This window comes from Natrinema altunense (assembly GCF_000731985.1).
In the GTDB taxonomy this organism is placed as follows: domain Archaea; phylum Halobacteriota; class Halobacteria; order Halobacteriales; family Natrialbaceae; genus Natrinema; species Natrinema altunense.
In genome coordinates, this window is the sequence record NZ_JNCS01000004.1 from 115,343 (window position 1) to 338,935 (window position 223,593).

The following is a 223,593-nucleotide window of genomic DNA, read 5'->3' on the forward strand; positions in this document are numbered from 1 at the left end:
CCCCTCCCGCAGGAGGTTGATCCCGACGAGTACGTCGATCTCCCCTAACCGAAGAGAACGGATGATCTCGTGGCGCTCGAGCGTGTCCGTCTCGTCGTGCATGTAGGCCACGTCGACCCCGGCCTCCTCGAGATATTCGGTGAGGTCCTCGGCCATCCGTTTGGTCAGCGTCGTCACGAGCGTGCGCTCGTCGCGATCGATCCGGTCGTCGATGCGATCCATGAGGTCGTCGACCTGACCGGTCGCGTCCGAAACCTCGATCGCCGGATCGACGAGGTGGGTTGGCCGAACGATCTGCTCGACGATCCGACCGCTTGCCTCGCGCTCGTAGTCGCCCGGCGTGGCGCTGACGTACAGCGTCTGGTCGGTTTTCTCCTCGAACTCCTCGAAGGTCAGCGGCCGGTTGTCGTACGCCGTCGGCAGCCGGAACCCGTTCTCGACCAGCGAGTCCTTGCGGGACTTGTCGCCGGCGTACTGCCCGCGGACCTGCGGCAGCGTGACGTGGGACTCGTCGACCACGGTCAGGAAGTCGTCGGGGAAGTAGTCCAACAGCGTGTACGGCGCGTCGCCGGAGTCGCGATCCGAGAGGTAGACCGAATAGTTCTCGATCCCCGAACAGTAGCCCGTCTCCTGCATCATCTCGAGGTCGAACGTCGTCCGCTCCTCGATGCGCTGGGCGGCGATCATGTCGCCTGTGCGCTCGAAGTACGAGATGCGAGACTCCAGATCGTCCCGGATCTCGTCCATCGCCTCCTCGAGTGTCGTCTCCGGAATCGAGTAGTGCTCAGCGGGGTGGATCAGGACTGCCTGCTGGTCGCCCTGTGTCTTTCCCTCGAGCGGGTCGACCTTGACCATGCGGTCGATCTCGTCGCCCCAGAGTTCGACCCGGACGGCGTAGCGGCCGTACATCGGGTAGATCTCGATAGTGTCACCCCGTACCCGAAACGTGCCCTGGGTGAAGTCGACGTCGTTGCGCTCGTAGTTCAGGTCCACCAGTTGGGCCAGCAGTTCGTCGCGGCCGATCTCCTCGCCGACCTCGAGCCGCAGCGACATGTCGATGTAGTTGCGCGGATCACCGAGACCGTAGATCGCGGAGACGGAGGCGACGACGATGACGTCCTCGCGGGTCAGCAGCGACCGCGTGGCGGAGTGGCGGAGGCGGTCGATCTCGTCGTTGATCGAGGCGTCCTTGTCGATGTAGGTGTCGCTCTGCTCGACGTAGGCCTCGGGCTGGTAGTAGTCGTAGTAGGACACGAAGTACTCGACGGCGTTGTCCGGAAACAGGGAGCGGAACTCCTCGTAGAGTTGGGCCGCAAGCGTCTTGTTGTGGGCGATAACCAGCGTCGGCTTTTGAATCTCCTCGACCACCCACGAGACGGTGTTGGTCTTACCCGACCCGGTCACCCCGAGCAGGGTCTGCTTGTCCATCCCCGACCGAAAGCCGTCGACTAGCCGTTCGATCGCCGCGGGTTGATCCCCCGCGGGCTCGAAGGGAGCGTCGACCCGGAACGGGCGATCGACATCCGGACGGTCCGGCTGGAGGGGCCCTTGCGCGTCACTCATTATCGGACTCACGGGTTCGAACCACTTTACGCGCTCGCATTGCGCGAAGTCGGGTTCGGACTCGAGAGGACGATTCGTCGACGACGACCGCTCCGAACGTGACCGTGGCGGCGCGGTCGCCTCGAGACGCGAGAGCAGCCGCCAACCGCCTCGATCGCGTCCGGACGTGGCCACTGCCCGCCCAACCGTTATGCATCGGCCCGGAGTGGCATCCGATATGACGGCGCAACTCCAACGGGCTCGCGACGACCTCGAAGAGGCGGCGAAATCGGCGGACGATGACGATGTCCGAGAGGACATCCGTGAAACGACCGACGCGTTCGCCGACTACGTGAGCGGCGAGACCACGCCCGATCACGCCATCCTCGACGAACGGCTCAATACGCTCCGACAGGCCCGCAAGCGGGCTGACGGCACCACCGAAGACAGACTCGAGGCGGCGATCGAAACGGTCGAGGACTACCGCGAACAGGTCGATCAGGCCTAAGCACCTCCCCGCGTCCATCGCGGTCGAGGGGCAACCGATACCGCGATGCGGTCGTACTGATTGGGAGGGGCGACGGCCGTCACCCGGTGTTGCTGTCGACTACTGACCGGCGACTCACTCGAGGCGCTCCAGTACCGCCGCTTTTTCGTAGGACAACGTGAGCGACCGCGAGCGGCCCCGTCCGTCGACGTCCGCGTAGTCGGCGTCGATGAGTCCGAGCTGGTCGAGTTTGTTGACGATCTCGGAGTAACGGGTGTAGCCCAGATCGGTCCGCTCGTGGAAGGCGTCGTAGACCTCGCCGGCCTGTTCGCCGTCGTGTTCGGCGATGACCTCGAGCAGCGTCCGCTCGGTGTCGGTGAGCCCGGAAAGGCTCCGCGAGAGGTTGATGTACTTGGACTTCTCGTAGGCGTCTTCGACGTCCTGGCGTTCGACGGTGCGGCTGGCCCGCATCTCCGCGTTCAGCCCGGCGCGGCGCAACAGATCGATTCCGACCCGGAGATCACCGCTCTCGGCGGTGAGTTCGGCGACGTACTCGAGCGTGTCCCGATCGATGACGCCGTCGTTGAAGCCGCGCGTGACGCGCTCGGCGAGGATGTCGACGATTTCGGGCTGGTCATAGACCGGGAAGTAGACGTCCTCCGGGCGGAAGACGCTCTGGACCCGGGAGTCGAGGTCGTCGATCACATCGAGTGCGGGGTCGGAGGAGACCACGACGACGCCGATCTTCGCGCCGGGATACTCCTCGTGGGCGCGCAGAAGCGAGTAGAGCGTGTCCGAGGCCTCGTTCTCGTAGAAGAGGTAGTTGATGTCGTCCAAGGCGACGACCAGTACCTTGTCCTCCTCGACGAGTTTCTCGGCGATCTGACCGAACAGCTTCTTGAACGAGATCCCCGAGGAAGGAGGCTCGTAGTCGAACGTCCCCTCGAACAGCCGGGAGAACACCGAGTAGCGGGTGGCGTTGACCTGACAGTTGACCCGGATCGTCCGAACCTCGCTCGTCTGGGCACCGACCTCGTCGAACAGCTTCTGGATCGCCGTCGTCTTCCCGGTTCCGGGCGGACCGCGAACCACGACGTTCAACGGCCGCGATCCCCGCACCGCCGGGCGCAGCGCGTACGTCAGACTCTGGGTCTGGCCCTCGCGGTGCTTGAACGTCTCGGGAACGTAGTCGATTTCGAAGACGTGCTCGTTTCTGAACACGGATTCGTCCCACGACAACATCCCCTCCTCGGGGTCGTCTCCCATCACTTTCACCCTGCTTCCGCAGCGTCTTAACCCTTCGGTGAACTCACAACTGCAACGTCCTGTGCCGTGTGTTGGGTTTTTACACAGCCGCAATACTTACTAATCAGTATATTCATCACGGTACCAAATGGCAGTATTGACTCCACCGGATGCGATCCCGGACTTCTTGATCGAGCACTTTGACGATCTCTCTCCGGAGACTCTGCGGGGCACCGCCGACTACGCTCGAGGCGAAGCGTACCTCCCACCCGACGAGATGCCTGATAAGATGAAGGAAGCGTTCGTGCTACAGGACGACGAGACGGTGGCGGCGATCGCGGACTACGCGGACGAACTCGCCGCGGTCTTGGAGGAGCAGGACGGCGGCGAGTCGTTGTGACACCGGCTGGTTCGACAGTGACACGAGTGACGACAGCGGGTCGCGAACGCGGACGAAGCGACGCCGGTCGGACGATGTCGGATTGAACAGGTCGAGACGCACGAGTAGCCATGCTGGGCCGACCGTCGCCGAGGAAGACGGAACATCGCACGATCGTTTCCCGCCAGCTCCCCGACACGCAGCGTCAGGGCCCTCGGCGACCGCACCGGGCGATCGAGCGACCCGCCAGTCGCTGGAGCAGGCCCCGAACACGGTCGACTATCGGCTCGAGAACCGGGTTCGCGGTGACCGCGACGTACGTCGGCATGGGGTCGTAACGGCCGGTTTCGAGGGCGTGTAGCGCCGCCGCCGTCGCCCGATGGTTCCCGTCGGCGACGAACCACGGGGTTGCGCCGCGTCTGGTCCGGACGATCAGCGGGTCGAGCCGCGTTCCGGCGGCCAGATCGTCGCGGTAGGTTCCGATCGCCTCGGCGTCGATACCCGCCGCTTCGAGCGGACCGATCCCCTCGGTGTGGACCCGCTCTGCCACGCCGAAGAGGGTGCCGTCCGTGGAGACGTCCCGCCACAGGAGGTCGTCCGGCCCGTCTGCCGGCCGGAGATCGACGAACCGATCCCGATCGAGGACGAGTCGGTACCACCGGATCGGTTGCTCGCGCCAGAGGAACGCGGCCGCCCCTGGCTTCGCCGAGAGGAGCGCGTCGAGCAGCGCCGTCGCGTCCGTCGGCACTGTCCCCGAATCGACGGCACCTGCGTCGCGTTGGATCTCCCGGGCGAGCCAGTCCCGAAGCACGCGCTCCTCGGAGACCCGGACGGGCGGTCGGCGTTCCGGTGGCGGCGACTCCGGGGTGGGAATGTCGCTCGAGGCGTCTGTACGAGACACGAGCCGATCCGGAGACCGCTACGATGATGAACGGTATATAGCTGGGGCTGGGACCGATCGCGCTCCCGAACGGACACGGCGAGGACGGGGAGTCGGCTAGCGGCGCAACCGAACCGAGTCACGCACTGATCGCACACTCGTCGTGCGAGCGGGTGTGCAGTGATTACAGTCGCTACGAGAGCGCCCACACATTATGTCGATGGACATGGTACGGGGGGGAGTGACCGTGACTGAAACGCAGGTAACGTTGATCCAGATCGACAACTACGGGCCGTGGACGGTGTCGCCAACGCCGAGACGGGAGCCGGACCTGCAGACGCTCCAGTCCCGGCTGTACGCGGACCTCTCACAACTCGTCGCCCATGACGGCGGCTACGTGTTTTCCACGCGATTCGACAACATGATCGCCGTCACCAACGGGATCGACCTGTCGGGTCACCGACGTATTCAGGCCGCCGTCCGCAACCGCTATCCCGTGACGGTGAGCCTCGGTGTCGCCACGGGGTCCTCGCCGCGGGAGGCGGTCGGCGAGGCGACGGCGACGCTCCAGGCGGCCGGGAGTGCCCAGGACAGCGACCGGACCGAAATCCTGCGCGGCGAGCCGCTGTGCGAGGACGGGACGGTCCAGATCGCCCACTTCGACGTCAACGACGCGACGGGCCAGTACACCGACGAACTCAACGCGTTCGACGTGTTCCGACACATCGACCGCGGGTATTCGGCGCTGCTCGAGTATATGTACGACGCCCACGACTCGCTGTCGTTTTTCATCGGCGGTGACAACGTCATCTCGGTAACCCCCGGCCTCGACCGGGCGGCGTTCGCCGAGACGATCGAGCACGTCGAGGAGGCGGCGGGGATCGAACTCAAAGTCGGCGTCGGCCGCGATCTCACGGCCGGCGACGCCGGAATGGCGGCCAAGGAGGCGCTCGAGCGCTGCCGGAACCGAGGGACGCGCGTCGAAATCGGTACCGGTGAGAGCGCGGGGAGGGCGTAATCCGATGTCGGCCCAGTCGGTGTACTTCACGGGTCCTCGCGAGGTCGACGTTCGGGAAACGGCGGTCCCCGACCCCGGCCCGAACGAACTCGAGGTGACGGCGACGGTATCGGCCATCAGCTCCGGGACGGAGCTGTTACTCTACCGCGGCGAAATGAACCCGGAGATCGCCGCGGACGAGACGCTCGAGGCGCTGTCGGGATCGTTCTCCTACCCGTTTCCGTACGGCTACGCGGTCGTCGGGACGGTGACCGCCGTCGGCGCGGACGTGGACCCAGCGTGGCGCGGCGAGACGGTGCTCGCCTTCCATCCCCACGCCAGCGAGTTCGTCGTCGGAGTCGACGAGGTAAGCGTCGTGCCGGCCGACGTGTCGCCCGCGGCGGCGGCGTTTCTCCCGAACATCGAGACGGCGGTCAACCTGGTTCTCGACGGCGGGCCGCGCATCGGCGAGCGGGCGGTCGTGTTCGGCCAGGGCGTCGTGGGACTGTTGACGACGGCACTGCTGGCCGAAACGCCGCTCTCGTCGCTCGTGACCGTGGACTGCTACGAGGAGCGACGGCGGCTCTCGGCGGCGTTCGGGGCGGACCGGAGTCTCGAGCCCGACGGACCGGACCCGATCGCGGCGCTCCACGAACGGCCGACAGCGCCCGACCGACCGGGGTCGCCGTCCGGACGGACCGAACAGGGGCAGTCCCCGCGTCGGGCGGACCTGACTTACGAACTTTCGGGCGATCCCGCGGCACTCGACGCCGCCGTCGATGCGACCGGGTACGGAGGCCGCGTCGTCGTCGGGTCGTGGTACGGGACCAAGACGGCCGAACTCTCGCTCGACGGGCGGTTCCACCGGAGCCGAATCCGGCTGATCAGCAGCCAGGTAAGCACCATCGCCCCGGAACGGCGCGGGCGCTGGACCGTGGCGCGCCGGCTGGCGACCGCGTGGCGACGTCTCGAGGGCCTCGAGACCGACCGACTGGTCACCCACCGCGTCCCGATCGCGGACGCCCCGAAGGCCTACGAACTGCTGGACGAGCGTCCGGACGAGACCGTGCAGGTGTTGTTGACCTACTGATCCTCGCGATCCGCTCGGCTGTGCGCCGTCGGATCGGGCCGGGTCGTGATCGCCTCGTGCCACCCCAGGTTTTAGTTGCCATACGTGGTCCGACGGCGTATGTATACGGTGACAGTCACCCGCGATTTCGTCGCCCAACACTGGCTCACGGTCCCCGACCCTGGTCCCGAGGGAGCCCTCCACTCCCATCACCTGACGGTGGAAGTCGAGGTCGAGGGCGAACGACTCGGTGAGTACGGCTACCTCGTCGATATCGACGACCTCAAAACGGTCGTCGACACGCTGGTCGACCGCTACCGGGACGCGACGCTCAACGACCTCCCGGAGTTCGAGGGACGCAATCCAAGCGTGGAGCACTTCTCGCGGTGCTTCGCCGAGCGGGTCGCCGACGGGATCGAGACCGACCGCCTCGACGCCGTCGCGGTGACGACGTGGGAAGAGGACGCGGCGGCCGCCTCCTACGCCGCGAGCGTCTGATTCGATGCGGCTGGGAGTGATCGTCTACGACGGCCTCGAGGAAACGTCCGGCGGCTATCGCTACGATCGACGGCTCGTGGCGGGGCTTCGCGACCGGGGCCACGAGGTCACGGTCGTCACGATCCCGAGACAGCGCTACGGGATGAATCTGGTCGATAACGTCTCCAAAGAAGTCGCCACCGAACTGGCTGCTCTCGAGGTCGACGTGCTATTACAAGACGAGCTCTGTCATCCGTCGCTCATCAGGCACAACCGCCGGCACGACGATGCCACGCCGATCGTCTCGGTCGTCCACCACCTCCGATGTCGGGAGCCCCGGGCAGCGTGGCGAAACGCGTTCTACAGGGCGATCGAGCGGCGCTATCTCGAGACCGTCGACGCGTTCGTGTACAACAGCGAGACCACCCGGGAAACAGTCGAGGCGCTCGTCGGGCCGACGCGGGGCGTCGTCGCGTACCCTGGCGGAGACCACGTCGAGCCGGATATCACGCGGGCGAAAATCCGGACGCGCGCTCACGACTCCGGCCCGTTGCGACTCGTCTTCGTGGGGACGCTCGTCGAACGGAAGGGGCTCCACACGCTGCTCCGGGGACTGGCCGCTCGCCCGGCCGACGAGTGGACCCTGACGGTCGTCGGCGACCCGGCGGCCGATCCGGAGTACGCCCGGCGCATCGGCCGGCTGATCGACGCGCTGGGCGTCGCGGAGTCGGTGACGATCGCGGGCCGGCAGTCCGACGCGGCGCTGGCGTCGACGCTGCGTGAGAGCCATGTCCTCGCCGTCCCCTCCGGCTACGAGGGGTTCGGCATCGTCTACCTCGAGGGGATGGGGTTCGGGCTGCCGGCCGTCGCCGCAGCCGCCGGCGGCGCGAGCGAGGTCGTGACGGACGGGAAGACGGGGACACTGGTTCCACCGGGCGAACCGCGGGCCGTGGCGGCGGCAGTCGGGTCGCTCGCGACGGATCGCGAGCGCCTCGCCGAGATGGGAGGTGCCGCACGGGACGCCTACGAAGCTCATCCGACCTGGGACGACACCGTCGACCGCATCGCATCGTTTACGACACGACTCCACGACGGCGCGAGGGTGGCCCCATGACGCCCGAGGTTACGCCGCCGCGAATCGAGGGGGGTGAGGCGTGACCGAGCCTGACCGCTACTCGTTTCGGCGCTACCTCGATGCCAAGCGAACCGTCGACCGTCGCGCACGGAATCGGCGCGTCGCGGCGGCGTTTCGCCGTTCACTCGCGGCGGTCGACGAGCCCGTCGCACTCTGCGAGATCGGTGCCGGGACGGGGACGATGATCGAAACGGTCCTCGAGTGGACGCCCGACACCGAAGTCCGGTATACGGCCATCGACGCCGACCCGGCCCTCGTCGACGCCGCGACGGACCGCATCGCCGACCGCGCGGCGGATCGGAACCGTGATTCCGACCGCTCGGGCGAGCCGGTACGCATCGACCGCGACGGAGCGGCGTTCGAGGTCGAGTTCCGTGCGGAAGACGCGCTCGCCCACCTCGCGGCTCACGCGGAATCCTACGATGTCGTCGTCGCCCAGGCCTTCCTCGATCTGACGGACGTACGGGCGGCGCTGGAAACGGTCGCCGACGGGCTTTGCCCGGGCGGGGTCGCCTACTTCCCGATCACGTTCGATGGCGTGACGGCGCTGTTGCCGCCGGTCGACGACGATCTCGAAGATCGCATCGAACGGCGGTTTCACCGCCGGATGGACACGACCGAGAAGGCCGGCGGCGAGACCGGTGACAGCACCGCCGGCCGCCATCTCCTCACGGCGGTTCCGGCGACCGGCGGCCGGATCGTCGCGGCCGGCGGCTCCGATTGGGTGGTCCGGCCGACCGACGGCGGCTACGAGGGGGACGAGGCGTACTTCCTCCATCACATCGTCGACACCATCGAATCCGCGCTCGTGGCCGACGGGGCAATAGCCGCCGATCGAGTGGGCGCGTGGGCAGCGGCCCGCCATGACCAGATCGACGCGGGAGCCCTCGTCTATCTCGCTCACCAGCTGGACGTCCTCGCGCAGTGGCCGGGGTCAGCGTAGCGAGCGATCCGCGCCAGCGGCACCCCGGGTTTGGTTATACGGCGTTCGGCCTCGTAGCCAGCGCCATGCACTGGACCCGGCGACGCGATCTCGAGGGCGGCAAGGAACTGGGCATCTGGCTCCTCGTCGACGACGGCACGGTCGAAAAGGAACTGTACGTCGAGAGCCACGAGTACCGCGGTGGCGGGTTCGACGTCTACACCGCCATTCCGGATGGGGAGTGGACGCACGAAGGCGAGTTCGAGGACGCCGCGGCCGCCGTCGAGCGGGCGCTCGACGTGATCGACGAGAGCCCCCATCCGTCGGCGACCCCGTAGTCTGCCGGGAACGAGACGCGACCGCTATTCGAACTTCTCGAGCAGGGCTCCGTAGAACGCGCTGTCGTGTTCGCCAGCCAGTTTCTCGACGATCAACTCCGGCGTCGACCGCGCGAGGTGGTCTTTGACCGGTGAGCGGTTCACCTCGAGTTCCCCATCGACGAGTCCGACGGCTTCGATCCCGTCGACGGTCACGTCGAAGTCGGCCATCTCGCGGATCTCGTCGGCCAGATGCGAGACGAACACCGCCGTCGCCCCGTTCTCGGAGAGCGCTTCGAGGATGCCCGCGATGATCCTCGCCGACGCGCCGGGTTCGGTGATGCTCTCGAGTTCGTCGACCAGAACGAGCGAGCCCTCGCCGCCCTGCGCGAGGTCGGCGAACTCCCGGACGGTCGACTCGAACGCCCCGGCGTCGAGCGTCCCCTGGGTTTTCGCGTGGTAGTGCAGATCGTCGAACCGACGCAGTCGAACGCGCTCGGCGGGGACGGGCAGCCCCATGTGTGCCAGTACGACCACGCTCGCGACCAGATCCAGCGTGGACGTCTTTCCGCCGCTGTTGACCCCCGAGAGCAGGGCGACTCCCGACACCTCATAGTCGACGGGATCGATTCGCTCGAGCGGTTCGTCGAGCACGGGCGAGCGACCGCCCTCGATCGCGAAGCCGACATCCGCGGCGGTCCCGTCTTCGACATCGGACGGCTCGACGACCGTCGGCATCGTACACGCGAAGTCGTCGGCGAAGCGTGCGATCGCGAGTTCGACGTCCAGTTCGAGGGCGTCACGGACGAGTCGACGAGCCCCCTCGCGCCGGTCGGCGAGGTCCGCCGCGAGGTCGCGTTTGAGCCTGCCGGCGCGCCGTTCCTTGGCCGCCGTCAACTCCTCGCGCAGTCGGCCGATCACGTCCTCGTCGCGCTCGACCGGAAACGTCGGCTCGTCGCTGAACGCGCGGCGGGCGATCTCGCTTTCCCCCTGGTCGAGATCGAGCGCGTCGACGAGGTGGTCGCGGGCCGCCGCGACCGCGCGGGCGTACTCGTCGGCGAGTTCGCGTGACAGCAGCGAGTCGACGCCGGCCCCGCGCTCGACCAGCGACAGCAGGTCCGACCCCTCGATCGTCACGTCCTGCTCGCGGATCGCCTCCCGAAGGTGATCGTTGGCGACGCTCTCGGCCGCACTCGCCGTCGCGTCGAGGTCGTCGATCGCCGTCGTCAGCCGGTCGAGTTCGTCGTCGCCCGCGACCGTCCCGTCTTCCGTCAGCCGGGAGAGGCCGTCCTCGAGCGCTGCGAGATCGCAGGCCGCCTCGAGATCGGCGGCCCGGTGGACCGCGATGGCGGCCTGCAGTCGGTCGCGATTGCGCGCGAAGAAGGCGAGCGGCCGCTCGGGGACCACCTCGGCCGGGGTCTCGAGGGCGTCGGGTCGGACCTGCACGTCCCCATCCAGGGTGACGCCGGCGAAGGACTCGTCGAGGGCGATCACCGTCGAGTACCCCCGCGCGAGTTCGGCCAGCCCCTGCGCGTCCTCGACGATCTCGACGGAGAGTTCCGGAATCGCCTCGCGGGCCTCGCTGTAGCGCTCGGCGTCGGTCGTCGCCAGACACCGCTCGCGAACCCGCACGTCGCCCGGTTCCCGAAGCGGCGCCACCCCCTCGAGCGCCGCGAGCACGTCGGGGTCGGGATCGCGCTCGAGGGCCTCGCAGGCGAACGCCTGCACTTCCGCGATGCGTGACCGGCAGGGACTCGGATAGATCGTCGCGAGTCGCTGGGCGGCGTAGTCAGTGACCGTCCGCGCCTCGAGCAACGAGCGGACCGTTCGGTAGACCTCGCGGGCGCGGTCGGTCGCGAGGAAGCCGCCGGGATCGTCGTGCTCGAGCCGGATCGCGCCGCGGGCGATCCGGGCGGCCCGGCCCTGGGAAATCCCCGGCGCGGTCGCGATCGTCGCCACGTCGCCCGTCCGCAGCGCGCGCTCGGGATCGTCGAGTTCGGACAGCGCTCGGGCCGTCTTCTCGCCGACGCCCGGAATCGACTCGAGGTCCATGGTCTCGAGGTGCGTATCAAACCGGAGCGAGAAAAACCTCCCGCCCGGGCGTTTCGTGACAGTCATGCTATCTCGGCACATAGTGACATCCTCCCCGCCGTAAACGGCGGGGCTTCCCACAGCAGTGGGAATCCGTTAGGCAGGTTTCAGTCCGAGTAGGCCGCGAGCGTCATCTGCGAGGACTTCTCGCTCGTCTCGCGGTGGACTGTGGCGCTGTCACAGGCGCTCCCGTCCTGTGGCGAGTCATCGCGTCCGGGTTCCCAACGGACACTCTCTCCCCACGGGTTAGCGCGACGGGCGATGTTCGCCGCCGCGTTAATATCTGCTTGGAACTTCGATACGTGGCAGTCGTCGTGCGGACACACAAATTCGGCTTGCTGACTCCGCCGACCAAGCCGACCGCAGGCGTGGCAGGTCTGCGAGGTGTACGCCGCGTTGACGTACTCGACGCGAATCCCTGCCTCGGTCGCTTTGTCTTCGATTCGACCCTGTAGCCGAGCGAACGCCCATGCGTGGAGTCGCCGGTTCATGAACTTGCCGTAGTCCAACCGTTCACGGATGTACGACAGGTCTTCAAGAACGATAACGGGGTTCTCGAAGGAACGGGCGTACTCGACGGCCTGCCGGGACGCTTTCTCAACAATATCGGTGAGGGCGTTTTGGTAGTGGTCGAATCGTTCGTCCACACGCCACTCGGCGGCGTCCCGCTGTTGGAGACGGCGAAGTGTGGTGAACATCTCTTTGCGGAGGTGTCGCGCTTGACTGCCGCTGACGAGCATCGGCTTCCGTGGTGCGTCGCGTTTGAGGGCACAGCCCGTTATCAACGCGCTCTCGCCTACGTCGAAGCCGATGTACGTCGGGTTGTCCGGTTCGGTCGTTTCTTCAACCGAGTATTCGACGGTGACGTGCAACTCCCACGACGTGCGGTGTCGCTGTAGCCGTAGTTCGCCCGCCTTCGCGTCTTCGGAGAGCAGGTCGAACCACAGGGACTCCTGCTCGGGGTTAATCCGAAGTGGAATCCAAAAGTTCGTCCCGCGTCCGGGTTGCGGGGCCTGCCACACGAAGCCGTGTTCGCGCTCGTCGGAGTAGTCGAACTTTGCGGCCCGGTTGACGAGCCGAAGCGGATGCTCGTCGTCCAACTCCTCGGCGTTGTACGTCGAACGGAGTTTCGGGACGTAGGATTTGAGCGCGTCTTTGGCTTGGTACGGCAGGTCGTAGGATGTCACAACGTCGTTGACGGCAGACATTGTATCCGCCCTGTTGTCGAAGGCGTCGTGGAGTGCGGTTCGGTAGGTGTCCAAGAGTCGCTGTAGGCGTTGCTCTTTGCCCGTGGTGGGCGTTGCGAGCGTGGCCTGTAGCGTCTTCGTCACCGTCTCGGACACAATGCTACAATAGTGTTAGTCACACTTAACACCGTCGGTCACAAACCATGAGACGTGAAGAACATCAACATCGAGGTAGACGAGGAACAGTACGAGTCGCTGAAAGACACGAAGAAGCGTCACGGCCTGACGTGGCGCGGGATGCTACTCCACGCACAACGGGAATTGGATTCCGGCCCTGCCACCGAGTAGCGGTTGGTCAGCACCATGTCGCATTCCCTCCCGCCCTAAAGGGCGGGATTCCCTACTTGAATTAAGATGGCCGGAGTCGACCGCCACAGTGGTCAGCGCTGTCGGCGGTCATCGAGGTGACCCGCATAGGGCGGGAGCGTGTTCGGCGAGCAACACGCGCTGACGGCGTTGTCGCACTTTTATACGGCCCCACGTCGCCCATTCGAGCATGCAGCCGAAACGACAGTCCCGTCCGGTGAACGCGACCCGGTGGCGTCGAGCGCGACCCGTCCGCGACTCGAGGCGGCGATCGCAGGAGCGAACGCATGGAGTATGAGCGATCCGACGTCGCCGTCGACCGCCTCGAGCTACTGCGGACCTACGGCTACGGGCTCTGTATGGGTGCCGCGGACGCCCTCCCGGGCGTTTCTGGCGGGACCGTCGCGCTCCTGCTGGGCTTCTACGGCCGGCTGATCGCCGCGGTCACCGCGCTCACGCCCCGTCGAGCGATCGCCGTGCTCCGTGGCTACCGCCGCGAGCGTCGGCCTCGAGCGCGGGAAGCGCTCCTCGAGATGGACCTGCAGTTTCTGGTACCGCTGGGTATCGGCGTGATCACCTCGGTCGTCCTCATCGCCGAGGTCGTCTCGTCGCTCGCGGAATCGAACCCGATCGCGATGTTCGGCTTCTTCACCGGGTTGATCGCCGCCTCGGCGATCACGCTCGGCCGGAGCCTCGCGTTCGACTCGCCGGCCCGTATCGGTGCCGCGATCGTGGGGACGACGCTCGCATTGTCGGTCGCCGCCGATGTCGTCCACCTCCCCGGCAGCGGACCCGTCGTCATCGTTATCGCCGGCGCGATCGCGGTCAGCGCGATGATCCTGCCCGGGGTGTCCGGCTCGCTGCTCTTGATCCTGTTTGGCCAGTACGTCTTCCTCTCGAGCGAACTGAGCGCGTTCGTCCACGCGATCAGCGACCTACTCAGTGGCGGCTCGGTCGCGGCCGTGATCGATCCGGGAACGACCGTCGCCCTGTTCGTGGTCGGCGGCGCCGTCGGCCTCGTGACGATCGCCCGCGTCGTCCGCACCGCGCTGGCCCGCAACCGCGGGCTGACCCTCGTCTTTCTGGTGAGTCTCATCGCCGGCTCGATCCCCGCTCCCCTGCACAACATCGGCGACATGCACGCCTGGACGACGGAGACGATCGCGCTGACGGCCGCGTGGGCCGCACTCGGCGCGATCGCCCTGTTCGCCCTCGAGCACCTGGTCGGCGGGTTCGAACCGGAATAAGCGGATCGCGCCCGGGCGTGCCAGCGAGGTCCGGTATCAGTCGCCGACCGCGTCCGATTCGACGTGTTCGTTCGCGAGGCCGTCGATCAACTCCTCGAGTCGGCGCTCGCTCCGATCGAGCCGTTCGTGGCGGCCGCGACCGTCCTGACCGTGCTCTGGCAGTGGTATCTGCTCACCGGCGGGCTCGAACGAGCGGCGGACCTCTCTCGAGCAGCCGCCGCGACGGCCGTCGGCGTGCCGCTTGGCGTCTGGCTCCTGTTGGCACTCGTCTGAAGCGTCGCAATGGCAACCACCGTGGGCCGTCTTCGACGACGCCGACGAACTGAGCAGGGCAGACGGTTAGTTGCCGGTGTCGTACTCGTACTCCCGATCGGGGTTCTCGACGCCCTCGGTGCGGGACCCGACCCAGGCACCGAGCGAGAGCCCGTACACGAGGTGGCCGGCGTGAAACAACGCGAGTTCGTCGGCCTCGAGGCGGATATCGAGCAGTGCGTGCAGCATGACCTGGACGCCGAACGCGGACAGGACCATCCCGTAGATAGAGCCCCAGACGAGCCCGCGTCCTTCGGGTTCGATGGATCGGCCGGCGGTATACAGGGAGAACAGGCCGCCGAAGATCGCGCCCGAGCCGACGCCGTAGAGCAGATGGAGGGCGAGGCCGGCGATCGGGTGATCGTCCGGCTCGCCATCGGCGACGTACTGCGACCAGAAGTTCGCCGACGGCGGCAGCGATCGGAGGAGCGGGAGACGGAACGCAGTCATCATCAGCGTCGCGACGAACCCACCCTGAACCCCGCGGGCCACCGCGTCGGTGAGGTGTTCCTCGCGGGAGTGGTCGTCGACGTCGCTGGTGTGTCCCTCCGTGTCGGTGATCGAACGCAGTCGCCGCAATCGATCTGAGACAGCCATAGTGGTCCGGATAGCAACCCTACTACGGACGCCGTCTTAACCGTCCGGCACGCTGTTTACTGGTAGGTCCGTCATGGCCGTGAACGGATCGCCGGAGACGGGTGGGGCTGGAACGGTCGGAACAGCCGTCGACGGCTCGAGCGAGCGCTGGAACGCGAGTTCGTCGAGACGGTCCGGGCGGAACTCGCGGACCTCGGCTTCGACCACGTCACGCTCGATCTCCACGGCTACCGGACCGGGAGCGTCAGTCCCGAAGCCAACGACGAGTCCGCCGTCGGGGCGGGGTCCGCTGGCGGTGATTAGAAAGGGAACGCTCGAAACGAAACGCTCCGCTCCCCCGTCAGCATCACCACGCGCGACTGCCGAGTCAGTCGTCGGCCCGCGCTCCCGTCGGTCGCTCGCGTCAGACTGGGGACCGGCCTGCCCTCCCCCGGGTCACGGGGCTCTCGCGCCTGCTCGAGCCCCGCTCCCGGCCGATGCAGCCGTCCGTGCCGATCGCTCACGATAACAGCGGCAGCGGGTTCTCGAGTGACGAGCGCGGACGACCGACGGCGACTGTCCTCTCCTGTGATGGCGGAGCTGTCGGCGAAACGGACCGTCGGAGTGCGTACGGATTCACCGATCGGTCGGATGAGAGCCGCGAATAGAAACGCGCATCCAAAATATAACCGCGTTTCGCACGGAGAACTCACCATTGGTGAAATGTATGGACTTTCGTTCGATAATATTGCTCGTTGCGATACGAACGTAGCGCTGGGGTCGGTATCAGTAATCGATGGAAACCGACGTACCGTCCGAGTGGACAACCGAAGTGTGCCGGACGTACACCCCGGCCGACACGGATCGGGAACTGCAGTATCGGACGTATCTCCACGAGTCAGGGGATCTGCGGCTGAAGGTCGCGCCCGCCTCGCTCGACGGCGAGGATCATCCCGGCTACGCGCTGACGGCGACGAGCTACCCGGGACTCGATCTCTCCGAGACGGTCCGGGTTCGAACCGTCCTGATGTTCGAGCGGTGTACCCGGATCGCCGGCGATTTCATGGAACTGTTCTCGGCCAGCTACGACGGCCCCGGTTCGCTCGAGGACGCGCTTGAGTACGCTTACGAGCGAACCCGCGAGCATCGGTGACCGACGGCTCGAGCGCGCTCGCGAGTCACTGCCGCGTCCCCGAGACACCGACTCGAAGGCGTCTCACTCGATTTCGAGCGTGTCGCTACCGCCGTCCGCCCCGTCGGTCTCGTCCCACTCGAGTTCGAACTCGATGCTCAACTCGCCCGGGCCGTCGTCCGGACCCTCGCGTTCGGCTTTGACCTCGAAGGTGGGCCTGGCGGGCGGCTCGAGCGTCACGGAGTCGGCCCCCGCTGTGAGCGTGATCGACTCGCCGTCCGCCAGGTTGTCCGCGACGCGACGGAGCAGCGACGCGATCTCCGCTCGACTCCGGTCGGTTTCCGATTTGAAGAGTACTTCTTCGGGCATAGGAGACAGTACGATCCGTGAACTGATAAAGACACGCTCGGGAAATCGGCGAGTTGCTCGAGGCGCGGCGTCGGCGGCGTCTCAGTCGTCCGAGGGGGCCGCGGAGTCGTCGGCCGCCGGGGCCGCGGCGGAGTCACCCTCGGCGAAGGGGTACCACGACTGCTTGGCGTCGGCCATGTAGGGCGCTTCGAAGTCCGTCTCCTCGGGCGTACAGAACTCGACGAGTTGCTCCTCGGCGGTGGCATCGACCCACTCACGGAACGACTGTCCGTCCGCACGGTGGGCCGCGTAGGCCTCGAGCAGGGTCCGGATCGCGCCGGGCGCTTCGTCGGCGGGGACGCGCTGTTGCACCCAGTCGATGAACGAGGGGTCCTCGCCGACGCCGCCGCCGACGCCGATGTCGAAGGCCTCGACCATCTCGCCGTTCTTGCGGGCGCGCATCCCCTGCAGGCCGATATCGGCGGTCATCGCCTGCCCGCAGTCCGCGGTACAGCCGGAGTAGTGCATCTTGATCGTGCCGACGTCGTCGGGCAACTCGACGTTCTCGTTGAACCAGCGCAGCATGCGGGCCATCCGCGCTTTCGTCTCGGTCAACGCGATCGAACAGAACTCGGTACCCGTACAGGCCATCGCGCCGCGCTCGAAGGGACTGGGTTCGGCGGGGTAGGTCTCGAGCAGCGGCTCCGCGAGCAGTCCCTCGAGATCGGCGTCCGCGACATCGACGATGACGGGGTTCTGACGCCGGGTGAGCCGGACCTCGCCGGATCCGTACTCGTCGGCGAGCGCGGCCAGTTCGATGGCGTCCTCGGCGGGGAGGCGACCGACGGGAACGCTCAGGCCGACGTAGTTCCGCCCGTCTTTTTGGTCGCCGACGCCGACGTGGTCGTGCTGGCCCGCCTCGACGGGTTTTCCGGCGTTGTAGGTGTACTCCTCCCGGACGTCCTCGCCCGCGGTGTGCATCTCGAACTCGACATACTCCGCCTGGAGCGTCTCGCGGATCTTCGCCATGCCCCAGTCCTCGGCGAAGAACCGGGCGCGGTTCTTCGAGCGGTTCTGTCGGTCGCCGTAGTCGTGGTAGAGTTCGACGAAGCCGCGGCCGACCTCGTAGGCGTTTTCCGGACGAACGAAGACATCCAGCGGCGTCGCGGCGCGGGGCTGGCGGCCGCCGAGGCCGCCGCCGATCCGGACGTTGAACCCGCGGACGACCTCACCATCGATTTCCTTGGTCGCCGGCTCGAACCCGATGTCGTTGAGCGAATCCTGTGCACAGCCGACCGTACAGCCCGAGACGCTGATGTTGAACTTCCGGGGCATGTTCGCGAGCGCGTCGTCCGTGCGAAGCTCCTCCTCGAAGCGCTCGAGCAGGGGGCCGGCCTCGACGAACTCCTCGGCCTTGCCGTGGAGCGGACAGCCGGAGATGTTGCGCATCGTGTCGCCGCCCGCGGATCGGGAGTGAACGCCGGCCGACTCGAGTTTGTCCCAGATTCCGGGGACGTCCTCGAGTTTGAGCCAGTGCAACTGCACCGATTGGCGGGTCGTCAGGTCGATCCAGCCGTTGCCGAACTCGGGGTTCGCGACGGGGCCGTTGGCGTACTCGCGGGCGACCTCGCCGACCGTCCGGAGCTGGCCGGGCTCCAACACGCCGCTGGCGTTAGTCAGGCGCATCATGAAGTACGATTCCTGCCCGTCGCGCTGGTGGAACAGGCCCCAGAACTTGAACCGGGTGAACCACGTCTCGCGTTCGTCCTCGGGGATCGCCTCGTAGCCGCCGTTTGCCGCGAACTCGAGGATGTGCTCGCGGACGTCGTCGCCGTAACAGCCCTCCTTGAGCGCTTCTTTGTTATGCGCCATCCGGGCCCACCTCACCGACCGTACGATCGGAATCGAAACGACGTATTTGACTTCCAAACATGCCTTAATACACGTTCTAAGCCCATGTTTCTAAACTATATAATCATAATCATTTACATACATTTGTTTTTGTTGCTGATTCGGGGGCGGACGTGTCATCTCCAATGGGATATGGTCTGTATAAGGACGTACATCGCGAGTAGAACGGGCACGGAATTGGGTATCTCAAGCGCTGCCGGCGTGGTTCGTCCGCCTATGTGGCGGGTCGGTGCAGTGTTCCCGTCGGACTTAGCGGTCCCGCGCGTGAGAGCGCGTCCACCAGCGGGGTCGAACCGACAGGTGGGCAAACCGAAACCCGGCACGCAAAACATCTGCGGAGTCGATCGTCGGACACGTCCGGCGTCGAGGGACCGACGCTGATTCCGGGATCGATCACGTCATCGGCGTTCAGGCGCTCGCTTCCGTGACCGCCTTGACATCCCGTTCTCGCGGCGGCTCGAGGCGCACCGCACACTGCTTGAAATTGGGTTCGTTCGAGCGTGGGTCGACGTCGGGCAGCGTGAGATCGTTCACCTCGGAGTGGTGGATCGGCAGCCAGACGACCCCGTCGGGAATCGCCTCGTCGGCCTCGAGCCTCGCAGTGACCGACGCCCGCCGAGAGACGATGCGAGCGTACCGTTCGGTGTCACCGGTCTCGCGGTCAGTTCTGGCCTCGAGTTCAGCCGCGAAGGCCGCTGCCGTCGCCGGGCTGACCCGCGCCGTCGGCGGCCCGTCCTCGCGGGTCCGAACGCCGGTGTTGTACGCGTCCGGGCGGCGGGCGGTCGTCAGCGTGAACGGGTACGTCTCGTCCGTCGGTTCGGGAAGCGGGCGGGCCTCACCGGTCGAGAACCGCGCACGGCCCGACTGAGTGTTGAACGACCAGGTTGCGTCGACCGATTCCGGGGGGACATCGTCCGGTGCGTTCCCGTCGGCCCCGTAGTATCGGTAGCCGCCCGACGCGTCGGCATCGGGTGCCGGCCAGCGGACCGCCGTCTCGGCCTCGAGACGATCGTAACTGATCCCCGAGCAATCGGCCGGAGTGCCCGCGGTCAGCGCGGTGAACTCGTCGAAAACCGTTTCGGGGTCCGGCCGTCCGTCGAACAGTTCGGGGGCGAGGCGATCGGCGAGTTGGCCGATCAGCGTGAGATCCGACCGCACCCCGCTGGGTGTCTCCGTCGCGGCTCGCACCCGGGAGACGGTCCGCTCCATGTTGATCGTCGTCCCCTCGGACTCGCCCCACGTCGCCGCGGGCAGGACGACATCGGCGTAGTCGACCGTCTCGCTGTGGAACGCGTCCTGAACGAGGAGGAACGCGTCATCGAGCTTCTCGCGGACGTGCACGGCATCTGGCATGCCCGCGACGGGATTGGTCGCGACCGCGTAGACGGCCTCGACGTCGTCGCCGATCGCGTCGACGATGCCGACCGGGCCCGGCCCCGGCTCGTCCGGCAACCGCGAGACCGGCACGTCCCACGCCTCGGCGACCTCCCGGCGGTGGTCCGCCTCCGTGAACGGCCGGTGGCCGGGCCAGGTCCCCTTCGAAGAGCAGACACGGGTCCCCATCGAGTTGGCCTGGCCGGTCAGCGAAAACGGTCCCGAACCCGGCCGGAGGTTGCCGGTCGCGAGGCAGAGATCGATCAGCGCGCCCGCGGCCGCGGTCCCGTTGACGCTCTGGTTGATTCCCATCCCCCAGTAGAGCAGGGTCGGCACCTCGAGCGCCGCCGCGAGGCGGTCGACATCGTCCATCGAGACGCCCGCCATCTCGGCGGCGACGGCCGCGTCGAAGAGGTCCGCGCGGAGGTCGTCGAAGCCAACCGTCGCCTCGGCGATGAAGTCCTCGGCGACACCGTCCGTCTCGATCACGCGAGCGAGGACGGCGCGAGCGAGCGCGAGGTCGCCGCCGGGCTCGAGGGAGATGTGGTGATCGGCGGCCGCAGCGGTCTCGCTGTGGACGGGATCGACCACGATCAGTTCGGAGTCGTCCCGCTGAGCCGATTGCCGGATCCAGCGGAACATGACCGGATGAGCGGCCGCGGGGTTCGCACCCCAGACGACGTGGCGCTGGGCCTCGGGAATATCGTCGTAGGTCGGCGGCGGCGCGTCGCTCCCGAACGCATCGTAGTACGCTGTGACGGCCGACGCCATACACAGCGTCGTGTTGGCGTCGTAGTACCGCGTGCCGAAGCCGCCGCGGGCGAGTTTGCCCAGCGCGTAGGCGGCTTCGTTCGTCTGCTGGCCGCTACCCAGCACGGCGACGCTGTCGCCGCCGTCGGCGAGCGCAGTGCCGAGCCCGTCGGCCGCGTGCTGAAGCGCCGCTTCCCAGGTCGTCGGCACGAGTCCGCCATCCTCGCGAACGAGCGGCCGGGTCAGCCACTCGCCGTCAGGGGTGGCCGTCTCGCTGATGCCGCGCTGACACGCGAGCCCCTGATTGACCGGATGTCCGGGATCGCCGCGGACGCTCTCGAGCCCGTACCCTCGATCGGGGACCTGCTGGACGTGCCCACAGCCGACCGCACACCGCATACAGGTGGTCGGAACGAGATCGGTCACGGCGGCCACCCCGCCGTATCGGATCGAACGGGTGCTCGTGATTTACAACCACGCCCGCATGAGGGAAGACGACTGATTATCATTCAATGATGCACAGGATAAGAGAACAGATACAAGCACTAAACCATAATCGTTTACGGATCGCGAATTTTTCAGTCCGATGGCGCGGGAGTCCGCGATATGCGAACGGATAGGGACAATATAAGGCCATTATACGGCGTGGACGCGCCCGATCGGCGACCGAACGGTCACCCCGTCGCTGCCGGTGTAGCTGCGCGGTACGGGGACACACATCGACAAAACGGGACCGGACTGGCGCGCGGCGCGATTACTCCTGTCCGACCCACTTGAGGACGAGCAGCGTCCCCTCGAACAGCAGGATCATCGTGACGGCGACGAGGATGGGGGCCATCATCGTCGGATCGATCGTGAACATAAACGAGAGGCCGGCGAAGGCCGCCCAGAAGTACAGTCGCTTCTGGGCCAGCCAACGACGGGTCGTCACGCCCATCATGATCGCCAGCATGATGAACAGCGGAATCTGGAAGACGATGGCGAGAAAGCCGGTCAACGTGATGATCAGATTGAACGTGTCACCGAGCGCGTACGCGATCTCCGCGCTCCCCTCCGCGTAGTACGTGAAGTACTCGAAGAGCAGCGGCAACACCAGCACGTACGAGAACACCATCCCGCCCGCCGCCAACACGACGCTCGTCGGTACGGCCGCGAGGTAGTACTTGCGCTCGTTGGGGTACAGTCCCGGCCGCATGAACAGGTAACACTCGTAGACGAACGCCGGCAACGCGATCATGATCCCCAACAGCGAGGAGATCTTGATCCGCGTCAACCACAACTCGAGCGGGTTGTAGAGGTGCGGCGGCGGGGCGTCACCACCCTGTGGAAAGACGTTGAACCAGACGAATCCGATAGCGTCGGAGGCCCACAACAGGCCGATCGCCGTCCCGCCGGCACCGAACAGGAGGACGACCGCCAGTCGGAGAACCATCTCCTCGATGTGGTCCGCCAGCGGCATCTCCTCGTCGTCCGGTGGCGTCGAGATCCCGCCGATATCGTCGTCGCGGTCGGGATAGGTCGGCTCGGGGTTGTGCCGATCGCTGACGACGCCTTCGCCGTCGGTCTCGAGACTTGGGCCGTCCGCGTCGTCGGTCTTGGTCAATCCGTCTCCGGAATCGGTGGGGTCGGAATCGGAGCCGGACGCGACTGACCGTCGCTCGTCAGGGTTATCACCCGGCTCTCGGGGGCCCTCGACATCGCGGTCGTCCGGTTCGTCCGACATCTACAGGATATTGATAGGCCGCTGGTTATAGGCCTTTTTCTTACGGACCCCCATCGAAAAGCGAGAAGGTCGTTCGAGCGGCCCTCGAACGGGGTACCCACTCGAAAGGTTGATAACTGGATGTCAGTTACCGTGTATCCAATGAGTTCTGCCGTCGACGAGGACACTGCCAAGGCCCTCAACTCCGGCCGGGAGACGATCGGCGCACTACTCTCGGGTGCCCAACAGCACCTTCAGAAGGTGTTTATCGTCTTTCTCGTTGGCTTCGTCGGCTCCTTCTACGCGCTGCGCGTGGTCGTCTGGGACTTCCTCAAGGCGACCGCGAGGGCCAAGATGGGCCAGAACGTCGCCGGCTCGACCGATATCATCACCCGGACGCCGTTCGAAGTGATCCTGCTCCAGGCGAAGATCGGAATGGTCACAGGCATCATCGTCGCGATCCCGGCCTTACTCTTTTTCTCTCGGAAAGCGCTCCGCCGCCGTGGCTACACCAGCGCCATCCCGATTTCGAAGGGCTACATCGCCGGCTTCATCCTGATGGCACTGTCGTTGTTCATGGCGGGCGTCGTCTACGCCTACAGCGTCTTCTTCCCGTATGCTTTCGGATTCCTCGCGGGGAACGCCGTCAGTGCCGGCATCAAACCCAGCTACGGCATCACCGAGTTCACCGAGTTCATGGCGCTGCTGACGCTGTCGTTCGGCCTCGCCGCCCAACTGCCGCTGTTGATGGGCATGTTGTCCTACACCGAGATCGTTCCCTACGAGACCTTCCGCGACAAGTGGCGACACGCCGTCGTCGGCATCGTCGTCTTCGGGGCCCTGTTCTCGCCGCCGGACCCGTTCACGCAGGTCATGTGGGCGATGCCGATGGTCGTCCTCTACGTCTTCAGCCTCGGGCTGGCCAAGGTGGTCACCAACGTCCGCCGGCGCGGCGCGGCGAAATACGCCGGCACGGGGACGACCCACGTGAAACGCCGTCTCCTTCAGTTCGGCGGCGTTCTGGCCGTCGTCGCACTCGGAACCACCGCCGCGGTCAACCAGGGCGGCTTCGGCTACCTCCGCGAGTCGGTCTATCCCACGTTCCCGTCGTGGCTGCGACCCAGCGGGACGGGTGGCCTCGAGACGATGGCGATCGAACACGGTCTCCTCGGCGAGATCTGGGTCGGCCTGGTCGTCGCGGCCGGCGTCGGGTTCGTCGTCCTGCTCGGCTACACGATTCACGTGCTCCAACAGCCCGTGTACCCGCGACAGGACGACATTCGACGGGCGGACACTCACGAGGACGTCGACTTCGAGGCGCTCGCGGTCGACGACATCGAGGACGTGTCGACGCAGGTCTTCCGGACGATGAGCGAGGAACAGGCCCTCGAATACTCCCGGCAGGCCATGTACGACGACGACCGGGCGAAAGCCGAGGCGATCCTCGATCGGTTCGATACGATCGAGGAGATGGACGACGAGTCGGCGGCGGCAGCGGAAGGCGCGGCCGCGACGGGAGCGGCGGGGAGCCAGGAGGACGAGGGTGGCCTCGTCGCGAGCACCGCCGCGGGCATGCTCGATCCGTTCACCGAAGACGAGACGACCGAGGACGACATCGGGGGCTATGCCTACGACATCGCCTTCATCTTCAACAGCCTCACCTCGAAGGTGTTCCGCATCGTCGGGCTCTTCATGGTCGTCATGGGGGGAACCTTCTTCTGGCTGTACTCGGGCGGCCTCGGAGATATCCTCAAACTCTTCCTCGATCGTGTTCCCCGGCACGTGCTCGAAGAGGTCGTCGAGGAAGGCGTCGATCCGAGCACGCTGTCCCTCTCGGAACTCATCGAAAAGATGGACATCGTCGTCGCCTTGCATCCGGTCGAGGTGCTCATTTTCGAGGCGAAGGTGAGCGCCCTCGCGGGCCTTGTCGTCACGTTGCCCGTGATCCTGTTTTATGCCTGGGAACCAGCCAAGGAGCGCGGCCTGGTCTACGGCGACCGTCGCACGTTCATCGTCTGGGGCGGCGGTCTGCTGGCCGGCTTCGCCGTCGGGACCTACCTCGGGTTCTTCTGGGTCGCGCCGTCGATCATCTCGTATCTGGTCTCCGACGCGCTCGCCAACGAGATGGTCGTCTCCTACCGGATCAAGAGCTTCTTCTGGCTCGTGATCTTCACCACCGTCGGTATCGGCTTCCTGTTGAACATCATCGTCACGATGGCCCTGTTCCACGTCGGCGGCATCGTCAGCTACCGCTCGATGCTCAAGCGCTGGCGGCCGGTTGTGGTCGGCATCTTCGTCGTCGCCGCCTTCTTCAGCCCGAAGGGGATCCTCATGATGTTGCTGTTTGCCATCCCGATCTCGCTCACCTACCTGCTCGGACTCGCTGTCCTCTACGTGTTGACCGCCGGCGGCCGGCTGTTCGGCGGCGGTGGCGGATCGGCGGCCGAGCCTGAGGCCGAAGACGCCGGCGTCGCTGCCACGGAGTAACGGCCCCACGCTTTCTGTGACGTTCAGCTCGAGATGCGCCCGTTCGGACTCCGCGTTCGGTCTCGTGTCCCCTGAGATGGAGCGCGAACAACCGCTGGCGGAGTGGGCGGCGACCGACAGTGAAGCCGGCTGGCGAATCCGTGCGAGTGACTACTGTTAAGTCGGCGACTTGCGAACGCCCAGCCAGACTGATGCCCAAGATCAGCGTCGAAATCCCACAGGAACTCCTCGACGATCTGGACGATCACGTCGGCGACGACGGCAAGTTCGTCAACCGCAGCGACGCGATTCGATCGTCGATCAGGAAGAATCTGGATATTCTAGACGAGATCGACAAACGACACGACCGGCTCGAGGATCAAGAATAGCGGTCGTCAGCGGCCGAACCGGGGGTCCGCAACGCGAGCGGGACGACCGGCGGGACGCGGCTTCAGTCCCGGTCGAGTCGCTGAGCGAACCCGAAGTTCGGCTTGACGTCTTCGACGCGCACCGCGACCGTATCCCCTTCTTCGGCCCCGGACACGAACAGCCGGTAGCCGTCGACGGACGCGATGCCGTCGCCCTCGTCCCCGACGCTTTCGATCTCGACCTCGAGTTCGTCGCCCGGCCGTACCGGGGCGGTGAGCCGGCCTTTCCCGATGAAGTAGACCTCGGATGACTCGTCGCGGCTGGCCTTCGGCGAGGTCGCGCGGACGTACTGGAACTCCTCCTCGACATCGGCCCGGAAGTCGTCGACGTCCGGCCCTTCGAAAACCTTCACGACGAAATCGCCGCCGCTGTCGAGGAGTTCGAGGGCGGTTTCGAACGCCTGTCGTGCGAGGTGGAGCGAACGGGCCTGGTCCAGCGAGTACTCGCCGGACATGTTGGGTGCCATGTCCGAGATCACGGCGTCGACGGAGCCGTCGGCGGCGTCGACCACCCGCTTGCGGGTCTTGTCCTCGGTCATGTCCCCGCGGAGCGTCTCGACGGTGTCGTGATCCGCGAAGTCGTCGATCCGCTGGAAGTCGACGCCGATGACGTTCCCCTCGGGGCCGACTTCCTCGGCGGCCACCTCGAGCCACCCGCCGGGAGCGGCCCCGAGGTCGACGACCGTGTCGCCGCGGTCGATGACGTTCTCGAGTTGGTCGAGCTGTTTGAGCTTGTAGGCCGCTCGGGAGCGGTAGCCTTCCTGTTTCGCCTTGTTGTAGTAGTGATCGCGCGTCATAGCTCCCCTCCCGGCGTTCGTGGCGCTTTCGGTCCCCTCGTACTCGCGTTCGCGTCAGTCATACCCTGAGAAATGCGTCGTGCGGTGAAAGGGCTGACGCAACTCGCGTGCGCGGCCGGAAAGCGAAAATCGTGCGACGGGGTCGACAGCCCGACCGCGGTCTCAGTCGTTGCGCAGAACCGGCCGTCCGAACGCGCGGCTGGGCTCCTCGGGGACGAGCCACGCCGGCACCGCACGCGTGAGAACGACCATCCCCGCCAGTTCGACGAGCGTCTGGGTCACGACGACCGCGGGCGCGAGTTCGTAGCCCGCCGGTAACGCGAGCGCGAGGGGCAATACGACGAGCGAGTTCCGCGTCGTCGCCGTAAACACGAGCGCGCGGGCCTCGCCGGTCGCCATTCCCAGGCGGGCGGCCGCGAACCGGCCGAGCAACGGCATCACGACGAGGAACGCGACGTAAACGGGGACGACCGACGCGATGCGGCCGATGGAGTCCTGTACGCGGGGTAGTTGCGACGCGATGACGACCAGCAGCGTCGCCGCCATCATCGGGACGGGCAGCCAGCCCATCGCCGACTGGAAGCGACGCCCCGGTTCGGCGCGGACCGCCCACGCCTCGGTCAGCCACGCCAGCGTCAACGGCAGCGCGATGAGCGTCGCGAAGGCCTCCACGAACGGCCCGGAATCGACGATGTCGGCGATTCGACCGCCCATGAACAGCCAGAGATACGCCGGTAACAGGAGCAATTGAACGATCAACAGCGCCGGCGTCGCGGCGGTGATCTGCTCGGCGTCGCCGTCCGCGAGGTCGGTAAACGCGATGACGTAGTCGATACACGGCGTCAGCAACACCATGAACGCGCCGACGAGGAGGACGGGTTCTTGCGGGAGGGTTCGAGTCAGCCCGTAGACGACCGCCGGCACGACGACGAAGTTCATCCCGAGGGCGGCAGCCATAAACCGGCCGTTCGTGACGGCCCGACGGAACCGGACGAACGGAATCTCGAGGAAGGTCACGTACAGGAGAACCGCCAGCACGGGCGTGATGAGCCGCTCGAAGAACGACGCGGCGGCGGGCGTCCCGAGCCCGATCCCGACCGCGAGGAGGACGGCGACCGCGTAAACGGCGATCTGGTGTCGCTGGAGCCAACGCGGACCGATCATGGACGTGGGTTCGGTCGTGAGAGGGAAAACGCCGCGGTCTCCGTGGGTGGGACACCGTCCGATATAGTAGCCACTGCAAGTCAATGCACACCTGATCGCACGACAGCTGTGCGATCAGTGTGTAAATAGTTGCAGTTGTTACTATAGTAGTCACCGACCGTCGCTGCACACCTGATCGCACGACGGCGTTGTGATCAGTGTGTAAATCGTTTCAGTTGCTACGATATCGTCTCGCCGACTACCGGACGAACTGCGACTCGAGGCGGCGCGGTCTGCCGGTCCGCTGCCGATCACGAGTCGAGAGCGACCCCGGGCGGGGCCGCGCGTAAAGGGTGGCTTTTTATGTCGACCGTCCGTACGCCGACCTATATGTTCAAGGCCATCGTGAGCGCCGAAACGCTCACCAGCGCGCTCGATTCGGTGAGCGTGTTGGTCGACGAGTGCAAGATCCACCTCGAGGAAGACGGGCTGGAGATCCGGGCCGTCGATCCGGCGAACGTCGGGATGGTCGACCTCTCGCTCGATGCGGCTGCGTTCGAGTCCTACGAAGCGGACGGCGGGCTGATCGGCGTCGACCTCTCGCGGCTCGAGGATATCGCTGGCATGGCAGATTCCGGCCAGCTCATCCAACTCGAACTCGACGAGGAGACCCGCAAGCTCCACATCCAGATCGACGGGCTCGAGTACACGCTCGCACTCATCGATCCCGATTCGATCCGCCAAGAGCCGGACATTCCGGACCTCGATCTACCCGCGGAGGTCGTCCTCGAGGGCAACGACGTCAACCGCTCGGTGACCGCCGCAGACATGGTTTCCGATCACATCGCGCTCGGCGTCGACGAGACCGAGGAGTACTTCTACGTCGACGCGGAGGGCGATACCGACGACGTGCACCTCGAACTCACCCAGGACGATCTGATCGACCTTCAGATCGGCCCCGCACACTCCCTGTTCTCGCTGGACTATCTCAAGGACATGAACAAGGCGATCCCCAAGGACACCGAAGTCACGCTCGACCTCGGTGAGGAGTTCCCCGTCAAGATCTACTTCGGGTTCGGTGAGGGACAGGGACAGGTCACGTACATGCTCGCACCGCGGATCCAGAGCGACTGACGAACGCGCCACGCGAGCAGTAGCGCCGATTTTCTCGCGAAACCGATGTCTCGAGGGGCAGCACCCGAGCGCGTCGGTCTTCCGTCCGGGGGACACGCCCCAGCCGTTCGAGACCCAGCAGTCATACCCGGAGTGCCAACACTCGGCACCGCTCGAGGACCGCACGGTCGGTATCGGATGCCAGTGCTCGGTGATGCGGTGACTGTGGCACGGATGAGGCCGCTCCGACGGACGCGGGCGAGTGTGCCGCACCGGTCGGAATGTACCAGCGGTATTCGCTATGGCTATTGATGCACTATGATTTTTATTTGAATTAGTATTTTACACCTTCCGGATTGCATACTTTTATTGCCTTTAGTAATGTCGGTTGCTTCCTGTAACGATGATGGACGGTTCCAGCCGATCGACCGTGTTCGTGGCGGTGATGACGCTGTTGCTGGTGACATCGCCAGTCGTCGCGGCAACGGGAAGCCTCACGGATGCGAGTGCCGAAGCAGACGAAGACGCGCTTACGGTTTCGGACGTACAGACACAGTCAGGAGCGGACGTTCGGATCGAGTCCGAACTCGAACAGTCGGCGGCCGCGGCGGACACCGTCGAAGTGTTCGTACGCATGGACGCCGAGGTATCGGAGTTCGCAACCGCAACCGACGCTGCGAGTGCGACCGCGCTCAAGCGGGAGGCAGCAGCGACACAGCGGCCCCTCGAGACGTACGCCGATGGCGTCGGTGGCGTCGAAATCGTCACCGAGTTCTGGCTCACGAACGCGGCCCTCGTCGAAATCGACACGACGCGGGTCGATCTCGAGGACCTCGCGCGGGTCGACGGAGTGACCGAACTCCACCCGAACTACGAGGTCGAACTCGGCGAGCCGAACGTGACCGACGGGTCGCCCGCCGACGGCGAGGTCACCTACGGTCTCGATCAGGTGAACGCACCCGCGGTGTGGGAGGAGTTCGACGCGACCGGTGAGGGCGTCTCGGTCGCCGTCGTCGACACCGGCCTAACGGCGTCCCACGAGCAGTTCGCGGACCGGGAGGACGTCGCGGACAACTGGGCGGAGTTCGACTTCGACGGCAGCGAAATCGAGAGCGAGCCCTACGACCGGAACGGGCACGGTACCCACGTCGCCGGGACGATCCTGGGCGGTGACGCCGACGGCCAGCGGATCGGCGTCGCACCCGACGCGGAGCTGATCCCGATCGGCGTCTTCCCGGGGATGCCCGAGCGGGAGTCGACGACGCTTGCGGCGATCGTCGCCGGATTGCAGGAAGCGGTCGAGCAGGACGCCGACGTGGCGAACTTCAGCCTCGGCGGCGGCGGGTTCGCGGGGATCTACGTCGACGTGATCCGAAACGCCCAGTCGGCGGGGACGCTCGTCGTCAGTTCCGCCGGCAACGACGGTCCGGCGTCCGAAGGAACGCCGGCGAACGTCTACGACGCGTTGGCGATCGGTGCGACGGACGCGAACGAGCAGATTGCCGACTTCTCGACCGGTGGGACGGTGACCACCGACGAGGACTGGGGGCCAATCGCACCGGACGACTGGCCCGAGACGTACGTGACGCCGGACGTCTCCGCACCCGGCGTCGACGTCCGGAGCTCCTACACCGGCGGCGACGACGCGTACGCGGAGCTGTCCGGCACCAGTATGGCCGCGCCACACACCAGCGGGGTGGCCGCACTCCTGGCCGCTCAGGGTGCCGACGATCCGGCCGAGATAAAAACGCTCCTCGAGGAGACGGCGACGAAGCCGGCACCCGACAGGATCAGTAAGCAGGTCGCCGCCGACGCGAAGGCAGTGAGCGACGCGCAGTACGAGACCCTGTACACCGACACCGAACGCGACGTCCGGTACGGGTACGGCATCATCGACGCGTACGCAGCGTCCGCAGCGCTGGCGGACGACAGTCGGATCGAGGGAACCGTAGTCGACGGCGACGGGACCCCGATCACGGACCGCTCGGAGGGCGTTCCCGACGGGAGCGGCCCGTCAGTCACGATCGACGACGCGGATCGGACACAGTACGCCGCCGACGGAACCTTCGCGTTCGACGTGACCGAGGGTCGATACAACGTGACCGCCGCCGGCGCGTTCGGCTACGAGAATGCGACGGCCGCGATCGATGCGAGCGAGTCGGTCGAACGGGACATCGTCCTCGACGAACAGTTCGCTCTCGAGGTCGTGCAGGGACAACCCAGCGAACTCGAGGCAGGAACGACGGCCGAAGTTGCGGTCGATGTCGCCCACGCGGAGTCGCTCACCGTCGAACTGAGTAACGAATCGACGGTCGACGAAGCGAACGTGACCGTCGACCTCGCCGGCATCGAATCCGACGTGCTGGGCGACACCGTCACGTTCGACGAACCGATGACCGCGACGCCCGCGACGCTCGAGGTGACCGTCGACGGAGCGGACGCCGCAGGCGAAACGATCGTGCTCGAGCACACGTTCGTCGGGAGCGACGGGACGACCGAAACGGTCACGACCGGGCCGACGACCGTCGTCACCGAGATCACGGAGGCCGATCCCCTGCGGATCGTCGAGACGGATATCGTCGCGGAGGCGCTTGCCAGCGAGCAGATCGCACCGGGTGACGTCGTCGTCAAGAACACGGACGACGACGTCACCCAGAACGGCACCGTGGTCTGGAAGACGCCGGTCGGGGACTTCGCGTCCGAGGAGTTCGAACTCGAGCCGGGCGAAACCACGACGTACAATCGTACCCTCTCGTACGGTGACGGGACGCCGACACCGTGGTCGTACATCGCCGACACCGGCGAAACCGTCGACCACCGGTTCGTGCTCCTCGACGGCACGCTGGCACCGATCCAGAAAGAGCAGTTCACCACCGAAATCGTCGGCGGCGAACTCACGGGGACGGTGACCGACGCGGACACGGTCAACCCACTGCCCGGCATCGAAGTCACGGCGACGAACGGCGACAGACGGGTCAGTACCGTCACCGATAGCGCCGGCGAGTACGCCGTCATCGTCGACGCACCCGGCGAATGGACGATCACTGCGAACGCGACCAGCTACGGACCGGCGAGCACGACGGCCCGGTTCAACGAGGACCTCGACCCGATCGAGCGGCATCTCACGGTCGGCAGCGATCCGACGTTCGAACTCTCGATGGAGGGCGGAAAGGTCTACTCCGTCGGGCTGCCGGGCCCGGTCGAGGGTGGCACTGTCGGTGACGTCGTTCCGAACGAGACTAACGCCATGGTCTTGATGTACAATGAAACGACGAAGGGCTGGGAACAGCCGAGCCGGGACGACGAGGTCGAGCCGCTCGACGCACTCCTCGTGAGTCCGGTCGAAGACACGACCATGACCGTCGAAATGGCCGGGACGCCCGGTACCGGCGACGAAGTGACGGAACCGCGCGACATCGAGCGGGGCTGGAACTTCGTCGCGGCGCCCGTCTACGACGATCCCGAGGCGGCGTTCGGTCACGATTCGGACGCCATCCGCAGCGTAACCCGGGTTCAGCGGGCCCCCGACTCGAAGATGGTTCCCGAGAGCGAGTTCGACGGCATCGAACTCTTCGACGAGACCACCAACGCGGTCAGTCCGTTCACCGGCTACCTCGTGTTCGCGACGGAGGACGGCCACCTCGAGCCCACCGTCGACGAGGGAACGACGCTCGACGCGGCCTACGAGGACCTCGAGATCGACGCCGAGCGACGGACGGGCACCGTCCAACGGCGTGCCGACGGTGCCCCCGTCGCAGGGGCAACCGTTCACGTGAACAACACCACCGTCTCGGCGACGACCGGTGCCGACGGGACCTTCACGCTCCCGGCACTCCCGACCGATGTCGAACAGGAGGTGACCGTCACCGCCGAGGAGTTCGAACCGAAGACCGTTCCGCTGGACGAGAGCGAAACCATCGCACTCGAGTCGAACGCGTTCTTCGAGATCACGGCTGTCTCCGTGAACGAGACGGATCTCGATGTCGGCGACGAGTACACGGTCACGTACGAACTCGAGAACCGGGGCGCCGAACGGGCGTCACAGATCGTCGACGTCGAGTTCGGTCCGGGTCTCGAAGACGGGAAGCGGGCACGGCTGGCCGACGATATCGTCTCGATCAATAGTACGGTCGTCGATCTCGAAGCCGGCGAGACGACGACGCTCGAGATCGAGTCCGAGGTGCTCGACGAACAGGCCACCGGAACCAGTCGGATCGGCGTCTTCACCGCGGACGACCGCGTGCTCCGAACCGTCACGGTCAACGATGCGACCGACGATGAGAGCGAGCGCGTGGCCCCACTGAGCCACCGACCCGTCTCGCCGACGCCGAGCGCAGCTTGACCTCTTCCCACCCCTGAAGGGGTGGCTTTCGCCTCGCTACCGCTGTAATCCCCGTCTCCGCTCGAGTCACGGCCGACTCGGGGAAGGCTCGCGTTCGAGCGGCGACCGGATTCGTGGACGATCCAGGGATAGGACTCGAGTCCGGATCGACCGACGGCGCAGGCGCTTAATACCATCACATAGAAAGGATCGTGACTACCAGTCGTGCCGTTGTAACCGGTCTATGCCCCCGACCGACGATCCGTCGCGACGCGACTCCGATTTCGTCACGACGTTCGAGCCTGCGGATGAGCGGCCGAGCACTGCCGTCGTCACCGCGGTCGCCGTGTTTCGCGATGTGCCTCCGATCGAGCTATCCCCCCTCTACGACGCCGTCGATCCGGACGCGCTCGACGCCGTCGTCGAGCACGCCCAGCGAGTCGACGAAGGCGGCACCCACCGAGTGTGGTTCACCTACGAGGGGGCCGAGGTCGGCGTCCGAAGCGACGGCGAGATCCGGGTCCGGGACACAACCTGACGGGCGACCGAGACGAGTGCTCCAACCGCTCGAGTCCGGCCGTCAGTCCTGCGCGTCGATGAACGACAGCACCGCCTCGGTGACCTCGTCGGCGTTCTCGATGAAGAAGAGGTGGGAGCCGCCCTCGACGAGTTCGACGCGGCTGTCCGCGATTTTCTCCTCGAGGAGTCGCGCGTTCTCGACGGGGGCCACCCGGTCGTCGGTTCCGTGGAGGACCAGCGTCGGCACGCGAATCCCGCGAAACGATCGCTGACGTCGAATTTCAGGACGGCGGCGATCCGCGCTTCCGAACCGGATCGGGGACGTCCTGCTCGAGGCGGCACTCGATGATCGAGTCCATCACGTGAGGGCTCCGATTCGTCAAACCGATCGTTGAAGACAGATCACATCGGTGACACAGTTGTTCGTGATCGTTCGTACTGTCGAGAGCGTCGACGGTCACCTCGCGGATCTCCTCGGGAACCGGGGCGGCACCGGGTCCGCCGTGGGTCGTACAGCAGAGCAACTGCATCTTCGCGCGTACGAGTACTCGAGGGGTACTGGGCGATCATCCCGCCTATGCTTGCGACGACGCGGGCGTCTGCGAGGCCCACGTCGTCGAGGACGGCTGTTGAGGTCGGCCGCCAGCCCGCCGACCGAATAGTCGGCCAGTTCGCGAATGATTAGCCTGCGAAGCCCCTCGGGCAAGCGGCCCACGAACGGCGGGAATCCGGCGTGTCGGCGACGATCGGCGGCCCCTGAAGCAGCGCCGCAGTCGGCGAGACGGTATCCCCGTCCGCTCAGAGCGAACCCTCGGCGATCGGCAGCGTCAGCGTCGATTCGTCGTTGTGGACGGTCGCTGCGCCGTATTCGTCGAGGTAGAAGGGATCGGTAGCCTCGATTCGTAACTCGAGCGCATCGCCGCGGGGGATCTCCCGCAGGAGCGGTTCGAGGTCGAGATCGAACCGGTGCGTGCCCGTCTCCTCGAGGCGGAACCCGGTCACCTGATCGTCGATCTGTTCGGTCGAAACCGAATCCCCGGTGTGGTGGAGACTGGCAAAGCAGATCAACGGCGCATCGTGGGCTTCGATCGAGACGGAGAGCGCGGGCGTCCCCCGGAGTCGGAAGCCGTCGGACTCGATCTCGTAGCTCGCCGCCTCGTCGTCCCAGAACAGTCGTTGGCTGACCGGCGAGGTCGTCCCGGCGAGACCGTCGAGGCTGACCACTGTCCGTTCGACCGCCCCCGGAAAGTCGTCGTACGTTCGCCACCGACTCGCCTGATCGTCCCAGAGGGAGACCGGGGGAACGACATCGGTCTCCGCGCCACGGACGTGTCGGTCCATCCAGTCGAGCGCCGCCCGGTTCATGTACTCGTGTTGTTCGTCCGTGACGCCGAGTTCGTCGATGTTGTGACCGCTGCCGTACATGACGAGTCGTGACTCGACGCCCAATTCGTCGATCTCGCGGTAGTTAGCTACCGCCTCGCTCGGTGGGAAGAGCGTGTCCTTCCAGCCCGAAATGACGAGCGTCGGCGTCTCGAGGGTCTCGAGGAACCGCGTCGGTGATCGCTCCCGGAAGTACTCGACTGCGCCCTCGGATATCTCGTTTTCGGCCATCGCCTCGATGTACCAGTCCTGTAGCTTCGGATCGATGCTCTCGCCGATATCGCCAGTGAACCGCGAGGAAGCGGAGCCAGACCCCACCAGAAACGTGAGCCACCCGGATTTGATCGCACCGTTTGGCGTGATGGCGGTAACGAAATCGTTCCACGCGATTCGAGGGACGATGGCGTCGATGCGGTTGTCTCGTGTGGCAGCGAGGAGTTGAATACCGCCGCCGTATGATCCCCCGTCCATCCCAACCGACGGATCGTCGCCATTGGCGATCACGGCGTCGTGGTCGGCGAGCCAGTCGATCAGCGTCGATGTGTCGCCGACCTCGTTTGGCCCATTGACCCCGACTTCACCATCGGAGTCGCCGTACCCGCGCGAATCGTACGTGAGAGCCACGTACCCGTTGTCGGCGTACATTCCCGCGGTGCAGCGGAGAAGGTCCCTACTCAGTCCCCAGCCGTGGGTCATGAGCACGGCAGGGTGGGGGCCTTCCGGATCCGGTTCGTACACTGTAGCGGCGAGTTCCGTCCCGTCGAACGACTCGACCGTCACGTCTTGCGTCGTGAACGTGCCGTCGCCGTGGAAGAACTCGTTCGAGAGCGCGCAGTCGAGTTCGATCGCCGCTGCCGGTCTCGTTCCGATGCCCAGTCCGGAGGCCGTGATGCCGCTGGCCGCAGTAGCCCGGAGCAACATTCGTCGGTTCAATCTCATATGTCAGCAACCAACATTGACCAATACATAGATATTATCTAATGGATAGAAGGGCATTAATGTAGAGAGAACTACAAAGGAAGGATACGACCGACCAGCCCCCACATAGTAGTCGGCAGTATGCCCTCTCCAAACGGTCGCGACGATTCGGACGCGAACGCGACGAGTTACGTCACGACGTTCGACTCGGAAGCCGGTGAACGGGCGAGCGAAGCTATCGTGACAGCGGTGGCGGCAATTGTGGGTACGGAACCGATCGACCTCGTGCTGCTCTGCGACGCCGTCGATCCCGACGCGGTCGACTCGCTGGTCGAGCACGCCCAGCGGATCGAAGACGCGGGTACTCATCAGCTGTGGGTCACGAGAGGTTCGACGGTGGCGTCCGAAGCGACGGCGAACGTCGAATCCGAGACGCCGCCTCGACGGCCGGCTGAGACGACTCCTCCGGAGCGCTCGAGTACGGCCGTCAGTCCTGTGCGTCGATGAACGACAGCACCGCCTCGGTGACCTCGTCGGCGTTCTCGATGAAGAAGAGGTGGGAGCCGCCCTCGACGAGTTCGACGCGGCTGTCCGCGATTTTCTCCTCGAGCAGCCGCGCGTTTTCGACGGGGACGACCCGGTCGCCCGTCCCGTGGAGGATCAGCGTCGGCACGCGAAGCCCGTCGAGACGGTCGCTGACGTCGAAGTTCCGAACGGCGGCCGCCTGGGCCTCGCGAGCCGGGTCGTCGGCGTCCTGTTCGAGTCGCCACTCGAGGATTCGATCCATAAGATGGGGGTTCCGGTTCGTGAACCGCTCGGTGAACGCGGGTCGCATCCGGTGGCGGAGCGTCTCCCGCTGGCTGGCTCCGTCGGGTGTGTCGAACATGTGTGCCTGTGTCTCGTCGGGGACCGGAGCGGCATCGGGGCCGCCGTGGCTCGTACAGCACAGCGTCAGCGACGTCGCCCGGGAGTACTCGAGCGCGTAGCGCTGGGCGATCATCCCGCCCATGCTCGCGCCGACGACGTGGGCGTCGTAGACCCCCGCGTCGTCGAGGACGGCCTCGAGATCGGCCGCCAGCCCGCCGATGGAGTAGCCGGCCAACTTGAGCAACACGAGCCCTCGAAGCGTCCCGGGGAGGCGTGCAACGAGCGGCGGGAGGCCGACATCCGAGCGGCCGGTCCCCCGGTTGTCGGGGGCGACCACGTCGTACTCGTCGGCGACGGCCTCACGCTGCCAGCGCCACATCCACCGTCCGAATCCGAGCCCCTGTACGAAGACGACCGGCGACCGGCCCTCGCCGTCGCTCCGCTCGTACTCGTAATAGATCGACACGCCGTCTCTCGTCGCCTGTGGCATGCCCGACCCGACGTGTCGAACGCCCTTGAAATCGATCCTCCGACGGTCGGCCCGACGCCACTGGCCGGGACCGCCGATTTTCCCACCGCCGTGACGGTCGGACCTCGACAGTAACGGCGACGACCCGGTCCGGTAGCGAGCCGGTAGCCCCAGTATCGCTGATAAAGTCCGATTGTGATAATCAGCGCGTTTATCCCGCCGGAGTAAAATCGTCTTACCGATGCAGCGACTCCACGCCCGGTACCCGTTTCTCGAGGCGGCCCGCGAGTCCGTCGCGACGGAGGCGGTCGATCTCGCAACCGTCGTCGAGCAGGACCGGGCAGTCGTCGACCGCGCGCGCCAACGCGTCATTACCGCGCTCGAGGCGGGGTCGACTGGGGACCCACACCGCGACGCCCGCATCGAGTTGCTCTCCTACCCGGTCGCACGGGTGCTCGTTTCGATGGTCGACGAACGCGTACTCGTCCGCAAGTACGCCCGCGCCGAGGCCGCGACGGCCTACGAGCGGTTCACCGCCGACATGGCCGACACCACCGAACTGAAAAGCGTCGAGTCGACGGGGCTCGCGCTCGAGGACCTACTCGCCGAGTTCGACTTGCGGGACGCCGTCCGCGAGTCGGGCGGCGACGGCTACCGGATCGACGTCGGCACCTATCTGCCGCTGGCAGCGGACCTGTGGGACGACGAGTGGCGACTCGTCAATCAGCCGCTGGACGCGGGCGACGTGCCCGTCGACGAGGACGATCTCCTGACGCTGCTGCGGGAGGCGATCCGGAGCCGTATCGAGGACGGGCTTCCCTTCGACGTCCCCGAGACGATCGCGACCGGTCTCGAGGACGACGCCGCCGAGATCCGGGAGGTGCTTGCCGACCTCGACCTCACCCAGGACATCGACACCGTCGTACCGGACCTGTTCCCGCCCTGTATGAAGGCACTGCTCGATCAGATCCAGAAGGGCGAACACCTCTCCCATCACTCCCGCTTTGCGATCACCGCCTTCCTGACGAGCATCGGCATGACGACCGACGAGATCGTCGACCTCTACCGGGTCAACTCGTCGTTCGGCGAGGAGATGACCCGCTATCAGACCGACCACATCCGCGGGGACAGTTCGCCGACGGAGTACTCCGCGCCCTCCTGTGCGACCATGCAGTCCTACGGCGACTGCGTCAACAAGGACGACCTCTGTGATCGCATTCCACACCCGATGGCGTACTACGAACAGCGGATCGACGACGCCGACGACGAGGAACTCGAGGACTGGCGGGAAAACGAGACCGACGGCCAGTCCGCGAGCGGGGACTGAGGGCGTTTCGAAGTCGGAGCGGCGGTCGGGGGCGGCGACGGCCGGGAAACGAACGAAAGCGTCTCGACGGTCTCAGACCGTTCCCTGCGCGTCTCCGTTCTCGTCGTCGTCCGCGTCGAGATCGTCTTCGGGATCGTTCAGCGTGTAGGCCAGTCCGACGCCGACCGCGGTCATCAGGAAGATGAAGCCGACGATCACGCCGACGAGCATCTGCCCACCCGCGGGTGAGAGCGTACTGTTCTCGGCTCCGTAGGTGGACCCGATGGTGAGCATGGCTGCCAGCATCACGGCGACGGCAGCGACGGCCACGCCGATTTCGATGACCTGTTCGCGTTCGACCATTGGCTAATCGCTTTCTCCGGCCCGGTGAAAAGCGCTTCGAAGGGGGCCTCGAGCGGCGGCCGATCCGGACCGATCGCCCGCATAAACGCCGCCCTTGCGATCGCAGGCGGGGCGGTTAAGAGTCCCGAGCCCTTATCAACGTCGAATAGCCAGCCGACCAGCGAGTTCCCCTTCGACGCATCCATGAAAACAACAGCGTCACCGAAAGCACCGCTGCCAGTCCCGTCTCCGGACCACCTCACGGAGCGATCGCGCCGCGCGCGCACCGAGCCGATGTCGGTGCTCCCGCTCGGCGACGGCCTCTACGAGGTCGAGTCCGCGAGCGACCACACCTATCTCGTCGATCTCGAGGCGGGTCGGTGCACCTGTCCGGATCACGTCTTCCGCGGGGTCCGCTGCAAGCACGTTCGCCGGGTCGCGATCGAAATCACGGACGGGCGTACCCCGCCGCCGGGCGAGATCGCCGTCATATGTCACGACTGCGACGAGACGATGGTCGTCGACGAGGACGCGACCGGGCCGTTTTACTGCGCCGATCACGCGATCGCCCCGGGCGACGGCGTCGTCGACCACGAGACGGGCGATCGCCTCACCGTCGTCGACGTCTCGGAACTGCGGGCCGACGCCGTCGAACTCGAGGCGGCCGGCTGTACCGTCGCCGAGTACGGGACGAACGAGGCCTACGAACCGGACGTTCCCGTCGTCGGCGCGGTCTACCACCACGCCACCGTCGCCAGCAACGGGGTCGTCCCCGCATCGCTGAAGGTCTACGTCTTCCCACGGACGCGGCTGCGACGAGTCACCGACTCGGCGTGAGAGTCGGGCCACCCAGGGCGGCCACACCGCTCGCGCTCGCCGCGTGGCTCACTCGAGCAGACCCGCGGCCTCGTCGACGTCCATGACGCCCTGTTCGACCGCGTTCAGGACGCGGACGATCTCCTCGTCCGGGCCGTCGCCGCCGTCGCCGACCTCCTCGAGCGTGACCTTCTCCGACCGGCCGGTGAACTCGGGGAAATCGGTGCCCTCGGCCAGCGCCGTCTCCTTCTTGACGCGGTAGTTGCCGCCGTCGGTGACGTAGAGGTCGCCGGGGTGGAAGAAGTACCAGTCCTCGCGGTCGAAGCGGACGCCGATGCGTGGTTTCGCGCCGAAATTCCGAGCGAAGAACGTCAGCGCCTCGACTTCCTCGCCGGTGAGGTAGATCGGATCGCCCGAGCTCGATTTCGCCTCGATCGCGTAGAACTGCTCGCCGTCGCCGGCGAGCACGTCGGGGAGTTCGCGGTCGGTCGCGGAACCGCTCGCGGGCGCGCGCATCACCGCGAAGCCGGCCTCGTCGAGTTCGTTGACGAGTTCCCGCTCGCGACGGTCGCCCTTCGCCTGGGACATACCACCCTCTCACCGTCCGGCGATATTAAAGGATCGGACCCGCTCCCGGGTGGCGATTACGGGAGGGCGGTCGCGACGACCGAGACGAGCAGCGACGTGGCGGCCTCCGGTTCCTCGATATCGTACTGCAGTGCGATGTAGAGCAGGCCGAACTGGAGGGCATTGAACGCGGCGTGGGCGGCGATCGGGACGAAGAGGTTGTCCGTTTTGGCGTAGAGGGAGCCGAAGATGATCGCGCCGCCGAAGACGACGACGATGGGGACGACGGTTGCGAGCCGCGACTCGGACAGCAGGGCGTACGACAGCAGGTGGACGAGCGCGAAGATCGCGCTGGCGATGACGATCGCGTTTTTCCGACTAAAGGCGTCGTAGAGCCGCTTTTGCACGACGTTTCGGAAGAGGAACTCCTCGGCCGGCGCGTTGAAGAAGAAGACGATGCCGATCATGATCAGTACCATCTGCGGATCGTTATCGATGAGCGACATGACCTGGTTGTCGGCCGACGGCAGGGAAAGCAACTGGACGACGACGTTGACGAGGACGTAGAACGCGATGATGCCGACGATACCGCCGACGACGTACAGCCACTCCCGCTTCGTCGGTGCCCGCAGATCCACGTACGACCAGCCGCGGTCAGTCACGGCGAGATAGAGCCCGCCGGCGAGGGCGAATCCGAGGAAGTTCAGGATCATGAATACCGTTCGGGCGGTGATCGACGCCTCCGCCGGCGACTCGATCAGCAACGGATCGAGCGCGATGGCCGGAAGCGTGGTCAGGTTCGCGGCGAGAAGGCCGAACGCCGTCAGTCCGACGGCGATGAGTATCGATCGGAGCGGCCCGTCCTGACGCTGCCGGTCGGATGTTTCCATGGGCGCGGCTACGACCACCGGCCCCTTGGGCGTTCCTCTCTCGGAAACGGGTCGGCCGACGGGACCCTCGGACGGACGGGGTCACTCCGCAGCCGCCGGCAGGTCGTCCTCGAACAACCGTTCCAACACCCGCTGCTGACCGATCCGCAAGTGTCGGTTGACCGTCGGCTGCGTCACGTCGAGCATCGCAGCGATCTCCTCGCCGGTGCTCTCTCGAGGCCAGTCGAAGAAGCCGGCGAAGTAGGCCGTCCGCAACACCTCGAGTTGCCGATCCGTGAGGGCGTCGAACAGGGAGGCCGCGAGTTCGCTCCCCGTTTCCATCGAGCGCTCGACGTGGCGGCGAGCCTGTAGTTCGACGGTCGCGTACTGGTCCCGAAGCGTCTCGACGAACTCGCGAACGTCGGTTCCCGTCGGGACATCGACAGTTACCTCGATGCCGTCGTCGGTCGCGTGCATCGAGCGCGGGCTGGCACCGTGGCGGACCAGCCGCGAGGCAACGACGTCGCCGGCGACGGTCGCCTCGAAGCGACAGTCACCATCGGCCTCGGTGAGCAGTCGATAGTCGGTGACCGAAACGAGGTCGTCGAGAACCGACCGCACGTCGTCGGCCGGGACGCCGCTCGTTTCGAAGAACAACAGCGTCTCGTCGGTCGAGTGTGAGCCGAGCCCCTCGTACTCGACACGGGCCCCCGTGGTCGTCGCGATGCGGGAGAGCAGATCGTCCGCGCCGCCGATCCGGAGCGTGAGTTCGAGCAGCCGCTCGGCGTGGAGCGCCTCCCGCGTTTTCACCGCCGTAATCGCGTTCGCGATCCCCGCTCCGAGTTCCGTCAGTACCGTCCGCTCGAGGTCCCCGAACGCGTCGGGCTCGTCGGCGTACACCGTAAGAACGCCATAGGTGTACTCCGCGTAGGACAACGGGACGCTGATGACGGACTGGAATCCGCAATCCAGGGCGTGTCGCCGCCAGCCCTCGCCCTGCAGCCCCTCGACGGCGTTCGACACGACCGACGTCGTTTCGGTTCTGGCGGTCCGGACGGCGGGTTCCATCGACGCGTCGTACTCGAGGGACACGTCGTCCAGATACGTCTGTCGCTGCCCGGCCCAGGCGCGGGGCTCGAGCCGCGTACCGCTGGCGTCGAGGGTCCCGATCCACGCGAACGCGATGTTGTCGGCCTCGAGCAGGCGGTCGGGAACGGTTCGCTCGATTTCAGCCCTGCTGTCGGCCCCGATGAGTAACTGATCGATCCGCCTGATGAGTTCCGTACTCTCGATCTGGCGGTTGAGCCGCCGGTTTCGTTCCTCGAGTTCCGCCTCCCGCTCGCGAAGGCTGGCCTCGCTCTCGAGGCGGTCGAATGCGGCCTCGGTCGTGGCGACGAGCGTCTCGATCAGTCGCCGGGCGTCGGCGTCGATCGGGGTCTCGCCCGACGCGACCGCGAAAACGCCGTGATCGCCGATCGGGACGACGGCTCCGCTCTCGACGGCCGAGCCGAAGACCCGCGACCGATCGAACGATCTCGGATCGTCGACCACGGTCCCCGTTCCCGTCACGTAGGCGTTCCAGAGGACGGAGTCGCCGTCGCCGACGGCGACCGACGGCGGGCCATCACAGAGCGTCTCGAACCCGTCGGTGTAGACGACTGGCTCGAGCCGATTCACGTCGGCATCGAGCCGGTAGACGGCCACGCCAGCGGCGTCGAGGATCTCCGCAGCGGTGTCGACGACCAACTCCGCGATCTCCGCGTCGGTCTCGGTTCCGAGTAGCTCGCGGGCGGCGCTGTGGAGCGACTCGAGTGCCAGTTCGCGTTCCTTGTGCGCGGTGATGTCCTGAATCGTCCCGCGGACGCCGACGATGTCGTCGGACTGGCGGCCGCCGCCGGACCGGCGTCCGGCCGCTCGGACGGGTTCACCGATCGACCGAACCCACCGTTCGTTCCCCTCAGCCGTCTGCATGCGGTGTTCGATCTCGTAGCTCTCGCCGTCCTCGAGCGCCGCGTCGACGGTATCGAGGACGGCGGGCCGATCTTCCGGATGGGGAAACGAGGTCGCCAGGTCCGAATCGACCGTCACGTCCGACGGGAGTTCGTACAGGCGATGCAGCCCATCGGTGAAGGTCACCTCCCGCGAGTCCCCGCTGACGTCGAGTTCCCAGCCGCCGATGCCGGCGAGGCGTTCGGCCTGTTTGAGCAATTCCGTCGTTCGCTCGAGTTCGCGTTCGCGTTCCTTGCGATCGGTGATGTCCCGGACAACCCCCGCGGTCCCGGCGAACCCGCCCTCGGACCGCGGCAACAGCGCGATGTGGTTTTCGACGTCGATCCGTTCGTTGTCGGCCGTCTCGAGGATGATCTCGACCGTTCGGGAGGGCTCGTCGAACCGCAGCAGTTCCCGAATCATGTCCCGGGCCCGCTCGATGTCGTCCGATGGAATGATCGCTGCAGCGTGTTCACCGATCAGTTCCTCGGGGTCGTAGCCGAGTATCGGCTTGGCGGCATCGTTCAGGAAGGTGAACCGTCCCGCCGCGTCGAGCGTGTACACGAGTTCGTCCAGCGCCTGAATGATCGTCTCGAAGCGCTCGAGGTCACGTTCGCGCTCCTTGCGCTCGGTGATATCACGGACGACGCCCGCGGTCCCGGCGAACTCGCCGTCCGGCATCGGCAACAGCGCCATGTGGTTTTCCGTCTCGATCTCGTCGCCGTCGACGGTCTCGAGTTCCATCTCGAAGGTCTGAGAGGGGTCACCGGCGCGCAGCAGGTCACGGACCCGGTCGCGAGCCGTCTCGAGGTCGTCCTCGCCCATCACGGTCGAGACGTGCTCGCCGATCAGGTCGTCGGGGTCGTAGCCGGTGATCGACGTGAGCGCGTCGTTCAGGAAGGTAAAGCGCCCCTCCGCGTCGAGCGTGTACACCAGTTCGTCCAGCGCCTGGATGATCGTCTCGGACCGCTCGAGTTCGCGCTCGCGCTCCTTGCGCTCGGTGATGTCCTGAAACGAGCCCCGGAGCTTGACGATTTCGCCGTCGTCGGACCCCGACCGACCGTCGGCGGGGTGCGGCGTCGCTTCGCCGTCTCGGATGGGTTCACCGATCGTCCGAACCCACCGTTGCTCCCCGTCGTCAGTGACCAGACGGACTTCGAGATCGTACGGCTCACCGTCCTCGATCGCGCGCTCGAGCGCCGCCTCGATCAGCGGCCGGTCCTCGGGGTGATAGAACTCGAGGGCCCGATCCAGACCGATCTCCGCGTCGGGCGGCAGACCGTGGATCCGGTTGACCTCGTCGGTCCACCGGGGTTCGGGCGGCTCCTCGGTGACGTCGAGTTCCCAGGCCCCGACGTTGGCCAGCCGCTGGGACTGCTCGAGCATGTGCATGGTCCGCTCGAGACGCGTTTCGCGCTCGCGGAGTCGCTGCTCCGTTGCCTTGCGATCGGTGATGTCCCGGCCGATCCCGACTTCGACCGCGTTACCGTCGGGGTCCTCGAGCACCGAGGCGACGAACTCGTAGGGAATCTGCTCGCCGGATTTCGTTTGCAACGCCGCTTCGACGTGCGTATCGCCCGTTTCGAATGCGTCCTCGATGGAGTCCCGGATCACGGCCCGGTTCGCCTCGTCGAAGAAATCCAGCGCGTGTTTCTCGCTGATCTCGGCGTCCGAGTAGCCCGACACCTCGACCAGCGTTTCGTTCCAGCGCCGGAGGTCCCCGTCCTCGTCGAGGATGTAGAACACGTCGTCTAACGCGTCGATGATGTCGTTCATGAACGCTTCGTGGCGCTCGAGGCGCTGCTCTTTCGCCGTGCGCTCGCTGATATCGCGACCGATACCGGCGATGACCTCGTTGCCGTCCGGATCGGCGAGCGGTGAGGCGACGAACTCGTACGGTATCGATTCGCCGGCTTTCGTTCGTAGCTCCACTTCGACGCGCGTACCGCCCGTCTCGAGCACGTCCTCGGTCGCGGCTGCGATCAGTTCGTGGTCCGCTTCGTCGAAGAAGTCCAGCGCGTACATCTCGGCGATTTCGGCGTCCGAGTAGCCCGACACCTCGACGAGCGCCTCGTTCCAGCGCTGTACCCGGCCGTCCTCGTCGAGCAGATAGACGACGTCGGTGACGGCATCGAGCATATCGTCGGTGAACGCACGGGTCTGCTCGAGGCGACGGTCGCGGTTACGGGCCACGGTCGCGAGGTCGTCGACCGCTTCCGAGAGTCGGCCGATCTCGTCGTCCCGGTCGATCGTGAACTCGATCGGCTCGTCGACGATCGAGTCCGCAGCATCGGTGTCGTCGCCGGTCGACGCGGCTTCGTCGCCGTCGAGATGCGAGACGAATCGACGGAGCTCATCGGTCAATCGTTCGATATCGGTCGATCGATCGGTACCGCTGCGCGCGGCGAGCCCGAAGACGACCAGCCCGGGTTCCGGTCCCAATCCGAGTCCGAAAGTCGTGATGTCGAAGACCGCCACGCCGATACTGACGGCGCCCAGCACGACGACCGCCCCGAGTAGCAGTGTGACCGGCTTCCGTGTGGCACCGTCGAGCGTTCCAGTGTGAACCGCGGCGACGACCATGCCCCTCCTATGGGACGACTGACAATGATACGCGCGGTTGATTCCATCCCGCGATACCCGTCTTTCTAGTACGGTTCACCTCGAGCGGTCGATCGCCGGACCGCGACGCCTCTCACACCCGAACTCGATCCGCTCGATCCGTGAGCGACGGGATCTGAACCGTTCGGTCACCGCGACTCGTCGCGACACTATACACGTAGTGTCGACCTCGACGCGAAATAACGTATATAACGGGCAGGCGGATACCGGTGGCCCACGTTCCTTCGACCAAGATGACCGGTACGACACTGGATTACCACAGCGATTCGATCAGCCTGCGCGTCGTCGAGGCGCTCGCGGACGCGACCAACACCGATGCACACGAACTCGAGCCGTTGTACAACGTCGTCGATCCCGAGGCGCTCGATCAACTCTTCCAGTCCGGTTCGACCGCGGATGTCAGCGTCGAGTTCGAATACTACGGCGTGCTCGTCGAGGTTCGAAACGACGGGACCGTCACGGTCGATGGGAGAGTCCATGACAATGGCGGCAACACCAGCCATTCGCGATGACCACTGCTGGCGATGAGCGACGACCGTCCGTCCGCTCACGTCGTCACGAGCAGCGACGGGGCAACCGATCGGGGGTCACCCGACGGTGGTCTCCATGGTAGCACCAACCACCGTCCCCGCCGAGCCGACCGTTCGAACGCGACCGACGCGGGTGACCGTCCTGGTCATTGGCGGGGAGACGGTCCGGGACCGCGTCGAACGGGCGTTCACCGACGAGGGGACCGAAACCACCATCGAAACAGCCGCCACGCTCGAAGAGGCCGTCACGGAACTCGAGACCGACGGCATCGACTGCCTCGTCGTCTCACTGCCACGGACGGCGACAAGTGCGGACGCGTCGGAAGAGGTCGATACCGCCATCGAAACGCTGGATACCCACCTCGAGACGGTCAGGACCGCCACGCCGGACCTGCCGATCGTGGTCCTCGCGCCCGAGCGGACGCCCGCCCTCACGGAAACGGTCCGGTCGTACGACTGGACCGCCGTGATCGAACGGGACGAGACGCACACGCGACTCGCCGACCGCGTCCACGACCTCCTCGAGCGCCGCCGGTTGGCCGCCCTCTCGCGACGGTCGCTGGCGAGCATCGAGTTCGCCGGGGACGCCATCGCAATCGTCGACGCCGACGAGATCCAGTTCGCGAGCCGCGCCTTCGCGATGCAGTTCGGCTACGAACACGACGCCATCGCTGGCACGTCCTGGCAGGACCTGTTCACCGACGACGCCGTCTGCCATCTCGAATCGACCGCGATTCCGACCGTCGCGGAGGGATGGCGGTGGACCGGCAGCTGTACCGGCCGGCGAAAAACAGGAGCGACGTTCGCGGCGCGGGTTCGCCTCGGCGGACTCGAGGACGGGAGCCTCGTGTTCGTGATCGAGGAGGCCGACGGGAACGACGGCTCCGAGGATTGAACCAGTTCCGGGAGCGATTCGACGGGTCGACCGACGGAAGCGCTTACGTACCGTGGTCCCACGAGTCCATGTACTCGCGCTGAGTGTCGGTCAGCGAATCGAAGTCGACGCCCTCGGCCTCGAGTTTGATCTCGGCGATCTCCTTGTCGAGATCGTCGGGAACGTCGTGGACACCCGCGTCGTAGGCGTCGCCGTTCTCGAGCATCTCGCGCACACAGACGGCCTGGATACCGAACGACTGGTCCATGACCTCGACGGGGTGGCCCAGCGAGACGGGTGCGGCGAGGTTGACCAGGCGGCCCTCGGCGATCACGTTCAGCGTGCGGCCGTCCTCGAGTTCGTAGGCCTCGACGCCGTCGCGGGCCTCGTAGCGGTCGACCGCGAGGTCGTCGAGCGCGTCGAGATCGATCTCGATGTCGAAGTGGCCCGCGTTCGCGAGCAAGACGCCGTCCTGCATCTTTTCGAAATGTTCCTCGACGATGATGTCTCGGTTACCCGTCGTCGTCAGGAAGACGTCGCCGACCGCGGCGGCCTCGGCCATCGGCATGACCTCGTAGCCCTCCATGTGGGCCTCGAGTGCGCGACGGGGCTCGACCTCGGTGACGATGACGTTGGCGTTCTGTCCGGCAGCTTTCTTCGCGACACCTTTGCCGCAGTAGCCGTAGCCCGAGACGACGACGTTCTTGCCGGCCCACGAGAGGTTCGTGGTCATGGCGATCGACGCCAGCGAGGACTCGCCGGTGCCGTGGACGTTATCGAACAGCCGCTTCATCGGCGTGTCGTTGACAGCGAAAACGGGATACTCGAGCGCGCCGTCATCGTCCATCGCGCGCAGGCGGTGGACGCCCGTAGTGGTCTCTTCCGCGCCGCCGACGATGCCGTCGATCAGTTCGGGGTAATCCTCGTGGATGGCGGCGACGAGATCCATGCCGTCGTCGACGGTGATCGTCGGCTCGTGGGCGATAACGGCCTCGATCGCGGCGTAGTACTCCTCGTCGTCGACGCCGCGTTTGGCGTAGCTGGTGATGTTCTCGTGGGTATCCAGCGCCGCCGACACGTCGTTGTGGGTCGAGAGCGGGTTACAGCCGGTGACGGCGACCTCCGCACCGCCCTCCGCGAGCGTCTCGACGAGCATCGCCGTCTTGGCCTCGACGTGCATCGCCATGCCGATCCGCTCGCCCTCGAAGGGCTGATTCGCGACGAACTCCTCGCGAACGTGCTCGAGGATCGGCATGTGTTGGGCGGCCCAGTCCATCTTCCGGCGTCCCTCCTCGCGAGCGGACTCGAGGTCGTCCAGTTGCTCGCTGATCGGTGGGTACTCGGTCTCGGTCATGGGTTGACTGAGTGCAAGCGGGGCAAAAACGCTACCGAAGCGCTCCCGTCACGGCGGGAGCGAAACTGGGGCAACGGGAGAAGAGTCGAATCCGCGCCGGTCGCTGGCGCGGGCGTCGGCCGGCTTGCCGATCACCGCGCGCGACCGTATTCCGACGCCGCCGAAGACCGTGCCTCTGACAACCCGGTGTCGTCGAGCGGCGTCTCTCGGACGCGGATCGAATCCGGTCGGACCGGATCAGGTGCGGTCGCCGTTACTTCGGGCCGGCGTGAGACGGCGGACCGCCGCCGTTTCCGCTAGTGTCGTCGGCGTCGTCGTCGCTATCGTCAGCATCGTCGGCGTCGTCGTCGCTATCGTCAGCATCGTCGGCGTCGTCGTCGCTGTCGTCGGCATCGTCCGCATCGTCATCACTGTCGTCGGCATCGTCCGCGTCGTCATCACTGTCGTCGGCATCGTCCGCGTCGTCGTCGCTGTCGTCGGCATCGTCCGCGTCCTCGTCGCTGTCGTCGGCATCGTCCGCGTCCTCGTCGCTGTCGTCGGCATCATCCGCGTCCTCGTCGCCGGACTGTCCAGCATGCTCGGGCGGACCCCGTTCGTCATCGCTCGGCGGGCCGGCGTGTTCGGGCGGTCCTCGTTCGTCATCGTCGTCCTCGGCCTCGTCGTCGCCGTCATCGTCGCTTGGCGGACCGGCGTGGGCCGGCGGACCAGCGTGGTCGGGCGCGTTACCCGGGTTGTTCGCAACGACGAAGCTCGCGACGGAGAGACCGGTCGGGCCGTCGGACTCGTTGTCGGCGTTCTCGGCGAACTCCGAGACGAGCGAACCGAAGTTCGAGACATCGGTTTCGTTGTCCTCGGTCTCGTTGTCGTCGAGGTCGTCCTCGGTCTCGTTGTCGTCGAGGTCGTCCTCAGTCTCGTTGTCGTCGAGGTCGTCCTCGGTCTCGTTGTCATCGAGGTCGTCCTCGGTCTCGTTGTCGTCGAGGTCGTCCTCAGTCTCGTTGTCATCGAGGTCGTCCTCGGTCTCGTTGTCGTCGAGGGTATCGTCGGTCTCGTTCGCGTCGGCCGTGACAAGGAGGTGCTCGCCATCGCCCTCCATCTCGGGGACGCCATCGCCTGTCTGCGCTGCCGCCGTTCCCAGCGGTGCGATCACGGACAGGGCCATCATGGCGACCAGTGCCATCGTGAGTAGTCGGTGGTGCTTCATCCGAGCGGAACATTCTCGGATTCCTGAATAAACCCCCACGGACGTTCTCGTCGTTTGCACACCGAAACAACGCTTCGAGAATCGTTTTGAGTGTTTATCGGACGGCCTGAGCGTTTATCTCAATGACCGATCGGTCGTCGAATCGGCGGATCGACTACGCGTCGGCCCGCTCGACCACCGCTTCCGCTGCCTCGAGCGCACGCTCTCGGACCGCCGCGGCCTCGAGCGTCAGGACCTCGCGGTCGCGCATGAGTACGCGGCCGTCGCAAACGGTGTGGCGAACGTCGGCCGCCGCGGCCGCATAGGCGAGGTGACTCACGAGGTCGTGTGGCGGCGTCAGGTGGGGTTGCTCGAGATCGATCACCGCGAGATCGGCCGGTGCACCCACCTCGAGCCGCCCGGAGTCGAAGCCGACGGCGTCGGCGCTGCCCCGCGTCATCATCTCGACGACCGCCTCCGCGGGCACTGCGCTGGCGTCGTCGGCGGCGAGTTTGCCCAGCATGGCCGCGTCGCGAGCCTCGTCGAGCATGGAGAGGTCGTTGTTCGAGGCCGCGCCATCGGTGCCGAGTCCGACGGTGACGCCCGCCTCGCGCAGCCGCTCGACCGGTGCCATCCCGCTGGCGAGTTTCATGTTCGAGGCGGGGCAGTGAATCACGCCGGTGCCGACCTCGGCGAGGAGTTCGATCTCGGTCTCGTCGACGTGCACGCCGTGTGCGACGAAGTCCTCGGGCTCGAGGAGGCCGCGATCGGCGGCGTACTCGAGCGGTCGGACCCCGTGCTCGTCGACGATCGGCGCGACCTCGTCCGCGGTCTCGTTGGCGTGGTAGTGGATCGGAACGCCCGCCTCCCGTGCTTTGGGAACGAATTCCGCCAGGTACTCGCTGCCGACGGTCGTCAGCGAGTGTGGCATAAACGCCGTCGAGATCCGCCCGTCGGCCGCGCCGTCGTACTCGCGGGCGATCTCGAGGCCCGTGGCCGCGTCCTCGCGAGCGGTCTCGCCGTCCTTGCCGATGGTGACGATACCGTGCCCGAGTCGGGCCCGGAGCCCGGCGGTTTCGACCGCGGCGGCGACCTCGGGCACCTGGAAGTACATGTCGGCGAACGCAGTGACGCCCGATTTGATCAGTTCGAGCAGGCCCAACTCGGCACCGGCGCGGATGTCCGCGGCCGTCAGTTCCCCCTCGGCGGGCCAGATGTCCTCACGGAGCCACGTCTCGAGGGGCTTGTCGTCGGCGTACCCGCGCAGGAGCGTCATGGCAACGTGACAGTGGCCGTTGACGAACCCCGGCGTGACGAGTGAGTTCGCGGCGTCGAGCGTGTCGTCGGCCTCGCTCGCGAGATCGGGGCCGATCTCGCGGATTTCACCGCTGTCCTGATCGATCAGTACGTCCGCGGCCGTCACCGTCAGGTCGGGCCGGAGCACCCGCCCGTCGGCGATCGCAAGCGTCGTCATTAGCTCGGAGTTCTCCTCGGGCCGCCTTATACTGTCGATACGCCGACGGGCGTCCCGGGACGAGTCGCCGGGTTTATGGGATCTTTCGAAGACGTGTCGATATGGAATCAGGATCGCAACGCGACAGCATGCGCCCCACCGGCGGGTATCCGCCGGGCGAGGCGCTCGCGGACGCCTGGAACGAGCACCGCCGGTACGTCGGGTTCGCCGCCGGCCTGTTCGCGATCGGGATCGTCGTCGGCGTCCTCCTCATGCTCGCGGGCTACAACCTGCTCGAGATCATCCAGGAGATGGTCGGGGAGCCGCTGTTTCCGGACGTCGACGGCGGCGGGATCGACCTGGCGCGCTTTTTACTCGTGAACAACAGCCGCGCGTTCTTGCTATCGATCGTCGGCGCGTTGAGCCTCGGTCTCCTGACGGCCTGGGCGATGCTGTTCAACGGGATCATCGTCGGGAACGTCGGTGCGTACGTCACCAGTGATGTCGGTCTCGGATACATCCTCGTGGGACTGCTCCCCCACGGAATCTTCGAGCTGCCGGCGCTGTTTATCGCCGCCGGCATCGGCTTCCGGCTCCTCTATCGGATCGGCCAGCGGGTCCGCGGCACCCGCGACGCGATCTTTTCGAAACCCTACCTCTACCGGACGGGACTCCTCGTCCTCGCCGGCTGGTTGCTCCTGGTCGTGGCCGCCCTCGTCGAGGCCTTCGTCACGCCCGCCCTCCTCGAGACCCTTTTCGCCGAGTGACTCGAGGGGATGGTGACGACCGTCTGGCCGACGCTCCGACGGCGCAAGCGTACCGTTTCGGCCAGTTCAGCCCCGGATGAACGATCGTAAACGGACCCAAGCGTCGGCCCCCTTTTTCACTCCTGAATGACTGTCGGCGGATATGAACGGACGGACGGTCCAACTGGTACTCGTGGCAGCCCTCGTCGCCGTCGCCGGCTGTGCCGGCGGGATGGGCGGGGAGCCACGGAACAACTCGACGACCGACGAGTCGTCTACGATCGACGCCGGCGGGAGCACGGGAACGGCCGCGTTCTACGTCAGCGACGAACCGAACGTGATCGACGACTTCGAACACCTCAACGTGACGATCACGAAGGTCGGCTTCAAGAAGACCGGCGGCGGAAGCGACGGTGACTCGAACGCGACCGACGGGGACGCCGCGAACGAGTCCGACGACGGAACCGAGTCGTCGAACGAAACGGCCGACGAGACGACCGACGAAGATGGCGACGCCGACGGTACCGAGGAGGCCGAGTCCGACGACGAGGCGGAGAACGAAACGGGCGAAGGGGACGAGACGGACGAGAAGAGCGAGGCGGACGGGAAAAACGATGACGGCGCGGCCGACGAACGCTGGATCGAGTACGATGTCGACAACCGAACGGTCGATCTCACCGAACTGAAAGGCGCGAACGCGTCGATGATCGACGAGTTCGAACTTCCGGCCGGCGACTACGAGACGGTCTTCATCTACGTCAGCGACACCGAGGGCGTCTTGACCGACGGGAGCACGACGAGGGTGAAACTGCCGAGCAACAAGCTCCAGTTGCACACGAATTTCACCGTCGGCACCGACGAGCGGGTCGACTTCGTCTACGACATCGCGCCCCACAAGGCCGGCAAGAGCGGCAAGTACATCCTCAAACCGATGATCAGCGAGAGCGGAACGGGTGACGACGTCGAGATTCGCGACGTCAACGCGGACGACGAGGGCGAAGCCGACGAAAACCGCGGCAACGGCGGCGACGGTGGAGACGGCGGGAACGAGAACGGGAACGGTGCGCCCGACGCGAACGCCGCGGACGACTGATCGACGACGCCGTGAGGGCGCCTCGAGCGCGCCGTCGTCCCGGGCTCGGGAGCCCGGCAACGTATTGGACTTTTTTCGAGTGAACCGACGCGCTGACAGGCGCTCGAGCGCCGATCAGCGCCGGAACCGGCCGAGCAGTTCGTAGTCCCGATCCGGCGTGTACCGGCGGAACAGCAGGCTGTTCGAGAGGACCGACACAGACGACAGCGCCATCGCGCCGGCCGCGAGGACGGGCTGGAGCAGCCCCAGTGAGGCCAGCGGGATCATCGCGGTGTTGTAGCCCAGCGCCCAGACGAGGTTCTGCTTGATCTTCGCCAGCGTGGCCTCCGAGACGCGAATCGCCTTGACCACGTCGAGCGGGTCGTCGCGCATCAGGGTCACGTCCGCGGCTTCGATGGCCACGTCCGTCCCGGAGCCGATGGCGGTGCCGACGTGGGCGACCGCCAGCGCGGGCGCGTCGTTGACGCCGTCGCCGACCATCATCGCCTTGCGGCCCGTCGACTGGATGTCCGCAACGGCGTCGGCCTTGTCTTCCGGCAGGACGCCGGCGCGGACGTCGTCGGGATCGATCCCCACTCGTTCGGCGACGGCCCGTGCCGTCCGCTCGTTGTCGCCGGTGAGCAGCACGACGTCGAGGCCGCGCTCGCGCAGGGCCGCGACCGCGTCGGCGGAACCCTCCTTGACGGTATCGGCATCCGCGACGGCGCCCGCGACCGCGCCGTCGACCGCGACCAGCATCGCCGTCTTCCCCTCGCGCTCTAATCGTTCCATCTCGCCGGCCGCGGGCGCGGGGTCAACGCCCGCGCCCTCGAGCAGCCGTCGGTTGCCGACCAGCACGTCCCGTCCCTCAACGGTCGTCCGGACGCCCTGTCCGGGGACGTTCTCGAACTCGTCGGGGTCGGACAGCTCGAGGCCGCGTTCCTCGGCCCCGTCGACGATCGCTTGCGCGAGCGGATGTTCACTGTTGCGCTCGGCGCTGGCCGCGAGGCGGAGGACCTCGTTTTCGTCGAGCGACTCGCGGGTCACTACCGCTCCACCATCGGCCGCCGTCTCACCGCCGTCCGTCGCGGCCGCCGCGCCCTCGAGCGCGACCACGTCGGTCAGCGTCATCTCGCCGGTGGTCAGCGTCCCGGTCTTGTCGAAGACGACGGTGTCGACGTCTCGCGCGCGCTCCAAGATGTCACCGCCCTTGAACAGGACGCCGTTTTGCGCGCCCAGCGTGGAGCCGACCATCGTCGCGGCAGGGGTCGCCAGCCCGAGCGCGCAGGGACAGGCGATCAGCACCGCGGAGGCGAAGACGACGATCGCGAACTCGAACGTCGAGAGTGCGTCCGGACCGCCGCCGACCAGATCCAGCACCGGTACGGCGTCGACGACGCCGGCGAGCGTCGTGGGGAACAGGAACCAGACCAGGCCCCAGAAGATCGCGTTGAGGATGACCGCGGGGACGAAGTACGCCGAGATGCGGTCCGCGAGGTTCTGGATTTCCGGCTGGCGGGATTGGGCCTCTTTGACGGTCTGGACGATCCCCTGCAGGGCCGTGTCCGCGCCGACCTTGGTCGCCTCGACGACCAGCACGCCGTTCTCGTTGATCGTCGAGCCGATCACCTCGTCGCCGGCCTCCTTCTCGACCGGGACCGATTCGCCGGTCACCATCGACTCGTCGACCGCCGACTGGCCGTCGACGACGACGCCGTCGGTCGGCACTTTCTCGCCCGGTCGGACCTTCATCCGGTCGCCGACCGCCACGTCCTCGAGCGGCACTTCTTCCTCGGTCCCCTCGTCATCGACCAGCGTAGCCGTCTCGGCCTCCATCTCGAGGAGCTTCCGCAGGGCGTCGCCGGCCTGGCCCTTCGAGCGGGCCTCGAGGTAGTTCCCCAGCGTGATGAACACGAGGATCATCGCGGCAGTGTCGAAGTAGAGGTTGCCGGCGAGCAGGTCCAGCAGGACGACGAGGCTGTAGACGTACGCCGTCGAGGAACCGAGCGCGATCAACACGTCCATGTTGGCGGTGCGATTGCGTACCAGCGCCGTGTAGGAGTTGACGAGGAACTCCCGCCCCAGCAGGACGTAGACCGGCGTCGCGAGCAGGAACTCGACCCAGCCGAATGTCACGCCGAAGACCGTCTCCGGGACGTGCGTCCCGCCGAGCAGGAACTTGTCGGCGAGGAAGAACAGGAACGGAGCCGACAGCACCGCGCCGAGGATCGTCAGCCGGAGCTGTTTGCGGATCTCCGCCTGTCGGGCCGCGTCGCGGCGGTCCTGATCGGACTCGTCTTCGCTTCCCTCGTCGCGGACGGGCGTGTAGCCGGCCTCCTCGATCGCCTCGTAGAGCGACTCGAGGGACACGTCGGCCGGGTTGTACGCGACGGTCGCCTCGTCGGTCGCGTAGTTGACCTCCGCGTCGACGACGCCCGGGACGGACTCGAGGGCCGCCTCGTTGGTCTCGGCGCAGTTCGCACAGCTCATGTCGGTGATCCCGATCGAGCGGCTCGCACGATCGGCCTCGTAGCCGGCCTCGTCGATCGTCTCGTAGATTTCGGCCAGCGTGATCGTCTCGGGATCGTACTCGACGGTGCCGTCGTCGGTCGCGAAGTTGACGGTCGTCTCGCTTACGCCATCTCGGGACTCCAGGGCATCGCTGATCGTCTGCGAACAGTTCGCACAGCTCATGCCCCGGATGCCCAGGTGTGCGGTCTGAGTACTCATTACTGGTTCGTAGGGACTCCCGTCTTACCCCCTTTACTAGTCGAAAGTCAAAGTCAGACGCGATCAGTTCCTTGGAATCGAAACTCAGACCCCCTCCTCGAGCCGATCGTATCGCTCCTCGAACCGACTCTGACAGGACGAACAGCAGAAGTGGTACACGTCCCCGTCGATGCGGGTCGATTCACCCTCGCTGTCGACGGTGTTGCCACACTCCGCGCAGGTGAGCGCGAACTGCGTCCCGTCGAGCGAAGGCGTCCATTCGGCGTCGTCGATCAGCGTCACGTCGTAATCGACGCCGTCCGCGTCGGGGAGCAGTCCCTCGAGCCACTCGCGGACCCGCCGTACCTGTGCGCGGGCGTAGAACCACACCTCGCCGTCGGCGGTAACGAACAGGTGTTCGACGGCGTCGGCGTCCGCGATCGCCGCCCTACAGTCGCCCACGTCGTCCGCCGGAACGGTCGCCCGCACGAACACGGGAATCCCCGCCCGAAGCTGTGACTGATCGACATCGACCGTGAATCGGTTGATGACGCCCGCCTGCTCGAGACGCTCGACGCGGTCGGAAACCGCCGGTCCGGAGAGGCCGACCGCCTCGGCGATGTCGCTGTAGGGTCGCCGCGCGTCGTCGCCCAGCAGTCGCAGGATTTCCATATCGGTTTCGTCGAGATCGCGCATACCGCTCGTTGGGACTCGAGTACAAAGTTCGTGTCGCCCCTTGGTTTGCAATCCGAAGCTGACGACCGCTCGTCTCTCGTATCGAAAGCGATAACGTACAAAGAGCCGGCGTCCCTACGGTTGCCTATGAGTCGAACCATTACCGTCGAAGGGATGTCCTGTGACCACTGCGAACAGACCGTCGAGGACGCGCTCGAGGGTGTCGACGGCGTCGAATCGGCGGACGCCGATCGAGAGGGCGAACAGGCCACCGTCGAGGGGGACGCGGACCCGCAGGCGCTCGTCGGCGCGGTCGACGAGGCCGGCTACGACGCGTCGGTGTAACCCGTTTTGCAACGACTGACGGCGGCGTCAGTGGTGGTCGTGTGACGACCCGTCGTCCGAAACCCGCGCCGAGTGCGCCGCGAAGTCGGCCGGCGCGTCCTCGAACGCCCGCTTGCAGGTGGTCGAACAGAAGTAGTAGGTTTCGCCGTCGTGTGCGGCGCTTGGGCCGTCGTCGTCGGTTCGCATCCCACAGACCGGGTCGCGGTACTCCCCGGGGGCACCGAGCCCACGACGGTATACGAACAGGAGGAACCCGGAGAGAGCGAAGGCGACGAGGTTGAGATAGAAGGTGTAGTTCAGTTCGAAGTACCGCTGCTCGGTCGCCGTCTCGCCGCCGGCCAGGTTCGGGACGATGCCGAACGCGTCGAACAGCAGTTCCATGAGGAAGCCGGTCAACGCCATCGTCACGAAGAAGACGCCGAGGATGTACAGCATGACCGACCAGCCGTAGTACTTCCGGTAGACGTTCAACACCGGCACCGTGATGAGATCGGCGTAGACGAACGCGATGACGCCGGCGAAGCTGATCCCGCCGCCCCAGAGGGCGACCGCGAACGGGACGTTGCCCATGCTCCCGACGAAGCTGACGACGGCGATCGCGACGCCCATGACCGCGTTCTCGGCGGTCACGAGCAGGCCGTCGCCCCCGAGGAACAGCGCGTTCCAGACCGACTGGGGGACGAACACGATGACGAACCCCGAGACGAGAAACCCCGCGACGACGTCCGTCCAGATCATCGACCACTCCTTCCGATACTGGTTTGCGATCCTGTACCAGCCGCCCCACGAGCGGAGGTCGTCGGACCACGCGCCGCTGCCGGCCGTCCGCTGCCGATAGGTCTCGAGACAGCCCTCGGAGCAGAACCGCAGCGTCTCGCCGCCGTCGGTCACGATCGTGTGCTCGTCCGACCCCTCCATGCCGCAGGTCGGGTCCGTCATCCCGCCGCTCTCGCGGTCCTCGCGCTCGAGTTCCGCGCGAACCTCGTCGAACAGCGGCTCCGGGAGCGTCAGCCGGACGATGACGGCCATGATCGCGATGAGGACGAGGCCGCCGAGCAGTTCCGCGACGAGGAACTCCCAGCCCAGCAGGAGCAGGATCATCAGTCCGAGTTCGACGATGAGGTTCGTCGAGGCGAACATGAACGCGAGGACGTTCACCGCGTGCGCGCCCTTCGCGAACAGTCCCTTCCCGATGGCGACGGCACCGAAACTACAGCCGCTGCTGGCCGCGCCGAACGCCGTCGCCGTCGCCAGACTCGAGACGTCGCTGTCCCCGAGAACGCGCGCCATCCGCTCCTTCGAGACGTACACCTGCACGAGGCTGGTGATCGTCAGTCCCATGATGATCGCCCACGCCGCCGTCCAGAGGAATCCGAGCCCGATCCGGAGCGACTCGAGGAACCCCTGAGTGAGTGATGGGTCCATGTGGAGGACATCGTGGGAATCGGCTATTGCAATTGTCCTTGAAAAACCGATGCGTTCGCCGTCCGAAACGACGGATTCGAAAGCGGTCGGCGATCGGACAGCGGCGTCGGTCCGACCGGGCAGTAGGGGTGGGGTGTTCCGAGATCGGGCTCATGCGGTGTCTCCCCGCCCCGTGGGTCAGCGAATCGCCGTCGATCGGACTGCGGCTCTCGAAGTGACCCGAGCCGCGGACAGTGGATTCCACGCACGAACTGCAGTGAACCGCGAGCCCGTCGCTCTCTCGTACCCGCCGAAAGTCACTGCACACCTGCACATGACGGCGGTGCGCGGATGAAAAGACAGTTGCCCGCCGCCGCCCAAGACGGACCATATGCGAATCGCCGTTCCCAACAAGGGCCGCCTGCACGAGCCGACGATCGACCTCCTCGAGCGGGCGGGGCTCCATCTCGAGAACGGGGCCGACCGCAAACTCTACGCCGACACCGTCGACCCGGACGTGACCGTCCTGTTCGCTCGCGCGGCCGACATTCCGGAGTACGTCTCCGACGGCGCGGCCGAACTCGGGATCACGGGATTCGACCAGGTTCGGGAGGCTCGCGTCGACGACGTGTCCGAATTGCTCGACCTCGAGTTCGGTCGCTGCCGACTCGTGCTGGCGGCCCCCGAAGACGGCGATACCGACGCCGTGGCGGATCTGGCCGGGAAAACCGTCGCCACCGAGTTTCCGAACATCACCGCGGACTTCTTCGCCACCACCGGCGTCGACCCCGACATCGTCGAGGTCTCGGGCGCGACGGAGCTTACGCCCCACGTGGAGATGGCCGACGCGATCGTGGACATCACGAGTACCGGAACGACGCTGAAAATGAACCGGCTGGCCGTCATCGACGAGGTCCTCTCGAGTTCCGTCCGACTGTTCGGGCGGGAGGACGTCCTCGACGGTCCCAAGGTCGGCGAGGTCAGGACCGCACTTTCCTCGGTGAAACACGCCGAAGGCAAGCGGTACCTGATGATGAACGTCCCGCGGGACCGTCTCGAGGACGTCCGCGACGTCATTCCGGGACTGGGTGGGCCGACGATCATGGACATCGCCGACGAGGACGACGGGGACGCGAAGGTCGCCGTCCACGCAGTCGTCAACGAACGGGACGTTTTCGAGACGATTACCGAGGTCAAAACGGCCGGCGCAAGCGATATCCTCGTGACCGAGATCGAGCGACTCGTCGAGTGAGCGGGTCGGTTACGGGCCTTCGGGCAGGAACGACGGACCCGTCTCGACCGCGTCGAAGCTACTCGAGTCGGCTGGCGATCGGCCGGTCGAGCGAGTCGAACTCGAGGCGGGAGTCGAACGCGGCACAGTTCGCGGCCGGGGCGACGAGGTTTCGGTCCCGGTCGTAACGGACGATATCGTGTTTTTCGAGCAGCGGGAGATGGGTTTCACACAGGGTCGTGTGAATCCGCTGGCGTAGTTGATGGATCGTCGTCGCGACGGTCGGGTCCTGTTCGGCGTCGGCGAGTCGGCCGACCAGCGTTCTGACCGCGATCGGGTCGTCGGCGGCGAGCACGCACCGAACGACCTCGCGCCGACGGTCGCTGTCGAGGACGTGACGGATCGTCTCCCGCGGGAGGGGGCGACGGCTGATCGCGCCGTCGGTACCGGGGTGAAATCGACCCGAGGCCGGCGGCGTTCGATCTGGGTGGATCGTCATGGGCACGTGAGAGTCAAGGACGGAGACCCGGATAAACGCGAACGGTCGTTTCGGCGAATCAGCACCGGTTCAGACGAGTCAGGCTCGCTGGGCCGCGATTGAACGATCGAAAACTCGGTGAAAGCGATCGAAATGCGATCGACGGTCGGCGACTCGAGATGCAACTCGCGACGGACGCGGATCGACGGACGGGTAAGCACTGATTACTGCGGGGAGTCGGACCCCCGAGGTCCGACTCCGGACGAGACGCATCGATCGGCCGACCACCGACGACGCGTCCGGCCGCGGACACGGGTCCGCAGGTGGCGTCGGCACCGCTCAAGTCGATCGAACGACCGAAAAGGATCGGCGTTACTCGAGGAGGCCGAGGTCCTCGAGTCGAGAGACGATCTTGTCGACGGCGTGCTCGGCGTCGACCGGCTTCTTCCCGCCGGTGATGACGAGTTTCCCGGAGCCGAACAGCAGTGCGACGACCTCCGGCTCGTCGAGTCGATAGACGAGTCCGGGGAACTGCTCGGGCTCGTACTCGATGTTCTCGAGCCCGAGGCCGATCGCGATCGCGTTCAGGTTGAGGTTCCGGCCGAGGTCGGCCGAGGTGACGATGTTCTGGACGACGATCTCGGGGTCCTCGTTGACCTGGATCTGGAGTTCACGGAGCTTGTCGAAGACGATGCGCAGGCTCTCGTGGACGTCGTCGGTACTTTTCGCGCCGGTACAGACGATCTTCCCCGACCGGAAGATCAGTGCGGCGGACTTGGGATTCTGGGTACGGTAGACGAGACCGGGGAACTGCTCGGGGTCGTAGTCGGCCCCCTCGAGGTCCATCGCGACGCTCTGGAGGTCGAGTTCCTGTCCGATGCCGGTCGACGCCACCACGTTTTCGATGTTGATGGTGTCCTTCGGATCCGTCATTAGTCGCTTAAAAAGACGTATTTAAGGTTTATAAAGCTTAGTACCGCCACCTGATATATCCGGTTTATACGCTCCACGGTGGATTCGCGTATCGCCGATTTCCGGCCGTCCGAGCGGCCACAAGTATGATATTTGGTATCGTGGTTGGTGGCCTGGTTCGCGAAAAGCGGTAGGCTCATGGCCGCGCCGACGCGACGATCGAGCGTGTATCTGCTCGAGCTCGGCGGCGAGGACGACGCGTTCGCGGCCCGCGAGGCGGCCAGCGCGGCGGCCGGACTCCGTCGCATCGCGCCCGGACTCGCGGTCGCAGGGGGGATCGTCCCCGAGCGCGTCCGCGGACTCGCTTATACCCACCGCGCGAGCGACCTCCTCGGCCGGGGGGCGGCCGACCTCGAGAGCGCGCGGGCCGTCCTCGAAGCCGCCGCGATCGACCGCGAGGGATCGGTCGCGGTGCGAGCGACGGACGTCCACGGCTCGAGCGGCGTGAGCACCGAGCAGGCGGAGCGCGAACTCGGTGAAATCCTGGTCGAGCGTGGGTTTTCGGTGGATCTCGACGATCCCGATCACCTCCTCCGGGTCGTCTTTTCGGAGGGGAAACACCGGGAGGAGACGGGCGAACACGCCCTCGAGCGCGTCGACGCCGAGGGGCGCGATGAGTCGCCGGGTGAGTTCGTCTCCGTCTGTGCGCTCGGCTGGCTCGCGGCCGAGAGCGTCCGGGATTTCGGGACGCGCGCGCCGACGGACAAACCCTTCTTCCAGCCCGGCAGCATGGACCCCTTACTCGCGCGGGCCGCGGCGAACATCGCGGGCGCTCGAGCAGGCGCGACGATCCTGGACCCGATGTGTGGGACCGGCGGCGTGCTCGTCGAAGCGGGACTGGTCGGCGCGAACGTGATCGGCACCGACGCGCAGGCGAAGATGGCTGCGGGGGCGCGGGAGAACCTGACGCACTTCCTCGGGCGCGACGAGCCCTCGCCGACCGGCCTCGAGCGGGGGTCGTGGCACGTCGGCCGAGGTGACGCGATGCGGCTCCCGCTGGCGGACGATTCCGTCGACGGCGTCGTCTTCGATGCGCCCTACGGCCGCCAGTCGAAGATCGACACCCACCGGCTCGAGGACCTCGTTGCGGGTGCGCTCGCCGAGGCACAGCGGGTCGCTCCGCGGGCGGTCGTGATCGCCGATCGCTCGTGGGCGGGCGAGGCGCGGGCCGCGGGCTGGGAGATCGAGTCGGCCTTCGAGCGGCGCGTCCATCGGTCGCTGACGCGGTACGTGCTGGTCCTCGAGCGGCGATCGTCGTGACTGCAGTGCAGTACCGTTCCGATACTGGGTTGGAAACTCGCACTGCAGCAATACGCTACTATCGTGACTACGAGGGACTGACACGCCGTCACCGGCCAGTTCACTCGTAACCCACCGTGCCATCATCAACGACGGGTAGACAGTCGTTCAGTAGTGATTGTCATTGTGGGTCCGTATCCCTCCCCATTTATTATGGTGACAGAGTGCGTTTGATTGGATACAGGTGATAGAATGAGCGGGACAAACGATACTAACAGCGAGGAGTATGGGACGGCACGAATCAATCATCGCGGCCGGTTGACGATTCCGAAGGAACTCCGTGACGAACTCAATCTCGATGACGGGACCGAGTTCCGAGTCGTTCGCGACGGGGGCGACATCCGTCTCGTCAGGGAACTTCCCGACCTCGAGACGCTTACGCGAGGAGAGGAGTGGGGAGACGAGGCGTTCCGAGACGCGGGTGACGCGACTTTCGGTGGGCAGTGAGATGGGGGCGAAACGCGTCTTACCCGACCTCAACGCGCTGTCGATTCAGTTAGTGGATGACCATCCCGGTCATCCATACGTCGCGGAGGAACTGGTTCCAGCCCTCACCGGTAGCGATTCGCTGATCGTCTTCGGCTATCTTCCGCTCCGGATACAGTGGGTACTCGAAGATCTCGGTTTCGACACACACGAAGCACGAAACGCCGTTTCGTCGCTCCTTCAGTACCCCCTTGAGTTCGTCGACGTGGACGACAAAACCGTTCTCGACGCCTACGAAATCAGTGTAGAGAAGAACCACGATGTCTACGACTGCTTTTATCTCGCGCTTGCCCGGCAGACCGATGCCGACGTACTGGTGACTACCGATCGCGACTTCAATCGTCTCTGTGACAACGAACCGTTCGAGTACGTGAACCCGGTTCCAGAAGAAGTACTCGAGCGCTTTCACAACATCAACGAATCGTAACAAGGCGCGGGCAATCAGCCGAGTGGAATCACTCCTCGATCTCGTGGACGCGATCCCGAAGACGCTCCCCGTCCTCGGTCGAGACCGAGAGGTCGGGAACCGGGACCGTCTCGCCGGTCTCGTCGATCGCGACGAAGGTGAACGTCGACTCGGTCTCGCCGCTGCGGGGTTCCTCGCGCCAGGCGCGCAGGGCGACGTGGACGCTCGTCCGGCCGGCGTCGTAGACGTAGGCCTCCACGAGGGCCGTGTCGCCGATCCGGATCGGCCGCTCGAAGTCGAGTTCGTTCACGCGGGCGGTGACGCAGGTCTCGCCGGCGAATCGCATCGCCGACATCGCGCTCACCTCGTCGAGCCACTTCAGCAGGTTGCCGCCGTGGAGCGTGTCGTTGTTGTTCGGGTTACCTCCGAACGGAACGGTTTACACGAATTCGCCCGACCGGTTCGGGCGAATTCGTTCAACGACTTCCGTTCGGAGGTAGTGGTTCGGCTGGACGCGAAATCGGTTCTCGATCCGTGTCTCGAGACGCGTCGGCATACCCGCCCTTCGGCCGGCGGGCGGATAACGGTCCGTATCGGCCACGGAGTGGCCGGTGAACGCGGCGACATCGTCACCGCCGTCCCCCGGAACGGAATCGGAACTCGAGCTTACGCTACCGCGGCGTCAGCCGCTGTCCGTCCGCTCGAGCCGGCGAGCGGTGACGACGACGCTGACGACGAGGAATCCGGCCCCGATCGCCGAATCGGGAAGCGAAGAGCCGATCACGGTTACTGAAACGGCCAACGCGCCGAGAGTGCAAAGGAATGCGGCGAAAACGCCCTTCCAGAGCGCCGACGCGATGGCTGGTCCAACCCCCCGAAGCAAGCACTCAGCAACGATGACGCCGCCGACCAGCGACGCGAGAAGTGTCGAGCTCCCCGTGGACGACAGACCGACGCCGGGTGTGATAACGAGTAGAATCCGAACTTGCGGTACGAGAGTCGATACGGCCCAGAACCGCGTCGCCATCGTGATCGGTCCCGGACCGTCGCTCGAGGAATCGGGCGAGCCGAGCGACGACGGCGAGGAAGACGACTCTCCCGAATCGAGGTCGGCGAGCCGTTCCTCGAGTGAATCGTCCGTCATCGGTCGGTTTTAAGAACCCTCAGGAATCCCGACCCAACTCCGCCAGCAGGTGGGAGACGTGAATCCGGTCGCTCGTTCCCTCGTGCATCTCGAAGTCGATGTCCGCTGCCAGCCGGTGGATTCGGGCGAGGCGCTCGCCCTGATAGCGTTTGCGGGCGATTCGGAGGATCGCCTCGAGCACCTCGTTGCCGTCCAGTCCTTCGTCGACGAGCAGATCGTCCAGCGTCGATCGGGCGTCGGTAAAGTCGCCGGCTTCGGCGTCGTCGAGCATCGATTCGATTTCGTCTTCGAGGCCGACCTCGCCGAGCGTTTCGTAGGCCGCGCTCATCGTGAGTTCGCCCGCGTCCTCGACGGTCGTCTGGGCCGCCAGGATTGCCTGTCGGAGGTTGCCGTTGGCGTATCCCGCGACGAACTCGAGGCCGTCGGCGTCGTAGTCGACGCCCTCGCGCTCGACGATGCGCTCGAGGACGGTCACGATCGCCTCGCTGGTCGGTGCGGGTAGGGAGACGGGGAAACACCGCGAGCGGAGCGGCGGAATGAGCTTGGTGGGCTGACGGGTGGCGACGATAAACTGGGTCGTCCGGTGGTGTTGCTCCATGATCCGGCGCAGGGCCTGCTGGAAGTCCTCGCGGACGTCCTCGGCGTTGTCGAGCAGGATCGTGGTGTAGCCGCCCGAGACGGGCGCGTAGCTCGCGGATTCCTTGAGGACGTGGTTGATCATGTCCCGCTTGGACAGCGACGAGCGGCCGACGAGGAAGTGTTCGAACCGGGGGTCGTTCTTGATCTCGGTCTTGGTCCGGCCGAAGAAGTCGGCGACGTTGATCTCGACGAAGTCGTTGTCCGGATCGTCGTGTGCCTCGCGGGCCAGCGCGCGTGCCGCGGCCGTCTTCCCGCTCCCGGGCGGTCCCTGCAGGAGGAGGTTGATCGGCTCCTCGACGGCTCGCTCCAGATACTCGCGAGCGTCGTCCTGGGGCAACTCGGCCAGCTCCGGGGCGTGGGTCTCGGTCCACAGCGGCGCGTCCATCGCCAGCGAGTACGAACGGCCCGGGTAAGAATCGGTCGGTTACTCGGCGGCCGAATCGGACCCCGAACCGTCGCCATCGGAGTCGTCGCCGCTCTCCGCGTCGGCCGCGTCCCCGATAGTGAACGTCGTCCGAACCGGTCGGTCATCGACTTCGATCGGCGACGCCGAATCGGCATCGCCCGGATCGCCCGCGTAGAGCGCCGCCGTCAGTTCGTCGCTCTCGTTGATCGCGGCGTCTTCCGGGAGGTCGACGGTGACGTTCTCGTGGTCGCCGGGCTCGAGCCGAGTGCTCGTTCCGATCGCCGTGCCGTTCCGTTCGAGGGCGACGAACCCGCGCTCGGGAATCGCGGCCTCGACGGTCACGCGCTCCGCGCTCGCGTCGGCCACCGAGACGCTCGGCTCCGTGTGGAACGCGAGTTCGATCCCCGCGACCGCACCGTCGCCGTCGGTGTAGACACCGATCGTCCGGTTCCCGGGGGGTGCACCGCTCGTATCCGTCTCGAAGGTCACACGCCGTGATTCACCGCCCTCGAGTTCGAGTACCCGTTGCTCGAAGACCGCACCGTCGATGCGGACCGTGACGGATTGTTGGGTCTGGAACGCGGTTGGATTACGGAGCGTCGCGTTCACCCGGATCGTCTCGTTGGTCGTCGCGGCCGCGGGCGCGTCGATCGATTCGACGACGAACGAGTCGCTGAGTGCGTCCTCCTCGGTCGTCGTCACCGTCGCGGTGTCGCTGACCGGGAATCCGTCCTCGAGATAGGGGTGATCCTCCTCGCCGTCGGTCTCGTAGTAGGCGAACGGGTCGTCGCCGGTGTCCCGATGGACCGTCGCCGTCAACTCGCCGACCAGTTCGTGGGTCGCGTCGTCCTCGCGCTCGATGGTCACGTTCTCGTGGGTGCCGGCTTCGAGGTGTTCGGAGACGGCGAGCGGTCCGTCACCGCCGTCAGTGAGCACGACGTAGCCGCCGTCGGAGAGTGAAACCTCGCGAACCGTGACGGCGGTACCGTCGCCCTGCTGGTCCGCGAACGTGATCGAGGCGTCGAGGTCCTCTTCGACGCCGAAAATAGCTGGAGCCTGCCCGACAACGATACCGGCGGCGAGCACGATCGCGATCGCGATCAGGATCGCGACGATGCGCTTGAGCGTGCCGAACGTCAGTCTCGAACTCATTGGGGGTGTCGTCGTCGTCCCCTTGGCACTCGACGGACGTAAAACGCGCAGTCCGTTTGCAGGACGGCGAACCGTTCCGAGACGGTTTATGGGGATAGTACACAGTTACCATAGTTTACGAACAGCGTTCGTCGTCCGCCTCGAGCACCCGCGGTGATCGATCCGGCGAGCACCAGCGCGGGGGAGTAGCGGCTGCCGGGTTCGAGACCCGGAAGTCCCGGACGATCCGAAGCCGGTTTAGTCGCGGCCCGCCGAGGGGCTACCGATGCCACTGCGCGTGACGTTTCTGGGGACGGCCGGGGCGATTCCGACGACCGAGCGGAATCCGAGCAGCGTCTTCGTCGCCCGCGAGGGCGACGGGTTGCTGTTCGACGCCGGCGAGGGGACCCAGCGCCAGATGATGCGGTTCGGGACGGGGTTTGCCGTCTCGCACCTGTTCGTCACGCACCTCCACGGCGACCACGTCCTGGGGATTCCGGGCCTGCTGCAGACGATGGCGTTCAACGACCGCGAGGAGCCGCTGGCGATTCACACGCCCCACGGCACGCGCCGCCAGCTCAAGGGGCTAGTGAACGCCCTCGACAACCGACCCTCGTTTCCCGTGCGGATCAACGAAATCGGGGCCGGCGACGTCGCCTACCGCGCCGAGGAATACGAGATCCGCGCGTTCGAAACCGACCACGACACCCGCTCGGTCGGCTACGCGCTCGTCGAAGACGATCGCAAGGGTCGGTTCGACCGCGAGCGCGCCGAGGAACTCGGCGTTCCCGTCGGCCCCGAGTTCTCGAAACTCCACGCGGGCGAGTCCGTCGAACTCGAGGACGGGACCGTCGTCGATCCCGAGCAGGTCGTCGGTGACCCCCGTCCCGGCCGGACGATCGTCTACACCGGCGACACTCGCCCGGCCGAGGCGACGATCGAAGTCGCCGACGACCCCGACCTGCTGATCCACGACGCCACCTTCGCCGACGATCGGGCCGAGCGCGCCGCCGACACCGCCCACTCGACGGCCCGTCAAGCCGCCGAGATCGCGAACCGGGCCGGCGCGGCCCGACTCGCGCTGTTGCACCTCTCCTCGCGCTACGCCGGGCGGACGGACGCTCACCTCGAGCAGGCTCGCGAGGTCTTCGCGGGTGCTCCCGCGGACGTGTTCGTCCCCGACGACGGGCAGGGGGTCGACGTCCGGTATCCCGACGACGGGGAAGACTGAGCGCCGGCGGGTCGCTGCCGCCGAAGCCGCGGTCGAGACCGTGTTGAAGCGAGTGCGAACCCGCGCCGGATTTATAGCGATCTCGTTCCTAGCAGTCCCTGTGAGTACGCGAACGAGTGCGCTCGATGCAGTCGTCTTCGGTGTCGATATCCAGAGCGGAGACGTGCGCGGCGATGCACCGTCGTACGCACTAGCCGTCTACGACGGCGACGACGTCAGTCGGGACGTCGTCTCTCACCGAAAGCTCAGGCGACTGATCGACGACGAGGAGCCGGCGATCGTCGCAACCGACAACATGTACGAGTTGGCCGCCGACAAGGACCAGCTCATCCACTTCCTGGGCTCGCTGCCTGCCGGCACCCGACTCGTCCAGGTGACGGGTGCCGAACAGCCCGAGCCGCTCTCCCGCGTCGCGAACCGCCACAACGTTCCCTACGGCAAAGACCCGATGCAAGAGGCCGAGGCCGCCGCCCGGCTGGCCGCCCACAACGTCGGCCACGAGGTTTCGGCCTTTACCGACACGACGTCGGTCAAGGTCGCACGCGGTCGTTCGACCGGCAGCGGCGGCTGGAGCGAGGACCGCTACACCCGCCGCATCCACGGTTCGGTCAGGAAACGCGCCCGCGAGGTCGAGTCCGAACTCGAGGACGCGAACCTCGAGTACGAGCGGGAGGTCCGGGAGGCCTACGGCGGCTTCGCCAACGCCGTCTTCACCGTCGCGGCCCGGCCCGGCGACATTCCCGTCTCGCGCAATCGGTCGGGCGACGTTCGCGTCGAGATCGAGCGCCAGCGCCGCGACGGCATCGAGTTCGAGCCGCTGGTCAAGCGCCGCGATCACGTCATCGTCGGGATCGATCCCGGGACGACGACCGCCGTCGCCATCGTCGGGCTCGAGGGTGAGGTCCTCGACGTCTGGAGTTCGCGAACCAGCGACACCGCCGGGGTGATCGAGTGGATCGTCGAGCGCGGGCGGCCGATCATCGTCGCGGCGGACGTGACACCGATGCCCGAAACCGTCGAGAAGTTCCGGCGGAGTTTCGACGCCGCGGGGTGGGCTCCCCAGAGCGATCTGCCGGTCGACGAGAAACAACATCGCACGCGCGACCACCCCTACGACGACGATCACCAGCGCGACGCGATGGCCGCCGCGCTGTACGCCCTCGACGCCCACGAAGACCAGTTCGAGCGGATCGCCGACAAACTCCCGCCGGGCATCGACCGCGGCGAGGTCACCGCCCGCGTCGTCGCCGGCGAGGAGAGCGTCGAGGCCGTCCTGACGGACCTGACCGACGACGAGGACTCCGAAGAGGAGTCGACCGACCACGAGCCCCGCGAACTCACCGCCGAGGAACGGCGGATCAAGGACCTCGAGCGCCAGGTCGACCGCCTCCAGTCACACGTCGAACGGCTCGAGGGTCGCGTCGCCGAACGCGACGAGCGGATCGACGAACTCGAGACGGAACTCGGCGTCGCGCGCCGCGAGGAGCGAAAGGAGGTCCGTCGGGACCGCGAGGTGAGTCGCCTCGAGAGAAAGGCGAACCGACTCGAGCGCGAGCGCGACGCGGCCCGCGAGGAGGTCGAGACGCTCGAAAAGAAAGTCGAACGGATGAAGGCCCTCTGGAAACTCGATCACTCGAACTTCAGCGACGTCTCCGCGGAGAAGGAGGGGCTGGTCCCGGTCAAGGTCGTCGAGAAGTTCACCAAGGGGGCGATCCGCGAGGCCAACGAGCAGTACGGCATCGCGAGCGGCGACGTCGTCTACATCCGGGACGCCAGCGGCGCGGGCCGGTCGACGGCCGAACTGCTCGCGGGGTTCGATCCCCGCGTCGTGCTCAAGGACGGCGGACTCTCCGAAATCGCCGACGAACTCCTCTTCGAGAACGAGATTCCGGTCGGTCCCGCCGACGACGTCGCCATGCAGGAGGTCGACGAACTCGCCGTCGCTCGTGAGGACGACGTCGAGGCGGTCGTCGACGACTGGCACGACCGCGCCGCGGATCGGCGGCGGGATCGCAAGGCCGCGATGGTCGACCAACTCATCAGCGAACATCGGGCGGGCGACAACGAGGTCTAACGGGCGCTTACGGTTCGGGACCGGACTCCATCGGCGACGGAACGGCGGGCATCTTCTGGAGGTCGATCTCCCCGCTCAGATCGGCGGTATCGTCGACCGGGGCGTTGACGAACGGCGCGTGGCCGATGAAAGCGATCGAGACGAGTCCGAGGACGACCACGGCGGCCGGGAACGGGACGGGTGTCACGTAGCCGACGACGGCACCGTTCTCGAGACTCACCGCGAGACAGACCAACACGAGATCGGAGTCGCGAATCGCATATCCCAGAGGCATACGACGTGACCGAGCCGCAAACCGCTTGCGGGGCACCACACCGGCCCTCACGGCGAAAATTAGAACATTCCGAAATTCTGTAACAGTCCCGAAATCATGGACTTGACGACCAGTCCGAGCCCGGCGAGGACGAGTGCGAGACCGGCAGCGACCAGGAGGTTAGCGTACGCGATGAGGGCGATGCCGGCGAGCAGGAGCACGATGCCGACGAGACCGAGTGCGCCGAGATTTCGCAACATACGGACGGCTGCAGGGCCAAGAGAAATAAACGGCGTGGTTTCACCGCTCCCGGGGTGGCGTCCGACGACTGCGGCCGGAACGCTCTCGGACGGACGATAAAGGATTAAATCGTTCGAACGCAAATCCGCGGCCATGAGCGACGACGGAGACGGCGGTCGGAAGAACCTCCGGATGCCCGAGAACGACGAGGTCTTCGCGACCGTCACGGACATGCTCGGGGCGAATCGGGTCAAAGTACGCTGTGCCGACGGGACCGAGCGCACCGCGCGCATCCCCGGTAAGATGCAGAAACGCATCTGGATCCGCGAAGACGACGTCGTGCTCGTCGAACCCTGGGACTGGCAGGACGAGAAAGCGGACATCACCTGGCGCTACGAGAAGAGCGAGGCCGACCAGCTGCGGAACGAAGGCCACATCCAGTAACCCGATTTTTGCTCTGCGGTCCGTGACGGTTAACGGCGGCGACGCTGCCACCCCCGTCGCGTCCTTCGGCAACACACCGCTCGAGTAGCGCTCTCGAGCGGGACCTCAGAGATCGGCGACGTCTTCGATGGCGTCGGTCAGTTCCGTGATCGACTCGAGGTCGTGTTCGCCCATGTGGCCGATGCGGAACGTCTCCTCGCCGAGTTGCGAGCCGTAGCCGTTCGAGAAGACGAAGTCGTACTCCTCGGAGACGGCGTCGATGGTCGCGGCGACGTCGATGTCCTGCGTGTTCTCGATACAGCTCACCGTCTGGGACTCGTACCCTTCCTCGGGGAACATGTCGAAGTGCTCGCGAGCCCACTCGCGGGTGTACTCGGCCATCTCCTGATGGCGCTGGTCGCGGGCGTCGTGACCCTCCTCGAGCATGTGTTTCATCTGCTTGCGGTAGGCTAGCATGATCGGGATCGCGGGCGTGGAGTGGGTCTGGCCTTTCCGCTCGTAGTAGTCGATCGTGCGCTGGAAGCCGCCGTACCACGACGCGGAGTCCGTCTCGAGTTCACGCTCGTAGGCGTCGTCGCTGACGACACAGATCGCCAGCCCGGGCGGCATCGCGAACGCCTTCTGGCTCGAGGCGAAGATGACGTCGATGTTGTGGTCGTCGATGTCGACGTAGTCCCCGCCCAGTGAGGAGACGGCGTCGACGACGAAGTACGTGTCCGGATAGTCGGCGACGACATCGCCGATCTCCTCGATGGGGTTGCGCACGCCCGTCGAGGACTCGTTCATCACGGTCGCGACGACATCGTACTGCGTGTCGCTTTGCTCGAGCGTCTCGCGGATGTCCTCGGGTTTGATCGCCTGCCCCCAGTCGTACTCGAGGCGGTCGACGTTCTTACCCAGTCGCTCGGCCACGTTGGCGTGGCGCTCGCTGAAACTGCCACAGGTCGGGACGAGGATGTTCTCGTCGACGAGGTTGAGCGTCGATGCTTCCCAGAATTCGGTGCCAGACCCCGTCAGGATGACCACCTCGTTGTCGGTGCCGAGGAACTCCTTGGTGTCCTCGACGATGGTCGTATAGAGGTCGGTCATGCGGTCCATCCGGTGGCCGAACATCGGCTCGCACATCGCCTCGATGACGTCCTCGCGTACCTCGGTCGGACCGGGGATATACAGCGTCTTGTCGGGATAGTCGTCCTCGTATTCGCGTTTCTTGGTCACGGATACCACCTGATACGGCCCACTGAGTCGCGCGACGGTATGGTACTTTTGATGCCGCACCGCAGCGGCGGTTCGAGGCCGCCGCCGTCGACACCGCTATCGCCGCCGGAGTAACCGAACTGCCGATCGAGGGTCGAGACGAATCACTGCTCGCACAGCACCGACAGCAACCGAGCCGCCGCTTGGCGACCGGCGGAACCGAAAGGGAAAACCGCGAGACCCGCGTTATCGGGCTTCGATATCGCTTTGGTTTGCGACAGTGTGAGGACGACGCGTCGATAGGTCCTGCTGACCAGGACTCGGTCCTCGGTTCGAGTTCATCTTCGCGATCGGTTCGGACGCCGGACTCCGCTCAGCCTTCGACGGTCGACTAGTTCGGTCTCGATGACAGTCATTGACGGAGAGGTAGCTGGACGTATCAGTATCGAAAAGACGAGAACGGAAAACCGCGCCGAATTACTGCATTTCGATGTCGCCTTTCATCCCGACATCGTAGTGGGGCTCACAGACGTATTCGACGGTATCGCTCGAGGCTTCGAACTCGACCGACAGGCCCTCACCGGGATCGGTGGTTTGCTCCGTCACTTTATCGTTGTACACCTTTTCGTCACCGTTGTAGATCGCGAGGTTGTGCCTCATGGAACCACGAGCCTCGGACCAGGTGATCGTGTACGTTTCGCCTTCGGCGAGAGCGAGCGACGGGTTCTTCGTACCTTCGATCGAGGACGGGCTCACGCCAACCCACGACTGTCCATCGGACGCCAGTTTGATCTCTTTGTCGGAGGAAATCTCGGCTGGGCCGCTACTTTCGCCGTTGCCGTTGCCGTTACCGTTACCGTTGCCGTTGCCACCGCTGCTACAACCAGCGACGAGCGCCGTCGATGCAGCCGCACCAGTAAGCTTCAGCGCTGTCCGCCGCGAAACCGGGTTATCTCGTGCCATCATCGGGGGTTGGGTCTGAGCACATAAAAATTGATACCTTCTTCCCATACAACGTTATGCGACTACGTAGCACAATATAGAACGATCGGATGGACTCAAAAGGGTCCGCAATCAGGCGTTTTCGCGGTCGCCGGATTGAAACTGGTCGGTGGGCTCGAGCGAGAGTCGCAGGAACACGGGCACGGTGACGACGGCGATCGCGATCTCGAGGCCGCCGACGACGAGGAATGCCAGATCGTAGCCGTAGTTGCCGGCGACGGTGCCGCCGACGAGGAAGCCGCCGAGGAAGCCGAGGCTGCCGGCGAGGTTGAACCCGGCCATGGCGACGCCGCGCTCGCTTTCGTCGGCGAGGTCGGTGACCAGCGCCATCGTCGCAGGGGCGACGAGCGCCCCGAGGACGCCGACCCCTGCCATCGCGATCGCCGCGGTCGGGACCGACGGCGAAGCCCCGACGAGGAGGATGCCGCCGCCGTAACACACCGACCCCACGACGATCGGGACCGTCCGGCCGATCCGGTCCGAGAGGGCTCCCATCGGATACTGCAGGACGGCAAAGGGTGCGAAAAAGCACGCCAGCAGGAGTCCGGTCGTGCCCGCGCCGAGGCCGAACGTCTCCTGAAAGTAGAGAGTACCAACGAGCGCGAAAAACCCCGCCGTGAGCCGGTCGACGAAACCGAAGGCGTACGGGATCGACAGCGTCGGCCGACGGCGGATCCCGTCGACGAGGGCTCGAGCGCTCCGGTGCTCGTCGGGGGCGCGATCGTCGACGAGCGAGACGAGACCGCCGACACAGACTAGCAGACCGGCGGCGACGAGCAACGGCGCGATCGGATCGACCGCCGTGAGCTGGCCGCCGACCGGAGCGCCGAGGGCGGCCCCGAGGCCGATGGCGATCCCCGCCGCACCCATGTTCCGGCCGTGGCCGCCCTCCAAGTCCATCAGCATGGTCATCGTCAGGGAGAACGCGCCGATGGTCATCGCACCCTGGACGATTCGCAGGAGAAGCACCCCTTCGAAGGGGATCGAGCCGACGGTCGGGACGGCGGCGAGGGCGGCATACCCGAGCGCGCCGGCGATCGAACCGGCGACGATAAACGGCGTCCGTCGACCGGTCGCATCGCTCACGAGGCCCCAGACGCCGACGAACGAGACGTAGGCGGCGAACTCGGCGACCAGGAACCACATGCTCGCGTCCAGCGGGGTCGCCGCGAACGCCGACGCCGTCGCGTCGGCACCCAGCGTCTCGACGAGCGTCGCGACGCCCGGATAGAGCAGCACTTGCGAGAACAACACCGCGAAGACCAGAGCGGCAAGCACGATCCGATCGCGGTCACTCGAGTGCACGGCCGGCTCTTCGCGCTCGGGAACTATCAAGCCGTTCGTCTCGGACCGAACCGGTTCGGGCAGTATCAGGCACGGCGAGACGGCCGGAACGGATACGCGCTCGGTCGTCGCCGTCTCACGTTCGATGACAGGTACGCGTCGGCAACGCCTCGCCGCAGGGGCGACTGCCGGGGTCGGGTCCATCGCCGGTTGTCTCGGGATCGAGCGCGCCATCGGTTACGCGTAACATTCTCTAGCCTGCGGTTTTTGCCGTTACTACGACGCATATATGTCCATAGGAGTATGCATACTAAACATGAGTGACGACGCGAGCGACGGGCACGACGCCGACGGCGAAACCGAAACGTCGGCGGCACCGCCGGAGGGCGGCAGCGCGGAACGGGGTCGTTCGAGGGACGACGAAGCCGCCGACGACGAGCACGGCCTCGGCACGCGGAGCGTCCATGCAGGCCAGTCCCCGGACCCGGAAACCGGTGCGATGGCACCGGCGATCCAGCAGACGACCTCCTACGTCTTCGACGACGCCGACACCGCCGCCGCCCGTTACGCCCTCGAGGACGACGGCTACATCTACTCCCGGATCGCCAACCCGACCGTCACCACGCTCGAGGAGCGTCTCGCCGACCTCGAGGGCGGTGCCGGGGCGGTCGCGACGGGCAGCGGGATGGCGGCACTGGACTCCGCGGTGTTGCTCCTCGCGGAGGGCGGGGATAACGTCGTCTGTTCGACCGACACCTACGGCGGGACGACCGCTTATTTCTCGAAAACCGCGACCCGCAGGGACATCGAATCGAAATTCGTCCCCACCCTCGAGTACGACGAGTACGAGGCGGCCATCGACGAGGACACCGCCTTCGTCCACGTCGAGACGATCGGCAACCCGTCGCTGGTGACGCCCGACTTCGAACGCCTTGCCGAGCTCGCCCACGATCACGGGGTCCCCCTCGTCGTGGACAACACGTTCGCGACGCCGGCGCTCTGTCGCCCGCTCGAGCACGGGGCCGACATCGTCTGGGAGTCGACGACCAAGTGGCTCCACGGCTCCGGCACGACCGTCGGCGGCGTGCTGGTCGACGGCGGCTCCTTTCCCTGGGGAGACCACGGCTACGACGAGATCGCGGGCCGGAACCACGCCTACCACGACGTCGACTTCTCGCGGGACTTCCCCGACGCTCCCTTCGCCGCCGCGGCCAGGTTCCGCTCGCTGCGCAGTCTGGGCAACCAGCAGTCCCCGTTCGACGCCTGGCAAACGTTACAGGGACTCGAGTCCATGCCGCTTCGCGTCGAGAAACACTGCGAGAACGCGGCCATCGTCGCGGCGTACCTCGACGACCACGAAGACGTCGCCTGGGTCACCTATCCCGGACTCGAGGAGCATCCAACCCACGACAACGCCGCCCGCTACCTGTCGGATTTCGGTGGCATGGTCGCGTTCGGGCTGGAGGACGGCTTCGAGGCGGGCAAGGCCTTCTGCGAGAACGTCGAGTTGGCCTCGTTCCTCGCGAACATCGGGGACGCCAAGACGCTGGTGATCCATCCCGCCAGCACAACCCACGGCCAGCTGACACCCGAGGAACGCGAGGAAGCGGGCGTCACGGCCGATCTCATCCGGATGTCGGTCGGGATCGAGGACCCCGAGGACATCCTGGCGGATCTCGAGGGAGCGATCGCGGCGGCGACGCGGGCAGCGGGTGAGACGGCGTGACGACGAAGGAGACGGCCAGCCTCGGAGCGTTCGAGTTCCTCTCGGGGGAGTCGATTCCGAACTTCGACGTCGCGTACGAGACCTACGGCGACTTTACCGGCGACAACGCGGTCTTGGTCTGTCACGCGCTGACGGGCAGTGCCCACGTCGCTCGCCGGCCCGATTCGGGGGGCGAAACCGCCGGCCAGGCTCGCGCTTGGTGGGGCGACGTCGTCGGCCCCGGGAAAGCGATCGACACGACGGAGTACTACGTCATCTGTGCGAACGTCCCGGGGTCGTGCTACGGGACGACCGGCCCGGCGAGCGAGAACCCAGAGACGGGCGAGCCCTACGGGACCGACTTCCCGCCGGTCACGGTCGGCGACTGGACCCGTGCCCAGCGGCGGCTGCTGGACGAGCTCGGCGTCGGCCGGCTCCGTGCCGTCGTCGGCGGCAGCGTCGGCGGGATGAACGTCCTCGACTGGCTGCGCCGGTTCCCCGACGACGTCGAACGCGCCGGTGTAGTCGCCAGCGCTGCGCGACTCGACGCGCAGTGTCTCGCGCTCGATACCGTCGCTCGGCGGGCGATCACGGGCGACCCCAACTGGAACGGGGGCCACTACTACGGCGGCCCCGAACCCGAGGAAGGGCTGGCTCGAGCGCGCCAGATCGGACACATCATGTACCTCTCGAAGGCCTCGATGGGCCGGAAGTTCGGTCGCCGATCGGCGGGCCGGGAAGCGGTCCGTGAGGAGCCGCCGGACCCCGCCGCGGCCTTCTTCCCGTATCGTGAGGTCGAGTCCTATCTGGATTATCAGGCCGACAAGTTCACCGATCGGTTCGACGCCAACAGTTACCTCTACCTGACCCGCGCGATGGACGACTTCGATCTGGCGGCCGGCTACGAATCCGACGCCGACGCGCTGGCGGCGTTCGAGGGTGAACTTCTGCTCCTCTCGTTTACCGGGGACTGGCACTTCACCGTCGACCAAGCCGAGTCGCTGGCGGGGGCCTGTCGCGAGGCCGACGTCGACGTCGCACACCACGTGGTCGAATCCGACCACGGTCACGACGCCTTCCTCGTCGAACCCGAAAAGGTCGGCCCGCCGCTGTCGAACGTGCTCGAGGAGGGACTCGCCGGACGGGCGATCACGGATACGGCTCCGGAGTCCAACGAGTCCAACCAGTTCGCACCGGTTCACACGAGTCTCTTCTCCGAATGATGCACCGGTGACCGGCCGACGGCGGGACGGGTCTCGAAAGTCGGTGTGATTCCGGGGAACGGAGTGAACGTTATCGAGGGTTCCCGTGGCCGGCACCGCGGTCGAAGGAGACGTACTGTTCGGCGAACGACCGATCGGACCGGCGGCGCGCGAGCCAGTAGCGAAGGTCGGAAACGAACAGCGCGAGGTTTTCCCGGGCAAGCAGGTTCATCGAGACCCCCTGCGGGGACCGGAACAGGGCGATCAGCGACCACATCGAGCCGGCGGCGAACGCGCCGGCCGCCGAGAAAGTCATTCCCAACGTAAAGAAGGTCAAACTGTAGACGAACCCGATCCCCATCGAGGGGAGACTCGTGCCGAGGGGGACCCGTGCGTTCGAGTCGCGCAACGTCGGCGCGAGAAAGACGATCGAGAGGCCGCTGCCGAGCATGAAGACGAAGTCCTGCCACATCATCAAAATCACTTACTCGAGTTCGAGTTAAAACTCTCTCGGTCGAGAAATAAGCAGTTAGAGCGGATATTCACGGATCGATGAACGTCCGATCGACGCGACGGCGAGGGATGCGAAGAGCCGCCCAGCCGCGACTCGAGCGTCGAGTACGAGCGCACAACGACCGGGTTACGATCGACAAGTCGGTACTAGTCCGGCCGACTTAGCGGTCGGCGAGCACGCCGTCTTCGACGAGCGTCTCGCGGGCCTCGGCCATCGACGTGACGACGACGTCGCAGTGGGGTTCGACCGCCGGCTTGGGTTCGAATCCGATCGCGAGACCGGCGACCTCGAGCATCGGGAGGTCGTTGGCTCCGTCGCCGACCGCGACGGTGTCCGCGAGGTCGACGCCCACGTCGTCGGCGAGGTCCGCGAGCGCGTCGTCTTTGGTGCCCTCGACCAGCGGCCCGTCGACCGCACCCGTGAGTTCGCCCGCCTGCATCGGGAGCCGGTTCGAGACGATGTGATCGACGGAGACCCCCTCGCGCTCCAGGGCGGCCGCGACGCCGCGTTCGAATCCGCCCGTGAGGATGGCGGTCGTAACGCCCGCGTCGTTCAGTTCCTCGATGAGGTCGGCAGCGCCCGCCCGGAGGACGACCTCATCGAAGGCAGCGTCGGCCTCGGCCTCGGGAAGTCCCTCGAGCAGGGCCGCGCGCCTGCGGAGGCTCTCGGCGTAGCCGATCTCGTCGTTCATCGCGCGGTCGGTGATGTCGGCCATGTCCTCGGCGACGCTGCGGCGGTCGCCGAGCAGCACGGTCATCTCGGAGTCGGAAAGCGTCCCGTCGAAGTCGAAAGCGACGACTGTCATGGTGGCCCGGTTGTCGGCCCCCGGATAAACCAGTTCAGGTTTCCAGCCGACGGGGCACACTGGTTCCACGTCTCGATCGACCGAAACGTATTATCACCCCGGCTTCGTTGCCGCACACATGTCGCAGGATCGACGATTCGAGTACGACAAGGGACCGCGTCTCGAGGACGACGCGACACCCCCCGAGAGCGACGATGACGCGGCTGGAGACGAGCGACCCACGTCCGACGCCGGCGACCGACGCGTCACGGTCGCCCCCTGGACGGCCGGGTCCGTCGCGGGTGTGAGCGCGTTCGCGATCATGTTCGCCGCGTTCTACCAGTTGATCGCGGCGTACGCCGCAACGGGTTCGTACGGACAGGGCGAATCCGGCCCGAGTAACTGGGTCATCACGGGACTCACGACGCTGGCAAACCACGGCGTGACGATTCAACAGGGCGGCGAACCGATCGACGGGATCGGGATGTATCCCGTCGGCCTCGTCCCGTCCGTCTCGGCGCTGATTCCGGCGGTGGTCCTCCTCGCCGCCGGCTACGTCCTCGTCCGATACGTCGCCCTCGAGACGCGCCGGGAGGCCGGACTCGCGGTCGGTGCGTTGTGCGCGAGTTACATTGTCCTGGCTAGCGGACTCGCAGTGCTCGCCCAGTGGACGCCCGATTCGGGGACCGAGGGGATGGAGGAGGGCACGATCGCTGCCGCGACGGATCTCTCCCTGATCGTCACCGTCGGCGGAACCGTCTTCACCTTCGCCCTGATCGGTGCCGGTATCGCCGCTCTTCCCCGGCTGGGACCGGCGGGCGACGAGTAACCGACCGCTCCGGCTCGGGGCCGCGTGTAACACCGCCGATGGCCGCGCCGTCGGGCGATCCGGGCACTCTCGATGTCCGGTGTTTATATAATGCGCCCGGCACGTTACGTCGCGTGGCTAGCGACGACCGGGCGGGCGACCGACCGACCGCGAGCGAGTCCCTCGAGTCCCCGCTCCGTTCGATCGACGAGAGCGACTTCTTCCGGCAGTTAGTGGCGAACACGTCCGAGGGGTTGCTGACGATCGACGAGGAGAGCACGATCGTGTTCGCGAACCCCGCGATCGAGGACATCCTCGGCTACAGTCCCGCGACGCTGATCGGCTCCTCGAAGATGACGCTGATCCCCGAGCGACTCCAGTCGACCCACGCTGCCGGCCTCGAGGCGTACCTCCGGACGGGTGAGCGGCATATCGACTGGGACGGGATCGAACTCCCCGCAGTACACGAGGACGGCCACGAGGTTCCCGTCCTGGTGAGCATTCGGGAACATACACACGAGGGACAGCGCCTGTTTACGGGACTGTTCCGCGACATTTCCGATCGGAAGGCGCGACAGCGCCGCTTCGAGGCCGTCTTCGACAACACCTACCAGTTCACCGGGCTCCTCGAGCCCGACGGGACGATCCTGGAAGTAAACGAGACGGCGCTGTCGTTCGGCGACCTCGACCTCGACGACGTCGTCGGGAAACCGGTCTGGGAGACGGAGTGGTTTCAATTGCGCGACGCCACGCGCGAAACGGCGCTCGAAGGAGTCGAACGCGCCAGACAGGGGGAACCGTTCCGGGACGAACTCCGTATCCAGGGGGCCGACCGAACCGCGATCATCGACTTCTCGATCCGCCCGATCACCGATCGGAACGGAGAGATACAGCTGCTCGTTTCCGAAGGGAGAGACATCACCGCCCTCAAACTGCGCGAACGACACCTTCGGGTCCTCCATCGATTGCTCCGACACAACCTTCGAAACGACCTCAACATCATCAACGGCTTCGCCGAAACCCTCCGGTCGGCGGTCGAGAACGACACCCACCGCGAGTACGCGGCCGAGATCGCGGACACGTCGAGCGCACTGATCGACACGACTGAAACCGCGAAACAGCTCGCCGATGCGACCCTCGACGAGGCAGAGAGCCGGAGGGCGATCGACGTGCGGGACGTCCTCGAGGCGGTCGTCGCGGACCTCCGGACGCAGTATCCCGCGAGTTCGATCACGGTCTCGGAGTCGGTCGATGCCGCGGTCGCCGCCGATTCCCGCCTGAACACCGTCCTCGAGGAGGTGATCCACAACGCGATCGTCCACGCCGAGGACTCCGACCCGACGGTGGAGATCAGCGTCGTCACCGTCGACGCCGATACGATCGGCGTTCGCGTCTTCGATACCGGCCCCGGGATTCCCGCGTCCGAGCGGACGGGAATCTTCAACGACGAGCAGATCACGCAGGTCAAACACGGTAACGGGCTCGGGCTCTGGCTCGCCAGCCTGATCGTCGACGACTACGGCGGCTACCTGGACTACGAACCGCGGTCCGACGGCTCCGGGAGCTGCGTGACCGTCTGCCTCCCGCGAGCCCGGTCTCCGTGAGGCGTCTTGCGAACCGATCGGTTCGGCCGGGCTCAGTCGTCGTCCTCGACCGGCGTCTTGACGATCGTCACCGGTCGGCTAGCCAGCCGTGCGACGCGATCGGTGACGCTCCCGAGCAGTTGGCGGTACTCGCCCGAACGTTCCTTCGATCCCATAACGAGCAGATCGACGGCAGCCTCGTCGGCGTACGTGAGGATCTGTTCGTGGGGTCGGCCGTGTCTGACGACCGTCGTCGGCTCGAGTCCCGCCTCCCGAGCCGCGTCGGCCGCCGACTCGAGGGCCTCCTCGCCGACGTGCTCGAGGGCGGCCTCGAGACTCTCGAACTCGTGGACGTATTCGTCGCCGCTGTACGTGTTGTAAACGTCGCTGTCGACGACGTACAGCAGGTGGAGCTCCGCACCGGTGTGTTCGGCGAGGGCGATCGCGTGTTCGGTCGCCAGTTCCGTCCCCTCCGCGGCGTCGGTCGGCAGCAAGACTCGATCGTACATACATGATAGTACACACGTTCGACATATAGTCATGGGTCATAATTCCTGCATCGTGGGAGTTCCGCGTCGGACCAGTCGACCTACGCCGAACGGCGGAGCGCCGACGACGACCGGACCGTGGGGCCGACCGCTGTCGCGGAGTGTGAGTGTGCCGGACAGCGGTATTTTTTGCCGCCCCCGATCACAACGGAAGGGTTTACGTGCTCCGCGCGGTTGTCTCGCGCATGAAGGTTCTCGTCACGGATCCGATCGCGGACGCGGGTCTGGACGTACTCAGAGAGGCCGGCCACGAAGTCGAGACGGGTTACGAACTCGAGGGCAACGACCTCCTCGAGGCGGTATCCGACGCGAACGGACTGATCGTTCGCTCCGGGACCGAGGTCACCGCGACGGTTCTCGAGGCCGCCGAGGATCTCGTGATCGTCGGCCGCGCCGGGATCGGTGTCGATAACATCGATATCGACGCCGCGAAGGACCACGGCGTGATCGTCGCCAACGCACCCGAAGGGAACGTTCGCGCGGCCGCCGAACACACCGTCGCGATGACGTTCGCGACCGCCCGCTCGATCCCCCAGGCCCACATTCGCCTGAAGAACGGCGAGTGGGCGAAAAGCGACTACCTCGGGACCGAACTCAACGGCAAGACGCTGGGCGTCGTCGGCCTCGGTCGCGTCGGCCAAGAGGTCGCCAAGAAACTCGACTCGCTCGGCATGGACGTCGTCGCCTACGATCCCTACATCAGCGAGGAGCGCGCCGAGCGCATCGGTGCCGAACTCGTCGAGTTCGAACCGTGTCTCGAGGCCGCCGACTTCGTGACCGTCCACACGCCGTTGACCCCCGAAACGGAAGGGCTGATCGGCGAGGCCGAACTCGATCTGCTGGGCGACGGCTACCTGGTCAACTGCGCCCGCGGCGGCGTCGTCGACGAGGACGCCCTCGCCGCCAAGGTCGAGGACGGCACCCTCGCCGGCGCGGCGATCGACGTCTTCGCCGAGGAGCCCCTGGCGGCGGATTCGCCGCTGCTCGAGCACGACGAGATCATCGTGACGCCCCATCTGGGCGCGTCGACGGAGGCCGCCCAGGAGAACGTCGCCACCTCGACGGCGGCCCAGGTCAACGCCGCGCTGGTCGGAGAGCCCGTCGCGAACGCACTGAACGCCCCCTCGATCGACGAGAGCGCGTTCCCCCGCGTCGAGCCCTACATCGACCTCGCCGAAACGGCCGGCAAGGTCGCCGCCCAACTGCTCGAGGGCCGCATCGAAGACATCGAGGTCGTCTACGAAGGCGACATCGCCGACGAGGACATCGAGTTCGTCACCGCGAGCGCGCTCAAGGGCGTCTTCCAGCCCCTCGAGTGGCAGGTCAACGCGGTCAACGCGCCCCAGATCGCGGAGGATCGGGGCGTCGACGTCACCGAATCCAAGACGCGGCAGGCCGAGGACTTCCAGAGCCTGGTCTCCGTGACCGTCAGCAACGACGACGACGAGGTCTCGGTCGACGGCACCCTCTTCGCCGGCGACGATCCGCGGATCGTCCGCATCGACGGCTACCGTGTCGACGCGATCCCCCACGGGCGGATGGTCGTCACGCGTAACACCGACGAACCCGGCGTCATCGGCCTCATCGGGTCCGTCATGGGCACCCACGACGTCAACATCGCCGGCATGTTCAACGCCCGCGAGACCATCGGCGGCGAGGCCCTGACCGTCTACAACGTCGACAGCGAGGTCCCCGACGCGGCCAAGGCGGAACTCGAGTCCGACGAGCGGGTCATCGGCGTCAGCGACATCACGCTGAACGGGCAGTCCTGATCGGCCTCGAGGACCGAACCGACCGACGCAGCGGTATTTTTCGTCTCGATCCGGTGAGAGATCCCGTTACGCCTCGGAATCAGGGCCTATACACTGTGGTCGCGGAATCGTTTGTAGGAAACTTCGAGAGGGAGTTCGTCGAAATCGTCGTCCCCACCGGCGAGGAGCGTCGCGTCTCGTTCATATGCGAGTGCAACAGCAGCCGCGTCGGCCAGCGAAATATGGCCGTCGGCCTTGACTTTCCCGGTGAGTCGCCAGTCGGGGGACGTAACGGTCGGTCCTCGTCGCTCGATCGCACGGAGGTCTCGATCGGCGATGCGAAACGAGTCGGCAGTCGGGGGTTCAGTTTCTGTCGCTTGAAAACGGGCGATGAGGGAGAATACCTCAGCGGCATTTGACTCCGCGAGAACGCCCTCGGGATCGCCGGTAAAGACAGCAGAAAGGACCGTCGAAACGGTCTCGTGGCCGGGTTCGGCGTAGAGATACGCAATAATTGCTCGGTATCGAAAACGTAGTCATCACTCATTCGTCACTATTGGGCCGGAGGCGTTCGAGGGGTCCTTCCTCGCGACGGTGGTCGGCGTCTTTGAGTTCTCGGACTCGATCGGTGACCGTTCCGGATTCGCGCCCACCGGCGTGAATCCCGTGAAGTTCGTCCGGCGATGGAACGGGTTCGATGACGATCCGTTCGTCTTCCTCGTGGACGAATACCTCGCCCGGCGTCTCAATGCCGAACTTCTCTCGGAGCGCCTTCGGAATGGTCGTCTGGCCCTTCTGGGAGACGCGTACAACTTCAGGATCGTTCGTACTACGACTCATTTGTAGTTGTACCTCTAGCCAGATTATTACTGAAACCACCGTTATGGGTCAGTATAGGAGGGTATTCGAAACGAGAGGGCCGCCACAATCGTACTCGCCACTTCGCTCTCCCTGCTCATGTACACGGCCGTACTGTTCGTCCTCGGCCGCTGGAGTTGGACCAGTCATTAGTACCGCGCTCCGTTTTGGGACCCGTGATTTGCGAAAGCGATGCGTGCTGCCACCAGCGGCAAAAGACCTATCGCTCGGCCGACCGATACCGCGAGTATGGACGGCGACGTTTCGGTCGACTTCGGCGAGGACGGACTCGTCCCTGCCGTGGCACAGGACGCCGACACCGGCGAGGTACTGATGCTCGCGTACGTTTCGCCGGCGGCCCTCGAGCGGACGCGCGAGACCGGGAGAGCGCACTACTACTCCCGAAGTCGGGACGAGTTATGGGAGAAGGGCGCGACGAGCGGTCACGTCCAAGCGGTCGAGGAGGTCCGCGTGGATTGTGACGCCGATACGCTCCTCTATCTGGTCGACCAGGAAGGCGGCGCGTGTCACACCGGCCACCGGTCGTGTTTCTACCGGACGATCGACGGCGAGACCGTCGGCGAGCAAGTGTTCGACCCCGATGCAGTCTACGAGTGAGATGAGCGAACGCGCCCCTCCCGCCGACGCCGACTCGAGCGCACCCGACCGGCGTGCCGACGGCGAGCCGACGCCCCTCGAGTCCCTCGAAGCCGCCCGGAAGCGATTCGCGACGGCAGACGAACGGATCGACGACCACGGCGAGGAGACCGTCGAGGCAGTGACGGCGGCCTACCGCAACGCGACGACGCTCCTCGAGGACTACGTCGATCGCGCGACCGGGACCGGCAAGGAGAATTTCCAGGCGTACATCGAACTCGAGGGCAAGTTCGACGGGCTCGTCTCCGGCCTCGCCGAGGACCTCCCCGAGTACGAGGTCTTCGAGGACGCCCTCGAGGCGATCGACAAGCGCCGGCTCAGCGAGTCCGACTTCGAGCGCGCCCACGACTGTCTCGAGCCGGCCGCCGAGTACGCCGCCCTGTTAGACGAACGCGAGGCCGCCCGCGAGGAGGTAGCGGAGGCCCGAAAAGCGGCCGCCAAACGGCTGCGGGGACTCGACGACGAGATCGACGAGCACGAACGGCTGCTCGAGTTGGCGAACGCGGACCTCGATGCGCCGGTCGAGCGGCTTCGGGAGCCGATCGAGCGGTACAACGAGGCGATCCGCGAGGCCTTTCGGGAGTACCGGCTCGCGGCGAGCGCGCGAGAGGTGTTCGCCCTGCTCGAGCGGAGCCGGTGGTATCCGTTCGTGGACTACGAGCAACCGCCCGCCGATCTGGCGGAATACGTCCGCGACACCCCGGCCGGCGAGTATACGATTCCCGAACTGCTCGAATACGCCGACTACTCCCGGTCGAAGCTCTCTCACTACGTCGACAGCGCGGACGAACTCAAGCGAAACGTCGCCACACAGCAGACGTATCTCGACGGGATCGACGCCGAGCCGCTGACGATCGACTGGCCGCCGGAGCCGGCCGGCGCGCTTCGCTGCCGGGCGCGGGAGTACCGCCCCTTCGTCACCCGGATCGCCGACGAAGACACCGTCGCGGCGCTGCGCGAGGTCCGCCTGCTCGCGACCGATCCCGACTACGATCGCCTGCAGACCGCCGCACAGGCGGTTGTGCAGCTCACGCCCGCCGAACGCGAGCGGCTACGCGACGGCCGCGTCGCGGACGAACTCGAGGCCCTGCGCACCGAACGCGAGCGACTCGAGGACGCGCTCGAGGTCGAGGACCCGATTTAGAGCGGCGATCGCCGCCGGCCGCTGCATGTCGCGTACGGACGCCGGTAGCCCCGATCTTTAGCTGCTGCCGGCCGAAGCGTACGTATGAGCAGACACGTCCTCGTCCCGATGGACGACTCCGCGCCGGCGCGGGCGGCGCTAGACCACGCCCTCGAGTGGGTCCCCGCCGATCGAGTGACCGTCGTCTTCGCGGTCGACGATCTCGAGGCGGAGTACGGCAGCGTCGTCTCGGAGAACGACGAGCCGGCGTTCTTCGCCGACGTCCGGGACATCGCCGCCGCGTACGACGGCTCCCTCGAGACGACCGTCGTCGAGGGCAGCGGGGTGGCGGAGGCGATCCTCGAGTATGCGACCGAAGCGGATGTCGACGCGATCGTCATGGGTAGCGAGGGCAAGGCCGGCGTTTCGCGGCTGTTGCTGGGGAGCGTCGCGGAGGCGGTCACGCGGCGCGCGGAGGTTCCGGTGACGATCGTGCCGTGAGTGAGAGTGGCGGTCGAACGGATTCAGATGTCAGCCTTCGCGGCTGCCAGCGCGTCGTACATGTCGCCGGCGAGTTCTTCGGCGCGGTCGCCGTCGCGGGCCTCGGCGTAGATCCGGACGAGCGGTTCGGTTCCGGAGGGGCGGGCGAGCACCCACGCGTCGCCGTAATCCAGCCGGTAGCCGTCGCGGGTGTTGAGTTCCGCGTCGGCGGCCTGGGCCTGATTGGCCGCCGCGTCGAGCATCGCGTCGCGCTCGGCCGTCGATTCGTACTCGACGTTGTGGCGGACGTTGACGTAGCCGCCGTAGGGCGCGACGATCTCGCTGACGGGTCGCTCGGCGACCAACTCGAGGAAGCGCGCGGCCGTGAAGGCCCCGTCTCGCGAGAGCCGATAATCGGGGAAGAAGATCCCGCCGTTGCCCTCGCCCGCGACGGGCACCCGCTCGCCGTTCTCCTCGAGTTCCTCGATCCGGGTGATGATGTTCGTCGAGCCGATCGGGGTCAACTCGAGTTCGGCCCCGACCTCGGTGACGACGTCGACGAGCCGCTGGGAGACGTTGACCGCCGAGACGGTGGTGTCGCCGGGCTCGAGTTCGGCGGCCGCGAGCGCGGCGAGCGTGGCGTCGCCCTCGACGTACGCGCCGGTTTCGTCGAAGAAGATGGCGCGATCGGCGTCGCCGTCGTGAGCGATGCCGATGTCGGCGTCGGTCGCGCGGACGAGTCGGCCGAGATCGGTGAGGTTGTCGGGAACCGGCTCGGGGTCCCGACCCGGGAAGTGGCCGTCGGGCTGGGCGTTGACCGTGACCACTCGACAGCCCAGCGCGCGGAAGAACTCGGGGCTGGTCAGCGATCCCGCGCCGTGACCCGGGTCGAGCGCGACGGTGAGGTCGGCGTCGGCGATCCGGTCCCGATCGGCGGCCGCGAGCAGTTCGTCGACGTACGCCTGCGTCACGCCGTCGATCTCGCGAACGCGGCCGGTCTCGTCCCAGGGGGCGACGGTGAACGATTCGGCGAGCAGCGTCTCCTCGATGGACTCGAGATCGGCGATCGAGAGCTCCACGCCGTCGGCACCGACGAGTTTGACGCCGTTGTACGGCGGCGGGTTGTGCGAGGCCGTGATGACCATGACTGGGACGCCCTCCCGTTCGGCGTAGGCCTGTGCACCTGGCGTCGGGACGATCCCGAGGCGGTCGACATCGGTACCGGTACTCGCCATCCCGCTCGCGGCCGCGTCGGCCAGCATCCGCCCAGTATGGCGAGTGTCGCGGGCGATGGCAACGCGATCCCCACCGTGCCCGTCTCCCCAGGTCGTCCCCGCCGCTTTCGCGACGCGCAAGACGAACGCGGGCGTCAACTCCTCGTTAGCGACGCCCCGCGTCCCGCTCGATCCGAAGACTTGCATCACGCCCTAGTCCGACCGGACTCCTGAAAGGGATTCCGCAAACCGGCCGACGGTGGCCGTCCGACGGAACGTTTTCGGCCCGTCACCGCCACGGGTCCGTATGGACTCGATCGAGGAAAAACGCGTCTACGGCGACCGAGAGGGTGCGATTACGGTCTACGTCACGAGCGGGATCGGCGTCGTCCGCGTCCGCGTCGCCGGCGACACGGTCGGCGAGTTCGGGCTTTGTGAACGCTGTCACGCCCGAGACGTTGCGGCGACCCGTGACGCCGCCGCCATCGCGACCGACGACGACGTTCGCGTCCGCGCGCTCGAGGGTGGAACCGATACTGACGACGAGACGTTCGTCGAAACGGGGTTCGGCCCGGCGGTCGCCGTCGGCTACGACGACCGCGATCTGATCGCCGCCGATCCGGACGGCCGCGTCGCGCGTCGAGCAGCCGGGACCGACGAGTGGACCACGCTCGAGGACGGGGGCGGTGCCATGGTGCGGGCGATCGACGGCGACCTCGTCGGCACCGACGACGGCGTCTACCGCGTCCACGGGAGCGGGCTCGATCACGCGGGGCTGACGGCCGTCCGCGACGTGTCGGCCGCCGGTGTCCCGCTCGCCGCGACCGTCGACGGGCTGTATAAACTCGGTAACGGCTGGCTGGAACTCCTCGGAGGGGCGTTCGAGACCGTCGCGGCGGACCCGCGCTCGGAGCCCGAGCGACTCGAGCGCGCACACGCGGTCGCGGACGACGCGTGTTACGAGTATCCGATCGACGGCGAGTGGGGACAGAGCGACCGTTCGAACGACGATATCGTCGGATTCGGGTACGGTGACACGGTCTACGCCGTCACGGCCGACGGGACGTTTCTCTCGGCGAGCGAGGGGGAGTGGCGGACGCGACTGCTCGGTGTCACAGACGTTACAGGGATCGCCGTCCCGCCGCGAGGGACGGAGCGCTGAGTCCGTGAACGCGGCCGCTGTCTGACGTATATTTAACTACGCCGGATTACTCACGATCGATACATGAGGGACTACCCACGGCGGCGACTCCTGGCCGCAACCGGCACTGCGCTTACCGGTGCGGTCGCCGGCTGTACGGGCAGCGATGGGAATGGGGATGGGAACGGGGAAGAGAACGGGAACTCGGACCGCGACGCGGCGGCGTCGGACCCCGACAGCGGGGCTGACGGGACTCTCCTCGGGACGATTTCGCTCGAGAACTTGGACGACGAGACGCACACTATCGACGCGATCGTCGAGTTCGGCGATGGGCCGGAACACTGGTCGACACACGAACTGACCGGCGACAGCGGGGTGGAACTCGAGCGAAACTGGCCGTCCGACCCCGGTGATTTTCGGGTAATGTTCCGACTTGACGGGGGCGAACCCACGCAAGTCACTCCGGCGGAGTTGGGCGACTCGAGTTGCGTCAACGTCTTCGCACTGGTCGATCGCAACGGGGAGTTGAAAATCCTGAGCGACACCGACGGCGGCCCGTGTGGCGACGGTGACGCGGCCGTCGACGACGCCGCGGAGTGATCGGCCCCTCGCGGTGGGTCACCGGCCGGGGGCCAACACATCCCGAACCCGCGGGGGCAGTTTAAGTACCTCTCGTCACAAGGTGAAGCTACGAAGGGCTTTTTCGCGGCGGAGCGTCACCCGAGACGGTGAGCACCGGCTGTCGGTCCGCTCGATATCGGGCCGGTCGAGAACGAAAACTGGTTTAGCCCCCGGGCTGTCCCACCGATTATGATCATCAGCGGATCCGCGTCGCAGTCTCTGGCCGCGGCGCTCGCACGCGACCTCGAGGAACCGCTCGCCGCCGTCGAGTACGACCGCTTTCCCGACGGCGAACTGCTCGCCGCCGTCCCCGGCGTCGCCGAGGCCGAGCCGGAGCGGGCGGTGATCGTCGCCTCGACCGTCTCGAGCGACGCCCATCTCGAGGTACTCCAGTTGCAAGACGCCGTCCGCGAGGCCGGCGTCGAGGAGGTCGTCACCGTCCTGCCCTACATGGGCTATGGCCGGCAGGACGCGGCCTTCGAGCCGGGCCATCCCGTCTCCGCGCGGGCGGTCGCTCGCGCGATTTCGACCGGGACGGACCGCGTGCTGACCGTCAACCCTCACGAACGGGCGGTCTGTGACTTCTTCGAGCCGACGGCGACGGCGGTCGACGCGGCCGGGCGACTGGCTGCCCCCCTGCCCGAAGACCTCGCGGAGCCGGTTTTCCTTTCGCCCGACGCGGGCGCTATCGAACTCGCCGAAACGGTTCGGGAGACCTACGGTGCGGGCGAGACCGACTACTTCGAGAAGACCCGCCGCTCCGGGACCGAAGTCGACATCTCGCCGAGCGACGTCGAGGTCGCCGGCCGCGACGTCGTCGTCGTCGACGATATCATCGCGACGGGGTCGACGATGAGTGAAGCCGTTGCCGTCCTGACGGAGCGAGACGTCGGCCGAGTCTTCGTCACCTGCGTTCATCCCCTGCTGGCTCGCACCGCCGTCACGAAACTCTCGCGGGCCGGCGTCGAAGCGATCTACGGCACCGATACCATCGAGCGAGGCGTCGACACCGTTTCCATCGCCCCGACGCTCGGAGCACACCTGTAAGTAAACGATTAAGTATCCCCCAGACGCGGGTCTAGCTGTTAGCGCGTGGCACGAGAGCGGCTCGGCCACACGAGCCGTCGCGGAGAACGACCGGAACTCTCAGATGCACGGAATCGTCCACAAGACCCTCAAGGAGTACGTCGTCGAACGGACCGACGACGGCACCTGGGACACGATCGTCGAGCAGTCCGGCTTCGAGCCGAAGCTCTACCTCCCCGTTTCTCGCTACGACGACGGGGAAATCGACGCTATCCTCGAGACGCTCTCGACGATGGCGACGCAGGACCGTCGGGCGATCGAGCGCGACTTCGGGACGACGCTCGCCCCGGAACTGCTCTCGACGTTCAGCGCCCACATCAAACGTGACTGGGACCTGCCCGACCTGCTCGCCGGACTCGAGGACGTCTACGACGACATCGAGGCTGCCACGGAGGACACCTCGCTTCCCGAACTCTCCTGTACGTCCGAGGCCGATCACGCGATCGTCAGCTACGACACCCACCGCGACCAGCAGTACTGCGCGCTCGCCCACGGCATTCTCGAGGGCGTCGTCGCCGCGTTCGACGCCGACGCGACCGTCACGAAGACCGACTGCGTCGACGACGGAGCCGACGCGTGTCGGTTCCGCGTCGACCTCGAGTGATCGAGAGGGGATCGCTCGCCGCCACCGTCGGAACGCGGTCGGTCGGTCCGGAGTTCTCGAACGCTGGCCCGGGCGGCTTTCACCACGAACGGGGGGCGGGACGGACTCGACTAGCTGCGCCGATGGCCCACTCCCGCTCCGACGAACACGAGTGCGATCGCTATCAGCGCCGCCGATACGCCGAAGCCGGGCAGTTCCTCGCTCACTGTTGTCGACGTGTCGCCGCCGACAGCCACTGTCGTCGTTCGATCGCCAACGGCGACCTCGTACTGACCGTCCTCGTCGAACCAGAGCGTGGCGTCGACCGTCGTCGTCTCGCCGGGCCGGAGCGCCACCGGACGTTCGGCGGCGACGCCGTCGGCCGTCCGGAACGCGAGGGTAGCCGCGGCCGGCCGATCGCCGGCGGCCGCGACCGTCGCGGTCGCCGTCACCGACTCGCCGGGTTCGATGCGGTCGGGCGCGACCTGTACCTCCCTCACGGTCACGCTCGAGGACGACCGGACGACCGCCGTCAGCCGCCCCGATCCGACGCGGATATCGTATTCGCCTGGCTCGGGCGGCGTCCACGAAAGGGCGTGGCTCGCATCCTCGCCGGGCGCGAGCGTCCCCCGGCGGTGATCGACGACGCGGCCGTCGACCTGTAGCGTCGCGTCGTAGGTCCCCTCGCGCTCGCCGACGTTGGCGACTGCGCTCGGAACCGTCACGGATTCGCCGGCCGGCACCGCGATGAGCGTGCGGTCGTCACCGTCGGGACCGCCGGTCGTCGACGCCGACCAGCGTGGCCACTCCCGATCGGCCACGTCGATCGGCCCGGACCCCAGTCCGTACTCGAAGACCGCGACCGACCGACCGAAGGCGGCCTCGTGTTCGTTTCGGGTCCACATCCCGGGCGTCTCCGCCGTCCGCGTGTACCGCTCCGCGACCGCACGGACCGCCGGGCCGCCTTCGTCCTCGAGCGCGTCCATGAACGCCGCCTCGGTCACGGGTCCGTCCCGGGCGTTCAGCGTCCGGAACACGTCCGCGAGCGTCCGATCACCCTCCGTCGCGAGCCGCAGCCGGCGGTCGATCTCGCCGTAGACGAGTGCGCCCTTCGCGTAGTGGGTCTCCGGGTGCTCCCACGTCGACCGGTCGGCGAGGACGCCACCGGCGTACGGTTCGCGCTCGCCGCGCTCGAGGAGCGATCGGAAATCGCCGAAGTCGGTCGCGCCGCTCTCGAGGGCGAGCAGGCCGGCGTAGTAGTCCGCCTGCCCCTCGGAAACCCACGCCACCGCGGGGTCGACCTCGGTCCCATCGGCGAAGTTCTGTCGGATGTGGACGTACTCGTGGAGCCAGACCGGGTTCCGCTCGTCGAGCGTGGCGTCGTCGACGACCCACGCGTCCGACTCGCCGTACTGGAGCCCGCGCTTCGAGCCCCAGTCGACCCCGTTCGGTACCGCGACCATGAAGACGTCGTCGCTCCGTGCGCCGACGGTGAGGCGGTCGCGTGCGTCCGCGAGCGCGGACAGTACCGCGTCCGGCGACTCTTCGAGCGTCGCAGCGTCGGGGACGGCCAGCCTGATCGTCCCGCCGTCGACGGGTCGCTCGTGGACCGTTACCGGGCCGAAGAAAGCGATATCACCGCCGGTCGCGCCCGGGCCGTCGACCCGGACCGTCCGCTCGAGTCCGACGGGCGCGGTTCGCCGGTAGAACAGCGACACGTCCGGAACCGCCACCACGCCCCAGTCGCCGGTATCGACGAACGTGTACCCCTCTCCGGAGCCGTCACCCTGCTGTTGGCTCCCCCGCCGCTCGGCCGGCATCGCGTACCGAATCGTCACCTCGTCGGCGTTTCCGGTCCACTCGAACGTCCGCTCGTCCGTCCGCTCGACCCCCGCAGTCTCCTCGACGGTCGCGCCCGGCTCGAGTTCGATCTCGAGTGCCGTCACGGCCTCGGGGACGCGAACCGTCGTCTCCACCTCGAAAGTGTCGGGGTCGTCCTGCCGGTGGCGGAGGACGGTCGTTCGGGAAAGGACGTCCTCGGAGTTACTGCTCGCCGTCGACCCGACACTCGTCCCAACCGATGCGGGCGACTCGTCGGCGGGTCCGATATCGACGCCGGCTGCCGACGGCGAGTCGGCCGTTTGGGACGGCCCCCCGGCACCGACGCCGACCGGCAGGCTTCCGACGAGCAAAACGACGACCGCGAGGACGACGACACGGGAGTTCACTACTCGGTTCTGGTGAGTCAGCGATCAAGACGTTTGTGGCAGCGACACTGTCACGTTCGGGTGACTCCCTTCGGTCGGTACCGTTTACGCACGAATCCGACCCAAAAACAACCGCCTCACCCTCACGGGTCACTCCGTTCCCGCTCAGGTCCGAGGGCCTCGCGCCCGCGTAGCCCTTGCGACGTATGGCGGACGCGAGAATAACAACTGTAACGATCGACACACCGATCGCACAGCCGTCGTGCGAACGGGTGTGCGGTGACGGTCAGTGGCTACGCTAGTCCGATGCTTCCGCCGCCGCCACCGGTTCGATCGCGATCTCCACCGACACGTCCTCGACAGCCCACTCCTTCCGGTGGCCGTCCTCGACGGTCCGGCGTTCGTCGGCACGGACCTCCTCGCGGATCACGTCCTCACGTTCGTCGACGAGATCGGCGATGCGCTCGTCGTCGATCGCGAACTCGAGGGCGATCCGCTCTTCGACGTCGAGTTCGAGGTCCTTGCGCATCTCCTGAACGCGGCGGATGACCTCGCGGGCGTAGCCCTCGCTCTCGATGTCGTCGGTCAGCGAGGCGTCGACGTAGGCCACGCCCCGGTCGTCGCCGTCGGTGCTAAACGCGGTGCCGGCGACGCCGTCCGGCGTCTGCGTGACGAACGAAACCATCTCGTCGGTGATCTCCTCGCCGTCCTCGAGGGCGTCCGCGACGGCGTCCTCGATCGCCGCGAGGCGCGGCTCGTCGATCCGGGCCTCGTTGAGCGCGGTCATGACCTGGCCGGCGCGGTCGCCGAACGCCGGGCCGAGTTCGCTCATATCGGCCTCGGCGCTGTACTGGAGTTCGCCCCAGCGCTCCTCGGGCGAAACGAGTTCGACCGCCCGGGCGTTGAGCCGATCCTCGAGCAGTTCGGTGTGGCGGGAAACGGCGTCGACGACCCGCTGGTCGTCGGCGGCCACGACGACGCGCGGAACGGGCCAGCGAAGCTTGCGGCCGGCCTGCTGACGAGCGTTCGCGCCGGCCTCCTCGATCGCACGCAGGAGCGCGACGTCGGTCTCGAGTTGTTCGTCCTCCCACGACTCGTCGACGGCGGGCCAGTCCTCCATGTGGACGGTGTCGAACCCGTCGTCGCCGGTGAGCGTGCCGTAAATCTCCTCGCTGATAAAGGGCGCATAGGGCGCGAGCAGCGCGACGCTCTCCCGGAGCACGCGGTAGATCGTCGCGTAGGCGGCCGTCTTCGAGCCGCTGTCTTCTTCGGCCCACATGCGCTCGCGGACCGCCTGCACGTAGAACCGCGAGACGTCCTCGACCACGAACTCGAGCAGCGCGTCGAGCGCCCGGTCCTGTCGGCGGTCCTCGAAAGCATCGGTCATCTCGGCCTTCGTGGACTGCAAGCGGGCGAGTACCCACTCGTCGATCAGTTCGAGGTCGTCGTCTACGTCCTCGAGCGTCGTCTCCTGCGGATCGAACCCGTCCAAGCGCATGTACGGCAGCGGGAACCGGAAGACGTTCCAGAGCGTCCGGAGGTGGTTCTCCATCGTCTGCATCCCGTCCCAGTCGAAGCGCATATCCTCGCCCTGGGGGTTGTTCGAGAGGAGGAACAGCCGCATCACGTCCCGGCCGTGGCGATCGATCGCGTCATGGGGATCGATCAGGATGTCCTTGGACTTGCTCATCGCGCGGCCATCGGGCATGAGCGCGTGGCCGTGCATCAGGACCTCCTGGTACGGGCTCTCGCCGAGCGCCGCGGTCCCCATCCCCAACTGGGACCAGAACCAGCCCCGCGTCTGGTCGTGGGCCTCGAGGATGAAGTCGGCGGGCCAGAGGTCGTCGAACCGGCTGTCGTCCGAGGGGTAGTCTAACGTCCCCCACGAGGCGACCGAGGAGTCGAGCCAGACGTCGAACACGTCCGGAACGCGCGTGTAGGTGGTCCCGTCTTCGGTGATCGTCAGATCGTCGACCGTGTCCTTGTGGAGGTCGACGGCTTCCGGGTCGACATCCTGATCGACGCGGTCCGCGAGTTCCTCGCGGTCGCTGATGACGATCCGGTCTTCGTCGTCGTCCCGGTCTTCGGGCGTCCAGATCGGGAGCGGAATGCCCCAGTAGCGCTGCCGGGAGACGTTCCAGTCGGGTGCCTCCTCGACGAAGTCACGGAAACGGTTGTCCCGCGCCCATTCGGGATGCCACTCGCTGTCTTCGATGTTCGCGAGGAGTTCGTCCTTGACATCGGTGATCGTGATGAACCACTGGTCGGTGACGATCTGGAGGATGCCCGTGTCACAGCGCCAGCAGTGACCGTAGCTGTGCTGGACCGTCCCCGAGGCGAGCAACGCGTCGTTGTCCTCGAGGTCGGCCGTGATCTCCGGATCGGCGTCTTTGACGAACTGGCCCGCGTACTTGCCGGCCGCCTCGGTGTAGACGCCGTCGCCGCCGACCGGACAGAAGATCGGGAACCCGAGTTCCCGGCCGCGTTCGAAGTCCACTTCACCGTGGCCGGGCGCGGAGTGGACGAGCCCGGTGCCGTCGCCGTCGGTATCGACGTAGTCGGCCGCGTAGACCTCGAGCGCCCCTTCGGCGTCGACGTGGTCGGGTACCTCCTCGGCGAGCGGGTGCTCGTAGGCCCAGCCGAGCATGTCCGAACCGGACAGTTCCTCGACGACCTCGTAATCGTCGTACCGGCCCTCCCGCAGGACCGACTCGTATTTCGCTTCGGCGACGTACAGCAGTTCCTCCTCGCCGTCGCTCTCGGCGCGGACGCCGACGTAGTCGCCGTCCTCGTCGACGGCGACGAAGGTGTTCGCCGGCACCGTCCACGGGGTCGTCGTCCAGATGACGAGTTTCCCGTCCCGGTCCTCGAGATCGAACGTGACGTAGATCGAGGGGTCCTCGACGTCCTCGTACTCGACCTCGTTGTTCGCGATCGCGGTCTCACACCGGGGACACTGCGAGATCGAGCGGTGGCCCTTCTCGACGAGTCCGCGGTCGGCCGCCTTCGAGAACCCCCACCAGGCGGCCTCCATGTACTCGGGTTCGACCGTCCGGTAGGGGTCGTCCCAGTCCATCCAGACGCCGAAGTCCTGGAAGTCCGCCTGCAGGCCCTCGAGTTGTTCGTCGGCGTAGTCCTTACACTCCTGAATGAAGTTCTCCTCGCCGAACTCCTCGATGTCCTGTTTATTCTCGAACCCCAGCCGTTCCTCGACGCGGGTCTCGATCGGGAGCCCGTGCATGTCGTAGCCCGGCCGATCGGTGACGTCGTACCCCTGCATTCGCAAAAATCGGAGGTAAACGTCCTTCAGCGACTTGTTCCAGGTCGTCCCCATGTGTGCCGACCCTGACGTGTACGGCGGGCCATCGACGAAGAAGAAGGACTCGCCGTCCGATCGGTGCTCGACCGTCTGCTCGTAGGCATCGACGTCGTCCCAGTACTCGAAGACCCGCTGCTCGAGTTCGTGTGGGTCGTACTGGTCGTCGACCTCGCCGAACCTGCTCATACCACACCTAATCGCCTCCGACAGTAAAGAGGAATCGATATTGCGGGTCACCGCCCGGTCGCCACCGTTCGCTGGCGGCGGCTATCGGAACCGTTGACAGCCGAGCACACCCGTCGCACGGCGGCTGTGCGATTAGCGTCCGATCAGTACGCGAACGGTGGCAGCCGGCAGTATCAGAGTTCGAAAACAGAGCCGGTCCCGCGGCGCTCAGACGTACTGCGAGAGCACCTTCTGGTAGCCCAGTCCGTACGCGCCGGCATAGAGCATGACGCCGCCGAGCGCGGCCAGCCACAGCGCGATCATCGCCTCGCCGGACCCGTAGTGCTGGACGCTCGCCTGTTCGACGAGGACGCCGCCGACCGTCAACACGCCTCCGATAAGGGTGTAGAGGACCAGTTGGAGTGATTCCGCGAGTAGTTCCGGGCCGATCGATGTCATTAGCACGCCGTTAGCCGCCCGTCCAAGGTAAACTTGTCCCCTCGAGCGTGACAAGACAGCACTGCCCAGGCATCCGGAATCGACCGGGCTAAACCGCTCGAGGCGTATTCTCCGATCGTGCCCGCGTCAGATCCCGATACCGACGCCGACGCCGCAGGCACCGACGACCCCACCTATCCGACCGGTCGCAACGTCCTCGAGCCCGGGTGTGCCCGTTGTCCGGCCCTCGCCGACTCCCGGGAGTGCATTTCGTGGGGGACCGGCGACCGCGACGCCAGCATCGTGGTCGTCGGCGAGGCACCCGGTCGCGGCACCCCCGACGCCGACCGCTGGCGTGGCGGGAACTGGACCGGCAAGGCCTACACCTCGCGCCACTCCGGCCGGCGCATCCGCCGGCTGCTCGCCGACGTGGGCTACGGTGACGACGCCTACTACACGAACGCGGTATAAATTAGTCAGTGTGTGAGAATTATGTATTATCGGCAGAGACGATAGGAGTTCGCAACTGATACTCTATGCACACTGCCTGAAGTCTTTACCTCACCTGCCCGTATCCGCTTGTATGACCTTCGGCACGACGTGGAACAACCTTCTCGAGAACGTCGAAGAACTCCCCTCTAATGCGACCCTCGTCACCCCACTCTCGCGCAAGGCCTTCGGCATCACCGACGTACAGGAACCTCGTGTCCTGATTCAGTACCGGGACGATGACGAGACGATTCCCCTCCAGCGCGACCAGTTCGAGACGCTGTACCGTCGTATCCAAGACGCCCGTGGCGAGTTCGAGTTAGACCGATTGCCCCCGGACGCCGAGCCGTATGCAACTGTCTTGAGCCTTCACCCGCGTTTCGAGGTGGACGACCGAGAGGGAACGCTGACGGAGAGTGAGACGCCGACAGGCTCGCCGTTGGTGGACGCGACCGAAGGTACCGACGATGGTGACGGAGAGCGTCAAGAGCCGGATATAGAAGTATATGCGGACGGTCTGCTGTTGATTGACGCCCTCGAACGCCACGACGTGTCCACGCTCGAAGACGTAGAGACGCCCGCTCTCGTGAATCTGTATACCCTGCTGTCGGACGTACAGCGCAACGCCAACGACCTACGCCAAGACGTGCGGGCTGTCCTTCTCGACAGGCTTCACCACGACCAGCCGGTGTCCGGTCAGTTCGGGTCAGTCCAGCGGACGAGTCGTCGGAACCGGTCGCTCAAGGACGACGAGACGGTGCTGAACGCCTTCGAGGTCGCCGGGATTGACCGCGAACGGTTGACCACTGTCGATTCAAGCAAAGTGGACGACGCCCTCGACGTGACCGAACTCTCCGAGAGGGACGTGTACGAAGTCGAAGAGAGCGAGTACGTCCGGAAGGCGGACGTTGACGAAGAAGAGAAAGAGACGCGCCTACAGGGACTCAAAGATCAACTCGCGGCCACTGAAGGCGAGGAAGCCGACGAACTGCGCGAAGAAATCGAAGAACTCGAAGAGCGGATAGAGGAACTGACCGAGTTCCGAAGCGGGCGGTCGTTCCATACGTCAGCAGGCGGGAGTTAGTCTAACTGGTCGGCAGTTCACACTTTCAGGCGTTGTTCGGTGGGCTTAACGTTGCTTCGCACTTCCAACACACCATATCGTACTCGCCAACCGCTGTTCCACAGGACGGACACTGCGCTTCAAAACTCATGAGAACCACCATCTTTCGTAGTGAAGGCTTCAGCGATACCGTCACGATAATCTCGGTTGCCTCGCTTCAGACCGAGTGAAAGCGCCCTCCGTACAGTCTGATCGTACTCATCTATATCAATCAAAACCTCGTCCTCACAGGACAGCACCATTCCTTTCTGATTCTCTGCCACTTTGCACTTGTACCCACAGGACGGGCAGGTGGCACGCACGTTGTTACCGCTGTAGGGCCATTCATAGCCACAGTGGGGACATTCGACCACGGTATCACCGGGCTTCGCATATTCTGGAATCATGCAGATTCTTCGAGGCGGGCCACAAAGTTAAATCATTCTGACGTTTTATGCAAATCGTTACGTAAATATCCCAAATGTGGGAGATTACAATACCTCCTGAAGATTTGTTCCTGCATTTGTTGTCCTACAATCGGTATTGTAGGAATTCTCAATTCAAGTTGTTCGGTGATAATCTCACGAAGTGCTTCGTCAAAAGAATATCCTCGAGTCAGAACCCGACCGAGACTTCGACTTCGTACTCTTCGATGCGGCTCGCGTCTTGACTCGTGTACATACAGTCGAACTCCCATTCACGACCAGCCGCGAGGTCGTTCACGTTGTCGAGTCCTTCACCGATCTGCGTCCCATCGGCGTCGAGGAACGTCGCGGTCGCTTCGACGTAAGAGAGTTCCCGGTCAGCGTTGTTGATAGCGGTACCACGGACACCCGACTGAAATTCTTCCTCGTAGAACTCGTGGTCGAGAATCTCTACGTCCGACTGGTTGTCGTCACCATTGTCTCCGCTGTTGGTGTCGCCGCCGTTGTTGTCTCCGTTATTGTTTCCAGAGTCGCTGGTATCGCTGTCACCGCTGTTTCCGTTGGCGTTTCCTTCGTCTGAATCACTCTCGTCGCTGGTACAGCCTGCGAGGGCGAGGGTGATAGCGGTCGTTCCGAGACTCCCGAGGTATCGTCTTCGATTTAGTTCCATACCAGTTCGTAGTAGTGAGTTATCGGATTATCAAAGTTTGGTATCAAACTTTGAGTTTGAAACTACACTATTCGGCGGTATCACCACTCAACGGCGCGTTTCATCCTCTTATGCGATTATCGGGTGACTTCATGGTAATCTGCGACGACCGAATTCTCGAATACCTCGGGGAGCATGAGACAGGAACGCCGAAGGAAATGGCTGATAGCGGCCTTGTGCGGTTCAGTCGGTCGTATATCACACAGCGGGCCAAGATCCTCCTGAACTACAGACTGGTTCGCCATCTCGGAAACGGAGTGTACACACTTTCGGAACGAGGCCAACAGTATCTCGATGGTGATCTTGACGCCGCCGAACTCGAGCCGGACGAGGACTGACCATGTTCGTTCCCTAAACCGGAAAGAGAACTCTTCTACTGCAATTTCTGGGGATGTCCTTGTCGCCAACGACCGGGAGAGCGATGTGAGTGGCTCGTGAGTGCGGTTGCCGTTCAAGCGAGTGGTCTTGACCATCGGATTTCCCGATCCGCCTCAACGGCATTGAGCGGCTATATGAGACAAATGGAATACCCAAAATGTATTATCTATTGTATTATAATTCCCAACAATAATAATCCTATAGCCCCTATTATACAATAGAGGGCAACCGCTTCTCGGGCTTAACTCGCGTCGAAAAGCCCGCCTGCTGGCACAGGCGAGCGGTGGCCTTCAGAGGGAAGACCAATGCCAACTACGCACGCCGAGAGTCAAGAGCGTACCGAACAGCAGATACTTCGAGAACTACCGGGATTCCATCTGGATTCCGGATCGCCGTGTGTCTGTGGCGTCGAAGCCATTCAGACGAGCAAGTCAGTCGGCTACAGCGACTTCGTGACGTACACCCACCGTTGCACCGAGTGCGGGAACGAGTTCGTCACCTACATCGAGGGGTAAAATGTCCGAGATTCACTCTTCGACGGCGACGGAACAGGTCACGTTCGATGCCCTCGAAGCCGACGGGTGCTGGTGCGACGATTACGATCTTCCGTGCTTCGAGTGCTATCAGAATGGTCGTCGGAATCTTCCGAGTGATTCCGAGTGACAAAACTATCTCCGGCAAAAGCACTCAACGGAGAGAAGACGGGAACCACCTGTGACTCGTGCAACAAAGGAATCCGAACGGGTGACAAAGCGGTCGCCTACGCCACGCACTACGATGGCGACGGATGGATCGTCCGGCGGGTATCGTGTACCGACTGCGGCCAGACGAGTATCGGCCTACCGACTGACGGAGCCGATGAAGTCGTTATCGAGGCGGTTGTCTGGCGTAATCGACTCGTCGGTGTGACTACAGTGGATCGGAGTCGGCCCGAAGAATAGTAGGCAGTTTTTTGACAGACCGGTTAGTGGTTCCCGGTATGCCCGAATTTGCTTCGCTTGAAGCCCAAGAAGCACGCGAGTATTGGGAGCATGAGGCGCAAGAGTTCACTCCGTGGATAGCAGATGAAATCCGCGCAGAGGGCGTTTCCAAGTTGGAAGACTCGTTAGGATTGGACCTCGAGATAATCGAGGAAGAGAAGAGCGTTGGACGTTACAACGTCGATATTCTCGCAGAAGTCGTAGACGATAACCGAAACGTCGTTATCGAGAATCAACTGAACCCCTCGGATCATGACCACTTGGGGAAGTCTATTGCCTATGCCTCCGGTGTTGACGCGGACATTATCGTGTGGATAGCGCCTCGATTCTACGACGAACACCGAGACGCGATGCAATGGCTCAACGAGAACAGTCGTGAGGGCGTAGACCTGTTTGCTATCCGCCTCGAAGTATGGAAAATAGGCAATTCCGATCCTGCTGTCCGGCTCAATCCTGTTGCAGAACCGAGCGAGTGGAAGGAGAAGGCCAAACGATCAGAGGGTGAGCTGACCGAGACGGAGACATTGCAGGAAGAGTTTTGGACCGAGTTTCGGGATCGGATCGAGGACCGCGATACTCCCTTGAGCGCACGGAAACCGTACCCGGAATACTACTACAACAACCCGATTGGAAAAGCGGGCTTCGAACTTCAGTTCACCATCAACTCGCGCGACAACGAACTCGGGACCGGGCTTGTGATCCGAGACGACGCCGAAGCGTATCGAGAGTTGATCGAGCAGTCCCAACAGATCGAGTCCGAATTTGACCGAGAACTAACGTGGAACGAACCAGAGGAAACACGTTCAGGAAAGAAGCGAAGTCGGATCGTGGTTACGAAGTCCGCTGATGTGACGGACCAAGACCAATGGGACGAATACCTCGATTGGATGATTGAACATGGCGAACAGTTCCACGACGTGTTCTACGACCGGATTCAGAGGTTATAGCCGTTGGGCCTCGCACTGTACTCGTTCAAACCGTAGATGAAAGCGGGCTATAGCAGGCATCTTTTTGAAGACAGGGTTAATTGATTCTGAATATGTCAAAGTCTACCTCTCTCGAACGTAGTGGGGTTCGAGAATATCAGAATCATAGTGGTGTTAATTCATCGATAGGATTGTTCTCTCCGCAGGGAGGTGTGTTTTGACTTGACTGATACCGAATTAGGATTGGGGCTACAGACGCCCGAATCCCCACCAATTCGGTCGTATTTTGAGAACATCGACACCGAAGACGCTGAAACATTCAGGGGGGCTTCTGCTTACGTAACATATGGCGGTGTCAAACAACTCGAAAACGGATTACCAGACTCGTTGGATTCGACGACTCCCCAATGGCTCGTCTCCTTTGATTATGGCTACACCCAACCAGAAGCGGTCCAAAGACTCAATGAGTTAGGGGAGGTGAAAGTGGTCGGTGTAGACCGGCTGAAGGAACGGAATACCCTCAACGCAAACCCCCGGTTTCATCCAAAGTTCATTTGGATTCAAGAAGACGAGAGCAACCATCTGATGATGGGGTCTTCTAATCTAACTGAATCAGCCCTAACGAGGAATTGGGAGGCAGTAGTCTTTCTGCGCTCAATTGACCCTGACCATTCTTCGATAGACAGGATTTCTTCTTGGTGGGAAGAAGTATGGGAAGAGAGTACCCCTGTCAGTGAGGACTTATTAGATTGGTACAAGGACCTTCGAGAATCTACTAATATCGGTCCCGATGATGGGGCAGAAGACCATGACGAATGGAAAGACGCTCCCCATCCACGGGACGCTTCTATCGTATGGGCAAATATCGGATATACTCAAAGTGGGTCGAGAAACCAAATGGACATACCCACACAGTTCGGCCAGTTTTTTCTCGAAGACAATGACGAGTGGGAACTAAATTCGGAATATGAAATCACGATTAGGTTTGAAGGAGAGACGTTAGAAAAGAAGGTCAAGTATCATGAGGGCAGTTATCAAACCCGAATATATCTTCCAACAGAGACGAGGGGGACTCGGTTAGCAGACTTGTATAGTAAGGATAAATTCGATGAAGAAAGCCTTCGGTATTATTTCGCTGTCTTCCGTCGAATCGGGCAATACAAGTTCAGATTGGAAATTTTGCCACCCGAGGAATCTGATGATATTCAAGAGATAATAGAAGTCTCACAACAACGAGGACAAGTGAAAGAGACAGACGAAGAGACAGAGCGTCTTGTTGGCTGGTTGTGAATATTCATAGCGCTGTTCTGTATCACAACGAAGGATAGCCGCCGTGACTAATCAGACGGCCCAATCGCTGATTCGATTTGGCTCTTGGTGAAGTCGAGTGCCGAAACAGCAGTTTCCTCGTCTCTTGCACCAGTGATAACGGCTCGACCGGAACCAAAAACAAGAATCACACACTCACTTTCAGCAGGTCTGTAGACAAGGCCGGGAAATTGCTCTGGCTCATACTCTACTTGCTCAAGACCCAATCCGATAGCCAGTTGGTTCAAGTCCACTTGGAATCCCAAGTCGGCGGTACAGACCATATTTCGGACGCTAAATGAATCGTCAGTTGGCCTCTCAAGTATCCCAACCTCGGCTACAAGTCGTAAAAACCCATCCTTCACCTCGTTCAATTCCTCAAGTGAATCTGCGCCGGTAATATTGTAACTGCCGGTGCGATACAGTGTGATTAGCGGACCACCCTTTTCCAGACGAAGATACAGGCCGTGGTAGTTGTCCGGATTATACGTCACTTCAGGTGCCGGAATATCATCTGCGAGCGCAGGCACGTCTATTTCAACGCCAAGAGAGCCTGTCCCAACGATATTCTCAATTCTCATTACCTGACTTTGGACTTCAGGGGATTTTCAGGGGTGAGTACGCGGTCTTCAACAAGTTTCCGATGGTCTTCCTCAAGGTCGAAGAGTTCGTAAACGTCCTCGTGAATGTCGTTCTCAATCTGTTGTAGTCTGCTTCCGGCATCCTCGATTGTGTCTTGTGCCTGCTGATACGTGTCCAACAGTGATTCGATTCCTTCGAGAGTTCGAGGATAGTTTGAATCGCGCAACTCCTGAATCGTCGTGATATTAAGCGCATCTATTAGTCTGTAGAAGGCCTCGGCCTCTTCTTCAGCATTGAAATTAATGCTCTGATGGATATTCAACCTGATTTCAGTCCCATTGAGATTCGGGTTGATTTCTGTGTCTTCGGAATCGTCCTCATCGGGAATCCGGGCCACATAGCCGGTTCTGGTCAAAGATACAATGTCTGCATCCACGGCTTCAAGAAGGTCCTCGGGCTGATTGACCAGCGATTCAGCCTGACGATATTCTTCGATACGGTCTTGCATCCGACGTGCTGTCTCCGCAATGCTATTGACCAACGAATCAGGCACGTCATCACTGTCCGGGTCCGGAATCGGTATGTCTCCGACGTATTCACTCTTGTAGCGAAGATAGTTTCCTCGATAGGTAGCCGCATTACGTCGGATGTAGAACTGCGCCAAATCGCTATTCAACACACCCGCCAAGTACCAAGCGTGTTCCTCGTTCTCGGGTGAGACATAATATGTGGTGTCAAGACAATAGAACTCGCCACCGTCGTCTACCCAGTAGTTGTTATAGTAGGCAATGTCGGGTGTGACGATTTTTGTTTGCTCGAACAGTTCCGGGTCCTTGGACTTGTCCAACGCCCAGTAATCTTCATCCTGCTCTCGGACACAGTAACGGTCTTCGAGTTCATCCCGGTTATCCCCGTCATTGTAGTATTCCACGACGTTGGGATAGTCTTCAATGTCCATGCCGGGAGGGGTATAGACGATATACTGGTCTTCCCACAGGTCTTCCCACCGTTTTACATCGCGTCCGCCGACTATCGGATGTACCAACTCGCGTTCTATGTCGTACTCTTCGACTGTAGACCAATCTACGATGAATACCGGATTTTTCCCTGTGCGGAGGCCGCGTTCAACTTTCGTGTCATGACAATAGCCACGTAGTTCTTGACCATTTTCTTCCATCCAATTCAGTACCTCTTGCTCATCAGCAGGCGCAAACTGCCAGTCAGAGTCAGAAACCGCATCTGACTGAACAGGATACGATTGTAAGGGCGGCTGGTTATCCCAAGATACACTGTCCGGAACCGAGATACCGGCTTCCGTCACCGCGTCTTCGACATTCGGAGGATTACTCCCCCAGTCATCAGGTAGCGCCAGAGCCAGCAGGTCTACGATACGATAGTTTCGTTCCTCGCCCCGGTCAGTGTCAGAATTTCCATTACCCGTATTCCATCCAGTGATAGAGTCACTGTCTATCCACTCTTCCATGGATTCGCCAACCGAGACATATGAGAAGCGGTAATCGTCTACGACGTAATCTTCCGGAGAGCGGTCAGCACGGTCAACTGCTTGACTTTCCATGACCATGATAATCGGATAGGTGGTCGCATGAGCGAACACGTCTACGTCACCTATATTCACCATTTCTCCTACCCGGTAGCGTTGTGGGATTAGTTGTCGAGCGCGTTCACCATAGCGGGAGTCGATGAACTGATTCGACGTGATTATTCCAAGTTTCCCCCCTTCATTCAACCACTCGCTCGCCTTCTCAATGAACAGCAGATACAGGTCGTAGTTGTGGTAAGCAGAATAGTAATCATTGTAGTCTTCTTTCGCGGGACCGTCAGGGATGTTTTGTATACGAACGTAAGGAGGGTTCATAACCACGAAGCCGTAGTCCTCTCGCTGTTTGGCACGGTCTGCTTCACGTCGTTCGCGTTCGTACCGACGCATCAGAGCGTCACTAAACGTCGTTGTAACGTTGGTTTGAGTCTGTTGGCGGAGTGAATCCGTTTGATAGATGTTGAATCTATCCAGAGAGAAATCCGGATTCTCTTCCTTCACGTCTTTATATAGGTCAATCACCTGAAATAGGAGATTCATCTCGGTGATGTGGCAAGCGAATGGATTTATGTCGAATCCCCACAGTCGCTCCTGCATAATCTCAATCGCTTCTTCTGGCGGGATATTCCGGTTGTCGAGACGCTCAAGGAGTCGTCCAGCGGCACGGACGAGGAATGTCCCACTCCCGCAAGCAGGGTCAAGTAAATCCGATTCAGGCTGGTCTATCGGCTCATTTGCGGTGTATCCAACCCTGTCGAGAATGAAATCTACTACCGCAGTGGGGGTGTAGAACTCCCCGAGTTCTTTCCGCTCTTCCGGGGGGAGGTGTCGCTCATACAGATGACCGAGAACGTCTCGGTCAACATCTTGAAAGTCGTAGTGGTTCAGGTGCCAGAAAGTCTTCTGAACTACGTCATCCAAGTCTTCATCGTCGCTGTCCAGTTCCCAATCAAAGATTTGGCGAGAGTAGAGCCGGTCATAGATTTCGCTTAATTCCTCGCTTGCCACCTCGAACAAGTCTACGTAGGTCCGGTCAACATACCGAGCAAAGTCGTCCCAAAATCCGAAGTAGTCGGTGACGCCACCATTGCTTATCATCTGCTCGGTTAGGTCTTTGTCCTCGGCAATCCTGATAAGCAGAATCTTGTTTATCTGAACATATATTGACTCACGACAGAACACTCGTTTATTATCGTCCTCTTCATTTTCTTGCCGGTTCGATAGACGAACCCACGTCTCGTAATCTGAATTGAAGGCGCGATATTGCTCGTAGTCGTCCTGCAACTCTGCAAGTTGAGATTCTAACTTCGCTATTTCGGTGTCGTCTTCGTGACCCTGTTCTTCTAACGTTTCAATCTGGTTCCGAAGGTCAGACGCCCGTGTCTCGTATTCCTCATATCGGTCTTGGTATTCCTCAAATGCACGAACGGTAAACGGCATCCAGTATTCATCAAGTGCCGTCGTTAGACTATCCAGAAGGTTATCGAATCCCTCATCGGTCGAAACATCTTGTCGGTCTGCAATACTGAAATCGTCGTACCGTTCCGGATGTACAACATCGGTTTTCCGGAGTCGAGTGAGTTGGCGGATAGCGTCTATTTGAGATTGTGGAACTTCGTCAAGAAGCGTCTCCCCTTCTTCGGTTCTGATTATTGTGTCGAAATTTACGTGAGAGATAAGTTCGCCACTAACCCCATACAGTGTTTCATCTGCGCGAGACTCGTCACAACGTCGGTAGACCAGTAGTTCATCGAAGTTGGTAGCAATGAGGAACTTCGAGTACGGCGAGTCTGAAGCATAGCGAAAGGCTTGGTCGATACCTTCCTCTACGTCTCGGTCGCGTCGTTTTGCCTCGATGATTACGACCGGATTCTGCTCATTATCGTAGAATCGAACGTCATTCAAGTCGTCCTCTTGAGCGTAGTCCGATTCAGACCATCCGAGCGTTTCGTTACAGAATAAAATCCGAACAAGCCGGGGTGTCAAGTCCAATTCATTTCGGGACCCCTCTTCTATTTCTTCGTAGAAATCACGATAGGATTCGAGAACAGAACCGACGAAATCACTGGTTCCGGAAGTGGGCATAGGTATTGCCTTCTCCGGTCTGGTTAAAAAATGTGTGTAACCCGAATCCAATACACTGCTAACAAGGGCGCGGTTCCCGAGAAGTACCTGCCCTGTTCTGACCCGGCTTGTAGACCGCTCTGTTTATTCGCCGGGACTGTTTGGGGTCTGCAATTCTTCTTCGATTTCTGGTTGCCCTTCCTGAACCTGTACGCGAATCTCTTCGAGTGGGGCGTTCTGGTTGTGGTCGAAGCCCGGGTCGTCGGTCGAGTTGAATGGAACTCCGTCGTTCCGGTAGGCGTCGGACGGGGGTTCTTCGAGCGCGAAGTCACCTGATTCCACGGCTTCTACGAAGTCCCACGGGAAGTAGTGAGTCCACGGGCCTTCGTCGGATAGGTCCGATACGTCCACGTCGTCCACAACGACGAATCGAAAGTCCTCGTCGGGGAAGGCGGTTTCGTACAGGTCTTGAATCAACCGCAGGCCGTCACGACGCCGAGGCTTGATGAAATTCTCGAACTCGCTGTTCTCGTACTCGTACCTCTCACTGTCGAGTTCTTGCCAGACCCGCTCGGCCTCGCTGATACCCGGAATCTCGGCTTCCGTCCGAAGGTGCTGGTTGCCGCTGGCGAAAACCGGAATATCGGTTTTATGCGCCCAATATTGGACCCACCCTATAGGCACCGCTCGGTGGTCGGGGTGTGGGTTGACCGAGAGAGTATCGTCGCGGTCGAAGCACAACACGACCCGATTAGTCGTATCTACAGCGTTTCTCACTGGCGTCCACGTCCATGTCATATTATCGGCAAGAAACCCGAAAAACATTCCGGCTGGCCCCATTCACGCCGACGAGCGCGGGTTGTCGAGAACTACTTGGACACCTTCTGATTCGGTACTATCCGATAAGAATATGTATCAATAGCCTATGAGTACGGCACAAATATAATTTATTTAGTAATATGTGGGTAAGTGAGTTTACCTAACTCAAGGTCTTCGTCGGACAATCCGGACAACTACGGTCAAGTGGACAAGTGGTGTCGTTGGATAACACTGTGTAGCAGTAGACCCTATGTGGTGATGTTGTCGTTCGTGGTTTCGGTGGTAGAGTCTCTACTACTATTACGCTTCGGTACTACATCACCATACAAGTCGTAGTATTATACACCTATTGTGATTGTCGTTCGTTCAACTACTATACTACTATCACTACAGCACTCTCTCTACACTAACCCCTATAGTCCCCTTTCTCTTCTCTCCCATACATAGTATTTCTAATATAAACTATACTATATGATTCATACTACTTCTACCGTAGATAAACCACTACGACAGGAACAATCGGAACCACTGTTTACACCGAAACGGTCGCGGCTTCAGCACCAGTAGTCCCGCTCATTCCAAACCTCGAAACGACAAGTAGAGCCTATCTACCGCCACAGAAGAGCCAGAATCCCTCGCACACATCACAGGCCATTCAGACGGACGTGAGGTGAGTTGTGAGCGATTTCGTTCTGTTCCGAGTGGTATGGGTCACGCAAATCTGAACGCGCTCTGCGGGGCGCTCATAAGCCATAAGAAGTTTTATAAATTTATAGAACGTTGACTGATGGTTCTGACCTACTTCGCAGATTCCGCCGTGGAAGCCAGTGCCGTTCAGAGAGGCGTGACCGGGGCCACAAGCGATAGCTTTCGTGACCGAGTGTGTTGGGTCGTATAGTATCGAAGACACACACAGCGCCGTCCACAGACCGCCTTGGAATCGTTTTAAGAAGTTATAACGTTATAAGACAGCGTGAGACGCTATTCTGATAGGGGTACCAGGACGAGGTACTGGCTTGACCAGTTCGGACTCGGAACTCGGCCAATATATAAGACTATCTATATACTATGCAAGATGCCAGTTTTGCGGTGGTGCCGGGTCAAGTCAAAGACGAACTCGAACAGAACCAGCCGCCGGACAAGTCGTAGGGCAACCGGCTGAATCCGGAGTCTCCTTCTCATTCCGTATTTCGGGATGAACAAGAGCCGGTCTTTTTGAATGTGTGAATTCTCTTTCAGAAACGCTTCAAATCCGTCTTTACACCCCTCTAAAGGAGATAACCTATCAAAATTCAATAACATAATGTTATCGCAACCCTCGAAACGAACGACCTACCCCCTACCCATCGGTAGCAAGTGAGCCAGCCCGACCCGTGACCCACCCTGCTACATATTCGGAACAAGGCACCAGCAGAGCGCTCTACAGAGGTAGGGGCAGGTGGGGTACCGTAGGGTCGGGTGGGGGTGTAGGGGTGAGAGAGGGTAGGACTGCCCCCGGTGGGGGCGGGGGTCGCCAGCACCGGTCGGGCCGGGACAGCCGGAGTAGGGGTGGGGGTTCGAGGCGGTCGAAAATTGTGAGCAGTCGCGCTCTCTGATTGAGAGTCCGTATATCGGCCCGGTCGAAGGGTAACTTTTGCACGCTGACAGAAAACAAGCGAAGCGCTCGAATCGTGGCCGAATTTTCGCCACTAATTGTGGGGGCTGTCTTATTAATTTCTTATACCCGTCTATTAACTCCGCGCAGTCTCCGAGTATTGTATAGTAACTGATAGTATGACACTCACAGTTCGAGGAAGGGGCCGGTGAGAGAGCGAACAAACCGGCGTTCGTCGGTGTCGGGCTACTCGTCAGGTATGTCGCCAATTTTCCGAGCGCCTGCCACAGCGAGATTCCGTCGCTTCCGCTCTTCGTCGTCGGTCAATTCCTCGTCGGTGTCTTCTAATGCAATTTCCTCTGCGGCCTCTTCCGACTGTGGGACGCGGACGGGTGGGTTCTGGTCGTCGCTCATGCTTATCTGTTGGTAGCACGCCGACAATTATCCTTCGGCGTCGGAGACATTGGTCGTCCCTGTCTCGGAATCGGAAGGTCGTCACGGTGGACGCAGGTCGCGCCAGCGGAAGTCCTCTTTGTCGCCATCTTCGAGGTCAACACGAAAGAGAAGCGAATCACGCTCGTCACCAGTAGTCAGACCAGCGTCGTCTTCGAGGACAGCGACGACCGTCCCACGAACTCCGTGGTAGCGTTCGTGATCGGGGTCCGTCTCGTCGGGAATATCAATTCGAACGCGATCCCCCTCGGAGAACCGTTGCATACTGTAGAAGAATGCCGGGAACGTGTTAGTCCTGTCTTCTTTCGGTCCACTCGCACCCGCAGGACTCGCAGGTGTAGTGTTCCTTGGTAATGGTCGGCTCGTCTTTCTCGAACATCCATACGTCGCTGTCGTCACCACAGTCCGGACAGGTCGCGTCTACGCGTCGGGCAAGGGGCATGAGATTTCAGGCTGACGTTTCTGCGCTCGTTCCGAACCGTTGGTATGCTTCTTTCACGTCGTCGTCAATCAGTTGTAGATATTCCATCGTCGTTTCAATATCCGTATGACCGAGGTGCTTCTGGACCGTTCGAACGTCTATCCCTGACTTTAGGGACTCGACAGCGTGACCATGACGGAGAGCATGGGCAGTAACACGGTGCCAAGGGCGACCCATCGCGTCCCGATTCATCACTTCTTGAATTTCCGCGTTCTCCGCCGCTTTCTTGACAATTTCGTTCACCTGCATGGGGACGATGTGTTCCGCCCTTTCGGTTGGGAAGAGGTAATCAGATTCCTCCGCCTCTGCGAATGATAGTCTACTACCTCTATCTATCCACGTCGTCAGCAGAGTATCGAGTGACGGCTGATAGTAGACGGTCCGCCAGTCCTCGGTCTTGGGCGACCAGACCTCGATACTCCGCCCCTCACGGTCGATATTGTCGAGTTCAATAATGGCGATTTCACTCCGGCGTAGTCCGGTCTGCCATAAGAGCCGGACCATCAACTCGTTCCGGAGTTTGGGCTGTGGAACGTTCTCCGCAAGTTCTTCCATCTCTTCGGGCCGAATGTATACAATATCAGCCGTTTCTGACTTGACCGATTCCCGCCCTCCAAAGTCGCTTCGTTTGAGTCCGTCGCCCTCAAAAGGCGATTCGTCCATCAGTCCCCGCGTACCAGCGAGGAATGAATAGAGGTTCTTGACAGACTGATAACGACTCTGTACGGTCCAATCAGCGTAGCCCTCGTTCTCCTCGTGGCGCAGGAACTGGTGTATAATCCACGCGTCTACTTCGGTCGGTTCCATGTCCTTGTCGGCAAGGAACTCATTGAAGACTCGAAGATCAGACTGACGCGTTTGGAACGTACCTTCGGCCTTCGAGGCCTTCACGTCGTCAAGATACTGTTGAATGTGCTGGTGCATTTATTCCTCCTTGTAATATCGCGTTTCGTCTCCGAACTCACTGGTCGTATAGACGAGTGCGATTTCGTTCTGAAGTTTCTCAAGCGCTCTTTCGATTCGAGGCTCGGCTGTTCCAAGTCGCTCGGCAAATTCATCCACTGTGCCAGCGCCGACTTCGTTCTGTCCGGGCTGTCGCCCTTTGTGGTAGTCCTCTATATCCTCTCGGCTTGGCAGAATCTCGAACAAGTCTGCCGCCAGTTCCGAAATTTCAGGATTATCTCGAACCTCCTGTTCGACGTGATACAGACGATCTTCGATGTTTTCAATTCCGGACCTGATTTTCTTCGTGTCTTCGAGTAGTTCCGACAGTCGCTCACGGGCAACCTCGTCACTACCGCCGGACAAATTAGGGGCATTTCCTTGCGCGATTTCCGACTCAACCGCTTGGCGGACAAGTTGGGAAAGCGAGGTTACGTCCGGGTTTTCTTCGACGTATTCTTCCCATCGTTCCTTTTGCTTCTCGGGAATGACCATGTTGAACCTCGACTTCTCGCTCATCGGTCTTTCTCGTGTATAGATACGTTCTGGTTATACATAAGATTGATTCATTAATTCACTTTGACGAACGCGGTGAAATGCTTTCCAGCGGACCCGACCGACCCGACGAGCAATCGCGAACCCACTCCCGAAGAGCGCACGAACTGCCGGCCCCATCTGCTGACCGAACTCGAGGCCGTCGAGCCGGCGGTCGTGCTGGCGACCGGCAAACACGCGACGAAAACGGTGCTTTCGGCCGAAGGGCGGAACCTCGAGGGTTTCGTCGACAGCGTCCTCGAGCCCGTCCGGTGTGACCGACTCGAGGTGTGGCTCGTGCCGATTCTCCATCCATCGTACCAGGACGTCTGGATCGGGCGACTGGGGTACGACCCCGAGGAGTACCTCGCGGCGATCCGGGAGACGCTCGACGAATGCTGTGACCCTCACGGCGAGGGAGAGGGCGGCCGGTCACCGCGAAGCGAACGTGATGCGATGTAGGCACGCTGCGGACGCCGCCAACTGGGCGATCGAAACCGGTCCCCGATCGAAACGTCGGAAACCTTCATACGGCGAGCCGACTCATACCCGCGTATGAGTACGATATTCAGCCAGATCGTGGAGGGGGAGATCCCGGCGCGAATCGTGTACGAAGACGAGACGACCGTCGCGTTCCTCGACGCCAACCCGCTGGCTCCGGGCCACACGTTGGTGATCCCGAGAGACGAGTACGAGCGGCTGAACGACGTTCCGGACGACGTCGCCGCGGCCCTCTACGACACGGTTCACCGCCTGGTTCCCGCCGTTGAGGAGAGCGTCGACGCCGATGCGACGACCGTCGCGTTCAACAACGGCAAAGCGGCGGGCCAGGAGGTCCCCCACGTCCACTGTCACATCGTCCCCCGCTTCGAGGGCGACGGCGGCGGCCCCATTCACGCCATCGCGGGCGATCGGCCCGACCTCGGCGACGACGAACTCGACGATATCGCCGCGGACATCGAGTCCCGATCCTGACCCGGGCGTGGGAGTCGCCTCCGTGTCGGCGCGACGCGAACGGCGTCCAAACCGTGACGATGGCCCCGTCCGTCCGCCTCGAGCGCCAGCCCGCGCGGCCGACCGAGAAGGGACGCTCGAGCGACCGGCAGCGACGCGTCGCGAAGACGATGCTGTCGGTGACAGCCCCGTCGGCGGTCCGAGTGCCGTGACGTTTTTGCCGTCCGCGTGTGTGGCTCGGGTATGGCCCTCGCCGGCATCGTCGCCCAGCTGCGTGCCCATCCCGTCGCCGTGGCTCTCGAACTCGGCAGCGTCCTCGTTTGCTGTCTGTTGTTCGCCGGGACCTTCGTCCTCCTCGCGACGGGCGCACCGACCGGCAGGGGCGACCCGTGGCTGGCGCTGATCGGCGTCGGCGTCGCCTTCGTGCTCTTCTGGACGGTCCTCGTCCCGCTGTACGAGCGGACACGCTAACAAGGGCGCAGAGACCTGCAGTGGGGTCTGGATATCCCGGTCGGAAAGTGGGGAACCGTGGTCTCTGACAGCAAGTCATTTACCTACGTGACAACTTGCTAGAAACGAATGCCCTCCGGCAAGTCACGACGACGGCTCCTCGCCGGTGCCGGTAGTGTCCTATTCGGCGGCAGTGTCGCAGTCTTCGGCGGTGACACCATCACCGCCAATTTGGAATCCACTGGGTCCACTCAACTCGGCGCTGCTGATCTCACTGCCGGAACGATTCCAGCGAGTGCAGACACGCTCGCCGTGGCGCAGGTCGACCGAACGGAGCCGCCAGAGGCTGTCCGCGCCGTCGCCGGATTGATCGCCGAAACCTGTCCGTTTGCTTCAGTTCCCGCTCGACTTCGCGGACTGGTATCCACGGATTCGTCTCAGACCGTCGATCCGTCACGCATCGGGAAGCTCGCATTCGTCGGTTCGGCCGACGGTCGCGGTGCAGTCGTCGTCTGGGCAGACTGGACGGAAGATCACTTCGCTGATGTCGTTAGCGTGGGTGGTTCCACCGACCGCCGGACTGAAATGCGCTACGGCAGGCCGATGTACATCGCCGGAGACACAGCCGGGAGCGTGCTCGCAGAGACGGCGTTCGTTGTCGGACATCCGTCCATCGTCGTGGACACCATCGGGGTCTGGCACGGCGACGAGGAACCAGTCGGTGAATCGACGCTTTCGACATACTCCCTGACCCGACGGCAGTCTCCGTTTCGGTTCACTCTCGGCGACGTTCAACCACAGTGTGACTGCACCACAGTCGTTCGGAAGCCGCCGGTGTACGATCACGTCACACGTTGGTATGGGTTCATCACGAACGCAGGAGTGCTCCGTGTGTCAATGGCGCTGGACTCGAAGAACTCGGAAAATACCGCGGCACTTGCGGCCGCTCTCCGTCGGGACCTCGGTCTCACGGAGGGGGCGGCTGCTCGGGTCGAACTTCCGAGCGAGGCCGTTTCCGAACTCTCCGTCCGTGAGGGAACCGACGCCGTGACGGTTCGATTCTCTCCCGCGGACACACCACACCCGAGTACGCTTACCAATCTCTTCGGTGGACTTTCACAACTCGTTTCAGGGGAGTGACGAAGCCGAGATTTCCCAACATCTTATCAGGAGGTGTATGCTAGTCTTCATTGACGGACATTCGTCGCAGATTATTGCTATTGTCAGTGTCTTCAATTCGCCTGAACGACGACTCGAGTCGTCGTTCTCGTCGCTGTCCGATTATTCCGCGGCGTCGGCAGGTCGAATCCAGATCGCACGACGCGGTTCTGTCTTTTTCTTCCGGATGCGACCGCTGTCGGCAAGGTCGGTGAGAAATTCATACGCCGTCCGGCGCGGAACGTCCAGTTTGTCGGCGATTTCTCGACTGGTGTAGGGTTCAAGCGGCTCCATCGTCTCGTAGATAGCTTCCGCAGTGACGTCGTGTTCCGCAGTAAATTGCCCTCGAGCGTTCCGTTCCCGATCCTCGTCCATAGCTGGCGTTCGGTATCCCCGAATTTAAATCCTTGCCTTGTACGGCACCGGAACCATTATTAACCACCCCTTACAAGGCATGGTTACGGAAGACCAGTCCCTCGGGGCGTGACTGTCGAGGAAACGCCCGCGTGCTGAGAACACGCGGACTGGGCTTCTGTGGGCAGAAACCCATGTCGATGAAGACAGTCGCCGGACTTCAGGATTCCGGCACGGCCACAGCATCGTCTGCCAAACAGGGCGGCTGTAACGCGTGGGTGTTCGACAACGGTTTTGCGCGCGTTACCTGCTCGAGCCGAGCGGTCGTTTCGGGTGAGCGTGGATGAGCGACGCAGATGTCGATCTCGAGACGGCCGAATCGCTCGCCCGCACACGGCTCGCCGAGGCGCTCAGACATCCCGGCGAGTCGACGGGAAGCGACATCGCCCGGCTTGCGGAACTCGCCGACGCCATCACGACTGCACTGGACCGCGGCGAGAGACCCGAGAAACACACCGTCGAGGAAGCCCGCTTTCGTGCGGACCGGATCGAAACGCGGCTGGACGAGGTGACGGCACTGTTCGGCTGGCACCCGTGGGATGCGGGCGCGAACTGGGGGTCCCTGCCTGACGACCGACAGGCCGAAATCGAGGATCGCGACTAGGGTGACGATAGCGGGAGAGTCGCCGGGGACAATGTCCTCCTGCCCGCTCGAGTCGAAATCTGGGGAATAGGAGCTAAATGAACGTCCCGATGAGAAGATCCCCATAACAGATCGCGATCAGCAGTCCGACGAAGATCGGCACCAAAAACGGCGTCCCGGGCGAGATCCAGACCGTCTCCGCGGTCGCGAGCACCTCGAGCCCGTCGCGGAGCGTCTCTGGCGTCGTCCCGTAGGCCGAACCGTCGATATCGTCCAAGAACGCCGCGGCCCCCCAGGGATCGTCGGATGCCGAGGCCATCTCAGCCCCCCGTTCGAGTCCCGCGTCCTCGGCGGCCGACTCGAGCGTGCCGCCGTCCCCGCGAACGGGTCCGTCCGCGGTCACCGCGCCGTCGGTCGGCGGGTTCGGCTCGGCTGGCAGCGTCGCCGGGTCCCGGTACCGATCGGGTCGGTCGCGCAACTCAGCCAGCGAGAGCCCCCGCCAGCGGAGGTACATCCGCAGCGCGTCGAGATCGAGCCCGCCCTGAGAGAGTCCCGCAGGCGTCTCGAGCAGGCGGCCGTGAGTCTCCGGCACCCGATCCCACGCGACCGGCCAGCCGACGATCATGACCGGGGCGATCCGTCCCGCGGCGGCGTTGCGAACGGCGAGGACGAGCGGCAACACGACGCCGACCAGGACGGCGTTGGTGAGGATGGTAAACGAGAACGCGCCGACCGTCGTGGTCGACTCGAGCGGGAGCGTCCACGAGCCGAGCGCGTACTCGGGAAACGTCGGGAAGAGTACGGCGAGGACGAGCAGGGCCTTCGCGTCGGCCCCGCCGAAGCCGCCGAACCACCAGAACAGGTAGGCGATGGGGACGACCAGGCCGAGACTGATCGCCGTCGGAATCAGGAACGAGTCGGTCCAGGCGGTCCCGCCGGCGTGCCAGGCCAGCCAGCCGTCCCAGAGCAACAGCGCGGTCCCCAGCAGGGAGAGAGGTATCCAGACGGTGCTCGAGACCCGGCGGGTCTCGATGTCGCGGTAGGCGGTCCAGGCGAAGACGGGGACGGCGACGAGTCGAAGGAGGTCCGGACCCGTCGCGACGGCACCAGCGAGCGTCACGACCGTTCCTCCGAAGCGCGGATCCCTTACGTTTTCGGCCTCCCGGGCGGACGGTCGCGACGTGACCGCGGAACGAAGCGACGAACGGTATCGGCCACGGGCCGGCGGTAATGCGCCTGTTCCCCGACAAGCATCGGAACAAACGGTATATCCGTCGGTGCTGACAAGGGGATGCTCATGAGAGAGGGCGCGGCGTTTTCGACCCTGTACGTCGGCGTGCTGCTTGCGGTTCCGGGCCTGCTGGCCTGGCTGACCGGCCAGGCGTTTATTTTCCCGAGTCTAGGACCCACCGCCTTCCTGTTAGCGACGGTTCGAGACGGGGAGGTGACCGCACCGCGGCGCGTGATCGGCGGTCACGGCATCGGCGTCGTGGCTGGGCTGGTCGCGTATCACGCGATCGCGCCCGAGTTCGGTGTGAGCATGACCACGGCCGCGCCGCTGCTCGCGACCGCACAGTTCCGCGTCGTCGCCAGCGGCGTGGTCGCCGTCGTCCTCACGACGGGCGGGATGCTCGCGACCGAGACGGTCCACCCGCCCGCCTGCGCGACGACGCTGATCGTCTCCCTGGGGCTCCTCCCGTCGCTCGTCGACGGCGCGCTCATCGTGGTCGCCGTCGTCGTCCTCGTCGCCGTGCACGAACTCGTCCTGCACGGGCCGGCGTTCAGTGGCTCCTCCCGGAGGCGTCGCTGAACTCGTCGAAGAGCGCAGCGACTCGATCCTCGATCCCGTCGCGGATCTCACGGACGGCCTCGAGGTCGCGACCGTCCGGGTCCGCGAGCGCCCAGTCGCGAACGTCGACGGCTGCGTCCACGCCGCCGAACTCGAGCGTCGAACAGCCCATCGTTGCGACGGTGTCACACGAGCGGAGTTCGTCGGGCGTGATCTCCCGAGGTGTTCGGTCGGCGAGATCGATACCGACGTCGTCCATGACGGCGATCACTTCTTCGTGAACACCGTCGGCGGGACGGGTGCCGCCGGTCAGGATTTCGACGCGGTCCGCGAGGCCGCGGCGGTCGCGCTCGCGTTCGGCGAACGCGGTGGCCATCTGGGAGCGGCCGGCGTTCTGGACGCACACGAAGGCGATACGAATCGGGTCGTCGGTAGTATCTGTGGACATGATCGTGGAATTTCGTGGGAGTTAGTCGTCGGCAGGTGATTCAGCGGTCGGCTCGAGACGGTCGGTTTCGAACCCCGTCCAGTCGAACCGCCGCTGGAAGGACAGTGCGACGTGAACCAGCGCGAGCAAGACGGGGACCTCGATGAGCGGGCCGACGACGGTCGCGAAGGCGACGCTCGAGCCGACGCCGAACACCGCCACGGCGACGGCGATGGCCAGTTCGAAGTTGTTCGAGGCGGCGGTGAAGCCGATCGCGGCCGTGGTAGAGTAGTCGGCACCGATGCCACGCCCCATGCCGAAGCTCACGAGGAACATGACGACGAAGTAGATCGTCAGCGGCACCGCGATCAGGAGCACGTCGCCCGGCGCGGCGACGATGTTCTCGCCCTGCGTGGCGAACATCACGATGACGGTAAACAGCAGGGCGACCAGCGTAAGGGGATCGATTTTCGGGATCAACTCCTCATCGTACCAGTCCTCACCTCTCGTTCGGGTGCCGACGTAGCGAGTGAGAAGTCCGCCGGCGAAGGGAATCCCGAGGAAGACGACGATGGCCCTGAAGACCTGCATCGGCGAGACGTTGAAGGTCGTGATCCCAGCGACGAGCGAGTCCATGCCGAGCAACGGCGGGAGAAAGAGGCCGAAAAACCAGACGTACACGCCGTAGGTGACGATCTGGAAGAGACTGTTAAACGCGACCAATCCAGTCACGTACTCGGTCGATCCCTCCGCGAGTTCGTTCCAGACGAGCACCATCGCGATACACCGGGCCATCCCGATGAACACGAGCCCGAGGAAGTACTCGGGCCGGGCCGGCAGGCCGGGAACGAGCCCGCTGAAGAAGACGACCGCCAGCCCGAACATCAGGGTCGGACCGATGAGCCAGTTCTGGACGAGGCTCAGTCCGAGCACGCGCCAGTTGCTGAACACCGTCGGGAGCCGCGAGTAATCCGCCTTCGCCAGCGGCGGGTACATCATCGCCACGAGCCCGATCTCCACGAGGTGGAGAGCTTGGATCGGCTCTGTTACCGACGGCGCGACGGTGCCGAGCCCGACGCCGACGGCCATCGCCGCGAAGATCCACACGGTGAGATACTTGTCCAAGAAGCTCATCGAACGCGGATCACCGCAGCTCTCGCAGCCACAGTCCGGCCCGTGCTCGTGGGTCGCGTTACTCATCGACGGTCCCCTCGAGGACGGTCACGAGCGCGACGGCGCGGTTGGTCGCCCGGTACTTCTTCCAGCGGCCGTCCTTCCGGCCGTCGACGAGCGCGGCGTCGACGAGTTGGGAGAGCGCGTGGCTGAGCCCGCTCTCGGTCACGTCGACGACCGCGTTGAGTTCACAGACGCAGAGTTCCTCCTCGGCCGCGACGAGGAGCCGAACCAGTCGATACCGCGTCTCGTTTGCCACCGCCGAGAGCACGTCGAGTTCGGTCTCGAGACGGTCTGCGCCGACGGCCGCCTCGAACCCCTCGAGTTCGTCGAGTCGTTGTTCGACATCCTCGTCCCGACACGCCTCGAGTTCGTCCTCAAGATAGCGTTGGAGCCGCTCCGTCGCTCGTGCCATCGCTATTTGATTGAGCTAGTGTTCAATTAATAGTTCCGGTAGAAACTCCGATAGTGATATATTGGGCCTCTGAACCGAGTCATCCCACCGATTCGGAACGGTCCAAATATTTCTACTTGATGGATATTTAAACCGAATATAGAAACAAACGGAGAACCGAGTCCCGTCCCGATCGTGTCAGTAAACCCAGTCGGAAGCAACGGGACGGATCGGAGTTCGTTGGTGCGTTCGGGGAGAAAACGGGGAGCTCTGATCTCCTCTTTACGGAGGGCCTACTCCCGGAACAGGACGGCGAAGTTACGCGGAGCGAACCACCGTCGCGGCAGTTAGAAATCCGTCTCCAGAAGCTCGAAGCGGAACTGAACCGATACGGGAAAGACCGAGTCACGTTCTTCGATTGACGCTGTATCTTGCAGAGATGGATGCATACGAGGAGATCAATGACATGTACGAGCAGTTTTTCGAGACGACGTGCCCCGCGCGTACGACGGTAGGTGTCTGTGAGCTCTTGGGTGGTGCAGCGGTGACCGTTGACGGTAGTATCGCCATCGAATGACGTGAAAACGGCACGTTTGCAGCTGTGGATACCGGGTCGAGTGACCCCGTTTCAGTCGTCTCCGGACTCCTGTTCTGGTATCGTAGTAAACCGTACACTACTCGTGATACCGTCCGGCATAGTATGCGGAGGGAGGAGACCTGATCGGTGTGGTACGGCCGCATTCCGGCTACAGCATTCGCTCCGGGAAGACGGCGAGAGCATCGGCCTGTGAGAAATTGTCGGGGTACACCTGCAGTGACCCCGGGCGGAACTACGTTTGTTAAACGCAGTTTCTTCTTCGGTGTTTAGATGACGCGGTTCTGCAGGTAGTCGAGGTGCTTGGCGTTGTAGACGATTTTGACCTCGTCAGTCTCGGCGGACCCGATGCAGGTCAGGCGGACGTTTTTCTCCTCGACCTCCTCGTCGGAGAGGATCTGCTGCATGTCCATGTCGATCTCGCCTTCGAAGACGATCGCGGCGCAGTTCGCACAGGCACCGGCGCGACACGAGAAGGGCCAGTCGTAGCCCTGTGCTTCGGCCGCCTCGAGGATGTATTCGCCTTCGGCGACATCGAGCGAGCCGTAGTCCTCCTCGTCGAGGCCGGCATCGGCGGCCTGCTCGAAGAGGTCGTCGTCGTCCATGTCCCAGCCCTGATCGTCCAGTACTTCGTAGTTGAGGTATTCTACCGTGGGCATCACTCGGCGATTCGAGTCCCGCACTGGTATAGCTTGCTGTTCAGTCCTAAATTGTCTTTGAGTCAGAATTGACCAATTCGGAGGAAACAATGCCCCGGTTCGTTACAAGATCCGTGCTCGAACGGCAGAGGAAAAAGAAATGTCCGAACGTATTCGCAGGACCGGTGCGTTCGTTGCCGGGTTCGAAAGCGAGGGCGCACGCCCACAGGCATGCTACCGAGTCGAGGGGCCGGTCCGGCGGAGCGCTACGGTAGGACGAGGAGAAAGAACACGGACGCCAACCCGGACGAGGCGACAGGGCCGATATACAGAGGTCGACCGCACGCGAGTCGGCTCAGAACCCGAAGATCGGGACGAAACGGAACGTGAGATAGGCGCCGACCGTCGAGATCGCCGGCACGACGTTCTGCATGAGGATCACGCGAGCGGTCGTCGAGGGATCGAACAGGTCCGACGCCTTCGGGATGTCTTCGGGTTCCTCCTCGCCGATCTCGGGCGACTGTTCGCCCTCTTCCTCGGCGGTCAGCGCGCCGACCGAAACGCGGGTCTCTTCGCCGGCCCTGACGCCCGACAGCGTCGTCGTCCGGGTCGCACGGCCCCAGCCGAGACCGATAATACTCATCGTCGCCACCACGACGAAACTCGCGGGGATACCGATGATCGATAGGGAAATCACGATCGCCGATGCGACGACTGCGACGACGATCGCCGCGGTCAGCGGGAGGTTCGTGATGTCGTTGCCCAGCGTGTCGAGCGTCCGGCGAGCGATCGTAAAGCAGCCGACCGCGACCGCCGCGCAGCCGATCAGGATCAGCGGCACCATATCGACGTCGCCGGTCCCGTAGATCGGTGCGATGGCGTTCGCGATGTTACTCGTCCCCGAGGAAAACGCCATCAGACACCCGATCCCGACGACGGCGAACGCGCCGGTAATCTCCCGTCGCGTCGCGTTCTCCCCGAACCGGAACCGGGGGACGAACCCCGAGTAATCGATCGTAATCATCTCTCTGCCGCCACCGTTCCCCTCGATCGCGATCCAGGCGTTGATCCGCGGGTAGAAGTATCGGCCGACGACCCCCGCAACCCAGAAGCCGATGATCGGCGCGACGATCCACCAGACGACGATCTCGCCCATCACCGCCCAGTCGAGTTCGCCGGTCGCGAGTCCGAGCGCGGCGATCGCTCCGACCGCCGTCATCGACGTCGACGCGGGGACGCCGGCGTAGTTACCGATGAACAGCGCGCCGCCGATGAAAAAGAGCACGGCGACGTTCGACTGCATGGTGAAGATGCTGGGATCCTGCACCAGCTCTCGGCCGAGCGTCTCGACGACCTGCGGACCGATCGTGATCGCCCCGAGGAAGAAGAAGATCGACATCAAGCCCGCCGCCATCAGTTTCGTGATCACGTTGGCGCCGACCGCCGGCCCGAACGCGGGTCCGGTGGTCGAACCGCCGATGTTGAATCCAACGAAGATAGCGACGAGAATCCCGACGATAAGCAGTACTTCTGTCACGACGAATAACTCGTACGTCCGATCGTAAAAACGCGCCTATTTGCGGGTCCCATTGTCGAACCGAAGACCGCAGGACGACGCGAGACGCGCGTCGTTCAGGGGCGCACGAAACGGCGAGTCAGCAGTTTACCGGACGACAACGACCGGAACTGGGGCACTTCGAACGACCTTCTCGGCGACGTTGCCGACGAAGACGAGATCCGCCACGGACCCACTGTGGGTGCCGATCACGACCGTCTCGTAGTCGTTAGCCCGGTTGATAATCGCACGAGCGGGATTGCCCAGTTCGATATGGGTCTCGAGTTCCGCGTCGCCGTCGGCGTCCGCGACGATTTCGCGTGCGCGGTCGAAGATCGGCTTCGCGTGTTCCGCCGCTGCTTGCTCGAGGTCGTCGGCGAGCGCGAGCCCCGTCGCGTATCCCCACATCTGGGACGGTTCGCCGACGACGTGTAAGACCGTTATCTCGGCGTTCGGATAGACCTCGAGGGCGTACTCGAGGGCGCGGTCGCTCATTTCCGAGTCCTCCATCGGAACCAAGACGCGTGAAACCATACGTCCCGTTCCACACCGGGAGGAATAAACACGCAGGGACGGCACGGTCCTGGTTCGGACCGGCGACGAGCGGGTGCGGGACACAGCCTGCGGCGCTACCGAACGCGATATGAGGAAGGTTCCCGGTCCCCGAGTGTGCAGTGTGTCGAATTGCGAGACGGACTCGAGTCAGAGTCCGAAGATCGGAACGAACCGAAACGTGACGTACGCCCCGCCCGTCGCGATGACCGGGACGATGTTCTGCATGAGGACTACGCGGGCCGTCGTCGCCGGATTGAAGAGGTCGGACGCGCTGGGGATCCGTTCCGGGTCCTCGTCGCCAATCGGCGGCAGCGTTTCGCCCTCCGCATCGGCGGTCAAGGCGTCGACGGAGATCGGGACCGATTCCTCGCCCCGGACGGCATCGGCCACGGTTATCGGGCGCGTCGCCCGTCCCCAGCCGAGACCGATGATACACATCGTCGCGATGATGACGAAACTCGCGGGAATGCCGATCGCGGAGAGAAAGATAACGAGCGAGGCACTTACCGTCGCGGTGACGATCGCCGCCGTCAACGGCAGCTCCGTAAGATCGTTCCCCATCGTCTCGAGGGTTCGCCGTGCGATCGTGACCGTGCCGATCCCGACCGCGGCACAGCCGATGATGATCGCGGGGTTCATCGCGAGTTCGCCGCTCCCGACGAGCGGGGCGACCGCATTCGCGATGTTCGAGGTGCCGGAGCTGAACGCCATCAAACAGCCGATGACGATCACCATCGCTACGCCCCCCAGCTCGCGCCGGTTCGTGGTATCGGTCGGGACCGGAACCGGCACCCAACGGGACCGGTCGATCCGATAGAGCGGCCCCTCACTGCGCGTCATCGCGAGCCGTCGATTGAGAGACGAGTAGAAGTAGCGGCCGATGATCAGCGAGACCCAGAAGCCGATAAACGGAGAGACGAGCCACCAGATAGCGATCTCACCCATGACTGCCACGTTGAGTTCGCCGGCGGCGAGTCCGAGACCCGCGATCGACCCGACCGCCGTCATCGACGTCGACGCGGGGACGCCGAAGAAGTTGCCGACAAACAACGCAGCGCCGATAAAGAAGAGGACGCCGATACTCGCCTCGAGCGTGAAGACGCCGGGGTCCCGGACGAGTTCACGGCCGAGGGTATCGACGACGCGGCGACCGATCGTCCACGCTCCAACGAAGAAAAACACCGTCATCAGCACGCCGGCCGCGGTCTTCGAGATGGCATCGGCACCGACGGCCGGGCCGAACGCCGGGCCGGTCGTCGCACCGCCGACGTTGTAGCCCACGAAAACGGCCACGAGAATACCGACGAGAAGCAACACGGAAACCATACTGAGAAAGGGGTATCACGTCGATTCGGATATTCGTTGTGCCGTTTCGTGCGCTGAGAGGATCGACGGCCGTCGGACGCGCGTTTCGATCGACGAAACGGGATACGGCGACGTGGGGTTATCGAGCGGCGTCGTCGGTCCCGTCCTCTCCGCCCGCCGCTTCGTCGGCGACCGTCTCCTCAAGGAGATCCTCGATTTCGTCCTCGCGTGGACGACGGTCGATGCGTTCGTCGACGGTTTCGATCCGTTGCTGGACCGTGTCGACTTGCTCGCCGATCGTCTGTTCGACGGCATCTTCGACCGTCTCTTCGACCTCCCTCGTCATCCATTCCGGATCGAAGCGCGCCATCTTCCAGATCACATGTAATGCGTACGATACGAGGACGCCTAACCCGAGCGCTAACCCGACTCGCGTTCCCTCGACGACGATCAAGACGACCGAGACGAAAATCAGGCCGCCGTAGGCGAGATCGATGATCGCGTCGAGATAGCGCGGCTTCATCGCTCGGTCAGCCCCTTCAGCGCAGTCGCAAGTTGGGTTCGAACTCGATCCATACGGGTTCGCACCACGTGCCGTCATTTCAGGGTACCGTGTGAAATCACTTTGGGGAATCTGCATCGGACGTCCCAGAACGCGATCCCAAGGCCGGTGACCACCGATAGCAGCAACTGCAGCGGCGTACCGATGCGAGCCCGCGAAGTCGGTCATTCGCCGTCCCAATTCCCGAACGGGTCCGATCCGGCCGATCCCGCTGCTGAGAATCAACATCGCCGGCACGGTGACGGTCGCCTCGTTCGCGAACCCGGAGATATCGGTCTCGGAATCGACTCCCGTCCAGGGCTCGAGGACGACGACGGCGATGGTCGGTCGGCGAAACCGTCGCCTTTACTCGCGCTGGCCCCGCGCACTCGAGTATGACCGACGACGCGAACGGCGAGGGCGAGAGCTTCGAGGTGATACCGGCGGTCGACATCCAAGACGGCGAGGTCGTCCAGCTCGTTCAGGGGGAGCGCGGGACCGAAAAGACCTACGGCGATCCGGTCGCGGCCGCCCGCCGGTGGATCGACGCCGGGGCGGAAACGCTGCACCTCGTCGATCTCGACGGTGCGTTCGAGGGTGAACGGGGGAACGCGGGGGCCATCGATGCGGTGATCGATGCCGTCGACGTGCCGACGCAACTGGGCGGCGGAATCCGCACTGCCGAAGACGCGATCGACCTGCTCGAGCGCGGCGTCGATCGGGTCATCCTCGGTACCGCAGCGGTCGAGCGCCCCGAGATCGTCGCGGAGATCAGCGAGGACCGTCCCGACAGCGTCGTGGTCAGCCTCGACGCGAAAGACGGCGAAGTCGTCGTCGAGGGATGGACCGAAGGGGCGGGTATCAGTCCCGTCGAGGCCGCCCGCCGGTACGCGGATCTCGGGGCCGCCGCGATCCTCTTTACGAACGTCGACGTCGAGGGGCGACTCGAGGGCGTCGCCACCGAGCCGGTTCGCGAACTGGTCGACGCGACCGACATTCCCGTGATCGCCAGCGGCGGCGTCGCGACGCTCGCGGACGTACGGGCCCTCGAGGACGCCGGCGCGGCGGCGGTCGTCGTCGGAAGCGCGCTCTACGAGGGCAATTTCACGCTCGCGGAGGCGCAAGCGACGGTCGACGCTGGCGAGTAGTCCGCGGTCGTTCCCCGCGTCTCGAGTCGACGAATCACCATGGAATCGATACCGAACACTGAAGATGTCAAGCGGATACCTACGTGCTGATGGCAGACCGTGACTCCCACGGGGCGGATCACGTCCGGATGGCCGTGTTTGTCGCACTCCTCCCGGCGATGGTGTTCATCGGACCGCTCACCGCGATTCTCGGACTTGCCGTCGTGTTCTTTGCGCTCCACGAGACCGAGTCGGACGACAGCGAGCCGGTCGGAACGGCGTAAACGGCGAGCGGACCAATTCGATGGCCGAGGGGACGACGGCGCGTGACTCGAGGCGCGCTCAGCGAGGTTAGCCGTTGTAGCCATGCCCGACGTAGAGGGCAAGGACGTTGGCCGCCAACAGGAGGAGGAAGGTCAGCGTGACGGTCGGATCCCCGAGCCCCTGTGCGAGGAGGGGGAGATGCACGAAGGGCAGGGCGATGGCACACCAGAACGACAGGAACTGGGCGGGCCCTTTGAGCGAGCGGACGAACCGCTCGGCGTAGTCGCGGCTTGGCTCCGCATCAGGGCTTGACGGGGCGATCGATTCGTTCGAAACGGGGGAGGGGTTGGACATCGAAACGGGTCACCTCTTCTCGAGTACGACATTCAGCTACCGGATCATATAAGCGGCCGAAGATTGGCGTCGTTTCGGTCCGTTTCACTCGGGCTAATGAGAGGCAAACGACGTTTTGAAACTCGATATAACACACGGAGACATTTTATAACTCGTTCTCAGCCGATATTCACGAATCGTGACGGACGCGGGAACTGAACTCGATCGATCCCGTCGACGGCGACGAGCGGAACCGCCTTGTATCGGGGGCGGCATGACTCTCCCATGAGCGAGCGAACGGCGACTGTCACCCGTGCGACGGCCGAGACGACGATCGAGTGTACGCTCGAGATAGACGGCAGCGGGACGGCCACGGTCGAGACCGGTATCGGCTTCTTCGATCACATGCTGACGTCGTTCGCCAAACACGGCCTGTTCGACCTCGAGATCGAGTGTGACGGCGACCTCGAGATCGACGACCACCACACGGTCGAGGACGTCGCGATCGTGCTCGGCGAGGCCATCGACGACGCGCTGGGTGACCGGGCGGGGATCGTCCGCTACGCCGACCGGCGAGTCCCGCTCGACGAGGCCGTCGCGGGGACGGTCGTCGACGTCAGCGGGCGGCCGCGCTTCTACTTCGACGGGGGCTTTTCGCAGGCGCGGATCGGCGGGTTCACCAGCGACATGGCCCGCCACTTCGCCGAATCGCTGGCGATGAACGCCGGGTTGACACTCCACCTCGAGGTCGACGGCGAGAACGCCCACCACGAGGTCGAAGCCCTGTTCAAGGCGCTCGCCCGGAGCCTCGACGACGCGACGCGACGCGACGAGCGACGGGAGGGGACGCCCAGCACGAAGGGGACGCTGTAGCCGTTTGCCGCGCGGATCCGTCCGGACGCGGGACTCGGTAGGCGTGCGGCCGTCAGCTTACGAGCGTCGAAGCTTGCCACGTTTTTCGACGAACTCGTCCTCGGCGACGGCGTAGTCGACGATCGCCGCTGCCTCGGGGCGCTCGAGGTCGTAGGCCCCCGCCGCCAGTTCCTCGACGGCGCTGCGGTCCATCGGAAACTCGCGGTTGCGAAGGAGGCGAACGACCTTACTGTAAGCCGTCGGCGGACCGGTCGGCGCATCGGTCGCGGCGGCTTCGTCGGGCGGCGACTCGTCGGCCGCCGCCTGGTCGGTCGAATCGGCCGCGGCCGCCGTCCCTGTCTCGGTCTTCTTCGACTCGGTCTCCGCCGACTCGATCGAGCCGTCGCCGGCCGCCCGCTCGGTGCGCTCGAAGGTGATCCCGTCTTCGAGGACCGACTCCGCGGGCGCTCCCGACTGCGATCCCGAGTCGAGATCAGGGTCACCCTCGGCCCCCGCGCCGTCTCGAGGGCTCGTCCGCTCGTCGCGCTCCGCCGACGCGTCCGAGACGGTCGCGTTCGGGCTGGTGGTCCGCCGTCGCTTCTCCGTCGATCGATCGGCGCTGGCGACGACATCCTCGGCGCCGTCGGATGCGTCGGTGGGAATGCCGTCCCGATCGCGATCCGTAGTGTCAGGTCCGCGCTCGACGCCGGCCCGGGCGAGCAGCGGTTCGAGCAGCGTCTCGAGTCGGTCCTTGCAGTCGCGGCAGGGAACGACGCGGCGCTGTTCGGTTTCGGTCGGCTCGAGTTCGGGAGGAACGATCTCGAACGCGCCGATCGCCTCGGCACCACAGAAGTCACAGCTCCGGAGTTCGCGCATAGTGTCGGCCTGCACGGGAACGGTGAAAAATCATCCGTCAGACGACGTTCCGGGCGGCCGATCGCGAGCGGGCCGCCGCCGACGCCGGCCGAGACCGATCACCGGACATTATACCGGCGCGGCCGTACACTCCGCAACGAATGTTCGACGAGATCATGGAGAAGTTCGAGGGGTCGCCGAGCCAGCAGGCGGTGATCCGGTTGCTGCTCGAGCGCGGGTTTTCGGTCAACGACGACGGCCGGGTCGTCTCCGGCGGCATCGAGATTCCGAACACGGGAATCGCCCGCGAGATCGGCGTCGACCGACGGGTCGTCGACTCGACGACCGACGTCATCCTCGAGGACCCCGAGCTACGGCGGATCTTCCAGAACATCTCGCAGGTACCGAGCCTGATGGATCTGGCGCCGGTCCTGGATCTGACCGTCCTCTCCGTCGAGGTGACCGACGCCGAACAGGAGGGGATCGTTGCCGAAGTCACCGGCACACTGGCCGACCACGACATCTCGATCCGCCAGACGATCAGCGAGGACCCCGAGTTCACCGACGAGCCACGGCTCTACCTGATCACCGACGAGGAGCTATCGGGCGAGGTAATCACTGCGATCCGCGACCTCTCGTTCGTCCGAAAGATCGAGATTCAGTGACCGACGGTCAGTCGTCGCCCTCGACAGCGACGGTGTCCGCGAAGTCGTCGAGGATCGACTCGAGCGCGCTGGTGAGTTCCTCGAACCGTTCCATCGACATGTCGTCGGTCGTCACCCAGACGCCGTGTGGCCCGCGAATGACCCGCGAGAGGTATCCGTTCTCGAACATGCGGATGGTCGCCTGGTACTCGCCGAGTTGCGTGTTCCGGTAGGCCGACTGGGAGCGAAAGCCCAGCCGCTCGTGTTCGGCGAAGCCGATCAGATCCGCGGTCTGTTCCAGGTCCGAACGGAGGTACAACTGCTCGATGTCGTCCTCGGTAAAGTACGTGATGCTGCGCAGCTCGTCACCCACCGTCGTCCGACAGCTACTGTAGATTTCGTCCGCGAGTTCGGCATCGATAGTCTCGCCGTGCATGTGTCCACACAGCGCATGGAGGACCAATAGCGTACGGGTCCCAGCGAAACGTTCCCACGGTCCGGCCCCGTTCCCCGACGCGAGACGGGCGGGACCGACGGTCTCTTTTCGCGGCCCGGCGTAGCACCGCTATGCTCCGCTTCGAGACGCCGTCTCCGCGTCGGTACGTCCGCCGACGAGACGAGGGAGGGCGGCCGTGAGCCGGGCGTATCGTACCGTTCCGGAACCGGCCACCGCCGAGTTCGTCGTCCAGGGTTCGGAGTTCATCGGGCACGTCCGACCCGTCGAATCCGTCGACGCGGCCGAAACGTTCGTCGACGCCGTTCGCGAGGAGTACGCCGACGCGACCCACAACGTGCCCGCCTATCGCGTCCGGGCCGGCGACGAGGAGACCGACGGTCACTTCCTCCGGGAGTACTCGAGCGACGACGGCGAACCCTCCGGATCGGCCGGGAAACCGGCGCTGAACGTCCTCGCGCAACAGGACCTCGAGAACTGCGCGGTCGTCGTGACGCGCTACTACGGCGGGACGAACCTCGGCGTCGGCGGCCTCGTCCGGGCTTACTCCCGCGCCGTGAAAGAGGCAGTCGAAGCGGCCGGCATCGTCGAGGAGCGGCCACACGAACGGGTCGTGATCACCGTCGCGTACGACGATTCCGGAACCGTGCGGTCGATCCTGGAGAGCGAGGGCTACGAGTTCGCGGCCGACTACGAGGCCACAGTCAGTTTCGACGTTCGCGTCCCGCGCGCGGAGGGCGAGGCGTTCCGCGATCGCATTCGGAGCGCAACGAGCGGGCGCGCCGACCTCGCGTGACGGATCGACGCGGGAGACGACCGGCAGCCGCTGCGAGGCATCAGCCGGCGGCTCGGTTCGGGAGCCGTCGTTCGATTTCCTCGTGTGCCGTCTCGAGAGCCGCGAGTTCGTCGCGTTCGAATCGCACGTCGAAGAGCCCGCGATCGAGGACGAGTTCGTCCTCGCGGAGTCGGACGTGAGCGACGTCGTCCCACAGTACGATCGATCGGGTGTACGGTCGTTGCTTGACCAGTCCGGCGTCGTGAACGCGGAGTTCGGGCGTTGCCCCCATCGATCCGATCCGCCATCGGCCCTCGGCGAGCCCGCTACAGAGCCAGAGTACTGCCAGGCCGGCCCACACGATCGATTGCAGCCAGTCGCCGCGATACGCGTTGGCAGCGCCGAGCAGCAGCCACGTGGCGAACACGACGGCGTCCAGCACGGGACTGCTCGGCGGCTCCCACTGCCACGTGGCGACGGGCGCGTCACCCGTAACGGCGTCCACGTATCGGGTCTGTGCCATCCACTTGACGAGACCGCCCGTGAGAGCGACGGCGATCGTCGACACGAGTGCGACGACCGCCACCCGCGACTCGAGCGGCCCGACCAGTGATGCGGCAGCCGCCATCCCGAACGGGGCGGCCGGGAGGACGAGCGCCGCTCGTCGGCGTCGGGTTCGACCGAGACGGACGGCCAGCCCGGGGCTACGTCCCGCGAGGGCGATGCCAGCGAGACACCCGCCTCCCAAACCGACGACGGACGTGCCGGTCACCGTGATCGAAGCCATCTCGGGGCGGCTCAGAACGGCCATCGCCGTCACGAGCCCCGCGACGAGAACGCCGACGTAGCCGCCGAACGCGAGTCGAAACGCGCGGTCCGGCGGGGTAGCGTCGTCGGCCGCACGCGAACGAGCCGGCTCCCGATCGGTCATGCCCGAACCTTTGGCCGGTCGTGTTAAAATAGTAACGAGAGTGTTACGCGTCGCCCGGAGCTGGCGTGGCGGTCCCTAACTCGGACCCGGACGAACGGGTGGCGTTCCGGTACGACAGCGAGACGAGAATCGCCAGTCCGAGTGTCCGGAGCGGGAGCGTTACGGAGAGGCCGGTGAGGCCGACGGACACCCCGACCAGCGAGAGGGCGGCCTCGAGGACGAGGAGCGGAATCTCGGGGACCATCAGGAGGATCGATGCGACCGCGTACAGTGCGCGGCTACTGGACCCGACCGGGGAATACTGACAGCCGATGATCGTGACGCCGAGCGCGTACACGCCGAGGAACATCCCGAGAACGGGAACGGCGACCTCGGGGAGGAAGAAGCCGAGATCCGAGATATCGGACCAGCCGATGATATCCCACTGACCGCCGGTCTCCCGGACGAGCAAGATCCCCGGGGAGAACACGAACGCGAACGGAACGAGGATCTTGTTCAGCGAGAGGAGGAACGCGGCGGTCGCGGTCTTGAGTTCGTCGGCTTTCGCGATTCCCGCACCGGCGAAGGCGGCGACGGCCACCGGCGGGGTAACGTCCGCCATCAGTCCGAAGTAGAGGATGAAGAGATGGCCCGCGATGATCCAGACGCCGAGGTCCTCCATCGGTCCGCCGAGCATCGCGACCAAGATGATGTACATCGCGGTCGTGGGCATCCCCATTCCGAAGATGATCGCCGCGATTCCCGTCAGGACGAGCAAGAGAAGGATCGACCCGGCGCTGACAGTGTTGATAAGCGCCGCGAGATTCGGGCCGAGTCCGGAGACACTGATAACCCCTGGGACGACGCCAGCAGCGGCGACTGCGATGACGACCGTCGTCGCGGTTCGTGCACCGGATTCCATCGATTTCAGCACGAACGTCCCGAGGCGATAGCCGGTGTTCTCGGCGAGCGATGGTCGGTTAAGGAACTCAGCACTGCGGCGGGCGGACTCGTCGACTGCCTCGTCGAGATCGAGCAGCGGCGAATCCGCGTAGGGTCGAGCGAGCAGGAAGGCGACGCTGATGAGGACGGCGATCACGCCCAGATCGGACACCGAAGCGGCTACTGCGGCACCGATCGAGTAGGGATCGGCTGCCGTCTCGAGGCCGAGGGCCACCCGTACTGCACCACCGAGTCCGACCCCATAGCTCGCGAAAGTCGCGACCTGAGCGGCGAAGAGCGCGGCGATCGACCCCAGCAGCGGGACGCGCGTCCGTTCGTTATCGGCGGCGACGACCGAGATCAGCGCGACGATGGCGACGATCGTGTACCAGCCGGCGCGAGCGATCGAGAGACGAGCGAAGATCAGGAAGTAGATCAAGAGGACGACCGGGACCAGATAGAACCAGCCGGTTCGGAGTTCGTCGAGGGCGTTCGGCAGTTCCGAACGCGGTAGTCCGCCGATACCGCCGCGCACGGCTTCGAAGTGGACCATCACCCACATGCCGAAGAAGAAGGCGACGGCTGGCAGAGTCGCGGCCATAATTACGTCCGCGTACGGCGTTCCGGTGTACTCGACGATGAGGAACGCGGCCGCACCCATCACGGGCGGCAGAATCTGGCCGCCCGACGAGGCCGAGGACTCCACGGCACCGGAGAAATCGGGCGAGTAACCCGACCGTTTCATCAGCGGAATCGTGAACGCACCCGTCGTCACGGTGTTCGCGATCGACGACCCGCTGAGCATTCCCATAAACCCGCTCGAGACGACGCTCGCCTTCGCCGGGCCGCCCTTTCGAGTTCCAGTCGCGGAGTAGGCGAGATCGATGAACCACTTGCCGGCACCGCTCATCTCGAGGAAGGCACCGAAGAGGATGAAAATGTAGATATACCGGACGCTGACCGTGACGGGGACGCTAAAGACGCCCGCCTCGACCGTATACCAGAGGTTGTAGACGATGCCTCCCCAGGTCTCGGGCAGGGTCGAAAGGGCACCGATGGGCGAATCGCTCGGGATGAGATACCCCCACCGGGCGTAGGCGATAAACAGTGTGACCAGCGACATGAGGTGGATACCCAGCGTTCGCCTGGTCGCCTCGAGCACCAGCAGGATTCCGAGGGCACCGAGGAGGAACGCACACGAGACCTCGTCCAGCGGAACCCCGAGCATCGCGACCGCGGTGACGAGCGGCTCGAGTATGGGGTACACGTCGTGTATCGGCCGACCGCTCTGGATGCCGAACACGGCGAGATCCTGAATCGCTTCGAACTCGGTGACGATATAGTACGTGGGAAAGAGCGAAAGGACGACGAGCACGATATCGACCGGCGTGACCCGATCCATCGATGGATCGACGGCGGCCCACCGAACAGCGTCCGCGAGTCGCGTCGTCGCGCTCGAGAGCGGGTGGCTCGCACCGAACTGAGACCGGACGGCCGGCGGAATCCGACCGAGTCGCCTGGCGACGAACCCATCTCCCCGACTCCCGGGGAAGAGGAGGAACGCGAGGATCAGCGCGAACGTGACGTGGACCGCGTTGACCTGGAGTTGCTGAAGCGAGAGTTCGAACTGGCCGCCGCCCGGGAACGGCACGGCGAAGGTGCGCCCGCGGGCAGCCAACCACAGTTGAAACGCCGAGAGCAGGATGCCGATCAGTGCGACGGCGACGACTGCGGGCCCCTGAAGGGTACGGCGACGCTCGACTTCCTGCATGATCTCTTCTTGTTCTTCTTCCGAAACCGTCTCGGTATTCGTATCAATGCTCATATCAATGTAGAATCGTATCGGCCCTCGGAACAGAATCGGTCTCGGTGGACGACTCTGTCAGAAGCGGGCCAGCAAACAATCGATCGTCGACGGAGACGACGACGGGCCCGTCGGAGCGTTCGACCAGATCGTACCGCTCGCCGTCGATCACGAGTTCGTGACCGGCGATCGAACCGGGTACGACGGGCAGTTCCTCGTACGTCTCGTTGCGCGTCACAACGAGGCCTTCGTCGGTCCGTTCCATCGACTCGGCGGCGGGGAGTCCCGCACCGTGGGAGCTAAATACCATCCTGACCATCCGCAACTCGGACCCATCGACGACGTACACGTCCTCGACCGGCGTCTTTTCGACGCTATGAGTGTACGCCAGCGTCACCTCGTCACCGTCGTCGACCGGCACCTCGAGCATGGGCTCGCCAGAATCGGCATCAGCGACCACGAGCGTCTGTCCGCCCGCAGCTGACGCCACGACGACTACCGATGCGAGGAGGACTGCCACCACGACGAGCGCGCCGACAGTAACGGACCGTCTAGTCGGTCGTTTCATGGAAACAAGTGGAACGAATCAGTTCCATCTCGTTATCCGAAGTAGGCCTCTGCGCCCGGGTGGAGGTCAATCGGCATGCCGTCCTGCGCCGAGTCGGCACTGATGAAGTCGGCTTTGTAGTCGAGATTGCCGGTGTGGTCGAAGATGGCCGTCGTGACCGCTTCGACGATTTCCTCGTCGATGCCGTCGTGGGTCGCGATCATCGCCTGTACGGAGACAGTGTCAGTATCGCTGTCGAGACCATCGTAGGTGCCGGTGGGAACGGTATCGTCGGCGAACCACTCGGCCTCGGACTTGATATTCTCACGGAGGTCGCCCGAAATCTCGATCAGACTGATATCGTTGGTCGTCGCGAGGTCCTCGATGGAGCCGACGGGCCAGCCACCGACGACGAACGCCGCGTCGACATCACCATCGCGGAGTTGGTCGGCCGCCGTTGCGAAGTCGGAGTTTTGCTCATTGAAATCGGAGACGCCCGCGGCCTCGAGGATTTGAAGGGCGTTGACCTGCGTCCCGCTTCCGGGGGCACCGGTGTTGACCGTCGCGCCGCTGAGATCCGCGATGGACTCGAGTCCGGAGTCGGCCTGGGTGATAACGTGAATCGTCTCGGGATACAGCGTCGCGACGCCGCGGACCCCCTCCATCGGTTCGCCCTCGAACTCCTCGAGGCCGGTCCCGTTAGACGCGAAGTACGCGATGTCGTTCTGGATCAGCGCGAAGTCGGCCTCTTTACGGTTGAGACTGCTGACGTTCTCGAGGCTTGCACCCGTCGACTGAACCTGCAGGGAGTAGTCCGTGTTCTCCTCGACGATCGTTTTGAAGTTCCCCGAGAGCGGGTAATACGTGCCGCCGGTACCACCCGCGTACCACGAAAGCGTGTTTCCGCCGCCGTCGCCACCGAGACAGCCGGCGAGGCCGGCGATCCCAGCAGCACCCGCTGCCTTGACGAAATTGCGCCTGTTGAAATGGGATGACATACTTCGAGGCGAAGTAACGGAGCTATATATACATTATTGATCGTCAATCAGGACCCGGGTATCGGTTTGGATGATTCATTCTATCTTATAATTACCAAATATCCATCCAATATTATAATTATCTATATCTCCCTATATTCTTCGATGTATCTCATCAGCACACGAAAGTCGAGTTCGACCGGAAACGAAGGGGTTCGTGGACACTACTACCTCCATCGGTGTCGTTCGATCGACCATGGAGAAAAACGTCGGCGGATCCGACCGCATCGGTCGGCTCGCCCTCGCGGCAGCGCTGCTCCTGATCGGCTCCCGGTACCGCGATCGAACGATTGGTACTCTCGCGTTCATCGCCGGCAGCGATCTACTCGCGACCGCGATCATCCAGCGGTGTCCGGTAAACGCGGTGCTGGGCATCGACACCTGCGACTCGAGCCAGTAGCAAGCCGCGCGCTCCTCGGGACGACGCTCGAGAACGGGCAGCCGATGACGACTCGAGAGCGCCCGGAACGACCGTCTCAAGTCGTTCGGAACGCGCGGTCACCGGCGTCGCCGAGGCCGGGGACGATGAAGCCGTCGTCGTCGAGGTGGTCGTCGATCGATACCGTCAGCAGATCGGCCTCGTCGAACTCGTCGTTGACCCGAAGCAGCCCCTCCGGTGCCGAGACCGCAGAGAGGACGATCAGGTTCTCCGGTTGGACCGCGTTCTCGACGACGTGCTCGAGGACGGTACACATCGTACTCCCAGTTGCGAGCATCGGATCGGCGATGATGACGGTGTCCTCCTCGTGGATCTCGGGCAGTTTCACGTAGTCGACCGAGATCGGGAACGAGCCGTCCTCCGCGCGGCCGGCTTCCTCGTCGCGGCTCGCGCTGATGACGCCCTGTCGCGCCCGCGGGAAGGCCTTCAGCAGTCCCTCGACGAACGGCGTCGCCGCGCGCAAGACGTTGATGATGACGACGTCGTCGAGCCCGCGGACGCGCTCGCCCATCGTCTGCTCCAGGGGCGTCTCGATCTCGACGTACTCGGTCTCCATTCGACCGTCGATGATCTCGTAGCCACAGATCCGGCCGAGTTTGACCAGCCCCTTCCGGAAGCTGACCTGCTCGGTCTCGACGTCGCGCAGGCGCGAGAGCGTGTCCTTCGCCAGTCCATGCGTAATGAGATAGGCGTTGTCCCGGTTTTCGATCGGCATACCCGTACAGCCACCCGCCGGGTAGTTCACAGTGTCGATCACCGGCGACCGTGTGTCGGCTCGCGATTCGAGCCGGCGGTAGCGCAGGAGATGCCGTCTCGGGCAGTGTTCGATCGCCATACAGCGTTTGACTTCACTGTTCGACGGCCAGACACTGTATTATATATTAACAATCTACTGTATCCAATGATGACTTTTGGTTATGGCCACTGGACTCAAACATTTGATTTCGGGGATCTTACATTCTAACCAGTCCATGGAGAAGACAGCAAATCCTCGATTTTTTCTCGTCAGGTAGTTGTAGAACAGTCAAATGAACGCCAGATACTGAGTGCTGACCCACTGTCCTCACGGGCTTCGCCAATATTAATCCGTACTTGAGCACACTCCTGGTCGTACTTGGCTAAATCAATAGTTACGGCATTTTCCAGAGATTGGTCGCTTCGCCAAGAGTGTATACAATACGAACCGGGATCTGTCGGATAATGTTTCAACTTTATTCCACTCCAGTTATTGTCCCCTAATTCAGTCGAGTCATCCTCCGCTGGTGGGACCTCAACTGTATCTTCATACACTGCTTTATTGTTTTCACTTACTAAAATAGAGATAACATACCATTCATCGTTATAATTGATTATCTGTAGCTGATCCAGTTGGGTTTTAACTGTATTATCTTTACGGTTGGAACAACCAGCAAGTACCAGCGGGAGAGTGACACTCACCGACGAAAGTATTTGCCGTCGTGAATGGAGGGCCATATGAGTAACATATATCATCTGAACATATGTTTTCTGATTTATTAGGCACCATAAAACAATCCCCACATCTATATTCAAACTTCACTAGGAAAGTAGTGGCGGTGGTTCAAAATACTGTTAGTGGCCGAGATAAATCCGCCACTCTGTGTGGGGAGGAATTTGCCTCGTTCGCTCGTAACTCCTTGTGCAATCGGGACGCAACAGTTGGTGAAGCAGAAGAGTGGAGTCACGGACGACCAAATGTTCCGCTTCAACGCCTCCTGTCGACGGACCGTTTCGGACACCAGTTAGTAGTGCAATTCCGACTTGAAATCGCTAATACGCTGTTACCGGGCCGTCAGTCGACTGGCGATGCGAGTTCGCGTGTCGTCGCCACGAGGTGAAAACGGCGGTTTGCTACCGGAAACGGTCGTAACAGTGGGTCCGGTTTAATCGACCCATCGGTGTAGCGCTCGATGCCTCATCACGGGCGCTGAACGACGATGGGACACCAGTACGAGCAACAGCAACGGCAGGGGCGGACCGAACAGCAGCAGACACGAATACCCAGCGAGCGGACGATGAGCGGCAGCCAGGGAGCGAGCAGTGGCCAGCAGCCGATGGGTGGCGGACAGCAATCGATGAGCGGCGGCCAACAGCCACAACCGATGAGCGGCGGACAGCAACCGATGGCGAGTGGACAACAGCCACAGTCAATGGGTGGTGGACAGCAACCGATGGCGGGTGGGCAACAGCCACAGTCGATGGGTGGCGGACAGCAACCGATGAGCGGCGGCCAACAGCCGTCCAGCCAAGGGATGGCCGGAGAGGAAGCCCAGAGTCGACAGTCGTTCGAGAACCACCTCACCAACGAGCTTCGGATCGCGCTCGAGGACTTCACGGAGCTGTCACACATCGCCGACTGGTGTGCGAAGATGTGCGCGTCGGAGGGGCCACAGCTCGCGACGTGTGCGGCGATCTGTCGCGACATCGCGGAACTAGCCGAGTTCAACGAGAAGCTGATCGCGCGCGACTCGATGTTCGGCCCCGAGATCGCGGACACGTTCGTCCGGATCGCCGAGGAGAGCCTGCCCGAACTCCGGCAGTTCCAGCAACACTCGCACGTCGCCGAGACGATCGCGGCGATCGATCGGACGATGGACTCCTGTCTGACGCTGCTCGAGTCGGTCGAGGGCGGCCAGCAGATGGGCGGCCAACAGATCGGGGGTCAACAGATGGGGGGTCAACAGATGGGTGGGCAGTCGATGACAACACAGCAGCCAAGCGGCGGGCGAACCAGGGGATGACCGGCGGGCGGCAGCTGAGTGACACGGGGCCAAACGGGTAGCGGTAGCTCCCTGCTGACCACCCCCGTCCAAGCGGTCGACGGGAGAAGTTTATACCTATCCGCACGCTACCACTCGGCCAGCCGAATGGAAGAGAGCATCTCGGGGTTCAAAGTTCGCGGTGACTGGGGCGACATCGTCGAACACGGCGAGCGCATCACGCGCGCGCTTCAAGACATCGACATCCACGATCCTGACGGAGAGACCGATACGCGCTTCGCGCGCGCATTCGAGGAGTGGGAAGAGTGGCGTCCCAAAGCCCACGAAACCCTCGACTCCGACGTCAGCGAAAAAACCGCGGATCAGGCCAGCGTCGAAGAGGGAAAAGGCGAAAAAGCCGGGAAAGAGCCGGACGAGGACATCAAGACCGCCGGGGAGAAACTCTCGGAGTCCTACGAGCAACTCGAGGAGGACGACGCCGAGGCCGCGGTCGACAACTGGAAGGAATCGGTCGATTACGTCGCTCGAGCGGCCGATTCGGCGAGCCGGAAGGCATTGCGCCGCGTCGAGGACACGGTCTATCAGAACGTGATGACACAACTCGCGCCCTACTATTTCGACAACGAACTCGTCAGTGCCAACGTCCAGCAGTCGACGCGCAACGGCGGCAACGGCGAACAGTTCGTCTTCGAGGTCAACGTCAACGACGACGAACTGAAAGAGGAGGTCTCCGACCGCCTCGCCGAGTACGAGGACGAGATCGACCGCTGGCACGTCGAAGTGGAGAAAAACACCGACGCAGCCGAAGCGATCGAGGGTGCAGAGCCGCCGCCGGATAACGGCGACAACTCGAAATCGACGACGAACTGACCGCTCGAGCCGGTTCGAGTGAGAGCTGTCCGACGGGGGTGCCCTCGAGAACGGCGGCGGCTCGGCGACCGCAGTCCACACAGTTGACTACCCTTTTAAATGAGATTGTTTATATGTCTCCGGAGCTTCATCTACGGCAGCAGACGTATATTGACGATGGTACTGACGAGACCCACGACGCGGAGCGGGCTGCTCGAGCCGAATACGAACGAGACACCGATCGGCGTCGGAATACTGGGCTGGCTCATCCTAATCAACGGAATTAGGAACGGTATTCAAGCCATTAGTGGAGAGAACCCCCTGGAGATCTGGCCAGCAATCGTCTTCAGTGTGTGTACAGTCGGTATCGGCTGGACGATCATCACTGGCCGGCCAATCGGCCTCGCCGGTGGATTCCTCGGTTGGAGTTTTCATATTACAGGGGGATTTCTTGGGATTCTCAACTCAGGTACTGTCCAAGGCAATGACGATCTACTACTAAGTGCCGTGGCTGCCACAACACTCTGGCTGACCGGCCTATGGATCCTGTACAAACACAGGGCGTTCTTTCTCGAGCACGCTGCGGCCGATGCCGAGCCGGTCGAGTAAGTCATCGCACTCGCAAGCGTTCTCGTGGCCGCGGTCGCGAGTCGGTTCGTGGCGTGGACGAGTAGGGCGGACTCGAGCGGCGGACCGATAGCGAAGGCGCTACTCGGTCGCCTCCTGTTGGCGACCCTCGGCACCGCCGAGTCCCGGAACTGCGACGTGACGTTCCACGCGGCCCATGACGTTCGTCGCCGACAGCACCAGGCCGAGATAGACGATTGCGAGCAGCCCGAAGATCGACGTGTACTCGAGGGTCGAGGAGGCGATGTCGTTGCCGCGATAGTACAGTTCGGGCACCGTGATGAATCCGGCCAGCGAGGAGTACTTGATGAGGTAGACGAGTTCGTTCGTCCAGGCCGGAATCGCGTACCGCAACGTCTGTGGCAGGACGACGTGGCGGATGCCCTCGAATTTCGACAGTCCGATCGCGCGCGCAGCCGTCAACTGCCCCTCGTCGACGGTCTCGAGTGCGCCGCGAATGTACTCGGCCTGGTAGGCCGAGCCGTTGATCGTGAACCCGAGGATGGCGATCCAGAACGCGTACCCGGGGACGAACCCGCGCCCGACGACGGAGAAGTCGTTGAGCCAGGCCGACAGCGGCAGCCCGTAGTAGAGGACGAACAGTTGCGCGAGCAGCGGCGTCCCGCGAATCAGTTCCGTGTACGCGAGCGCGAGCCACCGCACCGGGCCGCCGTAGACCCGCAGGATCGCGAGGGGAACTGCGATACAGAACCCGAGCGTGAGGCTGCTCAGCGTCAGGAGGACGGTGTACCAGGCACCGGTCGCCAGCGCCGGCCCGATCTCGACACCGAGCGCCGCCGCGTCGGCCGCAGATGCGAGCCAGCCGATCGGGACGCCGAGCGGGCCGAACGACCCAGCGGCGGACGAAAGCGACGCGGCCAGCGCTTCGAACGGAGCCGGCGAGAGGAAGGCCTCGCCGGCACCCGGGCCGATGCCCAAGCGCGCGAACACCCAGTCGTAGAGCCAGCGCGTCAGCAGCCAGCCCCAGAAGACGATCCCGGCGAACACCGCGAGCAGGTGCCCGGCGCGATCGAACGAACTGCGGAGTCGGTCACGGGCAGTCGGTCGCGACTCCGTCCCGGCGACTGGGTCCCGCTCGGTCGCGGTCGTGACGTCGGTCCCCTCAGTCATGGTCGTGGCTGATGTTCTCGAAGAACTGCGCGGTCCGCTCGTGGGAGGGGTTCTCGAACAGTCGTTCGGGCGGCCCCCGCTCGACGATCTGCCCGTCGGCGAGGAACGTGATACCGCTGGCCGCGCCGCGGGCGAAGCGCATCTCGTGGGTGACGACGACCATCGTCATCCCCTCGTCGACGAGTTCGTCCATCACCGTGAGTACCTCGTTGCTCAGTTCGGGGTCGAGCGCGCTCGTGGGTTCGTCGAACAGCATCACCTCGGGGTCCATCGCCAGCGCGCGGGCGATCCCGACGCGCTGTTTCTGACCGCCCGAAAGCTGTGCCGGGTACGAGTCAGCCTGGTCCGCGAGGCCGACGCGATCCAGTTCGGAATCCGCCCGCTCGCGGGCCGCGTCCGCGCTCATCCCCCGGACTTTCCGGAGGCCGAGGGTAATGTTCTTGCGGGCAGTGAGATGGGCAAACAGGTTGATGTCCTGGAAGACCATCCCGATCTGCTGGCGGATTTCGTTCGGGTCGGTATCCGAAGCCGTCACCTCGGTGTCGCCGAGATAGATGTGGCCGCTGTCGATCTCGGTCAGGCAGTTGAGACACTGCAGCAACGTCGACTTGCCGCTCCCGCTCGGGCCGACGAGCACCTCGACGTCGCCGCGGTCGATCTCGAGGGAAACGCCCCGCAGGACCTCCTCAGCCCCGTAGGACTTGTGGAGGTTCTCGACCCGCAAGAGCGGGTCCGTCGCCGCGGTCGCGGACGACGGCGAACCGGTCCGCTCGTCGCCGTCGCCGCGTCGTTCGTCTGCTGTGCGTCCGTCACCGTCGTCCGTCCGAGGAGCTGTCACGACGAGTCACCTGGAATTGCGAAGTAGCTGCTTCCGTAGTCGAGCGTCCGATTAACCGCGAACGTCAGGACGAAGTAGATCAGACTCATAAAGAGGACGATTTCGAGGACTGCGGTGGTCTGCTGGAGGAACAGATCGTGGCTGCGCTTGAGCAGTTCGGCGAGGCCGATCGCGAACGCGATCGAGGTGTCCTTGAGCACGATCGTGAACTCGTTTTGGAACCCGGGAACGCTCCGGCGGAGCGCCTGGGGAACGACCACGTGTCGAATACCCTCCAAACGGCTCATCCCGATCGATCTGGCCGCGGCCAGTTGGCCCTCGTCGATACTCTCCAACGCGCCGCGGAAGATCTGTGACTGGTAGGCCGCGCTCCGGAAGCCGAGCGCGAGCGTCGCCGCCATGAAGGTATCCGGCACGCTCGTCGGCACGGTAAACGGCGTCGGCCCGAGTGCGGCGTCGACGGCCGTCAGGACCGCGACGATCGCGTTGATCGGAACCTCGATGGGCAACACGTAGTAGGTGAAGATCATGATGACGATGATCGGCGTTCCGCGCAGTACCACGCCGAACTTGCGGACGAGCGTCCGCAGGACACCGTCGCCGTACACCTCGATCGCGCCCGCCGGAAAGCCGAGCAGGAAGCCGAGCACGAGGCTGGTCACCGTGAGGAGAACGGTAAGTACCGTCCCCCCAAGCAGGTAGTCGGCGTTCGCCGCGACGAACTCCCAGTCACCGACCTGGAGCGGCCCCGCTGCGACCGGATCGACCAGCGCCGGGACCGTCTCCGCGACGGCGAGGACTCCGTCCGGCCGGTGTGCAAGCGCTGCCAGGGACTGTCCCAGCCAGAGCGTGAGGTCCATCTATGATCTCTCGGTTAGCCGCTGAACCACTCTTCGGAGATCTCGTCGTACTCGCCGCTCTCGCGGACCGCGGCCAGCCCCTCGTTGAGCGCCTCGAGCAGGTCGTCGTCGTCCGGCCGGACGGCGAAGCCGAACTCCTCGCCGGTCTCCTCGATGAACGCGACTTCGACGTCGCGCTCGGACGCGAACGTCTTTGCGACCGGATCGTCGAGCACGACGGCGTCGATCGTTCCGGATTCGAGTTCCTCCGTCGCCAACACGTAGTTGTCGTAGGAGTTGAAGTCGCTCTCGGCGATCAGGCCGGCCCCGATCAGGTCGTCCTTGACGAGCACCTCGCCGGTCGTTCCGCTCTGGGCACCGACGGTCGTTCCCTCGAGGTCCTCGAGCGACTCGGGTTGGAGGTCGCCGCCGGACTGGACGAGGATCGCCTGGTCGGCGCTGTGGTACGGGTCGGTGAAGTCGAAGGACTCCTGGCGCTGCTCGTTGATCGTCATTGCCGCGGCGATGACGTCGATCTTGCCGTCCTTGAGGGCCGGCGGGAGCCCGTCGAACCCCTGGTCTTTCCACTCGGCCAGTTCGTACTCGGTCTCGCCGACGACGGCCTCGAGCAGATCGATATCGAACCCGACCAGATCGCTCCCCCGTTTCATCTCGAACGGCGGGAAGCCGGCGGCCGTTCCCGGGACGATCACGTTCTCGTCGTCGGGGTCCGGGGAGTCACTGCCGCTGCTCTCGAGACAGCCCGCGAGTCCAGTGACAGCGATGCCTGCAGTACCCGACAGTTTCAAATACTGTCGGCGGTCGAGTGCGTCCGTTTCGTCCGTCCGTTCCATGTTCTCCATACCCGGCACTAGAATAGCAATGGTTTATGTGTTAAGATACAGCTCGCACGAGAAATCGTTCGACGATCGGAGAGGAACGACACGAACGTGATCGGGTCGAGCCGGTCCCGTACCGTGTGTTGTCGTCCGCGCTCCCGGCGGCGGGAGGTCGGCACACACTTGTAGGGGCCGCTAATAGGGACCGAGTAGATGGTCGATATCGCCACGTTCGGCACCTTTGCCGTGGCCGCAGTCGCGAGTCTCTTCATGGCCTGGGCGATCGGTGCCGGCTCGAGCGGCTCGACACCCTTCGCGCCGGCCGTCGGTGCGAACGCGATTTCGGTGATGCGGGCCGGCTTTCTCGTCGGCCTGCTCGGCTTCGCCGGGGCGGTCCTCCAGGGCGCGAACGTCTCCGAAGCGGTCGGCACGGAACTGATCGCCGGCGACGTCACGCTCTCGTCGGTGGCCGCGACGCTCGCCTTGCTCATCGCGGCCGGGCTGGTGGCGATCGGCATTTTCACCGGCTACCCGATCGCGACGGCGTTTACGGTTACCGGCGCGGTCATCGGAACCGGGCTCGCCATGGGCGGCGACCCCGCGTGGGCGAAGTATACGGAAATCGCTACGCTGTGGGTTCTGACGCCGTTCATCGGCGGCTCCATCGCCTACGCGGTCGCCCGAGCGCTCCGCGCGGAGGTGATCGCCGAGGAGTCCCTCATCATCGTGTTGGCCGCCATCGTTGGCGCGATCGTCGCCAACATCGAGTTCGCGATCCTCGGTTCGTCGGCGGGCGGCGGCGCGTCGATTGCACAGGCCTCGAGCACGTCGCTCCCGGGGCCGGCGGTCGCCGGCACCGCCCTCGCGACGCTCGCGATCGCGGCCCTGTGGGCGGTCGCGATCGGGGTCGACCTTCGAAACGGAACGGAGCGGGGCGAACGCCACTTCCTGCTCATACTCGGAGGGCTCGTCGCCTTCTCCGCCGGCGGCAGTCAGGTGGGGCTGGCGATCGGGCCGCTGATCCCGCTTTCGGGCGACCTCGACCTGCCCCTGCTCGCGATGCTCGTCGGCGGCGGGTTCGGCCTCCTGATCGGTTCGTGGACCGGTGCGCCGCGGATGATCAAAGCCATTTCCCAGGACTACTCCTCGCTGGGGCCGCGCCGGTCGATCGCCGCGCTCATCCCCTCGTTCATCATCGCACAGGCCGCCGTCTTCTACGGCATCCCGGTCTCGTTCAACGAGATCATCGTCAGTGCGATCATCGGGAGCGGCTACGCCGCGGCCGGTGCCGGTGGCGGCGTCAGCGCGCGGAAGATGGGCGTGACCGTCCTCGCGTGGGTCGGCTCGCTGGCCGGCGCGGTCACCGTCTCCTTCATCGGCTACACCGCCGTCGCCGCGCTCGTGCTCTGATCCGTGCAACATCGAACGGTCTTTACCCGAGAGGTCGTGAGTTCGACGCATGGACGAGGACGCCGTCGACGGCACCGACACCGCCGACGAAACGATGCAGTGGCGGCGAGACGCCAGTACCTCACACACCGTACGACTCCTGTGGGCGTTCGGCGTCGGTACCTTCTTCGCCGCGATCGGGACCGTCGTCTGCTGGCGACTGTACAGGCTCGGCAGCGAGGCCGCGGGCGGCCCCGGCGGGACCGTCGTGCTCGCGTTCATCGCGGCGTTCGCGGCGACCGTTCTCGCACTGGCCGCCTCGAGCCACACGGAGGCCCACCTGACGCGGATCGCCGAGGGACTCCCCATCGACGCACCGACAGGAACGAGCCTGAACCGTGCGATCGACGCCGCCGTCGGCACGGTCGTCATGGGAGCGGTCATCGGCGCGCTGATGGGAATCGGATGGTACGTCTCGCAAAACGAACTGCTGGCCGCCGGTGCCGGGCCGTTCACCGGGCTCGCCGCCCTGTTGATTCCGGGGGCCCTTATCGCACTCGTCCTCGCCTCGTTCCTGCAGTCGGTCGGGGCGTTCGACCGTGAGGAGGGGACGATCTACCTCTACGAACCCGAACAGCGAATCGATCTCTCGCTGGTCAACGCCGTATCCAGCCGGCGGATTGGCGATACGACCATCGTCTCCCTCGAGTACAAACAGCCCGACGGCCAGTACGTTGCGGGACCGCGTCGGATCGCCGTGCCACCCGCGATCGCCGACGAAATTCGAGCGATCGTCGAGACGCGTCGCGTCCGGTTCTCCGAGCGAGTCGGGCAGCGGCTACGGGGCATTGGACGTCGAGTCGGGCAGCGGCTACGGGGCATTGGACGTCGAGTCGGGCAGCGGCTACGGGGCATTGGACGTCGACTTCGGGGTCTCGTCAGGCGGTGAGTTGTCGGCACTGCGTCTCCACGACGCAGGGACGGCGATTCCGGTTCGGTCGGCGGCGGTGAGTCGTCGTGAGGCGGCTCTCGTGAGCTACTCGAGCGGGCTGTCCGTCACGTCGCCGGCATCGGGCTCCTCCTCGAGCGACTCGTCCTCGTCGGCCTCGGTCGCGTCCGCCTCGAGTTTCGTCAGCCGGGCCATCATGATCCGGGTGTTTTCGACGTCTTCGACGGTGATGCGGACGCCGTCGTAGGTGATCTCTTCACCTTCCTCGACGAGCCGCCCGGCGCGGTTGAAGATGAAGCCGGCGATGGTCTCGAACTCCTGTCCCTCGGGCAGGTCGATGTCGAGCGCCTCGTTGACGTCCTCGATGTTGACCTCGCCGCGGACGAGAACGGTGTCGTCGTCGATCTCCTCGATGGGCTGTTCCTCGCCGCCCTCGAGGATCTCGCCGATGATCTCCTCGATCATGTCCTCCATCGTCACCAGCCCCTCGGTGGTCCCGAACTCGTCGATGACGATCGCCATGTGCATCCGGTTTTCCCGCATCTCGGTCAGGAGTTCGTCGACGTTCTTCGATTCGGGGACGTGCAGCGTCGGCTGGATGAGGTCCGCGAGCTCGAGTTCGCCGTCTTCGGCCTCGCCGTAGTTGAGGTCCCGGACGAGATCGCGGATGTGGACGACGCCTTGCACGTTGTCGAGGCTGCCCTCGTAGACCGGAATGCGGGCGTGGCCGCTCTGGATACAGGTCTCGATCGCTTCGTCGATACCGGCGTCTTTCGGGACCGCCGTCATGTCGAGACGCGGCGTCATCACCTCCTTGACGATGGTATTGTTAAAGCGGAAGATCCGCGTGAGCATCTCGTGTTCCTCCTCCTCCAAGACGCCCTCGCGTTCGCCGGACTCGATCATCTCCTGGATCTCGTCGCGGGTGACGTACGGCGACTCGATCGCGCCCGTCGACCCGATGAGCTTGTTGATCTGTCGGGTGAGGTAATCGAAAAGGACGATCAGCGGAAAAAGGAGGTACTCCGTGGCCTTCAGCGGTCTCGCGATGCGAATCGACCACGCTTCCGTGTTCTCGACGGCGTAGGACTTGGGAACGCTCTCGCCGAACAGGAGGACGAGGGCAGTGATCCCGAACGTCGCCAGCAAGACGCCGACCAGCCCGCCGAAGTGGATCGACAGGATCGCCGTCGCGATCGAGGACATCGCGATGTTGACGATGTTGTTGCCGACCAGGATCGTCACGAGCAGCCTGTGGGGATCGTCCTTGAGTCCCTTGACCAGGCTCGCACCCGGGATATCGTCCTCGATCATCCCCTCGAGACGGTGTTTCGGAAGGTTGAACATCGCGATCTCCGACGAGGAAAAGAACGCGGAGAGCGCAATGAGGGCCGCGATAGCGACCACTCCGAGCACCGTCACTGTGGACTGATCGAACCCGACACCCACGACTGGGACCTCGTAGGCGGCCAACGGGACCGCAAACAGCGGAGACAACGCCATTGATATACAGCGTTATAGCTGGATCGGTTAACCGTTTCCCATTTTCCACCGACTCACGGCCATCGACGCCGGCGACGACACGTTTACCCGACCGTTTCCCATACATGTGGCCATGAGCGAGACCGCCGAGCCACCGATCACGTTCTACCGACTGCAGGGCTGTCCGTACTGTGAGCGCGTCACCCGACTGTTAACCGAGTACGATCTCGAGTACCGCTCGCGGTTCGTCGAGCCGATGCACTCCGACCGCGATGTCGTCAAACGCGTCGCCGGCGTCCGGACCGTTCCCGTCGTGGTCGACGAGAACACGGGCGTCACGATGGCAGAGAGCGCCAACATCGTCGACTACCTCGAGTCCACCTACGGCGAGGGCGACCGCCCCGACGCGGCCGCGGCGAGCGCCGGAGGTGACGCCTGATGCCGGAGTTCGACGTCGTCGAGTTGGGTCCGGCGGATCATCCCGAGCCCGGCGCGGCAGCCCCCGACTTCACGCGGCCGCTCGTCACCGACGAGTTCTGGGAGGACCGGACGCTCTCGAGGCTCGCCAACGAGACCGATGGGCCGACCGTCCTCGTCTTCACGCCGATGACCGGCTCCTTCCTCGCTACGTACGTCTGGGACGAACTCGCGGAGCGAAACTGGGACGACCGCGCGGGCCGGGTCGTCGGCGTCACGGCCTCGACGCCCTACGGCATCAAGCGCTTCCTCGACGACAACGAATATCCGTTCGCGTTCTTCGCCGACCCGAGCAATCGGGTGGCGGCGTCTTACGGCGTCGACCACGATCTCGACGGGATGGCTGGTATCAGCGAACCCCGCGTCGCCTTCTTCGCGCTCGACGACGACCGCACGGTCGCGGGCGCGTGGGTCGCCACCGACTGGCCCGACTTCCCCGACTACGACGCGCTCGAGGCGGAACTCGGCCTCGAGTAAGGGCTCGAACCCGAACGATACCTTTTTGCTCGGCATCCGCCGACTTCGAACCGAATGAGCGAACTCGACCGCGCGGCCGACGCGATCGAATCGGGGGCCCTCGTCGTCTATCCCACCGAAACGGTCTACGGCCTCGGCGGAGCGGCGCTCGACTCCGAGACCGTCGAGCGCGTTTTCGAGGTAAAAGGGCGCGACCGGACGAAGCCGCTCTCCTTCGCCGTGCCGTCGGTGCCGTCGGCACTGCAGTACGTCCGTGCGACCGACCGGGAGCGGCGGTTCATGGCGTCGTTCCTCCCCGGGCCGGTGACGGTGCTCTGTCGGCGACGGGCGGCCGTGCCGGACGAACTCACGGCGGGCCGCGAGCGCGTCGGCGTCCGCATCCCCGACAACGACCTCGCGCTCGCGCTCTGTGAACGAGCCGGCACGCCGATCACCGCGACGAGCGCGAACGTCAGCGGCCGCGAGAGCGCCCGCCGACTCGACGACCTCGACCCCGAAATCCGCGAGGCGGCCGCTGTCGTCCTCGACGGCGGCCGAACCGACGGCGGGACCGAGAGTACCGTCGTCGACGTCTCGAGCGGGACGATCCACCGCCGTGGAGCGCAGGCCGACGAGATCGAAGCCTGGCTCGAGGGGCACTGACGGCGGGACGATTGCGACAGCGGGGCCGGGACGATCCGACGGTGGAAGCACCGCTCACGAACCGCTCGGCTGGAAAATTTTATTTGATTTCAGACCAATATATTTCGTACGTCACCGCATGAGCCGTCGTTCCCAACACGCCGACTCGTGGTTCCGGACGCACCCGGTTCTGTGGTGCTTCCTCGCTATCACCGTCCCCGGACTCGGCTATACCGTGAGCCAACTCGTGATCGCCGATCGAGCGCTCGCGAGTGCAGCACCGGTCGGCCTCATCTTCGGGCTCGTCTTCGCCGCCGGGACCGCGCTCCTGAAAGTCGCGCTGGATCGGTAGGTGTCTCGAGGCGAGCCCATGCGGACTACTCGACCCCCAACAACGATCGGAGCGTTCGCATCTTGACGCCACACTCCGCGGCGAACTCGCAGGACTCGCACTTCGAGCGGTTGGCCGTCCGCGCGGGTGGCCCATCCAACTCCCGGACCGCCCGGAGTGCGCTCCGATACTGCGCCGTCCGCCGCGTCGTCAGTTCGAACGACCGGATCACGCCGTAGGCGGGATACTCCACCCAGGCCCGGTCGACCGTCTCCTGGTGCTCCCAGGCCAGCGCCTTCGCGGCTGCGACCGCGTGAACGGACTGGGGTTCCCAGACGCCGTTTTCCGGCGGCCGTCCCGACGAGATCAGCGTCGGCTCGAGCGGCTCGGCGAGGACCTTGTGAACGACGCCGTGACAGTGGCGGCCGGTCGCGAACACCGCTCGGTCGGCGGGGGTACAGAGGCGCTCCCACTGACCCGCGTCGGCGAGTCGCTCGCGGGTCGCCCCCAGCCGGTCGCGGTAGCGAGCGGCCGGGACGGCGATCGGTTCCTCGGCGAGAGCCCCCGGCGGGGACTCGAGCAGGTCGTCGTACCGGGTTGCAAGTGCCCGAACCGACTCGACCTCGGGCGGCGGCTCGCGGTCCTCGTCCGGCAGCCGTCGCTGGTAGTAACACTTCCGCGGACAGTAGGCGGCGGTCCGCAGATCGCTAAACGAAACCGGGGTACGTGTCACAACCCGTCTGGTCGCGGCTTCGTATAAGAAGTCTCGTAGCGGGGCGGCGTATAGGGCGTCGGAAGACCGGATCGGTGCAGCCGCGACCGAACCCGACGGCTGAGAGGGGGCCGACGACCTCGCGACGCTTCGATTCGCTCAGTCACGGGAGTCGAAGCCCGCTCACACGATCGCGGACGAAGTCGGCCTCAGAAGTCCACGTCGGTTTCCATGCCCTCCGTCGCGTCCTCGAGACCGTCCTCGCGGAGGTCGGAGGTCATGCGCTCGGAGAGATCGGCATCGGCGAGGATGCTGTCGAACTCGTCGCGATAGCGGTCGTTTGCGGCTCGTGACTGGTCTTTCGCGTCGGCGACGCGGCGGTAGCGACGGATCTGAGCTTCGCTGACGTCGTACTCCGCGGCCAGCGTCGTGTCGTCCTCTTCGCGGTCGCGGATCGCCGCGAGATCGACCTCGTCGGCGTCGTCCTCCCCGACGAGATGCAGCGACAGTCGCGCCTCGAAGACCTCGGCCGCCTCGACGCCGAGTTCGTCGGCGATTTCCACGTCGCTGGTGCCGTCGTAGAACGCTCTGGCGACCCGTATTAGTTCGTCGTCCGAGAGTTCCGTCTCGAACTCGTAGCGCTCGCGCATCTGCTGGACGACGCTCTCGAGTCGATCCGCGTCGGATCGCTCGTCTCGCTCGAGGGACCCGCGGGTGTTCTCCTGCGATTCGGTGACGGTTTCCTCGCCGTCGGTGACGTCGGTGAAAATATCACGGAGTTCCTCGGTTTTATCGTTCATGGGTGGACACTCCAGACGGGAGTCTATTTAAGCCTGTTGCCAGATCACGTTGGGCGACCGTGTCACACATGGTCGACAATTATAAACTCGAAATAGCGCGGAAATTTTCGCAAGACGGCGTCGGGGTAGTCGTCCAGACGGTGTGGCAAGAATTAAGTTACAGCCCTCCCCGTCATTGGACATGAACGCCTTCGCGCAGTCGGACGTGACTAGGGAGACGTACTGGGGGATCTCCAGCGTCGAGTACGCGGTGTTCTACCTCCTTGCGTTTACCGCCATCGCCGTCTTCACCTACGGCGTCTATCAGCGGTTCGCCCGCTACGCAGCGGGGGACGACGATTCGTTCCCCCGACTCGACGACCTGGGGAACCGCGTCGTGAGCGCGACCAAGATCGTGCTCTCGAACGAGAAACAGTTCAACAGGGACCTCTACGGCGGTCTGATGCACTCGTTTATTCTGTGGGGATTCCTGACGCTGTTCGTCGCGACGCTGATCCTGATGGCCGAGGAGTACGCCGCGAAGAAACTCCTCCACATGTCGTTTTGGAACGGTGACTTCTATCTCGCCTACCAGTTCATGGTCGACGCGCTGGGGCTCCTCTTCGTCGTCGGCATCGGAATGGCGATGTACCGCCGCTACTGGGTCCGCAACACCCGTCTCTGGGATCGACACACCTCCAACGAGGACGACGTCTTCATCTGGACGCTGTTCGCGCTCGGCATCGGCGGCTTCCTGCTCGAGGGGTTCCGGATCTACATCGCCGGGATTCCGGACCACGAAATCGTGAGCTTCGTCGGCTACGGACTCGCGACGATGTTCGACGGAATCGGCCTCCCGAGCACCGAAGCCGCAGTGGCCGCCGGCCCCGAGTACAGCGCGTCCGCCAATCTCGGTGCCAACGCCGAGACGCTCCACTGGCTCACGTGGTGGTCCCACTCGCTGCTCGCCTTCTTCTTCATCGCGTGGATTCCTTACGCCAAGCCCTTCCACATGATCTCCTCCTTTGCGAACGTCGTCACGCGCGACGAGAAAGCAGGGCAGCGCCTGCCCAACGTCCCGTCGGACCTGGACGCGACCAACGCCGAGTCCATCGATGACTTCACCTGGAAGGAAATCCTCGATCAGGACGCCTGTACCAAGTGCGGTCGCTGTTCGTCGGTCTGTCCGGCCAAGGCCTCCGACCGCCCGCTCGATCCGCGGAACGTCATCCTCGACCTGAAATCCTACCGCGAGGATCTCGACGCCGGCGGCGAGGAGAAACCGATCATCGCCGACGGCGGCACCTCGGTGATCAACTCCGAGACGATGGACTCCTGTATGGCGTGCATGGCCTGTATGGACGCCTGCCCCGTCGAGATCGAACACCTCAAGAGCTTCACCCGGCTCAACCGCCAACAGACCGATCAGGGCGATGTCTCCTCGAGCATGCAGGACGTCTTCCAGAACGTCATGCAGAACGGCAACACCTTCGGCGACTCGCCGCGCAACCGCGGCGACTGGGCCGACGAACTCGAGTTCGACGTCACCGACGCCCGCGAGGAGGAAGTCGACTACCTCTGGTACGTCGGCGACTTCCCGAGCTACGACGAGCGCAACAAGCAGGTCGCCCGCTCGCTGGCGACCATCCTGAAGGAGGCCGACGTCAGCTTCGGCATCCTCTTCGACGACGAGAAGTTCGACGGCAACGACATCCGCCGCGTCGGCGAGGAACTGCTCTACGTCGAACTGGCCGGCCACCACGTCGAGACCTGGGCGGACTGCGAGTTCGACACGATCGTCTGTACGGACCCCCACTCCTACAACACGTTCAAAAACGAGTACCCCGAGGTCAACTTCGACGAGTTCGCCGACGACCCGATGATGCCCTTCGAGTACGAGGACCAGTGGAACGCGGACGGCGAGATCGACATCTACCACTGGACCCAAGCCGTCGAGGAACTGGTCGCCGACGGCAAACTCGACCTGAACGGGACCGAACTCGATTACACGGTCACCTACCACGACCCGTGTCACCTCGGCCGGTACAACGACGAGTACGAGGCCCCGCGCGAACTCATCAAAGCGACGGGCTGTACGTTAGACGAGATGCCCCGCAACCGCAGCAACTCCTTCTGCTGTGGCGGCGGCGGCGGCGGCCTCTGGATGGACTTCGAGGAAGAACCCAAGCCCAGCGAGGAACGAATCCGCGAGGCGCTCGAGGACACCGACGCCGGCAGCGGGATCGAGAAGTTCGTCGTCGCTTGCCCGATGTGCATGACGATGTACGAGGACGGCCGCAAGACCGGCGACTTCGAGGACGAGATCGAGATCGTCGACGTGGCCGAACTCATCGTCGAGGCCATCGGCAAGGAAGACGAAGCGAAGGTCGAAGTCGCCGCCGACTGATCGACACCTCGGCGCTTTTTCCCCGATCGAATCGCGTTCTCCGAGTTGCGTTCACGAAAACGGCCGATCGGTTGTACGGATCGTCCAGCTACGACGGTGAATCGTCACGAAACTGGTCGACCACTTCGTCTCTCGACTCGTAGGCGGCCCGAACGATTCGCTCGAGGAGTACTCGTTTCGATACGTCACGGCCGGTTTCACGACGGATCTCCGCCTGTAACTCCTCGAGTCGATCGGTCGCCGTTTCCGTGAGTTCGACCGTCGGGCACATACACGGACACGTTGACCGCCATCGGAAAAGTATCTCTCGCTGACGTTCGAGTGTACCCAGAAAGAAACCGTGGTGATTCGGCTATCAGTCGGAGCGGCCGGCCGAAGCCGAAGCGTCGGTGGCGTCGACTCGTTTGGTTTCGCGGACGAACTCGAGGAAGTTGTCGAAGACGAGTTTCGCTTCGCAGGCCTCTTGATAGTTCTCGGCCGTGATCTCCGCGAGTACTGACTCGCGGCGGTCGTCGGAGAGGTCCTTGCGGTGGACGAGTTCCCGGGCGGTTTTGTTGTCGTACTCGGGGTGGAACTGGACGCCGAAGACGCGATCCTTGCGGAAGGCGTGGTTGGAGTAGTCGTTCTTCGCGAGGGGAGCGGCACCGGGCGGGAGGGCGGTAACCGCGTCGGAGTGGCTAGTAAAGGAGCGGAAGGTCTCGTCGATGCCGGCGAACAGCCGCGACTCGCCGGTGTGTTCGATCTCGCTGTAGCCGACTTCGTAGACGCCCATGTCTTCGACGGTGCCCCCGAGGACGTCGGCGAGCAGTTGGTGGCCCCAACAGACCCCGAGGAAGGGCATGCCGCGAGCGATCGCCTCGTCGACCCAGTCAGCGACCGGCTGCATCCAGTCGTCGTCCCAGTAGACCGACGATCGGGAGCCGGTGACGACGGCGCCGTCGTAGTCGAAGTCGGCTGGGACCGTGCCGGCGGTGGCGTCGAACTCCGCCAGCGAGGCGTCGAGTTCGCGCCGGAAGTTCCGTGTCGTGTTCTCGTCCCGGTGAGCCGCGTTCAGGACGGCAATTCGGGGCTGACTCATTGCACCATAGTGGTCACTGGACAAGAATAGGTGTTCCGCCCGGTGCCGCGGTTGCCGCGACCGCCGACGACGATGGAAGACACCGAAACGAGTGCGCGCTGCCAGCCGTGACTCGAGTCCGTGAAATCGACGGCAGTCACGGATCGGCCCGCCGCGTCTCATCGCAGGTGATAGCCCCCGGCGTCGTCCCGACGGGCACGATCGCCCGTGTCGAACCAGCCGTCGACGAACCGACCACAGTCGCCGACATCGTCCTCGGCGTTCGGGGGCGGAGTCGGCTCGGCCCACCGTTCGTCGTCGGTTCCGGCAGCGTTTACGTAGCCGTCGGCGACGACCGGTCCCGAGAGTTGGAGGCGGCCGACGGCTGCCCCCTCGAGAACCGTCCCCTCGTCGTCGACCAGCCGGGCACGACAGTCCGGAACCGGGCGACCGACCGGCGAGTCGTCGACGTCGCTAGCGCGGGCGGCGTCGGCGAACCCCTCGCTCAGGGCCGTCGGACACTCGAGGCGGCCGGAGACCCGTGCGACCGGCACGTCCCGATCACGGTAGGCCTCGATCACGTCCCCGTCGACCGGCGCTTCGCAGACCGCCCGCTCGAGCGAGTCGGCGGCCGCGTCGAAGCCGGGTTCGGCGGCGATATCGCGGAGGGCCGTCGCCCGGCCGGGCAACAGCGTCGCACCCTCCGCGGCGATGGCCCTCGCCGCGTCGCCGGGGTCGAAGGCCCGATCGAGCAGGAGCGTCCCGCCGACGTACAATACCGACAGCGCGACGCGGACGAGCCCGTCCGGGGCCGAAAGCGGCGTCGTAAGGGGAACGACGTCGTTCGCGGCCAGTCCCCACGTAGCGATCCCCGTCCGGCAGTTACGCTCGAGCGTCTCGCTCTCGTAGCCCGCGACCGGTCGTCCCGACCGGCCGTGGAGGGCGAGCAGGGGGGACTCGCCCGGCCGTCGATCGTCGACCGCGAGACCGGCGCGGTCGGTTTCGGACAACTCCTCGAGCGTCACCGATCGGTCGAAGGGGATCGACCGCACCAGATCGCGCTGGGCCGCCTCCGCGACGACGATCTCGGGCGCTACGACGTCGAAGGGGCGCTCGACGGACGCAGGCGTCAGCAGGTGCGAGATCGGTGCGAACGTCGCCCCGAGCCGCCGGCAGGCGAAAAACAGCCCCAACACTGCGACCCGGTTTCGCGTGACCAGACAGACCGTGTCGCCGGAACCGATCCCGAGCGCGGCGAGCCGTTCGGCGGTTCGGGTCGCGATCGCCGACAGTTCGCCGTATGAGACCCGGTCCTCGTTGATCGTCGTCGCGGGCGCGTAGAGGCGGGCCTCGGAGATGTCGACGACCGCCGTTCGGTCGGGAACGTGGTCCGCCCGACGGGCCAGCGAGAGGGTCACGGCGGTCGCTTCCACCCTCGCGTACGTAGTAGGGCGGGGCTCAGTCGCAAGCACGGGCTCGGGAGCCGAACGGACTACTGGGACGGTGCGCTGAGCAGCGATGAGCGAGGGGCGAATCGCTGCTCGAAGCGCGAGGGATGAGCGAGCGGTGTGAGGGGCGAACGGAGTGAAGTCCCCTCGGTAAGCGAGCGAATCAGCTGGGGAGGACGTGGCGCTCCCCGTTATCGCAATCCCTCGGATCGTCGTCGATGCCGTCGAACCGACACCGCGGACTCTCTCGAGTCCGCCTGCCGCCCGCCCGAGTCACTCGGAGTCGTCCGTTTGCGCCTCGAGAAAGCCTAACAACAGATCGTTGACCGTCCGCGAGCGCTCGACGAAACAGAGGTGGCCCGCGTCCTCGAGCGCCCGGAACTCCCCGCGGGGCAGCCCTCGCGCCACCTCCTGCCCGGCCGCGGGCGATACGAGTTCGTCCGCGCCGCCGTGGATCACCCGCGTCGGCTGGGTCACCTCGACCAGCCAGTCGGTCGCGTCGAACTCCTCGAGCGCCGCGACCTGTGCCTCCCAGCCCGCCCGGTCGGCGTCGCCGTCGGCCCGCCAGTCGACGATCCCCTCGCGCGCGTCGGGTTGGGCCTCGAGGAAGTCCGCCGAGAGCGCCGCCTCGAGCGAGTCGGCGAGCGCGTCCCGGTCGTCCGGCGGGGCAAAGAGCGGCGCGAGATCGAACGCCGCACCGCTCGCCGCGGTGCCGAACAGCGTCAGCGTCTCCACGCGACTCGAGGTCCGGGCGGCTGCGAGCGCGATCGCACCGCCGAGCCCACAGCCCACGAGGTGTGCGGCGGTGAGTTCGCAGTCTGTGAGGACCGCCTCGAGATCGGCGACGAGCGTCTCGAGGGTGTAGGGACCCGGCGGCGAATCGGAACGGCCCGTTCCCCGCAGGTCCCAGACGACGGCCTCGTGGGGGCCGGCGATGGCGGCGTGTTGCCAGCCCCACAGCCAGCCGCCGAGACCGGCCTCGGGGACGAAGACGACGGGCTCGCCCTCGCCGGCGCGGTCGTAGTACAGCGAGACGGCTCCGTTCGATGCAGTCGGCATACGAGGACTAGCCGGGTGGAGCAAGGCGACGGTTTCGGTTCCGATCGACGGCTCGCGTCACTGGGAGCGGGACGACGAGGTGGCTCGAGGGAACCCACTCAGGGGCGAGAAAACGCAGTCGGGAACGGGTCCGTGAGCCTGCCGCTGCCGGCTGTGAAGGCGAATCCGGACGCGAGAGGCCCACCGTAGAAGTCACTGTTCGATACATTTTTCGCAGCCACGTGTCAAGCGACAACGTCTATGCGAACGCATTTATCTACTCCACTGACGGACACACAACAATCACGGACGGTCGTTATCATCTTTGCGAGTACGCTCGTGAGCGTAATGGGCGTCTCCCTCATCAGCCCGGCATTGCCGACGATTCAGGCGGCGTGGAACATTTCGGCGAGTCAGGCGAGCCTGCTCATTTCGGCGTTTACCTTGCCCGGTGTCGTTCTCACACCGTTCGTCGGACTCGTCGCCGACCGTGTTGGCCGCAAGCGCGTCCTCGTCCCGGCGCTGTTCCTGTTCGGCGTGAGTGGCATTGGAGTCGTGTTCGTCGGCGGCTTCACGACGATTCTCGGGCTCCGCGTCCTCCAGGGAATCGCCGGCAGTGCCATCATGAGTCTCACCGTGACGTTGCTCGGTGACCTGTTTTCGGGAGCCGAACGGAGCCGCCTCATCGGACTGAACGCGGCGATCCTCGCCATCGGCGCGGCCGGCTACCCCTTACTGGGCGGGAGCCTCGCACTGCTCTCGTGGGCCGCCCCGTTCGTCTGTTTCGGGCTCGGGATCGTCGTCGCGATCGCCGGCTCCGCGGTCCTGACAGAACCCGAGGGGGGCGAACGCTCGTCCGGCCTCTCCTACGTCGCTAACGCGGTCCAGGCGGTCCCGCTGTGGAGAGCGCTCGGGCTGTACGCGGCCGTGTTCGGCATTTTTCTGATTCTCTACGGCGCACAGCTCACGGTTATCCCGTTCATTCTCGACGAATCCTACGGGTTTTCGTCCGGAACGATCGGGCTGTTGCTCGGACTCCCGGCAGTCACGATGGGACTGACGTCCTCACAGTCGTCCCGTCTCATTCGCCATCTCTCGCCTCCGCGGCTCATCACGCTCGGGTTCGTGACCTACGGGATCGGGATGACACTCGCCGCACTCACCCACTCGGTCGTCGTCCTTGCCGGCGCGTTGTTCCTGTTCGGTATCGGGCAGGGGTTTGCGGAGCCCATTACTGATACCGCACTGAACACACTCGCACCCGATGCGTTCCGTGGCGGCATCATGAGTATCCGAACGAGCGTCCTACAGTTCGGCACGACTGTCGGCCCGCCGGTGTTCGTCGCTGTCGCCTCGATCGTCGGGTACGCCGATACGCTCCTCATCGCCGGGATCGCCGCCTTCGCCCTCGGTGTCTCCGCGTTCGGCTTCCTCACGTTTTCGGAGGTCGCGTAACCCACGTCCCGTCGAACGGACACACGGCTGGCGGGCGTGCAATCTGAGTTCGGAAGGAAAGACGGCGACCGATCAGGCGTTCAGGACCTGGCGCAACACGTCGGGTGCGTCCTCGAGCGCGTCGTCCAAGTCCTCGACATTGGGACCGCCGCCCTGGGCGAAGTCCGGCGGGCCGCCGCCGCCGCCGCCGACCTTCGCGGCGAGTTCGCCGACGACGTCGCCAGCGTTGACGCCGACGTCGTCGGGAACGGCGACGACGAACTGAGCACTGCCCTCGCCGCTCCCGAGGACGGCGATCTTGCCCGCGTCGACGAGGGCGTTCGCAGTCGCCCGCAGTTCGTCCACGTCGGCGTCGATCCTGTCGATGACGGCCGTCGCGTCGCCGATGTCGACTTCCTCGCCGCCGACAGCGCCGCCGGCGCGAGCCTCCGCGAGTTGCTCCGTCAGGTCCTCGATCTCCTTGCCTCGAGCCTTCCACTCCTCGAAGAACCGGGCGGCGGTTTCGGGGACGTCTTCGGGCGACACGTCGAGGATGTCGGCGGCCTCGTAGAGGGCATCTTCCGTCTCCTGGGTCGCCTCGATGGCGGCCTCGCCGGCCGCGAAGGTGAGCCGCTCGACGCCGTCCTGAACGCGCTCGGTGTTCAGGACTTTGATCGCTCCGATATCGCCGGTACGGGCGACGTGGGTGCCACCGCAGGCCTGGGTGTCATCGTCGACGTGGATCAGCCGGATCTGCTCGCCCGGCGGAATCCCGCCCTGGTAGAGGTCGAACCCGTGTTCGGCCTCGGCATCGTGGCGATCCGGCCACTCCTGGGAGACCGCGGTGTTGTCCATCACGATCTCGTTTGCACGGTCCTCGACCCGTTTGACGTCCTCACGGCTGATGCGGTCGTAGTGGCGAACGTCGATCCGCGACCGCTCGACGCCCTTCTGGGCACCGGCCTGCCGGATGTGCTCGCCGAGAACCTGCCGCGCGGCGTGGATGACGATGTGGGTCGCCGTGTGATGGCGCATGAGCTGTCGACGACGACCGCCGTCGACCTGCCCGTTGACGAGTTCGCCCTTCCCGGGGTCCTCGTCGGTCCGGTGACAGATGACGCCGTCCTCGATCTGGACGTCCGCGACCTCGACGGTCGTCTCGTCCGTCGAGAGCGTCCCGGTGTCGGCGGGCTGGCCACCGCCTTCGGGGTAGAACATCGTCTGATCCAAGACGACGTCGTAGCCCTCGTCGCGCTCGAAAACGTCGAGCACGACCGCTTCGAACTGGGTCCGCTGTTGATCGTCGTAGTAGAGCTTCTCCGTCTCGGGGAGGTCCTCGAGACGCTCGTCCTCGTCCTCCTCGGCCTCCGCAACCGTCTCGGGCGTGTCGTGGCGCTTCGCGACGAGGCTGTAGAAGTCGTCGGGGACCGCGACATCCGCACCGGTCTCCGCGGCGATCTCGGCGACCATATCGGGTTGGATGCCGTGGGAGTCGTAGAGTTCGATCAGTTCGTCGGTCGGGATGGGCTCGCCTTTCGCGGCGTACTCCTCGGCCAGCGCCTCGACCCGGCGACCGCCGCGCTCGAGGGTCTCGCGGTACTTCTCGACCTCGGTGCGGACGATATCGCGGATCGTGTCGCGGTTCTCGTATGCGAGGCGCTCGGCCTGCATGTCGACGAGTTCGTCCAGCGGCGCGTCGACGCCGACCGTGTCACAGAGCCGTTTGGTGCGGCGAAGCACCATCCGTGCGAGGTAGCCCGTACCGACGTTCGAGGGGACGATCCCGTCGCCGAGCATGTACGCGAGGGTGCGGCAGTGGTCCGCGATCGCGTAGATGTCCTCGAGCGGCTCCATCAGCGCCTCGAGTTCGGCGGCGTCGACGTCGAGTTCGGCCGCGATTTCGCCGCGAGCGGTCGCCATGTCCTCGGCCTCGTCGATGTCCATGTGGCCCGCGAGTTTCGCGGCGCGATGGATCAGTGCCTCCTGCTCGTCGGTGTGATCGAGCCCGGCGTTGTCCTTGAGGAAGGCGATCATGTCGGGGTAGACCGCCTCGTAGACGGTCGGGGTGCCCTGGGAGACCCAGGTCCACCGCTCGAGCCCGTAGCCCGTGTCGACGATGTAGGTGTCCATCGGGCTGTAGCGGTTCCCGTCTTTCATCTCGTACTCGCCGTCGGGGTCCTGTTCCATGGACATGAAGACCAGCGTGGCGAGTTCGACGCCCCGATAGATGACTTCGATAGCGGGGCCGGCGTTGCCGCCGCCGACCCACGGGTCCTCGATGTAGATGACTTCCTCGAGATCGACGCCCATCGAATCGAAGAAGCCGTCGCAGAGTTCGACGGTGCGGTCCTTCCAGTAGACCTCGCCGTGATAGGCGTACTCGTCTTCGTCGACATCCTCGCGCGTGTTGAACGCGTGGTGGGCCATCATCTCGAAGGCCATCGTGTGTCGCCCGGTCTTGCCGACGTTGTCGATGTCCTGCATTCGGATGCAGGGCTGGGAGACCGTCAACGGGTTCGCGGGCGGCGGCGTCTCGCCGCTGGTGACCAGCGGCTGGAAGTCGTAGATCGACGCCTGTGTCAGCAAGACATCGTCGCGCCAGCGGTTCGCCGCGACCGGGTAGGGATCGATCCGCTCGTGGTCGTGGTCCTCGAAGTAAGAGAGAAACGCCTCGCGCATCTCGGTCAGGTCGTACGACTCGTCGAAGCCCGAGTTGTCGATGAAGTCGTACTCCTCGCAGGGGGGCTCGCCGCAGGTCTCCCTGCTCCCGTCGCGCGTCCAGAAGTGAGCGCCACACGACGGACACTCCTTGCGCTCGAATCCTTCCTCCTCGAAGTACTCGAGGCGGTACTCCTCCTCTAGTTCGCTCATTACGCGTGTATTGACCCTGCAGCGCGTAAAACAGTTCCGCAACTGAGGCCGTGAAAGGAGCGTCCGACACGAACGTGATCGGCCGCGACACGCGTCTAGTCGGTGACGCTGGACCCGTATCCGATGCCACGCGACGGTATAACCCCCTCGAGTCCCCGGTCGCACGGTGCCGCGCGTCGGCCCCAACCGATCAGTATCCTAACGTTCTTTAGGATAGATTGCGTATCGCACGGATGCGCACGAAAGTGCGCCAAGCCGGAGTGCCACAGCATCCAACCAAGCACTCCGGCTCATACGCCGCCCCCGCGTAGCGGGAGCAATCCACCATTGGCGTTGGCGAAATAAAGACCTGCCGACGTCCGTCGACCAGTCGCGACTGTCGCTGGCTCGCTCGCTGGATCGCTGCCTGCCGCGTCGGGGCCTGTACACGGAAGAGACATGATTTCCAGCATCACACTCCACTGCGACTGTGGTACAGATGTCCGTCTCGCGCCGACGGACCACATGACTACCTGTCCCGACTGCGAAACGACGGTCGCGTTCTCGCTCGTCGAAGACCCCGCTCACGATACCCATGCACCCAGCACTCGCAACGGTTCTCGATCGTATCGCGGCCCGTAAGGGCTGTGCTCCGGCGGCCCTCCCGCCGCTATACGAGGCCGTCGATCCCGAGGCGCTGGCGGCCGTCCTCGAGTCGAACCCGGACGTGACCGTCCGCTTCGAGTACGCGGGCTATCGGGTCGTGGTCGGCCCCGGGACCGACGGGAGCGAGGTGATCGACGGTCGTGTGTAAGGGAACGTGAACGGTCAGTCCGGATGACGTTCACGCTTCCCGAAACGCGGTCCGAGACGGACGGCAAAGTTTTATCCTGACGGACGGTCTCGCCACATAGACGATTGAACGGCACCGGGATGACGACGGGGACGACGACCCAGCGACCGCGAACAGTGCTCTACGTGGCCGACGCGGAGGCGGCTGCCAGCGACGGCGCTAGCGCACTCGAGGCGGTCGACGCCGGGCGGGAGCGGTCGGTCCACGCCGTGACGGCCGTCGATCGCGTCCGGAACTGGGCTCCCGAGGCCGACTGCGTCGTCTTCGCCGAGACGCCGACGACGGCCGCGGGCTCGTCGCTGCTCGAGGTAATCGAGGCCTGTGGCTCGACGCCGGTGATCCTCTTTACCGACCCGTCGTTCGCGCCGACCGCCGCACGATCGACCGACGGTATCGACGGCTACGTCCGCCGGAACACCGACGACGCCGTCGCCCACCTCGCGGACGAGATCGAGTGGGTCTGTCGCGATACCGGGGACGCGGGGAGCGCCGACCGCGCCGCGTCGACCCCCGGACCCGCCCAGCGCTTCCTCGAGTCGGTCCCCGAAGTGGTGGCCTGTCGCGACCGCGACCGACTCTTCGAACGCCTGGTCGAGACCGCGGCGGACGCCCTCGACTGCGAGACCTGCTGGCTCTCGACGGTCCACTTCGGGGAGTTCACCCCCCGGGCGACCGCGTCGGGGGTCTCTGACGACGACCTCGAGCCGGTCTCGCGCGACGGGGTCCGCGACGAGACCCTGCAAACCGGTGAGACGCTTCGAATCGACGAGATCGCGAGCGACGACCGACTGACGGCCCCCCTCGACGGGGTGACGTCGCTGTGTTGCGTTCCGGTCGGCGATATCGGACTCCTGCAGGTCGCCGCCGAGGAGGCAGCCGCGTTCGACGACCGCGACTGTGACTCGCTCGCCGCGTGGTGTCGCGTCGCCGCCGCGGTCCTCGAGCGGATCGACGACGACGCGAGCCACAGGACGGCCCGCGAGCGACTGCAACGGGAGCGCGATCGGCTGCGGACGGACCGCGACCGACTGGCCGGCAAACGGGACGAGTTGGCGGCCGAGCGCGACCGCCTCGCCGACGAACGCGACCGCTTCCGTGCGCTGTTCGAGACCATCCCGGAGCCGGCGGTCCACTACGAGATCGACGACGGACGGGTGCTCGTCCGGGACAGCAACGACGCCTTCGGCGAGGTCTTCCGGACCGATCCCGAGGGAGCCGACGACGAGGCCCCCATCGCGCCGGGACTCGAACACCGGGGAGAAACGCTGCTCGAGTCGCTCCGGGCGGGCGAGCGCCGCCAGCTCGTCAGTCGTCGGGAAACCGTCGATGGCGTCCGCGAGTTCCTGCTGACGCTGGTGCCGGTCGACGGTGGCGCGAGCGATGGCGGGGCACCCGACGCTCACACTCCCGACGGGCTGCTCGTCTACAGCGACGTGACCGAGGCGAGCCGCCGCGAGCGGGCAGTCGCCGCCGCCGAGGCCCGACTCGAGACGATCGAAACGCTGGTCGACGAGGAGATGCGGACGCCGCTGAACGTCGCCCGCGGCTACCTCGAACTCGCCGAGGAAACCGGCGCTGCCGAACACTTCGCGGAGGTCGACGACGCGCAGAAGCGGCTGCGGGAGCTCGTCGATCGGCTCGTCTCGATCGTCCGGCGGGACGACGTGCTCGTCGAGACCGAACCCGTCGCCATCCACGACGTCGCGCGGCGGGCCTGGGTCACCGTCGAGACCGACGATGCGCGGCTCGTGACGCACACGGCCGACGACCGCGTGCTCGAGGCGGACAAGGCGCGGCTGCGGGACCTGTTCGAGCAGCTGCTGAGGACCGTGATCGACGCGGCCGACGGAACCGACTGCGGAACGAAAAGCGGCAACGAAACGGTCGGGCCGGCCGACGCGGACACCGAGACGACGGTCGTCACCGTCGGCGCAACCGACGACGGGTTCTACGTCGCGCGACGCGACGCCGAATCCGACGCCGCGGACGCCGACGACGGGATCGAGACGGACCCCGTCCCCGACCAGTTGACCGCGGCCGACGGCACCGGTTTCGGGCTCGACACCGTCGAACGCATCGCCGACGCCCACGGCTGGAACGTCGGCGTTGCGGCGGACGACGGGCGCATCGCCGTCGCGTTCCGCGGCGTCGACGCCGGCGACGCCCACTAGTCGGGCCGACCGCCGATCAGGCGTCCGTCTCGAGCGCCAGCGACGCCAGCATCGCCTCGAGTTGCAGGCGCTCGTTTGCGCCCTCGGTAATGCGGTAGTCGACTTCGCCGAGTCGCTCGAGCAACCGCACGGTCGCCCGCTCGGGAACGTCGAACTCCCAGGCCGACCGGTGGAGTTGATCGATGACGTCGCCGCCGGCGAGCCCGCGCTCGGTCAAGAGGTCCTCCAGGGCGGCGCGGGCGGCGGTGAAGTCGCCGTCGATGGCGTGTTCGACCATGGCCTCGACCTCCTCGGGGCGGGCGGTGGCGGTGATCGCGAAGACGGTCTCCTCGTCGACGGTTTCGCCCATCACCGCGGCGGCCTGCAACGCGTTGATCGCCTTGCGCATGTCGCCGTCGGCCGCGTAGACTAAGGCGTCGACGCCGTCGTCGGTCACCGCGATATCCTCGGTGGCCGCGATCTCGCGGACCTGAGCCTCGATCGCGTCCACGGTGAGTTCGGTAAAACGAAAGACCGCACAGCGGGACTGGATCGGGTCGATGATCTGGCTCGAGTAGTTACACGAGAGGATGAATCGGGTGTTGTTCGAGAACTGCTCCATCGTCCGGCGCAACGCGGACTGGGCGTCGGAGGTCAAGGCGTCGGCCTCGTCGAGGAAGATGATGCGATGGGAGTAGCCGCCGAAACTCGAGCGGGCGAAGTCCTTGATCCGGTCGCGGACGACGTCGATCCCCCGCTGATCGGAGGCGTTGAGTTCGAGGAAGTTCTCCTGCCAGTCGTCGTCGTAGACCTCTCGAGCGATGCTTTTCGCTGCCGTCGTCTTTCCCGTGCCGGCCGGGCCTGCAAAAAGGAGATGGGGGAGATCGTCCTGCTCGACGTAGTTTTTGAGCCGCGGAACGATGTCCGTGTGGCCCTTGATGTCGTCGAGTCGCTCCGGACGGTACTTCTCGATCCAGACTTCGGTCTTGCCGGGTGTGGGTTCCGCCGCCTCGGCGTCGGCCTCGCTCATACCGGTCGAAGGTGGGGCCGCAAGATAAAACGACCGAAGGTCGCCATCGGCTCGCGTCGCCGGCAGTCCAGGGGTGGCACACCGATCACGAGACCGGACCGTTTTCGTCCCTGACACCGTGGTGGCGGGTTTTACACCCTGCTCGGAGAAGGGACGTGCACAATGGTTGGCTCAAGCACACGATCGCGGCTCGTCGTCATCGCAGTGGTCGCCCTCGCCGTCGTCGGCACCGTCCCGGTGCTGGTCGCCGCGCAGAGCAACGGGCAAACCGGCGGGACGGTCGTCGTCGAGGAGGGCGAGACGGTCGAGACACTCGAGGGGATCGGCGGCTCAGTCGTCGTCCGCGGGACCGTCACCAACGATGTCAGCGCCGTCGGGGGCGACGTACGGGTCGAACGGACCGGTTCGGTCGGCGGCGATCTCGAGGCGGCCGGCGGGAGCGTGACCATCGCGGGAACCGTCGAGGGCGACGTGGCTGTCGGGGCGGGAAGCCTCACGATCGCCGAGAACGGGACCGTCGGCCAGGACCTTACGGCCGGCGTCGGGAGCGCGACGATCGAGGGGACGATCGAGGGCGACGCCGAAATCGGGGCGGAAACGATCCGGCTGGGAGAGAGCGCCTCGATCGCGGGCGATCTCCGGTACGACGGCGATCTCGAAGGGAACACCGACGCGGTCGCGGGCGACGTCGTGGAGGACTCCTCGCTCGGCGTCGACGTCGCACCGACGGTTCAGCCCTTCGCATCGTGGCTGTTCACGGCCTACGCGCTGGCGGTGAACCTGCTGCTCGGAGCCGCGTTGCTCGCGCTGTTCCCGCGGTTCTCCGACGGGGTCGCCGACCGCGTCGCGTCGGGTCCCGTTCGCTCCGGGCTCGTCGGGTTGCTCGTGGCCGTTGGGATCCCGGTCCTCCTGATCGCGCTCGCGATCACCGTCATCGGGCTTCCGCTGTCGCTCGTGGGCGGCTTCGCGTTCGGCCTGCTGCTGTGGATCGGGATCATCTACGGGCGCTTCGCCGTCGCCGCGTGGCTCCTCTCGCTGGTCGGGCTGGGCAACCGCTGGCTCGCGCTCGTCGTCGGGCTGGTCGCCGGCGCTGCCCTCGGCCAGCTTCCGATCCCGTTCGTCGGCGGTGTGATCAACCTGCTCGTCCTCCTGCTGGGGCTCGGCGCGCTCGTCCGCGCCCTCTACGGCCACTGGCGCGCCGGCCGGAAGCGCGGTCGAGAGCGCCGCGCCGGACCGGACGAGCCGGCGGCGGAGTAAGCGGCGGCGAGCTGACCCTCGAGCGACGCGCTCAAGGCCGCCGCGGCGTAACGGGGCGTATGCACGTCACCGTCGATGTCAAGGGCGAGGACACCTACGAACTCGAACTCGAGGCGGTGGCGGGGGCCGCGGCCGATGGGGAAGCGACCGGCGATCCCGCCGACGCCACGCCGACGTACGCGGACCTGCTCCGCGAGGTCGAGTTGAGTCCACACGAGGTGAGCGTCCTCGTCGACGGGCGTCCGGTCCCGGAGGATCAGCCCGTCGAGAGCGACCACGTAACGGTGTTGCGGCTGATCAAGGGCGGGTAACGCTGGCGACTCGGTCCGTAGCGTATCCGGTTGGGGGAAGCAGTTGCCACCCGGTAGCCGAGTCGATCGACACGAATGCTCAGTTGGCAACAGTTTCTGCAGCATCGACCCGCTCAGTAATAGCCGCTCAGCGACTACTCGACTCGTATGAGAGACACCACGCGTCAACGAGTGTTGGGGCCTGTATCTCCCATCCGGACGGGTATGGTGGCAGTCGTACTGGGACTCCTCGTCGGTGTTACGTTCGCGGTCTGGAGCGGCCAGGCGGAGTCGGTTCAGTCCGTCGTGACCCGACCGCTACTGGACGCCGTCCCGACGATCGGACTCCTCGCGCTCGTCATCCCCAGCGACACGGGGAACGCGATCGCGCGGTTGACGGCGAAAATCGAGCGATTCGAAGCCGGCGCGGACGCCGTCGACTTCTCGAGCGATCGCGACGACGAACTCGGCGCCCTGGCGGACGCCATCGACAGCATGGTCGGGACCGTCCGTGAGCGCGAACGCCGGTTCGAGCGGCAGATCGGGTTTACCAACGACGTGCTCGACGCCATCGACGACGTGTTCTACGTCCTCGACGAGGACGGGAACGTTCAGTACTGGAACGAGCGGCTGCCCGAGAGAGCGGGCTATTCGGACGAACGGATCGAGTCGATGCACGCGCTCGATTTCTACGAGGGAGCGGACAGGGAAACGATCCGGGCGGCGATCGAGACGGCCCACGAGACGGGGAACACTCGAGTCGACGCCGACCTCCGAACGGCCGACGGTGACTTCGTTCCCCACGAGTTCACCGCGGTCGCCCTCGAGGACCCCGACGGTGACACGGTACTGGCGGGAATCGGTCGGGACGTAAGCGAGCGCACACGCCTCGAGCGGGACCTACGCACCGAGAAGGAGCACTTTCGCGTGGCACTCGAGAACTCGCCGATCACCGCGTTCAGGACGGATACCGACCTCCGCTACACGTGGATCGGCAACCCACACCCGGACTTTCGGCCCGAAGACGTGCTCGGGACCCGTGACGACGAGTTGTTGCCGGCGGCGGAGGCGGAGAAGGTTATGGCGCCAAAGCGGACGGTGCTAGAGACCGGCGAGGGCGTCCGCGAGGAGGTGACGTACGATCTGTCCGGCGAAACGGTCACCTACGATCTGACGGTCGAACCACTCCACGACGACGCCGGGGAGATCGTGGGCCTCTCCTGTTCCTCGGAGGACATTACCGACCGGAAAGAGCACGAGTGGGAGCTCGAGCGAACGGGTGATTTACTCCGACAGACACAACGGATTGCGAGAGTGGGTGGCTGGGAACTCGACCTGCGAACCGATCCCCCCTACAGCGGCATGCTCACGGACGAAGTCTATCGGATCCACGAGCTCCCCCCGGAGAGCCGTTCGACATGACGAAAGGGATCGAGTTCTACCACCCTGACGATCAACCACGCATCCGTGCGGCCGTCGAGCGTGCCATCGAAACGGGTGAGCGCTACGATCTCGAAGCACGGCTGCTCACGGCCAGAGGGAACGAACGATGGATACACACGACCGGCAAAGGGATCGAAAAAGACGGTGAAATCGTCACGGTCAGGGGTGCGTTTCAGGATATCACCGCCCGCAAAGAGCACGAACTCGCACTGACGTCGATTCACGAAGCCACCCGCGAACTCCTCCACACGGAGACGGCGACCGACGTCGCCGAACTGATCGTCGAGACGACCGAGGACGTACTCAACGTCACCGGTGTCGGCATCTATCAGCTCAGCAGCGACGTGAACCGACTCGAGCCCATCGCTTCCACTCCCGGATTCGGCGACCGCTCCGGTGACCTACCGCCCGTTCCCGTCGGAGACAGCGACTCCATCGTCTGGAACACGTTCGCCACGGGAACACAGACGATCGTCGACGACACCGAACCGATCGAGCACGCACGGCTGTTCGACGGGACCGTCGACGGTGGGTTGTGCGTTCCGATCAGCGGGTACGGTGTCTTCGTCGTCCTCGGATCCTCGGCGACGCTCGACGACGAGACCCGGCAGCTGGTCGAAACGCTCGCTGCGACGACCGAAGCCGCGTTCGACCGGCTCGAGAGTGAAGCGAATCTCCGGCAGCGCGACGCCGAACTCGAAGAACGGAACCGTCGTCTCAACCGGCAGGTGAAGATCAACGAAATCATTCGGACGGTCAATCAGTCGCTCGTCGGCGCCACGACGCACGAGGAAATCGAACGAACCGTCTGTGAACGGTTGGTCGCCAACGACGACATCGCGTTTGCGTGGATCGGGAGCCTCGACGCCGGCGGGACCACGCTCCAGCCCCACGCCTGGGACGGCACCAATCAGGAGTATCTGAACGTCGTCTCCCTCGAGACGAGCGCACCATCGCCAGAGCCGTCCGTTCGGACAGCGCAGACCGAACGGTCGATCGTCGTCTCGAACGTCCTCAACGACCTGAAAGCCGACGTCTGGCGGAAGACCGCCCTCACCGCCGGCTTCTCGTCGTGTTGCTACGTCCCGATCGAGTTCGACGAATACTCGTACGGTGTTCTCTCCGTCTACGCCACCAAGCCGGGCGTCTTCGACGACCTCGAGCGAACGGTCTTCGAAGAACTGAGTGAGAGTATCGCGAATTCGATCGCCGCAGTGAAGACGCAACAGGCGCTGCAAGCCGACACGCTCCTCGAACTCACGCTCCGGATCGACGGGAGGGAGTCGTTCCTCACGAAAGTCGCCCGGAAAGCCGACTGTCGGGTCGAGTACGAGGGGCTCGCGGCCCACTCGGTCGACGAAACGCGGCTGTTCTTTTCGACGATCGGTGGAGACCCCGACGCGATCCGCGCGTTCCTCGAGAGTCTCGTCGCCGTCACGAACCACACCCTCGTCGACGAGTCCGGCGACCGGTGTCTCTTCGAAGCGACGACCACCGGTCGCACCATCGCCTCGAAACTCGTCCGCCACGGTGCGCGACCGCGGTCGATACGCGCTACCGAAACGGGACTCGAAGTGGTCGTCGATGTCTCACCGACGAGTGACGTTCGTGAGTTCGTCGACATGCTCGCCGAGCAGTACCCGAGCGCCGAACTCGTCGCGCGACGCGACGTCCAGCGAACGATGCACACGCGGGAGGAACTGGTAACGTCGCTGTTCGCCGAACTGACGGAGCGACAGCTCGAGGTCCTCAAAACCGCGTACTACGCCGGCTTCTTCGACTGGCCGCGGACGAGTACGGGTGAGGACATCGCCGAGTTGCTCGGTGTCTCCCAACCGACGATCAATCGTCACCTCCGACTCGGGCAGCGACGACTCCTCGAACAGTTGTTCGGCGGTGACGAACAGGCGATCGTCGACTAGTCCGCCGTCACCGTGGTCACTCTGCACGCGAACGGTGACGGTATCGCTCGGTCGTGGCCCCCAACGCGACCCGCGTTCGCTGAGACGATCACCGCCGGGTGACGAACCCGCCAGCGCTCGCTCGGTGAAAGCCCAGTCACTTTCCCCATCGATGTGGTACTCCACGTATGTCCCTCGCGGTTGCCCCGCCGAGAACGAGAGTCGAGCGAGCCAGAATCGACGCGCCGTTGGCCCACGCCGGCCGACGATCCTGACGCATGTTCGTCCGTACCGCCACCGCCGACGACGTTCTGGAGGTCCGTCGCATCCTCGACGCAGCGATGCTCGAGCCGGGTGACGTAGAACAGCGGATCGACGACGGAGACGTCTTCGTGGCCGGCGATCGGCGCGGGGGCACGGAGCCGGCCGGTGAATCCGACGGGAGCGAACGGGTGCTCGGCACGGCCGTTCTCGAACCCCTCGAGAGCGAGCCGGGCGCCCACGTCGGGGCGATCGGCGTCCGCCGTCGCCACCGGGGCCGGGGGATCGGCTCGGCGCTGATCGACCGGGCGCTCGAGCGGGAAAAACGGCTCACGGCCCGGTTCGACGACGATGTCAGGCCGTTCTACGAGCGACTGGGGTTTTCGATCGAACCGATCGACGACCACCGCCATCGCGGCGTTGCGGTGGCGGCTGGGTTCGTCTGACGGCTCGACTCATGGGGCCCCGTCGCCTGCCGGGGTAGTTTTATCCGGTCTGAACGTGGTACGTGCCCCAGCATGGCGCTCCAACGGCTGCTCCGCGGCGATCCGTCGAAGAGTTCGAAGGTCTATCTGGCGATCGGGCTCCTCTCGCTGGTGAAAGCGATCGCGGTCCGCAACGACCGGGACCGGTTCCGACGCGAGATCGTCGACGCCGGGTTGTTCCTCGGCGTCGGATTCGCGCTTCGCCGATTCAGCAGGGTGAAAGCGCAGAAACGCCGAGAGCTCGAGTCACAGATCCCCGACTGGGCAGCCGACGTGATACGGTCCGAAGCGACGTCGACGGGGCTGCAAACGATCGCGAAGCGACACCTCGGGAGTCGATCCGAGCCCGAACCGAAGACGGTTCGAGAGCGAGCGCGCAGCGTTTTCTCGAACCGGTAACTCGCGTCGGCCGCGCCCGTCCGTCAGTCCGAGTCCGCGTCAACAGCGGTCGCGGTTTCGGCCGAGACCGGCTCGAGCGACGCCGAAAAGTGACGAAGCTCGGGGACCGCGGGGTTGGAGACGATCTCGAGTCCGGACACCTCGTGGCGGTTCTCGAGGACGGCTTCGGCCGTCTCGACGACGTGCTCGAAGTGTTCCCGGTGGTAGGTCCGGCGCGGGATCGCGAGACGAACCAGTTCCGGTCGGTCGGTCTCGGGGAACGCGAAGCTCCCGAGTTCGACGCCCCTGACGCCACCTTCCCGATACAGTTCACAGACCAGCGCCTGCCCCGGGAACTGCTCGGCCGGGATCTCCGGGAAGGTCGCCCCTGCGTCGAGGTAGACCGCGTGCCCGCCGGTCGGCGTGTACACTGGGATGCCGGCCTCCTCGAGCATCGCGCCGAGTTCGCGGACCTGTTCGACCCGATCCTCGATGTACGACTCCTCGACGGCCTCGCGCAGGCCGACCGCCATCGCGGCGACGTCGCGTCCGGCCATGCCGCCGTACGTGGGGAACCCCTCGTAGAGGATCGCGCGCTGTTTACACTGCTCAAAGAGGGCCTCGTCGTCGGTCGCGACGAACCCGCCGACGTTCGCCAGCCCGTCTTTCTTCCCGCTCATGACGAGCGCGTCCGCGAGCCCGAGTTGCTCGCGTGCCACCTCGGCGACCGTCGCGTCCTCGAACTCGTCTTCGCGCCGGGTCACGAAGTAGGCGTTCTCCGCGAACCGGCAGGCGTCGATCACGAACGTGGCGTCGATCTCGTCGGCGAACGCCCGGACGCGACGGGTGTTCTCGACGCTGACCGGCTGGCCCGCCGTCGAGTTGTTCGTGATGGTGAGGATCACCAGCGGGACTCGATCCGCGCCGACCTCGTCGACGACGTCGCGGGCCCGCTCGATCGAGAAGTCACCCTTGAACGGCTCGTTCGTCGCCGGATCGTGGGCTCCCGGAACCGGACAGTCGACCGGATCGGCACCCTGATTCGAGACGTGCGCTCGCGTCGTATCGAAGTGAGTGTTGTTGAGCGCGACGTCGCCCTCGGAGAGCAGGCTGCCGTAGAGGACGTTCTCGGCACCGCGACCCTGATGGGCCGGGACCACGCGTTCGAACCCCATCACGTCCGCGACCGCGGACTCGAGGCGGTCGAAACTCGACGAGCCGGCGTACGCCTCGTCTCCCTGAAGCAGCGCGGCCCACTGGTCGTCGCTCATCGCGCCCGTCCCGCTGTCCGTCAGGAGATCGATGAACACGTCGTCCGCGGGGAGATTGAACGCGTTATACCCGGCCGCTTCGAGCGCCTGCGTTCGCCGTTCTTTCGATGGAAGGGTGATCCGTTCGACTACTTTCGACTTGTACGCGACCATACCCGCTCAACGCCGCCCGGCGTGTTCAGTCTAGCTGAGAGGTTGTGCGCGTCGATGGCTCGAGACGGCCCCCGCCGGACGGATCGACGCATCGATGGACGGAATCGGTGGACCGCGCGCGAACGGAGCCGACGGTGACACAGTGTGGGCAGGTTCGATCACGCCCGCGGACTCAGTGAGTGTCGACACGGACGCCGCCGAAGACACCGTCGGCGATCCGTGTCCTTGTCGGCTCGGGACCGACGAGTGCCAGCCTCTCGGCCCGTCCGTCACGGATGGTGAGTGTCCGCGACGAAGCGATACCGTCGGTCGAGCCGGCATCGGGAGCCGCGGGAGGGTCGACGCGGTCGTCGGGGTCGGTCGGGTCGGCAGCGACGAAGCCGGTCGAGTCGGCCCGACTGAGCGCACCGAGTTCGATCGCAGTAGCGTCGATCACGTCACCGTCGCCCCGGATGATCATGTCCGGGTCGCCGCCGAATTCGAACTCGAGGGCCGCACGCGTCGAGGCTCCGCCGTCGGCGTCGGTGGCGCGTCCCGTTCCGTCGGGATCAGCGCCCGTGGCGTTCGCAGCCGACGGCTCACCGTCCGGGCCGTTCGCAGCCGCCGTCTCGCCGGCCGCGAGGTCGGCGAACAGGTCGCTCGCCGTCGTGTCGACGGCATCCTCCGGTCTCGGGTCGTGGTCGCCGCCGGCGTCGACGAGGTCGGCGGGCGAGTCCGCGTCGAACGCCGCGAGGATCGCGTCCGGGTCGGCCTCGACCTCCTCGAGGACCGCCGCCGCTGTCGGGTCGGTGCTCATGTGTCCGTCCGCACCGACCACCACCTTCGTTACGGTGCTATTACCGCTATTAGCGACTGCATAACCGGCCGTGACCGCTGTAGCAGCTGCATACGCGAACAACTACGAAGATAACAGCGTGTTACCAGCGGTCGCGATCGGTTCGGTGACCCGAAACCCTGGGTCGACCCCAACACAGTTCCCGGACGAACCGCCCGGCTAGAACAGGTCCTGAGTCAACTCGAGGGTCTCCTCGCGGTCGTCCCAGTCGACGAACAGCGCGACGCTGGTCGCGCTGGTGATGATGTCCTGGAGGTGAATCCGGGCCTCGGCCAGCGGGTTGACGATCTCGCTGATGATCCCCGGCTGGTTAGGGAGTTCGCCGCCGGTCACGCGGATGACGGCGATCGGCGAGTCGACGGTGACACTCGAGAGTTCGTCGCGTGCGATGACCTCGCGGTGGAGGATGTTCTCGGCGCGTTCGGCTTCCTCCTCGTCGATGTAGAACGTGATGGTGTCCATCCCGCTGGCGACGGCGTCGATATTGATGTCGCTCTCCGCGACGGACTCCGAGAGATGGTTGAAGATACCGGGCTGATTGCGGATGGCGCGGCCGGCGACGGTCAGACAGGCAAGCGGCCGCTCGCGCAGGTCGACCAGGTTCTTGAACTCGCCTTCGATGCTCGTGCCGCCCGACAGGAGATCGCCGTGCTGGTAGTGGACGACGCGGACGTCTAACTTCCCGTCCTTGTACGACAGCGCGGAGGGGGCGACGACCTCGGCCCCGCGGAACGACAGGTTCCGGAGTTCGTCGACGGAGATCTCGCCGACGTTCCGAGCCCCTTCGACGACGTGGGGGTCGCCGGTCATGACGCCCTCGACGTCGGTGACGATGACGACCTCGTCGGCGTCCATGTACTTGCCCATCATGACGGCCGTGGTGTCGCTGCCGCCCCGCCCCAGCGTCGTGATCGAGCCGTCCGGCCCCTCGGCGAGGAAACCGGTGATGACCGGCACCGTCCCGTCGAGCTCCGCCGCGACCTCCTGGGCGCGTTCCTGGGTTTCTTCGACGTTGACCTCGCCGTACTCGTCGGTGACGACCGGCCACCGATCGCTGCCCGGCTCGAGGAAGATCGCGTCGATGCCGCGAGCCGACAGTGCGGCCTTGAGCATGCGGACTGACGTCCGTTCACCCATGCTGACGATCTGAGCGCGGTCGGCCTCGTCGGTCTCGAAGGAAATCTCGTCGAGCAGTTCGTCGGTGGTCGACCCCATGGCACTGGCGACGACGGCGATCTCGTGGCCGTCCTCGACGGCCGCGGCGATCGAATCGGCGGCGCGGTTGATCCGGTCGCCGCTGCCGAGACTCGTCCCGCCGAACTTGGCTACGACGCGCATACTGCCACCTCACGGGCCGCGAGCGTTACGATGGTGTGACTCATACTCGGTCCGTAACCAGAGCGGGCAAATAACTGTGTTCATCGTCCGCATTTTTACCTGCGACGGTAGTCCCCGCGATGCTACAGTCGTCCCCGCGAACGCGATCCCGACTCGAGCGCGCGGCGAACGGCGACGAATGCGCGACCGGGATTTATTGTCGTGCACCGCATTACCACACGCCGATGAACGTACGGGACGCACTCGAGGCCGACGCCGACGCGCTCGCGTCGATCGCCGACTCCCCGACGGACGTGATGCGGAACCTCGTCCACGACCGAACGGTACGCGTCGCCGAGGACGGGAGTCACGATCCGAACGCGGACGTCTCGGATTCGCAGTACAGCGGTTCCGATCCCGAGGACCTGCTGGGCTTCATTAGCTTCGACGCACGCGAGGATACCGTCCACGTCACCCAACTCGACGGAACCTGCGAGGCCTGCACACGGTTGCTGGCCGAACCCGTCCGGTTCGCCGAACGCGAGTCGATGGCCGTCGAAGTGCTGGCAGCACAGGACGCCGACTCCATCGAGACCGCCGCCGAGGATCTCGGCTTCGAACGGCGCGGCCACGGCCCGCGGTTCGACGGCTCCCCGACGGTTCGGTTTCGACTCGAACCGTAGCGAGGGGAGCAGAGTATTCGTACCGCGAGTGAGCGAAGCGAACGAGCGGGCCGACGACTGACCCGGAGCGCAGCGGAGGGGAAAGAGGAGTGCTTTTGATCGAAATTTTGCCGAGGGACATCGCGCTGGCGGCGAAGCCGTCAGCGCGATAGACCGCAGAGCAAAATTTCGTCAGGAGAACTTCTGGACCGTCACGTCCAGCGTATCCAGGTCGACGATCGGCGCGAAGCCGGCGTCGGGGTCGATGTTGACGCTCTTCTGGAAGTCGGTCTGGGCCTGCCAGCAGCCGGAGTTGATCGCGAGCACGTCGTGGTACTTGCCGAAGCCGAGCTTGTGGACGTGGCCAGTATGGAAGATATCGGGCACTTCGTCGATGATCAGATAGTCCTTTTCTTCGGGTGCGAGCCGGGTGTGACCCCCGAACTGCGGTGCGACGTGGCGCTTCTTGAGGAGGTGGTACATCGCCTTGTGGGGATCGTCGTAGCTGGCCTTCGCTTCGGGCAGTTCCGCGATGACCTCGTCCAGCGAGACGCCGTGATACATCAGGACGGAAACGCCCTCGAGAGTCACCATCGACGGATTACTCACGATCTGTGGGTCGTGTGCGGACATGATTTCCCGGAGTTCCTCGTCGAATCCGGGCTGGGGCTCGGCGAGTCGCACCGCGTCGTGATTCCCCGGGATCATGACGATCTCGATGTCGCCCGGGACCTTTTTGAGGTGCTCGCTGAACGCCTCGTACTGTTCGTAAATGTCGACGATGTCGAGTTCCTCGTCCTGATCGGGGTAGACGCCGACGCCCTCGACCATGTCGCCCGCGAGCAGCAGGTACTCGACGTGTCGGGCCTCGGGAGTGTGAAGCCAGTCGGCGAAGGCGTTCCAAGCGTCGGCCATGAACTCCTGGCTGCCGACGTGGACGTCGCTAATCAGCGCCGCCTGCACGTGACGGTCCGCCGTCGACGGCTCGTGGGTCCGGGGAACGTCCGGGAAGTGCATCGCGTCGACGAACGCGATCCCCGAATCGTCCGCCAGGGTCCCTTCCATCGCCAGCACCTCGTCGCAGAGCAGTTCCCCGACGAGGTCGGCGTACTCCCTGTCTTTCATCACGAGCCACGGAAACGTTCCCGTCGCATCCTCGAGTTCGATCAGCCAGTGACCGCTAGCGGTCGAGCGGATGTCGTTGACCAGTCCGACCATCGCCACCTCGCTGCCGCCCGGCATGTCCTGGATGGCCGTCGCCGGCCGATGGTTGACTCGGCCCCGCAGTTTCGCGCCCAGTCGATCGAGCCGATCACGGAAGACGGAGACGAAGTCGCTGTATTCGCCCGTCCCCGTGCTCTGGCCCGTCATGTCGCCGACGATCTCGAGCGAGCGCTGGGCAGGGTCGGCGGATCGGTCGGCGGACAAAGACCCCCCCGTTTCAACTGGAACTCCCCCGGTCGGTTCCCCGTCCTCGGGCGAGGAAGTTCCAGTCGAAACGGAGGGGGTCGAATCGGCCGGCGACGGTTCGGTCCCGGCGACGGTCTCGGCTCCGACCGCCCCGGCCGCGCCGCCCGTCGAGAGGGCCGCCTCTACGTGGTCGGTACGGACGACCAGTGCATCGTCCGGAATCTCCTCGAGGACGCGCTCGAGCGCCGCGTTCGGGTTCTCGGCCGCGGCGAGCCGCGTCACCGCCTCGCGTTCGGCGTTGTACCCGCGGCTCGTGAGTTCGCCGACGATCCGAGCGGGGGCCTCGAGTGGCACACCTCTCGCATTCGCGAGCGAGGCCAAAAGGGTAGCGAATGCCCCGCTCTCGACGGGCGGTTTCGCGGTACTCGAGTCGACGGGACGATACCGTACGCCCGTCGTGACCGGGGCGATCGCCGGAAGGTTGATACCCGGCTCGGAGAAACCGACTCCCAATGGACGGGCCTGACGGCGGTACGCGGGACGACGATCCGACCGGTCCCAGCGACGGACGCTCGGGACCGGACTCGGCTCGGCGAGCCGATCCCGGTGATCGCGCGGCCACGCCAACCGACCGTGCTCCCGACCGACGAGATCGAGCGACCGACGACGATCGCGGGAAACCGACCCACAACGACGGCGTTGCGATCGAGGACGGGATCGGTCGCTGGCTGCTCGAGACCGACGACTGGCGAGTCACGACGTGTCGGGACGTCGCAGCGAGTCTCGCGATCATCGCGACCATCGGTCTCCTCCTGTTCGCGGTCGGCGGAACCTGGCCACCGTTCGTGGCCGTCGAGAGCGGGAGCATGGAACCGAACATCCAGAAGGGGGACCTCGTTTTCGTCGTCGACGACGATCGGTTCGCCGGCGAGAACGCCGTCGACGGCACCGGCGTCGTCACCCTCGAGAGCGGGCGGGAAAACGGCCACGAGAAGTTCGCCAGTGCCGGCGACGTCATCGTCTTCGTCCCGAACGGCGATCCGACGAAGACGCCGACGATTCACCGCGCCCACTTCTGGGTTGAACGCGGCGAGCGATGGGTCGAGACGAAAGCCGATCCGGGGTCGTTGAACGGTGCGACCTGCGACGAGATCACCACGTGTCCGGCACCTCACGATGGGTTCGTTACCAAAGGCGACGCCAATCCCGGCTACGACCAACTGCCGCGCTCGGGAGCGGAGACGACGGTCGTCAGCCCTGACTGGATCACCGGGAAAGCGATGGTTCGGGCGCCGTGGATCGGAGAGCTTCGGCTGGCAGTCGGCTCGGCAGGCGCAGCGACCGGGTTGGGACCGACGGGTACCTTCGTCGCGACGGGCACGATCGCGCTCGTCCTGTTCGGGATGGCTGCCGGGGATGGCAGTCAATGAGACGATCGGAGAACGACCCCCGCGAACGGAAAGTTGATTTGACGGCCCGGCAAAACGAGTGACGATGAGCGGTTCTAGTGCCGGGTCACCCCCGGACGACTCCGGCGACGGCGATCGCGAGCGGGATCGAAGCGCCGGCGGTCCGCAAACGCCGCCTGCACCCGAGGAGCCGTCCGGAAACGCCGCCAACGCCAACGCCGACGACGGCGTGACGATCGAAGACGACGGGCTCCTGCGCTGGTTCCTCAAAACCGACCATGAGACCGTCATGGTGACGCGGGATATCCTGAGCAGCGTCGCCATCGTCGCCGTCGTCGGCCTCCTCCTGTTCGGCGTCAGCGGCATCTGGCCCCCGCTCGTCGCCGTCGAGAGTGGCAGCATGGAGCCGAACATGCACAGGGGCGATCTCATCTTCGTCGCGGACGAGGGACGGTTCGCCGGTGACGCCGCCACCGCCGGAACCGGCGTCGTCACCCTCGAGAACGGTCAAGGGAGCGGCCACGAGAAGTTCGGCAATCCCGGCGACGTGATTATCTACCAACCCAACGGCGATCCGGCGGAAACGCCGGTGATCCACCGCGCCCACTTCTGGGTCGACAAGGGAGAACACTGGGTCGATACCAAGGCCAGCGAGGAGATCGTCGGCGACGCGACCTGTGAGGAGGTCGCGACCTGTCCCGCAGAGCACGCCGGCTTCGTCACGAAAGGTGACAACAACGACGGATACGATCAACTGAGAGGAGCAGGTTCCAGAACCGACGTGGTAAAGCCCGAGTGGGTCACCGGCAAGGCGATGTTCCGGATCCCGTGGCTCGGCCACGTCCGCCTGACCTTCGACAAACTCCTCGGCGGAACGGCCGCTCCGACATCGCCCTCGAGTACGACCCAGGGATCGATACCGGCACCGGCCCCCGCCGGTCCGGGTGCGACCGGCTTCGGACCGGACGGGAGCCTCGCCGGGACCGCCGCCATCGCCAGTACCGGCGCCGGAGCCGCGGTCGCGATCGGCCGGCATCGAAACTGAACCGATCACCGACTTTCTCCACTCGGAATCCGCATCCGCCGCATCGCAGTTGCGTCACGGCTCGCGGCTTTGTCGCAGCCCGTGAGAACTCGAGTCGAAACGAAGGGGATCGGAACGCGATGCCGGAATACCGGCCGGTTGAATCGGGGCCGGAATGACGCTGGGATGCGGAAAGCGATGCTGAAGCGCTTGCAGCGAAAGCGAAGGGCGGACGGGATCGCGGACACAGCCGCGGTCAGTTTTCGAACCGCGCCTGAACGAACGGCTGGACGTCGTCGATGTCGCTCAGTCGGGAGTCGGAAAGCAAGACGGCCTCCGTCTCTTCGAGTGGAACGGAGAGGCTGATCTCCTTGGTCCGGCCGTACCGGCCCTTGGAGACGACGACGGCGTTGACGATCCCGAGCATGTCGAGTTCGCTGATGAGATCCGTTACCCGGCGCTGGGTCAGAACGTCCGCGTCGATCTCCTCGCACAGGCGCTTGTAGATGTTGAATACCTCGCCCGTGTTGATGCTGTGGACGCCGTTTTTCTCGAGGAGGATGATCGCGAAGAGGACGAGTTTGCTCTGGGTGGGGAGCGTCCGGACGACTTCGACGACGCGATCGAGTTCGATCTTGTCCTGAGCCTGCCGGACGTGTTCCTCGACGATCGTCTCGGCCTGGGACCGTTCGGCCAGTTCCCCCGCAGTCCGCAGGAGATCCAACGCGCGGCGCGCGTCGCCGTGTTCCTGTGCGGCGAAGGCCGCACACAGCGGGATCACGTCCTCGGAGAGCGCGTTCCCTTTGAACGCGACCTCGGACCGGTGCTTGAGGATGTCCCGAAGTTGGTTCGCGTCGTACGGTGGGAAGACGATCTCCTCTTCGCCCAGGGAGGACTTGACCCGCGGATCGAGGAAGTCGGTGAACTTCAGATCGTTCGAGATGCCGATGATCGAGACCCGCGAGTTCTCGAGTTCGGAGTTCATCCGCGAGAGGTTGTAGAGGGTGTCGTCGCCGCTTTTCTCGACGAGTTTGTCGATCTCGTCTAACATGATGACGACGACCCGCTCGTCGTAGTCGACGGCGTCGAAGAAGACGCTGTAGACCCGGTCGGTCGGCCACCCGGTCATCGGCACCTCCTCGAACGACTCCTTGTCGTCCTCGAGTTCGGCGATGCGGTCCTCGACCTCGGCGCGGGTCTCGAACGCCGTCGACTCGAGTGGATGATTCGGCGGGAACGCGGACGAATCGGTCGTGGCCTCGTCGTGACCGGTGCCGCCGGCGTCCCCTCGCCCGGTCTCCGACGGGGACGACGAGGAATCGGAGGCACCCGTCGATCCGTCCGGAGACCCCCCTGTTTCGACTGCAGAACCACCGGACTGAGCGCCGGTCTCGTCTCCACTTGAACCATCGGCGTCCGGCTTCGCGTCCGCGCTCGAAACGAAATCGAAGGGGTCCGACGCCGTCCGGTCGTCTGCACCCTCGCCCGGTGCGGTCGCGTCGGCACTGCGGCGCGCCGCGTCGGCGTCGTACTCGTCGATATCGTCGAGCAGCGACTCGAGTGTCGCGACGCGGTCGTCGATCCGCGCTTCGTTCTTCTCGATGAACTTGTTCGCGAGCTGTGCGAGCACGCGGTACTGGGTGTCGGTAACCTCGCAGTTGATGTACTCGACGTCGCACGGAACCGAGTACTTCTGTGAGGTGCTCTCGAGTTCCTTGCTGACGAACTTGGCGCTCGCGGTTTTACCGGTGCCGGTCTTGCCGTAGATGAGGATGTTCGACGGCGTTTCGCCGCGGAGCGCGGCGACGAGAATCGTCGCCATCTTGTTGATCTGATCGCTCCGGTGGGGGAGTTCGTGTGGGGTGTAGGACGGACGGAGAACTTCCTTGTTCTCGAAGATGGGCTCGCCGCTAAGCAGGTCGTCGAACAGTCCCTGATTCGACTCGTCGTCGCCGAGGTCGGCGCTCTCGAAGTCCGTCGAGAAACCGCTCGTTCCGTCGACCTCGTCCGAGCCAGTGATCTCTGAGTTGTCGTCTGACATCCGTCGTGCAGCACCCCCTTATTTCGAGTGGAACGCCGAACCGGGGAGCGGGAATACAGCGGTGTGGCGGCCTCCATGGCCGAATTTACCGTTCCAGATACCCGTTCCGGGTCCAGTTGATGCAAACGAAACAGAGGAAAACCATGGTAATAAAGTCTTCCCTTCCCCCCTCGTTGCCGACCGAAACGGGCGGTCGTTGCGGGACCGATCGACTCGTCGCGCTGGATTTCGAGTCGACGAAAAGCAGTTGGAAAGTCATCGAGTCGACTCAGGCCGATTCGTTCTGGCGGACACTCCAGCCAGTAAACGGGTTCGCGATTGCGAGACAGATCGGGGACTCAAACCGAACTGGAGATGAAGTGTGCTGAGTTGACCGTCGTTCTTGGAAGTCGTGACTAACGGGCTATCGGTCGCTGTATCTCTGTCATCTCTGCTTCGGCGTGGTGAGTTCAGTGGAGCGGTGCTTTGTCGTGGAACAGTGCTTCGGTGTGGTGGGACTCGACTCGCGACTTCAGTTATGATCGTCTCGATTGGATTGGGTTATGATAATACCCTCCAAACGGTGAAGGCGTCGAAATCCCATCCCCCCCACCCCTTCGTTTCAGGTGGAACCTGCCGCGAGGGTGGGTGGGGGTTCGACGGAATTTGTGACGGGAAGATTTATTTGGATCGGCTAGAAACAGTAACCGTAGTACTAGCAAACAAGAGATTCTTACTAGGCCTAGAATCTAATTTACTAGATCCTACTAGAACTGATTCTCAGTGCTATCTATATTACTAGATCGGCTTTTAGATTACTAGAACCGTTCGTATCGGCGAATACAGCATCGTAATGGGCCTGAGAACCGCCTCGAGTCGAAAAGCGGACCGATGTCCCCTCCGATATCGGTCGTCCAGTTTCTGTTCCAACCGACGGCTCCGTGGATCTCCACTCGAAACGAAGGGGTGGGGGGCTTCGCCCCTCTCGATTGGCCTCCGAAATATTGGTATGTGATATAATCCCACTACCGACTGTCGATCGGGCGCTACCGGGCCGACGTCATCTCGACGGTCGCCGGCGTCCGATGACGGTCTTCGGTTGCCGTACACTCCCTTTCCTGTCCTGTCCTGTCCTGTCCTGTCCTATCCTGTCCACTCGCTGTCCTGTCCACTCGAGACGAACTCCCGGTCACCCGCTCGACGACGGATTCCGAGTGTACGTCGGTCTCGCATACAGTCTCGGATCGCACTAACTCCATTTCGTCGAATTGTCTACACGTCTGACGTAGGCTTAAGTGAGTTCAGTTTGTAGTACGCGCAGATGCACCCCGCGGTGCTGGAGGCCTCTACAGATGGGACTGTTCACAGAACTCAAAGATAGTATTTCCCGGGCTACGGACCGCCTGTTTTCGGAACAGGAGCCCAAACGAATCGGTATTTACGGGCCGCCGAATGCCGGAAAGACGACGCTCGCGAACCGTATCGCGCGTGACTGGACTGGTGACGCGGTCGGTGCGGAGAGCCACGTCCCCCACGAGACACGCCGCGCACGCAGGAAAGAAAACGTCGAGATCGAACGGGACGGCAAGACGGTGACCATCGACATCGTCGATACGCCGGGCGTGACGACGAAGGTCGACTACGAGGAGTTCACCGACGAGATGGACGAAGAGGACGCGATCCGCCGCTCCCGCGAGGCGACCGAAGGCGTCGCCGAAGCGATGCACTGGCTCCGGGAGGACGTCGACGGCGTCATCTACGTTCTGGATAGCGCGGAGGACCCGATCACGCAGGTCAACACGATGCTCATCGGGATCGTCGAATCGCGCGATCTCCCCGTGTTGATCTTCGCGAACAAGACCGACCTCGAGGAATCGAGCGTCAAGCGGATCGAGGACGCCTTCCCACAGCACAAGACCATTCCCCTGTCCGCGAAGGAGGGCGACAACATGGACGAAGTGTACGACAACATCGCCGAGTACTTCGGGTGATTACCGATGCCAAAAGCAACTAACGCGGACGACTCGGACGCACCCGACGGCGTACAGATCGACCTGATCAGCGGCGAGCGAATGGCCGGAATGGCGACGATGGAGAAGATCAGGATGATCTTAGACGGCGTCCACGACGGCAACATCGTCATCTTGGAGGAGGGGCTGACGCCCGACGAGGAGAGTCGCCTCATCGAAGTGACGATGGCCGAAATCAGTCCCGACGAGTTCAACGGGATCGAGATCGAGACCTACCCCAAGTCGGAGACCCGTGACTCGTCACTGCTCGGTCGTATTATGGGGGGCGACGAGACGGAAGCGAAGCTGACGGTGATCGGGCCGGCGAACCAGATCGAGACGCTCCACAAGGACGAAACGCTCATCAGCGCGCTCGTGTCCCGTAACTAATGCCACATCAGTGTACGAACTGCGGCCGGACGTTCGCCGACGGTTCCAAGGAGATGCTGTCGGGGTGTCCGGACTGCGGCGGGAACAAGTTCCAGTTCGCGCCGACCACGGCGGCCGCAGCCGAATCGTCCGGCGGAGCGGGGGCTGACGGCTCCGGATCGGTCGATACCGCAAGCGACTCGGCGGACGCGTCCTCGTCCGAACCGGACAACGTCGCGACGCGCGCCGCGGAGACCGTTCGCGACTGGGTGTCGGCCGATTCCGCCGACGACTCGAGTCCGGAAGCCGCCGAACAGCCGCTGTCTGCCGGCTCGACGGCAGCCAGGGAGTCGGACCGACCCTGGCCCGCGAGCGACGATATCGACAGTGGCGATTCGGAGCCGCCATCGGACGGCGAGTTCGAGGAGTGGCCCGAGACGGCCCGACGACCCGAGGACCGGTCCGGATCGCCGACCGAGTCGACCGGCAAAGGCTCCGACGAGCAGTCCCACTCCCGAAACCCGTCGGACCGGCCATCGAGCGGTCCGACCGCGACCATGGCGGACGACGAGAACTCGGCACAGGCCGACGCCCGTAGCGAAGTCGTGCCCTCGGACGATCTCCCTACACACGCCGAGCACTCCGATAAGGGCGGAGCGGAGCACGACGGCGATGCGGGCAGCGTCGCCGGCCAGCATAGTGAAGCCGAGACCGGGGCCGGCGTCGACTCCGACGACGCCGACCGACCTCCGGAACACGGGCGCGTCGTCAGCGAGCCGAGCGGGCAGCGCCCGTCGATCGAGGACCTCCGGGCGGAACTCAACGAGCAGTTCGAGAGCATCAAGATCGTTCGGCCGGGACAGTACGAACTCAACCTGATGGAGCTCTACAACCGGGACGAGTACATCATCTCCCTGCAAGAAGACGGACGATACGTCATCGACGTACCGGAGTCGTGGCACGACGACGAGGACGACTGAGCCACCGCTCGGTCACTCGGTTTGCCTCCCAGCACGGCACGGGTTGCCTCCCAGCACGGCATCGGTTCGACTGCAGTAACCCAGTTCTCGAGAACGCTTCCCGCTACTCGTTCGTCCGTCCACGACCCCTACCTGTTTGTCCGTCCACTCCCTCTACCCGTCGTCCGTCCACGCGAACCGACCGCCTCAATGGGGACGAACCGGAGGGGCCGATAGTCGCGAGAACGCGACCGCGACGGACGGACGAACCGCGTGAACTCGCGGGGACCGAAACGGGCGCTGACGGATGGCAGAGCGGGAAGCGCGACCGAGACAGATGGATTTAAGCGACGCGGAGACAACCCACCGGACATGAGCACCGCAACCAAGGTCGTTCTCACCACGGTCGCCGTATCGGCGCTGCTGTCGATCCTGCTCGTCTTCCAGAACGCGTTCGCCTGATGTTCGAGGCTCGTGCGCTCTCGGATCGAGTCGAGGCCGTCCGGCAGGCCCACGCGCCCGACGTCCAGGTCCTCGACTGCGAGCGCGACTTCGAGACGCTGAACCCGGCAGTCGCCGAGGATCTCGGCCTGATCGTCGACGCGCTCGAGCCAGCGAGCTACCCCGCGGCCTGGCTTCCCGAGGACGCGCCGACCCTGCTCGCTCGCTACGCGAGTTCGGACCTCACCGTCGGGATGCCGGGCGACGGGAGCGTCGTCTGGACCCGCCAGACCGATCCGCCGATCGTCCTCGTCAAACCCCGCGTCGAGGGGTCGCCCGACTCGTTCGTCGATTTCCTGCTCGCCGAGGCGCTCGTTCAGGTCGATCTCGAGGTGCCCGAACACTTCATCGGCTTCTTCGAGGCGACCTATCCGGATCTCGATCGGGCGGTCGCGCTCGACCCGAACGATACCTACCAGATCGCCGCGGCACTGTTCGACGGCTGGGTCGGGCTTCGGACGCGCGCGGTCTTCGCGAACTGGCACGACGACCACCCGGAACTCGCCGCCGCGTGGCAGGACGCCGGGACCCGACTCGAGGACCGGGTCGCCGGGCTCCCGCGTGCGGTCGCACGCGGTGAGACCACGTTCGGCGATGCGACGGAGCTGGCGTGTGCCGCGCTCAAACACGCGATCGAGTTGCCGGCTCCCTTCGCCGCGCTCGATACCGAGGCGTATCTTGACCACGGCCCGGAGTACGCGATTCGGTGGGCCGAGAAAACGTTCGACTCGCTCGAGGAGTAACCGCCGAGGCGCTCGAGTCGTGCGCGGCTCGCCGTCATCCAGCACGGGCCACTGCCGTTGATGCCGTTCGCCGATGTCTCGCGGAGACCCGACACTCGACTACTGGGTGCCGGGTTAGAAGTCGGCGTCGACGCTGCCGTCCTCGTCGAGATCGATGATCCCGTCGAACAGGGCGCGGAACTCGTCGACGACCGCCTCGTCGTGGGGCTCCTCGGAGAGGTGAAAGAGGCCGACCGCGTCGTGTTTTTCGAGCAGTTCGAGAATCCGCTCGACCGCCTCGAGGGCGTGATCGTCGCCGGCGTAATAGGCGAGTTCGGTCACGGAGTCGAAGCTGATGCGGAGTTTGCCGTCGTGCTCGTCGAGGAAGCCGTCGATGTGCTCGACGATACCGTCGACGTCGTCGGGTGCGGCGACGTAGTGGACGGTCTCGGAGGAGCGCCGCGAGTAGCCGCGTTCGATGCTGAGCGTGTCCAGGATTTCGGCGCGCTCCTCGTCGACATCGTAGTGCTCGAGTTTCTGTCTGACCTCGCGAGCGGTGGTTCGCGTGGAGACGACGAGGAAGTTGTCGGTGTCGATTTTGAGGAAGTCCGTGTCGATACGGTCGGTTTCGCCGGTGCTCGGGTGTAAGAGGAGCATCCCGGTTCCGCCGGGAACCGTTTCCGGTGTCCCGTCGATTGCAAGTGTGTAATCCATAGTGCCGTGAACAACTTTGGGAACTCCCTTAAGCGTGCGGATGTGTCTCTCGGGGGAAGGTAGCGTCGGAAACGGAGGAAGGGTCTGAAAAACTGGCGAGGGGTGGGACAGCGCGACTCACCGAGCGTCGAATCGAAATCCGGATGCCCACGGACTTCGATCACCGACCCTTCACTCCATATGTTTTAGGCTAGCCTAAAGAATCTATCGGTGGTTCTCATCGCAGTGAGAACGGTCGCCCGGTTCGGCCCCGGGGTCTACTCGATCCGACCCGGTTCCGACGAAAGTCGTTTCGATGCGAACGCGTTTAGGGCCGCGGCGTTCACGGGTTTGTATATGAGCGTTCGCGAGGAGTTCGACGACTGGGCCTCGAGCGGCCGGGACAAGGGCATGGAAGAGCGCCACTGGCACACCGCAAAACATGCGCTCGCGCGGATGCCGATCGAACCCGGCGATACCGTTCTCGATCTCGGCTGTGGGAGCGGCTACGCCGGACGCGCGCTGCGCGATACCAAAGACGCCGGTCGCGTCTACGGACTCGACGGTTCCCCCGAGATGGCGCGCAACGCCGCGGGGTACACCGACGATCCGGTCGTCGGCTATCTCGTCGGTGACTTCGACGAACTCCCCTTCGCCGACGACTCGATCGATCACGTCTGGAGCATGGAAGCGTTCTATTACGCGGCCGATCCCGACCACACGCTCGCGGAGATCGCTCGAGTCCTCCGACCCGGCGGCACCTTCTACTGTGCGGTCAACTACTACGAGGAGAACGTCCACTCCCACGAGTGGCAGGAGTTCATCACCATCGAGATGACCCGCTGGGACCGCGAACAGTACCGCGATGCCTTCCGTGCTGCGGGGCTCTCCGTCGCCGAACAGGATACCATTCCCGACCGCGAGATCACGATTCCCGACGTGGCCGAGTTCCCCACGGAGGACTGGGATACCCGCGAGGACATGGTCGAACGCTACCGCGAACTCGGGACGTTGCTCACCGTCGGCGTCGCTCACTGACGCGTCGGCGTCGTCTATCGACGGCCGCCCCGTCAGCGAAAACCCCCCGGTTTCCACTCGAGACCGAGAACCACACGGGACAGGACGTACGGACGCCGATACCTCGAGTCGAAACGTACCTCTCCGGTGACGACCGACTACTCGTAGCGTTCGCCGGCCGGGATCGCTACCTCGAGCCAGTTTTCCTCGGGCGGGAGCGGACAGTCAAACGTGTCGCTGTAGGCACAGAACGGGGAGTACGCGAGGTTGAAGTCCACGACGATCTCGTCGCCGTCCTCGAGTTCCCGATCCGGTTCGAGTTCCATGTATCGACCGCCCTGGTAGGTCTGCTGGCCCGTCGTCTTGTCCCGGAACGGGACGAACAGCGGCTGTTCGTTCGGACTCTCCTGCCGGTAGGCCGCGAGCGCGACGGTGCCGTCGTCGAGGTCCTCGTCCTCGCGCGCTCGCGGCTGATCGCCGCTCGCGGATACCGAGGCGCGTGGCGCCTCGCGATCGAGTTCGAACTCGAGCGTGGCGACGCGGAGGTACCGCATCTCTCGGCCCGCGGTGGTGTCCATCAGGACGACCTCGGGATCGTCGTGGACCGTCGCCGTCGCGGTCACGCGGTAGGTCGGATTGGGAGCGAAGTACTCGAGTCCCTCGAAGCCGTCCCGCGCGTCGGGCGGGATCGGCGACTGGGGATGCTCCGCGAAGAACTCGTCTTTCTCGGCGCGTTTCGACTCGAGGTCCGCGCGCCAGCGGTCGACGTCGATCGAATCGCTCATGGGCGGAGTAGACGACGGATCGGGGAAGGCGTTGCGCTTCGGTCCCGTTTCGAAACGCCCGTCGCTCCGAATCCGGTCGAACCCGTCACCACAGTGGTCTCGTCCTCGTCGAAGCCGTTCGTAGCCGGTTGGGACGTTACTCCTTGATCGTGAGCACGCCGTTGCGCCCGGAGACCGCACTCGCCTCGGGTGGGAGTTCGAACTCGAATTGCTCGCCGTCCGCCACGATGATCGCGGTCGAGCCGACGATATCGACCGCGATGTCAGCGGCCGAACTGCCGAAGTCGACCGCGATAACGCTGCCGTCGCCGTACTCGAACGTGCGGATGACCACGTCCTGTCCGACGTTCTCGAGTGATTGGGGAACCTTCACATGGTGCCGTAGGGACTCAGCTAAGTAAAGGGTCACGCTGCCAGCAACCGATGGCGACCGATGGCGCGCGCTCCAGTCCGTCAACGCTATGGACGGCCGACGACGAGTACGGGAAGAATGACGAATTGGCGGACGGTGTTCGGCCACGCCCAGCCCTACGACCCGCAGGTCGACGGCATCGAGACGGCTATCGATACCGGACGGGAAGGCGGGTACACCGTCATCGAAGGGGCCTGTGGCACCGGGAAGACGATGATCGCGCTCACCGCGGGGATCGACCTCGTGCGCGATCCGGACACCGACTACGAGCGCGTGCTCGTGCTGACGAGCGTCAAACAGCAGCTGCGCCAGTTCGAAGCGGACCTCGAGACGATCAACGAGAACCTGCCCGCCGACTGGGACCCGGTTTCGGGACTCACGCTCGTCGGGAAGGCCGACGTCTGTCCGTACAACCGTGAGAACGCGGCGGGGATCGACGACGGCACCGTCTACGATCGCTGCGAAACGCTGCGGGATCGCACCCGCGACCTCACCGGCGAGGGCGGCGATACGACGGCGAAAAACCTGGCCACCCGCGCCCGAAGCCAGCAGATCGGGCTGGCTGACAGCGGTAGCCAGTCGAAGAACACGTTCCTCGAGACCGCGGGCGAGCCCACGCCGTACCCGCCCGACCTCCCCGAGTACGGAGAGGGTGGGCCCGTCGGAGCCGAAACGGAGTACTGCCCGTTCTACGCGCAGTACCTGTCGGACTTGCCCGACGACGAGGAAACCGGATCGGCTGCCGAGGCGGTTCCCTACGACTTCACGGACGCGGGGATGGTCACGCCCGAGGACCTGGTCGCCCGGTCGGTCACGCACGGCACCTGTCCCCACTCCGTGATGGGGGCCGCCCTCGGCGAGGTCGAGGTCGTGATCGGGAACTACTACCACGCCTTCGATCCCCGAACGGTCGGCTCCTTCACCGGCGCGCTCCTCGACGAGTCGACGTTCGTCGTCTGCGACGAGGCCCATATGTTGGAACCGCGCGTCCGCGATCTCGTCAGCGACGGGGTCGCCGACCGCACCCTCCGGGACGCCGAAACCGAACTCTCGCGGGTCATCCAGCCGATCAAGTTCGAGCGCGAGGGTCGGCAAGCCGAAGGCGGCTCGAAGACCGCCGACGCCGACCTCGTCCGCGGGGAACTGAACGATAGCGACGTCACCTTCGAGGAACTCAATCGAACGCTCGAGTTCGTCCGGGACCTCCGCGAGGAACTCGATCGGCGGGTCACCGCACACCTCGACCGGAACTACCGGGGCTGGCAATCGAACCTGAACGACCTTCACGACGCGGAGATCCCGCTCCGCGACCCGGGCGACCCCGCCGAGGACGAACTCTCCGAGTGGGCCAGGGAGGCGGGCTACGGCGACGCCGACTGGGTCCGCGCCGAGGCCGTCGGCGCGATCGTCGAACGCGTCCTGAACGAAGCCGAAGACGAGGATCGAACCCGCGCCGCGCCCGCCGTCGGCCGCGTGCTCGGCGAGTGGTATCGTCGTGGCCACACCGACTACTTCCGGGAGATCGAACTCGAGCGGACGTGGGACGACACCGAGCCGCCGGAGTCGTGGCGGCGGGCCTACAACGCCCGGCTCGCCCTGCACAACTGCGTGCCAAGCGACGCCATCGGCGACCGACTCGGACACTTCGGCGGCGGCATCCTGATGAGCGCGACCCTCGAGCCGATGGACGCCTTCACCGAGGTCACGGGGCTTCAGTACCTCGCCCGCGAGGAGGACCGACCGGTCGTCGAGCGCCGGTACGGCCTGCACTTCCCCGCGGAGAACCGCGAGAGCTTCGCGGTCGCCGCGCCGAAGTACACCTACGACAATCGCGGCAGCCCGGGAGAAGACAATCCGACGCGGCGATCCTACGCCGATGCGATCGCGACGGTCGCCCGCCTCCCCGGCAACGTCCTCGTCGGGATGCCCAGCTACGCCGAGGCCGAGTGGGCCGCCGGGACCCTCGAGGACCGGGTCGAGAAGCCGGTCCTGCTCGACGCCGCGAGCGACGACGAGACCACGCAGTCGCTCAAAGACGAGTTCTTCGCGGGCGCGGGGAAGGTACTCGTCACGAGCCTCCGGGGGACGCTGACCGAGGGCGTCGACTACAGCGGTGATCGACTCGCCGCTGCCGTCGTCTGTGGGGTCCCGATCGTCAACACCTCGAGTCCGCGAACCACGGCCGTGCGCCGGGCCTACGACGACGCGTTCGGCGACGGCTTCACGTACGCACTGACCGTTCCCGCAGTCCGGAAAGCCCGGCAGGCGATCGGCCGCGTCATCCGCAGTCCCGACGACGTCGGCGTTCGCGTCCTGCTCGACGAGCGCTACGCGCGCGAGAGTTGGGATTCCGTTCGGCCGTACCTTCCCGACGACGGCGAGTTCCAGACGGTGAGCCCGGACATGCTCGACGTCGGCCTCGAGCGCTTCCGACCGCGGCTGTCCTCGCAGTAACGGCGACGGGAGCCGTCAGTCGTCGGCGTCGGCTTCCAACTCGACCGGCGATCGCGATCCGGTCCGTTCCCGGTCGGCGATCGCCCGTTCGACGATGTCGCTGCTCCCGTACAGATCGTCGCCGGTCGGCTCGAGTCCGCCGGCCCGCTCGACGCGACAGTCGATCCCCCACGCCGCGAGCAACTCTCTGACCGCCTCCTCGTCGTGGTGCTGGTCGTGGCCGAGGACGAGTACGTCGGGATCGATCTCGCGGATCGGGACCGAGAAATCCGTGGGATGTCCGAGCCGAGCCCGATCGACCGCTTCGAGGGCCGCGACGGCGTCGCGGCGCTGCTCGTCCGGGAGGACGGGGTCGGGCTTGTGGGCGACGCTCTCGGCGCGGGCGACGACGACGTGGAGTTCCTCGCCCGCAGCGGCGGCTTCCTCGAGGTAGTGGACGTGGCCCGGGTGGAGGAGATCGAAGGTCCCCTGTGCGACGACGCGCGTCGGCCGTTCCGTCGATCCGTCGGTCATAGTGAAATCTCAGTCGTAACGCTCATATCGCTCGTTTCGGCGTATAGCGAGTACAGCAAGATAACGAATCCGACCGCAGTGACCGCGCTCTGGAGGGCGATCCCGAGCCCCACGGCATCGCCGACGAGGTGTATGCTGCCGCCCAGCACCGACCCGCCGACGATGAGGCCGACGCCGATGGCGACCGTCCGCAGCGCCGTGGCACCGGTTCGTCGGAACGCACGGTCGGCTAGCAGTGCGATTGCGCCTCCCGCCAGCACCGTCGTCGTGTTCGCGATTGCGATGACGAGCGCGTAGTCGTTCATGATCGTCTCCGGATCGGCGTCGACCGCTCGCCGCGTCCGATTCGATCGCGCGAGCACCGCGGACCGACCGCAGTGGGCCGGCTGACTCGAGCAGCGGACGCCGTCGTGCGCGTTCGTGTTCGGAGCAGTCACTTGAGTGTCCCGTCCGGTTCCCGCGCCAAAGGAACTCCTCCGAAGATGTTCACGAGTCGGGAACGCGTCTCGAACCGGGGCCTTCAAGCGGAACGGTCCGAATAGCCGTACTGTCAACCGTGTCTGGATGTCCTCTCCCGGGTATCGGGGCCGTGCCGCTGGCCGCCGAGTCAGGTACTCTCACCGTGACCCCCCAGATGCTGGTCGTGTTCGGGATCATCGCCATCGCGCTGGTGCTGTTCATCACCGAGTGGCTGCCAATCGATGTGACCGCCATCCTGATTATGGTGTTGTTGATGGTGCTCGGGGCCGACGGCGTGGTGAACGCCACCGAGATCTCGACGGCCGAGGGGACGTCGGGCTTTTCCAGTTCGGCGACGATCACCGTGCTGGCGATGCTGATTCTCAGTTCGGGGATCAGTCAAACGGGGGTCGTTCAGATACTCGGCCGCAAGATGGCCGCGTTCGCCGGCGACGACCTCGACAAACAGCTCCTGGCGACGATCGGCATCAGCGGCCCGATTTCCGGCTTTATCAACAATACGCCGGTCGTCGCCATCCTCGTTCCCGTCGTCTCGGATATCGCCCACAAGGGGAAGACCTCGCCCTCGAAGCTCCTGATCCCGCTGTCCTACGCCTCGATGTTCGGCGGGATGCTCACCCTGATCGGCACGTCCACGAACATCCTCGCGAGCGACGTCAGCGCCCGCCTCAGCACCGAGTATCCCGAACTCCACCAGTTCTCGATGTTCGAGTTCACCAAGCTCGGGATCGTCGTCCTGGTCGTCGGGAGCATCTATCTCATGACCATCGGCCACCGGCTGCTGCCCGAGCGCGTCCCCGTCGAGGAAGACTACGTCCAGGAGTACGCGATCGAGGAGTATCTGACCGAGGTCGTCGTCGACGAGGACTCGCCGATCGTCGGTACGACCGTCGCGGACGCGATCGACCACGTCGAGTTCGACGCCGACATCCTGCAGGTCGTCCGCGACGACGAGGAGTTCATCGAACCGATCGCGCAGAAGACGATTCGCGAGGGGGACCTGTTGCGGCTGCGCGCCGACCGCGACACCGTCCAGCAGTTCGTCGACCGGGGGACGCTTACGCTCGCGGGCAACCCGCGGACGGACGAGGAGTTAGAGCCCGACGAGGTGGCCGACCGAACCCTCGTCGAGATCGTCGTTCCGCGGGGCTCGTTCCTCGTCGGCGAATCGCTCGAGACGTCGACGTTCCGCCAGCGCTACGACGCGACCGTGCTGGCGTTTCGCAGCCGCGGGGAGACGGTCCGCGATCACATGGAGGAACGCCGGATTCGGGTCGGTGACACGCTGTTAGTCCAGGCGGCCCCGAACAGCATCGACCGACTCTCGCAGAACGACGATTTCATCGTCGCGCACGAACCCGAGGAGCCGGATTACCGAACGGAGAAGATTCCCCACGCAGCGGCGATCATGGCGGGCGTCGTCGGCTTCGTCGCCGTGCCGTGGGGGACGGTCGGTGCCACCCTCGCCGGGCTGACGGGCGTCGGCGCGTTCGAGGCGCTGTCCGCGCTCTCCCTGCCGATCCTCGTGACCGCACTCGCCGGCGTCGTCGCGATGGTCGCGACGGGCGTGCTCAAGCCGACGGAAATCTACGACGCCGTCGAGTGGGACGTGATCTTCCTGCTGGCCGGCATCATCCCGCTGGGAATCGCCCTCGAGCAGACCGGCGGCGCGGACCTGCTCGGGAGCCTCGTCGCCACGACCGGCACCTATCTACCGGCGCTCGGTGTGCTTTGGGTGTTCTACCTCGCGACCGGGCTCATCACGGGCGTCATCTCCAATAACGCGAGCGTCGTGTTGATGCTCCCGGTCGCCGTTCAGACCGCCGATCAGATCGGCGCGAACCCCTTCGCGTTCGTGCTCGCGGTGACGTTCGCGGCCTCGACCGCGTTCCTCACGCCCGTCGGCTACCAGACGAACCTGTTCGTCTACGGCCCCGGCGGCTACAAGTTCACCGACTTCGTCCGAGTCGGCGCACCGCTCCAGTTGCTGCTCTCGATCGTGACCGTCCTCGGCATCAATTTCTTCTGGGGGCTGTAGCGACGCTACTCCGCTCCCGTCGTCCGCTCTTCGTCGGACTCGTCGGGTTCGCCGTCGTCCATCTCTTCCTCGATCGGCGGTTCGTCCTCGTCGTCCCGCTCGAGTGCCTCCTCGAGTTCACGCTCGCGCTGGCGCGTGTCGGCGTCGTCGGCCTGCTCGTCCCGACTCTCTTTGGTGTCTCCCATGGTACGCCACACGGCGGCGGCCGGGATAACCCTGTGGCATGCCATTACGCGGCATTACCGGGACCCGATCGGGCGATACGGCCGGAGCGCCGCTGCGTTCGGGACGACCCGAACGAGCGTCGACGCGGGCGTGTACGCCACGCGGTTGGTCGGGGACTTCGCGGCGGTGAGTTTCCAGAACCCTGGGGAACCGAACTGTAGTTTACACAGCCCGCGTTCGTCGGTTCGTGTCGATTTCGTCTCCGTCGAGACGACGGCTCCCTCGACGGGCTGTCGCCGGTCGTCGCGGACCCGGACGGTCGTTTCGGTACCGACGTCGACCTCCCGCCGCCCGACGTCGATCCGGAGCTGTCGAGTGATCTGCACGTGAATTGCTACCAGTGCCGTCCGGAAAAGAAATCACCTGCGTGTTCCGGCATGCCGAGCGGCTCCGGTAGGCGGGGTCCGAATCAGTCCCGATCGATGACGTGTGCGTCGTCGGGCGCGAACCCGACGGTAAGTTCGTCGCTCTCGGGGACGTCCGGAAGCTGGAGGACGATCCTGCGACCGTTCCATCGGCCGTTGACCCGGACGGTTTCCCCGAGGAACTCGCTGGTTTCGACGGTCACCGGCAGCCGGTTGTGATCGGCAGCCTGCGAGAGCGCTCCCGGTCGCACGCAGAACGTGACGCGATCGGTTCCGTCGGGGATCGCCGCCAGCGAGAACGTCTCGCCGTCGATAGCTACCTGCGGGTACTCGCCGTTCCGGCCCCGTGCGTCGCCCTCGAAGACGTTGTTGTCGCCGACGAACTCGGCGACGAACCGCGTCGCGGGCTCCCGATAGATCTCCTGCGGTCGTCCGACCTGCTCGACCCGGCCGTCGTGCATGACCGCGAGCCGATCCGAAATCGCGAGCGCTTCGGCCTGATCGTGGGTGACGTAGACGGTCGTGATCCCGAGTTCGGACTGAATCCGCGTGACTTGCCGACGCAGCGACTCCCGAAGCTGTGCGTCGAGCGCGCTCATCGGCTCGTCGAGCAAGAGCAGGTCCGGTGCCGGCGCGAGCGCGCGAGCCAGCGCCACTCGCTGTCGCTGCCCCCCAGACAGCTGGTCCGGGTCGCGGTCGCCCATCCCCTCGAGATCGACCAACTCGAGCAGTTCCGTCACGCGGTCGTCGACCGTCTTACCGTCCGGTGGCTCTCGGAATCGAAGGCCGTAGCCGACGTTCTCGGCGACGGTCATGTGGGGGAACAGGGCGTAGCTCTGGAAGACGACCCCGACATCCCGCCGTTCGGGCGGCACGCCGGCTACCCCACGCCCGTCGAAGCGGATGGCCCCATCGGTCGGTGCTTCGAAGCCGGCGATCGTTCGCAGCGTCGTCGTCTTTCCGCAGCCGGAGGGGCCGACCAGGGTGAAAAACTCGCCGTCGCGAACGGTGATGTCGACGTCCTCGAGCGCGCTGGTCCCGGTTCCGTCTGCCCCGTAGACTTTCGAAACGTCCTCGAGACGGAGTTCGGTCATTGCTCGAACCTCCCGCCGACGCGGTCGACGACGACGAAACTCGCGGCCGTGACGACCAACAGCACGGTTCCCATGGCGATCGCGGGCCCGGAGCGGCGGCCGAGATAGCGCTCGACGGCGACGGGCATGGTGTAGGTCTGGCTCCCGCTGGCCAATAGCACCGTCGAAGAGAACTCGCCGATCGAGATGGCGAAGGCGAAGGCCGCGCCGGCGACGATCCCGCTGGCCACCAGCGGCAACTCCACGTCCCGGAGGGCGCGGTACCGGGAGGCCCCGAGCGCACGCGCGGACTCGACCAGTGCCGGATCGAGCGTCGACAGGAGCGGCGAGACGTTGCGCGTGACGAAGGGGTACGCCGCGACCGCGTGGGCGGCGACGATCGCGACCCCTCCCGTCACCTGAAACCGCCACCCGCCGGGCAGCGAAACGCCGAAGACCAACCCCTGTAACAGCCCGAGCCCGAACACGACGCCGCTGACCGCCAGCGGGAGCATCGCCAGCGTATCGACGATCGTGCCGCCGCGACCGGCTCGGACCGTCACGACCGAGACGACGACACCCATCGGGACGGCGACGGCCAGCGTCGCGACGCCGAACAGCAGCGAGTTCCGGATCGCGATCCACGGTAACGTCTGGTACGATGCCCCCTCGAGCTGGCGCTCGAGCAGGAACGCGTAGTGGGCCAGCGTGAACCCGCTCCCGTCGGTCACACTCCCGACGACGAGACTCGCCAGCGGGCCGACGAAGACGACGAGGGCGACGAGCCCGTAGCCGACGATCGCCAGCCGGCGTGGCGACAGTGCCGTCCGGAGATCCGGGAACAGCGGTGTTCGGGACGGCGCGGTAGCCGCTCGAGCCAGGCCGGACTGGGCGGACTCGTACCGCAGGTAGGCGTAGGTCAGGGCAAGCGAGAGGAGCGTCTCGAGGACGGCCAGCGTCGCCGCCTCGGAGTACGCGAGCCGGCGGACCCGATCGTAGATCCAGACTTCGACGGTCGCGAGCTGGAGTCCGCCCAGCGCGAGCACGATGGGGAACGTCATGAAGGTGAAAATAAACGTCAGCAACGCGCCCGTCAGGACGGCCGGCAAGAGCTGCGGAACGACCACGTCGCGGAACGCGCGACGGGGACTCGCCCCGAGACTGCGTGCGGTTTCGACGCTTCGGGCGTCGACGGATTCCCAGGCGGCGACGGTCACGCGAGCGACCAGCGGCGCGTTGTAGAACGCGTGGGCGACGATCACGATGGCGAGCGGGTTCCACTCGATGAACGGGATCGGCCCCAGTCCGAGGATTCCGAGTCCCTGATTGAGCGTTCCCGTCCGGCCGAACATCGCGTAGAAACCCACGGCGACCATGATCCCCGGCAGCACGAACGGGAGGATCGTCAGCGAACGCAGCGTTCGCCGGCCCCGGAACTCGTAGTTCGCGAGGACGTAGGCGGCGGGCAGCCCCAGCGCGACGCTCGCGACCGTCGACAGCGCGGCCTGATACGCGGTAAAGCCGAACAGCCCCTTGCGGATCGGCGGTATCTCGAGAGCGAGCCACGGGACGGGCAGCGAAACGCCGGGAAGCGGGGACTCGAGCGACACGGACACCGAAATCGCCCCGAGCCAGCCGCCCAGCGACTCGAGGTGCGTTCTCACTGCCAGCGGCTCCGCAAAGACGTCCGCGAGGACACCGACGTAGAACGGATCGGTGAGGACCGCGCGGAAGAACGAAAGCGTCGCCGCGCCGTCGTCGACCACCGCCTCCACGAAGACGACGCCGACCGGCAGGTAGAGCATAACGGCGAGGACGCCCGCCGTGACGAGCGTCGTCAGCGCGAGCGCGCGGCGCTCGAGCCAGCGGCGAACGTCGGCGGATCGCCGTCGCAGCCGGGCTCCTCGCTCGGACCGGTTCGGTCGAGACACGGGCCTACTGGCTGGCGAACTCGCGCGCCCAGTCCTCGATCCAGCCGTCGAGGTTACCCCGAAGGTCGTCGTACGTAAACGCAACGGGCTCCGCGGGTGCGTGGGCGTACTGGGCGAAGCTCTCGTCGAGTTCGACGTGGTCGTCGGCGACGGCGGGGAACTGGACGTTTCGCCGCGCGATCTCGGCCTGTGCCTCGCTCGAGAGCACGAACGCCATGAAATCGGCGGCGAGATCCGCCTTGTCACTGTCGGCGAAGATCGCCATGCCCTCGGGGTTCTCGTACCCTTGCTCGTTCGGAAACGCGATCTGATGTCTGGTGAGGTCGGGCTCGTCGCCCGTCGCGTGGAACACCTGATCGGTCGAGTAGGAGACGATCATCGGCCGCTCCTCCTCCGCGTACGATCCGAAGTACGACTCGCTCCATCCATCGAGGATCTGGACGCCGTTGTCCCGGAGCGCTCGCCAGTACTCGAGGTAGCCGTCGGCGCCGTACTCCGCGATGGTCCAGAGCAGGAACGCCAGCCCCGGATCGGACGACTGGGCGTTCTGGGTGATCAGGGTATCCTCGTACTCGGTATCGAGCAACGCATCGAGCGACTCCGGCGGGGCGAGGACGCTCTCGTCGTACACGAGACTGATGTAGCCCGTATCGTACGGGAGCACGCGGTCGTTGGGATCGCCGAACGTGAGATCGTCCCGGAGCCGATCGACGCCCTCGATCCGGTCCCGCTCGAGCGATCGGAACAGTTGCCCGTCGAAACTGTCGTCGACACGGACGAGTTCGTCGATGTTGAGACCGAAGTAGACGTCCGCATCGACGGCGTCCTGTCGTGCCCGTTCGATGTAGGTGTTGATGCCGTTTTCGGGCACCGTCCAGGAAATCTCGGCCTCGGGATACTCCGACTCGAACGCCTCCTTGAGCCACACGCCGGCGGGGTCCCCTTCCTCGACCATCGAGGGGTAGGTCGCAATGCGAAGCGCATCGCCGTCGCCGCCTCCTGGAGTACTGTCGCGTGTCAGACAGCCTGCGACGCCGGCGACCGTACTCCCACCGACCGCGCCAACGAACGTTCGTCGTCTCATTACCGGGTGGTTGCACTGGGTAGTCTTAAGATCCGTGATCGGCGTCGTTTCGTTCCAGTGCCGCCATCAGAGCCGAAAGACTTTATCGTCCGGGTGAGACGCACCGCTGTGACAGGATCCTCGAGCGGAACGGCGAGTTCGAACGGCCGGCGACGATACGTCCTCGCGGGAATCGTCGTCGCCCTCGGCGTCCTCACGGGCGGTATCCTGCTCGACGTTCTCGGGACGATCCTCTTTGCGCTCACCGTCGCCTACGTCCTCATGCCCGTCCAAGGCTGGCTCGTCAGGCGCGGTCTCTCCGAGTGGACCGGCGCGCTCGCGGCGACCGTCGTCGGCTTCGTCGCCGCTATCGCGGTCTTCGCGCCCATCGTCGTCGCGCTGTATTTCCGCATCGAGCAGGTGCTCGACGCCGTCGAGGCCCTCCCTCGGGAGCTCTCCGTGACGGTGCTCGAGGCGACGCACACCGTCGAAGCCGGGGAGATACAGGCGCTCGCGGTCGACTATCTCAGCGACGCCGCGACCTCGTTCGCGCTGGCGTTGCCAGTGCTCGGGATCAAGTTCGCGTTGTTTATCGTTCTCATGTTCGGCCTCCTGCTCAAGGGTGACGAAGCGGGTCGGGCCGCCGTCGCGCCGATCCCCCACGACTATCGTGATGTCGTCTACGCGCTCACCAAACGAGCCCGCGAGACGCTGTACGCGATCTACGTCCTGCAAGTCGCGACCTCGATCGCGACGCTCCTCGTCGCGTACCCACTGTTCCGACTCCTCGGCTACGAGGCCGCACTGACGCTTTCGATCATGGCCGCCGTCTTGCAGTTCGTCCCCATCATCGGTCCGAGCATGCTCATCGCCCCTATCACGCTCTACCACGTCGCGGTCGGCGACCTCGTCGCGGCGACCCTGATCGGCGTTTTGGGACTCGTGTTCGTGGCCTGGCTGCCCGATATCGCCGTCCGGCCGCGGCTCTCCCGTCGGTCGGCCGGCCTGCCCGGCAGCCTCTACTTCGTCGGCTTTACCGGCGGGCTCTTTACGCTCGGCCCGATCGGCATCGTCGTCGGCCCGCTGATCGTCGCGGTCTTCGTCGAAGCCGTCGACCTGCTCGCCGACGAAGTCAACGGTGACGCGACGTTTACCGAACTCGTCGAGGCCGACGACCAGGAGCCGCCAAACGGGGCTGCCGATACCGAGACGACGTTCGAGGAATCGAGTTCGCAGGCTGCCGACGACTGACCGGAAGCGGTGGTGATCGAGCCGTCCCGCTACCGGATAGCCGTCCGCCTCGCGTCGTTCGCTCCGCAACGGAGGGTTCGAACTCGTCGCGGCGAGCCGTCTAACAGAGCCCCGCTCGATTACAGGCCTCTTTGGCGACCGCGTCACCGCAACCGCTGTACTCGTCGGCGACGGTACAGACGATTTCGACGAAGCCCAGACAGCTGAGCCCCGCGACCGGAATGGTGATACCGAGGAGCCCACAGATGAATCCACCGGCGGCACTACAGCCGATAGTACAGACCTGACCTGCGGCGTATTTACAAGCGCTACAGCCCGTGATGTCGATATCCGCCGGCGTGGGTGCGGCGTTCGAGGGACTGCTCTCGTCGATGTCGATCTCGCTGTTTTGCGCTTCTCGGATCGCGTCCGTATCGACGGCAATGACCGTCGCTCCGTCGGACGTGGCTGCGGACTGCACCCCGTCGGTTTCCGACGCGTTCGTGGGCTCGAACCGGTGAACCTCGTCGAGGACACCGTCGTCGGTTTCGTAGTAGTAATCGAGGTTGGCGACTTCGATCTCACCGGTTTCGGGATTGCGACCGATGACGATGCTGGCCTCGGCAGCGTCCGTCAGGTTCTCGAGATCGTATTGGACGACCTCTCGAGCGAAGTCCTCTCCCCGGGCGTAGCCGGCAACGATGCTGTCGGCATCGGATCGGATCTGCGCGCCGTCGGCTCGGGCGCGCTGTGCGAGTTCACGGAACGCGGGCGTCTTCGCGAGTTCGCGGGCGAGCGTTCGTTTCTCGGTGCCGGTGAGCAGTTTCGGTTCCTCCGCCTGCGAGAGGCTGTCCGCTGCGGCGGCCATTCCCGTCGATCCGGCAGCGAATAGCCCAGCAGCACCGACGGTTTTGAGGACGTTTCGGCGATTAATTCGACCACTTTCTTCTGATGTGTTATTATCTTCCTTCATTGCTACAATACTACTTATGAGAAATAAAATATTGATAGTAACTCCTACTCGCACAGCGTTGGTCGCTGCCCGTGCAGTCAGTGCTCGTTGTGCAGTCGGCGCTCGGACGTGTCGCGAGCCGTCTCGGGAGCTTGCCGGAAAACACCGTGCAGCGCAGTTGTGACGCGTCTCGCCGAGTCCATCGATGGCCCGATACCGTTCGTGGATCGGATCGCGACCGACGAGAATCAGTACGTCTCGGTTCGATTCTCGGGCCGCTTGAACGATGCGTACCGCTCTTTCGCCCATCGTCCGATATCGGACACCGAATCGTCGAACGCCAGCACCCCGTGTATCCCGCTTTCGTCGTTGTACGCGACGATCATGCATCGATTCTCACCGATGCAGATCCCGTACGACGGGTACTCGTCGATACCGATCATCCGCACCGTCTCCGACCGCTGTAGCGCGTCGAACTCGGCCGGTTCCGTTTGAACGACCGTTTCGAAACACTTTTCCGGACCGAGGATTTCGATGTTCGTCGCCGACTCCCGCTGGGCGAGCACGGACGTGTATTTCGGGTTGATCGCCGGAACGCACAGCCGCAGTCGGTCCGCACGTTCGATGAACGACGTAAACTCGTTGACGGCTGCGAAGGGCACGTCGAACCCGTTTACCGCGATCTCGCCCGACGACAGCACGTCTACGTCGACCGGGAACTCTCGAGGGATTTTCGAGAGGAACGATCCGAGTTTCGCCGCGGATTCGACGTCCCGCAGCAGGTCGGCGAAACTCGAGAGAACGATCTCCCCTCCCGGCGTGAGCTCGTATACTTTTCCGCTTCGTTCCGTGATCCAATCCCGTTGCTGTAACTCCCGGAGATTACGTCTGAGCGTCGTTCGATGGACGTCGACCCTCTCTTCTAACTCGGACTGCGCGTGCGGCGATTCCGAGAGCACTTGGAGTATTCGAAGCCGGTCCCGCGTTCCGGCCAGGGATTGCACGTCTCTGTACGCGTCGGTCTCGAGTCCGCGGTTGCGTTCGTTTTCGGGTTTCATACGCGACAATTGTGATCATCGTGTTCTCCGTCACTGGTTCCGCAGCGTTCACACCGTTGCTAGTCTCGTGACTGTCACGCTCGAACTCTGCCCCCATGATTTCAATATGCTGTTACATACTATAGATCTTTCCTGAATGTTACGACGGTAATAAATACTAGCTCGTGAGCGGCGATCGACCGTTCCTAGCACCGGTCCGTGGCCAGTGCTCGTTCTCCGTTACAGTTGACAGACAGGATCTCTGTGTGAATCGAATCAGATTGAGTTAATCCCCATTAAATTAATTACCGTTGAAAACCCATATTCGGGTATGAACCGGCAGACATCGCTCCCGATTGCGGTCCTCGTCACCGGTATCGCAGCCGTCTGTGCGCTGGTGATCGCAACCGGCTTTCTCGACCCGGACTGGATGCTCGAGACGCTCGGACTCGAACTCTACCTCGGTTCGATCGTCGTCCTGCTCGGCTGTGCCGTCATCTTGTTCTACTTCGATCTCGATAGCACGCTCCGCCGCGAACTGTAGTCACGGCTCACTCGAGCGTGTACCGATCGAACCGCCGTACTGCCACCTGATAACAGCCGTATCCGAGTCCTCCTTCCAGCGAGAGCCACACCAGTACCGACACGCCCTGAGCGATCGTTGCTGCCGCACCGTCGCGCAAAAGCAACTGTGGGCCGATGAGAGCGCCGATTCCGACCAGTCCGAGCGACAGTACGGTCGTCGAGTAGATCACGATCGCCGACAAACTCGGCGGGACTACGGCCCGCCGACGGCTGACTCGTATCGCGCCGAATCGGGGAAAGCGCATGCCGACGGCGAGTGCGATCCCGATAGCGGCCGCTCCGTGAACGCCGACCCAGAGACCGAGTCCGAGCGCGAGCGGAAGCGCCGATGTCGCGATGCTGATCGCACTTCCGGCCGCGACGAGCAGCGGAACGCCGACGATCCCGCTCGGCAGTGCGGTTCCCCGCACGAACTGACTCCCGTCGACCGGCGACGTCACCGTCGCCGGTAACGCCGCTCCGTCGTCACCGAGCGGATTCAGCGTCAGGAAGCCGCCGACGAACCACGACCCGAGAAGGCCGACGGCGATCGGAAGCAGGGACCGCCCGGCCGTCGACCGTGCCAGATCGACTAGCAACCACGCGCCGACGAGCAGCGGGAGGCCGAGATGCGAGATGCGCGTCGGGTCGCGTTTCACTCGTTGGATCGACCGCCACGCGACGTACCGCGTCGGGCGGTCGATCCGTCCTCGCAGGCGAGGGAACGGTCGCGGTCGCTCGCCCGCGGCCGCCGTCCCTCGAGCGCTCCGGTTCGATTCCACCTCGTCGAGCCAGAGCCGGGTCGCGAACCGCTCGGTCACTGACCCGCCCGCGTAGCCGATCCCGACCGTTCCGAGCACCACGCCGAAAGCCCGGGCCTGGCTCGCCGCGATCGGCGTCCCGACGACGAAGAGATCGCCGTACCAACTCGTCGGCAGCCGCGCAGCGAGTTCCGGACTCGTGCTCAGTCGTGCCATCACGCCGGCGACGACGAGCGCGCCGAGGAGGGCCAGCCCACCGGCCACGTACCCCGTCTTCCAGCGGGAACGGCGACTCCAGACGGCGACCACGGCACCGATCGCGGAGCCGGAGCAGACGCTGCTCGTTAGAAAGAGGACGGTGGCAAGCGGCACCGTCAGAATCGGAACGGACGTACCGGCACCGGTGGCGAATCCGATGCCGAGGACGCCGACCGGGAGGCCGACGAACGCCAACCCACGCAGGAACTCCGCGGAGAGAACGCCGATCGTCACTGCCCTCGGTCGGACGCTCGTCAGTACCAGCGACGGGGCGTCGATATCGATCGTTCGGACCGCCGCTCGCTGGCCGAACACGGCGGTACTCGACAACCAGAGCAGCGTCACGAGCAACCCGACCACCGGCGGTAACGACGGCTCGGCTCGAGCCGCGAGTTCGGCCGTTCGACCTTGGACGACCAGCGCCATCACCCCGAAATAGAGCGTTCCGAAGAGACCGGCACCGGCGAGTAACGCGAGTCGGACGCGGTCCCGCTTGAGCGTCCGCCAGTCCCGCACCACGTCGACGTACCCGAGCCGCAGTCCGTGGACGAGAGTCCGATCGTGTCGTGCCATTTCTCGGGGGCGACTACGACTTGGCGTATTTTATTCCGCCGTAGTATATCACTCCCAAGAACACACCGGAACCGATCGCTTCGATGAACGATGGGTCCTCTCCGTTGTAGATGCTGAACCCGACATCGATGGCGAAAACGATGAGCATCGCGATAACTGCGTGAAGGAGATCGTTTTCCTTCAACACCTGATTCACCCGTCCAAACATGGAGGATTCTGTCATCGTTGTCGGTTCCACGGTGATCGGTCACTGCTCGCCGGGGCCGCTATCGCCTGCCCGAGTCTTCCCGCGATCACACTGCGTTCGCCGTCGGCGGTCGAGAGCCCGACTGTCTCGGACCGTGGTGGTTGGTTTCGCATCGAGCCATCGCCGCTTGCCGACGCCTCCCGGCCGGGCTGAGAGCCGCTTCTCTGTGGTGACTGATTCATGTTCCGAAACTCACATGTGGATTTCTCTTACCGAAATATATGTTTTATGGTCATACTGGACCGCTACGAACGGATCTGCAGCCGACCGACGGGTCTCTCCTTCGAGACCAGCCGTCTCCCTGTCCACTACCGCCGTTCTCCGCTACAATTTTCACCGGTCCCGTCGTCCGTTCGGCATGGTCAGCACCCGGACGTTCATCAACGCGGTCATCGGTGCCATCGTCGGCGTCGTGCTCTCGTTTATCCCCGGCTCGACCATCCTCGGCGGAGCCGTCGCGGGCTTTCTCGAGGGGCCCGACGAACGAGCGGGGACGGTCGCGGGGGTCATAGCCGGGCTCGTCATGTTCCTCCCGATCGCGACCGGAGGGGCCCTCGTCTTCGGGTTCCTCGGGCTGGGACTCCTCGGCGGCGCTCCGGGCGGCGGCATCGCCGTCCTCTCGATTTTCGTCGTCATCGCCCTCTTGGTCGTGCTCGCTTACACCGTCGGACTCTCGGCTCTCGGTGGGTATCTAGGGGCTTACCTCGCATGCGAGTATCCCGATACACGACGACGGACGCGGGACACGATCGGATTCTCGACGGCGTCGGAGCACCCGTCGCGCACTGCCGACGTCCCGCCGCCCTCGGATCGGGACGCCGATTCGCTGTCGACTCGAGACCGCGATCCCGATACGATGCGTGGGTGGGACCGCGACGGGCGGTCGGATCGAGAACCGTCGGACGGATCCGACGAAGATCGCTACCCGGACCGTGACCGAGATCGCGAGCCGAAGCGCTGATCGCGACCGTGAGCGACGCCGGCCGCTCCGACAGCCGAAAGCGATGCCGAAGCGCTTGCAGCGCGGCTTACTCGTATCTGAGCGCGTCGATCGGATCCGTTCGTGCGGCCCGCCAGGCCGGATACAGGCCGGCGAGAATCCCGACGAGAATCCCGACGCCGATCGCCAGCGCCACGTACTCGAGGGGGTAGACCAGCGGCAGGTCGATGTACTGCGCACCGAGATAGCCGCCGAGCAGTCCCAGCCCCGTTCCCAGGATCGCGCCGATGACGCCGAGAATCACCGCCTCGGTGAGGAAGAGTCCGAGCACGTCGCGGTTCTGTGCGCCGACGGCTTTCATGATACCGATCTCACGAGTCCGCTCGGTGACGCTGACGAGCATGATGTTCGCGATGCCGATCGAGCCGACCAGCAGGGAGATGGCAGCGATGCCGACGATGAAGTTCCGGAGCAGGGCCAGCACGTCCTGGAGTTGCTGGAGCAGTTCCGTACTCGTCTGGAACGTGACCTCGAGATCGTCGCCCAACAACTCGCTCGCGTCGGACCGATCGCTCTCGAGGTAGGCAATCGCGCTCTCGCGGGCGGCGTCGATATCGGACTGGGCGGCCGAGTCGGCTTCGATAATGATCGCGAGGAAGCGGGCGTCACCGATGCCGGTCCCGTTTTCACCGCCGGCTCCGGTATCGTTCCCGCCATCGCTCCCGTCGCTCCCGCCGCCGATTCCCAGCCCGGCCGCCTGCTCCGCGTAGTAGGGATCCGTCGGCACGTAGATCCGCGGCGAGGATTCGAAGCCCTCGAACGGACTCTGTCCCTCGCTGGTGTCGGTGATGCCGACCACCTCGAGAGTCGTGCGCTCGCCGCCGAGGATCGTCACCGTGAGTTCGTCGCCGAGAGTGACGTTCTCCTCGAACTGGTTCGCCGCCGCGGGGTTGACCACCGCCTCGCGTTCCCCTCGCTCGAATTGCCTGCCCTCGGCTAGCCTACCCTCGCGGATGTACGACGGCCCCGTGGCGATCAGTCCGTTCCCCTGTGCGACCGTCTCGTTGCCGTTCGAGATCGCCTGTGTTTGAATCGTCGCGTAGCCGTAGGCCGCCGCCACGTCCGGTTGTGCCGCGACCGACTCGAGGTCGTCCGGGGTGAATACGGGCTGAGCTCCCGCCAAGGGGCCACCCTCGGTGTCGGGATCGGCGGCCCAGCCGTAGACGTTGCGCCGGTCATCCGGGCTGATATCGCCGATAATGCCCGCCTGGAGGCTGGCACCCAGCGTGACGAACGCGATCACCGCCGCGATACCGATCACGATCCCCAGCGTCGTCAGCGCCGATCGGAGTTTGTGACCGCGAATGGAGCGCCAGGACAGGCGCAGGCTCTCGAGCGGGTTCATTCGGAATCGGCCTCCCGACGTCCCGTCGGCGACCCCGTCTCGGCATCGGCGTCCGCGTCGGATGTCGTCTCCGTCCCGCGTCCCGGGTCCACTGCCGACTCACTCTCATCGCCGCGCTCGAGGTCCTCGATCCGCTCGATGTTCCCATCGAGGAGGTGGACGATGCGGTCGGCGCGGTCGGCGACGTGTCGCTCGTGGGTGACGACGAGCATCGTCGTCCCGGCCGCGTGAAACTCGTCGAAGAGGTCCAGAATGTCCGCCTCGGTGTCGGTATCGAGGTTCCCCGACGGTTCGTCGGCCAGCACGATCGCCGGGTCGTTGACCAGTGCTCGCGCGAGGGCCACCCGCTGTCGCTGGCCCCCCGATAGTTCGTTCGGCAGGTGATCCGCGCGGTCGCCGAGGCCCACCCGCTCGAGCAGGTCCCGCGCCCGTTCCCGGCGTTCGGCCCGATCGATACCCTGGAACAACTGTGGCAGGGCCACGTTCTCGAGGGCGTTCAGCCGCGGCATCAGGTTGAACGTCTGGAAGACGAACCCAACTTCCGTCCCCCGGAGCCGCGTTCGTTCACGGTCCCCGAGTTCGCCGACCGGCCGGCCGCCGACGACGACCTCGCCCGCCGTCGGCGTGTCCAGACAGCCCACGAGGTTCATCAGCGTCGACTTGCCGGAACCGCTCGGTCCCATGATCGCGGTGTACGATCCCCGCGACACCGCGAGGGAGACGCCGTCGAGCGCGTGAACGGGTTCACCGATCCGATAGGTCTTGCGGACGTTCTCGAGGGATACCGCCGTCTCCCGTGCCATGCAGGATCGTCCACGGACGGTTCAAAAAAAGTTCGGCGCAACAGCGTGGTCCGCACACGAAGCGGGTCCGCGGTTGTCGGTGCGTACCGAGCCGCGTCGGTCCGATCGGCGGCTACCAGTCGCCGCCGGCGGCTCCTCCTTCCTGCATCGGTTCCGTTCCCGTCTCGTCGCCCCGAACGATGACATACGCGACCAGGACGAGGATGCCGATCGGAAACACGAGGAACAGCGTCGCCGCGACGCCGATACCCCACAGGAGTTCGTTGTTCTCGCGCTTCGAAGCGTCTTTGTACACCCAGTAGCCGGCACCGGCCGCGATTAGCCCACCGATGATGAGCCCGATTATCATCCCGACGAGGACCGCCGTGGAATCGACGTTGGCGGCCTCACCGCCGGCCTGCAGCGGGAGGAGGGCGAGTTGCAACATCACACCACCCCGCTCGACCCGTTCATCGGTCGACCGTCGGATTTCCTGTGCCGATCGCTGCCGCTCCGATCGACCGTACGCGACGTGAGTTCTTTCATATACAAGTGATGATAATCGAATAGGTCTTATATTTCTTTCCCAATCATTCTATCAGTGATATACTAGATCGGGCACGAAACGGCGATGCCACTCGGTCGATACCGGCACATGCCTCCCCGTTCAGCGGCCGACGTCGGACAGTGCTACCGCCGACTCACTCGTCCACTCGGCGATCGGTTGATATGGGGTACCAAGCAAGGTATTTATATCCGAGCGTAAATCACTTAGATAATTAACGTGACCGCGATCGATATCTCCGGCGTGACGAAACGATACGGCACCGAACTGGCACTCGACGGACTGGACCTCACCGTCGAGAGCGGAGAAATATACGGCTTCCTCGGCCCTAACGGTGCGGGCAAGTCCACAACGATCAACCTCGTGCTCGATTTCATCCGGCCGACTCGCGGCGACGTCCGCGTCTTCGACCTGGACGTGCGATCGGATAGCCTCGAGATCCGCAACCGGACTGGCATCCTTCCGGAGGGGGCCACGCTGTACGACCGCCTGACCGGTCGCCAGCACGTCGAGTTCGCCATCGAATCGAAAGCGGCCGACGACGACCCCGACGAACTCCTCGAGCGGGTCGGGATCGCCGACGCCGCCGGGAAGAAGGCCGGCGGCTACTCGAAAGGGATGGCCCAACGGCTCATGCTCGCGACGGCCCTCGTCGGCGAGCCCGACCTGCTGATCCTCGACGAGCCGTCCACTGGCCTCGACCCCAACGGGGCCCGCGAGATGCGGGAAATCATCCGTGAGGAGAACGCCCGCGGTGCGACCATCTTCTTCTCCTCGCACGTCCTCGGGCAGGTCGAGGCGGTCTGTGACCGCGTCGGCATTCTCCGTGATGGCCACCTGATCGCCGAGGACACCATCGACGGCCTCCGCAACTCGATGCCAACCCAGACCCGACTCCGCGTGACGCTCGACCGCATCCCCGACGATTCCGCGACCGCGCTCGAGGCGATCGAATCCATCGACGGCGTGTCGTCGGTGGAACCCGAGGGCCGGACCCTCGTTGTCGCCTGCGAGGACCGCGCGAAGACGACCGTACTGCGGCGGATCGAGGACCACGGCGTCTCGGTTGAGGACTTCGAAACCGATGACTCCTCGCTCGAGGACCTGTTCGTGGCCTACACGTCGAACTCGGCCGGCAGTGCGGGGGTGATACAATGAGTGCGATCACCGTCGCGAAGAAGGACTTCCGGGATGCGATTCGATCGCGCGTGCTGATCGGGTTGACCGTCCTGTTCGCCCTGTTTACCGTCGGCGGCGCGGCCCTCGCATCGTGGCTCTCGGAACTGTCCGACGACGCCAGTGCCCAGTCGACGATCGAACTGGTCCTCACTCTCCAGGCACCCGCCGGGTTTCTCGTCCCTATCATCGCCCTGATCGTCGGATACGGTGCGATCGCCGGCGAGCGAGAGAGTGGCAGTTTGAAGTTTCTGCTCGGGCTCCCGCACCGCCGTCGCGATGTCGTTCTCGGGAAAGTGCTCGGCCGGACCGGCGTCGTGGCCGTTTCGATCTTCGTGGGCTTTACCATCGGCCTGCTCGGCCTCTTCGCGTTCGTCGGGTCGGTCTCGCTCACCGATTACGTCGCGTTCACCGCCGTGACGATACTGTTCGGACTCGTCTACGTCGCCATCGGTGTCGGGCTCTCCGCGATGACGCGGTCGACGACCAGAGCGGCGGTCGGTGCGCTCAGCGTCGTGATCCTGTTCAAAGTCCTCTGGGGGACCGCCGGTACGATCCTCCTCTATGTGATCGAGGGGGCGTTCTTGGTGGAGTCTCCGCCAGACTGGTATCTCGTCTACAACGCGATATCACCGGACGCCGCCTACGGCTCCGCGATCGGTGCCGTCCTGAGCCGATCCGATCCCACGCTTGCCAGTGCGTACGACATCTCGTCGTTGCCGCTCGTCGCCGAGCCCTGGTTCGGATTCGTTATCCTCGCGATCTGGGCCGCTGTCCCGATCGGACTCGGCCTTTGGCGGTTCGACTACGTCGATCTCTGATACGGTCGGTCGTAGCTGCCACCCGGTGACGCTATGGGCCGGAGCGGAGGTGCAACGTTTTTCTCGCCGCCGCTCGCTTGCACACCCATGAAGACGGACGGCGGTTCCGACGCGGCGAAACGGCGCGCCGGTGAACGGGCGGCCGAGGACATCGAGAACGGATTCGTGGTCGGACTCGGCACCGGGTCGACGACCGCCCACGCCATCCGTGCGATCGGGCGGGCGATCGACGACGGCCTCGACATCCGGGGTATCCCGACCTCGTTTCAAGCCCGGCAACTGGCGCTGGAAGTCGGGATACCTCTAACTGATCTCGACGCCATCGACGGCGTCGACCTCGCGATCGACGGTGCCGATCGGGTCGTCGACGCGCCCGACACCACCGCTCACGGCGCGCTCATCAAGGGCGGCGGTGCGGCCCACGCGCGCGAGAAACTCGTCGATACGGCCGCGGACCGGTTCGTCGTCGTCGCCGACCCCTCGAAGCTGACCGCCCGACTCGAGCGCTCGGTTCCCGTCGAAGTGCTCCCCGACGCACACACCGTCGTCGCGGACCGCCTCGCCGAACTGGGCGGCGAGGCGACCCTCAGAGCGGCCGAACGAAAGGACGGACCGGTCGTGACCGACAACGGCAATCTGGTACTGGACTGCGAGTTCGGACCGATCGACGATCCTGACGGACTGGCGACGCGGCTCTCACGGCTCCCGGGTGTCGTCGAACACGGGCTGTTCGTCGGCGTGGCCGACGCGACCTACGTCGGCACCGACGACGGCGTCGACGTCCGCCGGTACTGAGTCGCTCGCCGCGGTCGCCGGTTTCGCTCGGTGGAATCAGCGTATTCGAGTCGACGACGAGTCCCGCGGTCGTCACACTCTCGTCATCCCGAGCGACGCCGTCGCCAGCGCGGGGACCGATCCGCGCCGTCCCGGTCCTCGTCGGTCGTCTCCGTCCCCGGCCGCTGCGAGAGCAGGGTCACGGTCAGATAGAGCACACCCAGCAGCCGCGCTGCGGGGACTACCCACGGCTGTAACTCGAGTCGGTCCGTCTCGGCGTAGACCAGGTGCTGGCTGAGTTCGATGATCGGTCGGGGAACGAGGACGAGCGCCAGGCCCGCGGCCCCGAGCAGCGCGGAGACGAGCGTCGATCCCTGGCGACCACGGACGAGCAACCAGACGAAAACGAGCCCCTCGAGTCGCGCCCCCGTCAGCGCCAACGGCCGTCGCTCGGTCTTGCCGGGGTTTCGCAGCCCGATCCGTTCGCACAGCCGGATGATCGGCTCCGGTTTGAGGATCTCGACGACCCCGAAGCCGATCAAGAGTTCGCGCAACATGTGTCTCACTTCTCCCACGGCGCGGGGCAAAAACTTCGAGCCGGCGGCCGGCGGATCGGCGGTCGTGGCGTCGATCGAAACGCGGAATAGACAGCTTTTCAACACGGACGCGCGACCCTTCGGAGGAGACGGTTCAATGCCCGAGACATCCGATCGAAAAGACGACCACATCCGTATTATCGAGGAAGAAGACGTCGAGACGACCGGTGCAGGCTTCACCGATATCGACCTCGTCCACGAGGCGCTTCCGGAGGTTCACCGCGACGAAATCGAGACGACCGTGGACCTGTTCGGACACGAACTCGCAGCCCCGATCGTTATCGAGAGCATGACCGGGGGTCACCCGAACACCACGAAACTAAATCGGACGCTCGCGGAAGCAGCCGAACGAACGAACGTCGCCATGGGCGTCGGCAGCCAGCGTGCCGGCCTCGAACTCGACGACGAAGCGGTCCTCGAGTCGTATACGGTCGTCCGAGACGCCGCCCCGAATGCCTTCCTCTACGGAAACGTCGGCGCGGCCCAGTTGCTCGAGTACGGCGTGGACGACGTCGAGGAAGCCGTGGCGATGATCGACGCCGACGCGATGGCGATTCACCTGAACTTTCTGCAGGAGGCCGTCCAGCCCGAAGGCGACGTCGACGCCCGCGGGTGTCTCGCAGCGATCGAGCGAGTCGCCGACGAGCTGTCGGTGCCGGTGATCGTCAAAGAAACGGGCAACGGGATGTCACGAGAAACGGCGACCCGACTCGCCGACGCCGGCGTCGACGCTGTCGATGTCGCCGGTCAGGGCGGAACGACGTGGTCGGGAATCGAGTCCCACCGAGCAGCCGCGGTCGGTGCCGAGCGACAGGAAGCGATCGGCCGCCTGTTTCGCGCATGGGGCGTCCCGACCGCGGTGAGCACGCTCGAGGCAGCGACGGTCCACGATTGCGTGATCGCAAGCGGCGGCGTTCGCTCCGGGCTGGATATCGCCAAGGCGATCGCGCTCGGAGCCCGTGCTGGCGGGCTCGCGAAACCGTTTCTCGGGCCGGCCGGGAAGGGTGTCGACGAGGTCGTCGCACTGATCGAGACGCTCACGTTGGAACTGAGGACGGCGATGTTCGTCACCGGCTCGGCGTCGCTTTCGGAATTACGGGACACGGACTACGTCGTGCTCGGACGAACGAACGAGTACATCGAGCAGCGCCGCCGCTAAGTGCGTACGTTCGGTCCATCTCGGGTTGAGGCGGCCGCTCACTCCTCCGGCCGGCGATGCTGACCGCTATCGACGTAGCGGCCGAAAAAATCGCGGTCCAATCGTGCCTTACAGGTCGCGGGGCTGGACCGTCTTCCGGTCGTTGGCCTCTGCGCGTCGGGCGGCGTCCTCGAGGAGTTCGTCGACTTCTTCGTCGAGCGCGTCGTAGAAGTCCGAAGCAACGTTTTTGTCATCGAGCGCTTCCTTGACGGCGGCTTTGACGATAAGATCTGCCATACGATCTACTCGTTTCGCGTTACCTCATATAACGTTTTTGGTTAGTCGTAGAAATACGGGGGTTGCAGCGGTTCATTCGCCCGTTTCGACCCCCGTTATCACCGGAAAGTATATGTTTGATGAGCGGCCGACCGGAATTTCGCGGCGCTTCGAGCCCGGCATTCGGCTCGCGCGCGGGCCTCCGGGGCTCGTACGCGCGTTCAGCGATACCGAGTCACTGGGACTCCGTCCGTCTCGGCCGACCGGGTCGACGGATTCGAGTGTGTCGCCCCTCGAGACCGAGTATGCGCGAACTCCTCGAGGCCGTCGCTGACGGTTCGCTGTCGCTGGCACAGGCCGACGCCGAGCTCAAGGGGTGTAACCGGTGACGCGGGTCGGTTCGACGCGGCCCGCGACCAGCGCCGCGGCATTCCGGAAGCCATCTTCGCGGAGGGGAAGGTGGCCGAACAGGTCGTCGCGCTCGCCGAAACGGCCCTCGAGACACGGGCCGAGCGCTGCTGACCCGCGTCTCCGACTCGCAGTACGCGGCGCTTGCGGCCCGTCTCGAGGGGACGGCTCCCGACGCCGCGATCGATGTGGCACGCGACTGAGTGTCGTACACTTTTTCGGAAAAATACTTCCCACAACCGAAAACCCAAACAGTGTATGGAGAAGCTTATTTATCCGTTCGCCCAGTAGTTCGTAGTACCGGCTCCGGCCGGTGTGACCAATGCCCAAGTGTGATCACTGCGGCGCGCACGTCTCCGAACGGTTTGCACGCGTTTTCGCCGACGAACACGGTGAAATCCACGCGTGTGTCAGTTGTTCGGCCAACGCCGGCATCGCTGAAGCCGCGAAAGAGCGCGCTCGCGGGACCTGACTTCGGAGTGACACGGATCAACAACCACGCGCCCCCACGGACGAGACGCTTTTTACCTTCCCACGCCTGGCCACGACCGATGGCCGATCACGTCGTCTACGTCCTCGAGTGTGCCGACGGCTCGCTGTACACCGGTTACACGACCGACCTCGAGCGACGCGTCGCCGAACACGACGCCGGCGAGGGAGCGAAATACACGCGCGGACGGACACCGGTCGAACTCCGCCATCGCGAGACGTTCGACTCGAAATCGGCCGCCATGTCCCGCGAGTACGAGATCAAGCAACTGAGTCGCGCCGCGAAGGAACGATTGGTCGGCCTCGAGTGAGTTCCGTTCGACGTCCCGATTCGTCGCGCCGATCATTATCTCACCTACTCACTCCGAAAAATAGATGCATATCGGCCGTGATAGTATGCCCGAGATGCAACTCGATGTCGTCGACGATCTGAAACAGCCTGAATACACTGGTGAGAACCGGTGTGAGCCCTGTACCGTGTTGAATCTCGTCATCGCGGCGGTGGTCGGCTCGGTCATCGCGCGGAAGTCCCGCCTCGGCGGGGTACTCGCCGTGGGGGTGTCGATCGCGCTGATCTACCTCCGGGGGTATCTCGTTCCCGGTACGCCGACGCTGACCAAGCGGTATCTCCCGCCGGAAGTGCTGCGCTGGTTCGGCAAGGAGCCCGATCCGGCGGTGGCGAGCGGCCTCGGCACCGTCGACTCGACCGATCGCCCGGCAGCCGGTCGCGAGACCACCTTCGACGAAGCCGATGCCGTCGCGTCGACCGACACCGACACCGACACCGACGCCGTCGCCGATGCGTCGACCGTCGACGCCGACGAACCCGACGTCGCCGACCTCGAGACGTTCTTCCTCGACCACGATGTCCTCGAGCCCTGTGCGGATCGGGACGACCTCTGTCTCACCGACGAGTTCGAGACCGCCTGGTTCGACGAGATCGACCCGCTCGCCGAGTCCGGCGTCGATGTCGATGCGGCCGTCGACGCGTTCGGGTTCGACGCCGATCCCGACGAGTTCGAACTCGAGACGCGCGGTGAGAGTCGCGCCCTGCTGTCCAGTGCCGGCGGCGCCGGTCGCTGGCCCTCTCGCGCCGCCCTGATCGCGGACGTCGCCGCGAGCAGGGCCCTCGAGACGTGGATCGACGACTGGGACGCCTTCGACCCCGAAACGAAAGGCGAGGTGCTCAACGGCCTCCGGATGTTCCTCGAGACGTGTCCCTCCGGCGGTGACGTCCGGATGGGCGAGGAGGTCGTCGAATCCTGCTGTACCTCCCACGAGGTCGTCGCCGTCACCTGCGAGGAGACCGGCGAACGGCTCTTCGAACAGCGTCTCACTGACGTCGACGCCTGACTCCGTCGGCGATCCGTCGCTCGCGGTTCCCGTTCGCCAGCGTCGCTTTTTTCGCGGCCGGCGATGACCACGGGGTATGGAGACGATCAGTTTCGGTACCGACGGCTGGCGGGCGACGCTCGAGGAGTTCACCGCTCCTCGCGTTCGAATGGTGGGGCAGGCGGTCGCGACGTATCTCACGGACACCGGACTCGAGGGACCGGTCGCGGTGGGGTACGACGCCCGCGAGAGTTCGCGGGGATTCGCCGAGGAACTGGCGCGAGTGCTGTGTGCGAACGGGTTCGACGTGTTGCTTTCCGACCGTGACCGGCCGACGCCGCTGGTGGCCCATGCGATCGCCGACCGCGACCTCGCGGGCGGGCTGGTGATCACCGCCTCGCACAATCCGCCGGAGTACAACGGCGTGAAGTTCATCCCCGCGGACGGTGCGCCGGCCCTGCCGGCCGTCACCGACGCCATCGCGGATCGCCTCGCCGACCCCGATCCGCTTCCCGAGAGCGAGCACGGCACGGTTCGCGATGTCGACTTCGCCGCACCCCACGCCGACGCCGCCCTCGAACTCGCCGAGTCGATCACCGGCGGGACCGACCTGTCCGAACTCAGCGTCGCCTACGACGCCATGCACGGGAGCGGGCGCGACACGACCGACGCCGTGCTGGAGCGCGCGGGAGCCTCCGTCGAGCGCTATCGCTGCGACCGAGATCCCGAGTTCGGCGGCGGCTCGCCCGAGCCCGCCGCCGAGAACCTCGAACGCCTGATCGAAACCGTCACCGACGATGACGGTGGCGTCGACCTCGGCATCGCCAACGATGGCGACGCCGACCGAATCGCGATCGTCACGCCGGAACGCGGGTACCTCGACGAGAACCTGTTTTTCGCCGCGCTGTACGATTTCCTGCTCGAGGATGCATCGGGCGCGGCCGTCCGGACCGTCTCCACGACGTATCTGATCGATCGGGTTGCCGAGGCCCACGGCGAATCCGTCCGCGAGGTCCCGGTCGGCTTCAAGTGGGTCGCCGAGGCGATGGCCGATGGCGACGCGCTGGTCGGCGGCGAGGAATCGGGCGGCTTCACCGTTCGAGGCCACGTCCGGGAGAAAGACGGGGTCCTGATGGCCCTGCTGGCAGCGCTGATGCACGCCGAAGCGCCGCTCGACGACCGGGTCGATCGACTGCTCGCCGAACACGGCACCGTCGTCCAGGACAAGCGCAGCGTCGACTGCCCCGACGACGAGAAAGCGCGGGTCCTGGCGGCGCTCGAGGACGCGATTCCCGACACCGTCGCGGGGACCGAGGTTGAGGACGTCAACACCGCCGACGGGTTCAAACTACTGTTGGCCGACGGTTCGTGGCTGCTAGTTCGGCCGAGCGGTACCGAGCCGGTACTGCGGGTCTACGCCGAAGCCGAGGACGAGAAGCGGATAGGGGAGTTGCTCGAGGCGGGTCGGGAACTGGTCGCACCGCTCGTCTAAGCGTCGCTCGGCGGCGTTTTGGGTCCGAAATCGGGAGTGACGCGGAGCGACGACAGTGGGGCCCCGCTATCGCGGTAACACGGAGCGGCCACACCCTCCCCAGCCGATTCGCTCGTTCCGTTCCGTCACTCGCTCATCCCTCGCGCAGTGTCATCGCCCGCCCTCGCTTTCGCTCGGCCGGGCGACAGTACGCGCCGTTCCGGACCGAACGATCAGTTGCAGTGATCCGTCTTGCACGTGTCTTTCGCCGTGTCCGTCGAGCGGTGCCCGATGAGGCGGTCCGTCCCCTCGGTCAATCGACTCGCTCGGCCGGAACCCCGACGACGGTCGCGCCGGGTTCGACATCGCTCGTGACGACCGAGCCGGCACCGACGGCCGCGTCCGCGCCGATCGTGATGTCCCCCAGCAGCGTTGCGTTCGCGCCGAGCTGTGCCCCCGTCTCGACCGTCGGATGACGCTTGACCGGTTCGTTCGTATCGCCGCCGAGCGTCACGCCGTGGTACATGTGCACGTCGTCGCCGATTTCGGCCGTCTCGCCGATGACGACGCCCATCCCGTGGTCGATCGTCACCCGACGGCCGATCTCGGCGGCCGGGTGGATCTCGATCCCGGTCAGCCAGCGGACGAGGTGGGAACACAGCCGTGCGAGCAGCCGACAGCTGGTCCCGTGAGACCAGCAGCGATGGGCGAGCCGATGCGCCCAGATCGCGTGTAATCCCGGGTAACACAGCAAGACCTCGAGCCACCCCGTCGCGGCGGGGTCGCGTTCGCGCATCGCTCGGATATCCTCACGCATGCGTCCGAACATTGCTCTCCGTCGTGGTCCTCGTGTGAGCGGTTGCGGAGCGATGCCGGCTTCGCGTCGACGGCCGACGCGCCGAGCGACAACACCGACCCACGGCGTGTCGAGGATAGCTCCGGGCGGTACACGCTGTGGGGCCGGTGAATACCATGCCCGAACGTAGCAGCGGGGTGAGTGTAAAAAGATTCGTTTCCGAGGCCGCGGTCACTGCCCGCGGGCGAGCCGTGTCCCGATTCGCTTCGGGAGATCCGCGTCCTCGACCGCCGCCTGAACGGCGTCGATATCGTATTCGACGCGGTGGGTGTCGACCGTCATCGCGTCGAGATCGAGGACCGCGTAGCCCGCCCGCGGGTCCCCGTCTCGCGGCTGCCCGACGCTCCCGGGATTGACGACGATCCCCGCCGCGAACTGCTCCGCGCCCTGCTTGTGGGTGTGGCCGAGCACCAACACGTCCTCGTCGCCCAGCAGTCGCGGCGAGAACTCCTCGGGGTACGTGTATCGGGTGTACCGATCGGGATCGTCCGGATGCCCGTGGACGAGTTTGACGCGGCCGTCGCACTCGCGGCGCTCCGTCGGGAGGCCGGCGAGCCACTCGAGTTGCGCCTCGGAAAGCCGTCGGTCGGCGTGATCGATGCCCGCCTTGGCCATTCCGTTGAACCGGAACGGCGTCTCCCCGGCGACGGCGGCGTCGTGGTTTCCCATCACCGTCGGCACGTCACGCGCTCGCAGTTCGTCGACGCATGCCCCCGGCCAGGGGTTGTAGCCGACGACATCGCCCGCACAGCACAGTTCGTCGACCGGCGGCATGTCCGCGAGGACGGCCTCGAGCGCGACCCGGTTGCCGTGAATGTCCGAAACGAGTCCCACCTTCATGCCCGACAGTAACAGTCGCGGGGGATTTGTAGGTTGCCCGAACCGACATCACCCGCGTGCGGTCCGCGACCCCTGATCCGACGACCGGGACGCCGCGATCTCGGTCGCTGAATGCGGAGTCGCGCCGTCCGACGCGTTGCCGCAGTAACTGACGACGGTCTTCCGAGCCCTGTGCCCCGGCTCCCGGCCGCCGTTCTCAGTCGCCGTTCTCGATCGCCGTCTCGAACCCGTCGTCGGTCCGGGCGACGCCGGCCGCACAGACCGCGTGTTCGAACTCGTGGTCGTAGACCTCGCTGGCGGCGGCCTCGGCGGTCTCGGCCTCGAAGTCGAACGGCTCGGGCGTGTCCATTTCGTAGGTCGCGACCAGCGTCGGCTCGTCGACGGTCTCGACCAGCAGGGCGTCCGTGCGAACGGTGCCGATCAGGGCCTCGCCGCCGTCGCCGATCGTCGCCGCGATCCGGGGCGTGTCGTAGTCGTCTTTTTCGTAGTCCAGCGCCAGTAGGCTCTCCGCGAGGGCGTCGCGTGCGGGATAACCCACCTCGAGTTTCTCCGCGATCGGATCGACGTGCGAGCCGTTGCCGAAGGCGGCCGTTTCGCCCGTCGGCGTCTCGACGACCCGCAGGCAGTTGTAGGAGACGTAGGGGTTGTCCGTTTCCGGGGCGTCTTCCGTAGGCCCGACCGTAAGCGCCTCGTCTCGAGCGGTGAGTTCCCGGTTCGGGAACGATCGTGAGGAGACGCGGTACGCTCCGACTTCGGGGCCGACGACGACGAATCGTCCGACGTACATACTCGGGGGTGCGCGGGTAAGGGGAAAAGGGATATCGGTTCGCGCTCGAGCGCCACGTCCTGGGAAGCACTGTCCGTCGATCGACTGTGGCATTCGAAACGCCCACTGTGATTCGCTTTCCCCGACGTGGGGACGGCTCCGGGATCCGATGCTGGACCTCATCTCCGGTTTCGAATCGCGACCGAGTTCGTAACACTCTAATACGGAACCCAACTATGGTGTAGTACGTCGGAAGCGAAACCGACGGACCGTGTCAGTCCATTGGGGTAGCGGCCAATCCTGAAGCCTTCTGGGGGCTTCGACCCTGGTTCGAATCCAGGATGGACTACTTCTCTGTCGTTTCGACTCGAGTATTTCGCCGACCGCGTCTCACGGTTTCCAGTTGAAACGAAGGGGTTGGGAGAGCGGTATCGCCGTTACCAGAACCCATATTTGGTTGACTCGCATACAGTCGGCCTATGAACCGACGGCAGTTTCTCGCAGTGGGATCGACGGCGTCCGTGACGGCCGTCGTGGGTTGTCTCGGCGGCGGCGGTGATAACGAGGGTGATGGATACGGTCCGGGTACGGAGTCCGAGCCCGAAGAGCGATCGATCGACCCCAGTTCGTACAAAACGAAGACGTTCGATGGTGTCGACGTACCGCTGGCCCCCATCGATGACGTCTATTACTGGTATCAACGCCAAGAGGCCAGAATCGCCGATGCCCGCGGCGCTGATCAGTACGAGAAAGCCCACATCGCCGGCGCGGCGCTGAGTACTGCCCCGCCGTACACGCCGGACGATGATCCGGTTGCGGACTGGGCCAAAGACCAACGGATCGTGACCTACTGTGGCTGTCCACACCACCTCTCCGGATTGCGAGCCGGGAAACTGATCGAGAACGGCTACGAGAACGTCTACGCGCTCTTCGATGGATTCAACACCTGGGTAGATCGTGGTTATCCGCTCGAGGGCACGGAAGTCTCGGCGAAGCGGACGACATACGAAATTCGTGGACAGGCCGACGCCACGTACGCCGGCGAGATGGTCATGCTCAAGCAACTCGGTGCGGACCGCGCCGAAGCAGCACCGATCGCCGACGACGGCTCGTACACGCTACAGCTCCACTACGCGGGTTCGACCGACTCTCGATTCAGAGTCGAAGCGCCGGATTATACGACCGAAGGGACGCTTGCGGAACTGACGAGTAACACCGTCACAGGCTAAATCAGTCGCCCTCGGTCCGATCGTAGACTCCCGCCCGCTCGAGTTCTCCCCGCTTTCGGAGCACGTCCGGCGTCCGACAGACCCCCGGTGCACCCGTCACCTGCGGCACCGTACAGTTGTTGCAACTCTCACAGAGCACGCGCGGGGGTTTGGCTCCGGACTTCGTCTCGAGCAGCCGTGCGCCCAGCCGCGGCTCGGCGTAGAACGGCCGGGCCATGCCGACCATGTCACAGGTCGGGTCGGCGTCGCTCGCACCGTCGCGACCATCGCTCGAGTCCCCCAGCAACCGGTCCATCTGTCGTCGCTCGCGGATGCCACCCTCCGCCAGCACGGGAATCGACACCCGATCGCGAACGCGCCGGCAGAACGCCTCGTTCCACGCGGGTTCGAAGTCGTACTGCAGCGACTGGATCCGATTCGCCAGCGCGACGAGCCGCCGTCGCGTCGCGCCGCCGAAGGCCGCGTCGTACTCCTCGTGCAGGGCTTCGTTGTCCCACGCCCGCTCGGGGTACTCCCCGCGGACGATGCTCAGATCCCAGACGACCGACGTCTGGACGGGGACCACTGCGTCGTAGCCGATCCGCTCGAGCCGACGGGCGATTTCGATACCGTCCGCGAGCGAGAGCTTTCGGCGGACGACCGGTGTGGGTGGGGCGGGCGTTTCGGCCGGTACCTTGGTCAGCAGTGGCACGTCGCCGGCTCGCTCGCGGATCTCGTCGTGCACCAGTGCGAGGAACTCGAGTCGCGCTTCCGGACTCCCACCGAACTCGTCGGTCCGCCGGTTGTAGAAGGGTGACAGGAACTGCTGGACGATCCCCATGTTCGCGCCGGCGAGGTGGATGCCGTCGTAGCCGGCCTCGACGGCGTGGGCGGCCGCGCGGCCGAAATCCGCCGCGAGATCGTATACTTCGTCGGTCGTGAGGACGTGTGGGTCGTACTCGAGGAAGCCGATGCGGTCCAGCGCGCGCAACTGCCACGGCGGCTCCGAGACGGCGAGTTGCTCGAGGGCCGGATTCTCGCGTCGGTACTCGGCGTGCCAGGTCTCCATGCTCCGGAGGCCGCCGTGCTCGAGTTGGAGGACGATCCGACTCCCGTGGTCGTGAATCCGATCGGTCAGCCGCGACAGCCGCGCCACGAAGTCGGAGTCGTGGACCCGGGTCATCCCCGGGGCGGCACAGCCCCCCGCGCCGCGGACGATCGTCGCACCCTGACAGATGAGGCCGACGCCCGACTCGGCTGCGGGCTCGAGGTCGTCGATCAGCGTATCGACCGCGTCGGGGCCGTTGCCCGCACACTCGAGTAGCGGCGCGCGGTAGAGCCGGTTGGGGACCGTCAGACCGCCGATATTGATCGCGTCCTCGAGAGTGGCCATGTACGGAATATCGTCCGATCGCACAAGAGCGTAGCGTCGGTTCGGAACGGCTGAATCACCGCCGGTCAACAGCGGTGACGACCGCGGGTGTGGCAGGTGGAGACAAATCGAGGGTGGGGTACGATGACTGGTTTCGTCAGGGCGGCTGGATCACCGCTCGGCCCTCGATTTCGTTGTGCTCGAGCCGTTCCGCGACCGTGTTGATCTCGCCGAGGTCGTGGCGTTCGGTGCGCAGTTCGACGTCGCCCCGCTCGACGAGCGCGACGAGTTTCTGTAACTCGGCGTACTTGCCGACGAGCGTGCCGCGGAACGAGAACTCGCCGTTGACCAGTGCCTGACTGGGTTCGTGAACGTGGCCGCCGTAGCCGACGATGTGGTGGTCGCCCCCGGCGGCGACGATGTCGGGTGCGAGTGCGGTCGTCTCGTCGCGGCCGACGAAGTCGACGACCTGCTGGGCTCCCTCGTCGTCGGTCAGGTCCGCAACCACGTCGGCGAGGTCTTTCTCGGCGGAGTTGACGGCGTGGCGAGCGCCCAACGCTTCGGCCAACTCGAGCGCCTCGTCTTTGACGTCGGCGGCGACGACGTCCGCGGCGCTCGTGGCCTCGAGACACTGGAGGCCGATGTGGCCGAGTCCGCCGACGCCGATGACGACGCAGGTGTCGCCGGGGTTCAGTTCGTCGACAGCCTTTTTGACGGCGTGGTAGGCCGTGATCCCGGCGTCCGCGTGCGGTGCGATCTCCGTCGGATCGACGCCGTCGGGCAGCGGAATCACTGCCCGCTCGTTCGTCTGCAGGTATTCGGCGAACCCGCCGTCGGTGGTGAGCCCGTTGAACGCGCTGTTCTCGCAGTACATGTCCTCGCCGAGCCGGCACGGGCGACAGATGCCACAGGTCTGGACGGGATGACAGATCACCGGATCGCCCGCCTCGACCAGCGTTACCTCCTCACCGGTCTCGGCGACGATCCCCGCGTTTTCGTGACCCAGCGTCATCGGCAGGTCCTGTGGCGCGTAGTCGGTCCACATCCCCTCGATGATGTGATTGTCAGTCTGACACCATCCTGCCCCTTCAACCTCGATCAGTACCTGATCCGATCGCTCGAGCGCCGGTCGGTCGATCTCGTCTATCGAGAGCGCGTCGCCCATCTCGTCAGTGTACTCGTGAAGCCTGGCTGCTTGCATGGTACTGACACACAGTTCGTCGTCACCCGTCATAATACCCCCTCGAGTATCGCCCCGTATGATTATTTGAATATTGATATCGGTATTTGGATACGCTAACTTTGACCCTTCAAGCTCAACTTGGTGTGTGATTCATATCTGTCTGAAAAAGAGTAATGTGGTGTGGTGTCAATGTACAGTGTGGGATGTATCAGCAAAACGAAGAGGACATCTTCGTCATCGATGCTCACGTGCACCTGTGGGATGCGACGGAGGAGAACATCAAACACGAGGGTGGGGAGGAGTTCATCCAGTGCTTCTACGATTATCACACGACGTTCACCCCTGAGGAACGGCAGTGGGACATGGACGAGTATCGCAAATACGGTGCCGACCGAATGGTCGCGGACCTGTTCGGTGACGCCGCCGCCGATATGGGCATTTTCCAGCCGACGTACCTCACCGACTTCTACGCTGAGGGGTTCAATACGACCGAGCAGAACGCCGCACTCGCGACCGAGTACCCCGAGCGATTCGTCCTCAACGGCACTTTCGATCCCCGCGACGGTGATCAGGGTCTCGAGTATCTCGAAGAACTTCACGAGAACTACGAGATTCCCGGGGTCAAACTCTACACCGCCGAGTGGCGCGGCGACTCGAAGGGGTGGCGACTCGACGACGAGGAGGCGTTCGAATTCCTCGAGAAGTGTTCGGAACTCGGCATCGAGAACATCCACGCACACAAGGGACCGACCATCCGCCCGCTGAACCGCGACGCGTTCGACGTGGCGGACGTCGACGATGCAGCCTCGTCGTTCCCCGAACTCAACTTCGTCGTCGAACACGTCGGCCTGCCGCGTCTCGACGACTTCTGCTGGATCGCCGCACAGGAGAACAACGTCTACGGCGGGCTCGCGGTCGCCGCGCCGTTCGCCCAGAACCGACCGGGTAAGTTCTCCGAGATCATGTCCGAACTGCTCTGGTGGCTCGGCGAGGAGCGCGTCCTCTTCGGCTCGGATTACGCGCTGTGGAACCCCGACTGGCTCGTCGAGGAGGTCATGGAAGCCGAACTCACCCAGGAGCACCGCGCCGAGTACGGCGTCGAGTGGGACCTCGAGACCAAGAAAAAAGTCATGGGCGAGAACGCCGCCGATCTCTACGACATCGACATCGAAGCGAAACGGCAGGCGTTCCAGGACGACGAGATCAGCCAGCAGTTCG

217 protein-coding genes, 1 tRNA gene and 6 pseudogenes (2 of these 224 only partly in view) are annotated in these 223,593 nt (G+C 64.8%); 109 read left to right on the top strand and 115 right to left on the bottom strand.

Annotated features, from left to right (window positions below; translation table 11 throughout):
• Positions 1–1,563, bottom strand: the 5' portion of a protein-coding gene (uvrB, locus tag ALTAJ2_RS09535) for an excinuclease ABC subunit UvrB (RefSeq protein WP_007109870.1). It extends 492 nt beyond the left edge of the window; only the first 1,563 of its 2,055 coding nucleotides appear in the window; its start codon is at positions 1,561–1,563; the stop codon falls past the left edge of the window.
• A 217-nt stretch (positions 1,564–1,780) separates the two neighbouring features.
• Here uvrB and ALTAJ2_RS09540 point away from each other — a divergent pair, with 217 nt between their 5' ends.
• Positions 1,781–2,050 carry a DUF7553 family protein gene (locus ALTAJ2_RS09540; protein WP_007109871.1) on the top strand — a complete coding sequence of 90 codons (270 nt, stop codon included), beginning with the start codon at positions 1,781–1,783 and terminating at the stop codon, positions 2,048–2,050.
• Between the two features lie 114 nt (positions 2,051–2,164).
• Here ALTAJ2_RS09540 and ALTAJ2_RS09545 read toward each other — a convergent pair whose 3' ends face one another.
• Positions 2,165–3,295, bottom strand: coding sequence for an ORC1-type DNA replication protein (locus ALTAJ2_RS09545; protein ID WP_007109872.1), 1,131 nt, complete (start codon positions 3,293–3,295; stop codon positions 2,165–2,167).
• A 127-nt stretch (positions 3,296–3,422) separates the two neighbouring features.
• On the opposite strand from ALTAJ2_RS09545, the gene ALTAJ2_RS09550 reads away from it, so the two are divergent.
• Complete coding sequence (locus ALTAJ2_RS09550; protein WP_007109873.1) at positions 3,423–3,674, top strand: hypothetical protein; 252 nt, start codon at positions 3,423–3,425, stop codon at positions 3,672–3,674.
• A 184-nt stretch (positions 3,675–3,858) separates the two neighbouring features.
• Here ALTAJ2_RS09550 and ALTAJ2_RS09555 read toward each other — a convergent pair whose 3' ends face one another.
• Positions 3,859–4,554 (bottom strand): hypothetical protein, encoded by a 696-nt coding sequence (locus ALTAJ2_RS09555; RefSeq protein ID WP_007109874.1) that lies wholly within the window; start codon positions 4,552–4,554, stop codon positions 3,859–3,861.
• A gap of 226 nt (positions 4,555–4,780) precedes the next feature.
• Here ALTAJ2_RS09555 and ALTAJ2_RS09560 point away from each other — a divergent pair, with 226 nt between their 5' ends.
• The 6 genes from ALTAJ2_RS09560 (at position 4,781) to ALTAJ2_RS09585 (ending at position 9,471) form a co-directional block, all read left to right on the top strand.
• A complete protein-coding gene (locus tag ALTAJ2_RS09560; RefSeq protein ID WP_049900639.1) occupies positions 4,781–5,551 on the top strand; it encodes a GTP cyclohydrolase IIa in 771 nt (256 codons plus the stop codon).
• Positions 5,552–5,555: 4 nt separating this feature from the next.
• The gene (locus tag ALTAJ2_RS09565) at positions 5,556–6,620 is read left to right on the top strand and encodes a zinc-dependent alcohol dehydrogenase (RefSeq protein WP_007109876.1); all 1,065 of its coding nucleotides are present in this window, start codon (positions 5,556–5,558) and stop codon (positions 6,618–6,620) included.
• Between the two features lie 99 nt (positions 6,621–6,719).
• The gene (locus ALTAJ2_RS09570; protein ID WP_007109877.1) at positions 6,720–7,097 is read left to right on the top strand and encodes a 6-pyruvoyl trahydropterin synthase family protein; all 378 of its coding nucleotides are present in this window, start codon (positions 6,720–6,722) and stop codon (positions 7,095–7,097) included.
• Positions 7,098–7,113: 16 nt separating this feature from the next.
• On the top strand, positions 7,114–8,190 hold the full coding sequence (locus ALTAJ2_RS09575; protein WP_007109878.1) for a glycosyltransferase family 4 protein: 1,077 nt from the start codon (positions 7,114–7,116) through the stop codon (positions 8,188–8,190).
• Positions 8,191–8,230: 40 nt separating this feature from the next.
• On the top strand, positions 8,231–9,154 hold the full coding sequence (locus tag ALTAJ2_RS09580; RefSeq protein WP_007109879.1) for a class I SAM-dependent methyltransferase: 924 nt from the start codon (positions 8,231–8,233) through the stop codon (positions 9,152–9,154).
• Between the two features lie 65 nt (positions 9,155–9,219).
• Positions 9,220–9,471, top strand: coding sequence for a hypothetical protein (locus ALTAJ2_RS09585; RefSeq protein WP_007109880.1), 252 nt, complete (start codon positions 9,220–9,222; stop codon positions 9,469–9,471).
• Positions 9,472–9,495: 24 nt separating this feature from the next.
• Here ALTAJ2_RS09585 and ALTAJ2_RS09590 read toward each other — a convergent pair whose 3' ends face one another.
• Positions 9,496–11,502: a MutS-related protein gene (locus ALTAJ2_RS09590; RefSeq protein ID WP_007109881.1), complete on the bottom strand. Its 2,007-nt coding sequence runs from the start codon at positions 11,500–11,502 to the stop codon at positions 9,496–9,498.
• Positions 11,503–11,648: 146 nt separating this feature from the next.
• Positions 11,649–12,884, bottom strand: coding sequence for an RNA-guided endonuclease TnpB family protein (locus tag ALTAJ2_RS09595; protein WP_049900615.1), 1,236 nt, complete (start codon positions 12,882–12,884; stop codon positions 11,649–11,651).
• A gap of 54 nt (positions 12,885–12,938) precedes the next feature.
• Between ALTAJ2_RS09595 and ALTAJ2_RS19690 the strand changes: the two genes are divergently transcribed.
• From ALTAJ2_RS19690 to ALTAJ2_RS09605, 3 genes are all read left to right on the top strand, one after another.
• Complete coding sequence (locus ALTAJ2_RS19690) at positions 12,939–13,076, top strand: hypothetical protein (RefSeq protein ID WP_007109883.1); 138 nt, start codon at positions 12,939–12,941, stop codon at positions 13,074–13,076.
• Positions 13,077–13,381: 305 nt separating this feature from the next.
• Positions 13,382–14,341 carry a DUF368 domain-containing protein gene (locus tag ALTAJ2_RS09600; protein WP_007109884.1) on the top strand — a complete coding sequence of 320 codons (960 nt, stop codon included), beginning with the start codon at positions 13,382–13,384 and terminating at the stop codon, positions 14,339–14,341.
• A gap of 63 nt (positions 14,342–14,404) precedes the next feature.
• The gene (locus ALTAJ2_RS09605) at positions 14,405–14,614 is read left to right on the top strand and encodes a hypothetical protein (protein WP_007109885.1); all 210 of its coding nucleotides are present in this window, start codon (positions 14,405–14,407) and stop codon (positions 14,612–14,614) included.
• 66 nt (positions 14,615–14,680) lie between these two features.
• Here the strand turns inward: ALTAJ2_RS09605 and ALTAJ2_RS09610 are convergent, their stop codons facing one another.
• Entirely contained in the window at positions 14,681–15,250 is a 570-nt protein-coding gene (locus ALTAJ2_RS09610; RefSeq protein ID WP_007109886.1) for a hypothetical protein, read from the bottom strand.
• Between the two features lie 135 nt (positions 15,251–15,385).
• On the opposite strand from ALTAJ2_RS09610, the pseudogene ALTAJ2_RS20065 reads away from it, so the two are divergent.
• Together ALTAJ2_RS20065 and ALTAJ2_RS09620 are read left to right on the top strand one after the other, a co-directional pair.
• Positions 15,386–15,553 (top strand): annotated as a pseudogene (locus ALTAJ2_RS20065) (ATP-dependent sacrificial sulfur transferase LarE); the annotation flags it as partial.
• Between the two features lie 472 nt (positions 15,554–16,025).
• On the top strand, positions 16,026–16,382 hold the full coding sequence (locus ALTAJ2_RS09620; protein WP_007109888.1) for a hypothetical protein: 357 nt from the start codon (positions 16,026–16,028) through the stop codon (positions 16,380–16,382).
• A 63-nt stretch (positions 16,383–16,445) separates the two neighbouring features.
• On the opposite strand, the gene ALTAJ2_RS09625 is transcribed toward ALTAJ2_RS09620, so the two are convergent.
• From ALTAJ2_RS09625 to tatC, 4 genes are all read right to left on the bottom strand, one after another.
• A complete protein-coding gene (locus ALTAJ2_RS09625; protein ID WP_007109889.1) occupies positions 16,446–16,730 on the bottom strand; it encodes an amphi-Trp domain-containing protein in 285 nt (94 codons plus the stop codon).
• Positions 16,731–16,811: 81 nt separating this feature from the next.
• Entirely contained in the window at positions 16,812–18,581 is a 1,770-nt protein-coding gene (locus tag ALTAJ2_RS09630; RefSeq protein WP_007109890.1) for a nitrite/sulfite reductase, read from the bottom strand.
• Between the two features lie 447 nt (positions 18,582–19,028).
• The gene (gene nasA, locus ALTAJ2_RS09635) at positions 19,029–21,170 is read right to left on the bottom strand and encodes an assimilatory nitrate reductase NasA (protein WP_049900642.1); all 2,142 of its coding nucleotides are present in this window, start codon (positions 21,168–21,170) and stop codon (positions 19,029–19,031) included.
• A gap of 328 nt (positions 21,171–21,498) precedes the next feature.
• Entirely contained in the window at positions 21,499–22,467 is a 969-nt protein-coding gene (gene tatC / locus ALTAJ2_RS09640) for a twin-arginine translocase subunit TatC (RefSeq protein ID WP_007109892.1), read from the bottom strand.
• 141 nt (positions 22,468–22,608) lie between these two features.
• Between tatC and ALTAJ2_RS09645 the strand changes: the two genes are divergently transcribed.
• Positions 22,609–24,933 (top strand): twin-arginine translocase subunit TatC, encoded by a 2,325-nt coding sequence (locus ALTAJ2_RS09645; RefSeq protein WP_007109893.1) that lies wholly within the window; start codon positions 22,609–22,611, stop codon positions 24,931–24,933.
• 191 nt (positions 24,934–25,124) lie between these two features.
• Positions 25,125–25,301, top strand: a complete 177-nt coding sequence (locus ALTAJ2_RS09650; protein ID WP_007109894.1) for a hypothetical protein — start codon at positions 25,125–25,127, stop codon at positions 25,299–25,301.
• Positions 25,302–25,363: 62 nt separating this feature from the next.
• On the opposite strand, the gene ALTAJ2_RS09655 is transcribed toward ALTAJ2_RS09650, so the two are convergent.
• Complete coding sequence (locus ALTAJ2_RS09655) at positions 25,364–26,137, bottom strand: 23S rRNA (uridine(2552)-2'-O)-methyltransferase (RefSeq protein ID WP_007109895.1); 774 nt, start codon at positions 26,135–26,137, stop codon at positions 25,364–25,366.
• 162 nt (positions 26,138–26,299) lie between these two features.
• Positions 26,300–27,301: an arsenic resistance protein gene (locus ALTAJ2_RS09660; RefSeq protein WP_007109896.1), complete on the bottom strand. Its 1,002-nt coding sequence runs from the start codon at positions 27,299–27,301 to the stop codon at positions 26,300–26,302.
• Between the two features lie 369 nt (positions 27,302–27,670).
• On the opposite strand from ALTAJ2_RS09660, the gene ALTAJ2_RS09665 reads away from it, so the two are divergent.
• From ALTAJ2_RS09665 to ALTAJ2_RS09675, 3 genes are all read left to right on the top strand, one after another.
• Positions 27,671–28,414, top strand: coding sequence for a DNA polymerase sliding clamp (locus ALTAJ2_RS09665; protein WP_007109897.1), 744 nt, complete (start codon positions 27,671–27,673; stop codon positions 28,412–28,414).
• Positions 28,415–28,796: 382 nt separating this feature from the next.
• Positions 28,797–32,735 carry a S8 family serine peptidase gene (locus ALTAJ2_RS09670; protein ID WP_239647722.1) on the top strand — a complete coding sequence of 1,313 codons (3,939 nt, stop codon included), beginning with the start codon at positions 28,797–28,799 and terminating at the stop codon, positions 32,733–32,735.
• A gap of 223 nt (positions 32,736–32,958) precedes the next feature.
• Positions 32,959–33,252, top strand: coding sequence for a HalOD1 output domain-containing protein (locus ALTAJ2_RS09675; protein ID WP_007109899.1), 294 nt, complete (start codon positions 32,959–32,961; stop codon positions 33,250–33,252).
• 42 nt (positions 33,253–33,294) lie between these two features.
• On the opposite strand, the gene ALTAJ2_RS20070 is transcribed toward ALTAJ2_RS09675, so the two are convergent.
• Both ALTAJ2_RS20070 and ALTAJ2_RS09690 read right to left on the bottom strand, forming a co-directional pair.
• Complete coding sequence (locus ALTAJ2_RS20070; RefSeq protein WP_394297074.1) at positions 33,295–33,549, bottom strand: alpha/beta fold hydrolase; 255 nt, start codon at positions 33,547–33,549, stop codon at positions 33,295–33,297.
• A 482-nt stretch (positions 33,550–34,031) separates the two neighbouring features.
• Entirely contained in the window at positions 34,032–35,555 is a 1,524-nt protein-coding gene (locus ALTAJ2_RS09690; protein ID WP_144240234.1) for an alpha/beta hydrolase family protein, read from the bottom strand.
• Between the two features lie 120 nt (positions 35,556–35,675).
• Between ALTAJ2_RS09690 and ALTAJ2_RS09695 the strand changes: the two genes are divergently transcribed.
• Positions 35,676–36,041: a HalOD1 output domain-containing protein gene (locus ALTAJ2_RS09695; RefSeq protein WP_160163694.1), complete on the top strand. Its 366-nt coding sequence runs from the start codon at positions 35,676–35,678 to the stop codon at positions 36,039–36,041.
• On the opposite strand, the gene ALTAJ2_RS09700 is transcribed toward ALTAJ2_RS09695, so the two are convergent.
• On the bottom strand, positions 36,022–36,891 hold the full coding sequence (locus ALTAJ2_RS09700; RefSeq protein WP_050031460.1) for an alpha/beta fold hydrolase: 870 nt from the start codon (positions 36,889–36,891) through the stop codon (positions 36,022–36,024). The genes ALTAJ2_RS09695 and ALTAJ2_RS09700 overlap by 20 nt on opposite strands.
• Positions 36,892–37,111: 220 nt before the next feature.
• On the opposite strand from ALTAJ2_RS09700, the gene priL reads away from it, so the two are divergent.
• Positions 37,112–38,197, top strand: a complete 1,086-nt coding sequence (gene priL, locus ALTAJ2_RS09705; protein WP_007109902.1) for a DNA primase regulatory subunit PriL — start codon at positions 37,112–37,114, stop codon at positions 38,195–38,197.
• Positions 38,198–38,269: 72 nt separating this feature from the next.
• Here priL and ALTAJ2_RS09710 read toward each other — a convergent pair whose 3' ends face one another.
• Complete coding sequence (locus ALTAJ2_RS09710) at positions 38,270–38,539, bottom strand: DUF7472 family protein (RefSeq protein ID WP_007109903.1); 270 nt, start codon at positions 38,537–38,539, stop codon at positions 38,270–38,272.
• Positions 38,540–38,722: 183 nt separating this feature from the next.
• Between ALTAJ2_RS09710 and ALTAJ2_RS09715 the strand changes: the two genes are divergently transcribed.
• Complete coding sequence (locus ALTAJ2_RS09715) at positions 38,723–39,355, top strand: SWIM zinc finger family protein (protein WP_081603378.1); 633 nt, start codon at positions 38,723–38,725, stop codon at positions 39,353–39,355.
• A 48-nt stretch (positions 39,356–39,403) separates the two neighbouring features.
• Here the strand turns inward: ALTAJ2_RS09715 and hjc are convergent, their stop codons facing one another.
• The 3 genes from hjc to ALTAJ2_RS09730 all read right to left on the bottom strand — a co-directional run bounded on the left by hjc (position 39,404) and on the right by ALTAJ2_RS09730 (position 45,342).
• Positions 39,404–39,922: a Holliday junction resolvase Hjc gene (gene hjc / locus ALTAJ2_RS09720; RefSeq protein WP_007109905.1), complete on the bottom strand. Its 519-nt coding sequence runs from the start codon at positions 39,920–39,922 to the stop codon at positions 39,404–39,406.
• 56 nt (positions 39,923–39,978) lie between these two features.
• A complete protein-coding gene (locus tag ALTAJ2_RS09725) occupies positions 39,979–40,791 on the bottom strand; it encodes a CPBP family intramembrane glutamic endopeptidase (RefSeq protein ID WP_007109906.1) in 813 nt (270 codons plus the stop codon).
• 81 nt (positions 40,792–40,872) lie between these two features.
• Positions 40,873–45,342: a PAS domain S-box protein gene (locus tag ALTAJ2_RS09730; RefSeq protein ID WP_007109907.1), complete on the bottom strand. Its 4,470-nt coding sequence runs from the start codon at positions 45,340–45,342 to the stop codon at positions 40,873–40,875.
• Between the two features lie 272 nt (positions 45,343–45,614).
• Here ALTAJ2_RS09730 and ALTAJ2_RS09735 point away from each other — a divergent pair, with 272 nt between their 5' ends.
• Both ALTAJ2_RS09735 and ALTAJ2_RS09740 read left to right on the top strand, forming a co-directional pair.
• A complete protein-coding gene (locus ALTAJ2_RS09735; RefSeq protein ID WP_007109908.1) occupies positions 45,615–45,893 on the top strand; it encodes a HalOD1 output domain-containing protein in 279 nt (92 codons plus the stop codon).
• 94 nt (positions 45,894–45,987) lie between these two features.
• Entirely contained in the window at positions 45,988–46,806 is an 819-nt protein-coding gene (locus tag ALTAJ2_RS09740) for a PAS domain S-box protein (protein ID WP_007109909.1), read from the top strand.
• Positions 46,807–46,849: 43 nt separating this feature from the next.
• On the opposite strand, the gene ALTAJ2_RS09745 is transcribed toward ALTAJ2_RS09740, so the two are convergent.
• The 3 genes from ALTAJ2_RS09745 to ALTAJ2_RS09755 form a co-directional block, all read right to left on the bottom strand.
• The gene (locus ALTAJ2_RS09745) at positions 46,850–48,139 is read right to left on the bottom strand and encodes an adenosylhomocysteinase (protein WP_007109910.1); all 1,290 of its coding nucleotides are present in this window, start codon (positions 48,137–48,139) and stop codon (positions 46,850–46,852) included.
• Between the two features lie 253 nt (positions 48,140–48,392).
• The gene (locus tag ALTAJ2_RS09750; protein WP_007109911.1) at positions 48,393–49,340 is read right to left on the bottom strand and encodes a hypothetical protein; all 948 of its coding nucleotides are present in this window, start codon (positions 49,338–49,340) and stop codon (positions 48,393–48,395) included.
• A 154-nt stretch (positions 49,341–49,494) separates the two neighbouring features.
• Positions 49,495–50,793, bottom strand: a complete 1,299-nt coding sequence (locus ALTAJ2_RS09755) for an amidohydrolase (RefSeq protein WP_007109912.1) — start codon at positions 50,791–50,793, stop codon at positions 49,495–49,497.
• Between the two features lie 101 nt (positions 50,794–50,894).
• Between ALTAJ2_RS09755 and ALTAJ2_RS09760 the strand changes: the two genes are divergently transcribed.
• Both ALTAJ2_RS09760 and ALTAJ2_RS09765 read left to right on the top strand, forming a co-directional pair.
• Entirely contained in the window at positions 50,895–51,539 is a 645-nt protein-coding gene (locus ALTAJ2_RS09760; RefSeq protein WP_007109913.1) for a stage II sporulation protein M, read from the top strand.
• 142 nt (positions 51,540–51,681) lie between these two features.
• Positions 51,682–52,611, top strand: coding sequence for a DUF4382 domain-containing protein (locus tag ALTAJ2_RS09765; protein WP_007109914.1), 930 nt, complete (start codon positions 51,682–51,684; stop codon positions 52,609–52,611).
• 114 nt (positions 52,612–52,725) lie between these two features.
• Here the strand turns inward: ALTAJ2_RS09765 and ALTAJ2_RS09770 are convergent, their stop codons facing one another.
• Both ALTAJ2_RS09770 and ALTAJ2_RS09775 read right to left on the bottom strand, forming a co-directional pair.
• On the bottom strand, positions 52,726–55,320 hold the full coding sequence (locus ALTAJ2_RS09770; RefSeq protein ID WP_007109915.1) for a heavy metal translocating P-type ATPase: 2,595 nt from the start codon (positions 55,318–55,320) through the stop codon (positions 52,726–52,728).
• 84 nt (positions 55,321–55,404) lie between these two features.
• Positions 55,405–55,995, bottom strand: a complete 591-nt coding sequence (locus ALTAJ2_RS09775; protein ID WP_007109916.1) for an AsnC family transcriptional regulator — start codon at positions 55,993–55,995, stop codon at positions 55,405–55,407.
• A 126-nt stretch (positions 55,996–56,121) separates the two neighbouring features.
• Between ALTAJ2_RS09775 and ALTAJ2_RS09780 the strand changes: the two genes are divergently transcribed.
• Positions 56,122–56,319 (top strand): heavy-metal-associated domain-containing protein, encoded by a 198-nt coding sequence (locus ALTAJ2_RS09780; protein ID WP_007109917.1) that lies wholly within the window; start codon positions 56,122–56,124, stop codon positions 56,317–56,319.
• A 27-nt stretch (positions 56,320–56,346) separates the two neighbouring features.
• On the opposite strand, the gene ALTAJ2_RS09785 is transcribed toward ALTAJ2_RS09780, so the two are convergent.
• Positions 56,347–57,744, bottom strand: a complete 1,398-nt coding sequence (locus ALTAJ2_RS09785; RefSeq protein ID WP_007109918.1) for a permease — start codon at positions 57,742–57,744, stop codon at positions 56,347–56,349.
• Between the two features lie 370 nt (positions 57,745–58,114).
• Between ALTAJ2_RS09785 and hisG the strand changes: the two genes are divergently transcribed.
• Positions 58,115–58,975, top strand: a complete 861-nt coding sequence (hisG, locus tag ALTAJ2_RS09790; RefSeq protein ID WP_007109919.1) for an ATP phosphoribosyltransferase — start codon at positions 58,115–58,117, stop codon at positions 58,973–58,975.
• A gap of 58 nt (positions 58,976–59,033) precedes the next feature.
• Here the strand turns inward: hisG and ALTAJ2_RS09795 are convergent, their stop codons facing one another.
• Both ALTAJ2_RS09795 and ALTAJ2_RS09800 read right to left on the bottom strand, forming a co-directional pair.
• Positions 59,034–59,453 (bottom strand): DUF7344 domain-containing protein, encoded by a 420-nt coding sequence (locus ALTAJ2_RS09795; protein ID WP_007109920.1) that lies wholly within the window; start codon positions 59,451–59,453, stop codon positions 59,034–59,036.
• A gap of 351 nt (positions 59,454–59,804) precedes the next feature.
• Positions 59,805–60,365, bottom strand: coding sequence for a TATA-box-binding protein (locus ALTAJ2_RS09800; RefSeq protein WP_007109921.1), 561 nt, complete (start codon positions 60,363–60,365; stop codon positions 59,805–59,807).
• A gap of 204 nt (positions 60,366–60,569) precedes the next feature.
• Between ALTAJ2_RS09800 and ALTAJ2_RS09805 the strand changes: the two genes are divergently transcribed.
• The 3 genes from ALTAJ2_RS09805 (at position 60,570) to ALTAJ2_RS09815 (ending at position 62,616) form a co-directional block, all read left to right on the top strand.
• Positions 60,570–61,664: a methyltransferase domain-containing protein gene (locus tag ALTAJ2_RS09805; protein ID WP_239647723.1), complete on the top strand. Its 1,095-nt coding sequence runs from the start codon at positions 60,570–60,572 to the stop codon at positions 61,662–61,664.
• 231 nt (positions 61,665–61,895) lie between these two features.
• Entirely contained in the window at positions 61,896–62,150 is a 255-nt protein-coding gene (locus ALTAJ2_RS09810; RefSeq protein ID WP_007109923.1) for an AbrB/MazE/SpoVT family DNA-binding domain-containing protein, read from the top strand.
• Between the two features lies 1 nt (position 62,151).
• Positions 62,152–62,616 (top strand): type II toxin-antitoxin system VapC family toxin, encoded by a 465-nt coding sequence (locus tag ALTAJ2_RS09815; protein WP_007109924.1) that lies wholly within the window; start codon positions 62,152–62,154, stop codon positions 62,614–62,616.
• A gap of 28 nt (positions 62,617–62,644) precedes the next feature.
• On the opposite strand, the pseudogene ALTAJ2_RS09820 reads toward ALTAJ2_RS09815, so the two are convergent.
• From ALTAJ2_RS09820 to ALTAJ2_RS09835, 4 genes and pseudogenes are all read right to left on the bottom strand, one after another.
• Positions 62,645–63,151: pseudogene (locus ALTAJ2_RS09820) on the bottom strand (acyl-CoA thioesterase).
• A gap of 126 nt (positions 63,152–63,277) precedes the next feature.
• Positions 63,278–63,739, bottom strand: coding sequence for a hypothetical protein (locus ALTAJ2_RS09825; protein WP_007109926.1), 462 nt, complete (start codon positions 63,737–63,739; stop codon positions 63,278–63,280).
• Positions 63,740–63,758: 19 nt separating this feature from the next.
• Entirely contained in the window at positions 63,759–64,763 is a 1,005-nt protein-coding gene (locus tag ALTAJ2_RS09830) for an AAA family ATPase (RefSeq protein WP_007109927.1), read from the bottom strand.
• A gap of 39 nt (positions 64,764–64,802) precedes the next feature.
• Complete coding sequence (locus tag ALTAJ2_RS09835) at positions 64,803–65,936, bottom strand: DUF7282 domain-containing protein (protein WP_007109928.1); 1,134 nt, start codon at positions 65,934–65,936, stop codon at positions 64,803–64,805.
• Positions 65,937–66,201: 265 nt separating this feature from the next.
• Between ALTAJ2_RS09835 and rnz the strand changes: the two genes are divergently transcribed.
• Positions 66,202–67,146 carry a ribonuclease Z gene (gene rnz, locus ALTAJ2_RS09840; protein ID WP_007109929.1) on the top strand — a complete coding sequence of 315 codons (945 nt, stop codon included), beginning with the start codon at positions 66,202–66,204 and terminating at the stop codon, positions 67,144–67,146.
• Positions 67,147–67,246: 100 nt separating this feature from the next.
• Complete coding sequence (locus tag ALTAJ2_RS09845; protein ID WP_007109930.1) at positions 67,247–69,220, top strand: DUF460 domain-containing protein; 1,974 nt, start codon at positions 67,247–67,249, stop codon at positions 69,218–69,220.
• A 7-nt stretch (positions 69,221–69,227) separates the two neighbouring features.
• Here ALTAJ2_RS09845 and ALTAJ2_RS09850 read toward each other — a convergent pair whose 3' ends face one another.
• Both ALTAJ2_RS09850 and ALTAJ2_RS09855 read right to left on the bottom strand, forming a co-directional pair.
• Positions 69,228–69,494 (bottom strand): hypothetical protein, encoded by a 267-nt coding sequence (locus ALTAJ2_RS09850; RefSeq protein WP_007109931.1) that lies wholly within the window; start codon positions 69,492–69,494, stop codon positions 69,228–69,230.
• 59 nt (positions 69,495–69,553) lie between these two features.
• The gene (locus ALTAJ2_RS09855; protein WP_007109932.1) at positions 69,554–69,733 is read right to left on the bottom strand and encodes a DUF7470 family protein; all 180 of its coding nucleotides are present in this window, start codon (positions 69,731–69,733) and stop codon (positions 69,554–69,556) included.
• A 133-nt stretch (positions 69,734–69,866) separates the two neighbouring features.
• On the opposite strand from ALTAJ2_RS09855, the gene eif1A reads away from it, so the two are divergent.
• On the top strand, positions 69,867–70,157 hold the full coding sequence (gene eif1A, locus ALTAJ2_RS09860; protein WP_007109933.1) for a translation initiation factor eIF-1A: 291 nt from the start codon (positions 69,867–69,869) through the stop codon (positions 70,155–70,157).
• A 105-nt stretch (positions 70,158–70,262) separates the two neighbouring features.
• On the opposite strand, the gene ALTAJ2_RS09865 is transcribed toward eif1A, so the two are convergent.
• The 3 genes from ALTAJ2_RS09865 to ALTAJ2_RS09875 form a co-directional block, all read right to left on the bottom strand.
• The gene (locus tag ALTAJ2_RS09865) at positions 70,263–71,375 is read right to left on the bottom strand and encodes a pyridoxal-phosphate-dependent aminotransferase family protein (protein ID WP_007109934.1); all 1,113 of its coding nucleotides are present in this window, start codon (positions 71,373–71,375) and stop codon (positions 70,263–70,265) included.
• Between the two features lie 456 nt (positions 71,376–71,831).
• Positions 71,832–72,317: a plastocyanin/azurin family copper-binding protein gene (locus ALTAJ2_RS09870; protein ID WP_007109935.1), complete on the bottom strand. Its 486-nt coding sequence runs from the start codon at positions 72,315–72,317 to the stop codon at positions 71,832–71,834.
• Positions 72,318–72,428: 111 nt separating this feature from the next.
• The gene (locus ALTAJ2_RS09875; RefSeq protein ID WP_049900670.1) at positions 72,429–73,661 is read right to left on the bottom strand and encodes an MFS transporter; all 1,233 of its coding nucleotides are present in this window, start codon (positions 73,659–73,661) and stop codon (positions 72,429–72,431) included.
• Positions 73,662–73,956: 295 nt separating this feature from the next.
• Between ALTAJ2_RS09875 and ALTAJ2_RS09880 the strand changes: the two genes are divergently transcribed.
• Together ALTAJ2_RS09880 and metX are read left to right on the top strand one after the other, a co-directional pair.
• Entirely contained in the window at positions 73,957–75,366 is a 1,410-nt protein-coding gene (locus tag ALTAJ2_RS09880; protein WP_007109937.1) for an O-acetylhomoserine aminocarboxypropyltransferase/cysteine synthase family protein, read from the top strand.
• The gene (gene metX / locus ALTAJ2_RS09885; protein ID WP_007109938.1) at positions 75,363–76,568 is read left to right on the top strand and encodes a homoserine O-acetyltransferase MetX; all 1,206 of its coding nucleotides are present in this window, start codon (positions 75,363–75,365) and stop codon (positions 76,566–76,568) included. Before ALTAJ2_RS09880 ends, metX begins: the two co-directional genes overlap by 4 nt.
• A gap of 70 nt (positions 76,569–76,638) precedes the next feature.
• Here the strand turns inward: metX and ALTAJ2_RS09890 are convergent, their stop codons facing one another.
• Together ALTAJ2_RS09890 and serB are read right to left on the bottom strand one after the other, a co-directional pair.
• Positions 76,639–77,022 carry a hypothetical protein gene (locus ALTAJ2_RS09890; protein ID WP_007109939.1) on the bottom strand — a complete coding sequence of 128 codons (384 nt, stop codon included), beginning with the start codon at positions 77,020–77,022 and terminating at the stop codon, positions 76,639–76,641.
• Between the two features lie 199 nt (positions 77,023–77,221).
• Positions 77,222–77,866 (bottom strand): phosphoserine phosphatase SerB, encoded by a 645-nt coding sequence (gene serB / locus ALTAJ2_RS09895; protein WP_007109940.1) that lies wholly within the window; start codon positions 77,864–77,866, stop codon positions 77,222–77,224.
• Between the two features lie 118 nt (positions 77,867–77,984).
• On the opposite strand from serB, the gene ALTAJ2_RS09900 reads away from it, so the two are divergent.
• Together ALTAJ2_RS09900 and ALTAJ2_RS09905 are read left to right on the top strand one after the other, a co-directional pair.
• Positions 77,985–78,674 (top strand): hypothetical protein, encoded by a 690-nt coding sequence (locus ALTAJ2_RS09900; protein ID WP_007109941.1) that lies wholly within the window; start codon positions 77,985–77,987, stop codon positions 78,672–78,674.
• 113 nt (positions 78,675–78,787) lie between these two features.
• Positions 78,788–80,257 (top strand): PAS domain S-box protein, encoded by a 1,470-nt coding sequence (locus ALTAJ2_RS09905; protein ID WP_007109942.1) that lies wholly within the window; start codon positions 78,788–78,790, stop codon positions 80,255–80,257.
• 32 nt (positions 80,258–80,289) lie between these two features.
• Here the strand turns inward: ALTAJ2_RS09905 and ALTAJ2_RS09910 are convergent, their stop codons facing one another.
• Positions 80,290–80,745, bottom strand: coding sequence for a universal stress protein (locus ALTAJ2_RS09910; protein WP_006185093.1), 456 nt, complete (start codon positions 80,743–80,745; stop codon positions 80,290–80,292).
• A 224-nt stretch (positions 80,746–80,969) separates the two neighbouring features.
• On the opposite strand from ALTAJ2_RS09910, the gene serA reads away from it, so the two are divergent.
• Complete coding sequence (gene serA / locus ALTAJ2_RS09915; RefSeq protein WP_007109943.1) at positions 80,970–82,556, top strand: phosphoglycerate dehydrogenase; 1,587 nt, start codon at positions 80,970–80,972, stop codon at positions 82,554–82,556.
• 86 nt (positions 82,557–82,642) lie between these two features.
• On the opposite strand, the pseudogene ALTAJ2_RS18640 reads toward serA, so the two are convergent.
• Positions 82,643–83,082 (bottom strand): annotated as a pseudogene (locus ALTAJ2_RS18640) (PIN domain-containing protein).
• Entirely contained in the window at positions 83,079–83,375 is a 297-nt protein-coding gene (locus ALTAJ2_RS09925) for an AbrB/MazE/SpoVT family DNA-binding domain-containing protein (RefSeq protein WP_007109945.1), read from the bottom strand. The pseudogene ALTAJ2_RS18640 and the gene ALTAJ2_RS09925 overlap by 4 nt, the downstream one beginning before the upstream one ends.
• 267 nt (positions 83,376–83,642) lie before the next feature.
• Here ALTAJ2_RS09925 and hisI point away from each other — a divergent pair, with 267 nt between their 5' ends.
• The 3 genes from hisI to ALTAJ2_RS09940 all read left to right on the top strand — a co-directional run bounded on the left by hisI (position 83,643) and on the right by ALTAJ2_RS09940 (position 85,674).
• Entirely contained in the window at positions 83,643–84,011 is a 369-nt protein-coding gene (hisI, locus tag ALTAJ2_RS09930) for a phosphoribosyl-AMP cyclohydrolase (protein WP_007109946.1), read from the top strand.
• Position 84,012: 1 nt separating this feature from the next.
• On the top strand, positions 84,013–85,194 hold the full coding sequence (locus ALTAJ2_RS09935; RefSeq protein WP_007109947.1) for a DUF7118 family protein: 1,182 nt from the start codon (positions 84,013–84,015) through the stop codon (positions 85,192–85,194).
• A gap of 84 nt (positions 85,195–85,278) precedes the next feature.
• On the top strand, positions 85,279–85,674 hold the full coding sequence (locus ALTAJ2_RS09940) for a universal stress protein (protein WP_007109948.1): 396 nt from the start codon (positions 85,279–85,281) through the stop codon (positions 85,672–85,674).
• A gap of 23 nt (positions 85,675–85,697) precedes the next feature.
• Here the strand turns inward: ALTAJ2_RS09940 and glmM are convergent, their stop codons facing one another.
• The gene (glmM, locus tag ALTAJ2_RS09945) at positions 85,698–87,074 is read right to left on the bottom strand and encodes a phosphoglucosamine mutase (protein ID WP_007109949.1); all 1,377 of its coding nucleotides are present in this window, start codon (positions 87,072–87,074) and stop codon (positions 85,698–85,700) included.
• A gap of 100 nt (positions 87,075–87,174) precedes the next feature.
• On the opposite strand from glmM, the gene ALTAJ2_RS09950 reads away from it, so the two are divergent.
• The 4 genes from ALTAJ2_RS09950 to ALTAJ2_RS09965 all read left to right on the top strand — a co-directional run bounded on the left by ALTAJ2_RS09950 (position 87,175) and on the right by ALTAJ2_RS09965 (position 90,319).
• A complete protein-coding gene (locus ALTAJ2_RS09950; RefSeq protein ID WP_007109950.1) occupies positions 87,175–88,029 on the top strand; it encodes an HVO_0234 family beta-propeller protein in 855 nt (284 codons plus the stop codon).
• A 63-nt stretch (positions 88,030–88,092) separates the two neighbouring features.
• Positions 88,093–88,608: a hypothetical protein gene (locus ALTAJ2_RS09955; RefSeq protein WP_007109951.1), complete on the top strand. Its 516-nt coding sequence runs from the start codon at positions 88,093–88,095 to the stop codon at positions 88,606–88,608.
• 210 nt (positions 88,609–88,818) lie between these two features.
• On the top strand, positions 88,819–89,676 hold the full coding sequence (prs, locus tag ALTAJ2_RS09960; RefSeq protein WP_007109952.1) for a ribose-phosphate diphosphokinase: 858 nt from the start codon (positions 88,819–88,821) through the stop codon (positions 89,674–89,676).
• Between the two features lie 103 nt (positions 89,677–89,779).
• Positions 89,780–90,319, top strand: coding sequence for a heme NO-binding domain-containing protein (locus ALTAJ2_RS09965; RefSeq protein WP_007109953.1), 540 nt, complete (start codon positions 89,780–89,782; stop codon positions 90,317–90,319).
• 110 nt (positions 90,320–90,429) lie between these two features.
• Here the strand turns inward: ALTAJ2_RS09965 and ALTAJ2_RS09970 are convergent, their stop codons facing one another.
• From ALTAJ2_RS09970 to ALTAJ2_RS09980, 3 genes are all read right to left on the bottom strand, one after another.
• The gene (locus ALTAJ2_RS09970) at positions 90,430–92,526 is read right to left on the bottom strand and encodes a hypothetical protein (RefSeq protein WP_007109954.1); all 2,097 of its coding nucleotides are present in this window, start codon (positions 92,524–92,526) and stop codon (positions 90,430–90,432) included.
• Positions 92,527–92,803: 277 nt separating this feature from the next.
• Positions 92,804–96,010 (bottom strand): isoleucine--tRNA ligase, encoded by a 3,207-nt coding sequence (ileS, locus tag ALTAJ2_RS09975; protein WP_007109955.1) that lies wholly within the window; start codon positions 96,008–96,010, stop codon positions 92,804–92,806.
• A 207-nt stretch (positions 96,011–96,217) separates the two neighbouring features.
• Positions 96,218–96,448 (bottom strand): hypothetical protein, encoded by a 231-nt coding sequence (locus ALTAJ2_RS09980; protein WP_007109956.1) that lies wholly within the window; start codon positions 96,446–96,448, stop codon positions 96,218–96,220.
• A 117-nt stretch (positions 96,449–96,565) separates the two neighbouring features.
• Here ALTAJ2_RS09980 and ALTAJ2_RS09985 point away from each other — a divergent pair.
• A pseudogene (locus ALTAJ2_RS09985) lies at positions 96,566–96,895 on the top strand (uracil-DNA glycosylase family protein); the annotation flags it as partial.
• A 115-nt stretch (positions 96,896–97,010) separates the two neighbouring features.
• Positions 97,011–98,000 carry a hypothetical protein gene (locus ALTAJ2_RS09990; RefSeq protein WP_007109958.1) on the top strand — a complete coding sequence of 330 codons (990 nt, stop codon included), beginning with the start codon at positions 97,011–97,013 and terminating at the stop codon, positions 97,998–98,000.
• A 119-nt stretch (positions 98,001–98,119) separates the two neighbouring features.
• Here ALTAJ2_RS09990 and ALTAJ2_RS18645 read toward each other — a convergent pair whose 3' ends face one another.
• Both ALTAJ2_RS18645 and ALTAJ2_RS09995 read right to left on the bottom strand, forming a co-directional pair.
• Positions 98,120–98,425, bottom strand: coding sequence for a hypothetical protein (locus tag ALTAJ2_RS18645; protein WP_081603379.1), 306 nt, complete (start codon positions 98,423–98,425; stop codon positions 98,120–98,122).
• 208 nt (positions 98,426–98,633) lie between these two features.
• Positions 98,634–99,113: an FxLYD domain-containing protein gene (locus tag ALTAJ2_RS09995; RefSeq protein WP_050031461.1), complete on the bottom strand. Its 480-nt coding sequence runs from the start codon at positions 99,111–99,113 to the stop codon at positions 98,634–98,636.
• Positions 99,114–99,223: 110 nt separating this feature from the next.
• On the opposite strand from ALTAJ2_RS09995, the gene ALTAJ2_RS10000 reads away from it, so the two are divergent.
• The 4 genes from ALTAJ2_RS10000 to ALTAJ2_RS18655 all read left to right on the top strand — a co-directional run bounded on the left by ALTAJ2_RS10000 (position 99,224) and on the right by ALTAJ2_RS18655 (position 102,726).
• On the top strand, positions 99,224–99,490 hold the full coding sequence (locus ALTAJ2_RS10000) for a hypothetical protein (protein WP_007109960.1): 267 nt from the start codon (positions 99,224–99,226) through the stop codon (positions 99,488–99,490).
• Positions 99,491–99,835: 345 nt separating this feature from the next.
• Complete coding sequence (locus ALTAJ2_RS10005) at positions 99,836–100,045, top strand: hypothetical protein (protein ID WP_007109961.1); 210 nt, start codon at positions 99,836–99,838, stop codon at positions 100,043–100,045.
• 464 nt (positions 100,046–100,509) lie between these two features.
• Complete coding sequence (locus tag ALTAJ2_RS20075) at positions 100,510–101,457, top strand: DUF4268 domain-containing protein (protein WP_050031462.1); 948 nt, start codon at positions 100,510–100,512, stop codon at positions 101,455–101,457.
• Positions 101,458–101,658: 201 nt separating this feature from the next.
• Positions 101,659–102,726 (top strand): phospholipase D-like domain-containing protein, encoded by a 1,068-nt coding sequence (locus tag ALTAJ2_RS18655; protein ID WP_160163695.1) that lies wholly within the window; start codon positions 101,659–101,661, stop codon positions 102,724–102,726.
• Between the two features lie 47 nt (positions 102,727–102,773).
• Here the strand turns inward: ALTAJ2_RS18655 and ALTAJ2_RS18660 are convergent, their stop codons facing one another.
• The 7 genes from ALTAJ2_RS18660 to ALTAJ2_RS10045 all read right to left on the bottom strand — a co-directional run bounded on the left by ALTAJ2_RS18660 (position 102,774) and on the right by ALTAJ2_RS10045 (position 111,756).
• Positions 102,774–103,325: a TATA-box-binding protein gene (locus tag ALTAJ2_RS18660; protein WP_007109964.1), complete on the bottom strand. Its 552-nt coding sequence runs from the start codon at positions 103,323–103,325 to the stop codon at positions 102,774–102,776.
• The gene (locus tag ALTAJ2_RS10020; RefSeq protein ID WP_081603382.1) at positions 103,325–106,969 is read right to left on the bottom strand and encodes an Eco57I restriction-modification methylase domain-containing protein; all 3,645 of its coding nucleotides are present in this window, start codon (positions 106,967–106,969) and stop codon (positions 103,325–103,327) included. Before ALTAJ2_RS10020 ends, ALTAJ2_RS18660 begins: the two co-directional genes overlap by 1 nt.
• A gap of 123 nt (positions 106,970–107,092) precedes the next feature.
• On the bottom strand, positions 107,093–107,746 hold the full coding sequence (locus ALTAJ2_RS10030) for an adaptin protein (RefSeq protein WP_193365032.1): 654 nt from the start codon (positions 107,744–107,746) through the stop codon (positions 107,093–107,095).
• A gap of 1,861 nt (positions 107,747–109,607) precedes the next feature.
• Positions 109,608–109,775 (bottom strand): hypothetical protein, encoded by a 168-nt coding sequence (locus ALTAJ2_RS19440; protein WP_160163696.1) that lies wholly within the window; start codon positions 109,773–109,775, stop codon positions 109,608–109,610.
• 81 nt (positions 109,776–109,856) lie between these two features.
• Entirely contained in the window at positions 109,857–110,078 is a 222-nt protein-coding gene (locus ALTAJ2_RS10035; protein WP_007109968.1) for a hypothetical protein, read from the bottom strand.
• A gap of 184 nt (positions 110,079–110,262) precedes the next feature.
• Complete coding sequence (locus tag ALTAJ2_RS10040; protein WP_007109970.1) at positions 110,263–111,219, bottom strand: tyrosine-type recombinase/integrase; 957 nt, start codon at positions 111,217–111,219, stop codon at positions 110,263–110,265.
• Positions 111,220–111,756, bottom strand: a complete 537-nt coding sequence (locus ALTAJ2_RS10045) for a hypothetical protein (protein ID WP_007109971.1) — start codon at positions 111,754–111,756, stop codon at positions 111,220–111,222. It abuts the gene before it with no gap.
• Between the two features lie 63 nt (positions 111,757–111,819).
• Here ALTAJ2_RS10045 and ALTAJ2_RS10050 point away from each other — a divergent pair.
• From ALTAJ2_RS10050 to ALTAJ2_RS10060, 4 genes and pseudogenes are all read left to right on the top strand, one after another.
• Positions 111,820–112,233, top strand: a pseudogene (locus tag ALTAJ2_RS10050) (uracil-DNA glycosylase family protein); the annotation flags it as partial.
• Between the two features lie 93 nt (positions 112,234–112,326).
• Positions 112,327–112,746, top strand: coding sequence for an HIT family protein (locus tag ALTAJ2_RS10055; RefSeq protein ID WP_007109973.1), 420 nt, complete (start codon positions 112,327–112,329; stop codon positions 112,744–112,746).
• Positions 112,747–112,805: 59 nt separating this feature from the next.
• Entirely contained in the window at positions 112,806–112,937 is a 132-nt protein-coding gene (locus ALTAJ2_RS20280) for a hypothetical protein (RefSeq protein WP_275039513.1), read from the top strand.
• 31 nt (positions 112,938–112,968) lie between these two features.
• Positions 112,969–113,196, top strand: coding sequence for a hypothetical protein (locus ALTAJ2_RS10060; RefSeq protein WP_007109974.1), 228 nt, complete (start codon positions 112,969–112,971; stop codon positions 113,194–113,196).
• Positions 113,197–114,456: 1,260 nt separating this feature from the next.
• Here the strand turns inward: ALTAJ2_RS10060 and ALTAJ2_RS10070 are convergent.
• Entirely contained in the window at positions 114,457–114,708 is a 252-nt protein-coding gene (locus tag ALTAJ2_RS10070) for a helix-turn-helix domain-containing protein (protein ID WP_007109976.1), read from the bottom strand.
• Positions 114,709–115,030: 322 nt separating this feature from the next.
• On the opposite strand from ALTAJ2_RS10070, the gene ALTAJ2_RS10075 reads away from it, so the two are divergent.
• The gene (locus ALTAJ2_RS10075) at positions 115,031–115,351 is read left to right on the top strand and encodes a hypothetical protein (protein ID WP_007109977.1); all 321 of its coding nucleotides are present in this window, start codon (positions 115,031–115,033) and stop codon (positions 115,349–115,351) included.
• 73 nt (positions 115,352–115,424) lie between these two features.
• On the opposite strand, the gene ALTAJ2_RS10080 is transcribed toward ALTAJ2_RS10075, so the two are convergent.
• The gene (locus ALTAJ2_RS10080; protein WP_007109978.1) at positions 115,425–116,450 is read right to left on the bottom strand and encodes an A24 family peptidase C-terminal domain-containing protein; all 1,026 of its coding nucleotides are present in this window, start codon (positions 116,448–116,450) and stop codon (positions 115,425–115,427) included.
• Between the two features lie 177 nt (positions 116,451–116,627).
• Here ALTAJ2_RS10080 and ALTAJ2_RS10085 point away from each other — a divergent pair, with 177 nt between their 5' ends.
• Complete coding sequence (locus ALTAJ2_RS10085) at positions 116,628–117,140, top strand: HPP family protein (protein WP_049900673.1); 513 nt, start codon at positions 116,628–116,630, stop codon at positions 117,138–117,140.
• On the opposite strand, the gene ALTAJ2_RS10090 is transcribed toward ALTAJ2_RS10085, so the two are convergent.
• Genes ALTAJ2_RS10090 through ALTAJ2_RS10100 form a run of 3 tightly spaced genes read right to left on the bottom strand, consistent with a single transcriptional unit; the run spans position 117,112 to position 119,134 of the window.
• Positions 117,112–117,567 (bottom strand): arsenate-mycothiol transferase ArsC, encoded by a 456-nt coding sequence (locus ALTAJ2_RS10090; protein ID WP_007109980.1) that lies wholly within the window; start codon positions 117,565–117,567, stop codon positions 117,112–117,114. The two genes, ALTAJ2_RS10085 and ALTAJ2_RS10090, sit on opposite strands and share 29 nt — an antisense overlap.
• A 21-nt stretch (positions 117,568–117,588) precedes the next feature.
• Positions 117,589–118,746, bottom strand: coding sequence for an ACR3 family arsenite efflux transporter (arsB, locus tag ALTAJ2_RS10095; RefSeq protein WP_007109981.1), 1,158 nt, complete (start codon positions 118,744–118,746; stop codon positions 117,589–117,591).
• Positions 118,739–119,134 carry an ArsR/SmtB family transcription factor gene (locus ALTAJ2_RS10100; RefSeq protein WP_007109982.1) on the bottom strand — a complete coding sequence of 132 codons (396 nt, stop codon included), beginning with the start codon at positions 119,132–119,134 and terminating at the stop codon, positions 118,739–118,741. Before ALTAJ2_RS10100 ends, arsB begins: the two co-directional genes overlap by 8 nt.
• A gap of 418 nt (positions 119,135–119,552) precedes the next feature.
• Between ALTAJ2_RS10100 and ALTAJ2_RS18665 the strand changes: the two genes are divergently transcribed.
• A complete protein-coding gene (locus ALTAJ2_RS18665) occupies positions 119,553–119,690 on the top strand; it encodes a hypothetical protein (RefSeq protein WP_007109983.1) in 138 nt (45 codons plus the stop codon).
• Between the two features lie 287 nt (positions 119,691–119,977).
• Here the strand turns inward: ALTAJ2_RS18665 and fer are convergent, their stop codons facing one another.
• The 5 genes from fer to ALTAJ2_RS10125 form a co-directional block, all read right to left on the bottom strand.
• Positions 119,978–120,367 carry a ferredoxin Fer gene (gene fer / locus ALTAJ2_RS10105; RefSeq protein WP_006185072.1) on the bottom strand — a complete coding sequence of 130 codons (390 nt, stop codon included), beginning with the start codon at positions 120,365–120,367 and terminating at the stop codon, positions 119,978–119,980.
• Between the two features lie 334 nt (positions 120,368–120,701).
• Complete coding sequence (locus tag ALTAJ2_RS10110) at positions 120,702–121,883, bottom strand: inorganic phosphate transporter (RefSeq protein ID WP_007109984.1); 1,182 nt, start codon at positions 121,881–121,883, stop codon at positions 120,702–120,704.
• A 126-nt stretch (positions 121,884–122,009) separates the two neighbouring features.
• Positions 122,010–122,435 carry a universal stress protein gene (locus ALTAJ2_RS10115; RefSeq protein WP_007109985.1) on the bottom strand — a complete coding sequence of 142 codons (426 nt, stop codon included), beginning with the start codon at positions 122,433–122,435 and terminating at the stop codon, positions 122,010–122,012.
• A 168-nt stretch (positions 122,436–122,603) separates the two neighbouring features.
• The gene (locus tag ALTAJ2_RS10120) at positions 122,604–123,782 is read right to left on the bottom strand and encodes an inorganic phosphate transporter (protein ID WP_007109986.1); all 1,179 of its coding nucleotides are present in this window, start codon (positions 123,780–123,782) and stop codon (positions 122,604–122,606) included.
• Positions 123,783–123,900: 118 nt separating this feature from the next.
• Complete coding sequence (locus tag ALTAJ2_RS10125) at positions 123,901–124,284, bottom strand: hypothetical protein (protein ID WP_007109987.1); 384 nt, start codon at positions 124,282–124,284, stop codon at positions 123,901–123,903.
• Positions 124,285–124,697: 413 nt separating this feature from the next.
• Between ALTAJ2_RS10125 and hisA the strand changes: the two genes are divergently transcribed.
• Together hisA and ALTAJ2_RS19445 are read left to right on the top strand one after the other, a co-directional pair.
• Positions 124,698–125,450, top strand: a complete 753-nt coding sequence (gene hisA, locus ALTAJ2_RS10135) for a 1-(5-phosphoribosyl)-5-[(5-phosphoribosylamino)methylideneamino]imidazole-4-carboxamide isomerase (protein WP_007109988.1) — start codon at positions 124,698–124,700, stop codon at positions 125,448–125,450.
• 89 nt (positions 125,451–125,539) lie between these two features.
• Complete coding sequence (locus ALTAJ2_RS19445) at positions 125,540–125,713, top strand: hypothetical protein (RefSeq protein WP_160163697.1); 174 nt, start codon at positions 125,540–125,542, stop codon at positions 125,711–125,713.
• A gap of 67 nt (positions 125,714–125,780) precedes the next feature.
• On the opposite strand, the gene ALTAJ2_RS10140 is transcribed toward ALTAJ2_RS19445, so the two are convergent.
• Positions 125,781–126,047 (bottom strand): hypothetical protein, encoded by a 267-nt coding sequence (locus ALTAJ2_RS10140; protein WP_007109989.1) that lies wholly within the window; start codon positions 126,045–126,047, stop codon positions 125,781–125,783.
• Between the two features lie 264 nt (positions 126,048–126,311).
• Between ALTAJ2_RS10140 and hisB the strand changes: the two genes are divergently transcribed.
• The gene (gene hisB / locus ALTAJ2_RS10145) at positions 126,312–126,899 is read left to right on the top strand and encodes an imidazoleglycerol-phosphate dehydratase HisB (RefSeq protein ID WP_007109990.1); all 588 of its coding nucleotides are present in this window, start codon (positions 126,312–126,314) and stop codon (positions 126,897–126,899) included.
• A gap of 57 nt (positions 126,900–126,956) precedes the next feature.
• Here hisB and ALTAJ2_RS10150 read toward each other — a convergent pair whose 3' ends face one another.
• Positions 126,957–127,754, bottom strand: coding sequence for a hypothetical protein (locus ALTAJ2_RS10150; protein WP_007109991.1), 798 nt, complete (start codon positions 127,752–127,754; stop codon positions 126,957–126,959).
• A gap of 140 nt (positions 127,755–127,894) precedes the next feature.
• Here ALTAJ2_RS10150 and ALTAJ2_RS10155 point away from each other — a divergent pair, with 140 nt between their 5' ends.
• Positions 127,895–128,398: an amino acid-binding ACT domain protein gene (locus tag ALTAJ2_RS10155; RefSeq protein ID WP_007109992.1), complete on the top strand. Its 504-nt coding sequence runs from the start codon at positions 127,895–127,897 to the stop codon at positions 128,396–128,398.
• Positions 128,399–128,405: 7 nt separating this feature from the next.
• Here ALTAJ2_RS10155 and ALTAJ2_RS10160 read toward each other — a convergent pair whose 3' ends face one another.
• A complete protein-coding gene (locus ALTAJ2_RS10160; protein ID WP_007109993.1) occupies positions 128,406–128,813 on the bottom strand; it encodes a DUF7522 family protein in 408 nt (135 codons plus the stop codon).
• Positions 128,814–129,009: 196 nt separating this feature from the next.
• Between ALTAJ2_RS10160 and ALTAJ2_RS10165 the strand changes: the two genes are divergently transcribed.
• Positions 129,010–129,627 (top strand): IMPACT family protein, encoded by a 618-nt coding sequence (locus ALTAJ2_RS10165; RefSeq protein WP_007109994.1) that lies wholly within the window; start codon positions 129,010–129,012, stop codon positions 129,625–129,627.
• 40 nt (positions 129,628–129,667) lie between these two features.
• Here ALTAJ2_RS10165 and ALTAJ2_RS10170 read toward each other — a convergent pair whose 3' ends face one another.
• The 4 genes from ALTAJ2_RS10170 to ALTAJ2_RS10185 are packed head-to-tail and all read right to left on the bottom strand — an operon-like array spanning position 129,668 to position 134,807.
• On the bottom strand, positions 129,668–130,537 hold the full coding sequence (locus tag ALTAJ2_RS10170) for a hypothetical protein (RefSeq protein WP_007109995.1): 870 nt from the start codon (positions 130,535–130,537) through the stop codon (positions 129,668–129,670).
• Between the two features lie 43 nt (positions 130,538–130,580).
• Positions 130,581–133,283, bottom strand: coding sequence for a TRAP transporter permease (locus tag ALTAJ2_RS10175; RefSeq protein ID WP_007109996.1), 2,703 nt, complete (start codon positions 133,281–133,283; stop codon positions 130,581–130,583).
• Between the two features lies 1 nt (position 133,284).
• Positions 133,285–133,830, bottom strand: a complete 546-nt coding sequence (locus tag ALTAJ2_RS10180; protein WP_049900663.1) for a DUF1850 domain-containing protein — start codon at positions 133,828–133,830, stop codon at positions 133,285–133,287.
• Positions 133,831–133,862: 32 nt separating this feature from the next.
• Positions 133,863–134,807: a TAXI family TRAP transporter solute-binding subunit gene (locus ALTAJ2_RS10185; RefSeq protein ID WP_007109998.1), complete on the bottom strand. Its 945-nt coding sequence runs from the start codon at positions 134,805–134,807 to the stop codon at positions 133,863–133,865.
• 235 nt (positions 134,808–135,042) lie between these two features.
• On the opposite strand from ALTAJ2_RS10185, the gene ALTAJ2_RS10190 reads away from it, so the two are divergent.
• Complete coding sequence (locus tag ALTAJ2_RS10190) at positions 135,043–135,246, top strand: YgaP family membrane protein (protein ID WP_007109999.1); 204 nt, start codon at positions 135,043–135,045, stop codon at positions 135,244–135,246.
• A 76-nt stretch (positions 135,247–135,322) separates the two neighbouring features.
• On the opposite strand, the gene upp is transcribed toward ALTAJ2_RS10190, so the two are convergent.
• Positions 135,323–136,000, bottom strand: a complete 678-nt coding sequence (gene upp / locus ALTAJ2_RS10195) for a uracil phosphoribosyltransferase (protein ID WP_007110000.1) — start codon at positions 135,998–136,000, stop codon at positions 135,323–135,325.
• Positions 136,001–136,290: 290 nt separating this feature from the next.
• Entirely contained in the window at positions 136,291–136,758 is a 468-nt protein-coding gene (locus tag ALTAJ2_RS19165; RefSeq protein WP_130169806.1) for a hypothetical protein, read from the bottom strand.
• A gap of 797 nt (positions 136,759–137,555) precedes the next feature.
• On the opposite strand from ALTAJ2_RS19165, the gene ALTAJ2_RS20445 reads away from it, so the two are divergent.
• The 3 genes from ALTAJ2_RS20445 (at position 137,556) to ALTAJ2_RS10210 (ending at position 139,481) form a co-directional block, all read left to right on the top strand.
• Positions 137,556–138,044, top strand: coding sequence for a hypothetical protein (locus ALTAJ2_RS20445; RefSeq protein ID WP_007110001.1), 489 nt, complete (start codon positions 137,556–137,558; stop codon positions 138,042–138,044).
• Positions 138,045–138,170: 126 nt separating this feature from the next.
• The gene (locus tag ALTAJ2_RS10205; protein ID WP_007110002.1) at positions 138,171–138,893 is read left to right on the top strand and encodes a DUF5828 family protein; all 723 of its coding nucleotides are present in this window, start codon (positions 138,171–138,173) and stop codon (positions 138,891–138,893) included.
• Positions 138,894–139,049: 156 nt separating this feature from the next.
• Positions 139,050–139,481: a hypothetical protein gene (locus tag ALTAJ2_RS10210; protein WP_049900676.1), complete on the top strand. Its 432-nt coding sequence runs from the start codon at positions 139,050–139,052 to the stop codon at positions 139,479–139,481.
• 99 nt (positions 139,482–139,580) lie between these two features.
• Here the strand turns inward: ALTAJ2_RS10210 and ALTAJ2_RS10215 are convergent, their stop codons facing one another.
• Genes ALTAJ2_RS10215 through ALTAJ2_RS10230 form a run of 4 tightly spaced genes read right to left on the bottom strand, consistent with a single transcriptional unit; the run spans position 139,581 to position 143,170 of the window.
• A complete protein-coding gene (locus ALTAJ2_RS10215; RefSeq protein ID WP_007110004.1) occupies positions 139,581–140,630 on the bottom strand; it encodes an amino acid ABC transporter permease in 1,050 nt (349 codons plus the stop codon).
• Positions 140,623–141,468 carry an amino acid ABC transporter ATP-binding protein gene (locus ALTAJ2_RS10220; protein WP_007110005.1) on the bottom strand — a complete coding sequence of 282 codons (846 nt, stop codon included), beginning with the start codon at positions 141,466–141,468 and terminating at the stop codon, positions 140,623–140,625. The genes ALTAJ2_RS10215 and ALTAJ2_RS10220 overlap by 8 nt, the downstream gene beginning before the upstream one ends.
• Positions 141,465–142,328 (bottom strand): amino acid ABC transporter permease, encoded by an 864-nt coding sequence (locus ALTAJ2_RS10225; RefSeq protein WP_007110006.1) that lies wholly within the window; start codon positions 142,326–142,328, stop codon positions 141,465–141,467. The genes ALTAJ2_RS10220 and ALTAJ2_RS10225 overlap by 4 nt, the downstream gene beginning before the upstream one ends.
• A gap of 14 nt (positions 142,329–142,342) precedes the next feature.
• Positions 142,343–143,170, bottom strand: coding sequence for a basic amino acid ABC transporter substrate-binding protein (locus ALTAJ2_RS10230; protein WP_007110007.1), 828 nt, complete (start codon positions 143,168–143,170; stop codon positions 142,343–142,345).
• A 189-nt stretch (positions 143,171–143,359) separates the two neighbouring features.
• On the opposite strand from ALTAJ2_RS10230, the gene ALTAJ2_RS10235 reads away from it, so the two are divergent.
• A complete protein-coding gene (locus tag ALTAJ2_RS10235) occupies positions 143,360–144,556 on the top strand; it encodes an inorganic phosphate transporter (protein ID WP_007110008.1) in 1,197 nt (398 codons plus the stop codon).
• 49 nt (positions 144,557–144,605) lie between these two features.
• Positions 144,606–145,484 carry a hypothetical protein gene (locus tag ALTAJ2_RS10240; protein WP_050031463.1) on the top strand — a complete coding sequence of 293 codons (879 nt, stop codon included), beginning with the start codon at positions 144,606–144,608 and terminating at the stop codon, positions 145,482–145,484.
• Positions 145,485–145,571: 87 nt separating this feature from the next.
• Here ALTAJ2_RS10240 and ALTAJ2_RS10245 read toward each other — a convergent pair whose 3' ends face one another.
• Complete coding sequence (locus ALTAJ2_RS10245; RefSeq protein WP_050031464.1) at positions 145,572–146,987, bottom strand: hemolysin family protein; 1,416 nt, start codon at positions 146,985–146,987, stop codon at positions 145,572–145,574.
• 112 nt (positions 146,988–147,099) lie between these two features.
• On the opposite strand from ALTAJ2_RS10245, the gene ALTAJ2_RS10250 reads away from it, so the two are divergent.
• The 4 genes from ALTAJ2_RS10250 (at position 147,100) to ALTAJ2_RS10265 (ending at position 148,893) form a co-directional block, all read left to right on the top strand.
• The gene (locus ALTAJ2_RS10250; RefSeq protein WP_007110011.1) at positions 147,100–147,405 is read left to right on the top strand and encodes a glutathione S-transferase N-terminal domain-containing protein; all 306 of its coding nucleotides are present in this window, start codon (positions 147,100–147,102) and stop codon (positions 147,403–147,405) included.
• On the top strand, positions 147,405–147,920 hold the full coding sequence (locus ALTAJ2_RS10255; protein ID WP_007110012.1) for a redoxin domain-containing protein: 516 nt from the start codon (positions 147,405–147,407) through the stop codon (positions 147,918–147,920). The genes ALTAJ2_RS10250 and ALTAJ2_RS10255 overlap by 1 nt, the downstream gene beginning before the upstream one ends.
• Positions 147,921–147,974: 54 nt before the next feature.
• A complete protein-coding gene (locus tag ALTAJ2_RS10260) occupies positions 147,975–148,562 on the top strand; it encodes an L-threonylcarbamoyladenylate synthase (RefSeq protein WP_007110013.1) in 588 nt (195 codons plus the stop codon).
• A 118-nt stretch (positions 148,563–148,680) separates the two neighbouring features.
• Complete coding sequence (locus ALTAJ2_RS10265) at positions 148,681–148,893, top strand: hypothetical protein (protein ID WP_007110014.1); 213 nt, start codon at positions 148,681–148,683, stop codon at positions 148,891–148,893.
• Positions 148,894–148,918: 25 nt separating this feature from the next.
• Here the strand turns inward: ALTAJ2_RS10265 and ALTAJ2_RS10270 are convergent, their stop codons facing one another.
• Together ALTAJ2_RS10270 and ALTAJ2_RS10275 are read right to left on the bottom strand one after the other, a co-directional pair.
• Positions 148,919–149,605, bottom strand: coding sequence for a CRISPR-associated protein Cas4 (locus ALTAJ2_RS10270; protein WP_007110015.1), 687 nt, complete (start codon positions 149,603–149,605; stop codon positions 148,919–148,921).
• Positions 149,606–149,793: 188 nt separating this feature from the next.
• Positions 149,794–150,384, bottom strand: a complete 591-nt coding sequence (locus ALTAJ2_RS10275) for a hypothetical protein (RefSeq protein ID WP_007110016.1) — start codon at positions 150,382–150,384, stop codon at positions 149,794–149,796.
• A gap of 181 nt (positions 150,385–150,565) precedes the next feature.
• Here ALTAJ2_RS10275 and ALTAJ2_RS10280 point away from each other — a divergent pair, with 181 nt between their 5' ends.
• Positions 150,566–152,770: a (Fe-S)-binding protein gene (locus tag ALTAJ2_RS10280; protein ID WP_050031465.1), complete on the top strand. Its 2,205-nt coding sequence runs from the start codon at positions 150,566–150,568 to the stop codon at positions 152,768–152,770.
• An 88-nt stretch (positions 152,771–152,858) separates the two neighbouring features.
• Here the strand turns inward: ALTAJ2_RS10280 and ALTAJ2_RS10285 are convergent, their stop codons facing one another.
• The 4 genes from ALTAJ2_RS10285 to ALTAJ2_RS10300 form a co-directional block, all read right to left on the bottom strand.
• Complete coding sequence (locus ALTAJ2_RS10285; RefSeq protein WP_007110019.1) at positions 152,859–153,041, bottom strand: hypothetical protein; 183 nt, start codon at positions 153,039–153,041, stop codon at positions 152,859–152,861.
• 84 nt (positions 153,042–153,125) lie between these two features.
• Positions 153,126–153,848, bottom strand: coding sequence for a type 1 glutamine amidotransferase (locus ALTAJ2_RS10290; RefSeq protein WP_007110020.1), 723 nt, complete (start codon positions 153,846–153,848; stop codon positions 153,126–153,128).
• A gap of 158 nt (positions 153,849–154,006) precedes the next feature.
• Positions 154,007–155,260, bottom strand: a complete 1,254-nt coding sequence (locus ALTAJ2_RS10295) for an AMP-binding protein (RefSeq protein WP_007110021.1) — start codon at positions 155,258–155,260, stop codon at positions 154,007–154,009.
• Between the two features lie 288 nt (positions 155,261–155,548).
• On the bottom strand, positions 155,549–156,334 hold the full coding sequence (locus ALTAJ2_RS10300; protein WP_007110022.1) for an alpha/beta fold hydrolase: 786 nt from the start codon (positions 156,332–156,334) through the stop codon (positions 155,549–155,551).
• Positions 156,335–156,574: 240 nt separating this feature from the next.
• On the opposite strand from ALTAJ2_RS10300, the gene ALTAJ2_RS10305 reads away from it, so the two are divergent.
• On the top strand, positions 156,575–157,768 hold the full coding sequence (locus tag ALTAJ2_RS10305) for an MFS transporter (RefSeq protein WP_081603383.1): 1,194 nt from the start codon (positions 156,575–156,577) through the stop codon (positions 157,766–157,768).
• A gap of 72 nt (positions 157,769–157,840) precedes the next feature.
• Here ALTAJ2_RS10305 and alaS read toward each other — a convergent pair whose 3' ends face one another.
• Positions 157,841–160,618, bottom strand: a complete 2,778-nt coding sequence (gene alaS / locus ALTAJ2_RS10310; protein WP_007110024.1) for an alanine--tRNA ligase — start codon at positions 160,616–160,618, stop codon at positions 157,841–157,843.
• Positions 160,619–161,192: 574 nt separating this feature from the next.
• Here alaS and ALTAJ2_RS10315 point away from each other — a divergent pair.
• Positions 161,193–161,411: a HalOD1 output domain-containing protein gene (locus tag ALTAJ2_RS10315; RefSeq protein WP_007110025.1), complete on the top strand. Its 219-nt coding sequence runs from the start codon at positions 161,193–161,195 to the stop codon at positions 161,409–161,411.
• A 119-nt stretch (positions 161,412–161,530) separates the two neighbouring features.
• The gene (locus tag ALTAJ2_RS10320) at positions 161,531–163,621 is read left to right on the top strand and encodes a GAF domain-containing sensor histidine kinase (protein WP_007110026.1); all 2,091 of its coding nucleotides are present in this window, start codon (positions 161,531–161,533) and stop codon (positions 163,619–163,621) included.
• 16 nt (positions 163,622–163,637) lie between these two features.
• Here ALTAJ2_RS10320 and ALTAJ2_RS10325 read toward each other — a convergent pair whose 3' ends face one another.
• Positions 163,638–164,630 carry a replication factor C small subunit gene (locus ALTAJ2_RS10325; protein ID WP_007110027.1) on the bottom strand — a complete coding sequence of 331 codons (993 nt, stop codon included), beginning with the start codon at positions 164,628–164,630 and terminating at the stop codon, positions 163,638–163,640.
• Between the two features lie 162 nt (positions 164,631–164,792).
• Between ALTAJ2_RS10325 and ALTAJ2_RS10330 the strand changes: the two genes are divergently transcribed.
• The 6 genes from ALTAJ2_RS10330 (at position 164,793) to ALTAJ2_RS10355 (ending at position 170,666) form a co-directional block, all read left to right on the top strand.
• Entirely contained in the window at positions 164,793–165,887 is a 1,095-nt protein-coding gene (locus ALTAJ2_RS10330) for a bactofilin family protein (protein WP_049900685.1), read from the top strand.
• A 59-nt stretch (positions 165,888–165,946) separates the two neighbouring features.
• The gene (gene samp2 / locus ALTAJ2_RS10335; RefSeq protein WP_007110029.1) at positions 165,947–166,198 is read left to right on the top strand and encodes a ubiquitin-like small modifier protein SAMP2; all 252 of its coding nucleotides are present in this window, start codon (positions 165,947–165,949) and stop codon (positions 166,196–166,198) included.
• 204 nt (positions 166,199–166,402) lie between these two features.
• On the top strand, positions 166,403–167,599 hold the full coding sequence (locus tag ALTAJ2_RS10340) for a PAS domain-containing protein (RefSeq protein WP_049900687.1): 1,197 nt from the start codon (positions 166,403–166,405) through the stop codon (positions 167,597–167,599).
• Complete coding sequence (locus ALTAJ2_RS10345) at positions 167,596–169,542, top strand: bacterio-opsin activator domain-containing protein (RefSeq protein ID WP_049900690.1); 1,947 nt, start codon at positions 167,596–167,598, stop codon at positions 169,540–169,542. Before ALTAJ2_RS10340 ends, ALTAJ2_RS10345 begins: the two co-directional genes overlap by 4 nt.
• A gap of 257 nt (positions 169,543–169,799) precedes the next feature.
• Positions 169,800–170,228: a GNAT family N-acetyltransferase gene (locus ALTAJ2_RS10350; protein WP_007110030.1), complete on the top strand. Its 429-nt coding sequence runs from the start codon at positions 169,800–169,802 to the stop codon at positions 170,226–170,228.
• A gap of 72 nt (positions 170,229–170,300) precedes the next feature.
• Positions 170,301–170,666 (top strand): hypothetical protein, encoded by a 366-nt coding sequence (locus ALTAJ2_RS10355; RefSeq protein ID WP_007110031.1) that lies wholly within the window; start codon positions 170,301–170,303, stop codon positions 170,664–170,666.
• Between the two features lie 23 nt (positions 170,667–170,689).
• Here the strand turns inward: ALTAJ2_RS10355 and ALTAJ2_RS10360 are convergent, their stop codons facing one another.
• From ALTAJ2_RS10360 to ALTAJ2_RS10370, 3 genes are all read right to left on the bottom strand, one after another.
• Positions 170,690–172,069 carry a tryptophanase gene (locus ALTAJ2_RS10360; RefSeq protein ID WP_007110032.1) on the bottom strand — a complete coding sequence of 460 codons (1,380 nt, stop codon included), beginning with the start codon at positions 172,067–172,069 and terminating at the stop codon, positions 170,690–170,692.
• Between the two features lie 172 nt (positions 172,070–172,241).
• The gene (locus ALTAJ2_RS10365) at positions 172,242–172,865 is read right to left on the bottom strand and encodes a hypothetical protein (RefSeq protein WP_049900754.1); all 624 of its coding nucleotides are present in this window, start codon (positions 172,863–172,865) and stop codon (positions 172,242–172,244) included.
• A 198-nt stretch (positions 172,866–173,063) separates the two neighbouring features.
• A complete protein-coding gene (locus ALTAJ2_RS10370; protein ID WP_007110034.1) occupies positions 173,064–174,242 on the bottom strand; it encodes an aspartate kinase in 1,179 nt (392 codons plus the stop codon).
• A gap of 224 nt (positions 174,243–174,466) precedes the next feature.
• On the opposite strand from ALTAJ2_RS10370, the gene ALTAJ2_RS10375 reads away from it, so the two are divergent.
• Positions 174,467–174,904 carry a hypothetical protein gene (locus ALTAJ2_RS10375; protein WP_049900757.1) on the top strand — a complete coding sequence of 146 codons (438 nt, stop codon included), beginning with the start codon at positions 174,467–174,469 and terminating at the stop codon, positions 174,902–174,904.
• Positions 174,905–175,075: 171 nt separating this feature from the next.
• Here the strand turns inward: ALTAJ2_RS10375 and ALTAJ2_RS10380 are convergent, their stop codons facing one another.
• Positions 175,076–176,647: a DNA-directed DNA polymerase II small subunit gene (locus tag ALTAJ2_RS10380; protein ID WP_007110036.1), complete on the bottom strand. Its 1,572-nt coding sequence runs from the start codon at positions 176,645–176,647 to the stop codon at positions 175,076–175,078.
• A gap of 158 nt (positions 176,648–176,805) precedes the next feature.
• Here ALTAJ2_RS10380 and ALTAJ2_RS10385 point away from each other — a divergent pair, with 158 nt between their 5' ends.
• Both ALTAJ2_RS10385 and ALTAJ2_RS10390 read left to right on the top strand, forming a co-directional pair.
• Entirely contained in the window at positions 176,806–177,723 is a 918-nt protein-coding gene (locus ALTAJ2_RS10385) for a S26 family signal peptidase (protein ID WP_007110037.1), read from the top strand.
• Positions 177,724–177,787: 64 nt separating this feature from the next.
• Positions 177,788–178,747, top strand: coding sequence for a S24/S26 family peptidase (locus tag ALTAJ2_RS10390; RefSeq protein WP_007110038.1), 960 nt, complete (start codon positions 177,788–177,790; stop codon positions 178,745–178,747).
• A gap of 235 nt (positions 178,748–178,982) precedes the next feature.
• Here ALTAJ2_RS10390 and ALTAJ2_RS10395 read toward each other — a convergent pair whose 3' ends face one another.
• Positions 178,983–180,767, bottom strand: a complete 1,785-nt coding sequence (locus ALTAJ2_RS10395) for an AAA family ATPase (protein ID WP_007110039.1) — start codon at positions 180,765–180,767, stop codon at positions 178,983–178,985.
• A 1,331-nt stretch (positions 180,768–182,098) separates the two neighbouring features.
• Between ALTAJ2_RS10395 and ALTAJ2_RS10400 the strand changes: the two genes are divergently transcribed.
• The 5 genes from ALTAJ2_RS10400 to ALTAJ2_RS10415 all read left to right on the top strand — a co-directional run bounded on the left by ALTAJ2_RS10400 (position 182,099) and on the right by ALTAJ2_RS10415 (position 185,327).
• Positions 182,099–182,737: an Era-like GTP-binding protein gene (locus ALTAJ2_RS10400; RefSeq protein WP_007110040.1), complete on the top strand. Its 639-nt coding sequence runs from the start codon at positions 182,099–182,101 to the stop codon at positions 182,735–182,737.
• A gap of 6 nt (positions 182,738–182,743) precedes the next feature.
• A complete protein-coding gene (locus ALTAJ2_RS10405; protein WP_006185008.1) occupies positions 182,744–183,145 on the top strand; it encodes a DUF2073 domain-containing protein in 402 nt (133 codons plus the stop codon).
• Positions 183,145–184,104 carry an OapC/ArvC family zinc-ribbon domain-containing protein gene (locus tag ALTAJ2_RS10410; RefSeq protein WP_007110041.1) on the top strand — a complete coding sequence of 320 codons (960 nt, stop codon included), beginning with the start codon at positions 183,145–183,147 and terminating at the stop codon, positions 184,102–184,104. The genes ALTAJ2_RS10405 and ALTAJ2_RS10410 overlap by 1 nt, the downstream gene beginning before the upstream one ends.
• 351 nt (positions 184,105–184,455) lie before the next feature.
• Positions 184,456–184,545 (top strand): hypothetical protein, encoded by a 90-nt coding sequence (locus ALTAJ2_RS20490; protein WP_006185006.1) that lies wholly within the window; start codon positions 184,456–184,458, stop codon positions 184,543–184,545.
• Positions 184,545–185,327 carry a DUF7089 family protein gene (locus tag ALTAJ2_RS10415; RefSeq protein WP_007110042.1) on the top strand — a complete coding sequence of 261 codons (783 nt, stop codon included), beginning with the start codon at positions 184,545–184,547 and terminating at the stop codon, positions 185,325–185,327. The genes ALTAJ2_RS20490 and ALTAJ2_RS10415 overlap by 1 nt, the downstream gene beginning before the upstream one ends.
• Positions 185,328–185,441: 114 nt before the next feature.
• On the opposite strand, the gene ALTAJ2_RS10420 is transcribed toward ALTAJ2_RS10415, so the two are convergent.
• Positions 185,442–186,020, bottom strand: coding sequence for a DUF7090 family protein (locus tag ALTAJ2_RS10420; RefSeq protein WP_007110043.1), 579 nt, complete (start codon positions 186,018–186,020; stop codon positions 185,442–185,444).
• 336 nt (positions 186,021–186,356) lie between these two features.
• Between ALTAJ2_RS10420 and ALTAJ2_RS10425 the strand changes: the two genes are divergently transcribed.
• Positions 186,357–187,037, top strand: coding sequence for a class I SAM-dependent methyltransferase (locus ALTAJ2_RS10425; RefSeq protein WP_007110044.1), 681 nt, complete (start codon positions 186,357–186,359; stop codon positions 187,035–187,037).
• Positions 187,038–187,174: 137 nt separating this feature from the next.
• Here the strand turns inward: ALTAJ2_RS10425 and ALTAJ2_RS10430 are convergent, their stop codons facing one another.
• Both ALTAJ2_RS10430 and ALTAJ2_RS10435 read right to left on the bottom strand, forming a co-directional pair.
• Complete coding sequence (locus tag ALTAJ2_RS10430; RefSeq protein ID WP_007110045.1) at positions 187,175–187,801, bottom strand: DUF1684 domain-containing protein; 627 nt, start codon at positions 187,799–187,801, stop codon at positions 187,175–187,177.
• A 136-nt stretch (positions 187,802–187,937) separates the two neighbouring features.
• On the bottom strand, positions 187,938–188,174 hold the full coding sequence (locus ALTAJ2_RS10435) for a DUF7127 family protein (protein WP_007110046.1): 237 nt from the start codon (positions 188,172–188,174) through the stop codon (positions 187,938–187,940).
• A gap of 117 nt (positions 188,175–188,291) precedes the next feature.
• Between ALTAJ2_RS10435 and ALTAJ2_RS10440 the strand changes: the two genes are divergently transcribed.
• Positions 188,292–190,667 carry an ATP-dependent DNA helicase gene (locus ALTAJ2_RS10440; protein WP_007110047.1) on the top strand — a complete coding sequence of 792 codons (2,376 nt, stop codon included), beginning with the start codon at positions 188,292–188,294 and terminating at the stop codon, positions 190,665–190,667.
• 15 nt (positions 190,668–190,682) lie between these two features.
• On the opposite strand, the gene ALTAJ2_RS10445 is transcribed toward ALTAJ2_RS10440, so the two are convergent.
• Positions 190,683–191,180, bottom strand: a complete 498-nt coding sequence (locus ALTAJ2_RS10445) for an adenylyltransferase/cytidyltransferase family protein (protein WP_007110048.1) — start codon at positions 191,178–191,180, stop codon at positions 190,683–190,685.
• The gene (locus ALTAJ2_RS10450; RefSeq protein ID WP_007110049.1) at positions 191,177–191,617 is read right to left on the bottom strand and encodes a DUF7521 family protein; all 441 of its coding nucleotides are present in this window, start codon (positions 191,615–191,617) and stop codon (positions 191,177–191,179) included. Before ALTAJ2_RS10450 ends, ALTAJ2_RS10445 begins: the two co-directional genes overlap by 4 nt.
• 197 nt (positions 191,618–191,814) lie before the next feature.
• On the opposite strand from ALTAJ2_RS10450, the gene ALTAJ2_RS10455 reads away from it, so the two are divergent.
• A complete protein-coding gene (locus ALTAJ2_RS10455; RefSeq protein WP_007110050.1) occupies positions 191,815–193,698 on the top strand; it encodes an SLC13 family permease in 1,884 nt (627 codons plus the stop codon).
• A gap of 5 nt (positions 193,699–193,703) precedes the next feature.
• On the opposite strand, the gene ALTAJ2_RS10460 is transcribed toward ALTAJ2_RS10455, so the two are convergent.
• From ALTAJ2_RS10460 to ALTAJ2_RS10480, 5 genes are all read right to left on the bottom strand, one after another.
• Entirely contained in the window at positions 193,704–193,883 is a 180-nt protein-coding gene (locus ALTAJ2_RS10460) for a hypothetical protein (protein WP_007110051.1), read from the bottom strand.
• A 54-nt stretch (positions 193,884–193,937) separates the two neighbouring features.
• On the bottom strand, positions 193,938–194,249 hold the full coding sequence (locus ALTAJ2_RS10465; RefSeq protein WP_007110052.1) for a hypothetical protein: 312 nt from the start codon (positions 194,247–194,249) through the stop codon (positions 193,938–193,940).
• A gap of 83 nt (positions 194,250–194,332) precedes the next feature.
• Complete coding sequence (locus ALTAJ2_RS10470; RefSeq protein WP_007110053.1) at positions 194,333–195,382, bottom strand: ABC transporter ATP-binding protein; 1,050 nt, start codon at positions 195,380–195,382, stop codon at positions 194,333–194,335.
• Positions 195,379–197,292, bottom strand: coding sequence for an ABC transporter permease (locus ALTAJ2_RS10475; protein WP_007110054.1), 1,914 nt, complete (start codon positions 197,290–197,292; stop codon positions 195,379–195,381). The genes ALTAJ2_RS10470 and ALTAJ2_RS10475 overlap by 4 nt, the downstream gene beginning before the upstream one ends.
• A gap of 4 nt (positions 197,293–197,296) precedes the next feature.
• Positions 197,297–198,376 carry a thiamine ABC transporter substrate-binding protein gene (locus ALTAJ2_RS10480; protein ID WP_049900695.1) on the bottom strand — a complete coding sequence of 360 codons (1,080 nt, stop codon included), beginning with the start codon at positions 198,374–198,376 and terminating at the stop codon, positions 197,297–197,299.
• A 108-nt stretch (positions 198,377–198,484) separates the two neighbouring features.
• Between ALTAJ2_RS10480 and ALTAJ2_RS10485 the strand changes: the two genes are divergently transcribed.
• Positions 198,485–199,606: an AI-2E family transporter gene (locus ALTAJ2_RS10485; RefSeq protein WP_007110056.1), complete on the top strand. Its 1,122-nt coding sequence runs from the start codon at positions 198,485–198,487 to the stop codon at positions 199,604–199,606.
• Between the two features lie 100 nt (positions 199,607–199,706).
• Here ALTAJ2_RS10485 and ALTAJ2_RS20085 read toward each other — a convergent pair whose 3' ends face one another.
• Both ALTAJ2_RS20085 and ALTAJ2_RS10495 read right to left on the bottom strand, forming a co-directional pair.
• Positions 199,707–200,453: a halocin C8-like domain-containing protein gene (locus ALTAJ2_RS20085; protein ID WP_007110057.1), complete on the bottom strand. Its 747-nt coding sequence runs from the start codon at positions 200,451–200,453 to the stop codon at positions 199,707–199,709.
• A gap of 332 nt (positions 200,454–200,785) precedes the next feature.
• Positions 200,786–201,595, bottom strand: coding sequence for a helix-turn-helix transcriptional regulator (locus tag ALTAJ2_RS10495; RefSeq protein WP_007110058.1), 810 nt, complete (start codon positions 201,593–201,595; stop codon positions 200,786–200,788).
• Positions 201,596–201,905: 310 nt separating this feature from the next.
• Here ALTAJ2_RS10495 and ALTAJ2_RS10500 point away from each other — a divergent pair, with 310 nt between their 5' ends.
• Positions 201,906–202,118, top strand: coding sequence for a hypothetical protein (locus ALTAJ2_RS10500; RefSeq protein WP_007110059.1), 213 nt, complete (start codon positions 201,906–201,908; stop codon positions 202,116–202,118).
• A gap of 7 nt (positions 202,119–202,125) precedes the next feature.
• Here the strand turns inward: ALTAJ2_RS10500 and ALTAJ2_RS10505 are convergent, their stop codons facing one another.
• Positions 202,126–203,730: a hypothetical protein gene (locus tag ALTAJ2_RS10505; protein WP_007110060.1), complete on the bottom strand. Its 1,605-nt coding sequence runs from the start codon at positions 203,728–203,730 to the stop codon at positions 202,126–202,128.
• A gap of 13 nt (positions 203,731–203,743) precedes the next feature.
• A complete protein-coding gene (locus ALTAJ2_RS10510; protein ID WP_239647725.1) occupies positions 203,744–203,953 on the bottom strand; it encodes a hypothetical protein in 210 nt (69 codons plus the stop codon).
• 382 nt (positions 203,954–204,335) lie between these two features.
• Here ALTAJ2_RS10510 and ALTAJ2_RS10515 point away from each other — a divergent pair, with 382 nt between their 5' ends.
• Positions 204,336–204,938, top strand: coding sequence for a DUF5518 domain-containing protein (locus tag ALTAJ2_RS10515; protein ID WP_007110062.1), 603 nt, complete (start codon positions 204,336–204,338; stop codon positions 204,936–204,938).
• 67 nt (positions 204,939–205,005) lie between these two features.
• Here the strand turns inward: ALTAJ2_RS10515 and ALTAJ2_RS10520 are convergent, their stop codons facing one another.
• From ALTAJ2_RS10520 to ALTAJ2_RS10530, 3 genes are all read right to left on the bottom strand, one after another.
• A complete protein-coding gene (locus ALTAJ2_RS10520) occupies positions 205,006–206,322 on the bottom strand; it encodes an ABC transporter permease (RefSeq protein ID WP_007110063.1) in 1,317 nt (438 codons plus the stop codon).
• On the bottom strand, positions 206,319–207,125 hold the full coding sequence (locus tag ALTAJ2_RS10525) for an ABC transporter ATP-binding protein (protein WP_007110064.1): 807 nt from the start codon (positions 207,123–207,125) through the stop codon (positions 206,319–206,321). The genes ALTAJ2_RS10520 and ALTAJ2_RS10525 overlap by 4 nt, the downstream gene beginning before the upstream one ends.
• Positions 207,126–207,237: 112 nt before the next feature.
• The gene (locus tag ALTAJ2_RS10530) at positions 207,238–207,552 is read right to left on the bottom strand and encodes a hypothetical protein (RefSeq protein WP_007110065.1); all 315 of its coding nucleotides are present in this window, start codon (positions 207,550–207,552) and stop codon (positions 207,238–207,240) included.
• A gap of 336 nt (positions 207,553–207,888) precedes the next feature.
• Here ALTAJ2_RS10530 and ALTAJ2_RS10535 point away from each other — a divergent pair, with 336 nt between their 5' ends.
• From ALTAJ2_RS10535 to rpiA, 3 genes are all read left to right on the top strand, one after another.
• Complete coding sequence (locus ALTAJ2_RS10535) at positions 207,889–208,827, top strand: ABC transporter ATP-binding protein (RefSeq protein WP_007110066.1); 939 nt, start codon at positions 207,889–207,891, stop codon at positions 208,825–208,827.
• Complete coding sequence (locus tag ALTAJ2_RS10540; RefSeq protein WP_007110067.1) at positions 208,824–209,666, top strand: ABC transporter permease; 843 nt, start codon at positions 208,824–208,826, stop codon at positions 209,664–209,666. Before ALTAJ2_RS10535 ends, ALTAJ2_RS10540 begins: the two co-directional genes overlap by 4 nt.
• 87 nt (positions 209,667–209,753) lie before the next feature.
• Entirely contained in the window at positions 209,754–210,461 is a 708-nt protein-coding gene (gene rpiA / locus ALTAJ2_RS10545; RefSeq protein WP_007110068.1) for a ribose-5-phosphate isomerase RpiA, read from the top strand.
• Between the two features lie 83 nt (positions 210,462–210,544).
• On the opposite strand, the gene ALTAJ2_RS10550 is transcribed toward rpiA, so the two are convergent.
• Entirely contained in the window at positions 210,545–210,997 is a 453-nt protein-coding gene (locus tag ALTAJ2_RS10550; protein WP_049900700.1) for a hypothetical protein, read from the bottom strand.
• Positions 210,998–211,133: 136 nt separating this feature from the next.
• On the opposite strand from ALTAJ2_RS10550, the gene fni reads away from it, so the two are divergent.
• Positions 211,134–212,195 (top strand): type 2 isopentenyl-diphosphate Delta-isomerase, encoded by a 1,062-nt coding sequence (fni, locus tag ALTAJ2_RS10555; RefSeq protein ID WP_007110070.1) that lies wholly within the window; start codon positions 211,134–211,136, stop codon positions 212,193–212,195.
• 108 nt (positions 212,196–212,303) lie between these two features.
• Here the strand turns inward: fni and ALTAJ2_RS10560 are convergent, their stop codons facing one another.
• Positions 212,304–212,471 (bottom strand): DUF1931 family protein, encoded by a 168-nt coding sequence (locus tag ALTAJ2_RS10560; protein WP_004267503.1) that lies wholly within the window; start codon positions 212,469–212,471, stop codon positions 212,304–212,306.
• Positions 212,472–212,755: 284 nt separating this feature from the next.
• Here ALTAJ2_RS10560 and ALTAJ2_RS20090 point away from each other — a divergent pair.
• The 5 genes and pseudogenes from ALTAJ2_RS20090 to ALTAJ2_RS10575 form a co-directional block, all read left to right on the top strand.
• Positions 212,756–213,046 (top strand): annotated as a pseudogene (locus ALTAJ2_RS20090) (nickel pincer cofactor biosynthesis protein LarB); the annotation flags it as partial.
• A gap of 134 nt (positions 213,047–213,180) precedes the next feature.
• Positions 213,181–213,330 (top strand): DUF7563 family protein, encoded by a 150-nt coding sequence (locus ALTAJ2_RS19700; RefSeq protein WP_006184973.1) that lies wholly within the window; start codon positions 213,181–213,183, stop codon positions 213,328–213,330.
• A gap of 79 nt (positions 213,331–213,409) precedes the next feature.
• On the top strand, positions 213,410–213,658 hold the full coding sequence (locus tag ALTAJ2_RS10565; protein ID WP_007110071.1) for a GIY-YIG nuclease family protein: 249 nt from the start codon (positions 213,410–213,412) through the stop codon (positions 213,656–213,658).
• Between the two features lie 94 nt (positions 213,659–213,752).
• The gene (locus ALTAJ2_RS10570; protein WP_081603390.1) at positions 213,753–214,700 is read left to right on the top strand and encodes a hypothetical protein; all 948 of its coding nucleotides are present in this window, start codon (positions 213,753–213,755) and stop codon (positions 214,698–214,700) included.
• A gap of 76 nt (positions 214,701–214,776) precedes the next feature.
• Complete coding sequence (locus ALTAJ2_RS10575) at positions 214,777–216,171, top strand: phosphoglucomutase/phosphomannomutase family protein (protein WP_007110073.1); 1,395 nt, start codon at positions 214,777–214,779, stop codon at positions 216,169–216,171.
• 292 nt (positions 216,172–216,463) lie between these two features.
• Here the strand turns inward: ALTAJ2_RS10575 and cysE are convergent, their stop codons facing one another.
• The 3 genes from cysE to ALTAJ2_RS10590 all read right to left on the bottom strand — a co-directional run bounded on the left by cysE (position 216,464) and on the right by ALTAJ2_RS10590 (position 218,633).
• On the bottom strand, positions 216,464–216,979 hold the full coding sequence (cysE, locus tag ALTAJ2_RS10580) for a serine O-acetyltransferase (protein ID WP_007110074.1): 516 nt from the start codon (positions 216,977–216,979) through the stop codon (positions 216,464–216,466).
• Between the two features lie 198 nt (positions 216,980–217,177).
• On the bottom strand, positions 217,178–217,846 hold the full coding sequence (locus ALTAJ2_RS10585; protein WP_007110075.1) for a metallophosphoesterase family protein: 669 nt from the start codon (positions 217,844–217,846) through the stop codon (positions 217,178–217,180).
• 196 nt (positions 217,847–218,042) lie between these two features.
• Positions 218,043–218,633 (bottom strand): IMP cyclohydrolase, encoded by a 591-nt coding sequence (locus ALTAJ2_RS10590; RefSeq protein ID WP_007110076.1) that lies wholly within the window; start codon positions 218,631–218,633, stop codon positions 218,043–218,045.
• Between the two features lie 255 nt (positions 218,634–218,888).
• Between ALTAJ2_RS10590 and ALTAJ2_RS10595 the strand changes: the two genes are divergently transcribed.
• Together ALTAJ2_RS10595 and ALTAJ2_RS10600 are read left to right on the top strand one after the other, a co-directional pair.
• Positions 218,889–218,961: transfer RNA gene (locus ALTAJ2_RS10595), tRNA-Gln, on the top strand.
• A 130-nt stretch (positions 218,962–219,091) separates the two neighbouring features.
• Positions 219,092–219,841: a rhodanese-like domain-containing protein gene (locus ALTAJ2_RS10600; protein WP_007110077.1), complete on the top strand. Its 750-nt coding sequence runs from the start codon at positions 219,092–219,094 to the stop codon at positions 219,839–219,841.
• 1 nt (position 219,842) lies between these two features.
• Here the strand turns inward: ALTAJ2_RS10600 and ALTAJ2_RS10605 are convergent, their stop codons facing one another.
• The gene (locus ALTAJ2_RS10605) at positions 219,843–221,213 is read right to left on the bottom strand and encodes an oxidoreductase (RefSeq protein ID WP_049900765.1); all 1,371 of its coding nucleotides are present in this window, start codon (positions 221,211–221,213) and stop codon (positions 219,843–219,845) included.
• 136 nt (positions 221,214–221,349) lie between these two features.
• Positions 221,350–222,393, bottom strand: coding sequence for an NAD(P)-dependent alcohol dehydrogenase (locus ALTAJ2_RS10610; protein WP_007110079.1), 1,044 nt, complete (start codon positions 222,391–222,393; stop codon positions 221,350–221,352).
• Positions 222,394–222,578: 185 nt separating this feature from the next.
• On the opposite strand from ALTAJ2_RS10610, the gene ALTAJ2_RS10615 reads away from it, so the two are divergent.
• Positions 222,579–223,593: the 5' portion of an amidohydrolase family protein gene (locus ALTAJ2_RS10615; protein ID WP_007110080.1), read on the top strand. The gene runs 50 nt beyond the window's last position; 1,015 of the gene's 1,065 nt are visible here — the first part of the coding sequence; the start codon lies at positions 222,579–222,581; its stop codon lies off the right edge, out of view.

Coding starts and splice junctions, on each gene's coding strand:
- ALTAJ2_RS10445 (WP_007110048.1), bottom strand. CDS start 191,180: ATGACCGACGGATCGACGGAACGGCCGACGCGCGTCGTCGCACAGGGG.
- ALTAJ2_RS09750 (WP_007109911.1), bottom strand. CDS start 49,340: ATGAAGCACCACCGACTACTCACGATGGCACTGGTCGCCATGATGGCC.
- ALTAJ2_RS10210 (WP_049900676.1), top strand. CDS start 139,050: ATGGTACTGACGAGACCCACGACGCGGAGCGGGCTGCTCGAGCCGAAT.
- ALTAJ2_RS09700 (WP_050031460.1), bottom strand. CDS start 36,891: ATGCCACAGGCGACGAGAGACGGCGTGTCGATCTATTACGAGTACGAG.
- ALTAJ2_RS09850 (WP_007109931.1), bottom strand. CDS start 69,494: ATGCCTCTGGGATATGCGATTCGCGACTCCGATCTCGTGTTGGTCTGT.
- samp2 (WP_007110029.1), top strand. CDS start 165,947: ATGCACGTCACCGTCGATGTCAAGGGCGAGGACACCTACGAACTCGAA.
- ALTAJ2_RS19445 (WP_160163697.1), top strand. CDS start 125,540: ATGGCAGACCGTGACTCCCACGGGGCGGATCACGTCCGGATGGCCGTG.
- ALTAJ2_RS09740 (WP_007109909.1), top strand. CDS start 45,988: ATGGTAGCACCAACCACCGTCCCCGCCGAGCCGACCGTTCGAACGCGA.
- ALTAJ2_RS10330 (WP_049900685.1), top strand. CDS start 164,793: ATGGTTGGCTCAAGCACACGATCGCGGCTCGTCGTCATCGCAGTGGTC.
- ALTAJ2_RS10205 (WP_007110002.1), top strand. CDS start 138,171: ATGGAAGAGAGCATCTCGGGGTTCAAAGTTCGCGGTGACTGGGGCGAC.
- ALTAJ2_RS10120 (WP_007109986.1), bottom strand. CDS start 123,782: ATGGTTTCCGTGTTGCTTCTCGTCGGTATTCTCGTGGCCGTTTTCGTG.
- ALTAJ2_RS10230 (WP_007110007.1), bottom strand. CDS start 143,170: ATGGAGAACATGGAACGGACGGACGAAACGGACGCACTCGACCGCCGA.
- hisA (WP_007109988.1), top strand. CDS start 124,698: ATGACCGACGACGCGAACGGCGAGGGCGAGAGCTTCGAGGTGATACCG.
- ALTAJ2_RS10385 (WP_007110037.1), top strand. CDS start 176,806: ATGGACGGGCCTGACGGCGGTACGCGGGACGACGATCCGACCGGTCCC.
- fer (WP_006185072.1), bottom strand. CDS start 120,367: ATGCCCACGGTAGAATACCTCAACTACGAAGTACTGGACGATCAGGGC.
- ALTAJ2_RS20085 (WP_007110057.1), bottom strand. CDS start 200,453: ATGGCCGCCGCAGCGGACAGCCTCTCGCAGGCGGAGGAACCGAAACTG.
- ALTAJ2_RS09765 (WP_007109914.1), top strand. CDS start 51,682: ATGAACGGACGGACGGTCCAACTGGTACTCGTGGCAGCCCTCGTCGCC.
- ALTAJ2_RS09955 (WP_007109951.1), top strand. CDS start 88,093: ATGAGGGACTACCCACGGCGGCGACTCCTGGCCGCAACCGGCACTGCG.
- tatC (WP_007109892.1), bottom strand. CDS start 22,467: ATGTCGGACGAACCGGACGACCGCGATGTCGAGGGCCCCCGAGAGCCG.
- ALTAJ2_RS18665 (WP_007109983.1), top strand. CDS start 119,553: ATGGATGCATACGAGGAGATCAATGACATGTACGAGCAGTTTTTCGAG.
- ALTAJ2_RS10520 (WP_007110063.1), bottom strand. CDS start 206,322: ATGAACCCGCTCGAGAGCCTGCGCCTGTCCTGGCGCTCCATTCGCGGT.
- ALTAJ2_RS20490 (WP_006185006.1), top strand. CDS start 184,456: ATGAGCACCGCAACCAAGGTCGTTCTCACCACGGTCGCCGTATCGGCG.
- ALTAJ2_RS09625 (WP_007109889.1), bottom strand. CDS start 16,730: ATGCCCGAAGAAGTACTCTTCAAATCGGAAACCGACCGGAGTCGAGCG.
- ALTAJ2_RS10370 (WP_007110034.1), bottom strand. CDS start 174,242: ATGCGCGTCGTAGCCAAGTTCGGCGGGACGAGTCTCGGCAGCGGCGAC.
- ALTAJ2_RS09545 (WP_007109872.1), bottom strand. CDS start 3,295: ATGGGAGACGACCCCGAGGAGGGGATGTTGTCGTGGGACGAATCCGTG.
- ALTAJ2_RS09910 (WP_006185093.1), bottom strand. CDS start 80,745: ATGTACGATCGAGTCTTGCTGCCGACCGACGCCGCGGAGGGGACGGAA.
- ALTAJ2_RS10345 (WP_049900690.1), top strand. CDS start 167,596: ATGACGAAAGGGATCGAGTTCTACCACCCTGACGATCAACCACGCATC.
- ALTAJ2_RS10495 (WP_007110058.1), bottom strand. CDS start 201,595: ATGAAACCCGAAAACGAACGCAACCGCGGACTCGAGACCGACGCGTAC.
- ALTAJ2_RS10565 (WP_007110071.1), top strand. CDS start 213,410: ATGGCCGATCACGTCGTCTACGTCCTCGAGTGTGCCGACGGCTCGCTG.
- upp (WP_007110000.1), bottom strand. CDS start 136,000: ATGCCGATCGAAAACCGGGACAACGCCTATCTCATTACGCATGGACTG.
- ALTAJ2_RS10610 (WP_007110079.1), bottom strand. CDS start 222,393: ATGCAAGCAGCCAGGCTTCACGAGTACACTGACGAGATGGGCGACGCG.
- ALTAJ2_RS10305 (WP_081603383.1), top strand. CDS start 156,575: ATGCGAACGCATTTATCTACTCCACTGACGGACACACAACAATCACGG.
- ALTAJ2_RS10365 (WP_049900754.1), bottom strand. CDS start 172,865: ATGAGCACCGACCCGACAGCGGCGGCGGTCCTCGAGGAGGTCGAGGCC.
- ALTAJ2_RS09600 (WP_007109884.1), top strand. CDS start 13,382: ATGGAGTATGAGCGATCCGACGTCGCCGTCGACCGCCTCGAGCTACTG.
- ALTAJ2_RS10150 (WP_007109991.1), bottom strand. CDS start 127,754: ATGCGCGAACTCCGGAGCTGTGACTTCTGTGGTGCCGAGGCGATCGGC.
- ALTAJ2_RS10140 (WP_007109989.1), bottom strand. CDS start 126,047: ATGTCCAACCCCTCCCCCGTTTCGAACGAATCGATCGCCCCGTCAAGC.
- ALTAJ2_RS10590 (WP_007110076.1), bottom strand. CDS start 218,633: ATGTACGTCGGACGATTCGTCGTCGTCGGCCCCGAAGTCGGAGCGTAC.
- ALTAJ2_RS09770 (WP_007109915.1), bottom strand. CDS start 55,320: ATGAGTACTCAGACCGCACACCTGGGCATCCGGGGCATGAGCTGTGCG.
- ALTAJ2_RS10505 (WP_007110060.1), bottom strand. CDS start 203,730: ATGGCACGACACGATCGGACTCTCGTCCACGGACTGCGGCTCGGGTAC.
- ALTAJ2_RS10265 (WP_007110014.1), top strand. CDS start 148,681: ATGAGCCGTCGTTCCCAACACGCCGACTCGTGGTTCCGGACGCACCCG.
- ALTAJ2_RS10560 (WP_004267503.1), bottom strand. CDS start 212,471: ATGGCAGATCTTATCGTCAAAGCCGCCGTCAAGGAAGCGCTCGATGAC.
- ALTAJ2_RS10045 (WP_007109971.1), bottom strand. CDS start 111,756: ATGAGCGAGAAGTCGAGGTTCAACATGGTCATTCCCGAGAAGCAAAAG.
- ALTAJ2_RS10375 (WP_049900757.1), top strand. CDS start 174,467: ATGAACGTACGGGACGCACTCGAGGCCGACGCCGACGCGCTCGCGTCG.
- ALTAJ2_RS09590 (WP_007109881.1), bottom strand. CDS start 11,502: ATGGACCTCGAGTCGATTCCGGGCGTCGGCGAGAAGACGGCCCGAGCG.
- ALTAJ2_RS09990 (WP_007109958.1), top strand. CDS start 97,011: ATGACCTTCGGCACGACGTGGAACAACCTTCTCGAGAACGTCGAAGAA.
- ALTAJ2_RS09585 (WP_007109880.1), top strand. CDS start 9,220: ATGCACTGGACCCGGCGACGCGATCTCGAGGGCGGCAAGGAACTGGGC.
- ALTAJ2_RS09630 (WP_007109890.1), bottom strand. CDS start 18,581: ATGGCGCATAACAAAGAAGCGCTCAAGGAGGGCTGTTACGGCGACGAC.
- ALTAJ2_RS10530 (WP_007110065.1), bottom strand. CDS start 207,552: ATGTTGCAACTCGCCCTCCTCCCGCTGCAGGCCGGCGGTGAGGCCGCC.
- alaS (WP_007110024.1), bottom strand. CDS start 160,618: ATGAGCGAACTAGAGGAGGAGTACCGCCTCGAGTACTTCGAGGAGGAA.
- ALTAJ2_RS10600 (WP_007110077.1), top strand. CDS start 219,092: ATGAACCGACGGCAGTTTCTCGCAGTGGGATCGACGGCGTCCGTGACG.
- ALTAJ2_RS10355 (WP_007110031.1), top strand. CDS start 170,301: ATGGCGCTCCAACGGCTGCTCCGCGGCGATCCGTCGAAGAGTTCGAAG.
- ALTAJ2_RS10390 (WP_007110038.1), top strand. CDS start 177,788: ATGAGCGGTTCTAGTGCCGGGTCACCCCCGGACGACTCCGGCGACGGC.
- ALTAJ2_RS09550 (WP_007109873.1), top strand. CDS start 3,423: ATGGCAGTATTGACTCCACCGGATGCGATCCCGGACTTCTTGATCGAG.
- ALTAJ2_RS10185 (WP_007109998.1), bottom strand. CDS start 134,807: ATGTCATCCCATTTCAACAGGCGCAATTTCGTCAAGGCAGCGGGTGCT.
- ALTAJ2_RS09815 (WP_007109924.1), top strand. CDS start 62,152: ATGGGGGCGAAACGCGTCTTACCCGACCTCAACGCGCTGTCGATTCAG.
- ALTAJ2_RS20280 (WP_275039513.1), top strand. CDS start 112,806: ATGGCCCCGTCCGTCCGCCTCGAGCGCCAGCCCGCGCGGCCGACCGAG.
- ALTAJ2_RS10340 (WP_049900687.1), top strand. CDS start 166,403: ATGGTGGCAGTCGTACTGGGACTCCTCGTCGGTGTTACGTTCGCGGTC.
- ALTAJ2_RS10180 (WP_049900663.1), bottom strand. CDS start 133,830: ATGAAACGACCGACTAGACGGTCCGTTACTGTCGGCGCGCTCGTCGTG.
- ALTAJ2_RS20445 (WP_007110001.1), top strand. CDS start 137,556: ATGGCCGGAGAGGAAGCCCAGAGTCGACAGTCGTTCGAGAACCACCTC.
- ALTAJ2_RS10420 (WP_007110043.1), bottom strand. CDS start 186,020: ATGGATTACACACTTGCAATCGACGGGACACCGGAAACGGTTCCCGGC.
- ALTAJ2_RS09940 (WP_007109948.1), top strand. CDS start 85,279: ATGAGCAGACACGTCCTCGTCCCGATGGACGACTCCGCGCCGGCGCGG.
- ALTAJ2_RS10460 (WP_007110051.1), bottom strand. CDS start 193,883: ATGGGAGACACCAAAGAGAGTCGGGACGAGCAGGCCGACGACGCCGAC.
- ALTAJ2_RS10235 (WP_007110008.1), top strand. CDS start 143,360: ATGGTCGATATCGCCACGTTCGGCACCTTTGCCGTGGCCGCAGTCGCG.
- ileS (WP_007109955.1), bottom strand. CDS start 96,010: ATGAGCAGGTTCGGCGAGGTCGACGACCAGTACGACCCACACGAACTC.
- ALTAJ2_RS19440 (WP_160163696.1), bottom strand. CDS start 109,775: ATGAGCGACGACCAGAACCCACCCGTCCGCGTCCCACAGTCGGAAGAG.
- ALTAJ2_RS10090 (WP_007109980.1), bottom strand. CDS start 117,567: ATGTCCACAGATACTACCGACGACCCGATTCGTATCGCCTTCGTGTGC.
- ALTAJ2_RS09620 (WP_007109888.1), top strand. CDS start 16,026: ATGGAAACCGACGTACCGTCCGAGTGGACAACCGAAGTGTGCCGGACG.
- ALTAJ2_RS09745 (WP_007109910.1), bottom strand. CDS start 48,139: ATGACCGAGACCGAGTACCCACCGATCAGCGAGCAACTGGACGACCTC.
- ALTAJ2_RS10060 (WP_007109974.1), top strand. CDS start 112,969: ATGGCCCTCGCCGGCATCGTCGCCCAGCTGCGTGCCCATCCCGTCGCC.
- ALTAJ2_RS10030 (WP_193365032.1), bottom strand. CDS start 107,746: ATGACATGGACGTGGACGCCAGTGAGAAACGCTGTAGATACGACTAAT.
- ALTAJ2_RS10315 (WP_007110025.1), top strand. CDS start 161,193: ATGCACCCAGCACTCGCAACGGTTCTCGATCGTATCGCGGCCCGTAAG.
- ALTAJ2_RS10085 (WP_049900673.1), top strand. CDS start 116,628: ATGAGAGAGGGCGCGGCGTTTTCGACCCTGTACGTCGGCGTGCTGCTT.
- hisI (WP_007109946.1), top strand. CDS start 83,643: ATGGACGGCGACGTTTCGGTCGACTTCGGCGAGGACGGACTCGTCCCT.
- ALTAJ2_RS09730 (WP_007109907.1), bottom strand. CDS start 45,342: ATGGTCGTCGCCGCGGTTCACACTGGAACGCTCGACGGTGCCACACGG.
- ALTAJ2_RS10000 (WP_007109960.1), top strand. CDS start 99,224: ATGCGATTATCGGGTGACTTCATGGTAATCTGCGACGACCGAATTCTC.
- ALTAJ2_RS10525 (WP_007110064.1), bottom strand. CDS start 207,125: ATGGCACGGGAGACGGCGGTATCCCTCGAGAACGTCCGCAAGACCTAT.
- ALTAJ2_RS10480 (WP_049900695.1), bottom strand. CDS start 198,376: ATGAGACGACGAACGTTCGTTGGCGCGGTCGGTGGGAGTACGGTCGCC.
- ALTAJ2_RS09835 (WP_007109928.1), bottom strand. CDS start 65,936: ATGAGTTCGAGACTGACGTTCGGCACGCTCAAGCGCATCGTCGCGATC.
- ALTAJ2_RS09855 (WP_007109932.1), bottom strand. CDS start 69,733: ATGTTGCGAAATCTCGGCGCACTCGGTCTCGTCGGCATCGTGCTCCTG.
- ALTAJ2_RS10575 (WP_007110073.1), top strand. CDS start 214,777: ATGGAGACGATCAGTTTCGGTACCGACGGCTGGCGGGCGACGCTCGAG.
- ALTAJ2_RS09610 (WP_007109886.1), bottom strand. CDS start 15,250: ATGGCTGTCTCAGATCGATTGCGGCGACTGCGTTCGATCACCGACACG.
- ALTAJ2_RS09810 (WP_007109923.1), top strand. CDS start 61,896: ATGAGCGGGACAAACGATACTAACAGCGAGGAGTATGGGACGGCACGA.
- ALTAJ2_RS09980 (WP_007109956.1), bottom strand. CDS start 96,448: ATGACATCGATCGGCCCGGAACTACTCGCGGAATCACTCCAACTGGTC.
- ALTAJ2_RS09935 (WP_007109947.1), top strand. CDS start 84,013: ATGAGCGAACGCGCCCCTCCCGCCGACGCCGACTCGAGCGCACCCGAC.
- ALTAJ2_RS09870 (WP_007109935.1), bottom strand. CDS start 72,317: ATGGCACGAGATAACCCGGTTTCGCGGCGGACAGCGCTGAAGCTTACT.
- hisG (WP_007109919.1), top strand. CDS start 58,115: ATGCGAATCGCCGTTCCCAACAAGGGCCGCCTGCACGAGCCGACGATC.
- ALTAJ2_RS10540 (WP_007110067.1), top strand. CDS start 208,824: ATGAGTGCGATCACCGTCGCGAAGAAGGACTTCCGGGATGCGATTCGA.
- hisB (WP_007109990.1), top strand. CDS start 126,312: ATGAGCGAGCGAACGGCGACTGTCACCCGTGCGACGGCCGAGACGACG.
- ALTAJ2_RS10115 (WP_007109985.1), bottom strand. CDS start 122,435: ATGGTTTCACGCGTCTTGGTTCCGATGGAGGACTCGGAAATGAGCGAC.
- ALTAJ2_RS10040 (WP_007109970.1), bottom strand. CDS start 111,219: ATGCACCAGCACATTCAACAGTATCTTGACGACGTGAAGGCCTCGAAG.
- ALTAJ2_RS10190 (WP_007109999.1), top strand. CDS start 135,043: ATGGAGAAAAACGTCGGCGGATCCGACCGCATCGGTCGGCTCGCCCTC.
- ALTAJ2_RS09565 (WP_007109876.1), top strand. CDS start 5,556: ATGTCGGCCCAGTCGGTGTACTTCACGGGTCCTCGCGAGGTCGACGTT.
- ALTAJ2_RS09800 (WP_007109921.1), bottom strand. CDS start 60,365: ATGACGGATCCGAAGGACACCATCAACATCGAAAACGTGGTGGCGTCG.
- ALTAJ2_RS10440 (WP_007110047.1), top strand. CDS start 188,292: ATGACGAATTGGCGGACGGTGTTCGGCCACGCCCAGCCCTACGACCCG.
- ALTAJ2_RS10500 (WP_007110059.1), top strand. CDS start 201,906: ATGAACCGGCAGACATCGCTCCCGATTGCGGTCCTCGTCACCGGTATC.
- ALTAJ2_RS10425 (WP_007110044.1), top strand. CDS start 186,357: ATGAGCGTTCGCGAGGAGTTCGACGACTGGGCCTCGAGCGGCCGGGAC.
- ALTAJ2_RS10300 (WP_007110022.1), bottom strand. CDS start 156,334: ATGCCGACTGCATCGAACGGAGCCGTCTCGCTGTACTACGACCGCGCC.
- ALTAJ2_RS10570 (WP_081603390.1), top strand. CDS start 213,753: ATGCAACTCGATGTCGTCGACGATCTGAAACAGCCTGAATACACTGGT.
- ALTAJ2_RS10225 (WP_007110006.1), bottom strand. CDS start 142,328: ATGGACCTCACGCTCTGGCTGGGACAGTCCCTGGCAGCGCTTGCACAC.
- ALTAJ2_RS10035 (WP_007109968.1), bottom strand. CDS start 110,078: ATGCAACGGTTCTCCGAGGGGGATCGCGTTCGAATTGATATTCCCGAC.
- ALTAJ2_RS10510 (WP_239647725.1), bottom strand. CDS start 203,953: ATGACAGAATCCTCCATGTTTGGACGGGTGAATCAGGTGTTGAAGGAA.
- arsB (WP_007109981.1), bottom strand. CDS start 118,746: ATGAGTAACGCGACCCACGAGCACGGGCCGGACTGTGGCTGCGAGAGC.
- ALTAJ2_RS10215 (WP_007110004.1), bottom strand. CDS start 140,630: ATGACTGAGGGGACCGACGTCACGACCGCGACCGAGCGGGACCCAGTC.
- ALTAJ2_RS09665 (WP_007109897.1), top strand. CDS start 27,671: ATGTTCAAGGCCATCGTGAGCGCCGAAACGCTCACCAGCGCGCTCGAT.
- ALTAJ2_RS09540 (WP_007109871.1), top strand. CDS start 1,781: ATGACGGCGCAACTCCAACGGGCTCGCGACGACCTCGAAGAGGCGGCG.
- glmM (WP_007109949.1), bottom strand. CDS start 87,074: ATGCAAGTCTTCGGATCGAGCGGGACGCGGGGCGTCGCTAACGAGGAG.
- ALTAJ2_RS10455 (WP_007110050.1), top strand. CDS start 191,815: ATGCTGGTCGTGTTCGGGATCATCGCCATCGCGCTGGTGCTGTTCATC.
- ALTAJ2_RS10250 (WP_007110011.1), top strand. CDS start 147,100: ATGAGCGAGACCGCCGAGCCACCGATCACGTTCTACCGACTGCAGGGC.
- ALTAJ2_RS09670 (WP_239647722.1), top strand. CDS start 28,797: ATGATGGACGGTTCCAGCCGATCGACCGTGTTCGTGGCGGTGATGACG.
- ALTAJ2_RS10290 (WP_007110020.1), bottom strand. CDS start 153,848: ATGAGTCAGCCCCGAATTGCCGTCCTGAACGCGGCTCACCGGGACGAG.
- ALTAJ2_RS10350 (WP_007110030.1), top strand. CDS start 169,800: ATGTTCGTCCGTACCGCCACCGCCGACGACGTTCTGGAGGTCCGTCGC.
- ALTAJ2_RS09675 (WP_007109899.1), top strand. CDS start 32,959: ATGCCCCCGACCGACGATCCGTCGCGACGCGACTCCGATTTCGTCACG.
- rpiA (WP_007110068.1), top strand. CDS start 209,754: ATGAAGACGGACGGCGGTTCCGACGCGGCGAAACGGCGCGCCGGTGAA.
- ALTAJ2_RS10605 (WP_049900765.1), bottom strand. CDS start 221,213: ATGGCCACTCTCGAGGACGCGATCAATATCGGCGGTCTGACGGTCCCC.
- ALTAJ2_RS10430 (WP_007110045.1), bottom strand. CDS start 187,801: ATGAGCGATTCGATCGACGTCGACCGCTGGCGCGCGGACCTCGAGTCG.
- serB (WP_007109940.1), bottom strand. CDS start 77,866: ATGACAGTCGTCGCTTTCGACTTCGACGGGACGCTTTCCGACTCCGAG.
- ALTAJ2_RS10470 (WP_007110053.1), bottom strand. CDS start 195,382: ATGACCGAACTCCGTCTCGAGGACGTTTCGAAAGTCTACGGGGCAGAC.
- ALTAJ2_RS09965 (WP_007109953.1), top strand. CDS start 89,780: ATGCACGGAATCGTCCACAAGACCCTCAAGGAGTACGTCGTCGAACGG.
- ALTAJ2_RS09950 (WP_007109950.1), top strand. CDS start 87,175: ATGGACTCGATCGAGGAAAAACGCGTCTACGGCGACCGAGAGGGTGCG.
- ALTAJ2_RS10360 (WP_007110032.1), bottom strand. CDS start 172,069: ATGGTCGCGTACAAGTCGAAAGTAGTCGAACGGATCACCCTTCCATCG.
- ALTAJ2_RS10100 (WP_007109982.1), bottom strand. CDS start 119,134: ATGGCACGAGCGACGGAGCGGCTCCAACGCTATCTTGAGGACGAACTC.
- prs (WP_007109952.1), top strand. CDS start 88,819: ATGATCATCAGCGGATCCGCGTCGCAGTCTCTGGCCGCGGCGCTCGCA.
- ALTAJ2_RS10055 (WP_007109973.1), top strand. CDS start 112,327: ATGAGTACGATATTCAGCCAGATCGTGGAGGGGGAGATCCCGGCGCGA.
- ALTAJ2_RS10260 (WP_007110013.1), top strand. CDS start 147,975: ATGAGCGAACTCGACCGCGCGGCCGACGCGATCGAATCGGGGGCCCTC.
- ALTAJ2_RS09775 (WP_007109916.1), bottom strand. CDS start 55,995: ATGCGCGATCTCGACGAAACCGATATGGAAATCCTGCGACTGCTGGGC.
- ALTAJ2_RS10075 (WP_007109977.1), top strand. CDS start 115,031: ATGAGCGACGCAGATGTCGATCTCGAGACGGCCGAATCGCTCGCCCGC.
- ALTAJ2_RS10415 (WP_007110042.1), top strand. CDS start 184,545: ATGTTCGAGGCTCGTGCGCTCTCGGATCGAGTCGAGGCCGTCCGGCAG.
- ALTAJ2_RS09825 (WP_007109926.1), bottom strand. CDS start 63,739: ATGACGGACGATTCACTCGAGGAACGGCTCGCCGACCTCGATTCGGGA.
- ALTAJ2_RS18660 (WP_007109964.1), bottom strand. CDS start 103,325: ATGAGAATTGAGAATATCGTTGGGACAGGCTCTCTTGGCGTTGAAATA.
- ALTAJ2_RS10020 (WP_081603382.1), bottom strand. CDS start 106,969: ATGCCCACTTCCGGAACCAGTGATTTCGTCGGTTCTGTTCTCGAATCC.
- rnz (WP_007109929.1), top strand. CDS start 66,202: ATGCCACTGCGCGTGACGTTTCTGGGGACGGCCGGGGCGATTCCGACG.
- ALTAJ2_RS10155 (WP_007109992.1), top strand. CDS start 127,895: ATGTTCGACGAGATCATGGAGAAGTTCGAGGGGTCGCCGAGCCAGCAG.
- ALTAJ2_RS10275 (WP_007110016.1), bottom strand. CDS start 150,384: ATGAACGATAAAACCGAGGAACTCCGTGATATTTTCACCGACGTCACC.
- priL (WP_007109902.1), top strand. CDS start 37,112: ATGCAGCGACTCCACGCCCGGTACCCGTTTCTCGAGGCGGCCCGCGAG.
- ALTAJ2_RS10395 (WP_007110039.1), bottom strand. CDS start 180,767: ATGTCAGACGACAACTCAGAGATCACTGGCTCGGACGAGGTCGACGGA.
- ALTAJ2_RS20075 (WP_050031462.1), top strand. CDS start 100,510: ATGCCCGAATTTGCTTCGCTTGAAGCCCAAGAAGCACGCGAGTATTGG.
- hjc (WP_007109905.1), bottom strand. CDS start 39,922: ATGTCCCAGGCGAAGGGCGACCGTCGCGAGCGGGAACTCGTCAACGAA.
- ALTAJ2_RS10410 (WP_007110041.1), top strand. CDS start 183,145: ATGCCACATCAGTGTACGAACTGCGGCCGGACGTTCGCCGACGGTTCC.
- ALTAJ2_RS10125 (WP_007109987.1), bottom strand. CDS start 124,284: ATGAAGCCGCGCTATCTCGACGCGATCATCGATCTCGCCTACGGCGGC.
- ALTAJ2_RS10245 (WP_050031464.1), bottom strand. CDS start 146,987: ATGGCGTTGTCTCCGCTGTTTGCGGTCCCGTTGGCCGCCTACGAGGTC.
- ALTAJ2_RS09830 (WP_007109927.1), bottom strand. CDS start 64,763: ATGGACGCGCCGCTGTGGACCGAGACCCACGCCCCGGAGCTGGCCGAG.
- ALTAJ2_RS10070 (WP_007109976.1), bottom strand. CDS start 114,708: ATGGACGAGGATCGGGAACGGAACGCTCGAGGGCAATTTACTGCGGAA.
- ALTAJ2_RS10170 (WP_007109995.1), bottom strand. CDS start 130,537: ATGACCGATCGGGAGCCGGCTCGTTCGCGTGCGGCCGACGACGCTACC.
- ALTAJ2_RS09710 (WP_007109903.1), bottom strand. CDS start 38,539: ATGGTCGAACGCGAACAGGTCATCGAAATCGGCGTGGCCGTCGCTGCC.
- ALTAJ2_RS10400 (WP_007110040.1), top strand. CDS start 182,099: ATGGGACTGTTCACAGAACTCAAAGATAGTATTTCCCGGGCTACGGAC.
- ALTAJ2_RS09655 (WP_007109895.1), bottom strand. CDS start 26,137: ATGACGCGCGATCACTACTACAACAAGGCGAAACAGGAAGGCTACCGC.
- fni (WP_007110070.1), top strand. CDS start 211,134: ATGCCCGAGACATCCGATCGAAAAGACGACCACATCCGTATTATCGAG.
- ALTAJ2_RS09715 (WP_081603378.1), top strand. CDS start 38,723: ATGAAAACAACAGCGTCACCGAAAGCACCGCTGCCAGTCCCGTCTCCG.
- ALTAJ2_RS10285 (WP_007110019.1), bottom strand. CDS start 153,041: ATGTGCCCGACGGTCGAACTCACGGAAACGGCGACCGATCGACTCGAG.
- ALTAJ2_RS09690 (WP_144240234.1), bottom strand. CDS start 35,555: ATGAGATTGAACCGACGAATGTTGCTCCGGGCTACTGCGGCCAGCGGC.
- ALTAJ2_RS10515 (WP_007110062.1), top strand. CDS start 204,336: ATGGTCAGCACCCGGACGTTCATCAACGCGGTCATCGGTGCCATCGTC.
- serA (WP_007109943.1), top strand. CDS start 80,970: ATGAAGGTTCTCGTCACGGATCCGATCGCGGACGCGGGTCTGGACGTA.
- ALTAJ2_RS18645 (WP_081603379.1), bottom strand. CDS start 98,425: ATGATTCCAGAATATGCGAAGCCCGGTGATACCGTGGTCGAATGTCCC.
- ALTAJ2_RS10240 (WP_050031463.1), top strand. CDS start 144,606: ATGGACGAGGACGCCGTCGACGGCACCGACACCGCCGACGAAACGATG.
- ALTAJ2_RS10585 (WP_007110075.1), bottom strand. CDS start 217,846: ATGAAGGTGGGACTCGTTTCGGACATTCACGGCAACCGGGTCGCGCTC.
- ALTAJ2_RS09725 (WP_007109906.1), bottom strand. CDS start 40,791: ATGGAAACATCCGACCGGCAGCGTCAGGACGGGCCGCTCCGATCGATA.
- ALTAJ2_RS10255 (WP_007110012.1), top strand. CDS start 147,405: ATGCCGGAGTTCGACGTCGTCGAGTTGGGTCCGGCGGATCATCCCGAG.
- ALTAJ2_RS10405 (WP_006185008.1), top strand. CDS start 182,744: ATGCCAAAAGCAACTAACGCGGACGACTCGGACGCACCCGACGGCGTA.
- ALTAJ2_RS09880 (WP_007109937.1), top strand. CDS start 73,957: ATGAGTGACGACGCGAGCGACGGGCACGACGCCGACGGCGAAACCGAA.
- eif1A (WP_007109933.1), top strand. CDS start 69,867: ATGAGCGACGACGGAGACGGCGGTCGGAAGAACCTCCGGATGCCCGAG.
- ALTAJ2_RS09660 (WP_007109896.1), bottom strand. CDS start 27,301: ATGATCGGTCCGCGTTGGCTCCAGCGACACCAGATCGCCGTTTACGCG.
- ALTAJ2_RS09735 (WP_007109908.1), top strand. CDS start 45,615: ATGACCGGTACGACACTGGATTACCACAGCGATTCGATCAGCCTGCGC.
- ALTAJ2_RS09755 (WP_007109912.1), bottom strand. CDS start 50,793: ATGACGACGCTTGCGATCGCCGACGGGCGGGTGCTCCGGCCCGACCTG.
- ALTAJ2_RS09780 (WP_007109917.1), top strand. CDS start 56,122: ATGAGTCGAACCATTACCGTCGAAGGGATGTCCTGTGACCACTGCGAA.
- ALTAJ2_RS09795 (WP_007109920.1), bottom strand. CDS start 59,453: ATGACGATCCACCCAGATCGAACGCCGCCGGCCTCGGGTCGATTTCAC.
- ALTAJ2_RS09645 (WP_007109893.1), top strand. CDS start 22,609: ATGAGTTCTGCCGTCGACGAGGACACTGCCAAGGCCCTCAACTCCGGC.
- ALTAJ2_RS09570 (WP_007109877.1), top strand. CDS start 6,720: ATGTATACGGTGACAGTCACCCGCGATTTCGTCGCCCAACACTGGCTC.
- ALTAJ2_RS09650 (WP_007109894.1), top strand. CDS start 25,125: ATGCCCAAGATCAGCGTCGAAATCCCACAGGAACTCCTCGACGATCTG.
- ALTAJ2_RS10280 (WP_050031465.1), top strand. CDS start 150,566: ATGAACGCCTTCGCGCAGTCGGACGTGACTAGGGAGACGTACTGGGGG.
- ALTAJ2_RS19700 (WP_006184973.1), top strand. CDS start 213,181: ATGCCCAAGTGTGATCACTGCGGCGCGCACGTCTCCGAACGGTTTGCA.
- ALTAJ2_RS09785 (WP_007109918.1), bottom strand. CDS start 57,744: ATGGACCCATCACTCACTCAGGGGTTCCTCGAGTCGCTCCGGATCGGG.
- ALTAJ2_RS10325 (WP_007110027.1), bottom strand. CDS start 164,630: ATGAGCGAGGCCGACGCCGAGGCGGCGGAACCCACACCCGGCAAGACC.
- ALTAJ2_RS09695 (WP_160163694.1), top strand. CDS start 35,676: ATGCCCTCTCCAAACGGTCGCGACGATTCGGACGCGAACGCGACGAGT.
- ALTAJ2_RS09995 (WP_050031461.1), bottom strand. CDS start 99,113: ATGGAACTAAATCGAAGACGATACCTCGGGAGTCTCGGAACGACCGCT.
- cysE (WP_007110074.1), bottom strand. CDS start 216,979: ATGTTCGGACGCATGCGTGAGGATATCCGAGCGATGCGCGAACGCGAC.
- ALTAJ2_RS10005 (WP_007109961.1), top strand. CDS start 99,836: ATGCCAACTACGCACGCCGAGAGTCAAGAGCGTACCGAACAGCAGATA.
- ALTAJ2_RS19165 (WP_130169806.1), bottom strand. CDS start 136,758: ATGGCCCTCCATTCACGACGGCAAATACTTTCGTCGGTGAGTGTCACT.
- ALTAJ2_RS10160 (WP_007109993.1), bottom strand. CDS start 128,813: ATGCACGGCGAGACTATCGATGCCGAACTCGCGGACGAAATCTACAGT.
- ALTAJ2_RS09760 (WP_007109913.1), top strand. CDS start 50,895: ATGGAATCAGGATCGCAACGCGACAGCATGCGCCCCACCGGCGGGTAT.
- ALTAJ2_RS10320 (WP_007110026.1), top strand. CDS start 161,531: ATGACGACGGGGACGACGACCCAGCGACCGCGAACAGTGCTCTACGTG.
- ALTAJ2_RS09925 (WP_007109945.1), bottom strand. CDS start 83,375: ATGAGTCGTAGTACGAACGATCCTGAAGTTGTACGCGTCTCCCAGAAG.
- ALTAJ2_RS09900 (WP_007109941.1), top strand. CDS start 77,985: ATGTCGCAGGATCGACGATTCGAGTACGACAAGGGACCGCGTCTCGAG.
- ALTAJ2_RS10550 (WP_049900700.1), bottom strand. CDS start 210,997: ATGTTGCGCGAACTCTTGATCGGCTTCGGGGTCGTCGAGATCCTCAAA.
- ALTAJ2_RS10175 (WP_007109996.1), bottom strand. CDS start 133,283: ATGAGCATTGATACGAATACCGAGACGGTTTCGGAAGAAGAACAAGAA.
- ALTAJ2_RS09890 (WP_007109939.1), bottom strand. CDS start 77,022: ATGATGTGGCAGGACTTCGTCTTCATGCTCGGCAGCGGCCTCTCGATC.